Origin of the sequence: Aeoliella fuhlenseeensis, from assembly GCF_052161615.1 — a bacterium.
Classification (GTDB): Bacteria; Planctomycetota; Planctomycetia; order Pirellulales; family Lacipirellulaceae; genus Aeoliella.
Genome location: NZ_CP197417.1, coordinates 1 through 230,686, shown reverse-complemented (window position 1 = coordinate 230,686; position 230,686 = coordinate 1). Strand labels below are relative to the sequence as shown.

Sequence of the window (230,686 nt, the reverse complement as noted above, 5' to 3'; positions counted from 1 at the left end):
CCTCGGCCTCGTTGCTGTCCATATCAACGTTGTCGAGTGTGACATTGGCACCCGTGTTGACGAACAGTGCACCACCTGCCCCTAAACCGCCGCCCGCTCCACCACTACCACTGCCACCTTGGCCACCTTGGGCAAGGCCATTCTCGAGCGTCAGGTTACTAATCGAAGTAGTGCCACCCGCGATGAAAAAAATGGAGCCCTGCGACTGAGCATCCACGGCGTTGTTGTTGCCCGTGATCGTGATCGTCTGCCCCGTGCCCATGATCGCGGGCAAGTCGGACACGAGGGTCACGGTACCAAGGCCCCCTGTGAACGTGATCGAGTGGCTACCTGCGCCGGCGACATTCAGATCGAGAATCGCCTGACGAAGCGAACCCGCGCCGCTATCCGACGTGTTCGTCACGGCGAAGTCGGCCGCTCGCGCACTTCCCACCAGCATCGACGCGGAAACGCACGTGGCGACCATCGTCGCGCGTGAGACGCGAGCAAGCCAACGAAAAATAACAACGTCGAGCGTACTCATCATGATCGTCCTTGATCAAGGAGCACCGATTCTAAGCGGATACCGCAGTCAGCGACCTCGTTGCACCGACATCCTTGGTGCAACGCCACAAGTGCTAGCAGTCGCCTACTCGATCCGCATTCGAGACGGGCAGAAACGGGGGAACAACCGGCGCGAGGCCGATCTTCCACGCCTATCGCACGAACAGCTGGAGTGAATGCAGTTTTGTGCATTCAGACCACACAGCTTGCGCAACAGGACATCGACCGAAGGCGAAACTTCGGCAGTCCACACGCCCGAAGCCCTGCGCAAACTGCGTCCTATAAGCACTCGTTCCACCAACTGGACTGCTAGCGGAACGGCATGCGCGGATTACGCCATTGCCGTTTCAGCACCGAGCGCGACGGCCCACACGCTTGCGCGGTCGTTGCGACCGATGCGCGCGAGGAACTCGTGCGACAGGCCCGACGATTCGCCAAGCGGATCCTTCTGCTGCGTGAGAAACGCCTCGGCGGCGTGCACCGCGGCTAGTGGTGTCCAGCGATCGTGCGTCGACAAGAACGGACGATGATGCCACACGATGGCCTCGACGATCGGCGCAGGAAGTCCCCACAAACCGAGGAGGTACGCGCCAAGGTCGGCGTGGTTCGCTTGGAACTCGGCGAGTTCTAGCTCGTCGAGCGGTGTGCCTGACTCGTGGGCGTGCTGGCGCATTTGGTCGTACTGCGCGGTGAAATTCTTCGCCAGCACCAATTGCCCCAGGTCGTGCAGCATGCCGGCCATGAACGCGTTGTCGCAGTCTTCGGGCGAAGCACCTTCGAGCTGCGCCAGGCACCGCGCGGCGAGCGCTACTTCGGCGCTGTGGTCCATCAAGTAATTGAGCGAGTAGTCGCCGAGTGACTTGGGCGAAAACTGCTCGAACAGCCCGCTCGACAACACCAGCGGTTTCACGATGTTCAGCCCGAGTAGCGCCGTGGCATGCGACACGTCGGTCACATGCACGGGGAGGCCGAAGTAGCTGGAGTTCACAAGCTTCAAGATCTTCGCCGAGATCGTCACGTCGCGACGAATCAAATCGCCCGCTCGCGCGAGGCTCGCGTAGGGGCTTTCCAACTCGACGAGCAACGCGGAGTACGTATCCGGTAGCGTGGGGAGCGTGTCGAGTCGCCCCACCAGCTCGCGAATGTTCTGGCTATCAAGATGGTAGCGCAGCGCGAACGTGTCGTTAATGATCATCTCTAGCAAATCGACATCGCACGGCTTGGCAAGATGCTGGTGCGCGATGCCCGTCGACTCCACGGCTTGCACCCGATCGCCGCGACGCGACATCAGCATGCGAATCGCTTGCGGCGAGTGCTTCTGCGCTGCACGCAACACGTCGGCACCGGAAATGTCCGCGACGTTCAAATCGCACACCACCACGTCGAACGGTTGACTCGACAACTTGCGCAGGGCCTCGGCACCACTCGATGCGAAGTGCATCGACCACTCCTGGCGAAACTTGCGAAGCGACTTCTCGAGCAGGGCCAACTCTTCGGGTTGATCGTCGACAAACAAGATCTCAATCATGGCAACGTTCGTTCGCTCGGGGGTTCGCAGGGATTGCCGGAACCAGCGGTTCCTGCCGCGAGAGTTCAACTCCGCATTCGTGCGGAGACTAAGGACGAGTGTCGATCGAAAAGCGTGGGGTGCGATTGGGTCTCGTAGGCAGCGCTGCTACCAAGCTGGTCGCGCACCCTCTACAAGTGTAGGTCACAAAACCTCGCGAAAACGCCCCTAAAAACAGGCCATTCGCCGGGCTTGCGCAATCGGCGCAAACGGCACGCCATGTGCTTTTCTAAGCGTAGAATCACTGCGCTTTTCCGCTAAGAAGTACTCGGCGGCCCTCCTGCGCAATTTTCACTCCTGCACTCCGAGAAAGGAGCGAACCATGTTTCGCAAAGCACTGCTCGCCGCGGCGGTGGTCGTCGCCACTTCGCTCGCCATGACCCCCGACAACGCCGAGGCCCGACGTTACTATCGTGGTTATCGAGCTCCCGCACGCTACAGCGTTGGATATGGTCCGCGCTACTACGCCCCTCAGCGCTATTACTCACCGCGTTTCTACAGCTCGCGATACTACGGTCCTAGCTACGGCCGGGGTTACTATCGCGGCTACGGCGGCGGTGGTGTCAGCATCGGAGGCCCTGGTGGCCTTTACATTGGGTGGTAACTGCAACGGCTGGTAGTTTCTTACGATGCGTTAAGCTTACAACTCTGTAACTTTCCAAAGCCCCGAGCACACGTGCCCGGGGCTTTTTTCGTGACAACTCCGTAAGCCATGCGAAGTGAGTGTGCCTTCGAGCGTAGAGTATCCGTAGAGTAATTATGTCTTCGATGCTTGTGGCGAGGCATTGATCGCATTCACTCGTCGCACCGCCTTGGAAGCGATGATGCGATCCCACCGGTTTGCATTTTCATTGAAAGGGAGCAAACATGTTTCGTAAGGCGCTTGTTGTGGTCGCGTTGGTGGCTGTGTCGATGATTGCCATGACCCCAGGTCAGGCTGACGCACGGTACGTGAGCTACCAGCACCACCACTCGAACGTTCACCAAGGCTTCGGCAAGGGATTCCTCTCGCCCTGGTACGGCGGCCCCTCGGCTCATAGCCATGGGCATCGTACGAGTTACTTCAGTCGGTAGCGAACAGCAGAAGTCCCCCTCTCTGTTCCGAATAGCCCCCGAGTCAGGGTTGACTCGGGGCTATTTTTTGTTGAGGGGGATCGAATCGCTGTTCGAGAGAAAGTGTGCGTTGCCACGAAGAGGCCAATAGCCCCGCCCAAGCCTGGGCGGGGTGAGGGATCACTCAAAAGCATCCTTGGGCAATCTGGCGAAGCCATACATCGTGCCCGCCGAATACTCAGCGGCCCACAGACTCAACAGCCCGCCGCTCGCCAACGAAGTGACGACGAGCGCTGCGAGCAGGAACTCGGCAGAGTACTCGGGCATGGAGGATGAAGCTGCGGTAGTAGGAAGTGACGATTAGTTGTGGCGGCAAGTTCGTAGTAGGACAATTCGTTCGGCGGGGTGCGAATCTTGGGGACCTGATGCGGAATCGGACCCCGCCCAGGCTTGGGCGGGGCTACTCTGCACTTTGACTGGGGGTCCGCAAATTGGTGGGCGTTTGGAGCACCGCTCACTGCGGGTATATAATGGAGTGCCCCCCTGCCCCGCCCTTCGCGAGTCCTCCGTTGCGTCTTCCCATCCGTTATCAGTACATGGTGCCGCTGGTGACGGTGGCCATCGTGAGCCTGGCGGCCATCTCGGCCGTGCACGCGTGGCTCACGACTGCACGGACACGCGAGCGGGTCGAGCGACAGCTTCAGGGGGTCGCCGCGGTGCTTGTCGATAGTGGGTTTCCGCTGACGCCCAAGGTGCTCGATCAGATGAGCGAGCTCGCCGGTGCCGAGTTTGTGCTCGCGAGCGACTCGGGCGAATGGCTTTCGTCGAGCCTTTCCGCTGAGCAAAAGATTGAGTGGCCCCAACTGGCCGAAGTAGCCGACGACGCCGACGAAGTGACACTCGGCCCCATGCTCATTGTCGCAGATCGTCCTTACTACTATTCGAGCCTCGAACTCGCTGACCGACGCGGTGGCAGCGCGCCGCAAGTGCTCCACATGCTCTTTCCGCAGGACGAGTTCAACACGGCGTGGCGGGCCATGTTCCTGCCGCCGCTGGCGATTGGTGCCGTGGCGATTGCGGCGGTGATGCTGGCGACGGGACTCGTCACGGCGCGGATCAATCGCGTGCTCAGCCGCTTGGGTCGCGAAGTGCAGCGGCTGGCCGACGGCGACTTCTCGGCCGTCGAAGTCCCCAAAGTGAACGACGAGACCCGCGATCTCGCGGTCGCCGTCAACCAAACCGCCACGCGCCTCGCCGAATACGAGGCCGAGACTCGGCGGACCGAACAAATGCGGACGCTCGCCATCCTGGGGTCGGGCCTCGCGCACGAAATGCGAAACGCGGCGACCGGTTGCCGAATGGCGATCGACCTGCACAGCGAAGAATGCCACGCCAGTACCAACGCCGCGAACGATGGCGACGACAGCCTCGACATGGCGCGGCGGCAACTGAAGCTCATGGAACGTCGGCTGCAGAAGTTCCTCCGGCTTGGCAAGGAAACCAGCGGTGACCACCCCGCCGACATCGACCTGGCGGAACTCGTTGGCGAACTAGTGGCACTGGTGCAGCCTTCGGCTTTCCACTCCGGCATCCATTTTGACTGGCAATCGCCGTCCGTGCCAACGATCGTTCACGCCGATGCGGAATTACTAAGCCAGGCAGTGATGAACTTGCTGCTCAACGCCGTGGACGCCGCGGCCAAGCGGGCGGCGACCACTTCGTCCTCTGGCACGGTACGTGCTACTCTCTCGCGCGAGGGGGAACTCGTGGCCCTTACCATCGCCGATTCAGGCGACGGCCCGCCACGGGCAATCTCCAAAACACTGTTTGAGCCGTTCGTGTCCGACAAGCCCGAAGGGGTTGGACTAGGGCTGGCGGTCGCGCGGCAAGTGGCGGATGCTTGCGGCGGGTCGCTGGAGTGGACACGCGAAGCCGACGAAACACGATTCACGTTACGCCTGCCGGCGGTTAAAGAGGTAATGGTTCATGTCTAAGGTGCTGGTGGTCGACGACGAACAAGCCATCTGTTGGGGTATTACCAAGGTCGCCACCAACCTGGGGCACGAAGTGCAAGGTGCCGCGTCGGCCGAGGAAGGACTTCGCCTTGCCGCCACGTTCCAGCCCGACCTCATCGTGCTCGACGTTCGCCTGCCCGGCATCGATGGCATCACGGCGGTCGAGCAGTTCCGCGCCACGGCGGGCGATGTTCCGATCATCATCATCACGGCGTTCGGCGACATGGAAACCGCCGTCCGCGCGGTGCGCAGCGGCGCGTTCGAGTACCTGCTCAAGCCGTTCGACGTGGCCGACATTCGCGCGGCGATAGTCCGTGCGCTTCGCGAGACGCCCACCCTCGCGCCCATCATCACGCCCACGAGCGACCCCCTGCAACTGGTTGGCCACACGCCGGTGATGCAGGAGCTGTTCAAGAAAATCGCCCTCGTCGCGGCCACGGACACCAGCGTGTTGGTCGAAGGCGAAAGCGGTTCGGGCAAGGAACTGGTCGCCCGCGCCATCCACCAGCACAGCGCTTCGGCCGAGCGTCCGTTCGTCGCGGTGAACGTCGCCGCATTGAGCCCCACGCTCGCAGAATCCGAGCTTTTCGGCCACGTCGCCGGCGCCTACACTGGTGCGCAGCGTGCGCGGGATGGGTTGCTAGTGCAGGCCAATGGCGGGACGTTGTTCCTCGACGAAGTCGCCGACATCCCACTCCCGGTGCAAGTGAAATTGCTCCGCGCCGTGGAGCAAGGCGAAGTGCTGCCCGTTGGTTCCGATACACCCGTGAAGTCTCGCTTCCGCATCATCGGCGCTTCGCATCGCAACCTGAAAGAGCGAGTGCATGCCGGCGAGTTCCGCCACGACTTGTACTTCCGGCTGTGCGCGTTCGAGATCGTTATTCCGCCGCTGCGTGATCGCGCCGAAGACATTCCGCTATTGGTGCATCACTTCGCGTCACGGCTCGCAGGCAGTCCGCGGGCGTTTGCCGAGGAGACGCTCGCCGAGCTCCAACGTCGGCCGTGGCATGGAAACGTCCGCGAACTTCGTAACGCCATCGAGCACGCGCAAGTCGTCGCCCGTTCGGGCGTCGTGATGCCCGAGCACCTGCCGCCACCGCAGCCCTCGTTCCATGGCCCAGGCACCGCCGGGGGCAGCCATCAACAGCAACTCTCCGAGGCCTCCTACGCGCGGGCCGAAGAACTTCTGAGCGATCCCGACGCCACGGGGCAGGTCTACAGCCGACTGCTAGCGGAGGTCGAACGACCTCTGCTGGTCCGGGCGATGAAACGTTTCTCGAACGAGTACGCCCCCGCAGCCCGCGCGCTGGGACTGCACCGGACGACGCTCAAGAAGAAGCTCGACGACTATCATTTGGGCGAGTAACAACCTCGCAGCGAATGATCTTAGCGGCGCTCGCCAACCGTCGTTCCATTCGACACGCGTGTCGGTTCCTTCGACATGCGACCTGCTTCTCGCGGTGTCCACCGCATGAATTCAGGGCCAAAATTCTTCTGCGGCGTTTGGCACGGCATTTCCTATTGCATCTCCCATGCTCTGCTGGCGACGCACATTCCGGTGGCTGTCGCTCGCTCATTGGCTTGCAGGGGTCTGGGAGGCCTGACATAAACCCAGGCCCCTGTCAGCCTTATCTTCTGCCTAGCTGGCAGACGGCCGACGATCGGGTACGTTGCCGAGCGAATAGTTCGTCCTCAATCGCCCGTTAAAGCTTTGCGAAACTCCCGCAAAAGCGGTGTAAGTAATTGCGAGGGCGCTGGATTACTGGTAGGCTGGTGGCACCTGGAAGCCCCCCAATGTGGGGTGGCACCTCTGCCAATGACGGCAGTTGGCCTAACTAGCCCGTCGGGAGTGCGGCCACGACGCCCTCCGCCCGCCTGCCCCCCATCCCGCGTAGCTTCCGCATCCCCGGATGTGGTTCTACCATGAATCGACGGCACCCCCGACTGCGATAGCGTGTTAGTAAAGCATGCTCCGTGGCCGTTGGTCGAGTTGCCGCTCGGTTTGTCCCTTCCCCCCACTCCCGCCACATGAACCTTGCCGCCTCACACGAACGCTTCGGCCTCTCAAGCCCAGGATGGCGGCGGCGTGAAGGCTCGGGCTGGGTGCTCAGGCTCTTCCTACTGCTAACCGCGGGCGTCTTCACTAACTCGTCCGCCGTTGCCCTCGACCTGTTAGTGGCCGATCGGCTGACACACAACGTCTATCGCTACGACTCGGAGGGCAACTTCCTGAACGTGGTGCTGGACGACAATTCGCACATCAACCAAGCCGTGGGCCTGACGCTGTCGCCCGACCAGTCGCAGCTCTACGTGTCGAGTTTTCAGAACGACCGCGTGATGCGTTACGACTACGACGCCGCGACTGGCACCGCGACCAACGCAACGATCTTTGCCGAGGGACTCGCGGACGGTCTGATGCTACCTAGCTCGATCAAGTTCAGCGAAGACGGCAATCGCATCTACGTTTCGAACTTCAACGCCCCCGTCGTTGCGCAATTCGACCTTGCCGGCAATCCGATTGGCGACCCAATCACAGGCAATATTGGAGTTCGCGACGGTAGCACCATCGTGGCGTTCTCCGGGCTCGCCTTCGCGCCGACGGGCGAACTGTTGGTCGGCGGCTGGATGGGGGCTCCCGATGGCAGTTACGGCGCTATTGGCAAATCGAATTCCGCCATCACCACGCTTACTGATTTCACCGGTGCGGTCGACGAGATCAGCGGGGCATCGGGCCTTTTGATCGAGGACGACTACGTTTACGTGGCCGGCATGCTTTCGAGTCAAATTCGCCGCTTTCAACTCTCCGACGGAGCGCTCGACACCCAGTTCGCCATCACCGGCGTTCCGTTCCCGCAAGACCTGCAGGCCATGCCGGATGGCAACGGTTTTCTGGTGGGTGTCCTCGGCGACGTCGCTGGCTCCGGGCGCATCGACCATTACGCATTCGACGGGACCTTCATCGGCACCTACGCCACGATCGGCGGCGGGGGATTCGAAGAAGCTACTGCGTTCATTTTTGTGAACGAAGCCACTCTCTCCGTACCCGGCGACTTCAATGGCGATGGCACCGTAAACCTCGCCGACTATACCGTTTGGCGTGACCTCTTAGGGTCGAACTCCACGCTGAATGGTAACGGCGAAGAATCGGATACGAGCGCTAATCTCGTCGACGCCGCCGACTACACGCTCTGGAAGAATGACTTTGGCAATGGGCTCGGCAGCAGCAGCGGCGGCACCACCACGTCGATAGTGCCCGAACCTAGCGCGCTGCTGCTCGTGGTGATTACGATGGCTACTTTGACCGCCGCCCGTGGACGGCGCAGACGCATATTGACTTAACGTTTTTGCGACGGATCGATTGAGTATTCACACCCTGATTGTTGGAGCCTAGATCTACATGACGACGACCCACTGGCAAGCGCGGCTTGCCCTGCTGCTCGTAGCAGCCTCCTTCGCCTTCGCCCCCGGCGCGTGCCAAGCCTATGAAGTTCTGGTAGCCGACCGCGCCGACGGCGGCTCGCCCAACGTCTACCGCTATAATTCGAACGGCGTCCTCTTGGGTTCGGTCATCGCCGATACCACCGGCCTTTCGCTTCCGACCGGCCTCGCCCTGTCGCCCGATGGCACGAAGCTCTATGTCTCGAGCAGCGGTAATAACAGCGTTCTGCAGTACGACTATAACGTCGCCACCGGAACCGCGACCAATCCTTCCGTGTTCGCCGACGCTGCCGACGGTCTATCGCAGCCGAGCACTATCAAGTTCAGCCCCGATGGCAACACGATTTACGTCTCGAATCTCGAACCGACGCAATTCGCAGGCGGTGTGTCGCAGTTCGACTTGTCGGGAAATCCCGCTGGCTTCCCGTTGTTCGGTGGTAGCATCTTTTCCTACTCGGGACTCGATTTCACCGCTGCCGGCGAGCTAGTCGTGGGCGGGTTCGCCAACGCGAATTTCGAAGGTGGCGTGCTCAAATCCAACGGCTCGCTCACCGGCCTCAACGATCTGGTGGCTCCGACCACCACCATCGCGGGTGCCGCGGGAGTCGCGGTGGATGGCGACGATGTCTACGTCACCGGCCTCTTCGCCGGCACCATCATGAAGTACGACGTCAATTCGGGCGTTCAAGACTTCACCTTCGGAGTCTTCACTCCGAATCCCGCCGACAATCCGTTCTTCCAAGGCATCGCCATCGCACCCGAAGGCAACAGCCTGCTGGTTGGCATCCTCGGCCAAGGCAACATGGGCCCCCTACCCTCGTCCATTGCACGCTACGGCTTTGACGGCTCGTTCCTCGGAACGTTCGCCGCGGCTGGCGGCGGTGGATTCGGCGAAGCGACTGCTTTCATTACCATCATCCCCGAGCCCGCTAGCGTTGTTTTGCTAGGCGGCACGCTCGTCGGTCTGTTAGGATGGCGTCTCCGCCGCACCGCCTAGCGGACGGCCCAAGCGTTGCACTCGAAGAGATTACCCGTGCGTGTACTCGTTGAAAACTTGATGCGCATGGCTGTCGTCCTGATGGCGCTAGCCGGCTCCCCATGGGAGTCGGCAAGCGCCGTGACGACCGTCTACTTCGGTGGGCCTGACACTTCCAAACAAACTCCTGCGCTCTCCACCCAGGCGCGGAGCACATTCCTCCAGCGGCTGGATTCCTTCGCGGTTAACAATCTAGAAACGGCGACGGGCTCGAATCCTACTCTCGCATTCGAATCCTTGGAGATTACGGCCGAAACGGGATTTGGCGGCGGAATCAATTCGTGGACCCTACTCGCCTTTAGCGGTAGTCGATTCTTCCTGGATGCCGATGGTGTCGAGGACTGGGTTGAGTTCTCCGAGCCCGTCACCGCCTTTGGCAGCTACCTCACTCAAGCCGGCGACGCCCAGCCCAATACTTTCTCTATCCGCCTCCAAAACACCGACCTGGGACTCGACGAGATCGTTCCCGTCCGGACCTTCGGGCCCAGTTGGCCTTATGGCAACGTTCAGTTCATCGGCATCACCAGCAGCACCCCCTTCGACCGCATCTCGTTCATCGAAACCAACGACTTCGATGGCATCCTGTACGACGATTTGGTTGTCGGCCACCTAAAGCCCCTCCCTGGCGACTTTAACAGCGATGGACGGGTTGATCTCGCCGACTACACCGTATGGCGTGACAACCTCGGCAGCACGCACGACCTCGCCGGAAACGGCGACAGCGATGGCGCGAGCGCAAACCTGGTCGACGAATCCGATTACCTATTGTGGAAGTCGCAGTTCGGCGCTTCGGTGTTCGCGGCGCCAGCGCTCTCGTCCAACGCAATCCCTGAGCCAAGCACGGCTGTTCTCTTCGGCTTGGGAGTATTCGCTTCGCTCGGCGCGCTACGAAGCCGTAGCACTACTCGCACTCGCCTGACGAGCTATTCTCGCCGCGGCTTCACGCTGGTCGAACTCCTGGTCGTCATCGTCATCATCGGTGTGCTTGTCGCGATACTGCTTCCCGCGGTGCAGTCGGCCCGCGAGGCAGCACGGCGAACGCAGTGCCTCAACAACCTCAAGCAACTCGGCCTCGCGCTGCATAACTACGCCGGTGCCGAGAAACGCTTGCCACCGGCCTCGGTCGCCAAGGTTTACGCTCCCGAGCCCTCGCACCCGCAGACATTCTACCGCTGGTCGGCGCTCGCGCATCTGCTCCCCTACATGGAGAAACAGTCGGTGCAGGATGCTCTCGACTTGTCGCTACCCCTCTACATGCCCACGAGCGGCTATCCGATTTCCGAACCCAATCGCGCGGGGGTGTCGCTCGTGCTCAGCGAGTTCCTCTGCCCCAGCGATCTCTCGACGCGTGTGAAACCGGAAACGGGGCCTTCGAACTACGCCGTTTGCGCGGGTTCGGGTGCGGGGGGTGGCACACCGTTCGATACCAACGGTGTGTTCTACGTGAATTCGAAGACCACCTTCGCCCACATCACCGACGGCACCTCGCACACCGCGGCGATGGCCGAGGGACTCTTGGGCGAAGACACGCCGCGCTCGGGCACCAGCGCGTTCCAGCCCTCGGGCACCGATCGCAACTACAAGTTCGTCCTCTCGTTCGCCGGCACGCCCGACCTCACCGACATCAAATGCCGCGGCACGAACGTCTACAACTCCACGACCGGCAACGGCAACGACCCACGCGGCTTCGCCTGGGCGAGCGGCGAGTATCGTTCGACCATGTATAACCATTACCTGCCGCCGAACTCGCCAAACTACGATTGCGTGACCTCGGTCACGGTCGACCCCACACGCCCCCCCGAGCGACTGTACGCCGCTTACGGCTGGCGCGGCGCGCGAAGCCTGCATCCCGGCGGCGTCCAAGTACTATTCGCCGATGGCAGCGCAAGGCTCATCGACGAATCGATCGAACTAACTCCCTGGCAGGCCATGTCCACCCGCAACGGTGAAGAAGTGGCGCAGGGGTCGCCGTAGCCGGATTCGCCAGAATTCGGGCAGAGATTGTTACGCGTGCCGTACGGATTTCCGGCACCACTACCCGCGAGCGTTGCACGCCCTACGATGCCATCGGTTACAATGCACCCCGCCGGTGAGCGGCATGCTCGCCGCAATCGTTTCTTCGGTTCCAGAGAAGCACGCGAAAGGTTAAACATGGCCCGCACAACGTCTCCGCTCCGCATCGCCACCGCATCGTTCGTTCTGCTCGCCTCGATGGCGAGCGTCGCCCGCGCGGCAGAAGAGAAGAAAGTCGAGAAGCCCGCCCCCAAGCCGGTTCCCGTCGAAGCTTCAAGCGCCAAGATCGGCCCCAAGAACTCACGCATCGAATTCGTCGGCCTCCACACGGGCGACGACCCCAAGCCACGCCTCGGTGGCTTCAAGAAGTTCGACGGGGTGTTGGTCGTCGATGGAGAAACCCTCAAGGGGATCAGCGTCGAGATCGAGGTCGATTCCATTTGGACCGAGTTCGACAAGCTGACGCAGCACCTGCAAGCCGCGGACTTCCTCAACACCAAAGAGTTCCCCACCGCCAAATTCACCAGCAGCAAGATCGCACCGACCGATAAGCCGGGAGTCGTGAGCGTCACGGGCAAGTTGGACTTCCACGGCGTGGAGAGTGAGATCACGTTCCCCGCCAAGGTTACCATCACCGACAAAGGGCTCGTGCTCAAGAGCAAGTTCGAACTCGACCGCACGCAGTTCGCCATGACCGAACACACGGACGGCGTCGAAAAGCTCGTCAGCGTCGAGGTCGTTGTCGGTCAGGCGACCAAGGGAGCCGAAGACGAACAGAAAAAGGAAGCCGCCGCGAAGGCCGAAGCCACCAAGACTTCGAAAGCAACTTCGGCCAACCAGCCGAAGTCGGGTCTCGCCGTCGGCGAGGAGGTCGAGCCTTGGACGCCGGTGCATGTCGCGGGCCCCGACAAGGGGACTCGCACTTGCCCCGTATGCACGTACCTCGGTTGCCCCGCAGTCGTGGTGTTCGCCAAAAAGGGCGACAACACCGAGCGACTGCTCGCCGAAGTCGAGAAGCTGTGCGTTGAGAATGGCGACAAGCTCAAGGGCTTTGTCGCCGTGCTCGATGCGTCGCCCGCCGAGCTCGAACTGATCGCCGCGCAGAATGGCGTGACGCTGGCCTCGCTCTGCTACCCCGACGACAAGACGGGCGCGAAGGATCTCGCGGCCTACCACGTGAACCCCGAAGTCGCCAACACCGTGATGGTTTACAAGGATTACAAGGTAACCGCCAACTTCATCGATTTGAAAGCCACGGATGTTGCGAAGCTTGAGAGCGCCGTGGAGCGCGTGTTGAACTAAAGCACTCCGCTCCGATGCGACGACGCAGGAAGCTCGGCCATCTTGCCGAGTTCCGACTTTTCTACGACATGGCGCTCTCTCGCGGCCCGTCGAATGGGGTGAATCTACTATCTACCTTCGATGAGTGTCCTGTTTTGGGGACGGAATTCCCCAATCCCGGATCTTTCGCTGGGCGGGTGGAAACGGCTCTGATACAATCGGTTCCTAGCCGAACACGGCAGGGACGATGGGGTATCTCGCATCCACCCGACTCTCTGTTCGTAGCGATGTCCTGCCGTGGCTTTGCTTTTCGGCGCCGGCGCCCGACTCAATACTACCGGCTGTTCTTCCGAGCTCCGCGTAGCCGAAACCAAATGGAATCCGTCTGATGTCAGCAGGTCGAACGAAGCGACAACTTCCTTCATGCGTCGCTTTTGCGGTGGTGATCTTGTTCGCTGAATCTTGCCTCGCGCAGGTCGTGTACAACATCCCTCCTGGCAGTGCACCAAATCCGTCACTGCTCTCACCTGGCTCGACTATTCGACTCGGCGAAGGGGGTCGGCTGAGCATTCCCTACAATACCAGCAGTGGGGCTTTAGGTGCCTACACGATTCCCGCGGGAGTTTTGCTCGATGCCAACGGGGGTTGGATCGACTCCCATTTGACGCTGGACGCTGGTGCTCGCGCCGAGATGTCGGGCGGCACCGTGGTAGGGTCCATGGAAACCCGGCTTGGGTCGGAGCTGATGCTGCAAGGAACGGACTTCCAAGTCGATGGCGTTCCCGTGGCATCGCTCGTCGAACTTGGCGACGAAACCTTCATTGGCCTCTCCGACGGGCAACTACTTACCGGACGCTTGGCCGATGGTACGCCCTTCGCCTTCTCGTCGCACGACTGGCAGCCGAGTGCCACGCGCAGTTATCCGAGCCTGCCTTGGTCCGGTGGCGACCGATTCGCAATGGGTTCCCTTCGCTTAGTAGAGACAGAAGCCACCACCCCTACCCCCGGCACCACCATCCATTCTGCCAGCTCGGAGTTCGCCAGGCGCTGGATCGGCGACGCTGAAGTCCTCGAACTCCAAAGCTTCGGCCGCACCCCCGTCGGTTTCACCGCTGGACCGGGAAGCAAGGTGATCATTAACGCTTTGCCATCGAGTTCAGGCAGCTCTACCATCTATGGAGTGGCCAACGACTTCGAAGCGATTGGTGCCGAGGTGGAGCTAAAGTCGGGCACCATAGGCATCGGTGCCGATCTTTTCGCCGGCTCGCACCTGACCATGACCGGCGGACGTATCGATCCCTACATGCAGGTTCACAATGGCAGCACGCTCGACGTTCAAGGAGGCGATGTCGCCTATGGACTAGCGCTCATGCCGGGCGGAACTGTCAACGTCCAGGGTGGAGTTTTAGGATCAACAACTTCCTACTACCCGTACTATTCGTATCCACAGGATCGTGTTACCACGGCCTACGCCGGAAGCCTGATCACACTCACGGGGGGTTCGATTCCGTCGCGTGTGACCTTGTTCCCGGGAGCTCGTATGGAGCAGTCGGGCGGGACGATGACGGGGCAGGCCGAAATACTCGCCGGCGCGACGTATCACTACGCCGGTGGCTTTGCACAGCAACTCACCGCGCAGCCCGGAGCAAACATTGAGATCGTCGGAGGAGAGTTTACGATTGGTGGCGTTCCCGTAGAGGGACTTGGCACGAATCCTGGCGACACGCTAGAGATCGCCGTCCCCAGCGGGGCGTTCCTCTCGGGCATCCTTGCCGATGGCCATGGTTTTGTTCTCTCACCCGACGATGGAACGAATCTCACACCCGCAACCCTCCGACTCGTTCGGGCCGAACTCGCGCCCGCCGAACCGGGCACCATCGTGGTACCACCCGACGCCGCCCCGCTGACCGCGCGCGCTGGCCAGACGATTCGCGTCGAGCAGCAGGGATCGCTTCCTGGGCAATTCGTCGCCGGAATTGGGAGTCGCATCGAAGTCGCAGGTGGCTCAGTCGGCTTTAACAGCCGCTACGTTGGCGCCGAGCTCGTCGTCGAGGGGGGCAACATCGGTTCCACGGCCCGACTTTACGAAGGGACCACGGCGGTCATGCACGACGGCGTTATCTCGGTCGGCTTCACCGCCAATAACGGCACCTCGTTCGAAATGAATGGCGGGCTCCTCCATGGGTTCTTTCGAGCCCGCTCTGGCTCCGACGTCGACATTCGCGGTGGCCGCGTCATGAGCGACTTCGTCGCCGACGCAGGTTCTTCGCTCCGCTTGGTCGGAAGTGAGTTCCGCGTCGACGGCGTTCCGGTCAGCGAGTTGGTGAACGTGGGCGACTCCTCGCAACTCAACCTCGTCGACGGGCAGTTGCTCACCGGCGTGCTCAGCGATGGCACTGGTGTTGCCTTCCACTACGACGATGGCGATCGCATCGCGACTGGAGCGCTGACGCTCGAACTCTCGGCACCCGCAGCTGTTGGTCCCGCAGAAATCACACTAACCAATAATTCGGGTCCCGCTTCCATCGGTCGCGGGCAACGACTCACCGTGCAAACGGGTGGTCGCGTTCGCGACAATTTCATCGCCGGCCCAGAAAGTGAAATCATTGTTCAAGGGGGCACCATCGACTGGAATACCGAAGTCATCGAATCGTCCCTCGCCCTCACTTCCGGTTCGGTAAGCAGTGGTTTTCGCGCGTTCGATTCCAACATCACCCAAACCGGTGGTCAATTCACCACTCTCGAACTCTTTAAGGGATCGACCTTCTCCATGACGGGCGGCGAGGTGGTGTCGACCGTCACTTTACAGCGCGATAGCCAAGCTAACCTTATCAGCGGCACCATCGGCGGGCTCTCCATCGGCAACGGCGGGGTCGCCACCGTTAGCGGAGTCGAAGTGGAAGGATCGATCACCCTCGCCGTCGGCGGCCAGCTCGACTTCGCTGGGAGTGCCGTGGAGGGAATGAGCTTCTCCGGCGGACGCGCGACCTTGCGCGGCGGTGGCCTTGGCGACGACTTTACCACCGGCACGTCTGCGGAAATCACCTTCCATGGCAGCGACTTCCGCATCAATGGCCAGCCCGTCACCGAGTTTAACACTGTCCACCAGATACAGTCCGAAGGCGACACCATCACGGGCGTTCTCGCCGATGGCACTCCCTTCGTGTTAGTCGACGATTACAACGAGGACAGCATCGTTGGCGGTAAGCTCCTCTTTATCCACGAACCTCACACCCAGGGGCCCGCTTCGCTCGATGCTGCCACCAGTCCCAAGCTCGCAGGTATTCACAACGGCCAGACGCTACGCGTCAACACAGGCGCGTCCGTTCGAGAAAACTTCGTCGCCGGGCCGGGCAGCAATCTCATCATCGCGGGAGGCACCGTCGGCAGCAATCTCGAGGTCTTCGGCGGCACAGTACGACTCGATTCGGGCAATCTCAGTGGCAACGCCGATGTCTTCGATGGTGCCACGCTCGAAGTTTTCGGTGGCTCCGTTAAATCGGGCCTCGACATTCACCCGGGTGGCAAGATGTTCGTCCGCGGTGGGGACGTCGCATCTCTCGACAACTACGGCCACCTCGTTTTCGAAGGGGGAAAGCTAAGCTACATGTACGCTTACGAGGGTGCCATCACCGAAATTCGTAGCGGCACTTTCGACAACTATTACTACGATAGCACGGACGCAAAGCTGTTAGTCTCCGGCGGTAGATTAACTCGGGCCCTAAGCATCTCCGAAGAGGTCTCTATCTCGGGCGGCACCTTCGAATCGAGTCTGTCTCTTTCGAGCGGCAGTCACGGCGTCATTCTTGACGGTGTCTTCCAGGACACAGTGCAACTCACTAATCAAGCTTTGCTAACTATCGAAGGTGGCCAGTTCGACGATGTGTTCAGCATCAGCTCGGGAGCCACTCTCAACCTCGTCGGCGAATACTTCCTGCTCGATGGCGTCCCCATCACTGGTTTCACGTCGCTCGACGACACGCAGTTGCTCGCCGCTAGAACAGGCCAGCTCAAAGTGGGATTCGCCGACGGCGGATCCCACGTGTTCAATCTCTCCGCTACGCAGCAGTCGGGCTACGACTACTTCCACACGGGCGCATCGATCTACCTGACGAAGCTCCCTTCGGACGCGGGGCTGCTCGGCGACTTCAATGGCGATGGCCTCGTGAACCTCGCCGACTACACCGTGTGGCGGGATCACCTCGGTGAATCCGATACCCACTTGTCGGCTGGCTCGACGAACGATGGCACAGGCATCGTCGACGCCGGCGACTATGCCACCTGGCGGGCCCACTTCGGCACCGCTGGCGGCAACCTGGCGGGCTCCGAGTCGCAAGTCGTTCCCGAACCAAGCACCCTGCTCCTGCTGACGGCACCAGCGCTGCTTCTATTTTGGAAGCGACGCGCAAGCGTCCGACCGATGGACGAGCTCGCCGTCGATTCGGCAGCTTAACCTCGCGACCGTCTTGCCAACCCCAGCCCACTCGCGCTCAGCACAAGGAGCACGATTGTCGACGGTTCGGGCACGGGCAAACTTAGCAGCCGCACACGGCCGTCGACCAAATTCGGCGCGGCTAGCAAGCGATGGTCGGCGTCCCAATGAAAGTCGGCGAAGCCCTTGAGCGCGAGGTTCGACGCCTCGAGCGGCGTCCAGCCATCAATCCCCAACCGCCGCAGCACGCCCGTGTTTCCGCTGAAGCTCACCCAGTCCGAATAGATGAGCTCGTCGTCGCCTAGCAGCGAGATTCCATCGAGGAACAATCCCGCGTTCGACGCGCGAGAAACCAGCGAAGCCGAACCGTTCGCGACGTCGAGATCGAGCTTCAGTATCTCGCCGTTGGCAAAGCTGGCGCCAATCGTATGCTGAATGTTCGCCGCGACGTACAACTGCTCGGCATCGGCGTCGTATGCCAACCCGTTGGGATGGCTGATCGCAAAGTTAAGCTGAATCTGCGTTGCGGAGTCTGCCACTGTATCGATGAGGAACAGCTTCTTGGTGTTCGTTTCCGACACCACCAGATGACGATCGGACACGACGACCAAATCGTTGAGGAACCCCACTCCAAACTGGCTCAGATTAATCCGCTTAGACGGGTCCACTTTGTTGAGATCATAGCCAATCACCTCGTCGATATCGGCGACGAACAATCGCTCCCCTAGAATCGCCATGCCGGTCGGACCGTCGAGCACGCCCCGGTGCGAGATAAAGCTCTGATCGACCAGCGTGCCGTCGTAAGTCAACCTCGAGATGTACCCGTTGCCATCCTTCGCCAAAGGATTCGACCCCGCCCCCATGTTCGAGGCGTACAGATAAGTCCCGTCGCCAATCACGCTTTCGGGCTTGTTGCCGACATTGGTTTCCGCCACGAACTCGAACTCCAGCGCCTCGCCTCCCGCGGGCGACAACCACATCACGGCAACCAACAGCCCGCAGGCAACGACAGGTGATCTATTCAAAGTGGTACTCTCAGGGGGCATGTTCTAGACTGAACGGATAAGGCCCCACAGCATACCGCCGGGATCAACTCGGGTGCAACTGAAAGCGGCCATTCCGACGTTTTCCACTGGTTTCCAATCGTTTGCGCCACCCGCCATGCCCCGAATCGCCGCTGGCCTGCTGATGTTTCGCGTTTGCGACGGACGCGTCGAAGTGCTGCTCGTCCACCCCGGCGGGCCGTTCTTCGCGAAGCGGGACGCCGGCGTGTGGACGGTTCCCAAAGGAGAACCAAACGCCGGGGAGCTCGCCTCGACCGACGACGAACTGCTCGCCATCGCCCGCCGCGAGTTCGCCGAAGAGACCGGCATCAGTCCCACGGGCGAGTTCCTCGCGCTCGGGTCGATCGTCCAAAAAGGTGGCAAACGCGTCCACGCCTGGGCCTTCCGCGGCGACTGCGACGCCGCTGCGTGCCAGAGCAACCTCTTCGAAATGGAGTGGCCACCCAAGTCAGGCCGTCGCGTCACGTTCCCGGAGGTCGACCGCGCCGAGTGGTTTGATCTCGACACGGCTCGCGCGAAGATCAAGGAGTCGCAAATCCCACTCCTCGATCGGCTTGAAGTGTCGCTGTGATCACAACCAAAAACCTTTGGTCGAGGTGCTAGAAACTCGTTTGCTCAACGTCTCGCCCCAACGCGTCAAATTGCTCCTGGATTTACCCCACTGCAAATACACCCCCGTCCACCAACGGAAACCTCGTAATATTGCTTCGTGCGAATTCTCGCAGTAAGATGATGACCCTGCTATGGCCAATTTTTATTCTCGGCGCAAGCTGAAGGGGCGAGTTTGTCGGACCGCCCTCTGCGCACAAGGGGCTCAGGTGATGGGGAAGAATCGGACCGTTGCTAGGCGTATTGAACTACTTGAATCGCGATGCGTTTTATCGGCTACCGTTTTCGAGCATGAGAACGTTGCCTATTTTCTCAACCAAAGCGATCCCGGTTTTGCACGGTACGACATCGAAGCCGAGCAATGGCTGACGCCAATTGACCTCACCGGTGCCACCGGCCAACCTACCGCCGCAGCAGTCGACGACGATGGTTTTTACGTCGCGTACGGCACCTCGGTCTACCGGTATGGTCTCGACGGCACCGGTCAGACGTCGTTGATGAGCGCGCAAAACCCGGTACAGCGGTTGCACTCCGATGGCAACTTGCTGTTCATCAACCATAGCTCTGGTTTGTACGCCCGAGTCATTAGTGTCAACAAGGCTACCAACTCGGTGATCGACACGATGGACAGCTACATCGATTCGATCTACGGTTCGTCCATCGACACCGAATCGAACCGCATCTTCGGCCGCACCAGTGGCATTAGCCCTTCGGACATCGCGTACGTCTCCTACACAGACGCCGGAGACTTCGTAGCAAACGTCGACAGCCCCTATCACGGCGACTTCCCCGGCGGTAACCAAACTTGGGTATTCGACGACGGTACGAAAGTCGTCGATAACTCGGGCACCATTTACACCACCGCGCTAGAATACGCTGGCAGTTTTCAGACCTCTATCACCGACATCGACTTCGTCGGAGGCCAAGTCCCCATCGTCCTTGCAGGCAGCGTCTTGACCGCCTACACGAGCGGCCATTTGCCTACCGGCTCGATCACTCTCTCGAGCCCCCAAAGCCATCTATTCGTCAACGATGACAGCGCTATTGCGTTCCGCGCCGTGGCGGGTGGGTGGGCAGCAACCATCGTGCCGCTTAAGGACATCTCAGCCCCCGAACCGGGCGAAGCCGTCGACCCGCAGGGCCTGCCCTTCACCCCGAATAAGATCGAGCTCGCCGGCGATGGCATGATGCTGCTTTTCAGCAAGCAACACTCCAGCATCTTTCGCTACGACACCGTTCGTCAAACGTGGGCCGACACCATCCCGTTGCTGGCCGCCCCGCAGTTCATGGCTTACTCGGCCGTCAGCAACGCCATCTTTGTTGCCTACGAGTCGGGTCTAATTCGCAAGATCGACCTATCGAGCGAGACCCTTTCTGAAGTTCCATTCGCGGTCATTCCTCAGCGGCCGTTGGGGCTGGCAACTGCCGGCGAGTTTGTCTTCGCCGCCGACGCTTCGGGGGCATGGGAAAGCCACTACACGTTTGCCCCCGATGGCACCATGATCAGTTCGGTCGACTGGAACTACGGGGCGAATCAGTACACCTGGAGCGCAACGAACCGGAAGATGTACTTCTTCCGCGATGGCACAAGTCCCAACGATCTGCTTTGGGAGGAGATCGACGAGAACGGGGTGATCGGAACTAAAAAAGACTCTCCACTGCACAACAGCGCTGGTTTTGCTTACCCCGCCCGCGTCTCGCCCGACGGTGCCATCATCATCCTGGGGTCGGGGGTCATTCACAACGCCATCACGCTCGAGCGACTTCCCCAAGCACTTAGCAACACGGTGACCGACATCACCTGGGTCGGCACGGACGCCTACACCATCCGGACCATTTCCGGCAACGCTCAGGTGCAAACTTGGTCAGGAGCCAATTGGGCGTTGGGTGCCGTGAAGCAGCTGACGGGCACAGCCCTGTCACTTACCTCGCTTTCCGACGAACGGTTGCTGGCAATAACGCTCGGCTCCAACGGAATCCCGCAGTTCACTGTGCTGAATAGCGATCTGGAAGTCATTCCGTCTCCGGTGCCCGTTGCCCTCGCCGGCGAAGACGTGCGTGTCGACTTGGGAAACTCCGTTCAACTCGACGGCTCCGACTCCTTCGACCCGGATAATAGTGGCGAAGGTCTGACCTACGCTTGGCGCATCGTCGAAGGGCCGGGCGGAGGGGAGTTTGCGGACTCCGCCGCAGCGGCCACCTCGTTCTCGGCCGATAACGCAGGGACTTACTTGGTAGAACTGACGGTCTCCGATGGTCAGTACCAATCCACCGACACGCTTACCATCACTTATCGACTCAACCTGCCGCCTGTAATCGATACCAGCGGATCGAGCAAAAATGGAGTAGCGCAGCGCAGTCCGATTACCCTGACGGCCGCCAAGACAACCGATCCCAATGGCGATGCCATTACCTTCTCGTGGGAAGTCATTGCGTCGCCCGAAGACTCTCAGTGGTCCCTTGTTGGTGCCAGCAGCGCGGTCGCCTCGATCGAGGCCAACACCCCAGGCGAGTATCGGGTTCGCGTCACCGCCAGCGACGGAACTCTCTCGGCCACTGATGTGCTGACGGTCACCTTCGCCCAAAATCAAACACCCACGGCCGACGCCTCGCTCAGCAAACTGACCGGCGTGGCAGGTCGGCACACCGCGACGCTCGACGCCCGAGCGAGCACCGATCCCGAGAACGATACGCTCACCTACCAGTGGCAGATTCTCTCCGGCCCGGACGTGCGAACCGCTTCGCTTGGAAACAAGAACACTGCCACTACGACATTCGCCGCGATGGTTCCCGGCGTTTATGAGATTCGTTTAACCACCAGCGATGGATTGGCCACCGATTCCACAGTAGTCGAAATCGTAATGGCACCCAATCAACCCCCGGTTGCCGACGCGTCAAGGTCGGTCAAGAGCATAACGTTCGGTGCGGGCAACGCTCGCCTCGACGCCACCGCCAGTGCTGACCCCGACGACACCTCGCTGACCTATAGCTGGCGGGTCGTGGCAAGCTCCAATCAATCAACGCCCACCATCTCCAGCAAGAACTCGGCCATCACCACCCTCAATCCGACGATGGCCGGCGTGTACGCCGTCGAACTCACCGTCAGCGATGGCCTTAGCTCCGATACCGACTTCATTCTCATTACCGTCACGGGCAATCAGGCCCCCCTGGCCGACGCATCGGCCTCCGATGCGGTAGTAGTCGAAGGACAATTCCCGCGGCTCAATGCATCGCTCAGTTCCGATCCCGATGGCGATCGACTTGAATACCGTTGGAGCGTCGTCGCCAGCTCGACCGACAACATGCCAGAGGTCGAACATCCTGAGTCTGCCACCACGCGTCTATTGACCAACGATCTAGGTAGCTATGCCGTGCAGCTCACTGTGCACGATGGCATCACGATGGCAACCGATTTCATCATCGTTACCATTCGCGAGCAGTTCCAACATTCCTGGACCGGCGACTTCAACGGCGACGGTTGGGTGAATCTCGCCGACTACTCCAACTGGCGAGACATGGTGGGCAACGCCGTGGCTCCCTTCACCTACGCCGATGGGAATGGCGATGGTATGGTCGATGGCGCTGATTACGCCCTCTGGAAAGCCAACTTCGGCACCAACCCCGGCGCCGAGGCCGCCCTCTCCACAATCACCGCGCCGACTTCGGCCACTACCGCAATCTCCGAGCCCAGTGGGACTAACCCCACCGGTACGACTGCCACGGCAGGCGATACCACAGCTCCACAAACTCGGTCCAATTCCGGCCCAGCGCCCTACCCCACTAACTCGATCTCCAGCAACGAGCCACACGGTCCCGCGGGCGCAAGCGCCGCGTCGGCCGGCACCGCCGACGCCCAGCAACAGACCCTTGCTAACCAGTTACTGCTTCTCTCGGACGATCACGCCATTGGCGATGCGTTCGAGGGCGGCGAGTTCTTCCTGAGCTCGCTTGGTGACGAGGAGGAATCACTCGAGGCGTCCCCCTCGCTTGACGACTTTGACCTCGCCTTCGCGGGCATCTAACACTTGGCCGCAAGGGCGGGCGTCGTCCCCGCCCCGGCGGCAAAACGCAACGATTCGTCTAGGAGCCCGCTCGCGCGTGTTTTATAATCCCCGGGTGGGGTGAGGGTGTTCGCCCCCGCGGCTTTTCTTAAGTGCCTTCTCTTCAACTTGTCTTACTGTTTCGGCGCTCGCGTGCCGCGGAGGGCGTGCGTGGGCCGTGGGAGCTCGTCGGATGCCTAGCCAATGGTATTGCCGCGTGATGGGGACCGAGATGGGCCCGCTGAGTTCCAAGCAGCTCTTGGAGATGGCCCGTCATCATCAACTGACGCCCAACGACCAGGTTCGCAAAGAGCTCGATGGCCGATGGGTCGAAGCGAGTCACGTGCGAGGTTTGTTTGAAGACCCGAGCGCGTCGACCATCGTCATGTCGAAGCTCCCGCCCGAAGTGCTCACCGCCCTCGAAGCCTCGCACGGCAGCCACCCAAAACTGCCGGCCGCCACGCCCGCAACCAAAACCCCCGCCGTCACGTGGCACTACCTGTCCGACGAAGGCAAAGTCGGCCCGCTGAGCTTCGAGCAACTAGTAGTCCACGGCCGCGAAGGCCGACTGAAACCGAAGACAAGAGTGTGGAGCTCGACGTCGCCCAAGTGGTGCGCGGCGGGGGAGGTGGAGGGGTTGTTGGGGTAAATCGGGGAGGGGCTGGGGGTTAGGGATTGGGGGTTAGGGGTGAGTCGCTTAGAGTCCTGACGGGGCCTGGTCGTTCGGATCACACGCGTCTAGAACGGCTAGAGCATGTGGGTGCCACTGGCTCCGCCACTTTAGCTTGGTGGCCAGCGTTCTTCGGTCCGGCAAATCGAGTAAGCTACGGCAGGCAGAGCTTTAGAACTGGCGGAGCCAATGGTACACGAGAGTGCGGCAGTGCCACCCTGCCCGCCGATCGTCATCCGACTTCCCAATGCGACCATTCCGCACGTTAGCACTGATGGATCGTGATTGGTACCATACTGGGCCTAGAGTCGTCTCAATTATGCGGCACGAATACCCACATCCTGGCAATGAAGATGAACTCGAAGAGTTCTGCGTGCGATTCTTTCGACACGTGGAGAGACGGGCCGGACTGATCCGGTATGGAAAGCGAGGCGAAGCACAGCATGGAATCGATATTATCGACCAACGCGCTGTTTCACCTCACATCGTGATTCAATGCAAAAGGCACGAGCAAGGCAAAACGATTCCCCCGGCGGACATTAAAGCGGAAGTGGCGGCGGCAGAACGCTCTGGACATAAGATTGATCGCTATATCATCGCTACGACAGCGCGAAAAAGTAAGCATGCCCAAAACGCAGTGATAGCTCTCAATCAAAGGTCTTCGAATGAAAAGCAGTTCGTTGTTGAGATACTATTTTGGGAAGACATATGCGCAATGCTCAGCGAACTGGGTCGGGCAGTTGCCGATGGTTTAGTATACTGCGAACCCCGAGTTGCTGAACCATCGGAACCTGAACGTAGTGAACAACAACAGCATATTCCAGTAGCCGGCGAGTCGTTCGGCAGATTAAATGACTACGATGAGGTCGAGTCGCTCTTTGAGCAGCGCAAGATCGAGGCGGCAGAGCATGCACTCTCCAAACTTCCTGACCCGGAAGTCACTACAGCAATAAGTGAGGAACATCGTTATGCACTGCTGCGATTGCGAGGAAAGCTGGCGATTGAACGCGAAGACTATGCTGAGGCTGCTCGGCTATTTGTGAGCGCGTTTCAGGCACAGCCAGAGAACCCGCAGGCACAACAGAATCAAGTTCTGGCATTAGAGCTACAAGGAAACCGTAGTGCGGCCTTTGATGCGGCTGAAGCTCTCTGCCATTCAGGCAACGATAGTGTCATAGCAACCAGCGCTTTGGTGCGAAATGCCCCTTCGCGTGCTGCTCTCACAAAACACTGGCAACGTGTTTTGGCACATGCGGAGACATCAGAAGACGTAAGCGTCGCGATAGTTCATGCCGCGTTAGGTTGGAGCGACCTCGAGCTGGCGGAATCGGTCGCTGAAAAAGCCGTACGAGAGTATCCTCAATCCGCTCACGCATGGTTCGCACGAGCTTGTGTAGATCACCACCAGTCGATTGCCGGACCACTCAAATCGCGGGTAAGTAAAGCTGAATCGGCGATTAAGTGCTACAATCGCGCAGAAGGTGCTGCTAGGTCTAGCAAGCTCTCAGCGATACTACCAGAAATTCTATCTAACCGCGCCCGTGTTCACGCATCGCGTTCGCGAGTCGCGCTCGCGGCCAGAGACTACCAAGATGCGATAGCTTCTGCTATCCATCCAAGTGCGTACGCAGAGGATGCGGTGCGGCATTTTCTGTCGGTAGATGATTATCAATCGGCGAAGACTTACGTCGAGCTTATTGATGTTCCATCTCAGCACAAGGATTTTTTTGCGGCCGTAGTTAGCCGCCATTTGGGGGAACCGAAGGCCGCTACCGCGACCATGCAGCAGATTGGCCTTTCCACATCGCCTTACGCCGACGATGCGTGCTGCTTCGCAGTTCAATGGGCATTACAAGACAAAGACAAGGCTCAAGCCCGCGACTGCGTGACCGACTCGGTCGAGAAAAGATCTCCACTCTTGGCATGGACGCTGAGAGCTTGGATCGAAGAAGAAGATGCCGAGAATGTAGGCGATGTCGCAATGTACATTCGGAATGCTTTGGAAGCACCTGCAGAGAATGTGGGCATCCAGGTCCTCGATGCCCTTGCGAGATTACTGTGCCGTCTCCATCGATGCGATGAAGCAATTCCCTTTTTCGAACGCGCCTACAAGCCCGGCGTACTCGACCACGTGTGCAAGGGATTGCTTGTCGCCGCGCAAGAAGCTGATCGAGACGATATTCTTCTGCGGGTTTGCACCGAACTCCATGATTCGCAGCAAATCGATGAGCAATTGATGCGAGTGCACGTGGAGGTATTACTCCAATACGATCCTTCTGCGGCGCGTGAACGTTCTATTGAGTACATGGAGTGGGACAAGCCATTCTTCCAGGCAGTATGCAACTATTGCTCGGCGGGTCTAGGAGAACTGCATCTTATCCGCTTTGACGTTCCACATCCTACTCCTGTAACTCTTTCACCTGCGTTGGGTGCCATTGTTCTGGTTCCACTCACGTGTGTTGAACGCTATCAAGATGCGCTTCGGTACGCCTACTTGATGCTTCGACAATTCTTCTCCCAGGAGCATGTCCATGGCGTCTACCTGTGGTACTTCCTTCAGCACGAGGACAAGTTTGACTTCATTGATTCGGATACTGCCTCTGCAAATACAGCGGTTCTGCTTCGTAATACTTCTACGGGGGCCGAACGGTGGATTGTGCCAGAGGACGATTCCCCCGATCTGCTGAAGGATGAATATGGGTTGGATAGTTCCAGTGTTAAATCTATCCTCGGCAAGCGCATCGGGGAGTTAGTCCCAGTCGACCGCGCTTTTCCGCTTCCTTCGGATGCAGAGGAGACGGAAGAAATCGCAACAATCCAAGACAAGCATATCTACCGCTTTCGGGACGTAATCTCCAACTACACCAAGCGGTTTCAGGGAACCTCTGCTCTGAGACGCTTTGACATTGGCTCCGATGATACTTTTGATCCGACTCCGTTGTTGGAAGTGACCAAAGCGAGGCGCGAAAGCATCGATAATGCACTGGACTATTACCGCACCAACCTTTGCTCTTTGCACCTTCTAGCAAATCGGCTTGGTCTAGATATACGACGAGTGATAGAAGCGCTTTCGACGAGTGACGAGGATGTCATTCGCTGCACGAATCCCACGCACGAGAATTTCGAGGAGGCGATTCATGCATGCCAGAAGAAGCGAAGCCTTGTAGTTGACCTTAGTGGGCTAGTAACTGCAACGCGTCTAGGTTTGTGGGAACATTGGAGCGGTCGAGTAGACGTTGTGGTCACACACGCAACCAAGAATTGTGTGGATTTGTGGGTCGAAGAAGCTCGGCACCGTCTGCGCTCAGAATTCGCTACTCTTCACGCTTCCAATGATGACCAGGTTTACGTCAATGAGCAAAGCGAAGATGAGAAGTACAAAGAGCTTAAGGACGTACAACGCATCGCAGACGCTATCGAGAATCAATGTCAAGTAGTGGGTGCAACTGCGGCAGCGTCGATTGACCGGCAGCGTCGGGAGGTATACGCCAAGGTAATTGGACTTCCAGCACTGTTCTCAATCTGCGTCGCTCAGGAACGTGGTGCTGTTCTCTGGACAGATGACGTGATAGTTGCGATGGTTGGGTTAAGCGACTTTGGAGTGGAACGAGTCTGGTCGCAAGCAGTGTGCCAACTTTTAGTAGATGATGGACAGTTGACCTACGACGACATGAGTAGCATGACTTCTCACTTGCTCGAATGGGGGTATGTGAGCACGCGATGGAGGGCGCATGATTTAATCGCCGCGGCCATACGAAGCGAGTGGGATACTCAGGCTCCAGCATTCCGCCGCACGTTCCTGCACCTCGGCGACAGTAAGGTGCAGATTGGAATTCGGATGCAGATTACAGTGGAGTTTCTGAAGTTGCTGAGGCAATCATCATGTAGTCCAATCATGCATACGGCCATCATTCAAGCAGTGTTGGATGCCTTGGGCAATGTTCCGGCCACTAAGTTCTTACTTCAGCGGTTGGAAGAAGCATTCGCGCCTGACTTAGCGTGGGCGGCATTCCTGGATGATCAGGTCAGCTATTGGCTCAGACATCGCGGATAGAGACTTCGACGCGTGCTTCCAAACTAGCGGAGCGGTCTAGCTAAAGCCTTTGAAACCAAGTAACTACGTTCGCGGAAAAGATTGGTGTGAGTTTGGAGTCCGCCTCGGGCGGGCGTGGCGCCCGAGCGCTCGACTGGCGGACGGCGAGGGAATCGTGCCCTGCTACTTTGCCCGCTCCTGCCAAAATGACATCCTCCAGCCCCCAGCTCCCAGCTCTTAGCCCCTGCGCTCCGCCAGAGTGACAGGTGGGGGCTTCTTGACTCCGCGTGGTAAATGGCTCGGCTGTAACCACTTACGGCGATTGGACAGTTTGGCGCGCGGGTTGCTTTACTTGCGGCTGCTGGGGACCCTGCGCGCGGGGGGCGAATTGGCGGACACTAAGGGGTCCGGCGATGGCCTGGAGCGACTGGCTCCCCCCCTCCCCTAACCTCGACTCCACTGGCAATGGGCCACAAGTGGGAGGGGAATAAGACGGGCGGTCCGAAGTCTGGCGACATCGGCTACAAGAAAAAAGCACATAGCCCGAACTCTTGCGAGTTCGGCTACCTATTACAACTTTCGATTCTTACACAGGAGCAAACTTACATGGCTGCAACCGCCACGAAGAAGAAGGGCAAAGTCAAGCTGCAACCGCTGGGCGACAAGGTGGTCGTTTCGCGTGACGTTTCCGAGGACGTGACCGCCGGTGGCATCGTGCTGCCCGACTCGGCCAAGGACAAGCCCAGCCGTGGGACGATTGTGGCTGTCGGCACGGGCAAGACGCTCGACGATGGTTCGCGTGGCGAGATGCAAGTGAAAGTGGGCGACCGCGTCCTGTTCACCAGCTACGCTCCCGAGCCGATCGAGATCGACGACGAAGAATACCTGCTGATGAGCGAGAGCGACATTCTCGCTGTGATTGAGTGAGTGCGTATCACCACAAAGGCGAGTTGATCCATCAGGAAGAATCTCGTCTTTGCTATCGCTACTTTCCGAGCTACATCGACAGCGATCCAGAGTTCGGAGAGTTTGAGTATGACACTGAGACTTTAGAAGTCAGAGTCATTCGAGCGACTAGCCACGCTCACGATCGAGGAAGTGTTGCTGCACTCGTGCACAAATTAAAGAAGAGCTTGGCGGAACAAGAAACAAACCCGCCGACGACTATCTATCACATCGCTTAGAAAGCGAAAAACAGGGAGACCAACTATGGCAAAGATGATTGCCTTTGATCAAGAAGCCCGTGAGGCGATGCGGCGTGGCGTGCAGAAGCTCGCTCGTGCCGTGAAGGTGACGCTCGGTCCGAAGGGCCGGAACGTGATTTTGCAGAAGAGCTTTGGCTCGCCGACCGTCACGAAGGACGGTGTGAGCGTAGCCAAGGAGATTGAGCTCGAGGACGTCTACGAAAACATGGGCGCCCAGATGGTGAAGGAAGTCGCGAGCAAGACTTCGGACGTGGCCGGCGACGGCACCACCACCGCCACCGTGCTGGCCGAAGCGATCTTCAACGAAGGTCTCAAGGCGGTTGTGGCTGGCGTGAACCCGATTCAGATGAAGCAGGGTATCGAGCGTGCCGTGTCCGACGTGACCGAGCAGCTCAAGAAGATGAGCATCAAGGTCAAGAGCACCGAAGAGATGGCTCAGGTCGGCACCGTGGCGTCGAACGGCGACCGCGAGATTGGCGACATGCTGGCCAAGGCAATGGAAAAGGTCGGCAAGGACGGCGTGATCACCGTCGACGAAGGCAAGTCGCTCGCTACCGAGGTGGAATGGGTCGAGGGCATGCAGTTCGACCGCGGCTACCTGTCGCCGTACTTCGTAACCGATCCGCAGTTGATGGAAGCGGTGCTCGAAGATTGCTACGTGCTGGTGCACGAGAAGAAGATCTCGAGCGTCAAGGATTTGGTTCCTGTGCTCGAAGCCGTGGTGAACAGTGGCAAGCCATTGTTGATCATCGCCGAAGACATCGACGGCGAAGCCCTGGCGACCTTGGTGATCAACAAGCTGCGTGGCACGTTCACCGTCGTGGCGGTGAAGGCTCCTGGCTTTGGCGATCGTCGCAAGGCGATGCTCGAAGACATCGCGGTGCTGACCGGTGGTCAGGCGATCTTCGAAGACCTGGGCATCAAGCTCGACTCGATCGGCCTGGCTGAGCTCGGCCGCGCGAAGAAGGTGATTGTCAGCAAGGACAACACCACGGTGATCGAAGGTGCCGGCAAGAGTGGTGACATCAAGGGTCGCATCGACCAGATTCGCCGCGAGATCGAGAACACCTCCAGCGATTACGACCGCGAGAAGCTCGAAGAGCGTCTGGCGAAGCTGTCGGGTGGCGTGGCCAAGGTGAATGTTGGTGCCGCGACCGAGAGCGAGATGAAGGAAAAGAAGGCCCGCGTGGAAGACGCCCTGCACGCCACCCGCGCTGCGGTGGAAGAGGGCATCCTGCCGGGCGGTGGCGTGGCGCTGGTTCGCTGTGCCGCGAAGGTGAAGCCGAGCGAGTTGTCGCACGACCAAGAGGTTGGTTACAACATCGTGCTGCGTTCGTGCCGTGCCCCGCTGACCGCGATTGCCTCGAACGCTGGCAAGGACGGCGGTGTGGTGTGCGAGAAGGTCGCCAACGAGAGCGGCAGCATGGGCTACAACGCCGCGACCGACAAGTACGAAGACCTGGTGAAGAGCGGCGTGATCGACCCCGTGAAGGTCACTCGCACCGCCCTGCAAAACGCCGCGAGCGTTGCGACGCTGCTGCTGACCTCGGACGCCTTGATCGCCGAAGCCCCGAAGAAGGACAAGAAGGGTGGCCACGGCGCCCCTGGCATGGACGACATGTATTAATAGAAGGCTGTAAGCTTTAGGCTCTAAGCTGTTGGCGGTGAGCTGTAGGCTGTCAGCGAGAAGACGAGAACCCACTCGCTCACTGATGTGAGTGGTTGTCATAGAAAAACCCCGGCGGAGCGAAAGCTTCGCCGGGGTTTTTTCGTTGCCTAACCCCCGCAGGCGGCATGGAGCGCCGTTCAAACTTGAGATCGCCGGCCGAGTGTGCAAGAATTGGGGCTCTCCTCGCATGCTCTTTTACGGCGGTTTCGATCATGATTCGAGTGTTGCCACTACTCGCACTGCTGGGATTCGCCTTGGGCCGTCTCGCGGTTGCGCAGACCTTGGGTCCGGGCGTGTATGACTTGCCTCCAGAGTCGCTGGGCGACAACGAGTCGATTGGCTCGAACACCACGCTCAACGTGTTAGATGGGGGGGCCGTGGGCTCCAACTTTACCGCGGGGGTATTCGGACAGACGAGTTCTAATCTGGTAGTCAACGTGCAGGGAGGCAGCATCGGGGGAGGCCTCAAGACCTATGCCGGCGCTCAAGTTCAAGTGAACGAAGGAAGCATCGGTGCAGGTGCCAAAATTTATTCGGGCTCGAGCGTCGACCTGCAAGGTGGGACGATGGGTGGGGGCCTTGAGATTCATGGCGGGCATGTCAGCGTCGATGGAGGCACGCTAAAGGACTACGTTGAGATCTATTCCGGTAGCGTACTTAACGTGTTGTCCGGCGACGCAGGCACCATCGACTACATGTCGGGCAGTGCAACCATGAACGTGTCGGGGGGCCATGTCGACACGCGCGACACTATGTTCGGTACCATCAATCTGATGGGGGGCAGCATCGGGTCGCGATTGGTGACGGGCGAAGGTGCGCGGTTGAACGTGTCGGGAGGAGAATTGGGAAACGGCGCGCTGATTTACTACAAATCGAAGGTCGTGATCACAGGAGGAAAGATCGGCGCTGGCCTGGATGTGGTGAATGGCAGTTCGCTCGAGATGACCGGCGGCGTGATTCAATCAGGATTTTACCTAACCAGCAATAGTCCAGCTCGACTCGCGGGCGGAGTGATCGGCGACGGGATCGAGAAGAAACCCGGCTCGCAAGTGTTGCAGCTCGATGGCATTGACTTTCGCTTGAATGGCGTGCCGATCGACGGACTCGAGGCCGATGGCGACGCGCTGCCCTTCGACCTGCCGATCGGATCGGTGCTGACGGGCACCTATGCCGACGGCACTCCCTTCGCGTACTCGTCGCTTGAGGAAGATAAGTTGCCGGCGGGGTCGCTGCTGCTCAAGAACGTGGCCCCGCCAATCGGGCTGCCGACCATGTTCGACATTCCCCCCGACCAAGCTCCTCAAGGGGTGCATGACGGTCAAACGCTCAACGTCGGCGAGGGCGCCGCGGTTGCCGACCTAATGCAGGCGGGGTGGGGTAGCACCGTCCACATGGTGGGGGGCGTGATCGGCGGCGGCTTCGAAGCCGCCGGTGCGACCGTGAATATCGCAGGTGGATCCGTCGGTGGTGGGTTCGACATGTTTCATGGCAGCGTGCTCACCCTTTCCGGCGGTCAAATGGGTGGAAGTGGCGAGTTGCTCGGCGCGGAGCTGATGATGACCGGTGGTAGCATCGGAGCCAGCTTGAGCGGCCAATCGGAAAGCACCTTGCTGGTCTCTGGCGGCGCGTTAGGCGATGGCTTGAAACTCGATGCCACTTGCCATGCCATCTTCGAAGGGAGCGAATTCTACGTCGACGGCCAGCTGGTGGAGGGATTAGAGAACGAGGGCGACTTGCTCGAGTTCGACCTCAGCTTGCGTCAAGTTCTCAGCGGAACGCTGGCCGACGGAACGCCGTTCGCCTTGACCAGCTTCGACGGAGACTCCCTACCAACTGGCACGCTCGCCCTCGCTCGCGTTACCACAGCGGCGACCGGGCCCACGACAATCGACGCCGCAAGCGATGTTGTTCCGCAAGGTATTCGCGGCGGTCAAACGCTGCTGGTGGGAGGGGGGGCGACCGTACCCGACCTCTTCAACGCGGGGCGCGGGTCGCGCGTCGAGGTCACGGGAGGTACAATTGGCATCGACTTCGAAGCCGTCGCCGCGGAGGTGCTGCTTGCCGAAGGTACGATCCACTCTAACTTCGACGCGATGGACGGCAGCGTCGTGACCATGACGGGCGGCGAGTTAAGGTTAGGGGCACAAGTTACCGGCGGCAGCCAATTCGATCAAACGGGCGGCGTCTCGTCGTCTATCTCCGCTTCCACCAACGCGTCGGTCGCTATCAGCGGGGGCACCACAGGCCCCCTTATTGCCGAACATGGCGCGGTGCTCGCGGCCTCGGGGGGCGTGATTGGCGACATTCGTCTCGTCGACGCTACCGGCACGATCACGGGAGGCGAATTGGGCAATTTGGAAGCTCTTGAAGGAAGTGCTCTCGAACTCCGGGGAGGCTTCCTTCACGGAGGCCTGACGACAGCGGCGTCTAGTAGCGTCCGCTTGGTTGGTGCTGAGTTTCGTCTCGACAACGAACCGATCGAGTTCCTTGTGTCACCGGGCGATTCCGGCGCGATCGACGTACCCGATGGGTCGGTGCTGAGCGGGACGTTCGCCGATGGTACCCCGTTCGTGTTCAGCAACATCGCCCCGCTTCCTGGATCGCTCGCCGGTGGAACCCTCACGCTCGAACTGGCGGATGTTCCTCAAGCGAGCCCGACAATCATTGGTCTACCCAGCTCGCCTGCTCCTGCCGGGGCTCGCGCGGGGCAAACGGTGCTCCTTCAAATAGGAGGAACCCTGCCCGCCGACTTTGTGGCCGCCCCCGATAGCCGAGTGGTGATCGAGGAAGGAGGCATCGTGGGCGATAATCTGCGGGCGGTGGGTGCCGAAATCGAATTGGCGGGGGGCGCGGTGATGGGAGGGATGCAATTGCTGGCCGGAAGCGAGATGACCATGACTAGCGGTACCGTCAACGGCACCTTCAGGGACGAGCTGATCGTCAACCGCGCCACCTTGAACCTCCATGGCGGCAAGGTGACAACCCCGCTAACGGCGACCAACGAAGCCACTGTGAATCTGTACGGCCATAGCTTCACGCTTGGAGGAACTCCCATCGAGGGCTTGGTGGCCGGTGAACCGTTGACACTCACGGCTCGCAATGGTGTCGACATCGCGGGCGTTCTCGAAGACGGTTCGCCGTTTCAATTTCGACTGCAGACGAGCCGCAGCCGATCATTCGACGTCTTCAGCGCCGACAGCCTTGTTACGATCACGCTCGTCGAACCACTCGTGCTGCCCGGCGATTACAACGGCGACGGCATGGTGAATCTGGCCGACTACACCGTGTGGCGTGACAACCTGGGCGCGAGCGCCGAGGCCCTCGCCAACAACGTCGATGGCGAAGTGGTCGACGAAGCGCATTACGCCACCTGGAAAGCGAACTTCGGCGAATCGCTTCCCGAAGGCACCCTGGGAACAGTTTCCTCCATCCCCGAGCCGGGCAGCATCGTCATGCTACTCGTGGCGACTGGCATCGGCGGCATGGTGGTTCGGCGGCGTCAGGCAGGCTAGCATCGCGCTACCTGCAACTGACGTCGCGGACTGTAAAGAAAAACCCCGGCGGAGCGAAAGCTTCGCCGGGGTTTTTTCGTTCAGAGATGGGTACCGTCCTCAATCGTAAAGCTTGTACTCCGGCTGGCGGCCTAGCTGCTTTCCTGCTTCGGGCCACATCAGGTAAAGCCCCGGTTCAAAGGGTGTTGGCACCTGCTTGAGCTGAGAATGCAGAGTCGCGATATCCTCATCTGTAAAGTTCGCAAGCAACCTCACGATCTGGTGTGGATCTGAAGTGACGTAGTCGGCTGGGACCGGGATGAAGGTTGACCAGTGACGTGTTTCGCCCTGGGGAGGTGAAACGTAAAGCGACACCGTCGGTAGCAAGTCGCCGACCTTCAGTGGCTCTCCGGCGGAACGGGAGATTCCAATCTCGACAATCTTAATGACGGGATAGTGGCCTTCGCCAGTTGATAGGTCGGTAGAAACTGCGATGAGAATAGGATCGAGTGATACCACCACGGCAATATTGGCACACCCATACTGAAAGTGATTGCTCACACGAAGCCAATAGAGCACACATGTCGCCACTACAAGGAACAGCAGCAGACCGGTTAGTACGCCCATCGAATAAACAAACAAGGCGCTGCAACCAGAAAGCACGACGCCAAGAATCAGCGGCCACTTGGGCTTGAAGCGAATCCAGCGAATCCAATTCACCTTCAGTCGGCCAGGGTGCGAGGCGTAGGTCTTCGACAGAGTCAAGCCGGTTGGCGGAGGCGACTCTGGAGGCAGGTCTGCCAAATACGGGTTGTCCAGTTGTTCGTGCAATGGCTTCGGAGCGGGCGGAGTGTTTGCATTCGCCTTACTTGTCGGTATCACCTCGACCTTGAACTTTTCTCCACACCCACTCGCCGGGCACTTTGCGACCTTTCCCACGTGTTGCTGCAAAACTGTGAACGTCGCCTTGCAGTAAGGACACCGAGTTTTGATCTTTGTTGTTTCTGGCATTCTGCGACACTCAGGCGCGACTGTTACCCGATGGAACGGAAGGGGAATGGTATCTCATCAATGATAAACTCTCGACTTCCGTCAATCCAGGAAGAGTACTCGTCGCACGATATGCCTTCGTTTAGGAGCCCCCCTCGCTAACACCGAAGCCGGCAGGGATCCGCCGACTCTCCGCTTGAAACGCCCATTTCCACCCGGTTTTTCACTATTACCGCCCGCAATCTGTTCTACTACAATCCCACGAGGTCGGCCACTTTCGGCTGTCGGAACCTCGAGAGGCTTGTGTTGCGATGATTAGAGTAGCTCTTTCACTCGGTGTGCTGGCTTCCGTTTGTTCGCTAGCACTAGCACAGGATCCCCTATTTACTGTAGAGGGGCAACTTCGCGATGTGCGAGATGGAAGCATCCTGGTGCGCCAGCTGACCAAAGAAGGGTACTACTTCACAGAAGCTTCGCTTCACGCGATCGATCTAAAGACGGGCGCTACGACGGGCTCGGTTACCGCGAGTGAGGTCCTGCAGGCGTTTCCCGACGCTGGGCCCGACGCGCTCTCCGGCCTTTCGAGTTACTACAACCGATTCGCATCCTCGGCTCGCTTCATCGACGGTGGCATCCTTGCCGGCATTCCCGGGGCTTACATCATCTGCGACTGCGGCGCGGGTGCTCAGCCGCCGATCTTGTTGGGGTACGTAGTGCGGTTCGATGGTCCCGCGCTCGCCCCCGCGGCGTATGCGACGGCTGGTGCTTTTCCTACCAACCCCGGAGGAGTTCCGTTTAGCGGAAACTTTACATCATTCGGCAGTTCGCTGGTTGCTAGTGGCGGCTCGTTCCTCGACGGTCACCTGCGATACGATGTGGAAACACTGACGCCCGTTGCTGGGATTGGACTTATTCCGCCGCCCTTCGAGGCGCCGCTTAACAGCGAGTTCGGTGATGCTGCCGCCGCCAACGGCACCGTAGTTCTTAAGCAGCGCAGGCTTAATCAGGACCCCCAGTCCCGCGATGTAGGCATCTTCGATTTCGAGCAAGGGAGCTACTTGGGGCGAATCGCGCCGCCCAATCCGAGCCCTAACGATCGTTTCGGCGAAGCCATAGCCGTCGACGGGAGCGTCGCGGTGGTTGGCGACCCCGGCCTTCCGCACTGGCAGTCGACGGAGAATGGCAAGGCGTATGTGTTCGATCTCGCAACGGGAGAACTGGTTGTCGAACTCGTGAAGCCAAACGTTCCCAGCACCGGCGACAATGCTCGCGCTGATGGCTTTGGCCGGTCGGTGGCGGTCGGCGGAGGGTTGGCTCTCGTTGGTGCCCCCACTGACAGCACGTGGGGCAACTTCGCCGGCGCGGCGTTCTTGTTCGATGCCACCGACGGAGCACTGCTTCACACCTTCAAGGCGCCCCTGTATTCCAGCTTCTTCGGATCCGAAGTCGCCATCGACGCGGGCAGGCTGCTCATCGGCGACGGCGAGAAAGTCTACGTCTACGCGATTCCTGAACCATCGACGATGGTGATTGCTATGCTTGGATTGGCAGCGATTGGCTGGCGGGCGAGAAGTTCGCGGAGGTGAATGATCACTGAGGCTTGGGAACCCGCGGCTTCCGCCTTGGGCTAGGGTTAGGGAGAATCGTCACTCGCGGCTCGATGCCGCTCCTCTTGCGGACGTTGCGTTATTTGTTGGGCTTACCTTCGCCCAAGTGCTCCTCTAGTTTGAACTCCGGCCGCTCTTGGGCGTTGATGTACGCCGCGAGGTCGAGACTCTCCTGATCCGTGAGACTAGGATCGCCCAGCGGCATGGCGACTTTTAGCCAGCTGGCGAGCTTCGGCACTTGGGCGAGGCCGGCTCCTTGGTTGTACGATCTCGGACCCCAGACTGGCGGGCCATCCTCGTTGCCGAGGCCATTGTCGCCATGACACACCGCGCATTGATCTTGATAGACCGCGGCACCGTTCTTGATGTCGGCCTTCGCAAGATCGAGTTTGAGTGGCGGAACGTGGTTGGGGCCAAGCGGGTTCTTATGGTTCATGGCGATCTTCTCGCCGGACGATAGCGACGTGATGTAAGTGGTGATCGCGACCGACACGGGGCTGCCATTGTCGGGGCGGGTGCCGTTCATGCTTCGCATGAAGCAATTGAGGACGCGGTCTTCGAGCGTGATCACTCGCTCCTCGCGGGGCGACCAAGCGGGGTAAGCCGTCGCGCAGCCGAGGAACGTCGCCGCGGCGGGATCGGTGCCCGCGTCGAGATGGCACGACGTGCAAGTGAGGTCGTTGCCGACAAACGGTTTAGAGAGCGGATGGGTGTTGGTGCTCATGACGATCTCGCGGCCGAGATCGATCACCTTGTCGAGTTCGCTCTGCGGAGCGCTTTCGCCCTTCGCGCTAGCTGGAGATTCGTCTCCGCTTGTCGGACGCGCGGCCATCATCGCGTAGCAGGTGGCCAAGATCGCCGTGAGTATCAGAAACTTGTACGATGTTCGCATGAGGTAACTTCTCCGGTGCACACCCCCGCAGTGACGGCTTCCCACGATGGTCATCGTTACTCCAGAGGCCGTAGGGGTCAAGCTGGGCGGAGTTGCCAAGAGGGTGGTCTAAGCCTGTTTTTTGCTTGCTCGCCCGATCGTTTACGGAACTTTAACCCCAGTTCGCCATTTCGACTTCAAGTCGCTGATGGCGACCGGTCGATTCAGTATGATCAGCAGAGCTTGCGCCAGCGTTCAGCATGGAAGGCGTGAGCTCAGATTCACTTGGCCGCTGTATCCTGGGGGGGACACATGGCATTTCTTTGGCGGTGGGAGCGCGTGCGCGCTCTTGGAGTTCAGTTCGCGGCACTCTCCGCGGTGCTAGCGATGCCAGTGGTTGGTAGCGCCCAGCAGCCGACTAGCGTCCCGGACGAAGGCTACTACGTCTCCGACGATCCGAGTTGGGAAGGTGCCGTGTCGAGCGAACCGGGCTATGGCAGCGCCGGCTGCGGAGAAGTGGGGTGCGGCGACGTGGGCTGTGGCGATGCCGTGGGATGTGGCGATGTTTGCTGCGGCGACTCTGTTTGCGATCTCGGTCCCGTATACGCGGGCTCGCGGTTGTGGGTCGAAGCCGATTACTTGCTGTGGAAACTCGACGGCAACTACTTGCCACCCGTGGTGACTTCGAGCCCCTCGAATACACTTCCTGCCAACGCCGGTGTGTTGGGACTTCCTTCGACCACCATTCTCGCAGGCGACGAAGTGATTGGCGGCAACTGGCGTGATGGCTATCGCATTCGCGGTGGCGTGTGGCTCGACGATTGCCAGACCATTGGCATCGGTGGCGACTACTTCAACACCGGTCGCGATGGCTACGACTACTCGCGCTCGCAAGACCCGAACCTCATCATCGCCCGCCCGTTCTACAACGCGGAAACGGGATTGCAGGATTCGCAGATCATGGCCCAGCCGGGCGAACTCGATGGCACGGTGAACGTCCGCGCGTACGACGAACTACAAGGTGCCGGCCTTAACCTGCGGCACTGCTTCTGGCGATGCTGCAACCCGTGCGGCCCCAGTACTCAAGTCGACGTGCTCGCTGGTTATCGCTACTACGAACTCGATTCGTCCTTGGGGTTCAGCGAGCTGCTGACCGTGCTGCCCACTACGACACAACCACTTGTGCCCGGCACCACGATCGACCTGCACGATCAGTTCGACGCCCGCAATGAGTTCCACGGTGGCGAGATTGGCTTTGTGGGCCGACGCACCTGCTCGTGGTGGTGGATCGATGGCGCGGCAAAGCTGGCGATTGGCTCCAATCGCCGTACCGTGACCGTCAGTGGTCAGACCATCAACACCGTTCCCGGTGGAGGTCAGGCGACGTTCGACGGTGGTCTACTAACCTCCGAGGTCACGAACATTGGCCGGTATAGCGATAGCTCGACGGTGGTGATTCCTGAGTTTCGCCTAGGCCTTGGTGGCCAGATCACCCGCAACTGGGGCGTCCACGCCGGCTACAACGTGATCATCTGGAACGACGTGGCCCGCGCCGCCGCGCACCTGCCACCCGGTCTGGCCGTCGATCCGCGCAACCTGCCTCCCGTTACCGCGGGCGGCGGCCCGGATCCCGCGTTCCCCGGCATCCGTGGCTCGCAGCTACTCGCGCACGGATTCGATTTCGGCGTTGAGTTTACGTACTAAGAAATGTGGTTAGCGTCTCCGACCTCAAACATTTGGGGTCGGAGGCTCTCCCACAATTAGCGATTCATGTTTCATCGATGGCACGCTAAGCGGCGACGCCTGCCGCGTAGCGCCACGCCACCGACGATCGCGCCCACCAGCATTGCGATGCTCGATGGCTCGGGAATCGTGATCTGTGCTTCGGGCATGGGCGGGGCCGACGCAAACAGGTACCGCTTCGACACGTAGCCAGGCAGCATGCCGCGCTCGCCGAAGTTGTAGAAGTTGGCCGTAGAACCACCCGGCAGCACGATGCCGGAGAACAAGTTGTTGCTCACGGTGCCGAGCGATCCGCCTGGCGGGAAGGTGTTGGTGCCATTCAGCGTCATCGAGCCGATGGTGTCGAGACCATCAAGCCAACCGACGGGCTGAATCTGCTCAATACGATACGTGCCGGCGCCAAGGTTGTTGAATTGGTAACGGCCCTGGTCGCTTGTCTGCAACGTGGAAAGTAACTGGTAGTTGGCATTTACCAGTTGATACAGGTTGACGGTGACATCGGGGATCACGAGCTCGGGCATCGGATCGCTGGAGAAGTTGAGCGCGCCGTCGTTGTTACGATCGACGTACACCCAACCTCCGATTTGACTGTTTTGGGCAAAGGTCATGGCAGGCAACAGCAGCACGCACAGCGCGCCGCACAACACGCGGGCCTGCCACCACCCGAATGGGATGGTTGGCATCAGGGGTGTCTCTCAAAGGTGATTTGGCTTCGCTAAGACGGTCGACGGAGTGGCTTACGCCAACCGGACCGGAAGAACACTGCAAGGCAACTGGCTGATAAGCCAGCTAGAACCAAGCAGCATGTGAAACCATTAGGCACACCTGAAAACGAAGCGATTCGCATCCTCGCGCAGAAACGCGGCACCGCACGCCGCGGACCGCTATTTCCACCCTAGTTAGGCTGGTGGGGAGCGTCAAGAAATTGGCGCGAGTGGATAGGAAAGGCGGGGAATTTCCCCAGGAACTGCGGCCGATTGGCCCGAAGAGTGGGGTTAGCGGGCGAGGAGATGGGGGTCGTTGGAAGGGATGAGGCACGAGGCGTGCCACTGACTTGGCACCCCCTACGTAGGCGAAAGCTGTATTCCCCACTCACGGCTTATCCAATCGGGAACGATTTGAAAGCTCGCTCGACCATCTGCCCATTGAATAGTGTCACGCCGCTTAGCGACCGCCGTGCAAAGGCAGTCGGCGTGGGGCTCAACTCCTACTCGACCGATATCGAGTCGATCGGCGTCCCAGCAGGTTTGCACGGTGACATCGGGATGAGTCCGCTCGTCGGTGTGGCCCGCGCAGGCAATGCACAAGAGGTTGAAGCCATCATCGGGCAACTCGAATAGCTTGCCTCTTAAACTCATTGCCAGCTCGGCACCTCGACGTCCATGCCCCGGATCGTAGTGCTCGTTGATTCGCCTAGAGTCATGAAACACCGCGAAGAGCTTGACGACTTCGATACGTGCACCGGTTTCCTGCGACAGTCTCACACCATTGTCATGCACTCGAGCCCAATGACTTACCCCATGGGCCCCCGCGATCGGGAGCGAGCAGCCATCGAGAATGGCGGCGACGAGTGTGGGGAAATCGAATGGCATGCTTGAGCGTCTGCCGGCGCCTGCGGCTGGGCGTTAAACGAAGACTCGACAACGCCCTTACTTCACCGCGTCGTCGAGCGTCGCGTACAGCGGCAGGATCAAATGCAACCGGCACGCGTGCAAGGCTTCGGTCGGGTGCTCGCCGAGGTTGGCGAGGTGCAACTGACCGCCGGCGATGGCGATGCGTTTGTGGACCTGCACCAGGGTGCCCATCATGCTGCTGCCGAGGAAGGTGACCCGGCTCATGTCGAGCACCAGGCATGGAGGTTTCGCGTCGCGAACGAGTTGCCAGAGGCCATCACCGAGACCTTGCGTGTCGCCGAAACCGTCTTGCTCGGGAGCCAGAAGAGCGACTTGCCAGCCGTCTCGTTCGTAGAGGTCGGCGTGCCAACCGCTAGTGAGGGTACGAGAACCTGTCATGGTGCGTTACTCTTTGACTTGAAGAATGCCCATCGGAAATGGCGTCCAGCAACCGGTGCGAACGCCCGCCGCTTCCAGCGCGTCGCCGGTCCACGTGTTGCAGTTGTAGAGCGCCGAGTAAGTCCCGGTGGCCTCGTAAAAGGCGTCATGCGACTTGTAGTTCTCGCCCAGTAGGTGACGAGGTTCCTGGCCACCGAGGTGCGACGACCCATCGAGCACGAAACTCGCCTGAATGAACTCGACGAGTTTTTCGTAGGCCGTTGGCTCGATGGTGACGCGGTGGTAGTTCTCGTAATTCATTCGCGACCGCTCCATCATGTCGACGTGCACAAGCGTAGCGGACGGAAGCAGTAGCGACCGTAGTGCAATGTCGAGTCGCAGGTCTTCCCACTTGGGTGTGTTGAGAAAGAAATCGCGCGAGCCCCAACTGAAGGCGATGTGCGTCTCCTTGCCGGTGAGCATCTGGAAATCGCTCGGCGAAAACCAGGGGCTCCAGTCGTGCACGCTGGTGACGATCGGCACGATGATTTCGGAGTGGGCCGGGTCGAGGTAGACGATGATCTCGATCCCCTCGGCGGGGGACTTAAAATCGCGATTCACCGGCAGGAGGCCAATCAGCACCGCCCCGGCGAACGCCAACACTACCACGAGCCCCGCCCGACAGACCTGCCAGACGATGCGGAGGAAGAGCGATCGGCGGGGTTTGGGGGTTGGAGGCATTGGTGGATTGGCGGTTTGGTCGGAAGCGAACGAACTTGCGACTGATTCCTGGACGCCTTCCTGGACGACGTCGCTCAGTAAAGCATAGCCCCCGGCAGCCACCACCAAGCTTGGTGGGGGCTATTCGGATTGCGTTTCCAGGGTCGTTAATCGCTCGCCTGCGGTTATCGTCATTATGCGACGTTCGACTCCCTGGGACAATCTACGCGACGGGCGGAGGAGCTGAGCGTGGTCGACAAGCGACCTGACTGGCTGCCGAAGATGGCTAAGCTGCGTGCGACTCTGCCGACAAACTCAGCTTGCCAGCACCTTGGAGAACCCCCGCCAGTTGGCACCCAGTTTGCGGTTAGCCAGTCTGCAGATAGATAGCGCCAAGGATCGCCACGTGCGGGCGAATACCCTAAAGTACCTTCCACTGAACCAAGCCACCCTCGTACTCGGAGCGAGTGACAAGATGAGCCAAGTCGACCCTCCATCCCCCTACCAATCGTCGGTCGTCTACGGCGAGCAATCGCACAGCTTAGTGATTGGGTACTTGCTGTGGATCTTTGGGTTTACCGGGGCCCATCGGTTCTATTTCGGAAGACCAATCACGGGCACGATTTGGTTTTGCACCCTGGGGCTTCTGGGAATTGGGTGGTTGATCGACATTGTGCTCATTCCCAGTATGGAGCGGGCGGCCAATCGTCGCTACGTCACGGGTCCGATCGATTACAACGTCGCGTGGCTCCTGCTAACTTTCCTTGGGTCTCTCGGCGTGCACCGCTTCTATCTTGGGAAGTGGGGCACGGGTCTGGTGTACCTCGTGTGCTGGGCTTTGGCGAGTACCGTCATCCTGGCGATCCCCGCGGCCATCGTGGTGGCGCTGTTCCTGCTATGTGACTTCTGGACCCTGAACGAGCAAGTCGACGAGCGGAATACGTACGGGGCGTAGAAGACTAAGCCTCACTAGGACTGCGATTCTGGCGGCGTGGTGTGTTCGCGGATGTGCATCACGACGGAACCAACCACCACCACCGCGATGAACAGCGTCGAGAAAGGACCCAAGTGCGTGGTGACATGCGGCAGGAAAAGAGTACCCGTCCCTAGCAGCATTACGCCCAGGGCGATGGTGAGCAGCTTATCCCAAGCCACCATGGCGTGGTGGTTCGCGGTGCGAGCGTGAGGTCCATTGGCCGGGCGAAGGGGAAACATGATCGGTGCTCCTTTGAAGATGAGGGTGCGTGGTGCTTAGGAGTCAGGGAGCGAGCTCCGTGTACGAGTAAGGTGTCTGCACGTCGCGCGCCAATCCTTAGATTTTTTCTGGTAGCACGCGTCGATTTATTCCCGCGGATGTGGGTCCTCCAGTTCGTGAAAAAAGCGACAAATGCCGAAATCTAGTGGAAGACCTCGATTCCTTCGCACTTGACGCGTGCGGTGAGTCCATTATCCTACGGTTACGAGTGTTCCCCCGATCTTGCCCCGACGACTGCCCCCTGGGCAGCCCTGGCCGATGCTCCGAGTACCCCATCCCAAGAAGGCCCCGCGATCCTGGCGACTCAGCCTGGCCGCGGCGATATTTGCCTTGGTGTTGCCGATGGGAGCTCCGACACTGGCGCAGTCGCTCCAGTTGACCGAGGAACGCGAGAGCAGCGCGGAAACCACGGGCACCTACGTATGGATGGCTCACGAAGCTCGGATTGTGCGTAGTCGCACAGCGCATTCCAACCCGCTCGTTTTCACGCCGCCCATCGCCGCTCCGTTAGTCTGGAATCCGCAGGGCGATTTTGTTTACCTCGCTGGACATCGCCTTCCATGTGGGCAGTTGGCCCCACTGCGCTGTTAGTGCGCGCCTCGTGCGTACTTGTTCGGACCTCGTGTGCTTCGAGGATTCCGGTGTTCCACGATTCTCTTAGTCCCGCGAACCTCGTTTGCCGACCCTCGGGTCGCTGCATCGGTTTGTCTCGCCTCGCATAAATCTATGCCCATCACGCCGACCAATAACAATAAACATTCGATTTACACCCTCTCGACGCTTCCGGCCGATTTGTCGAGCGGTTTGGTGGTGTTCCTCGTTGCCCTGCCCCTCTGCCTGGGAATTGCGTTGGCGTCCGATGCGCCACTGCTCTCTGGTGTGATCTCGGGAATCATCGGCGGTCTTGTAGTCGGCATGCTGAGCGGCTCGCATACCAGCGTGAGCGGTCCCGCCGCGGGCCTGACGGCCATTGTGGCCGCCCAGATTGCCAACCTAGGTTCGTTCGAGGCGTTCTTACTGGCGGTCGTGATCGGAGGTGTGCTGCAGGTGGTCCTTGGTATCGTCAAGGCGGGAGCCCTGTCCGCGTTCTTCCCCTCCAGCGTGATCAAAGGCCTTCTCGCGGCGATTGGTGTGATTCTTATCCTTAAGCAGATTCCTCACTTGGTGGGCCACGACAGCGACCCTGAAGGCGAGATGTCTTTCGAGCAACCCGATCACCACAACACATTCAGCGAGATCTGGAGTGTCATCAGCACCGGCGACTTCCACTACGGAGCCACGGCGATCGGCCTGGTGTCGGTCGCCATTCTCGTGCTTTGGCCCCGGATCAAGCTGCTAAAGGCCCTGCCCGTACCTAGCGCACTGGCGGTGGTGCTGGTCGGAGTGGGAATGTACGTGTGGTTCAAGAACCTGGGAGGGCCATGGGCAATCGATCCAACCCATTTGGTGACGCTCCCCATCCCTACCTCCACGGAAGATCTAGTCAAGAAGTTCTTTAGTTTCCCTGACTTCAGCCAACTGGTGAATCCTGCTATCTACATCGCGGCTGTGACCATTGCGATCGTGGCGTCGCTCGAAACGCTGCTGAACCTCGAAGCGGTCGACAAGATCGATCCCGAGCGGCGTAACTCCCCCCCCAGTCGCGAACTGTGGGCTCAGGGGGTGGGCAATATTTGCGCTGGCCTGATTGGTGGCCTCCCTATGACTTCGGTCATTGTTCGTAGCTCGGTGAACGTCACCAGCGGAGCAAAGACGAAACGAGCCGCGATCTTCCACGGCGGATTGCTCGCAGTCTGCGTGGCCATGTTCCCGCAGTACCTCAATATGATTCCCCTCTCGGCACTAGCGGCGATCCTGATCGTTACCGGTTATAAGCTGGCCAGTCCCAAACTGTTCCGCGACATGTGGAGCGAAGGCCGGTATCAGTTCCTGCCGTTCATCATCACGCTGGTCGCCATTGTGTTTACCGACCTGTTGATCGGTATTCTGATTGGCCTGGGCGTGGCGGTGCTGTTCATCCTCAACAGCAATCTACGTCGCCCCGTACGACGCATCGTCGAGACGCATCTCGGCGGCGACGTGCTACACATCGAGCTCGCCAACCAAGTGAGCTTCCTCAATCGGGCGTCGCTCGACAAAGTACTTACCGAAGCGCCACGAGGTAGCAGCGTGCTTATCGATGCCAGTGGCACCGACTACATCGATCCCGACGTGCTCAGCATGATTCGCGAGTTTCGGGATTCGGTTGCGCCGGTGCACGACATTACCGTTAGTCTGAGGGGGTTTCGCAACAAATACCAACTGAACGACGACATCCAGTTCGCCGACTTCACCACGCGTGAGCTCCGCGACAGCCTCACGCCGCAGCAAGCTGTCGACATCCTGATGGAGGGCAACCGGCGATTCCGGGCGGGCAAGCAGCTCAGCCGCGATTTCAGCCGCGCGATCGACGCTACCGCGGCGGGGCAAACTCCCTTTGCCGTGATCTTGGGTTGCATCGACTCGCGTGTCCCCGCCGAGATCGTATTCGACCTTGGCATTGGCGACATGTTCGCCGTTCGCGTGGCTGGCAATATCATTGGCACCAAGAGCCTAGGCAGCATCGAATACGGCGTGGCCGTGGCGGGCGTGAAACTCGTCGCTGTGCTGGGTCACACCCGCTGCGGCGCGGTGATGTCGTCCGTTGGACTGCTCGCCGATGGCAAGAGCGCCTGCGACGCGACGGGCTGCGAAAGCCTCGACGCGGTGGTCAACGAAGTGCAGGTGAGCATTCGCGAAGAAGAAGCTCGGCAGTTCCCCCGCATGGACGCCGACGCCAAGGAGCAATTGGTCGACGAAGTGGTCCGCCGCAACGTGCTACGGACGGTTCACGAGATCACCGCTCGCAGCCGAGTGATTCGCGACGCCGTGCGCGAAGGCCGAGTGAAAGTGGTCGGCATGGTCTACGACATCACCACCGGCGAAGTGCACTACTTGTCCGACCACGGCCGGATCGAAGCGATGGAGCCGAAGACCGAGGTATAAGGTGACAAGGCGAAGCGGCCGAGCTCACTCGCTCGCCGCTTCGAACTCCACCCGCTCGTAAAGGTCCGCGAGCGGAAGCTGCGCTTCGATGGCTGGCAGCGGAACAATGGCGTCTAGACTCTCGTAAACTTCGGTTGTGAATCCAGCATCGCCACGCGTGTAGGAGACGACACGTGGCACATCGGTTTCGACGAGCAGGTATTGCTGCAGCGAAGAAATCGACAGATAGGCGTCACGCTTCTCTCCTTCGTCCACACGACGGGTGCCCGGCGAGAGCACCTCAAACACGATCACCGGATGATCCTGAAACAACGTTTCGGGACCATTTGGATTGCATACCACCATCCCATCGGGATAGTAGAAGCGAGTATGCGTGGGTAGATGGGCTCGCACTTTCATGTCCGAGCTGAAGACCTGACACTTCTTCCCTCGCAATTGGTTGCCAATGGCGATGGTCGCGTTGGTTGCGATTTGATTATGAACCGTCCGCGCCCCCGCCATGGCGTAGACGTATCCGCCCAGGTATTCGTGCTTGATGTCGGATGCCTGTTCGTCGGCGAGGTAGTCCTCGACGGAAACGAGTTCGAATTTTTTGGCTGCGGTCATTCGATCAGTTTACCAAAGACGAAAACCTCCAACAATCAATCCGCCCGCAGCACCACGACACTCCACTGTGGCAAGTTGATTGCCAGGCGGCCTTCGTCGTTCGTCGCGAGCTCCAGGCCCGCGTTGCCGGCACCTTGCCAGCCGCCGAAGCGAGGGTCTTGAGTGCAAAGCAACTCGATGAACGAGCCTTCTACGCCACCGGTGGGGACGTGATAGCTCTGGTGGCTAAAGTTGCGATCGCCGACGTTCACCACCACGAGAATTCGATTGCCGAAGAACTCGCGGACAAACGCCACGACGTTGTTGTCGCGGTCGACATGCACGATGCGGAAGTCGTCGGATCGCAGGGCTTGGTTGTCCCAACGCACCTGGTTGGCCGTGGTTACCAGCTCGCGCATTTGGAGGCCCAGCGCGTCGCCCGCGGTGCTCCAGTCGAAGCGGTGATCGCCCCACTGGTCCACGCCGTCGTGCCAGTAACCCCACGCGACGTGAGGCGAAGCGAGCATGCATTCGCTCCCCATAAAGCACATCGGCGTGCCGGGCATGGTCACGTTCAGCGCCCAGGCGAGTCGGCACTTGGCTCGCGCCCAGCTATTGTGCCGCCCGCCGAGCAAGTCGACCAAGTAACGATGCCGGCTGTCCCAGTTGCGATGGCCGGACTCGGCATCGCCATTGTGGGGATCGCCACAGTCGTCGTGCGAACCAGTGAGGTAGTTCACCAAATTCCAACTGTGCTCGAATGGTTTGAAGTCCAGGAAACCGAGTAATCGATCGACCGGTGCATCGCCCACGAGTGCTCGCTGCACTTCGTGGTGGGCCGACGATCGCCACGTTGCGTTGAAGTTTCCCGCCGAGATCACCCACGGATGCGCGGGCAGGTGCTCGGCGATCAGGTACTTATCGGGATAATCCTGCCGCAGACGCCACAAGACATTGCGCAGGTAATTGCCATTGATGAGCGTCGTCGCGTCGAACCTCAGTCCATCGGCGTGATACTCTTCGAAGTACATGCGGGCATTCTGGTAGAAGTAGTCTTGCACTTCCCACTTCCACCACGCAGGACCGCGGCCCCAGGGGGTCATGTTGCCCCCTTCGAAGTAGATGCCCCCCTCGTTCTCGTAGCCGTCGTAATGCCACAGCACGTTGTCGCCAGGGCCGGCGTGGTTGTAGACCACGTCGAAGATGACGGCGAGACCTTTGCCATGGGCCGCGTTGACGAAGTGCTTGAGATCGCTGGGCGTGCCGTAGGCGCTTTCGGGAGCGAAGAACGACGCGGGGTTGTAACCCCACGAACGATCGAACGCAAACTCCTGCACCGGCAGTGGCTGGATGGCGTTGAAACCTAACGAGCGAATGTAGTCGAACTTCGACTCGACATCGGCGAACGTAGCGATGGGCTTGTTGAGATAGTCGTTCCGCCCCGCGAAGCTACCGACGTGGAACTGATAGATCAGGAAGTTCTCGAACGACGGCGTGCGAAACGCTTCCCATGGATAGGGCTTATTCTCGACCACGATCGAGGCGTTCTCGCTCTTGCCATCGTTGCGAGTCAGCGCCGAGCTGACGACATCGCGCGCCGCGGCGTCCAGGTGCTCGGTGGTCTGGCCCTGGTAAGTGATTTGGTAGCGGTAGAGCGTCCCCGGTTCAACGTCAGGAACCGTCGCGCTCCAGTAGCCGCTGGTCGACTTGGTGAGGTCGAACTCGGTTGCCGGATCGTGAGGCCGCCAGCTCTTGCTTTGCTGCATGCGCACTCGCACGTGCTCGGCGTGGGGAGCCCACACTCGAAAGAAGCAACCCTGGCTAGTGAGATGCGCACCGATGCGTTCTTCGAGCAACATAGGGGTAACTCATGGTTGGGGAAGCGAAGCAAGTGGATAGTGTAACTTGCTCCGCCCGAGCGAGCCATCGGTTGCGGGGGCTTCGGAAACTACAGCGCGCCGGTGGCAGGGGTGGTGTTGGGGGTGGTGACGACGGGCTCGCCCGCGGGTTTGGCGGTGCCAGCCTCGGCTTTGAAACGATGAATTAACACGCGATGGCCATTGATCTCCTCGGCTCGCAGCTTGAGTACCTTGCCGAGCAGTTCTTCGCCATTGGGATACTGGTAGATTTTCACGTTCTCTTCGGGCCCAAGCATCACGACTTGGCCTTGTTTGCGTCGTCGCATAGGGGCATACAGCAGGCACTTGAAATCAGCGGTTCGTTCGCCATTGTTGACCATTCGCTGCTCGACTACTAAGTTGCCCCGCTCGTCAATTCGCGTGGCGACGCGAATGAGGATATCCCCCATGCCGACGTTCAGCTCACGCCACACGCTAAATCGATACACACGATCGGCTTCGAGCACAAAGTCGATCCGCACCGGTTGCGGGCCGTACGTCGCGTCGTCGAGCACGATTTGAATTGGCAACTCGAACGCCTCGCGCGGACCAATCGCGAGCTCGCCGCGGCGAGGCAGGATATCCCACTTCATGTTGCGAGGCTCTTCGATCATCGGCACGGCGTCTCCCTGGAGCACGCCCTCGACCACGGCAACTTCTTCCGTTTCCTCGTTTCGCTGCGGAACGAAGATCGTAAACGTGCCGCGGATGCCTTGGTTGAACGGATTGATGCCGCTCACCTTGTTGTCGTGCGGACGACTGAACACGCTGGGGATGTTGCGGTGATCGATCTGGACCGCCATTCGCCACTCCGTGATCTCGGGATGCAAGCCCAAGACAAACTTCGGGTTGCGATCGACTTCGAGGGTCACCTCGCCTTGCTGATCAGCGACCAGCGGTGTGCGTTTGCCCCAGACGTCGATGGTCTCGATCTTCTCGCCGAGGTATAGGCGTTCGGACATGGGCGTTTCGTTCCACACGATCATTACGACTTCACCATCGGCGTTCTGAAACACGTGATTGACGCACTTGCCGGGGAGTTCGAGTTGCCCCAAATAGCGGCAACCGCCCAGCAGGTTGGCTGTCGTTCGCCAAGGCAGCAGCAACTCGCCCGGGGTGCCGTCGACGTTCATCACCCCTTCAGGTCCGGTGAACGGATTGGCAACGAAAATGCCATCGGCACCGTGAATCTTCGCGGCGACCATCGATCGGACGAACTCGCGGACGTGATTCTCGTGCAGGCGAATCTTCTCGTCGGGCGTTAGTTCCTCTTCCCGGCGATCGAACTCCGAGTCCATCGTGGGGTCGACCAACACCCATCGTTCGCCCTTGCCGCGCGGATATCTCCGCATCTGTTCGTCCAGCTCCGTGGACGACAGCGGCGGCTCGGCCGACATCTGTTCGAATTCCCAACTCGCCTGTTCGTACGACGGCAGCGACTCGGACTCTTTGCCCACACGAGGCCAACGCCAGCCAAGCCCCATCTTTACGTCCTGGCCAAAGCGGAACAGTTCCTTGCGAATGCTCAGGATTTTTTCGGAGAGCTCGGAGTAGCCATAGAACGAGGTGTCCCAATCGTTTCCCAACTGCCACCAGCGAAGCCGCAGGCTGAGACGGGTCATCACGTGTTCGAATTGCGGCTGCCAGAACGACGGGTCGGTGAGCAACAAGTCGGCGACGTCCGAGGGCTCGTTGGCGTCGCGAAGCTGCCAGTTCTCGGCGAGCGGATTGTCGAGGATGCCGACTACTTCGATGCCCGAGGCCGATGTCCGTTCGGTAAAGCGAATGATCTCCTCACCGCGGCTGCGATCGTCCGCCGGATACCACACCGGCATCTTCACCCAGTGAACGCCCACGCGGGGCAACAGGTCGGCCAGGATCTCGAACGACAGCGGCTTGTCGGCCAGCGGCAACGTCCAACCGAACTCGCCCTGGCTCGGCCGCGGAAGCTTCGGAAGCACGGCGAGCGTGATCACTCGCTCTTCGAGCTGACGGTCGTAATCGCTTAGCAGGTCCTTCAGATCGTCCGTTCCTTTTTCGCGAAGCATCTCGACGCGAATCTTGTAGAACCCATAGTCGTCGATGTCGGGGGTCCAGTACTGGGTACCTTCATACCCGCTCGGACGATTGCCGATACCGCCGACGATATCGTCGGCGTAGAACGAATCTTCGACGATCAATCGCCCTTCGAGCGTCTTAGTGTCCGACTTCCCTTCAATCTCGCGGCTCGTCTCGTCGAGCAACTGGAAGCGAATCTCGGGGTTCTGCTCGCGAATGCCGGAGAGCGTGCATTCGACCTTCACTTCTTTGAAGTCGTTGTAGACGTTGTAGAGCGCGCCGGTCTTCACCACCATGCTGGGAAGTCGCTCGACGACAATCTGCTCAATGGCGATCAAGCCCCTCATGTCGCCCCGGCGTTCGCGCGGGGCGTCGAGGTAGATTACCGCCCGGTCGATCTTGTCGCTCTTGGGCCGCAGCGAATCGATTTTGATCTCGTGCCACTGGCCATCCGACACCAGCGGCTTGCTTCGCTCGACCTGCACCGTTTTCTGGTAGCGGTCCTGAAACTCGATGACAAATCGAGGCTTCGTGTACTGGAGATGCTCTGCCTTTGCGCGAATATGAACCTTGTAACCAAACTTAGGCAGGATCGGCATCGCAGGCGTCGATAGGTGCGCTCCGCCACCGTCCAGATGAATCTGCAGGCTGCGACCCTGCTCGGCGGTGGGATCGGCAGTAATCTCGATCTTCGAATAGTGCGGGTACTCGGGACCGGTCTTGCGCGTCCAGTGGTCGGGCCATAGGTCGTAGTTGGCGTCGGAGTCATCCTGGAACGACGTAGCAAAAATAGCCGTCTGGCTCACGGGGATTCCGAAACTCGGAACCACGAGGGCAACGAAGGTAACCAGATTAAGGATCGATCGGAGGACGAACATTACGGGACGCATGCAATCTCTGCGAGCAGGAACGCTCTGAAAGGAAACGACGATGGCGGCGGGAGCTAGGCACCCGCGCTGTGAAAATGTACCGTGGCAGTTCCCCTGTGCCTCGCCACGTGCTGCCAAAACGCCACAAAAAGAAACCACCCCACCGTGACAACCGGCAAAATCGGACTGCGAACCCTCTCCCTACGCCAGCCGCTACGTCGCGCCCTGACCACCGCCGGGGAGCTTGGTGTCGATGGCGTGGAGATCGATCTTCGGACCGAACTACCCCTCGGCGAGCTTTCGCAGTCGGGCATTCGCCAGTTTCGCAAGCTCCTGGAGGACTACAACCTTCGCCTAGCGGCCGTGAGTTTCCCCACGAGGCGTGGCTACGAAGAACCGACGGAACTCGATCGCCGCCTCGAAGCCACGCGCGAGGCGATGACCATGGCCGCCAAGCTCGGCGCGCGGATGCTAGTGAATCGAGCGTTCGGCAAGCTTCCCGAAGCCGACTCGCCGGGCCGCCAAACTCTGATGCAGGCGCTTGAGATTCTGTCGCACGATGGGAATCGTTTGGGCGTGCAGCTTGCGGCCGTGACCACCGCAGCCCCAACCCGCGAACTGGCAGAGGTGCTTCGGGAGCTTCCCGAAGGAACAATCGGCGTGGCGCTCAATCCAGCGAACTTGATCGCCGGAGGAGAGTCGCCGCTCGAAGCGCTCGATGTGCTAGGCAAGTACCTGTCGTACGTTTACGCTACCGACGCCGTACACGACTTCAGCGCCCGTCGCGTCGAGCAAGTCGAACTCGGCCGCGGCTCCGCCGACTTCCCAGCGTTCGCCGCCTCGCTCGACGCCCGCGACTACACCGGATGGTTCACGGCAATGGCGACCGACTCTAGCGAGCCGCGAAGCGAACTCGAAGCGGCGGTGATGTACTTAAGAACGCTGGCGATGGGGTGAGAGCATCTCGCGAAAATGCAAGCAGCTGGACGCGGTAAGAAATCTCTTCTTACGTCCTTGACCTCTTAGGGAGAATTTCTCTCCAATATTCGCCGCTCTCGACCGAAAAACCTTTTCTCGCGTATGCTAGTTGCCTGAAATCGACCTTGTTCCTCGAACTCTGGAGTTCCTGCGATGCCCCAATGCCATGAAGTCGACTACCAGGTGTTTGGCGACGACATGCAGTACGTCGAGATCGAGCTCGATCCGGGCGAGACCGTGGTCGCCGAGGCCGGCGCGATGAACTACGTCGAAGACGGCATCACGTTCGAGGCGTTCATGGGCGATGGCACCAAGCCCAACCAGGGGCTGTTCGGCAAGCTGCTCGATGCCGGCAAGCGGACGCTCACGGGCGAGTCGATCTTCATGACCCACTTCACCAACCACGCCCACGAGAAACGCCGTGTAGCGTTCGCCGCGCCATTCCCCGGCAAGATCGTCCCCTTGGACATGGCCAAGATCGGCGGCACGCTCACCTGCCAGAAAGACGCCTTCCTCTGCGCTGCCTACGGCACGCGCATTGGAATTACGTTCCAAAAGCGACTCGGCGCCGGCTTCTTCGGTGGCGAAGGCTTTATCCTCCAGAAGCTCGAGGGCGACGGCCACGCCTTCATCCACGCGTGCGGCGCCATCATCAAGAAAACGCTGAAGGGCGAGTCGCTGCGTGTCGACACTGGCTGCATCGTGGCGTTCACCGAAGGAATCAACTACGACATCCAGCGAGCCGGTAGCCTCAAGAGCATGTTCTTCGGAGGCGAAGGATTGTTCCTCGCCACGCTGAGCGGCACCGGCACTGTGCTGCTGCAAAGCCTGCCATTCTCGCGCCTCGCGAACCGCGTCCTGCAACACGCCCCCGCCGCCGGCGGCTCCAGCCGCGGCGAAGGTTCGGTACTGGGGTCGCTGGGGAATCTGTTCGGAGATTGAGAGCAGGACACCTACAGGGCATAACTGTGGGAGGGCTCTCCGAGCCCGATGCCCCGCTCAAAAGGACGGACTCGGAGAGCCTCCCACAGTCCAATGACCAATAGGGAACCGCCAGGCATTGGTCATTGGTCCTTCCGCATTGGTCATTTATCATAGTGAGTTCCACCCCTTCTCGGAGCCCACCCGATGTCCACCGTCGCCGAAGTCTGCCAGCTACTCGAAACCTTCGCCCCCGCCGCGCTCGCCGAGGAGTGGGACAACGTCGGCTTGATCGTTGGCGATGGCGAGCGGCAGGTGAATCGCGTAATGACTTGCCTTACGCTGACCATGGACGTTGCGGACGAGGCCATCGCCGAGCGGGCCGATCTAGTCATCACACACCATCCGCTTCCGTTTCGTCCCATGAAGCAACTGACCACCGCGACGCCCGAGGGCCGGGTGCTGTGGAAACTGATCGGCGCGGGAGTGTCGATCTACAGTCCTCACACTGCACTCGACTCGGCGGGCGAGGGGATCAATTACCAGATTGCCGAGGGGCTGAATCTCGTCGAGATCGAACCACTCGTTCCCCACGATCCAGCCGATCCAACTTCCACGCTCGGCGCGGGTCGCTGCGGTGCCGTGCTCGAACCGACCAATCTCGCGCGGCTCGCGGCGAACACTTGCACGCTGCTCGGGCTCGATCACGTACGCGTGGTCGGCGACGACCAGCAACCGATCGCCCGCGTCGCCGTGGCTTGCGGCAGTGGGGGTTCGCTGCTCGCTGCCGCAATGGACGCAGGGGCCGACGCGCTCGTTACGGGCGAGGCGACGTTCCACACTTTGCTCGAAGCACGGACGGCCGGCGTCGCCGTGGTGCTGGCCGGACATTACGCTAGCGAAAGGTTTGCCCTCGACCGGCTTGCCGAATGGCTGGCAGCCCAGCAGGTCGAACTTACGGTCTGGGCAAGCCGCAACGAGCGCGACCCGGTGCGGCTGGTACGAAAATAACCGTTGAAACGCCGCGGTTTTCGCGTGTGGGTTTGCCCCTCCCCGGCAGCCGTCTACAATAGGGAGTCACGAGCAATCGGCCGCCGGCCGAGGCGTGCCTCACCCCGGCAGGGCTCGCCTGGGTCCTCTGGAAGGGATTTCGCGACTCCCCGACGCGTCCTTCCTAGCTATCGCGAAAGCGAACCGAAGTTCACATGCCGAACCAACCTCGCTACCTGACTGCCCTGCCCGTTTACAACGAAGCGGCCCACGTCGACGCCGTGCTCGACGAAGTGGTGCTCTACGCCGGCGACGTGCTGGTCGTGAATGATGGCTCGAACGATGGCACCCGCGAGCGGCTCGAAGCCCGCGGGGATATCCGTGTCGTCCACCACGAGAAGAACAAAGGCTACGGTGCCGCGCTCAAGACCGCGTTCGACTACGCGGTCGCCAATGGCTACGACGTGCTGGTGACCATCGACTGCGACGGCCAGCACGAACCGCAGCGCATCCGCCACCTCGCCGAAGCCTGTACCGGCGACATCGACATCGTGTCGGGCAGCCGCTACCTCGACGCCAAAGACATCGCGTCCGAAGCTGCCCCCGCCGATCGGCGCTACATCAATCAAACGATCACCAACGAAATCAACGAGTGCCTCGGCCTGTCGATCACCGACGCCTTCTGTGGCTTCAAGTCGTACCGCGTTGAAGCGCTCAAGCAAATCGAGATCACCGAGACCGGCTACGCGATGCCTTTGGAGTTGTGGGTCGAAGCGGCTTACAAGGGACTCAAGATCGTCGAAGTCGCCGTGCCACTCATCTACTTGGATGAGACGCGAAGCTTCGGCGGCGCGCTCGACGATGCCAAGCGTCGTTTGGCTCACTACCGCGAGGTCATTCACCGCGCCATCGTGCGGCTGAAAGAATCCGGCACACCGGCGGCAACGCCCCACTTCGACTTCGGTCCCTGTGGCTGTTCGCAGTACGCGTCGGGATACGAACCATGCTGATGGGCGCACCGCCACAATATCGGCGGTATCGCGCCCCGCGCGAAGACAATACGGCCCTGGTCGAGCCACCGCTCGCGGAGGTTCGCATTGCGCCCCCCTGCCCTGGTATCCATTTTGATCTTGGCGAGCTGTCGCTGGGCGAACTCCGCAAAACCGCACGGCAGGAACTGCTCACGGCAGCCCGCCAGTACGTGTCGACGTATTGCAATCTGCCAGAGCTCCCGGGTGCGGATGCTCCGCTCATACTGACCGGTCACCAGGCCGAGATTTATCACCCAGGCGTGTGGTTCAAGAACTTCATGCTCAGCCGCCTCGCGCGCGAGCATCGTGGCGTTGGCATCCATCTGGTGGTCGACACCGACACGCTCCACTCGCCCGGCATTCGCGTGCCGACCGGTTCGCCCCAAGCGCCTCGGATCGAAGCCGTGGCGATGGACCGCGCCCAGCCACGCCTTCCGGTCGAGGAACTTCGCGTGGACGACGCGGAGATGTTCGCTTCGTTCGTCGCGCGAGTGACGCAGGCCATTGAACCGCTGGTCGCCAGTCCGCTCGTTCGCGAGTGGTGGCCCAGCGTCCTTGAAGCTCTGCATCGTACCGACAATCGACCGGGCCTCGCCATTGCCCAAGCTCGGCATGAACTCGAAGCCTCGTGGGGCGCGACTTCGCTCGAACTGCCGATGAGCGCGTGTTGCGAGTTGCCCTCGTTCTATCAGTTCGCCGCGGCGATCCTGCGCGATGCTCCGCGGGTCCGCGAGACGTACAACGCGGCGCTCACCGACTACCGCGCGGCACACGGGCTCCGTAGCGAGGCCCAGCCAATGCCGAACCTCGCCCAGCATCAAGGTTGGATCGAGGCCCCACTGTGGGTGTGGTGCGTCAACGAACCTGCGCGGCGACCTTTGTTCGTGAAGCAACTCGGCAGTTCCATTCAACTCTCGAACCGCGCCGGGTGGTCAACCACCATCAGCGACTCGTCGCACGACGCGGTCGCCCAGGGCCTAGCGGACATCGCGGCGCGGGGCGTCAAGATTCGCACGCGAGCGCTCACCACCACCCTCTTCGCACGTTTGGTGCTGGGCGACTTGTTCCTCCACGGCATCGGCGGCGCGAAGTACGACGAGGTGGCCGACGACCTCGCGCGTCGTTTATGGGGCTGCCCGCCGCCACCCTATTTGACGCTTTCGGCAACGCTCGAACTCCCCGTCGCCCATCAGCACGTTGGTGCCGAGCAGCTTAGCGCGTTGCGCCAACAGATTCGCGACTGCGACTGGCACCCCGAGCAAATGCTCCCCGCCGACTGTTCGGCCGATGCCACGAAGGCGGAAGCTACGAAGCAACGGTGGATTGAACAGACCAAGACGCACGAAAATGCCCGCGAACGACATCGGGCAATTCACGACGCCAACACGATCCTTCGCCAAGCGGTCGCCAGCACCAAGCAGCACCTCGAATCACAGTTCGCCGAACTCACCCAAGCCGCCCGCGCCTCCGCGATGCTGGAATCCCGCGAATTCTCGTTCTGCCTGTATCCCGAGCAGGATCTCCGTCAGCGGATGTGGCGATTAGTGGAAACTGCTTAGTCGTCGAGGCAACCAATCGGCACCATCCCTTTTGACCGCCCATCCGAGTAGAATGCGTGGCGAAAGGGCGACTCCATCATGGACTTTGATTTCAACCTGCTTGGCGACAACCTGCTCCGGCTTTCCATCGCCGCGTTGGCAGGAGGCGTAATTGGACTGGAGCGCGAGCTCGCGGGGCAGTTTGCGGGATTGCGGACACACATGGTGGTGTCGCTCGGCGCTGCGGTGTTCGTGCTGCTTTCGGAGTACATCGCCGGCGGCGATCCCAACGCGGCGGCACGTGTGGTGCAAGGCATTGCTGCGGGCGTCGGATTCCTCGGGGCTGGTACTATCCTGAAGCTTAACGACCGCGAAAAGATCAAAGGCCTAACGACCGCCAGCAGCATCTGGCTCGCTGCCGCCCTCGGGTCCGTCGCTGGCTTCGGACGGTATGAACTAATGGTCGCCGCGCTGATCGTGGCGATCGTGGTGCTGGCGGTGCTGAAGCCGTTTAGCAACAGCCTTGGCCCGAAGGATGAAGAGCAGCTGGCGAGCAAGAAGCTGCGAGAGCATCCTCCGTGAGGATTCTTTCGCTACTCAGCAAGCCGACGTAAAACTTCTCGGTCTTCTTTCATAATCTCGTGGACGTGCCGCATCTGCCCGCTGAACTCGTCATCACACCGGCGCAGCTCGACCCCGTCCTTGGTTTCGAAGACCGAAATCGTGTCGCCGACTTGAGCGCGCAGCATTCTTGCGAGAAGCTCTGGTAGTTGAAGCTCCGAACTTTGAATCACCTCTCCCAAACGCACAAGCATCGCTAGCGTCCCGTATGCAAGTACTACCCCGGCCAGCGAGCATAGACACCGCTTTCCAGTCGGCGGTTCGTTCTCGTGCTGAGATAGAGCATCCCGCTCGCGGCGGGCTGGCCGCAGTGGCCGAAGAGGCCTTCGGCGATGTAGGCCGACAGCTCGGGCGGGCCGACACTTGGCGTGTGGCACGTGGCGACCACGAACTGCCGGGAGTCGGCGGTCAATTCGCGGCATAGTTCCAGCAGCACCGGCAGGTCGCGGGACAGCCGCCAGTCTTCGCCCGCGGGGCCGTGGCCGTACGTTGGTGGATCGAGCACGATGCCATGGTACTGGCTCCCCCGCTTCACCTCGCGGCGACAGTACTTCACCACGTCTTCGACAATCCAGCGAATCGGCGCGTCGCCAAGGTTTGACTGCGCGGCATTCTCGCGCGCCAGCGCCACCGCCGGCTTCGACGCATCGACGTGCGTCACTTCGGCACCCGCCATGGCGGCGGCCAGCGTGCTCGCCCCCGTGTAGCCAAACAGGTTCAGCACGCGGCATGGCTGTGGCGAACGCCGCACCCGCGCGGCGATCCATCGCCAGTTGTCGAGCTGCTCGGGGAACACACCGACCTGCCCCGTGGGGAGGGTGTCGATGGTCATTTGAAGGGACAAATCGTCAGCAAGGGGAATGTCGATCATTCGCGGAGGGCGTGGCCCTCCGGCTATTGATTTACGCCATTTACCTTCGCCCATTTTGTCGCCCAGGAACTTGGCGCTTGCTTCGCGCCAGTTGTCCGCGTCGAGCGTGCGCTTGCCCGAGGCTTGGGGCGAGGGACGATCGAGCACGACGTCGCCAAACCGCTCGAGCTTCCGCCCGTCGCCGAAATCGAGCAGTTCGTAATCGTGCCAACTCAGGGACATGCTATCACTCAAGAATCTAAGTCGAACATTGTCTCACGCCAAGACGCAAAGGCGCGAAGGAAGAAAAAGAAGCAAGACGCTCCATTCCTTTCTTTTTCTTTGCGGCTTGGCGGCTTTGCGTGAATCAAAAGAAGAGAGAAGTTACTCGCCTTCGATCACAGGCTTCACGACCGAAGTCCACAACTCATATCCCTCGTCGTTCAAATGCAGCCCATCTTCGCGGAACAGTTCCCCGCGAGGTTGGCCTTCGGCGTCGAGCATCGGTTGCCAGACGTCGATGAAGGTTAGCTGCTCGCTCTCTTCGCACTGTTTGGCGATCCTGGCGTTGGCGTCCTGCATTTTGTCGGCGAGTTTCCACCGGCTGAGGCTCGGCTTGATGGCGATGTAGGCGATGCGGGTGTCGGGCAGGTCTTTATGGACGATCTCCACCAACTTCGCGAAGTCGTCCGCCACTTGTTCGGCGGTCTTCCCGTTCGCGATGTCGTTGTCCCCGGCGTAGACCAGAATCAGCCGTGGCTTGTGCTTCAGGACCAGCAGTTCGGCATTCCGAACCGTGTCGCTCATTACTGAACCGCCGAAGCCTCGGTTGAGCGGCATCGGGTCCATGCCCGAGAAACTCTTTTCGAGGTCCCAAAGCCGAATGCTGCTGCTCCCCACGAACACCACGCCGCCCGGGGCCATGGGGTGCTCGGCATCGGCCGCGGCAAACTCCGCCATTTCCTTGGCCCATGGCAGTGGCTTTTTGTCGGCTTCTTGGGCCAGGACGCAAGTCGATAGCATTCCCGCCGCCAGCAGCATGAGCATTCGCAACATGGTTAACTCTCCCGATTTCACAATCTTTCCGCGTGCACGCGTGTGCCGTATAATGCTTGGTTCGCGCCAGCCCCGCCGATTCGCCCGCCAGCCGCAAGGACGCCCCGACCGATGCCCGCATCCGATATCGTCATCAAAGGAGCCCGCGAACACAACCTACGCGATGTGGACGTGCGGCTTCCACGGAACAAACTCATCTGTTTGACGGGGGTTTCGGGTTCGGGCAAAAGCTCGCTCGCGTTCGACACGCTCTACGCCGAAGGCCAGCGGCGGTACGTCGAAAGCCTGTCGACCTTCGCCCGCCAGTTCCTGGGCCAGATGCCCAAGCCGGACGTCGACCACCTGTCCGGCCTCAGCCCGTCGATTTCGATCTCGCAAAAGTCGTCCGGCACCAATCCTCGCTCGACTGTCGGCACGATCACGGAAATTTATGATTTCCTCCGCGTGCTCTACGCCCGCGTGGGTCAGGGACATTGTCCCAAGTGCGACCAGCCGATCACCGCGCAAACGCGCGAACAGATCATCGGGCAGATTCTCACCCTCCCCGCGAAGACGAAGTTCGCCGTGCTCGCGCCGGTGGTCCGTCAACAGAAGGGCGAGTTTCGCGATCTGCTTGAAGACCTGCAGAAACAGGGCTACGTCCGCGCGCGGATCGATGGCAACATCGTCCAATTGTCCGACGATCAATCGCTCGATCGCCAAATGCGGCACAACATCGAGGTGGTGATCGACCGCTTGGTGATGGGACCGAACCTTCGTGGGCGACTCGGCGAAGCAGTGGACGCGGGATTGCGGCTCGCGGGCGGCAATTTGATCGTGTCGGTCGAAGCCGACGAAGAAGCCCCCGTGGCCAAATCCACCAAGCGGCGTCGTGTCGGACTTCGCGAAGGGGACATCGCCCTGTCGAGTCACTTCGCCTGTACCAAGTGTGGATTGTCGTTCGACCCGCCGACGCCGCAACTCTTCAGCTTCAACAGCCCGCAAGGCATGTGCCTGGAGTGCGACGGCCTGGGCGAGTACTACAGTTTCGACCCAGCGCTGCTGGTGCCCGACCCCACGAAGTCGTTCGCCCAGGGAGCGATTGAGCTTCTTGGCAATTGGAAAGACCTAGGTCGTTGGAAGCGACACATCTACAAGGGCGTCGCTGACACTATCGAGCGGAAGTGGGAGCTCGAAGAAGGCAAGCTGCTCGAAACGCCTTGGCAGGATTTGACCGACGACGAGCGCGGCATTTGGCTGTGGGGTGCGGGCGACGAGCACATCACCTACACCTGGCGTGCCGGCAAGACCAGCCAGAAGTACGGCGGACAGTTCGAAGGCATCGTCGCCGACCTCTTGGACAAGTACCGCACCAGCAAGAGCGCCACGCAAACCAAGAAGCTCGAAGGCTACATGCGCGTGCTCGGTTGCACCGAGTGCAACGGTGCGCGGCTCAATCCACAGGCCCGCTCGGTACGACTCGCCACCACCGCAGAGCGATTCGCCGACCGTGCGAGCTTGTCGCTCCCCCAAGTCTGCGACCTGCCGGTGAGCGACGCCGCCGAGTTCTTCACGGCGCTGGAGCTCCAAGGCTCGCAGGCCCTTATCGCAACCGAGGTGCTCAAAGAAGTCCGCGGTCGCCTTGGCTTCCTCAGCAACGTGGGGCTCGAGTACCTATCGCTCAACCGCACGGCACCAACGCTCTCGGGCGGCGAGACGCAGCGTATCCGCCTCGCCGGGCAGATCGGCTGCGGGTTGGTGGGCGTGCTTTACATTCTCGACGAACCGTCGATTGGCCTCCACCCGCGCGACAACGATCGCCTGCTCGCGACGCTCGAACAGCTTCGCGACATGGGCAACACGGTAGTCGTGGTCGAGCACGATGAAGACACCATGCGGGCCGCCGACCACTTGGTCGACTTCGGCCCCGGTCCCGGCGTGAAGGGTGGCTACGTCGTCGCCACGGGTACCGCCGAAGAAGTTTCGGCAAACACCAAGAGCGTCACCGGTGCCTTCCTCGCCGGCACGCGGACCATCCCCATTCCCGCCACGCGGCGCATTCAAAGCGTAGGGACGAAGGGGGAAGGCGGAAGCGAGGCCAGTTCTCCTGCCCTGAAGATTGTGAACGCACGGCACAACAACTTGAAGGGAGTCGACTTCGAGATTCCCCTGGGCAAGTTTGTGTGCGTCACCGGCGTGTCGGGCTCGGGGAAGAGCTCGCTGGTGAGCGACATCCTCATGGAATCGCTGCATCGCGATCTGATGAAGGGCAACGGCGAGCCGGGTTCCCACGACTCGATCGAAGGTGTCGAGAACCTCGACAAGATGATCTCGATCGACCAATCCCCGATTGGCCGCACACCGCGTTCGAACCCCGCGACTTACATCAAGGTGTTCGACGAAATCCGCAAACTCTACGCGCAGTTGCCTGAGTCGAAACGCCGTGGCTTCAAGCCGGGACGATTCAGCTTCAACGTCGCGGGTGGACGCTGCGAGGCGTGCGATGGCAACGGTGCGAACAAGCTGGAGATGGACTTCCTCGCCGACATCTGGGTTACGTGCCCCGTTTGCGAAGGTCATCGCTTCAATCGCGAAACGCTTTCCGTGCAGTACAAGGGCAAGAGCATTTCCGACGTGCTGGAGATGGATATCCAGCAAGCGCTCGCCCACTTCGAAGCCATTCCGCCGATTGCCGACAGGTTGCTGACGCTGCACGCCGTGGGCCTCGACTACCTGAAGCTCGGCCAGCCCTCGCCCACGCTCTCGGGTGGCGAAGCGCAGCGCGTGAAGCTAGCCCGCGAACTGGTGAAGAAGTCGACCGGCAAGACGCTGTACGTGCTCGACGAACCCACCACCGGTCTGCACTTCGCCGACATCGAACTCTTACTCAAGGTCCTGCACGACTTCGTCGACGCCGGCAACACGGTGCTGGTGGTCGAGCACAACCTGGACGTGATCAAAACCGCCGACTGGCTGGTCGACATCGGCCCCGAGGGGGGGCGCGATGGCGGCTTGGTGGTTGTCGCCGGTACGCCGGAAGACGTGGCCGACTACTCGCGAAAGAACAAAGGCAAGGCCGGCGCCCTCCGCTCGCACACTGGCGAGGCGCTCATTCCGATCCTTGATGGCACCCACTCGACCATCATGAAAGCGAAACGCGCCAGCAAGGGTGCGGTGAAGGAAACCAAATTCATCGAAGTCCGCGGTGCCGAGCAGCACAACCTGCGTGGCGTCGATGTGAAGATCGCCCGCGATCAGTTCACCGTTTGCTGCGGCCCCAGCGGTTCGGGCAAGACGTCGCTCGCCATGGACACCATCTACGCCGAAGGCCAGCGCCGGTACGTCGAGAGCCTTAGCAGCTACGCCCGGCAGTTCGTCGGCCAGATGCAGAAACCGGCGCTCGAACACATCGAAGGCCTGTCCCCCGCCATCGCCATCGAACAGCGCAGCACAGGTCACACACCGCGATCGACCGTCGGCACGGTGACCGAAATCTACGACTACTTCCGCGTGCTCCTCGCGCGGCTGGGACAACCTTACTGCCCCGAGTGCGACGTGCCCGTCGGCACGCAGACGGTTGACGACATCGTCGACAAGATCATGTCCGAGCCCGAGGGGACGAAGATGTACCTCCTCGCGCCGGTCGATGTCGAAGTAGGCGAGCAGTACGAGAAGCTGTGGAACTCGCTCGCCGATCAGGGTTACGTTCGCGTGCGAATCGATGGCACGACGTACGGCATCGACGAAGTGCCGACGCTCACCCGTCGTCGCAAGCACGACGTGGACGTGGTGATCGACCGCATTGCGATCAACAAGCAAGGTCGAGGGCGGCTCGCCGAGAGCGTCGAGAGCGCCCTGTCGGTTGGTAAGGGCGTGCTGCGTGTGGCGTACGCCGACGAAAAGACCCCCGAGCCACGCTGGGTGACGAAAACCCACAGCCAGCACCTCGCGTGCGAATCGTGCGGTCGCAGTTTCACGGCGTTATCGCCTCACAATTTCTCGTTCAACAGCGCGCTGGGCTGGTGCGGCGCGTGCGAAGGTCTCGGCACCCAGGTCGGTGCGAACCCTGCGGCGCTGCTCCGCGATGGAGAGCTCACGCTGGCGAAGGGTGCCCTGCTTTTGTGGCCCGACCTGCGTTCGCCGCTCGCCCAGGCGATGCTCGAAGCATTGAGCCATCACACCGCCCTTCCCATCGATGTGCCCTACAACAAGCTCTCCGCGAAGCAGCGGCGCGTGTTGCTTTATGGCACGGGGGAGGAATGGGTCGAAGTGGCAGGTGGGCAGTCGGCGGGGGGCAAAAACGCTACCGCTCATCCGCTCTGCCGCTTCCAATTCAAAGGACTCTATCCCGCGCTCGAAGAAGCCTCGAAGCTCTCGGTGCGGCTACGGACCGCGCTCGAGCACCTCGTTGGCGAGATCGAATGCAGCGAGTGCGGCGGAAGTCGCCTGCGTGACGACGCGTCGGCCGTGCGGTTCCATGATCAGACCATCGAACAAATCAGCCGCACGCCGCTGGGCGAACTGCTCGCCGAGATGAAGCGATGGAAGCTCACCGCCCGTGAGAAGAAGGTCGCTGGTGAGATTGTCAACGAGATCACCAATCGCTTGACGTTCCTCATCGACGTCGGCCTCGACTACCTGACCATCGGCCGCAGTGCGCCGACGCTGTCGGGTGGCGAGTCGCAACGCATTCGTCTCGCGAGCCAGGTCGGCAGCGGGCTCGTGGGTGTGCTGTACGTGCTCGACGAACCGACCATCGGCCTTCACCCTCGCGACAACACGCGATTGATCGCCGCGCTGCATAAGCTTCGCGACCTGGGCAACACGTTGCTCGTCGTCGAGCACGACCGCGAAGTGGTCGAGAGCGCCGACGCGCTGTTGGACTTCGGCCCCGCCGCTGGGCGGCTGGGCGGCGAGATCGTCGCCCGTGGCACCCCGGCCCAGGTCGCCAAGAGTCGCACCAGCGTCACCGGCCCCTACCTGAGTGGCAAGAAGAACATCGCCATCCCCACCAACCGCCGCACACAACCTGCCAATGGCAAGGCGAAAGGCAAGAAGAAGGCCGACAACTCCGCGGTCAGCTTCCCGAGCTCCGTGCTGCGAGTAGTCGGCGCTCGCCACAACAATCTGAAGAACGTCACGGTCGAGTTCCCGCTCGGGACGCTCACGGCGGTCACCGGCGTTTCTGGCGGTGGCAAGAGTTCGCTGGTCGAAGACGTGCTCTACAACTCGCTCGCCCGGACGCTCCACCGCGCCGGCACGGTCCCTGGCGCACACGATGCGATTGAGGGCCTCGAGCGGATCAACAAAGTGATTCGCGTCGACCAGCAACCGCTTGGCAGCACCCCCACGTCGAATCCCGCCACCTACACCGGCGTGTTCGACCAGATTCGTCAGTTGTTCTCGCAGCTTCCCGCGTCGAAACTCCGCGGCTACACGCCCCGGCAATTCAGCTTCAACGTCGCCGGTGGTCGCTGCGACGCGTGCGAGGGTGCCGGTGAATACTGCGTCGAGATGCACTTCCTGCCCGATGTCTGGATCACCTGCGAGACCTGCCAAGGCAAGCGGTACAATCCCGACACGCTGTCGGTGCGATACCGTGGCAAGTCGATCGCCGACGTTTTGGCGATGAGCTGCCGCGAGGCGCTCGCGCTGTTCGAGAACATTCCCAAGATTCGTCGCACGCTGCAAACGCTGTGCGACGTGGGTCTCGACTACCTCACGCTCGGCCAGAGCGCGCCGACGCTCTCGGGTGGCGAAGCGCAGCGGGTGAAGCTCGCCGCCGAACTCGCCCGCCCCGACACGGGGCAGACGCTCTACTTGCTCGACGAGCCCACCACCGGGTTGCACTTCGACGACCTGGCGAAGCTGCTCGACGTGCTGCATCGCCTCGTCGACCTCGGCAACACCGTCGTGGTGATCGAGCACAACCTCGACGTCATCAAAACGGCCGACTGGCTTATCGACATCGGGCCCGAAGCAGGTCGCGAGGGTGGCCAGGTCGTCGCCTGTGGCACGCCCGAGATGCTGGTCGAACAGTTCGCCGCAAAGGGCAAGGCGAAGCCGAAGGCGGGCGCGATCGTTTCGCACACCGCGACGGCTCTCGCCCCCGTGCTGGCCGAAGGGCCTTACCAAGAGCGGAAGACCTACAACTGGCAGGACATGGACGCCGAGCGCAAGGACGACGTCGATCTCGATCGCGTCGGCGAAGACACCAAGATGCCGTGGGAGGTCGATGGCCGCCACTGGCACACGGTGGAGCGTGTCGCTCGCGATGGCGATGCGTGCCGATGGGATGGCGAGATCATCGAACGGATCGAGCGAACCATCCAGGACCTTGGCGACTTTGCCGAGACCAACTGGAACCATCGCTCGATCGTCGAAATCACTGGCCACACCAAGAGCGACGGCTGGTTCTTCCACGCCATCACCGGCGAGAAGTGGCTCGTGAGGCTCAAGTTCCGCACCGCCAAACGGACGTTTGATCGCGACAAGTTGCTCTCCGACCTGCAACTGCCACCGCTCAACGACATGGACGACATCGAAGCGTACGGCAACGGTCCTCGCGTGAAGTGCAAGAACCTCACCGGCCCTTGGCAGGAAGTGCAGTTCGCCGTCCACTCGCTCGACGAAATCGACAAGCCCGAGTTCTGGCGATTCCTCGAACGCGCCGTTGAGGGCTTCAAAGAGTTCGCCGAACGCAAAGAAAAGAACCCCGAAAACCTGATGCCGTGGAAGGTGCTCGGCCAAAAGTGGCACACCGCGCGCAAAGGTTTCGCCCCCGGCAAGAAGGTCGCGTGGCCGACCGAGGTACTCGAAGAAGTGTTCGAGATGCTCCACGCCGTAGCACCGAGCGGGCAGTTCCTGTGGAACAACAAGGTACTCGTGCACCTGATGGTCCCCGGCAATAGCGATCCGTGGGCAACGGTCGTCACTAAACGCCCCGAGAACGTCGAGCTGGTGCTGAACGGCCCCAAGGGAGCGTTCCAACTGGGCCGCGTCGCCGACCTCGCCGCTTCGCAGGTGCTCGACATCGAAGGCGAGACTCGTGACCGAGTACGGCTGTACTTCACGACGCTCGAAGACATCGAGCGCGGCGACCTCGAGGGCTTCTTGCGCGAGCATCTTGAAGTCGTGCAGAGCGCGGGAGTGAGTTAGTGAAGATGTCCCCTCTCCCCGTCCCGGGTGAGGGACTGGGAGAGGGGACACCATCTCCTGCACCAACGAGACATAAACCAGCGACTCCCGTCGTTAGCTACAAGCAATCCATTTCAACTATTAACATCCTTCTCCCCATGCCCACACCCACTCTCGAATGGATCGGCGGCCCCGATGGCCACCTCCGCTTGCTCGATCAAACGAAGCTCCCGACCGAGATCGAGCTGATCGACTGCACCAAGGTCGACGACGTGTGGTGGGCGATTAAGAAGCTCGCGGTCCGCGGCGCGCCGGCCATTGGCATCGCGGCCGCGTATGGCGTGGTGCTTGCCGCGCGCGATTCGCACGATACTGTCCAACAGGCATGCGACCATTTGGCCACCAGTCGTCCGACGGCCGTCAACCTATTCTGGGCGCTCGATCGGATGCGGCGTGTTGCCGACGAAGCACGTGACTCGGACCTCGCCGAGCGATTGCTCGCCGAGGCTCGGGCCATTCACGCCGAAGATGCGGAGCAGTGCGCGGCTATCGGTCGGCACGGCGCGGACCTGTTGGAGAAAACCATCCCGCGTGGCAGCGGTGTCCTCACGCATTGCAACACCGGTTCGCTGGCCACAGGGGGCGATGGTACCGCGTTCGCCGTGCTGTTGGAACTCCATCGGCGTGGCTTCGGCGTGCATGTTTACGCCGACGAGACCCGCCCGCTACTGCAAGGGAGTCGGCTCACGATGTGGGAACTCAAAGAGCGCGGAATCCCCGCCACGCTCATCTGCGATTCGATGTCGGCCCAAGTAATGCGCGAAGGGCGTGTCGCGGCGGCGATCGTCGGTGCCGATCGCATCGCGGCCAACGGAGACTCGTGCAACAAGATCGGCACCTACGGCGTCGCCCTCCACTGCCGCGCTCATGGCCTGCCGTTCTACATCGCCGCGCCGAGCACCACGTTCGACATCTCGCTCGAGTCGGGCGACCAGATCCCCATCGAAGAGCGCGCCCCCGCCGAGATCACCACGCCGGGCGGCGTGTCGTTCGCCCCCGAGGGCGTGTCCGTCTACAACCCCGCGTTCGACGTCGCCCCCGCCGAGCTAATCGCCGGCATCGTCACCGAGCGTGGCGTGATCGCGCCCGTCACCCGCGAGAACGTGGCGCAGATGATCGCCAATCCTTCATGACATTCTCAATAGTTTTTGTGGGAGGGGTCTCCGACCCCGATAGCGCCGCCAGATAGCGCCATTCTAAGTTACTCCATCGCGGTACTGACCATCGAGGCTATCCTCGCGGACTCAGCGGGCCGTGCTACAATGTTGGCACTATCCGTTTCTTTGCACCCGCCGAAGGATCGCCGCCATGCCGATGACCGTCCCCGCCCACCACGCGACCGAGACCAATCCTTCCATCGGCGAGTACCTGATCCAGCGACTTCAGGACTACGGCATCACCGACGTGTTCGGCATCCCGGGCGACTACGTCCTGTCGTTCTACACGTTGCTCGAAGAAAGCTCGATCAACGCCGTGGGTTGCACGCGTGAAGACTGCGCGGGCTTCGCGGCCGATGCTTACGCTCGCGTGAAGGGCATGGGCGCGCTGTGCGTCACCTATTGCGTGGGCGGACTGAGTGTTTGCAACTCCATCGCCGGTGCGTACGCCGAGAAGTCGCCGGTGGTGATGATCACGGGTTCGCCTGGACTCCGCGAACGCGTCCACAATCCGTTGCTGCACCACATGGTCCGCAATTTCCGCACGCAGTACGACGTGTTCGAAAAACTGTGCGTCGCCGGCACCGAGCTCAACGATCCGAACACCGCGTTCCGCGAAATCGATCGTCTGCTCGCCACCTGCAAGCATTTCAGCCGGCCAGTGTACATCGAGATTCCGCGCGACATGGTCCACGTCCGCCCCGCGACATCGCCCGCCTACGAAGTGCCCGTTGTCGTGAGCGACCGTAGCGCGCTCGCCGAAGCAGTGGAAGAGTGTGCCAAGCGGATCGAGAGTGCCAAGCAGCCGGTGCTGCTGTTGGGTGTTGAGATTCATCGCTTTGGTTTACAGGACCAAGTGCTGAAGCTGGCCGAGACGGCGGGGCTGCCGATGGCCGCCACGATGCTCGGCAAGGGTGTCGTCGCCGAAACGCATCCGCAGTACATGGGTCTCTACGAAGGAGCCCTCGGTGAGCCCGCCATCACGCGCTACGTAGAAGAGAGCGACTGCGTCCTGATGCTCGGCACCTTCATGACCGATATCAATCTCGGTATCTACACCGCCGACCTCGACATGAGCGACTGCATGCTCGCCACCAGCGAAGAGCTTCGCATTCGTCACCATCACTACCACAACGTGCGGCTCGACGACTTCATCGCCGGCCTCGTGGCTCGCGATCCCAAGCCTAACCACCCGCTCCCCCCTGCCCCGACCGACTGGAACAAGGAGCAGTTCGTCCTCGATCCCGACGCGAAGATCACCATCATCCGCATGATCGATCGACTCGACGAGCAATTGGTCGACGACACCATCGTGATCGCCGACATCGGCGATGCCCTGTTCTCCTCCACCGAACTTACCACGCGCGGCCGCACCGAGTTCATCAGTCCCGCTTACTACACGTCGATGGGTTTCGCGGTCCCCGCCGCGCTGGGGGCGTCGGTCGCCGATCCCTCGGCTCGCGTCGTGGCAATCGTTGGCGACGGCGCCTTCCAGATGACCGGCATGGAACTCTCGAACCTAGTCGCCCGCCACGTACCGGCGATTGTCATCGTGCTGAACAACGGCGGCTACGGCACCGAACGACTGCTGCACCCCGGCGAGTACAAGTTCAACGACATCCACACCTGGCAGTACCACGAACTCCCCAAAGTACTCGGCGGCGGCACCGGCTACGAGGTCCGCACCGAAGGCGAATTCGACGCCGCCCTGAACGCCGCCTGGGCCGACCTCTCGGGCCCCAGCATCCTGCACGTCCACTTATCGAAGAGTGACTCCAGCCGCGCGCTCGATCGACTGGGGGAGAAGATGCAGGAGGCGGTGGTGGGGAAGTAATGGGCAGGGAATTGACGCTGTAAATTCCAACTCAGGCGTCAAAAGTCGCCTTCACGAAGTTCCTGCCGCGCAAGATGGCGGATTGTATAGACAATCACTTCATCTTGGCCGATCGAGAATACGGCGCGATGTGTAGGGCGATTCGACACACCGTAGCGAATCTCGCGGAGCTCAACTGAAAAGTATTTACTTTCCGCGCACCTGGGATGTCGCTCTGGTTGGTTCTCTAGCGATTCCAACGCTGCTTGAAAACCGTCATGCCAAACAATTGCCTGTTCGGCAGAATGGTGGTCGGCCCACCAAAAGGCTTGGTCGAGCATTTCGCGCTCGGCCTGAGAAGTTACTGTGACTTTATACTTCACAGCCGCGCCTGCAACTGCGCACGAATACTGGCTGCAACCTCCGCAAGAGGCTTGGTCCGTCCAGCTTCAGCATCTTCCATTCCGGCTCGAATGCTATTAATCGTTTCAAGTTGGTGCGAATTCACGGCAAATCGCAACAACTCAATCGCTTCGCCAATCGCTTCGCTAGGACCACGGAAGATGCCAGCTGCCACCTGAGCGTCAATAAAATGCTGATGTTCAGAACTAAGTTCAATCATGCTGGTCACACCAGTGGAGAATCGTAGAGTCCGCTTGCCGGCAGCTATCCGGTCTAGTTTATTGTACTCCCCTCCCCCTTCGTGAACAATTTCACAATCCCCCCTTCCGGCTCTCCAACACCGATATTCACCGACTCGCGCGCCAGTCCCCCGCTGATATCGTGAAAAGGTTCACAATCTATTCCGGCCTTTCTCGTCAGATTTCACTTGGTCCGCCGAAAACCTCGCTGCTATACTTCACCCGGCCAGCCCAAACGCTACTTCTCTTCTGAATCTACTCATCATCTGGCCGCGCTCCACAAAACAGCAACTTGGTCGTTGGGCACTTTCGCACAACGCCTGTGCACTTTCAACAATCGCTCGTCTTCCCTGCCTCAGCGTGCTTGGACTGCTGAAGTAGTGCGTATAATTGAAATAGCTACTCCCCTCACTTCTCGTCCGGAGGATCCACGCATGACACTCGAAGCCCGAGATATCATGGTCACCCGCTTGGTGAAACTCAGCCCGCATGTCGACGTGCTCGATGCCGTGCGCGTCTTGCTCAAGAATCGCATCTCGGGCGCGCCGGTGGTCGACGCCCAGGGCAAGTACCTCGGCGTGTTCAGCGAGAAGTGCGCGATGCACGTGATCCTCGACGCGGCGTACGACTCGCTGCCGACCAACAGCGTCGGCGCGTTCATGGACACGCAGGCCCGGACCATCCGCCCCGACACCGACCTGTTGTCGATTGCCCAAGTGTTCCTGCTCACCAACTTCCGCCGCTTGGCCGTGGTGGACGAAGACGGCACGCTCTTAGGCCAAATCAGCCGCCGCGACGTGATGGCCGCCGGCCTGAAGATGCTGGACGACGACGCCGAAGAGAAACCCGAATCGTCGATGCTCTACTTCAGCGCGCTCCACGACCGCAGCGAATCTCCGATGGTGTAAGAACGAACCACGGAGAGCACAGAGGACGCAGAGAAAATCAGGATCACACCTCGTGTGAGCCGGGTCGTCCCCGACCCCGGATTATTTTCGTGGCGTAAGCTTCCAGCTTGCGATCTTTCTGTAGCTGGATTCGCAAGAATTCGGGCCGCCCCTGGTTCGCCCGAACTCTTGCGAGTCCGGCTACCAATCAAAATCCGCGGCTATCCTGCCCAATCCGCGTTCATCCGCGTCCTATTCTTCTTTTCCTCCCGTGGCCTCCGTGTTCTCTGTGGTTCAGTCCTTCCTCTGGGGGCTCGTGGAACTCGTCCCCAGCCACCCGGAGTTCTCTCGACTCCAATTGCGACTAGACCGTCGCCGGTTGGTCGGGGCGTTTGGCCAGGATCGTGAGATTTCCCTCTAAGAGATCCGCCACTGGCTTTGTGTTCTCCAGCTCGGCGAACACGATCTTCAGCGCCGACGTGATAGGCACCGCGAGGAACGCGCCGACCATGCCCCAGATCATGTACCAGAACATGAGCGACAACAGGATGGCGATCGGGTGCAGGCGGAATTGATCGCCCATGATCTTGGTCTCGAACACGTTGCCGCTGACGAACTGGATGATCCCCACCAGCACGATCACCAGAACGCCTTTGAACACGCTCATGTCAGGATCGACCATTCCCTTCCGCGCTTCTTCAGGCAGTCCGTCGTAGGCCCACGTTGCTTCGATCAACACCCACACTAGCGGCACGGGAAGCAAGTTGGCGATGATCGGTCCGAGGTTCGGGATGAAGTTCAATAGGAACACCAACATCCCCAGCACAAACGCCAGTGGCACGCCAAACATCCACAGCACAACGCCGCACAGCACGGCGGTAACCAGCGAGATGATCGTCTTGGTCACGATGTACTCGCGGACGTGCATGTCCACGTCACGCCACAGATTGTTCTCCGGTATCTTCGTCTGACTTCCGCCCAGGAGCATGAAGAACAAGAAGATCATCACCAACAGCCCGCTGGCAAACAGCGAGATCAACTCGTTGGCCGTCAGACGAATGATGCTGTCCATTCGCCCCACGAAGAACGCCTGGAGCGGTGCCCAACGATTCGCAGGCGTGGACTGGTCGGCTGCTTGAGCCGCGGCAAACGCCTCTAGCGAGTCCGCTTCGTCGTCGGTCGCCGGTGCTGGAGTTTCTGAGTCCTCGTTCGGAAGCTCTTCTTTCTCGGTCGGATAGATCTTCTCCAGCATCTCGCCGATGTGATCGAGCATCTTGTCGACACCCGCGCTGTACGGCCCCGTGCTACTTAGCAGCCCTGCAACCGAAAACCAGATGGTCACCAGCAGCAGGCTCGTGGCGGCGATCGATACGAGGAACGTCACGAACACCGCAAACGCGCGGGACGATTCGAACCACTTCTGCATCGCGTTCAGAATGGGCACCAGGCCGCTGCCGATGAACAGAGCGAGCACGAAGGGCAGCAGCACCTCGCGCAAGTAATACAGCGAGGCTGCTACGGCGATGAAGGTCAGCACCACCATGGCGGTGGTGCGAATCTGGGAGTCGCGTTCGATTCGTGTCATGTCCATAGTGCGGACATTCTAATCGACTTCCCCTGCCTTGCCATCAGCGCATAAAAAACGGACGCCAACCGGTTCTTTGGGAGGGGGAAGAAACCGGTTGGCGTCCAGAATTGCGAGGCCCGCGTCGCCGCAAGGCACCACACCCGCGGCCGCAAGAGGGCCATCGCGCGAATCAAGAAATCGTCTTAAGCAAATCGCTAGGCAAATATCTCCAACCGACTCAATCGGGGTCGGAGACCCCTCCCACAATACGTCAAGTTTTCAATTTTTAGTTCATCCATCGCGTCAATCGCGTCGTCGCCCGTTTCTTAAGGAGCGAACGTCGGTTGACCCATCATCATCCCGCCACCGCCACCACAGGCGCACGGATCGGGGCAACACGTCGGAGCACACATCGGGGCACACTGCACCGCGGGCATCGCAACGGTCTGCGTATGCTGCCGCGTTAGGCCGAGGCAGCCGCAGCCGGTGCTGGCGGCCATGCTAAGCATGACCACACTGAGCAAGGCTAACTTGTACATGGTTCTGTTCCATCTCGCAGGTAGGGAAGGATTGGAAGGCTGGCGTCCTTCGTGAAGCACCAGGCACAGCGAACGGCGTCTCAAGAGTTGCTTAGCGTTCGTTAGGTGTCATTGCCATCGCCGGCACTGAAACACTACACGCTAAACAAGGGGGTGCAAACGAATCGCGACCCCCGCCGAGCAGATTTCCACCCCCCTCGCGCGCCAACCGCAGAACATCGAGCGAGGTTTGCGCAGCAGGCAGAAGTTCGCCCGCAAGAGAAGTCGTCAAAGAGCGCAAAGCTTCGCGCGGCGTGCCTCGAATGGAAGCGCGCCGCGCGATGCAAAGTTTACCTACACCTCATAGCGAAACGGCGTAAGCCGTCCGGCATTTTTATCGTGGCACAACGCAAGCCGTCCGGCCACCTGTCGCAGCTTAGCTAGCCGGAGGAACCGGTAGTTCCTCGGCACCATCGGCCTGCCCTGCCACGCTCTGGCCTGGCTCGGCGAGCGTCGGCTGTTGCTCCAGCCAGTTCAGCATTCCTTCGATCGCCACGCGAGTCTGGTCGAACGACTCCAGCCGCGAGATGGCAGCGAACTGCGGGTTGGCCGCCACGCTGTTGTACCGATCGAGCGTCTCGACCAATTGCTCGCGGCCGGTCGACGTGGTGAAGTACTCCGTCATTCCCATGCTCTCCCCCGCCGGGCGTGGAAGCGCGAGGTAACCCATCCACTGTGCGACCGCCGCGGGGCTCTTCTCGGCGAGTTTCTCAAGGCTACCAACCAGCGCGGCGTGCGACTGCTTCAACTGACCCTGAGGATCGAGGGCGCCTCCTTCCGGAAAGCGGAGCTCACTAGCGGGCGCGGGGGCATCGGTCGGCACACGGAATGCCTCGGTCGGCGCGGGGGCCAGCGTTGGCTCACCAGCCGCTGCACCTTCCGGCGAAGGCGCCGCGGGGGGAGCATCGCCACCCCACGTCTGCCAGCGACCATTGTTCGGGGCGGTGGTCGGTTCACCAGCAGCCGGCGGCGCTTCTTGCTCGGCGTCGCTCGACGCCGCGGGAACCAGTACCGATCGCTCCTGATAAGCAGGTTGGCGAAGGCGTGGCGGAACCAAACTTCGCAGCACGGGTAGCGAAACAATCGGCGCCTCTTGAGCGCGACCCTTCCGCAGGTCCTCGTAGTACTTCTCCATCCGCTCGGCCTCGCGAGCCAAGCGAGGGTTGCGATCGTCGTAGTAATCCTCGAGCTCGTCGTAATACTCTTCCATCGCCTTCAGCTCACGCGCATCGGCGCGACGGCGACCCAGAAGTTGTCCATTGACGTCAGCAACCATCGTAAACGTAACGGCTACCAGCGCGGTGGTGATCAATCGATGCAGCATTCCAGTCTCCTAATTTGTTCCTTCAATGTCTCGCCAAGGGCGAAAGGATTGAGCCCCCCATTGTAGCCCCGGGTCGTAACGATGAGCAAACGGGGGCAATCTGCGGGAATCTGAACGCCAAACCCCACCACCGGGCGGGTCGCTAGCAAATCGCGACGATTGCCCCGAAGGGGCCCAACATGTCAGCCCAGGGGAAGCGGAGGCGAGGAACGAGCCGAAGCGCAGCCCTGGGAGCGCGGTAGAGAAACGTCCGGGTGCCTGGGGACGAGTCCTGCGAGCCCCCAGTGGAAGGACTAACCACAGAGAACACAGAAGACTGAGAGGCAGAAGAATAGGACGCGGATGAACGCGGATTGGGCAGGATCACCGCGGATAAAATGAAACTTAGGAACATCGCCTCGTGTGAGCCGGGCCGTCCCCGGCCCCGGACTTTTTCAGGAACACGAATCCACGCTAATCCCCACTAATGTCTTCCTATTAGCGCGGATTAGTGTTCCCAAATCTTCCTACTACCTACGCGGGTGGCACCGACAGTCGGACGGGGTCAACGGTGTCACTCAAGCAAATTCTGTTCGGCCGATTGTCGGTGTGCGCAGCACAAGAGGCTTCAGGCTTGGGAGTACTCGAATACCTCTTGTCGCAAGCGACACCGACACGTGCCCGATCGAAGTCTTCACACCGAGCACAAACCAAGCGGGCAAGTGTCGGTGCCCCCCAAACCGTGACCCCCTGGGGGCTCGCGGAACTCGTCCCCAGCCACCCGTGCCACCAATCGCAGAGTCGTCCAGAAGGTCTTCTCCATACGGAGTAGGGAGGTACTAGGGGCTACGCGCTCTCGCGGTATCCAATATGGAACAACCGGCGATAGACGTCGCACCGGGCGAGCAACAACTCGTGGCTGCCGGCGTCGAGGATCTCGCCCTTGTCCATCACCACCACGCGGTCGGCGAGCGAGATCGTGCTCATGCGGTGCGTGATGATCAGCGTGGTGCGGTTGCGAGTGAACTCGTCGAGCACCTGGTGAATCAGCTTTTCGCTCTCCAGGTCGATCTGGCTGGTCGCTTCGTCGAGAATCAGAATCTCCGGATCGCGGAGAATCGCCCGCGCGAGCGCGATGCGTTGACGCTGGCCGCCGCTAAGACGGTTGCCACCAGGGCCGACGATGGTCTCGTAACCATTCGTAAGCCGCTCGGTGATGAACTGATGCGCGTGCGCCTTGCGCGCTGCCGCCTCGATCTGAAACATCGGCACGTCGCCCGCGCCGTAGGCAATGTTCTCGGCGACCGTCGCGTTAAACAGCAGCGTCTCTTGCGACACCATGCCGATCCGCGAACGCAGATCGTGCAGCTTCACATCGGCAATGTCGACGCCATCGATCGTCACACGGCCTTCGTTCGCGTCGTAGAACCGCGGCACCAGCGACAACAGCGTGGTCTTGCCGCAACCGTTCGTGCCGACGATCGCAATGGTCTCGCCCGCCGCGACTTCCAGATTGATGTCGTGCAGCACCGGGTTGTCTTCGTTGTAGCCAAACGAAATGTTCTCGAACCGTAGGGCTTTGGTCAGCTTCGGCAGCGGCTTGGGATGCGCGGGGTCTTTGATCTTCGGCTCGGTGTCGAGTACCTGGAACACACGATCGCTCGCGGCCGCCGATTGCTGGAGGTCGTTGAACACCGTGGACAAACGCCGCGCGGGATCGCTCATGCCCACGAGCATCGCGAAGAACATCGCCATGTCGCCATGCGTGATGGCCTGGTTGCTGATCGGAATCCATCCAAACAAGTGCGTGTGATGCCCCAGCACCAAGTAACCACCTACGAGAGCCGCCGTCAGCACCATCGCCATGCCCAGGTTCTCAGTCAGCGGGCTCACCAGCGAGTTGTAGGTCGCGATCCGCATCTGCCGACGGTAATAAACGTGGGCCGACTGCTCGAACTTATCGCGCTCGGCCTGCTCCATCGTAAACGCCTTGATCAGCTTCATGCCGGTCAGCGTCTCGGTAAGCGTTTCGTAAATGCTCGAAAGTTCTTCCATCGCCCGGCGATTCGCCCGCTTCAGTGACTTGGCGAGCACCGTGATCATGTAGGCCGCTGGCGGAACCACGATAATGGTGATCAGCAGCAACCGCCAACTGACGAACGCAGCGCCAGCGATGCACGCGATCATCTTCAGCGGTTCGCGAACCGCCATGCCGAACAGCGTCTGCACGCCGAGGCTCATGGCGTTGAGGTCCGTAGTGCAGCGATTCATCAAGTCGCCGCGACCTTGATGGCTGTAGGCGGCCATATCGAGCCGCATCAGGTGTTCGTAGAACTGCTTGCGAAGCTCGAAACCAACGCGATTCCCGAGCCGCGAGATAAGCACTTGATTGATTACGCGAACGAAGTTCTTCAGTAGCGTGCTGACCATTAACGCGGCACACACCACGACAAGCGTCTCGAACGGCGTGGTCGGAAGCCACCGCGTCGCGATGGGGGCGAAGTAGGTAAACGTCTTCTCGCGGACCTGCTGTGCGTCGAGCTTGAACTGCTCACGCGAGATGGCACTGTAATTAGCCTCTTTGTCGACCGACAGCTCGGCAATCTTCGCCTCGGCCTCGGCAATCTGCTTCTGGCTGTCCGCGACCTCTTCGTTCATCCACTGAGGGATCGATTTGTCCAGCATCACCACGTCGACCACCCAGTACACGGCCGACAGGCTACCCGCCCACAAGATCGCCACGATCAGCGAAGTGAACATGCAAGCGATCACGTTCGCGCGATGACGAAGCGCGATCTTCAAGACACGGCTGAAGCTAGACATGGCGAAACGGCGGGCGCGGGGGGATGGATGCAAGCAAGGGCGACCTGGCTTTTAGCAGATGCCGCCACTTCGACCAATATCGACCGCTCGCGCCGCCAGCACGCCCCGCGCAGCAACGCTAGCGCACTTAGTCCCCGTCACCCACAAACTAAACCACCCTGCTAGCACCCCCGTGGCGTAAGCTTCCAGCTTGCGATCTTGGCCCGTAGCCGAGTTCGCCAGAATTCGGGCAGGTAGGAAACAGGAGGAAACGGAGGGAACAGAGAGAAGAAAGGAGCAGTTGGAACAGGAACGATGAAATCGTTAATACAGCCCCGAAGGGGCGCGACATGCCAGCCCAGGGGAAGCGAAGGCGAGGTACGAGCCGCAGCGCAGCCCTGGGTTAGTGGAACCACAGAGAACACAGAGACCAATCTCGTTTAACGCCCAGCCGCAGGCGCCGGCTACCTCCGACATAAGAGAGAACTGCGGGTGCCTGGGGACGAGTTCCACGAGCCCCCAGAGGAACAAGCCAACCACGGAGAACACAGAGGACGCAGGGAACCGAGAGATAAGCACGCATTGATTGCAGCAGTTCCACGAAGTGGAACCACAACAGAGCGAAGGGTCGCAAGGTGAGGAACGAGCCGCCGCGCACCCTGGTAGCAAACACAGAGAGAAAAGAATAGGACGCGGATGAACGCGGATTGGGCAGGATTACCGCGGATAAGAAGAAACGTGGGAACATCGCTCCGTGTGAGCCGGGTCGTCCCCGACCCCGGATGATTCTCGGGAACACTAATCCACGCTAATCTGCACTAATCAAATTCCTATTAGCGAAGATTAGTGTTCCTCCCTTGATCCTATTCTTTCTTCTTTCCTCCTGTGTCCTCTGTGCTCTCTGTGGTCAGCCTTCACTTCTGGGGGCTCGTGAAACTCGTCCCCAGCCACCCGAAGCTCTCTCTTCTTTCTTCGATCCCTTCGTTCCCATCTGTTCAAAACCTCCCCGAACTCTTGCGAGTCCGGCTACCAATTCACAATCCGCGTTCATCCTGCCCAATCCGCGTTCATCCGCGACCTATTCTTCTTTTCTCTCGTGTCCTCCGTGCCCACTGTGGTTCCCCACTTCGTGGCGTAAGCTTCCAGCTTGCGGGTCTTCCCTGCGCTAAGTTCTGGCAAGCAGGATGCTTACCACACGTGCTAGCGTCTCCGCGTCAGTTGCTGCCACAAGCTAATCAGGATCAGCGTCAGCCCCGGCGCGATGAGCGTGAATAGCACGAAGAACGGGCGGTCTTCGCCGCCGCGCCACAGTCCCCCAACCGCCGCGGCTGCCACGGCGAACAGCGTCGTGATCATGATCAGCAGCCCGATACCAAACCGCGGGCCGCTTTGGATTTCAGGGTTTTCGTCCATGGCTGGGCTTTCGTTTCGTTGAGTTGCTAGCGCGTCGGCATGGCCTGGCGGTAAGGTCTTCCCATTCTACGCACCTTGTCGCTTCATATGGAGCTACCGCGTTTTATTGGAGTATACCGGTTGTGCCGCCGATACCAGTGGTACGGAAAACATGGGCGCATGATCCAGAACTACTCGCGCTCTTTTCGATTTCTTGGGGGGGAAAACTCGATGATTCGTATTCTAGCCGCGGTGCTGCTGTGCGCCGCCAGCAGCGTTGGCTGCTCGGGCCTCAACGGGATGAACTCCCGTGGCCCCATCGCGTCGCAGCAAGCAATGAACCGCAACGCACCGCGTCCGCTCATCCAGCGCGCCGCCTTCGACACGCCCGGCATCGGCGTCACCGACATGGAGTGTCCCTACGGCGAAGGCTGCCAGGGATGCGGCATGTGTGGTGACTGCAGCGGTGCCGTCGATCGTGCCGTGAGCTGTGCTATCGATTGCCCCGGCTGTGGCGACGCTTGCGGCAATGGTGGGTGCTACGGTGGCCAAGGTTGTGGTCCCGGTGGCTGTCAGGGTGGCGGTTGTGGTCAGATGGGTGCTTGCACCTGTGGTGGCCAAGGACGTTGTGGTTGCTGCATGAAGATCCGCAGCATCATGGCGAATTGCTCGTGCGGTGGCCAAGGCCAGTGCCCCTGCTGCCAGCACGTCAAGTCCATGATCGGCGGTCCCTATGCGGGCCACACCGATGCCATGTACAACTTCAACCCTGGTCCGCCCGCGGCTCAAACGGCCTACCCGTACTACACGACCCGCGGCCCGCGTGACTTCCTCAATTGCAACCCGACTCCAATCGGGCCTTATTGAGAACCTTCGCACAAGGCCCCGCGAGCACGCACACAACTGGTGTTGCGTGCTCCCGGGCTCTGCGAGTACAAGCCCGACTATCGCGTGAACGGACTCACGCTGTAGGCCGCACCTAGGCGAAACGGATTTCGCCGGTGCGGCCTTTTTTTATGCGCCGATGCGAAGGCAGAGCCTCCGAAAAAGTAGCCAAATTGTCCAGAATTCTGGCACCCCTAGAGCGACTTTGTGCACTCTAGTACTGAGGCTCTGTAACAAGAGAGGATGCTGGGTGGCTGGGGACGAGTCCTGCGAGCCCCCAGAGATTAAAGCTGACCACAGAGAGCACAGAGGCCGCGGAGGTAAAAAAGAATAGGACGCGATTGAACGCGGATGCTCGCTCGTAGCCGGACTCGCAAGAGTTCGGGGAGAGGTTGAACAGAAGCAAACGAAGCAACTGACCCCTTCGAGCTCCACGAAGTGGAACCACTTCAAATCGTCATCGCGATTAATACCAGGAACACTGCAACCGCAATCGCTACGGCGATCACCAGGGCGATTACCACAAAGAACGTCAAGATCAACGTTCCGAAGCCACGCAGGCTCGAGAACTGATGTGCCTCGCCAACAGCCCGCGATGCCACGACGATCTGCCAGAGTACCACCAACATTCCCAGCGACATGATGACCCATGTCCAAGGAGGCATGATGGCAAACTGCGCCCATATGGTCACGGGTGGCCCACCGGGGCGCTGAACGAGAATGGCGGCCGGACCTGTTGTCAAATAGTGGATCCCAATCAAGGCATTCAGCGGTGCCATCCAAAGCCCTGGAACCGTGCTCCACGCCAGCGCCGTCCTACACTCGAGCGCCCGTGCGACGCCACCCAATAAGCGGCCCGCAACCCCGACCAGCCAGGCACTTACATATAGCCAGATAACTCCGAAGATCGCTCCAACGAGAACGAGCGCGACTAGAGTGGCCACGCGCTGACCCAATTCAGGTGCCATTGCCATCACGTTGTTGCCCGCTTGTCCAGCAACGCCCGTCAACACGCCAAGCAGCAGAACATTGCGGGTGGGGTCGTTGTCTAGCTGCTGCCGCACCGTCTCTCGCGGCTTCGTCCACATCGAAACCCACGGATACAGCGGCTCGCCCGAGCGAGTGACATAACCATGTTCGCGGCTCTCCACCGCCAGGGGCGACACGAAGGGATTCTGCGCGGCGAAATCATCCTGTCGCTTCGGAAAGCCTAGTTCGTCGGTCGAATTCTCCACGCTTACCCCCTCGCAAGTTGAAACTAATCTTACTTCAAGCTATCGCGGGAGATTGTAACCCAACGGCCGGAGTCGTACCAACTGCAAAGGACTCGCCATTTGGACCACGCACGGCAGGCACTTGTGAGTCCGCTAGGCCACAGCGAGTAAAAAATCTAACGTCGCGAGCACGGCAACAAGCAGTGCCGTGGCAATCGCCCCGCCGATGAACACCGTCGCAAATCCCCGGAGACTTCGAAACCGATGCGCCTCTCCCACGCCCTGCGAAGCGAGGTACAACTGCCAAACGGACACGACGGCCGCCACGCCGATCGCCGTTTTAATCCAAGGAACGTAATCCAGCTGGATGTCATCCGACCCCGAGCTATTATCCGCCAACACCAGGATCTCAAAACCGAGAGTACACGCGTAAACACTTGCTGCAAGATACAGGGGCAGCAGCCACATGCTCGGCACCTTACTCCACGCGATCGCCGTACGGCATTCGCGACTTGTTCCCGTGCCTCCCAACGATCGCCCAACGAACGCGCATGCCAAGCCGTGAAGAAAGACATGTACCACGCCAAACACTGCGCCGAAAACCACGCTCATGGCAAGCAAGATGAACCGGAGCCAAACGTCTTCCTCCAGCGGAGGGTACGACAGACCAACGTAGACGACGAAGGTGAACACCCCGCTGAGCATTGCAAGAAGAAACGCCCGCCCTCGCCTTGGAGAATCGATCAACTGCCGCACCGTAGCGCGGGGATCGTTCATCATCGAGAACCAGGGATTGAGAGTTCCCTCCGCATTGGTTGCTTCGACGCTGATTGCAGCCGACTCATAAGGATTGAGCGGTTCGAGATTGTCCGTTCCTTGCCGAGCTTCCAGATCGCCGTTCGGATTCACCACGCTCGTCCCCCCTCACTATTTAGCACTAGGCGCTCTTCCAGCAATGCGTCGGATTGTAACCCAACCGGCGCAGCCGTAGCAACTCAAAAGAAGAACGCCCTGATCACCGTGAGCCGGGCTGTCCTCGGCCCCGGACGATCTAGAAAGGGCCGCACACTCAATATAAACCCGTAGCCGGATTCGCAAGAATTCGGGCCGCCCTTGGTTCGCCCGAACTCTTGCGAGTCCGACTACCAATAAAAGAATCCCCGGCACGCAGAACCTTTGTCATTCTGAGGGAGCCCCGGCGACTGAAGAATCTCGCCCCTAAGTAAATCGCTCCACATCCATCCAGTCCGCGTTCGAACCCAAACCAAATGGAACAGAGATCCTTCAGTCGCCTAGGCTCCCTCAGGATGACACAGGGGCGGGCTCCTTCAGGATGACACACGCAGAACATCCTCAGGATGACATAGTGCAAGAACGTTTCTTACACCGCCGTGGCGATCAGCGTGATGTTCTGCCCGCCGAAGCCAAAGCTGTTCGACAGCGTGGTTTTGATCGGCACCTCGCGCGGCACGTTCGGCACGTAGTCGAGGTCGCAGTTGGGGTCGGGCGTTTCGTAATTGATCGTGGGTGGTGCGACGTTGTGCTTCATCGCCATCAGGCAGATGATCAGCTCGGTCGCGCCAGCCGCTGCGATCAGGTGGCCCGTCATGCTCTTGGTGCTCGACACGGGAACCTTGTACGCGTGGTCGCCAAACGCCTGCTTGATCGACAACGTCTCCACCTTGTCGTTCACCGTCGTGCTGGTGCCGTGGGCGTTGATGTAGTGGATGTCCTGCGGCGTCATCCCCGCGTCGGCGAGCGCCATGTTGATACACGTCGTCGCGCCGCGGCCCTCGGGGTGCGTGTCGGTGATGCGGAACGCGTCGGCAGTGGTGCCGTAGCCGGCGAGCTCGCCGTAGATGGTCGCCCCACGCTTGCGGGCGTGTTCGTACTCTTCGAGCACCACCATCGACGCCCCTTCGCCGAGGACGAAGCCATCGCGATCGCGATCGAACGGCCGACTCGCCGCCTGCGGGTTGTCGTTGCGCTCGGAGAGTGCCGTGAGCAAGTTAAAACCGGTGACGCCAAACGGATGAATCATGCTATGCGCCCCGCCGGAGAGCATCGCATCGACATCGCCGCGGCGGATCATCTCGGTCGCTTCGCCAATCGCTTGGCTGCTGGCGGCACACGCGGTCAAGCAGTTGACGTTGGGCCCCTGCGCGTTGAACATCGCGGCGAGGTAAGCCGCGGGCATGTTCGGTTCTTGCTCGAGTTCGAGCTGCGGGTCGAGCTCATCAAGGCCTCGGCGGACGAACGTCCCAAGGTCGAACTGCCCGCCAGCGAGCGAGGCCACCATCATACGACTAAACGCATCGAAGTCCTGCTGCCCTTCGCCCGCACCGAGGTAGACACCCAGCCGCTGCGGATCGACGGTGCCAAGCAAACCCGAGTCGTTCATCGCCTGCTTCGCAGCGCCGGCGGCAAAGCGAGTGTGGCGGCCGCGGTGGGCCCATTCGGCGGCGTCCTCGCCCTCGGCGGCGATCGACCAGTCGCGGACTTCCGCGGCGATCTTCGTCGGGAAGTTACTCGCATCGAACAGCGTGGTCATGCCGACGCCGCTCTTCCCCTCCATCAAGTTCGCCCAAAGCGCCGGCACCGTAGTACCCAGCGGCGTAACACAACCAACACCGGTGACGACAACTCGACGTTTCATGGGAGGTCCTGAGGGTGGTTTGAGGGGCGGGAGATTATACGCATGGGGAGTAAGATCGTCACGCTAGTTAGTAGGTGAGTAAGTGAGTAGGTGTTGCAATCCAACACCTACTCACCTACTCACTTACTAACCTACTCACTTTCCCGCCATCTCCAGCGGCAGGCCGTAGTCCTGGGCCCGCATGCGGGTGCCGTCTTGCTTGACGCCGACTTCGAAGATGCCAACCAGGTGGAGCCAGTGAGCCAGGTCCTTGGGGTCGAACAGACGCATCGGCATGTCGGCCGAACGCATCTCGCCCGTGTCGCCACCCTTTTGCAATCGCGCGAAGAAGATCTCGCCCTCGGCACGCAGCTCGTCGCCGACATGCCCCGTGACCAACACTACCGCACCAACGTCGCGGAGGTTGTCGATCTGTGCACGGTAGGTGATGGTTTCGCCGCCTCGTGTGATTCCATGAAACACCAGCTTCGAGAACTTGGCGAGCACCACCAGTTCTTTGAACTCGTAGATCTCACTCACCAACAGGCCACCCGTCTGCGCCATTCCCTCGGCCATCAGCGAGTGAGGCATTGTGGGATAGGCGTCCCAGTGGTCGTGCATGAAGTTGTCGGACAGCGCAACGCCCTTATGGCCGACGGCATGCGACGACGCGACGAACTCGGTGAAGCGATCGACCCAGAACCAGCGCATGGGGACGTTTTCTCGAGGGACTTAGCGACAGGGTGAATGACCAATGTGAAATGACCAATGACCAGTGGGAACTTGGTCATTGGTCAGTGGGTTTTTGGTCATTAGAGCTTTACGCGGACAGCTTGTGCTCGACGAACGCGCACATGTCGCCAACGGTGAGCTGCTTGCCCAGGTTTTGAACCTGCGGATTGGCTTCGAACTTCGACAGATTCGCGAACGGCATCCGCTCCTTGAGCTTCGCAATGCCGGTGGCGTTTACCTTGCCGTCAGCGACATACTCGCTGTTGGTCAGGATGTCTTCGGGGAACAGTTCGCCCCGCTCGATCTTGATGTCGAAGCTCTTCTCCAGACGGAACACGATGTCCAGGAAGTCGATCGACTCGGCGTCCAGGTCGCCCTGCAGGGTCGCCTCGGGGGTCACTTCGTCCTCGTCCACGCCCAGTGCGTCGACCAGTGCTTCTTGAACCTTGGCGAAGATCTCTTCTTGCGAGGGCATGGCCTCAAACTCCTCTAGGGGTATTTCGATTTTCGTAGCTCATGGAAAACAACTATCAGCCGTTGCTCGCCAAGCGTCTCTCTAAACCCGCACGCAGGCGGGAAGCATCTCGGGTTTCGCGATCGCGCGGGCGACCTTGCTCAGGTAAGTTCGCACGCGGGCGTCAGTTTCCGCTTGATCGGGGTCGCTGTCGGCTAGGCTGTAACGCTCCAGGACAATGCGCCCGCTCAGTGTAGTTTGTTCGCCGACGGTGCCCTCGACCTTGAAGGTCGCCAGGCGCTCGTCTTTTTTGATCTGCTCGACCGTCACGCGGAGCTGCCGGCCGGGCGGAACAAAGCTGGCGTATTTGATGTTCTTCGCTTCGCGGAGCACCACGATCGTGTCGGCCATGTTGTCGGTGAGCCGCAACAGCCAGGCAGCCGCCTGGGTCGCCGCCTCGAGCATGAACACGCCGGGGAGCACGGGAAACTCCGGAAAGTGGTCCTCCAGGTAATCTTCGCTGTAGCTAACCGTCTTCACACCGGTGAGCGTCTCGCCCGGGGTAAACGATTCGATAGCATCAAGCAGCCAAAAACGCATGGGAAACGCTCGGGGGTTCGAAAGTCGCCAGGGATGCGCTAGCCGCTATTGCACCATCGACACGCCGGCCCGCGAAATTGCGGGGCAAGAGTGACTTGGTAGGTTAGGTAAAACGAATTTCGGATTATACCGATTGGGCAAAATACCCACAACGGCTACCAGCCGGTCCGGATTTTCGGCATCGAGCTCCGAAAACCGGGACGCCCTGAGGCGAATCGGCTGGCAGTCCGGAATCCACCCTCCGCCGACGGCACCTCTCGGCTAAGGGGTTTCGGCGGATCGCGGGCGCGAGTTGAGCAAATTGTTTCACGTGAAACGATTTGGCGCGGTTTGGTTGGCCTCCGGTGGTGAGGCACCCGAACTTGAGAAATTGTTTCACGTGAAACAATTTTGCACGCTTGGGTGCAACAACCGGAGACGGTGGTTTATGAACAGACGTTCCCCTGCCCTCATTGGAACGTACGCGCGAGTACTTTCAAGTCTTTTTCTTGGCGGAAACTCGAGAATGTTCGTAGCCGGACTCGCAAGAGTTCGGGGTGTAAACGGAGAAAAGAGAGAGAGCTTCGGGTGGCTGGGGACGAGTTCCGCGAGCCCCAGAGATTAAGGCCAAACACGGCGAGCACGGAGGACACAGGAGGAAAGAAAAATAGGACGCGGAGGAACGCGGATTGGGCAGGATGGTCGCGGATTAAGGGAGGAACACTAATCTGCGCTAATCTTCGCTAATAGGAATTGATAAGTGTCGATTAGCGTGGATTAGTGTTCCCGAAGATCATCCGGGGTCGGGGACGACCCGGCTCACTCGGTCAGATGTTCGCACGTCTCTTCTTATCCCCGGTAATCCTGCCCAATCCGCGACGATCCGCGTCCTATTCTTTTTCTTTTCTCTCTGAGCTCTCTGTGTTCTCTGTGGTTAGCTCGTCCCCAGGCACCCGGAGCCTTGTTCCGGATTCTCCGTTGACGTCGGTTGCGGGTTGCGCGTACCCTGCCTCGCCCCACTCTTCTTCTTCTCACCCTACGCACGCGGACTGGCCATGAACCGTCTCGCCGTTGTCGTTCGAACTGCGCTCGCGTGGGTGGTGGTTGCTGCGCCGAGCTTTGGTGAGGAACTGGAGCAAGTACGCGAGGGGGTGCATGCTCCCGATCCGCCGAGTGCGCCGTCCACGCCGCGCGAACCGTCGAACGACTCCTGGGACGATCCCTGGGACGACAGCAACGACTCCTTCGATGATGCCGTCACCTACTTGGTGCTTGCGGTCGTAGCGGCGCCGTATTGGATTCCGTACTCGACGTTCGACGAACCCGGTTACGAACGCTTCGCTGGTTATTGCGAGGAGTTCGATCACTTGCCCTTCAAAGACTCCGAATGGTTCTGCAGTTCGAACTACATCGTCGCCTCGGCCAGAGCTCAGGCCGAGTACGGCACCAACTATGGCGATATGCAGAGTGTGGGGACGCGACTGCAGATCGACTCTCCGCTGTTGCGCACTTCGATCGAGTCGTCGTGGACCAACTACTACGAAGACCTGCCTAGCGGTACGGACCATCTCGCTCTGGGAGATGCCAACCTGGTGTTCCGCTTCGTACAGAATCCGCGCACCACCTGGCGTAGTGGTGTTGGACTGAACTGGCTCAACGCCTCGGACGGCGACATCGGGTTTAACTTCACCTACGGTGTCGACGTTTTGCCCATTCACCCTGTTGTTTGGTCGAGCGAAATCGACCTGGGCACCCTCGGCAACGCCAGCTTGTTTCGCATCCGCACGACGATTGGCGCGCAGTGGCTGGATGGCGAGCTCTACACCGGTTTCGAGTACGTCGACATCGAAGACGCACAGATACCACAGATGCTGTTTGGATTTCGGTACTGGTGGTAGGAACGAAGAACGGGTGATTGGGGACGAATTCCGCGAGCCCCCAGGCACCCGGAGGTTTCTCTTACGTTGGAGGTAGCCGGCGCCTGCGGCTGGGCGTTAAACGAGCTCACCCAGGGCTGCGCTGCGGCTCGTACCTCGCCTTCGCTTCCCCTGGGCTGGCATGTCGCGCCCCTTCGGGGCTACTCGGCATCTCCTTTGTTCCCTTGGTTGCCTTCTGTTCGTCTCTCTTTCCTTCCCTCTGTTTTCTCCGTTTTCTCCTGTTTTCTATTTCTCGTTTCTGTTTTCTCGTACTCTCTCCTCTGATCTCTCGTTTCCTCCAGTTTGTTGCCTGCCCGGATTCTGGCGAGTTCGGGTACGAGAAACTAAGATGACGCGGCGTTTCATTCATGCACTGTCGGGGAGAGCAGCGTGGCTAGTTCGTCGCAGGGTGTTCGTGTGTTGATCGTTGGCGAGACGGTTTACAAGATCCATACGCACTTCAAGGGGTTTGCGTCTTACGAAACCGGCTACTGCTCGTTGTCGCTTGAGCCGTTCCTGAAGCGGTTCGAGGGATTGGGGTTCGATTTCACGTTCATGCCGAACCATGAGGTGTCGCTCCGCTTCCCGCTAACCGTTGACGAGATGTCGCAGTACGACGCGATTGTGATTTCCGACGCGCCGGCCGACAGTTTTCTGCTGCATCCCGATACGCTTGCCGGGGCGATCGTGCCAAATCGACTGGCATTACTTGGTGAGTACGTCGCGCAGGGTGGCGGGCTGGCGATGGTGGGAGGCTGGATGTCGTTCGGAGGTTTTCACGGCAAGGCCCACTACGCGTTCAGCCCGCTGGCCGAGATTCTGCCGGTGGGGATATTGCCGCACGACGACCGGATGGAAGTGCCCGAGGGTTGCGTGCCGGAGATCGCGATGGCGGAGCATCCGATCCTGGCGGGCCTGCCGACCGAGTGGCCCGACTTCTTGGGTTACAACCGCGTGTTGCCGAAGCGTGGCGAGACGGTGCTGGCGTTTCCGAAGACGGGCGATCCGTTGTTAGTGACCGAGCAGGCCGGCGCGGGACGGATGGCGTGCTTCACGTCGGACATCCTGCCCCACTGGGGCTCGCCGCGGTTCTTGGAGTGGGAGGGGTACGTGCCGTTCTGGAGTAATTTGTTCCGGTGGCTGGGTGGGCTGTGATGCGGAAGTTTTTGAACCACAGAGGGCACGAAGGGCACGGAGAAGATTTTGGAACACTAATCTTCGCTAATCGACACTAATAGGAACTTGATTAGTGTCGATTAGCGTGGATTAGTGTTCCGAAGTTTTCCGGGGTCGGGGACGACCCGGCTCACATGGGCGCTCTCTCCACTCGGTGTCCACGGTGCTCTCTGTTCGTCAGCTTTCCCCGAGACGTATATTGGCGAAGATGCGAGTTAGCTCTTAGGGCGAATATTCTCCCAATAACTTTCGTCCATCTGCAGTTTGTTTCCGAGCGAAGTAAATCTCGCGTACAGCTGGGGACTGACTTGTGTACCTGATGCGGCAATCGTCGCAGCTATGGTATCGAGCGCTAGCTCAAATTCATTGTGGTCCCTGTAATGGCTAGCTTCGGCAAATGCTTCCGCTGGCAGCAATTGTCTTGCCGATAGTAGCACTTCTGCGAGTTCACGTTCCACGTACTGATACGACATGTCCATTGTGGGCTCCTCAGCACACCCAGGGCTGCGCTGCGGTTCGTTCCTCACCTCCGCTTCCCCTGGGCTGTCATGTTAGGCCCCTTCGGGGCTCGATCGCGTGCTCTACAAACCCTTCTTCAAACCCAGGTCGTGGTAGAAGTGAGTGACCTTCTCTTGGTTTTCGAGGAGCCAGTCGATCGAGGGTTCGTTGGCGAGGGCTTTCTTGATCACCTTGACGGTCGCGGCGCGGTGGACGTCGAAGAGTTCGGCGTGGTTGATTTCATTGACCTTCGTGACGCTCGGGTCGAGCCACACGCTGTAGATGATGCCGAGCTCGTTGGCTTTGGTGCGGTCGATGATTCCTTCGCGAACACAGTCTAAGACGCCATTCGCGATGCCGGCTTGGACGCTACCCATCAGGACGTTGGTGTAGGCACCGTCGGAGACCGTGACCTTGCTGACCATGAGCGTCGCGGGGCGAACTTGGACGTCGCAGTTCAGGATGGCGAATACGCGAGTGTGGCCCTTCACTTGGTCGCCGAGTAGCGTGGCGAGCGCGGTGCCGAGCGGGCCGTCGAGTTCGCCAATGGCAATCTCGGGCTCGGCGCACATGTAGTCTTCGGAGCCCTCGACCATCGCCTCTGCCGTCCGTAGTCCGATCCGCATGAGAAACCTCCACGTGAAGTGAGAATGTTGTGTGCCGAGGATTTTAGGGGGAGACGAATAGAGACGCTAGTAGCCGAACGTCCGTGGGGAAGATTTGGAACAGAACGGAACGAGAGAAAAAAGAGAGGACGTTGGGTGGCTGGGGACGAGTTCCACGAGCCCCCAGAAGTGCGGACCAACCACGGAGCGCACGGAGGACACAGGAGGAAGGGAAAGAAAGAATAGGACGCGGATGAACGCGGATTTGGCAGGATGGTCGCGGATATCGATTGGTAGTCGGACTCGCAAGAGTTCGGGGGGATTTGGAACAGAAGGAAACGAAGGGGACGAAGAAATCTGGAGCGTTCTACTTCGCAGAAAGCTCGTCCGCAGCATTCCCTCAATTCGCGAGGATTCGCGTTATTCGCGGGCGCGTCTTGCTTGGCTGCGTTTCAAGCGTGGCAAGGGGCGAGATTCTTCGGTCGCTGGGGCTCCCTCAGAATGACAGGGGCTCCGCCGGAATGACTTGGAGCGCTCAACTAGCCGAACAATTCCATCACCGCTTCGCCTTCGTCGACTAGTTGAATCGGCCGGCCGATGAGGCTCATGTTTTCGTGTTTGGGTTCGATGCCTAGCAGGGTGTAGATGCTGGCGAACAGTTCTTTTACTTGCACGGGGCGCTCGGTGACTTCGGCGCCGCTGGCGTCGGTTTCGCCGATGACTTGGCCGCCGCGGACGCCGCCTCCGGCGAGGGCCACGTTGAACGCCCGGGGGAAGTGATCGCGGCCGCTGCGGGCGTTGATCTTCGGCGTGCGGCCGAACTCGCCCATCCACACCACCAGAGTGTCGTCGAGCATGCCACGTTGGCGAAGGTCGGCGATGAGCTGGGCCATCGGTTGGTCGATTTCATTGGTGAGCGTCGCCACGCGCGAGAAGTTATCGTCGTGAGTGTCCCAGCCACCGACGTTCACCTCGACGAACGTCACGCCGCGCTCGATGAGCCGTCGAGCCATCAAACATCCGGCACCGAACTTCGACTCGCCATACGCGGTGCGCATCGCGTCGCTTTCCTGCTGGATGTCGAACGCTTCCATCTTGGGGCTCAGGATCATGTCGCTCGCGGCGTCCACGAGCTTGCGGTGGTCGTTCACCAAGTCGGTTCCTTCGGCCCGTGCGAATTCGCTGTCGAGTCCTTGCAGCAGTCCAAGTCGACGCAGATAGCGGTCGCGGCTGGTGGTGGGCGAGCTGTTTGCCGGCGGCTGCGTCGGGTTGTCGAGCACCAGGGGGTCGTAGTCGACCCCCAGGAATCCCGCGTTGCCGCCCCCCTGAACCCGCGCACCAATGCGGACGAAGCTCGGCAGTTCGTTCGCGGCGTCGCCGATCTGATGGACGACGTTCGAACCAAGCGTCGGGAACTTTACGCCTCCCATCGGAAGGTAGCCGTGGTGCATGTAGAAGCTGGCTCGCGGGTGGCTGCCCTCTTTGCTGGTCATCGAACGAATGATGGCAATCTCGTCCATCACGTCGGCCACGCGGGGCAGGTTCTCGGCGATCTGAATGCCGGGCACCGCGGTCGAGATCGCTTTGGTCTCGCCACCGTTCGCGTGATCGGGCTTGGGGCTGAATGTCTCGAACTGGCTTGGTCCGCCCGACATCCACAACAGGATGCACGCCTTGTTGCGCTTCCGCAGATCGTCCGCTGCGAGCGCGATGCGATCGGTCCACGTCATCGCCCCGAGTGCCGTGCCGGCGACGCCCACCGCGCGGAGGAAGTCACGCCGCGAGGTGAGGCCATGCTTGTTGGCCGAGACACGAATGTGATGCTGCAGGCGCGGGAACATCGAGACGCTCCAAGGGTTAGCGGTAGGCGCGGAGTCCATGCTTACTGTAGGAGGGGTCTCCGACCCCCGATCTTCGGAGTCAGAGACTCCTCCCACACCTTGCGCAAGGATTTCAGTATAAACCGCCCGAATCCCCGGAGCGAACTCGTCGCTAGACGACCGCAGCGGGAGACAGCGTGCAGAGGACCACGGCGGCATAGTGGAACGCGGTACCCGCGATCACGAACAGGTGCCACACGGCGTGGTGGTAGCGGAGTTGCCGCCAGAGGAAGAAGACGACGCCAATCGAGTAGGCCGCTCCGCCGAGCCCAATGAGCACCATGCCGGCCATTGGCATCACTTGCAGGATCGGTCCGATGGCGAACAGGGCCGACCAGCCCATCGCCACGTAGATCGCAGTGCGAATGTTGGTGGAGTGGGTGCGTTCGGCGAGCTCGCCATAAATGCCAAACGCCGCGACGATCCACACAAAGCCGAGCAGGCTCCAGCCGATTGGCGTCCGCATGTTGGCCAGGATGAACGGGGTGTAGCTGCCGGCGATCAGCAGGTAGATGGCCGACTGGTCGTACCGCCGCCACCGCTGCTTGGCCTCTTCCAACTGCTGGGGCACAGCGTGGTAGATGGTCGAGGCGGCATACAGCACCACCATGGTGATGCCGAACACGCTGGTGCCGATGATGTGCCATACGCTTCCCTGTTGGAAGGTCCAAATCGCGAGCAGCACCATACCGACCGCGGCGGCCAGGGCTCCCAGGCCGTGGGTGATGGTGTTCGCCACCTCTTCCGATTCGGAGTAATCACGAAGATGGGTTTGTTCGGCGATACTAGCGAGTGTCATGGATCTAACACCTTTCGGACTTCGGAGGGTCGCAGCGACCAACTATTAAAATACCACCCCGAGGCGAGATTGTCGCGGCACGGGGCCCCAGCACGTGCTGGTTGGAGGGCGTCACCTCTTCTCCTACGCGAGTCGGGATGGGGTGTTACAGGTCCGGCCGAATTAATTTTCCGCAGGAAAACGCGAAGAGTAGCGATTCTCTCCCTACGTCCCCAGTTTCTCTCCAAGAGCACCAAGCGAGCCGGGTCGTCCTCGACCCCGGACTTTCGAAACCATGACGACATACACACGGTTAGAGGCCTTCCGGGGTCGGGGACGACCCGGCTCGCAGGTTGGGCGGCCTTGCTTGCCCCCGGCCCCTAATTCCGCGAAACTTAAGAGACACGAGCCAATCGGCGGTGATTCGGCTTCCCGCTTCTTTGCTAATCCTCGTCTCTCGCTTGGTTTTCGATGGCGGTCCGCAAGCTCAAATTCCTGCCCACCAAGGCCACGTTCTCGCTCGGCGAGCAGCTTGGCATGGGGACTGTGGGCGTGGTGTACCGGGCTACCAGCCCCGACATCCCCGAGCCGGTCGCGGTGAAGCTGCTGCACCCCAATGTTTCGGGCGACCAGAACATCGTGAATCGCTTTGAGCGCGAAATCACCATCATGGAGCGCCTCAACCATCCGCACATCGTCCGCCACTATGGCGGTGGCATGTTGGACGGGCAGTATTTCTACGCGATGCAGCTGCTCGATCACGGTTCGCTCAAAGACCGACTGCAAAAGGGACCGATTCCCTGGCCGCAAGTCGCGGCCTACTCGGTGCAGATCGCATCAGCGCTGCAGCACGCCCACAACCATGGCATCATCCACCGCGACTTGAAGCCGAGCAATTTGTTCTTCGACGCCGAGGGCAACCTGGTGCTCGGCGACTTCGGCATCGCCCGCGATACCTACTCGGCCGAGATCACCGACCATGGCGTGACGGTCGGCACTTACGCCTACATGGCCCCCGAGCAGATTCGCGCCGACGCGCAGATGAGCTCCAAGGCCGACCTCTACTCGCTCGGCTGCGTGATGTACGAGATGCTCACGGGGAAGCCGCCGTTCATGGGGGCGAACTTCGCCCAGGTGTGGGACCAGCACCTGCACAACGAGCCCCTGCCACTAGCCGAGCGCGGCGTCGAGTGCCCCGAGTGGCTGTCGAAGATGGTGATGCAGCTACTGGAGAAGGATCCCAACAAACGCCCGTTCAGCGCTCGCGCGGTCGAAGGGTATTTGATCCAGCACCTGGTCGAAGAGTTTGGCGAAGAGAAGTCGCGCAAACTGCTCCGCGAACTCCCGGCGATGCCCGTCGCGTCGATGCGCAAGGAAGAACCGCGGCTGTGGGTGCTGTGGGCCGCGGTGGCGGCGATCGTGTTCTTTTGCGCGGTGATGGTGCTGCGCGGGTAGGGGGATTACTCGAACCGCCCACCGCCACTGACACCGCTATTGAGATCGGTCACGCCGTAAGCGCCGTTGCTGCTGGCGGTGCCAGGCCGCACGACGGTCGCCGGGATCTTCGAATCGGTGATCAGCTTGGTATTGGGGGTGGTAAGGCGTGCGAGTGCCTGCTCGATCGATTCGCCATCGTTCAACCAAATGGCTCCGCCCGGTTGGCCCATATTGCTCTGCCGCCAGACGCTCTGGCCCTTGTAGGTGAGGGTGAGCGACGAGGGGCTGGGGGTGATCGTGTGCTCGACGATGTCTTCGGGGCGAGCATGGAAATGAAACCGCCCCTTGTTGATCTTGATGGATTGCGAAGGAAGCTGCTTGCAGATCGCCGTCAGCACCGTGTCCGACTTGTCGGACACCACGTAGCCCGCCTTCGCGAGGTTGGCCTCGAGCGCCGCCCGGACCTCGCTAGCAGAGATGATGTGCTCGTCGACGTCAATTTTAATGGCAACCGGATCGCCCGCTTGGGCAACGACTAGCGAACCGGGGGGGCCGAGGCTCGCAGCCTTGTCGACCATTTGCTTCGTCGGGAAGGGCATGCACCGCAGCGTCGCACTTTCGTGATCCTTGGCCACCATGCAAAGCATGCCATTGTTGATCACGCTTTGGCCATTGTGCATCGAGATGCCATCGAATTCCCACAGCAGTATCTGCCGCGGCATGTCGTAGAGGTACTGGTTCTGGTGGAACAAAAAGTCGCCTGCCCATTGCAGGTCGCCTGAGGGGAACATGGTTTGGTGGTCGAGCACCTCGGTTGGTTTGCCGGTGGTCAGATCCCACACGATCGCTCCTTGGTGCGTCATGCCAGCAAGCTTGTCGTTGTTGGGGCTGATCGCCAGCTTGTGCAACATCGACGTACCAAACTCGCCCGTCTCGATCGTGGCGACGTGCTCGCCCTCCACCAAGTCGACAAGGGCGATGCCGGCTTTCATCTTGATGGCCATGTACTGCCCATCGGGGCTCATCGCCACGTCGTCGTCGCCAAAGCCGCGGGAAACGGGAATGAGCGTCAACGCTTCGGCCGTCTTGATGTCCCACACGGTCATGACCTCGCCATGCCCGTTCACGGTCATCAGGTGGCCACCCGGCAGGAACCACGCGGCCTCGGTCTCTTTGCTGGGGCCAAAGCTCTCTTCTTTGTACGGCTCCCAGGCGGTCTTTGGCACCAACTGCCCGCCTTGCAATTGACCAATCATCAACGTTGTGTTGTCGTCATGAAAATCGTCAGAACGATAGGCCACCAAGCCCATGTCTCCTTCGACCGCCAGCACTTTGTGTTCGGGCGGAAGGGTCGCACAGCAGATGGACTTGCCGGACGTCAGATCGATTTGCTCGATGTACCACTGATCGTCCCCCCCCACCGCGCCCCGCTTGCGGACCAGCGTCGCCCGCTCTCCCGAGGCGGAAAGGAATAGCTGTCCGAAGTCTTCGAAGAAGGGCTTCGAATCCGGCAGCGGTTGCAGCAGCACGGTCCGCGGCTGGAGGTTCTTGGCCGTTGTCTTGGTGATGGTTTTGGGGGCGAACGTCCACTCGCTGAAGGTTTGCGGTGCGAGCGTGGTGGCCTTCGACTTATTGGCCGTCAGCATTTGTCCTTGCGGTGCCCCCATCGGTGTCCCGAGCGGTGCCGGGGTGGCGGCCACGGCGAACGGGTTGTCGGGATCGCCTCCCTGCGAACTCACGTACTCCTGATCCGCGGAGGCAAGCTTCGCCAAGGGAACTTCGATTCGCGACCCATCGGACTTCTCGAGAATCACCTTTTCGCCATTCATGCCGCGATAGCTCGCCTCGATCTTGAACTTGCCGGAAGCATCCGACCAGGTTCGGGTTTCAGCCACGGGGCCTTCTGCAAACGGCGAAACGCTTGGCGGCATCTCGGCCCGTCCGCGCGGAAACTCGGGGCGGCCAAACCCACGCGGTCGTGGGCGAGAAAGGGGACTCGCTGCGGGGGCCGCCGCGCCCCCTTCGAGCGCTCGAAGTTCCGACTCGAAGAACGTCCGAGTGAGCCGCTTCTCCAACTTGTCGGGCGCCAAGTCGGGCATCGAGCCGTCGTCGTCCAGGCGAACCGTGACCCGAGTGCCATTCCAATCGATCACCGTGCCGGGCACCCACTTGCCATTGCGACTGGCTTCGACGCGCGCGCCGACGTTGAACGCCGCCACGGCCGACCAACCAAAACCCAACGTAAGACATACCACCAACACCCACTGGCGGAAGCAAGACGAACTGGCCATCGCAAAAGTACCCGCAAAAAAAGAGAAGCAAAGCGATCAATTCCGTCACCGCAGCTTAAGCGAAAGGGGCCCGAGAATCCAGTATTTTCACCCCGCCCGCATCCAGCTTTTCTTGTCCCGCGAGCCACGGATGGTTAAGTTTTCATGCAGACGCGTGCGGACGGGGCACAAACTCATGCCTTTCTGCCATACACCCTCCTCCGGTGGATACTCGCCCAAGCATGGAACAATCCCCCGGCACCCCCTCCCCCGCGCGCCCGCGCTACCGCGTCCGCACACTGCTGATCGCCACGACCATCGCGGCGGTGGTGCTGGCGTGTTTGGCGCCGTGGTTGAGGGGACTCACACAGTCGCAGGTGATCGGCATCCTCGGACGAGTGGTTTCTCTTGCCGTTGGCTGTTGGATTGGCACGCAGGTGTCTTTCTTTTCCTATCGCCGTTACGTGCGACGAGAGCGGGCTGCTGGACTCGGCATACAAGCGCGTTGCATTAAAGCTCAACCAGAACCGATGTTATGGTTCTTGGCTGCCTTCCTGTTGGTAGCGGCAATCTCAGGTGAAGTGCTGGTCGGCGATTTATTTCGATCAACTCGTGCGAGTGGAACTTATTCGCTACACCTAGTCAGGTGGATGTATTGGCTGAACGTCGGAGCATGGTCTGGACGATGCGTGGTTGGTTGGTTCGGAAAACATCGCCCCGTCTATCTGACATCGAGACGCCTCATCAGTCCGTGGGTTTGTCACCCTTGGACGAGGGGGTTCGAATGCGGTTGGCGTGATCGCACCGCGGGTCAATTGCTTCTGATCGCTGCCTACAGCTATCGCCTCGAACTGTCCATCGCCCCGGAAAATGTGGACGAAGTGGACCGTATGCTAGAGCCCTTGCTGGATCCGCCCAGGAAAACGCCGCCGGTTGCCCCCCCGCCCCCCGCTACCTAGACTGATATACCCGACCCCCCACGCCACAATCCGCCGCCGAACCCACCCCCCGCGGCCACGGTCCTACCAAGCGATGCCCAGCGAAGACGAAATCTACCAGGAACACATCCTGGACCATTACGAAGACCCGTTCCACCGCGGCCACCTCGACGGGGCGACCCACGCCCATCAAGAGAAGAACCCGCTGTGCGGCGACGTCGTGCGCATCGAGCTTGAGCTCGACAAAGATGGCAACATCGTCGACTGCTACTTCCACGGCGACGGCTGCGTCATCAGCCAAGCCTCGGCCTCGATGCTGCTCGAAGAGATGTACGGCAAGACCATCGAGCACGCCATGACCTACAGCGCCGAGGACATGCTCAAACTGTTCGGCGCCAAGCTCACCCCCAACCGCCAAAAATGTTGCCTGCTAGGTTGGAAGACGCTCAAGCAAGCCGTCCACTCGCCAGTGGCGTAGTACAACGGAATTCATTCCGTTCGCTTTGCTTGAGAAAACACCGGGTGGCTGGGGACGAGTTCCACGAGCCCCCAGTAGGATAAACCACAGAGGGCACGGAGGTCGCAGAGAAGAACAGAACGTGGATCGCGCGAGCTCACCGCCAATTGCCCCGAAGGGGCGCAACATGTCAGCCTAGGGCAAGCGAAGGCGAGGTACGAGCCGAGGTGCCGCCCTAGGTGAACTGACAGCGGTCGCAGGAAGGGGGAGCAATTGTCGAACGCAATCAGCAAAGAGGACGTGACGAAATCGAACTGGCGATATTCACCTCTCATCGGTTGGCTAGTCGCCGTTGTGCCGCCGCTCGTTTATCCCTTTGTCATGATGGCGGTCGGAGCATTGCTTTCGCTCAATCCGCCACGTCTTGATTCCCCTGAGCCCCCCAACTATCCCGCTGGCGTCGAGAGATACGAAGACCTCAGCCCCAAACAAAAGCAAGCCTACCATCACGCCCGGCATGAAAGGCATGCGAAGATCGACAAACCGCTCCGCGACTTTTACCTCGGCTGGATAGCAGTGACCATCACCTCCATGGTCGGATGCCTAGGAGTTTACTTGACCTCGCCGCTACCGTTGTTCAAAGCGTGGAACCTCCTCGCCGGCGTGACGATTGCTTTCATTTACACCTTGCTCGGATTCTTCATGCTCATCGCATGGAGTTTCCGGCACGGCTAACCTATCGAGAAACACACTGGGTGGCTGGTGACGAGTTCCACGAGCACCCAGTTGAAGGCAGGTGTGTGTACAATACCATGGAGCCACTTCTTCGTTTAACGCCCAGCCGTAGGCGCCGGCTACTGCTACATCGGAGGTAGCCGGCGCCTACGGCTGGGCGTTAAACGAGAAGACCCCGCAAATCCGCGACTATCCTGCCCCATCCGCGTTCATCCACGTCCCATTCTCCCAACCCCTCTGAGTCCTCCGTGCCCTCTGTGGTTAATTCCTCGCTACTCCCCGAATCGCTCCGCGACGACTTTCCCATTCTCCACCAAACGGTGCATGGCGAAAGGCCGCTCGTGTTTCTCGACTCGGCCGCCAGCAGCCAGCGCCCGCAGCAGGTGATCGACGCCGTCTCGCGGGTGTACGAGCACGACTACGCGAACGTCCACCGCGGTATTCATGTGCTGAGCGAGCGCTCGACCGACGCCTACGAGGCGGCACGCACCAAGGTGCAGAAATTCATCGGCGCGAAGTACGATCACGAGTGCATCTTCACCGGCGGCACCACCGCCTCGATCAACGCCGTCGCCCGAAGCTGGGGCGATGCGAACATCAAAGCCGGCGACGAGATCCTGCTCAACCCCATGGAGCACCACTCGAACCTGGTGCCGTGGTTCCAACTCGCCGAACGCACCGGCGCCGTGATCAAGCACATCCCGCTCACCGACGACGGCCGCTTGGATCTTTCGCAGCTCGACGACGTTCTCACCGAGAAAACAAAAGTCGTTGCCGTCACGCACGTCTCCAACACACTCGGCACGGTGAACCCCATCGCCGAACTCGCGCGGCGAGCGCATGCCGTGGGTGCGGTGATCCTGGTCGACGCCGCGCAGAGCGCGCCTCATCTCGCCATCGATGTCCTCGCGCTCGACGTTGATTTTCTGGCCTTCAGCGGCCACAAGATGTGCGGCCCCAGCGGCATCGGCGTGCTGTATGGCAAAGAGTCGCTGCTCAGTGCCATGCCCCCTTTCATGGGGGGTGGCAGCATGATTGGCAACGTGGCCCTCGACAGCTTCACGCCCGCGGGATTGCCCTCGAAGTTTGAAGCCGGAACGCCCCCAATCGCCCAAGCCGCTGGGCTCGGCGCAGCGATCGACTACCTGAGCGAGATCGGCCTCGACAAAGTTGCCGCCCACGAACACGCCCTCGTCGAACGCGCCTACGCCGGCCTCAGCGAAATCGAAGGCATCAAAATCCTCGGCCCCTCGCCCGAACATCGCGCCGGCCTCGTGAGCTTCGTCCTCCACCAGCCCCACGCCCACGACATCGCGCAACTGGTCGACCAACGCGGCATTGCCGTCCGCGCGGGGCACCACTGCACCCAGCCCCTGCACGACTCGCTTGGCATCACCGCCAGCACCCGCGCCAGCTTCTACCTCTACAACACCCCGGCAGAAGTCGACGCCCTCGTCGAAGCGATTCAAGAAGTCGCCACGATGTTCAAACCCACGGGCCGCAAGCGCCGCCCCCAGTAATCATCAACCTGTGGCGCGAAAACCAAACCTGTGGGAGGGCTCTCCGAGCCCGATTCCGAGCGATCGGGCTCGGAGAGCCCTCCTACAGATAAACAATAGCCGACGACCTACGCGTCGTCGGACAAATCGTCGCCAACTCTTTGCCCCGGATTACCTTCTGCTGTTCCAAGCATTCTGGATCGCAGCCACGACGCGACCCAACACGAACCCTACTACGGCGCCCAAGGGTATTCCACTGACAAGTGCGACAAGTTGCAGCACGATCCCCGTTCCCGATCGAGCGGTTCCGGGCTCAAGTTGCGAATAGGCCAAATACTCCCGAACCATTCCATACGCGAACCAAGCCATTGGAATCGCGATACCTATGGCCATGCCGCGGACTCCGCACGTCGACGCGTTCCAAAGTGCGATATCCGCACTTGGATCGCGGCAAAGTTCATCAGGCGAGTCGTAAGGATTCTCGTCACCCATCCCGCCCTCCTGCCCGACTTCCACGCCATCTGGCCCAAAGTAACACCATCACGAAATAGCCGATGAAAAAGCCGACGCTAAGCAAGAGGTACGACGCAAAATCGAATCGAAGCCACTTCGCGGTAATGACGCTCGCGATAAGCGGCGGTGCGAAGAACCCGCTAATGTATACGAAGTCTAACCAGTAGGGTCGATTCATCGCGAATTCCTCGGATACGTCCTACTTCAAACCCCGCGCCAATCCAACCCCTCATAAAGCGGACTCAATATCTCATACCCACCAGCCGTCACGTGCGCCATGTCCTCCACCCGCACACCGCCGAGCGTTGACGAATAAAGTCCCGGCTCGACCGTGAACACTTCGCCTGCCAGAATCTCGCCGCCATCCACCGACAGAAGAATTGGCTCGTGCACATCCAGCCCGATGCCGTGCCCCGTGCCGTGACGCAGGGCCGGAATCTTCGGGTCGTGCTCCATCGAGCCCGGCACGTACTCGTAGCCATGTTCTTTCAGCGTGGCGACGGTCACCTTGTGCACCGCGTCGCCCGTGGTGCCGGGGCGTAGCGCCTCGCACGCGGCCTGTTTCGCGGCGACCACCGCGCGGTGCATCGCCACAAGCTCCTCGGTCGGCGTGCCATGCACCACGGTTCGCGTGCAGTCGCCGTAGTACCGGCTCGTGTCGTCGCGCGGGAAGATGTCGACGATCACCGGCTGGCCGGTCTTCAGCGATCCCGTGCCATGATGGTGGCAATCGGCCACGTGCGGCACGCTCACGACGATCGAATCCGACACGTTCGAAAACCCGCGCTCGATGCACCACTGCGTAATCCGCCGCCGCACCCGCTCGCTGGTCAGCACCTCGCCCTCCTGCATCAGCTCACCCGCCGAGTTCACGTCCGCCGTCGCGATCCACTTGCACGCCAGCGTCATGATCTCGCCGGTCACCTTCTGAGCGTGTTCGAGCGCCTTGATCTCCGCAGCACTCTTCACCCGCCGCGTACGAACACCAAGCTCGTCGTCGAGCGCGAGCGCAATGCCGGCCTCCAGCAAGTGCGACGCGTAAAGGAAAGGGAGCGTCCGATCGGTCACCACGCTCGTCACGCCACGTTGTTTGAGCACCTCAACAATCGCCTGCGCCGTCGCCACGTCGCGATCGCCCGATAGTCCACCGGCAGGCGTAAAGTCCTGCGCGCAAGCCACCGTGTCGGCCCGCGCAATCTCCCGCGCGCGATCGAGCTCAATGTCGCGCACAATCAACAGCGACTTCCCATCGGGCGGCAACCCCTCGAGATACGCCGCCGCGTCGCCGACGAGAAACTGAATCTGGTGATAAAGCGTCTGATTCGAAGCCGGAATCCCGGCAAGCAAAGTAACAGGCATGGATACAATCGCGAGTGAGGATCGAAGAAAGTGAACCGTGCCATTGTAGCCGGATTCGCCGGAATTCGGAGGAGCGCTGAACAGGAGGAAACGGAGGGAAGAAGGAGCAACCTCCGGGTGGCTGGGGACGAGTTCCACGAGCCCCAGTGGGACGAGCTAACAACAGAGAACACAGAGTGCTCAGAGAGAAGAAAAAGAATAGGACGCGGACCATCGCGGATTGGGCAGGATTACCGCGGATAAGAAGAAATGCAGGAACATCGCCCCGTGTGAGCCGGGTCGTCCCCGACCCCGGACTATTTGCAACACTAATCCGCGCTAATCTTCGCTAATCGTTTCCTATTAGCGTGGATTAGCGTTCTATTCTTTGGCCACGGAGAGGGCGGTGATCACTCGAATGGAAAGGAGATCCTTCAGTCGCTTAGGCTCCTTCAGGATGACATACGATTTCGTCGTGCCCCCGTTAACCTTCCTTCTCCTGATCGTATGGCATCATGATGTCTTGCGGGCGGACTTCGTCGAGGCCGGGGAAGTTGCCGTCGGCGATGGTTTTGCCGAGCGCGGTGATCTGGCGGTAGAACTTGTTCGACGCGGGCTTGTGATCCAGCCGGGCGAGTTCCTTCTGGCAGTAGACGTCGGCCGCTTGCTGAACAACTTCGTTGGACTGGCGTGAAGCGTAGAGGCTTGTCGCGAGGATGGTGATCAGCGTCTGGCAATCGCTCGAAAGCTGCGTCATCCGGCACTGCCGGTCGGCCAGTGCGAGTTGGAACTTGCTCATCGTGCCCGATATTTCGAGCGCCATCTTCTGCAAGCGCGAGCAAGCTTGTTCCGCATGCTCACGGAGCGCGGCGGGCATCTTCGGCAGGTTTGGCTTCGAGCTCATCATCAGTCGTCGGCCGATCATCCACTTCGCGTACGGCCACGCGACGGGGGCGAGCGTGATGACGTGCGAGGGGTTCAGCGGGTTGGGGCGTTTGATGCCGGCCTTCGCCAGGGCTTTGCCGACCGGCTCGAAGAACGTCTTGCCGTGATGCTTGACCAGCGATTTGAAGAATGCCATCGACAGCATCTCGCCTTCACCCTCGTAGATGCACGGGGCGAGGAACTCGTGGACGTTGTCGCCGAACAGGTGGCCATGCAGGAACGAGCGACCGCCGTGCGTTTTCATGAACAACTCAATGGCCGCGTGCTTCTGGGCTTCGCTGCCATAGATCTTGGCGACCACGCATTCCATCTCGCCGCGGTAGCCTTTGTCGATCAGCTCGGCACACCACGCCACCAGCGCATCGCAAGCGACGATCGAGCCGGCGAGTTCGCCCATGCGGCGCTGCACGAGTTCGCGGTGGGCGATCGCCTCGTTGTAGGTCACGCGGTAATGCGACCACGGAATCATGTTGGCGAGCATGCCCCGCATCGTGCCGGCGGCGTTCGCGCAAAGCGAGATGCGTCCCAGGTTGAGCCCGTGGTAGGCGATGGTGAGCCCGTCCCCCTTCACCGGCTTGAGCAAGTTCGTGGCGGGGACCGGGAAGTTATTGAACACCATGCCACGGTTGTAGGTGTGCTTGAGCGCCCAGAGTCCGTACTTCTTCAGGTAGAACTGATCGCTCTCTTCGCTCGGCAGGTCGACGATCAATACGCTTGGTTTGCCATCGATTAAACACACCAGGCCCACCGTGCGGCCGAGCGTGACGTTCGTGATGAACAGCTTCTCGCCCGTCACCAAGTAATGGTCGCCATTGAGCACCGCGGTGGTGCGAAGCGCGGTGAGGTCGCTGCCGGCTGCCGGCTCGGTGAGTGCGAACGCGCTAAGCCGCTCGCCACTGGCGAGCTTGGGGAGGAATCGCTGCTTCTGTTCGTCGTTGCCAAACGCGCTCACGGGATCGACCGCACCGATGCAACCATGCACTGACGCGAGGCCGGCGATCGTGGGGTCGACCATCGCCATGCGGGTAATGAACGAAGCGAACGCGGCGAATGGCGCGCCGCTGCCGCCGTATTCTTTGTCGACGAGCAGCCCCCAGTAACCGACGGCGGCCAGGTCGCGCATCACCTGCTCGTCGATCTTTCCTTCGTCGTTGTACACGGTGCCGGCTTGCTGATGCCGCTGGACGACGGCGATAGAGTCGTCCATCACCTTGCGAATCTCGGGAGCGATCACCACCGGCTGGCTGGTGAACTCCTCGACCGGCACGCCACGATCCCACACCGCGCGATGGGCGGGGCTGTTCACCGTTTGGTACTGCGACGCGAACAGGGCCTCGACCTGATCGTCGGCCATGTCGATCGCGCCGGTACGGCGAGCCTCGCCAGCGCTCTTGCCACCGAGTTCGAGCGCGACCTCGGCGAATGACTTTTCCTGCGGCGCGGCGTTCTCTTCGCGAACCGCCTTGCTAGTGGCCTCGGGGTCGATGATCGAGGGGTCGCCTGTCAGTTTGGTCATGGTGCGCTCGATGTCGGTGGTGGCACTTCACCCAGCGGGTGCGGCCAGCTCGGGAAAATGGTGTAACTAGTTGGCTCATAGAATCTTAGGCTGCGCCGTACATCGTGACAAACTGGGGGAACTGGTCAATACCAGTGTCGCAGCGGCATTTGGTCGCACGCTCGTTCGCATAGGAAGCAATAGCCGACGAGCTACGCCTCGTCGGAAAAAAACTAGGGGCGGGCTTCCCGCTCGGCGGACTATGGACAGAAGGGACAGCCAGCGTGCATTATTTGGAAACACCGCTCACGCTCCTATTCTGGGCTCACGCTCCTATTCTGGAACCGACACCATGCACGACCCCCGCATCGATCAACTGGCCAACGTTCTCTTGGACCATAGCTGCAAGCTCCAAAAGGGAGAAAAGGTGCTGATCGAGGCGATCGACCTGCCCGAGCCCAACCTGGTGTGCAGCCTGATCGAAGGGGCGGCGAAGCGGGGTGCCCTGCCGGTGGTGACCTGGAAGAATCTGAACGTGCAGCGGTCCCTGTACATGACCGCTACGGAAGAGAGCATGAAGCTGGCCGCCAAGTTCGAGCAAGCGCGGATGGAGGACATGGACGCCTACATCGGCATTCGCGGCTCGGCCAACAGCAGCCAGCACGCCGACGTGCCGCAGAAGCAGATGGACCTGTACCAGGAACATTGGTGGCACCCGGTGCACAGCGGCGTCCGCGTGCCGAAGACCAAGTGGGTGGTGCTGCGTTACCCGACCGACTCGTTCGCCCAGTCGGCGAAGATGAGCACGCCGGCGTTCGAGGATTTCTTCTTCAAAGTTTGCACGGCCGACTACGCCGCGATGGCCGAGGCGCAGAAGCCACTGGTGAAGCGAATGGAAGCCGCCGACCAGGTGCGCATCGTCGGCCCTGGCACCGAGCTGGAGTTCTCCATCAAGGGTATTCCTGTGATCCCCTGCAACGGCGATCGCAACATCCCCGACGGCGAGGTGTTCACCGCGCCGGTCCGCGACAGCATCAACGGCAAGATCTCATTCAACACCGAGTCGCGGTATCAGGGCACCGTGTTCAGCGACATTTGCTTCGAGTTCAAGGATGGCAAGATCGTCAAGGCAACAGCCAACGAGACCGAGAAGCTCAACGCCATTCTCGATTCGGACGAAGGAGCTCGGTACTGCGGCGAGTGGTCGCTCGGCACCAACAACCACGTCAAGCACCCGATGCTCGACACGCTGTTCGACGAGAAGATCGGCGGCTCGTTCCACCTCACGCCGGGCAACGCCTACGACATCGCCGACAACTCGAACGAAAGCCGCATCCACTGGGACCTGGTGCTGATCCAGCGCGAAGACTACGGCGGCGGCGAAATCTACTTCGACGGCGAGCTTCTGCGCAAAGACGGCTACTTCGTGCCGGATGATTTGCAGGGGCTGAACATCGGGTTGTGATTCTGAAGGCGAGCCGGGAGCGCCAGCGACCGGAGGGGCGGAGCGAAAGGTCATTCACTCCGGTCGCTAACGCTTCCGGCTCGCCTCGTTGCAGTACGCTGGTTTCTTGGCGCGCGGCTTGGCTAGCGAGCTACCACCCTTTCTGATCGCTCGCTGCGCGATTCCAGCGAATCACGCCTGATTCGCCGCGTGGCATCGCGATTGCACGCAATCTCTCCTTCTCTAACCAGTCGCCCACGCGCGTCGGGATTGTTTGCCGATTGAGCGTGCCGCGGTTCTTGCGAAGGAGACAAGACGATGAAAACGCTTTCGGCCACCGACCTCGACGCCATGCAGCAGAAGGGCGATGACTTCCTGCTGGTGAATACCCTGGATCAAGACAAGTTCGCCGACACCAAGATCGAAGGTGCCGTGAACATTCCGCTCAGCTCGGACGACTTTGTGCAGCGCGTCGAAAAGCAAGCGGGCGGGAAAGACCAACCGGTGGTGGTGTACTGCTCCAGCAAAGAATGCCACTCGTCGACCAAGGCTGCTGAGAAGCTGGACAGCGCCGGCTTTGGCAAGGTCTACGACTTCGAGGACGGCGCGAAGGGCTGGAAAGAAACCGGCCACCGCATCTAACAGGCATCAACGCAACTTCGAATACACTCACCGCGAAGGAGACATTCTATGTTACGCAGCTTCGCTCTACTTGCTGCCCTCGGCTTGGTGCTCGGTTGTGAGAAAGCCGATGCACCGATGGATGGCACCATGGGAACAGGCTCTGACGGTACCGCTACAGCGGAACCGATTACTGCCGTTTGCAATCTTGAAGAAATCGGCGGCAGTGGTGTCACCGGCACTCTGAACTTCGTGCAGGAAGCCGATACCGTAACCCTCACTGGCGAGGTGACGGGGCTCACCCCGGGTCTACATGGTTTCCATGTGCACGAGAGTGGTGACCTATCGGACAAAGAAAAGGGGGAGTCGGCCGGCGGGCACTTCAATCCCACCGGGCACGCCCATGGCCACGCTGAAGATGCCGAGCGCCACGTCGGCGACCTGGGCAACATCGAAGCCAACGCGGAGGGTGTCGCCACGATCAACATCACCGACACCGTGATACGATTGGACGGCGAACATCCAATTGTTGGCAAAGCGATGGTGGTTCACGCCGACGAGGATAAGTTCACCCAGCCCACAGGCGATGCCGGTGGCCGCGTGGCGTTTGGTGTCGTGGAACTACAAGAGTTTCAAGAGTGAGCAAGCGGGAAGTGCAATTTGAAGGCGAGCCGGGAGCGTAAGCGACCGGAGGTGCGGAGCGAAAGGCCATTCACTCCGGGCGCTAACGCTTCCGGCTCGCCAGATCTGCTTGTCGGGAGGCGTTTGCGTTGCGTGGACTCAGTTCGCCTTCCGCGCTTCGGCGGGAAGGTGAGCCTTGAGCCGGGCTGCCGAGCCATTGCTGCAAGTGACCGGCGGCGGAACCAAGGCCGTGTCGAGGTTGTTGAACTCGACGAGCTCAGCGAGTCCGGCTTCGGCCAGTTCGCGGCCTGAGACGTACTTGCCCGGGGCGATCCACTTAGCCATTAGCTCGTGCGGCACCTTGAACAGGTCGGCGAGCAGGTCGTCCATGTCGCGTTCGAGCGAGGCAAAGTGTCGCGCCCACTCCGCGGCTTCGGCAAGTCCGACGTTCTCTTCGCTCTGCCACCGCATCGGGTGGAACAACAGCACGCTGAACGGTGTGACGATTCGGCGACGGCACGCGGCGAACGGCCATAGCGCGGCGCTCGAGCACTCGCCAGTCACCACGCCCGTTACATCAAGGCGACGCAAGCGGATGAGCGTCATCAGGCTCATCGCGCAGTACGGACTTCCGCCTGGCGAATCGAAGTAGATGGTGCAACTGCCGCCGGGTTCGACGCCGAGCAGCTTGTCGGTCAGCTCGGACTCGTGGTCGGTCAGATCGCCGACAATCGCGATTTCCAGGGGGCCTTCTTCCTGCTGATCGTCTTCTTGCTGCGGTGCACGCGCCATCGCTACGAGTTCCCTTGGTGTGGTCGGACGGTCGAAGGTGGGAGGGTTGGATGGCCGCGGCCCCAGGCTGCGGCTTGAGGAGTCGGTTGTCCCTGGATCGTTTATTTTAGAAGGCCGGGCGGTATTCCGCTATGGATTGGGTCGGTGCTGGGCGGGCTAATTTCGAACCGAAGCTGGCACATCCCCCCTAACCGTAACGACCGGGCGTGCTCGGCAAGCATCCTGCGAAGGCGATAAATTAAGCCCCCCTGATAGCTGGGCTTTTCTTCAATTCCGCCGGACGCCGCAATATACTGGTAACCGGGGGGAGAAAGCCAAACGGCTGCTTCCTGTTCGTTCCTGATTTCGAGCTTCGTCGGCACCATGGGAATTCGATTCGCTTGCCCCAACGGTCACCCGTTGCACGTCAAAGCCGAACTGGCGGGCAAGCGGGGAATATGCCCCGAGTGCCAGGCCAAGTTCCTGATCCCCCAGCCGATGGCGGTCCACGCGGCCACCCAGGCTCCGGCGCCCAAGTCCGCGCCCGCACCTGCCGCCCCCGCTACACCGGCTCCGCAGCCCAAGGTCGTTCCTCCCGCCGCCGTGGCACCGACGCCTGCTCCCGCTGCCCCCCCAGCCCCGGCGCCAGCAGCTCCCGCACCCACACCCCCGCTCGAACCGGCTGCCACGGTACCCCAGGTGGCTGCGGCCGAAGAAGTGGCCGCCTGGTACATCCGGCCGGCGAGTGGCGGGCAATTTGGGCCGGCGGACGATGTTCTGATCCAGCAATGGGCGACCGAAGGCCGAGTGGGGGCCGACAGTTACATGTGGCGGACCGGGTGGGTCGACTGGCGGCTGGCCTCGGAGCTACCCGATCATTTTCCGCAGCTTCAAGCCGCGGCGGCTGCTCCCCTGCTGCCCACGAGTGAGTACAATACCCCCTCCAGCACTGCGGTAAAGCCGGCCCAGTCGGCAGAAGATCCTTCGCTGGCCGCGGCTCGCTATCGACGTCGAAAGCAGCAAGCGGCGCGGGGACAGCAGTTGATCGCTGTGCTGCTGGTGGTGCTGACCCTAGCGCTAGCCGGTGTGCTGGTGTGGGTGATTTATCGGATGAACAACCCCGCGCCGGAAACACCTCCCACGCCGGCGACCCCTCCACCCGTTGTGGTGGCCCCGCCGACCGAAGAAGGGCCAGCCGAGGGCGAGACCGACGCGGCGACCGAAATGGAGACAGAAGGAGCGGACAACGAGGCAATGGAAGCCAACCCAACGGAATGAGTGATTCCAACGTTCCTTTGCCTTGAGTAGTTAGTTGATTACCATGAACCGACTTGTCTCGAGCTGTTGCTTGGCTGCCTTGGTGGTTGGTGGACGCTCGTCGGCCGAGCCGCAGGCCACGCCCGCGCCGCCCGAAGCCCCCGCCATTGCCTCTGCCGAACAACCTCAGGCCGTAGCGTCCGCCGAAGCCATCGCCGAAGGCGAAGAGGCCGAGGCTCCCAAGACTCAGACTCTGCTGCTGAACGAAAAGCACCTGCAGCTGACCGTCCCCGGCGCGTGGAAGGTCGTAAAGCCTCGCAACAAACTCATCGAGATGGAGCTAGAGATCCTGCCCCGCAATCGGGGTGAGGAACCAGCGGTAGATCCCGCTGCCGACGAGTCGACCCTGCCTCCGCACGGCCGGGTAACCATGATGGCGGCGGGTGGCGACGTGGATGGCAACATCCGCCGGTGGGTCGGTCAATTCCGACTCGGCCGCGATGCCAATGGTAAAGACGCCATGCGTCGAGACCATCGCCGACTGCGTGGCGCGATTGCCCACGTGCTCGACATTGGCGGGACCTACTTCGAGACACCCGACGGGCCGCTTGGCACCAGGGTCGAACGCCCCGACTACCGCATGCTCGGTGCGATCATCGAAGTCGAAGGAGCTGGCAAGTACTTCGTGAAGTTCTATGGCCCCGCCGACATCGTCGAAGAGAACCGCGAGGCGTTTGAGAAGATGCTCTCCAGCCTCGAAATCGTCGAACCCGCCGCGGAAGCTCCCGCCGCGACTCCCGCCCCCGCCGCCGAAACCAAGGAAAGTTAGCGCCAGAGCGAATCGCTTGTGGCCCTGGCAATCGTGCCGGTCACCTTGCGACCAGTCACCGGGCCAGCGCCCAACACCATGCCAAGTTTGTTACCGACGGATCGGGAATCGTTGTTGCTCGCCCCCTACGCTGCGCGGAGCGACCAATCGGCCGGCCGGCGTTACGCCGAGGCCGTGCATCCTTATCGCTCCGCGTTTCAGCGCGATCGCGATCGCATCACCCACTGCGCCGCATTCCGCCGGTTGAGTCACAAGACACAAGTCTTCACCGGCGAGTCGGGCGACTACCATCGCAGCCGCCTGACGCACACGCTCGAGGTCGCCTCGATCGCCCGCACGATGGCTCGAGCGCTGTCGCTCAACGAAGACCTCGTCGAAGCCCTCGCGCTGCTCCACGACATCGGCCATCCGCCGTTTGGCCACGCCGGCGAGGAGGTGCTCGACGAGCGGCTTCACGAACATGGCGGCTTCAATCACAACGCGCAGGCGCTGCGCATCGTCGAGCGGCTAGAGATTCGTTACCCGCGTTTTCCGGGGCTCAATCTGTCCGCCGAGGTGCTCGAAGGTCAGCATCGACGGGCGAACAAGACCGCGGCCTTCGACACTCAGCCGCTGCTCGAAGTGCAAGTGGTCGACGCGGCCGACAGCATCGCCTACGACGCCCACGACGCCGACGACGCCCTGGAGCTTGGCCTGCTGACGCTCGACGACCTCGCCGAGCTGACCCTGTGGCGCGAAGCAGCCGAGCGAGTTGGCTCGCGGTACGATGGGCTGACGAATCTCGAACTTCGTCGCGCCGTGATCCACGAACTGATCGACGCCGCGGTCAGCCGGCTGGTGGAAGCCGCTGAAGCGCGGATCGAAGAGTTCACGATTGCGAGCGTGGACGATGTCCGCAGTGGCCCGCCGCTGCTGGAGATTCCGCCTGAGCTCGCCGAGAAGAAGCGGCAACTGCAAGGCTTCCTGTTTCGGCAAGTCTACCGGCATCCCGAAGTGATCGCCCAGCGCGAAATCACCAACCACGAGCTGGGGCATCTGTTCGACTACTACTTGGCACACGCCGACGAGCTACCGACGTTTTACCATCGCATCGCCGACGAAGAGGGATTGCCACGGGCCGTCGCCGATTGGCTTTCGAGCCACACCGATCGTTCGGCGCGAGAGGCATTCGCCGCGCTCTCGAATCCTTGAAGTTAGAGCACGCCGGCGTACTGGAGCGCCTGGCGATAGCCGGCGACGGGGTCGCCGCGTCGCTGCCACTCTTCCAAGCAGCCCCGCGACGCCTGCTTCATGCGGTCGATGTTGGTGCCGTCGGTCACTTCGCCGAGGGCGTCGCGAAGCGCATCGAGGTCGCTTGGCGGAACGAGCCGGCCGTTCTTTCCATCGACGACCAACTCGACCGCCGCGCCAACCACGTCGGTGGAAACCACCGCCAAGCCCGCGGCCACCGCTTCGTTGATCACCAGGGCCCAGGGTTCGTAATCGCTTGGCAACACGAGGACGTCGCAAGCGCGGTAGATGGCGCTCACGCGGCGCTGGTCGTTGGTGAAAGGAATCCAGTGGACACGCTCGGCGACAGTCGCAGGAAGCCGCGCTAAGAGCAACTCCTTTAGCGGCCCGTCGCCCAGCATCACCAAATCCCAGTCGGGGCGGTCACCCGCGATCTGGACGAACGCGTCCACCAGCAGATCGGGGCGTTTCACATCCACCAGTCGGCCGCAGAACAACAGACGACGCCTCGCGGGCGAAAGCCCCAGCTCGCTGGCGACTTGCTCGACGTAGCTCGTTGGTAAATCGGTGATCAACGAATAGTCGGGTTCGTAGGGCGCGACAAACACTCGCGCTGGCTCAACGCCATAGCTCGTGAAGTAGTCGGTACCATAGCGCCCGCATCCGATGAACCCAGTGACTCGCTTCGCGAGCCACTGGATGTAGCGGCGCTTGATCGACTTCTTCGTCGCGGAAATCAACCTTTCGCCGCAGACATTGCTATCGCCCCAGATGAAGCAGGGCGTTTTGTTCCGATGGCACCAACGGATCACCCGCAACCGTCCGGGATCGTTGTATCCGTTGACGACCACCGCCGCGGCACGATGCTTCTCGAGCTCCTGAATTGCCTCGCCTCCTTGCCGCCACGCCGACAGCATTCGACCGATCCGCGACCGCCCAGCAGTGGTGCCGGCTTGGCTGGCGTCGGTTAGGTTGACGAGGCCAATTCCGGTGTCTTCGTCGAGCCGCCAATCGCGCGATTTGTCCTCGTGGGTGTTGATCGTCACCAACGTTAGTTCGGGAATCTCGGACACCAAACGATGGTGCAGGTGCCGACGATACGGGGGCACCGTCTGACAAATGATCGCTAAGCTTCGCTCGGGGGCCGAAGGCTGGGGTGGCATAAAGGGATTCCCTGTGGTGAGTCATGAAGTATACTCGAAAATCGCCCCGATGTGCGGCTGGCGACCTCCGCGGACAGCCCTCGGTTTCCACACCATGCGACTACCACAGCTACTCATCATCGGAGCCATGAAGTCGGGAACAACGGGCTTGTTCTTCGATCTCTGCCTGCACCCCGAGGTCTTCGAGCCGGATGTCAAAGAGCCACACGCGCTCTGTAGCGACGAGGTCTTCACTGACCAAGGACGAGCCGCCTACACAGGCATCTACTCGGCGGCGGCACCAAGCCAATTGCTGTGCGATGCCTCGACGGGCTATAGCAAGTTGCCCGATCACACCGGCGTGGTCGAGCGTGCGGTGAAGTTGTTGCCAGACGACTTTCGCGCCGTCTACATCCTTCGCGAGCCGATCGATCGGATCATCAGCCAGCACCATCACGAAATGGTGGAGCACACCGTCACCGTCGGCATCGACGAGGCGGTCCGCAACTTTCCGCGCTACGTCCAGTTCAGTCGATACGCTTCGCAGCTCGATCCCTGGGCCGAGGCCATCGGTCGAGATCGCATTCGCGTGCTGCGGTTTGAGGACTACACGGCGAACCGGCGCGGGGTCACCGCCGAGCTGTGCACTTGGCTGGGACTCGATGCGAGCTTGCTCCCCCCCGCCGACTCGACCATTCACAATCAGGCGTCGGGCAAACCGGTGCTTACGGGATTTTGGGGCCGCGTGGCCAACCACCCGCTCTATCGCAATTACGTTCGCCCGCTGGCGTCGCCTCGGGTTCGCAACGCCCTGCAACGCGCCATACTTCCCAAAGTCCCAGGTCGCCCCGATCCCCCCACCGCCGAAACCGTGGCGTGGCTTCGCGAGCAACTCAAGGACGACACGGCCCGACTGCAAGCAGAATGGAGCGTGCCGGCCTGGGAGTGAGGGGAGCGAGCCCTCGGAACACCGAGGCTGCTACAATCCGGGCAATCACTCCAAGCCGAACGGCACCCAGTGGGCTGAAGAACGCCTACGCCGTCTGTGCGTCATTCCCTTCTGGAATGGACCTAGTTCTACGCAAACCTGCGGCCAATCGGTGGTCGGAGCGCAAATTCGCAGATAAGATTAGATGATTGTGAACCGAACAGCGGGAACGCGTAGCGTATAAGCCAACACGATCGAGTTAGGCTGCGCTTTACCCCGCCCTCCGATAACGCTGACGAACACCGATTGCATGCTACCTCAAGATGATACATTGCGGTTCCTGAGCTGGGTGTTCGTGTTGGTCATGGCACTATGGATCATGATCCCTTACCTGCGCGGTAAGCGAGACCTGATTAGCTTTCTCAACATCTTCCTCATTGGTTCGCTGCTCTTCATCGGCCTTTCAGGCGTAGCCTGGAGCCAATTGGAGCATCGCGTAAGCTATTCGGCGGAGGATTACAATCTCTACTACGTCGGTGTCATCACGTTCTATCTCGCGCTGTTCGTGGCCTACTCCTTCATCAAGTGGCCGCGGCGAGTTGCGGGACGCTTTTTTCGCACATGGCCGGCCCCTTCGTTCGTAACTTATTTCAGTCTCGCAGTCTTCTGCATGGTGTTTAGCGCCGTCGCACTCGCGCGCATTCCGATTCCGTTCGTGTCGCAGATTATCTTCGTCCTTGCCGGCAACTTGGGCCCGTTTGCTATTACTTTTGCCTTGATGGCTCTGCGGCGTGATAGTTTTAACCCCCTCATCCTAATCCTGCTGTCCGTTACCATTGCGGCCGAACTTGTTCTGTCGCTGTCATTCGGCAGCGGTCGACGAATGGTGTTCTCGCTGCTGGCAGCGTTTCCGGTTTGCTTTTATTGGCAATGGCTTCGATACAAGAAGCCCTACGTCGTACTGCCAGTTTGCTTGGCCATCGGGGTGCTGCTCATTGGATTCAACAACGGCCTCCAGGTAGTCCGTCATCGCACCTCGAATGCTCAAGGCTTAAGCCGCGCTGTGGAAACATTGCGCCTGATCGCTTCGGAGTCGTTCAGCATCTCCAGCACGAACCTTGGCGAAACGGCTCAGGACTCAGCGGAGGTGACACTCTTTACCATTCACCACTATGCGAGCAAGGACGCGAACTACGAGGGTCAAACCCTCTTCGCTCCCTATTACATGCTTGTCAATCCTATCCCGCGCGTCTGGTGGGAGGACAAACCCGTGTCCCTCGGCTACACGCTTCCCAACGTCGTCGGCAAATCCGAAGGCCTGCGAGGCTATGGAACGATGACTTGGGGGGTGTCGCCCATCGCGCAGGGCTACCACGATGGAGGACTTTGGGCCATCGCTCTGTATGGATTCGTGCTCGGTTTACTCTTCCGTTGGCTCGATGAATGGCTCGCACGCCAACCCGACAACCCCTTCCTGCTCGGCTACTTGGTGGCCGTGAGTTCCCACATCGCAGGCCTCGCCCGTGGTAGCATGGATACGATGGCGATCCAGCTAATGGGAGTGGCACTCACGGCAGTAATGCTGACTCTAATCGGCCGGATGTTCTTTGGGTCAGGCTATGTGTATCCCCGGACGGATCATATCCTCGACTATCCACGGAACGATGCCCTTGCCCGCCGGCCGGGTGTTCGGTGACATCGTCGCCGGACGAAGCAACGTGTTGGCACGCTAGCACCAGCATTTGCTCTTAAAGCAATTGTCCAATTCCACTACACTACCGGCTGCGCCGTGGCGTAGGTGCATCGAATTTGAATTGTAGACCGTTGATGGACCAGCCGTCATGCATAGCTCCCCCCGCATTCTTATCGTCCGCCTTACCGCGATGGGCGATGTCATCCACGGCCTCCCGGTAGCCACGGCACTCCGAGAACACTTTCCCGAAGCCATGATCGCTTGGGCGGTCGAAGGGCGGGCCGCGGACCTCATCGAAGGCCACCCCGATCTGGATGCCGTGATCAAGTTGCCCCGGCGCTGGTATCAATCGGTCCCTGCCACGCGAAATCTTCGTCGACAACTACGAGCTCTGAAGTTCGACATCGCGGTCGACCTTCAATGCCTCACGAAGAGTGCCTTCGTCGCTTGGCTGAGTGGCGCGCGGCGCCGCCTAGGCGTGAATGGCCCCAATGGCCGCGAACTGAGCAAGTGGCTGAACAATGAGTTGACTGACGTCCGTGCTCCCCACGTGGTCGAGCACTACCTGCGGATTCTCGAACCGCTGGGCATCACAAGTCCCGCCGTCTCGTTCAAAATCCCCGAACGCTCGGACGACGCCGCCTACGCCCGACAATCGCTCATTCGATTAGGACTCAACGCGCAGCCCTTCGCCATCCTCAATCCAGGTGCCGGCTGGCCTTCCAAGTTGTGGCCCGCGGAACGCTATGGCCACGTCGCTCGGCATCTGCACCACCAGCATGGACTGACAAGCCTTGCGGTGTGGTGTGGCAACGAAGAGCGTGACCTGGCTCAGCGCATTGTTAATGCCAGCGAGGGAACGGCAACGCTCGCACCCGCGACCACCATGCCCCAGCTCGCGGCCATCGCCCGGCGGGCGCAGCTCTTCTTGGGTTCGGACACGGGTCCGATGCATCTGGCCGTGGCCGTGGGAACGCCCACCATCAGCCTGCACGGCACGAGCCGCGCCGAGTGGTGTGGCGCGTACGGCGATTCGAATCTACGAGTTCAGGCCTACTACCAAGAAGGGTCGGCTCGCGAGCGGCGGGGAGCGGACAATGTCGCGATGCGGGCCATCGAAGTGTCCACCGTAATCGAGGCGTGCGATACGCTACTCGGGCGGTGCGGAAAAATGGCCCAAGCGTCCTGATCGCGTACAATGCATCTCACCCGCCGTGGCCTTCGGCTTTTTGTTGAGATACTCGATCACCGCCATTAGGTTGTGTCGCACTCAAGCTCACGGCGTCCTCACGAACCCGTCTGGATGAGCTGTGTTGACTTACCTCCTGCGACCATGGTTGAAGATATCGTTCCTCTGGATCGCTACGATCCTATCAAGCAGTTCACCGGGACAGAGCATTCTGGACCTACCGGCTGTGCCCTCGGACAAGCTGATCGATATCACGACCAGCACACCAGAGGGGCGGCTACGGCCCGGGGCAGACGTAACCGCGGCCCTGCAATGGGCGATCGACAACGTTCATTTGAGCAAGCAGCCCTTACTTCTACCGGCCGGGGAATGGCGGATTAGTAAAACGATTCGCACGAACTTCAAGTCGGGGCTTACTCTGGTGGGTTCAGGGGTGGGTCTTCCGATCGACGACGACAAACCGGGCGCCGCTCGTTTTGTGGGCGCGAGGACACTCATCCGCTGGGCCGGAAAACCGGGCGGAACCATGTTCGAAGTTACGGGTAGCGATGTCACCATCGGCGACTTTGTTTTGCAGGGCGATCGCAGCGGCAAGAGCAAGGGCATCGTGATTCTCAAATCGGAGAATGGCATCGGCGTCGGGAACATTCTCTTCAGATCGCTTTCCGCATTTGACCTCGAGACCGCGGTACAGTGCGGCACGACGCGCGAAATGCACAACTGCGACAATCTACGGTTCGAGTGGTTCCGGGTGGAGCGCTGTAAAAGGGGCTACCACGGCGTCAACACGATGGGAATGAACATCCATTTCGACCAACTGAATGCCGGAGCCATGCCTGCGGTGATCGAGATGGACGGCGGCGGCAAACTAACCGTCGCCAAGAGCGTGATCGTCGGACCCTGCACGCTGCTGAAGGTGAACGGCGGGGGCGGTGTCGGTAAGAACAACGGCTACTTTCGACTTTCCAATACCGAACTCGACGCCCAAGCCGGAAGTGGCTTTACGCTGATCGACTGCGCGGAACCCGAACCCATCGAGTTCTATTGCGACGGCGGCATTCAGGCCCAAATGGATACCTATCAAGGTACCTTCGCTCGGCTGAGCGGGGGCAACCACTTAACCCTCTGCGGCTGGGACTCGAGCTTCCGCAACATCACAGGCACTCGCGATGTCACCTATGGTCGCCCCACCGTGATGATTCGCGACTCGCGGATCTGGGGCAAAGTCGATTCGATCTGGCAGGGTGCCATCAACGCGCGGTGGCGAGACTGCGTGTCGGTGCCTTGGAAAAGCGACTCCGTTTGGCTGGATGGATCCGCCACGAAGTGAGAGACCATCTTACAGCGAATCGCCCGACTGCTCGCCCACTCAAGCCGCCACGCGTTCGTACACTTCCGAAATGTCGGAAACGTACTTGGGCCAGTTAAATCGGCTCCGGCAGATTTCGTTGCCACGCCGGCCCATCGATTCGGCGCGAGTGCGATCGCCTAAGAGTTCCAAGATCGCGGCGGCCAGCTCCGGCGGCGACTGCGTCGGTACCAACAAACCGCTCTCGCCGTGCACCACGATCTCCGGCGCGCCGCCAGCTTGGCAAGCAATCACCGGGCGGTCGCACAGCCCCGCCTCGACGTACACAAGCCCAAACGGCTCGCGGTGCGACGGAAGCGCCATCACGTCCACGGCCCGCATCATGTCCGCCACATCGCGGCGGAAGCCCATCAATCGAAAACGATCGGCAATGCCGCGGTTCTTCGCTTCTTCGGTAAGCTCTTCGCGAAGCGGGCCATCGCCGAAGCACCAGAACTGCGCCTTCGGCATCTCGCGCAGCACCTGGTCTGCCGCGACGATCAGCTCGCGATAACCCTTCTTCAGCGACAGATGCGCGAAGGTTCCGACCACTGGCGTGTTCTCGTCGACGCCGAACTCTCGCCGCACGTCCGCACGACTCCGCGTGGGAGCAACGTCGGCCGGTTCCACGGGCAGGTGGAGCGCCGTGATGCGTTCGGGGGCGAAGCCTTTTTCGACCAGATCGACCTTCACCGCTTCGGAGCACGTCACCAAATGCGTTTGAGCACGGTGCCAACGTGCCGAAGTAAACCCTTGCACGTGCCCCACCGTGGGGATACCGCCACAGCGTTCGAGCCAACCACACCACCAACTGGCGGTCGACAGGTGCGAGGCGATCACTTGTGCCCCCGCACGGCGAGCCGCGGTCGCGAGCCGCGCCACGGCCATCAGGTTGACCTTGCCACCAATGCCCGACACTTGGAACTCGACGCCAGCGGCGCGGAGCTCATCAATGGCAGGGCTATCGCGGTTCACCAGGCAGCGATGCGCCACCGGCGAGCCGTGAGCATGCTTCATCAATCGCGCGAGGAACGTCTCGGCTCCCGCCATGCGAGATGGCGTGATGGCGTGCATCACCGTGAGGGGCAATGTCCGCGGCCCTGCGCTCGCGCTTCTGCTGCGCTTCGAAGCCGGTGTCGAACTGATGGAGAGGGTGGTGCTCATAAACGTCCTTGAACTGCCCAGTGAGCCGGGCCGCGCTCGGCCCCAGACAATCAACCAGGATACGCCTAACCCGCCTTGCGAACGCCACGATACAGATACGGATTCATCGTGGGATCGTTATACATTTTCATCTGCCGGTAGACCTTAAGCTGCTTGACCCCTGCCTTGAGGTCGTTCAGCAACTCCACCAGCGACTGCGAAAGATCTTTGTGCTGCAAATGGCAACGAGCGATCCGCTCAGCCACCTTCTCGCGATGCGACTCGTCGGCGTCGGTCCGCTCGAGTTGCTCGTCGAGATGATAAATACGGAGCGACATGATCGACAGTCGGTCGATCGCGCTACCGGGTGTCTCGGTGTTAAGCCGCGCACCGGGCACGGGCTGAATGCCGGCTTCGGTGAGCTGGGCGAGCAGCGCCTCGTCGACGCGCTCGATGTAGTCGTTGCGGTTTTGGTTGTACCCATCAATCGCCCGCTTCACTTGGGCAATGCGAGCGTCCCCCACCTCGGGGCTGCGAGCGATGTCCTCTTCGTGCCACAGTAAGAAGTTGAACTGATGCTGCTGGCAAACCGTGTGCAAAAAGCCTTCGTAGGTGTTGTCCGGCGCGACGTGATGCCAACGGGCAACCGTCTGGTGCTGTAGCTGAGTAACCTTGTGGACAAGCGCCTGCGAATCAAACGGCATGACGAGCTTCCTTGCTGGGTCGATGCAAAAGCAAAGGGACGAAATCTTTGGGATCGGCAAAACTGGGGAAGTTTATCCACCCCTTCGGACACCAGCAAGGGGAAAACAACCCGGTGCTAGCAGTGCCATCCGAAATCGCGCGAACGCAGCAAGCTCAAGTGAGCCGGGTCGTCCCCGACCTCGGAAAGTTCGCCAATGGCTTAGCGCAAACCTCTTCAAGCGGTCCGGGGTAGAGGACGACCCGGCTCACCAGATAATTTGCCTCACGCGATCGGCGTCGCTCCCGCTGGCGGAGTACCGCCCCCTGAGCGGACGTACTCAGCCCGCTCGCGAGCGTACTCTTCGGCCGTGGGCAGATCGTCGCCAGCATCGCTAGCAGCCCGCGAAGCCTCGAACAACTTCACCAGCGCCCGCCGACACCACCCACACCCGGTCCCCGCCCCGTGGCACTCCGCCAACTGCGACGCCGACCGCGGCTTCTCAATGCGCAGGTAGTTCACCACCTTGCGCTTGGTGACGTGGAAGCAGAGACAGAGTTCGTCGTCGAGTTGCATGGGAAGCTACCGAGAATCAAAATACATACTCATCGTATGCTAACATACGCTCGAATTGCACGCATAGCGAACTAGGCCGTGTTGACATACCTATGTTGCATCTAGGTGGATCGGGTAAAGTAGGCGAGTAACCGTTACCTCATGGAGGAGGATTAGATGCGACGTTTTGAATTGACGGACGAGCAGTGGGAGCGTGTGGAGAAGCTGTTGCCGGGTCGGGTGGGGTGTCCGGGGCGTAGTGCGGAGGACAACCGGTTGTTCCTAGATGCTGTGCTGTGGATCGTTCGTACTGGCGCTCCGTGGCGTGATCTTCCAGAGCGTTTTGGGCCGTGGAACAGCGTCTTTCAACGGTTCAACCGCTGGGCGAAGAAGGGGGTCTGGCAGCAGGTGTTCGCCGCTCTTCAAGAGGCGGATTGGGAGTGGGTGATGCTGGACGCCACCATCATTCGGGCCCACGTTCACGCGGCGGGGGCTCGAAAAAAAGGGGAGATCAGCAACTTGGGCGATCGCGTGGTGGATTCGGAACGAAGGTCCATGCGGTCTGCGATGGACTCGGCAATCCCGTAAAGCTCCTCCTGACACCCGGGCAGACTCACGATGTTACTCAAGCTGTGCCGCTCTTGGAGGGACTCACGGCGGAACACGTGATCGCCGACAAGGGTTATGACAGCGAGCAAGTACGAGAGACCATTGAGCGCCAAGGCGCGACGGCCATCATCCCTTCGCGAAGTAATCGCAAAGTGCAGCGGGCTTACGACCAGCATCTGTATCGAGAACGCAACCAAGTCGAACGACTGTTTGCCAAGCTGAAGCAATGCCGACGCATTGCCACTCGATACGACAAAACAGCACGAAACTACCTCGCGTTGCTGCATCTGGCAGCCACAATGATCCTCTTGGCCTGAATGTCAACACGGCCTAGTTACTTTCGCCTAATGTGTTACGTGAGGAACTGAGATGAATTTGGCCTCGATTCGAACCAAGTTGGGTGAGTTTCCGCTTGATTCAAGTTCAGGCATTGTTGCCCATCTACATCCTGACCTCAGCTTGCCAAGATGGGAAATCAAGGTTTCGGCAGAGGGACAGGTAGTTCTTCCTTACGAGCCGGAGCCCCATGACATTTGCTACAGTGCCTATCTCTTCTTCTCCACCGCAGAAGCTCGCAATTTCGCCGGGCTTTCAGGCAAACGGATCTCCCACCTGGACCCCAAACAAGAACTGCTCCCCCACGATAGCGCAGGTTTTTACTCCGGCTACCATCAATTGACGGCCGACCACTCACTCCAATTCGCAGAAATACAAGGCAGCCGTATTGGAATCGAATGGTCGTTTGAGGCGAGCGAGCGAGACGACATGTCCGACGCCGAAGACATAGTTGTCAAAGGGTCAATTCGCCTGAAGGGAGCGGTCGTCAGTTACGATGACGAGTTTTGGAAGATGGTGCGCAGCGCTCCGAATTCCGATACATCCCTCGACTGGGCAATGGAGGAATGGCAGCCCGACTGGGCTTCGGCGGAGAGCTGTCTAACGCAGTTCTTTGATCGAAAGTTCTTCGACGAACCGGAGAAATGGCGGGGGTGCGTGTACTATCCAGCGCGGACCGAATAGCAAGAATCCCAAATTTAGAAGCCTACTGATTGCGAAGCCTTCGCCTTCACCACATCCAAAAAACTACCCGCCTGGACGTAGGCTTCGTACTCAGCCTGTTCCGATTCGGTGAGCTCGCCTTCGTTGCACTTCTGAGCCAGCTCGCTCATCTTCTGCTGCATCGCGGCGCTCGCCTTGAGACCAGCGAGGCGCAATGCGACATCCGGCGTGAGCGACGACGTGAAGTCGTCGAGCAGCTCGCCGATGATGGCCGCTTGTTGGGTGGTGGTGTCCATATCGCAATCATAGCCTAGGACGAGCTCGCCGCCAACTTTAGTGCCTGCTTCCCCCCTACTTCGGCAAATGCCCCACGCTCGACTGAAAGTACTTCTTCCGCCGACCCGTGACTTCTTCGCTGTCGCTCGCGGCTTGGGCCGCTTCGAGATCGGCGACGCTCGCCGTGCAGACGCGGCAGCGGGCTACTTCGAGGTGGAAGCGGATGTAGTCGCTTTGGTCGCCGTCGAGGATGCCCATCAAATAGCTGCCGAGTTCCGTCCGCTGGGGGCAGCTCAAGCGATGCCTGCGCCAGATCGCGCCGATCGTATGAATCCCCGCGTCCCGCCGCCCCACGACCACCTTGAGCTGCTCGCGCAAGCTATCGCTCGTCCGCAGCGCCTCTTCAATCGCCGCCATGTCGTCCGCCGGCAGCGCCTCGTCGAGGTAGGCTTCGAGTTCAGAAGTTTCGTAAGTGTCGGACATGTTTAAATTGGGGGATGAACCACCGAGGGCACGGAGAACAGGAAGTGATTCTGGTTTGCTTCACCTTGTTTAACGCCCAGCCGTAGGCGCCGGCTAACTCCGAGGCACCAGTAGCCGGCCCCTACGGCTAGGCGTTAAACGAGCTTCCCCTCTCCGCGTTCTCCGTGCTCTCTGTGGTTAATAACTCTTCGTGGTTAGTCTTACGCCTCGTCATAAAGCTCCGGGAACACGTCGTCGCTCAACTCCTGCCGGCGGACCAACGTTTTGAGCCTCGCCAGGAAGTCGAACTTGAAGTTCGCCACTTGTTGTTCGGTGATATCCAAGAGCTTGGCCACACGTTTGTTCGCGAGGCCTCGCACGAACAAGAGCTCGATGCACTTGAGCTTCGTCCAGTCGCCCCGTTCGCGCCACCGCTCGATCTCGCTGGCGATGGCTTCTGAAATGGCCCGCTCTTCGAGGCCTTGCCGCTCGCCGCTACGGGCGATGCTGCTGGCGGCCCGGGCGTTACCGGGCAGGTCCCACGCCGCGCCGTCCGAGCCCTCGGTGCTTGAGAGTGGCAGCACCGGCCGGCGACCTTCGCGGCGCAAGTGATCGGTCAGCTTGTGCGCGGCGATCGTGAACAGCCAGCTCTCCAGCGGTCGGCGGGGATCGTAGTTCGGCAGGCTCGTGAGGAAGCCGACGAACGTCTCCTGCACCACGTCCTCGCTCGCCGCACGGCGACGAAGCCGACTCTCGACGAACGCCAGGAGTCGCCCCTCGTACTCGTCGATCAGGCGTGTCCAGGCGTCGGCGTTTCCGCGGCGAATGTCTTCGACAAGTAAGGCGTCGGGGTTAGGCATCGGCGGTGGGGAGAGGGGGAGGTTCAACTGGCCATCGCAGCCGCTCGCGGCTTAGCCGGTGGAATCTAGAAGTACCTGTCCCACCACTCGGCCGTTGCCGCGATCAGCATCACGCCCCCGATTATCGCCGCGGGGACGCCGATAAACAACCGCTTGGTGTAATAGCCTTTGGTCGCCGTGTCGATCTTGATCAGCCCCAGCACGCCGGCCAACGACAGCATTACGCCTACCATCAGGTTGCGGACCCAGGCGATGCGATGCATCCGCGCGTGCGCTCGCCACTGGGCGACCATGAAGTCGGAGTTGGCGCTGTCGATTTCCAGCAAGTAGTGAAGATTCGACAGCGGTTTTTCGGTGTGCTCAAAGTCTTCCGTTTGACAGTATTCGTTCGAAACCAAGTTGTCATAAATGAAGTCGCGCGTAATCCCCAACTGTGGCAGCGAATGCACCAGCCCCATGCCGTGATCGCCCACCGTCTGATGCAGGTAATTGCTCACGGCCTGCTCAATTTTTGGATCGATCTTCGTGCGGCACTCCTCTTCCGAAGGGTACCAGCTCGACGACACTAGTCGGCGATAGACGTTCGGCACGCTCTTCGGCGGGTGCGACACCCAATCGGGAACCGGAACTTCTGGAGTTACTGGAGATGCGTCGAGCGACTCGTCGACGCGGTGCTCAAGCGTTTCGTCCTCATCTGACTGCTCGCCATCCATCGGAATCTCGCCATGCGATTGGCTTCCCTCATCCGATGAGATAATAAACGTCTCCGTTTCGCCGCCATCAATGGGATGACCGAACTGCCCCGCCATCATTTGGTTTCGAGCTTGGGCGAGTACCTGCTCGTCCTCTCGGACGTGCAGCGAGCTGTAACCCACGAACAACAGCACAAACGGAATCGCCAGCGCCGCGAACCCCATCGTCGGTCCCGCGTGCTTAAACAGCAGGAACACGATCACGCCAAACACCAGCAGTACCAAGGGCGACACCGCCACCCAACTCGGAGCATTGGGGAAGTTGGCCTGAGGAGTACCTGTGTGCAGAGTGCTGAGGTGCGTGCGAAACTCATGGGCCTGCCGGCGATACTGGTCGGCCATCTGGCGGTTCGTGTCGTTATCGACCGAGCGCTCCAAATCCTCCGCCATCCGATCGAAGGTAGCGATCTGATCTTCAAAAAAAGCCCGCTGCTGTCCCAGGTTAGCGGTGTGGTTAAAGCTCGGCACCGCCGCCATCCGCCAGAGGAACAATAGTCCAATCACCACGCCGAGCGCGATCGCCACGCCCTTCGTGGCACCACGCGTGTGGCGATTCGAAAGTCCGAGCACCAGCAGCACAATCACTGGCACAACCATCGCCGACATCGCTATGAGAATCATCCCAAATTCCGAGGCGGATATCATCGACATCATACGGCCCTCGCGGATTCGACGGCCACTTTACGACCGCTAGGAGGAAGCCAAGGACTCACGAACTGCGCGGCGATCGCCACGATGCCGGCGACCACCATGCCCGTCGGCTGGGGGTACCAGCACACGAGGTGGGCAAGCCACGCGACCGAAACCGCAATGCCGACGCTCACAATGCTGAGCCGATGCCGGCGGGCGAACTCCGTCTGACGCCACCAACGCAGTACCAGCATCAGCAGCGAGAAGTACAGCACCGAGCATACCCAGTCGGGCATGACCAAGTAGTTGCCGTAGTTAGCCATGAAGTCGCTATCGCCTTTGTTCATCAGCTCGGCAATCAAACTATCGTTGGCCTCGATGCCGGCGTCGCGAAACTTCGGCACGCCAATCATCATCGTGCTCGACAGCCACCACGCCACGAGACCCACGAGCGCGCCGCCAACCCCCTGCCACACACGAATGGGCATTTGGTCTTCGTAGCGTCCTTCGGTCAGCTTGCCAGTGATTAGCACCACCCACGTCATGAACGTCGAGACGGCCGTGAACCACAGGTGCAGTGGGATCCGCTCGTTCGCCGAACTGCCACCCACCACCACCACGGCCAGCAGCGACAGGAACGTGCACGCGATGCCCGCCATCACCATCGACTTGATCAATTCGGAGAGTTGCTCGCGGAACGACTTCGCACGCAGCTCGGCATGCACCCGCTGTTTCCAGTCCGCACGCAAGTAACGGGCCTTCATCGCCGCGTTGCGGCGACGCTCGGCACGCGACATTGGCGGCGCGTCGGGTTGGGGTTGAACACGGTCGCTCGGCGGCAAGTCGACAAAGTTCTGCCGAGCCACCGACTCGCGCTGCCGACGCTTGATCTGCGTCGGACGAATCGCAACCGCCCAAAACGCGTAATACAGTCCATAGACGGCCAGCACCAACACGCCGGTAGCCCCCCATCGGGGCAAGCTTGTGACCAGCGCGGCAACGATCACCATCAACACCAGCGCCTTCGCCACCGGGTGCGCGGGCCACGCGTCCCAGCGCTCGATCCAGCTACTCCACATGTTGGCGAGGTAGTCGTGGATCGGTTCGCGGAGCGGCTCCTCGCTTGGCTTCGTGTGCGGCCCTTGTTTGCCCCCGTGTTGACCATGGAACAAAGGAGGAGGCACTTTGCCACGCACCGACGTGTCTGGAAATTGCAGCGACGCACCAATGCCATCCGGCGCCGCATGACGGGCCGTCCAGGCTTCGGTTTGTTTAGGGCGTAGCGGGCCGACGCTCTTGCCGTCAGGCAGCAAGTCGAGCAGCTCGCCCACGCTACCAATGCGGACCAGCGGATCCTTGGCCAGCGTTCGCTGGACGATCTCGCGGTACGACGCATCGAGCTTCGACAGGTCGGGCTCGGCCGTCAGGTGTTTCATCAGCACTTCGCCGACGCTCTCCCCCTCGAACGGCACATGGCCGGTGAGCATCTCGTAGAGCATCACGCCCAGGGCGTAGGTATCGATCTCGCGGCCATAGCGACCGTTGGCGATTTCGGGGGCCATGTAGTGCACCGTGCCGACGCTCTCGGTCTGCCCACTGCGGCGGCTGCACGAGATGAACTTCGACAGGCCATAGTCGCCAATTTTGACGGTGCCCCCTTCAGTCGAGTCGTAGTCGAGGAACACGTTGCCCGGCTTCAGGTCGCGGTGCACGATGCCATGGTCGTGCAAGTAAGCCACGCCCGCGCCGATGCCCTGCATCCACTTAAGCACTTCGTCTTTGGGCATGCCGGTGGGGTGGCGTTCGATGGCTTCTTCCAGCGACTCGCCGGATACGTATTCCATCACCACCCATTGGTCGCCCATCGAGTCGGTGCGGATGTCGTAGATCGCGATCAGGTTCACGTGCTTGAGATTCAAGCAGTGCTTCACGCCGCGGAGTTCGACGTCCAGGTTGCGGCGAATGAGCTTCAGCGCCACTTCCTTGCCAGCGTCGCTCGTGGCGAAGTAGACCTCGCCGAAGCCACCACGCCCCACCCCGCGCTTGATGGTGTAGCCTTCCAGAGGCTGGCTACCTGTCGGGTAGAGGAATTTGACCGGCGCGCGCTCCGCAACTTCCGCGGCGGGATCGAGCAGGTCGTCGGGTTGTGGCGTGCGTACGTCCATCGTTTGCATGGCTGACTGGGTTACTCGGGTTTAGTGTAACCGCTTCTCACTCCCATTTCGCCCTTGAAGACCCAACCTTGCCCCAATTGCGGCAAGATTTGGGCAATTTCCCCTAATGATTTTCGCCGGGTGCCTGGGGTCGAGTTCCACGAGCCCCCAGTGTCGATCGCCATTTTTCGTTTAACGCCCAGCCGTAGGCGCCGGCTAACTTCGAGGCACCAGTAGCCGGCGCCTACGGCTGGGCGTTAAACGAGAGAGTGGATGGCAAATCGGCGTCCCATCCTTCTTCCTTCCTCCGTGCTCTCTGTGGTTCATCCACTCTCTGGGGGCTCGCAGGACTCGTCCCCAGCCACCCATGACCTCCCCAATTCCCTAAACCTCTTCCAAACTGATAGCAAACTCCTCGCCTTCGATCCGCGCGCCGCTTTCCAGCACCATCGGACCGTCGGCCGCCACCCCGTCGACGTTCATCGCCATCGTCGAACGGCAGTGCAGCCGGCCGTTCAGGCGGAACAGCATCACGTCCCCCACCCACCGGCGGCAGGCAATGTGCGAATGCGACTTGGGCCCCAGCAGACAACTGTCGGCCATCAGCAGCACCGTGTCCGCACGGGGTTCGGTGCGATGGCCCGATAGCATTACCAGTCGTGCCGTGGCGCTCAGGGCGTGTGGCCGGGTGAACTCCATTCGGACGGCGCTCCCCAACTGAATCACATGCCGATTCCCCAGCACCATCGGGCCGGTGAGTTTACGGCCATCAACGGTCACGTCTCCCAGCGGGTCGAGCGTGTAGCTCCCGCCGTCGCGACGCAACACGGCGTGACGCCGAGAAAGGTCGGCGCAGATCGGTACCGCGATCGAACTTCCGGGAGTCGGCTGGCCCAGCACCACCTCGTCGTCGAGGCAAACCAGGAAGCCACCCACGGCGTCGACCCACAGCATGATTCGTTCGGGGGCTGCACTGCCAGTCATGGTGTCGTCGGGAGCCGAAGTAGGTCGGGCGGCGTGGGCCGTGTCATTCATGGCAAGGCTGGCGTGATGCCGTCCTCCGCCATGATACACGTGCGTCGCGTCGAGACCCACGGCATGCCACGCCTGTCGGCGAGCCGCGCGGGCCACTCGGTCTCGCGGCGCGAGTGCCAGCATCCGGTCGGCACGCCCCAGCACGTCGTGCCAGTCGTGACGTTCGGCCGAAGTGTGCAGTTGACTAGCGATGTTCACGTGCTCGTCACACGTCGCGGCGAGTTTCTCGATGCGGCGACCAATCGGCCCCGCGTCGAGCGTGGTCGTATGCTCCCGCACACTGCCAGCGAGCGCGTCGAGCATCTGACGGGCTTCGCTGCTACCGCCAGCGGCCAAACGCTGCTCAGCCTCGGTGAGTTTTGCCGTCACGTGTTCGAGCCAGCGGACATCAGGGTCCACTAGCCCGCGCTCGCGGACCTTGGCAAGTTCCTGCTGCGCGGCGGCGGTGCGTCCCTCGGCCAGGCACTCAATCGCCCGGCAAATGTGACGCTCGCGATATTCTTGTCGTAAATCTTCAATCCCCGCGTCGCTCCCCGCCATGTGCCGGGCAAGCTCCAGGTCGTTCCACCCAGCACGCGAGTAACCCGCCTCGAACCGCCCGCGAGCCCGCTGCGCCACGCGCCCCGCCAGTTCGGCCGACAACTCGCGTGCCTGCCGAAAGTCGCGGATCTCTTTCTGCTCGACGATGGCACAAGCACGGTCCAGCTGACCCGCCTTGATCGCCCGCCGCGCTTCACCGAGTTGCATTCGCCAGGAAGGAAACATAGAGAGAATCTGTTAAGGGTTCGGAACGCGAGCTACGAAAAATGACCAATGCCGAATTTCCAATGACCAATGAAGATCGCTTGCGCTTCAACATTGGTCATTGGTCATTCGTCATTGTGGCTTCATTATCCAGTGACCGTTGAAGATCGCTTGCGCGTCCTCATTGGTCATTGGTCCTTCTGAATTGGTCATTCAGTCTCTTCGTAACTCACCTCGGCAATCTTGCCGTCCTTTTCGTTCATCTTGAAGTACGACGCCACTTGGTCGGTGATGTCGGCCGAGTCTTCGGGGTCGAGCGAGATTTCGGTCTCGATGTCGACGTTCGCATTGGCAATCCGGGCCTTCACGTCCAGCGTGGTGCGGATGTCGTTGATCAACTGCTTGGTGCGAGCCAATTGGCTGTCGTCGAACACCAGGTCGCTCGAAGCCTGCGCGACTTCCACCAACTGACGCTTGGCGTCCAGGCACTTGAGGTCGGTCTCGAGCTTCTTCTGCGACGAAACCATCGCCGCGTACTTCTCGCGAGCCGCATTCAGGTTCGCGGCACGGGCGTCGCGCATCTGGCTCAGGCTCGCAATCGTTTCGTCGTCCACCTTGAAGCGAGCGAACTTGCTCTTCAGGCTCCGCTCGACGTCGCCTCGGTCGTAGCTGCGGCTGGCGTAGCGGAACTGGCTCTTGCCGCTCGTGAGGTCGGTTTGAAGCTGCATGATCTCGCCCTGCAGCTTGCCGCTGCTAGCTTCCGAGGCGGCGATTTGCTCGTCGAGTTGCTCGAGCGCCACTTCTTCCTCGGCAATCACTCGCCGGGCATCGTCGATCACCGGCTTCAGGTCGCGAACCATCTGCCGAGCACGCTCGATCTGAAACTCGGTCGGCACGGCGTTCTTCACGCCATCTGACACGCGGTTCGCCCCGGTCTTCAGGTAACTAAAGGCATCCCTGCCAAACAACAGGCCGGCAACCAAGCCGACAGCAAGCACCGTAACAATGGTTTTTTTGATCATGGGACCAGCTCCTTGACCGGTAGAGAACTTCCGAAAGCGGCAATGGGCGAACTTTCGCATGATTCAGCTTTCGTGCGGGACGAACAAAAAGGGACAACCACCTAGCGGACCGCCCCCTCGTACCAGGGTGAGGGTGTTAAAAAATGACGGTCCAATCAGTCATTCGCCGGCCAAGGAGCGATCTTTGGAAAAGTTTGGAAGTTTTTTGCGAGTTGCTAGCTCACGCCCCCATCGAGCCGGGTGGCGCTAGCCCCCGGCTCGATGAGGACTTGTAGGGTGCATGCAATGCACAAGAAAGAGCTCAAGAGCAAACGTAGGCGCTACGCGAGCGGGTCGATCTTCTCAAGCGGATCGAGATTGCTCGCCAGTTGCCAATCGTCACGCAGTGCGTCTTGGTGCAGCGCGGCCCACTCCATCACCAACCCGGTCGCACGAGCTGGTAGTCGCCCGGCAATCACGCCGAGCGTCTCGATATCGACGACCATTTCCGAGCCGCCGTACTCCGCATGAAAATGAGGCGGGGCGTGATCGCCAAAGTACATCTTGATCACGATGCCATAGAACCGGCTGATCTCAGGCATGGGCGGCGGACTTAAAGCCAGGGAAAACCTCGCTGGCCGACTTGCCGGTTACCCTCAGGTAGAGGGAGTCCGGGCATAGATCAACGTCGCCGGGCCAAACCAGTTCACCATGGGAGCCAATGGCGACTTGCGCGAAGACTTCAGGATTGTCCCAGATCGCAAACACGCCCCTTCCCGCCAAGTCCGACAGATCCACCTCGCCCTCCACGCCATCTTCGAACCGGAGCTGAAGCCGATAGCCGGGGAGCGGAGTTGCTTTGGAAATGGGAAACATGGCATCCATCCGGGGCCGGTCTGTCGCTAATCGAAAAGCAAAAATGTCCCGTCTTCGGTACGACTAAAGTATAGACCAACGCTCGGTCCCCAATCCACTACGAACCTAGAGCTTTATCCTCCCAGCCCTCTCTAAATCCCCGAAAAACCCAAGACTTCCGTCATGGGCTAGGGCTGAAAACTATTTCCACTTTTTTCCAGAATCCGACTAGAAAGCGCGCTCTACATGTGTTCTACTGCACACGTTCACCACATGAGTGGACATGCGTTCTTTGACAGCTTGAAATAACAGTGAAAAACGACCTGCGAAGGCTGGGGCGCGTGAGTCAGCGTGCGTAGTGTCATTCCGACAGGAGTGGAGCGACTGAGGAATCTACGTGGCGTTGCAGGACCACGGGGCCACCTTGGGAGGTCACGAGTTCTAGCGTTTGACAGAGGCAAAGTCGTTCGAGCGGTAAACGAGATTTCTCGGTCGTAGAACTCCCGTCGAAATGACACACGGCAGCATCCCTTCCGTCTTCGTAAAGTCGCACCTGCGGTTACCCCCTGCGACATTACTCCTTGGCGAAGGTCCTCGCGAAGCTTCGCAACGTGTTGAAGCGAAACGTGTTAGGCCAAACCCTCCAGAGAGCCGAAAAATAATAATGTCGCAGTCGATGAAATACTCGCCGATCGCGACATTATTCGTAGCCGGATTCGCCAAGTTCGAAATTGAGCGAAACAACCTCCGGGGACTAACGCCCCCGGCTCGACTGGGAGAGGTGGAGGAAAGTCTGATAGACTTCCCTTCGTCGAACCACGCTTTGGTGGTCGGCGTAGAATGAGAGATCGCCCTGCCCTCGCCTCCCTGCGGAGTTTTCCTATGTCCCGCCTGTTGCCCTTGTTCGGTTTGCTCGCCGTGGTGCTCGTTGGCACTTCGGGCTGCGAGAAGACCGAGTCGTCGCTCCCCGCCGGAATGACCGAGAAGCAGGTTTCGGACTATCGCGGCACCTTGATAACGACCGAGGAACCCGCGGACGCTAAAGCGGTGATCGAAGTCCGTGATTCGTTGCGTAAGCTAGGCGAAGAAGGTGTCGACCCGATCAAAGGCCAAGTAACGGTGATCGGCGTCATCGGCTCGATGCCGAATCCGTACACCGCGGAGGCGGCTCCAGCGTTTCCTTGGGTCGAGGGCTTCGCGGCGTTCTCGCTCGTGGATCCTTCGACGGTCGCTCAGTTCGAGGGACACCAACACGCCGAGGGCGAGGAGTGCATGTTTTGCGCGGGCAACGCTCGCAAGCTGGTCGACACGGTCGCCCAGGTCCGCTTCCGCGATGTCAGCGGCGAACCGATCGCCGCCCGCGCCGACAAACTGCTCGGCCTTCGCGAGGGAGACACCGTAGTCGTGGTGGGCACGGGGAGCATCGAACTCGGATCGCTGGTCGTCGACGCCCAGAAGGTCTACGTGAAGCCCAAGGTTGCCGAAGCGCACGTGGCGTCTATCGTGCCGTAGCGAGCGGCTCGAAGGGCGAGCCGCACCAGGCGACTCCTTCGGGCAGACGATGATCACGATTACGCGCAACACAGGTCCGGGGGGCGGCTACGTCCTCGAAACCGAAATGGTCCTGGCGAGTCCGCTCGAAGAGGTGTTCGACTTCTTCGCCGATGCGACGAATTTAGAGCGAATCACGCCCCCATGGCTCCAGTTTCGGGTGCTCACGCCGGGTCCTATCGAGATGTTCGCGGGCCAGCTGATCGACTACCGCCTGAAGCTTCACGGCGTGCCGATTCGCTGGCGGACGGAGATCGCAGGCTGGGATCCTCCCCACGAGTTCTGCGACACCCAGCTTCGCGGCCCGTATCGCCTGTGGCGACACCAGCACTACTTCGAAGAAGTCGCGGGCGGAACACTCTGCCGCGACGTGGTCTACTACCGCGTGCCTGGCGGGCCGCTGGTCCACTGGCTGCTCGTCCGCCGCGACGTGGAGACCATCTTCACCTACCGTGCGAAGGTGCTCCGCGAGCTCTTCGGCTCGGCGACCACGCTACAGCCGGCTTAATCGCTACAACGCATCCCGTTGCTGGCAGGGGTGTCTCGGGTGAACTACGATGCACAGATCGAGGCGCAACGCTTCGAACTTGCCCGTCACTCTCCTTCGCCCATAACTCCTCGTGTCCGATACGTTTCGCGATCACGCCGAACCTGCTTCACCAGTCGAGAAGGACTCGAACGGCGCGTGGGTTGATCTGTCGAACTACCGTATCACGGGCTATCAACAAGCGAGCCGGTGGAAACGAGTACTGTGGTACGCGACGGGCGAGGTGCTGTTCGCCTCGCCCTTGCCCGTGCCGAGCAGCCTTAAATGCACGGTGCTTCGGTGGTTTGGGGCGACAATTGGCAACGGCGTGGTCATTAAACCACGGGTGCGAATTAAGTTCCCCTGGCAACTCGAAATCGGCGATCACACGTGGATTGGCGAAGGAACCTGGATCGACAACCTCGGCATGGTTCGCATTGGGAGTAACGTCTGCATCTCGCAGGGGGTCTACTTCTGCACCGGCAGCCACGACCATCGCAGCCGGGGGTTCGAACTGCTCGTCGCCCCGATCACGGTGGGCGATGGGGCATGGGTCGCCACGCGCTCGACGCTGCTGCAGGGAGTGACCATCGGCCCCAACGCCCTGGTCGCGGCGGCCAGTATGGTCCATAAGGACGTGGCTGCAGGGACGATAGTCGGCGGCAACCCCGCGGTGCTCGTCCGGCACCGCGAGCCCCCCGTCAGCCTGTAACCGCCGGCGGTGATAGCAATGTGGCGTTTTTTCGACACGTTGCGGCGACACAACCACGCGGCGACGGGCCTCCCAGCTTGGCCGAACCCGAGTCGGCCGGGCCGCGTATTACGTCTGTGTCGATGGTGAGGCTCCGAGAGTCCTCTCGGTACGCCCACCCATCGGGCCCCTGGGGGGACGGCGGCGAGGGGGATAAACTCTATTTTTCACGTGTTGTCACCGATTGAGACCGGAACGGAACCGCCAAGGACCTCTCCCAAAACGGGGCGTGCCGACGGCGAGAGCCTCACTAGCTTGTCCGCCGTTTGGCATACGATGTGCCAGCTAAGTCCTGGCACCTCACGGACAGCGATGTCCTTAACAACTCCTTACGACTTGGCAAATCAAGCAAGAGATAGCAACCACAACGATCGAAGGGAATTGAGGGTAGGCGACTGCTAGCCCTTTGATGAATTCCCCACCCGCGATCATCGACGACTTTCCACAACCGCCTATATTGAATGTCTGGCCACGATCTGTGGTTAGGCAACGCTTCGACCGAATACTTCAAGACTGACGCACCAAGGCCATCGGTTTATGTTGGATCCAACGATTCTGCTCTACGTGATCGCAGGCATTGGTGCCTTTGTGGCGAGCTTGGCCATTACGCCACTCGTTCGTGCGACCTCCATTCGCCTGGGATTCGTCGATCGCCCCGATCGCCGCCGCAAAGCTCATAAAGCTCCTGTAGCGCTCGGTGGCGGTGCCGCCGTGTTCGTGGCGATGGCACTCGCCGTTACTGCGGTGCTCGTCACGGCCAGCTTTATGGGAGTCGAGATTCCCAAGCCTGGGACCTTCGTTCCACTCGTTTGCCTAGCGATCGGTGCGGTTAGCATCGTGGCGCTCGGGTTGCTCGACGATCTCAAGGGACTTCGTGGTCGCTATAAGCTACTTGGGCAACTGGCTATCGCCGCACTGCTCGTTTGGTCGGGCATTCGCATTGAGGGATTCACGGTCTTTGGCAACCAAGTCACTCTTGGCTGGTTTGTTATTCCTGCCACTTTGTTCTGGCTCGTCGGCACGACGAACGCCGTGAACTTGATCGATGGCATCGACGGTCTCGCCGGTAGCGTTGGCTTGATCCTGTGCCTGACGCTTGCCGCGATCACTGGCGGTCAAGGCAACATCACTCAGACTTGCGTGATGCTCGCCCTCGCTGGGGCGTTGCTCGGGTTCCTGCGTTACAACTTTGCCCCCGCCACGATCTATCTCGGCGACGCGGGTAGCATGTTGGTGGGTCTCGCCTGCGGCACCATTGCGGTGATGGCGAGTGCCAAGTCGTCGGCGGCCATGGCGTTCGCGGTCCCCATCGCAGTGTGGTCGGTGCCGATTCTGGACTCGTTCGCCGCGCTGGTGCGACGCAAACTAACGGGCCGAAGCATGTTTTCGCCCGACCGCGGTCACTTGCACCACTCGCTCTTGGTGCGTGGTTGGACCGTGCAGCAAGCGGCTCTTTTCATCGCGCTCATTTGTGCCACCACCTGCTTGAGCGCCGTACTGAGCATCTACCTGAAGAAGGAATGGATCGCGATTGTCACCGTAATTGCGGTCATGATCTTCCTGATTTCCACTCGCACCTTTGGCCACATCGAATTTCAACTGCTCAAGGGACGCATGCACCGCATGGCAAGTTCCTTTGGCGTTCGCGAAGGTTCGAAGGGTGCCAGCCTGAGAGAAAGTTCGTTCCAACTGCAAGGTTCGCGCGAGTGGAGCAAGCTGTGGGCGGCGATTGTCGAGGCGGCGGAAACCTACCAGCTTACTCGCATTAAGTTGACGATCGATATGCCGTTGCTCCACGAGTCGTTCTACGCTTCATGGGACACATCGCGAGCCGTTTCGGCCGACGCCCACGTTTGGCGACTCTCGCATCCCCTGGTGATCGATGGCGATCACGTGGGGCAAATGGAAATCGCCGGCGAGACGAAATCGGAGGCGCGAGGTTCGACGCTCGCTCAGATTGGCCAAGTGCTCGATTTCCTCGAACCGATCGAAGACGACATCCGCTACATTCGCGAGCATATTCAGGTCGACGAGTTGTCGATGCGTGCTTGTCGCACCCAAGAACGATCGCTGGCGACGGAATCACTCACACGAACCCCCGTCAGCGCCGAGTTTCCCCCTGTTGTTCCTAACTGACACCGCGTTCCCTCCTCCTCCCTCCGCGTAGCGTTGCCCGTCGATTAACCGACCTGCCAAACGCTTCTACGCCACTCCTCCCGCCATACCAACCATGTCGAGCCAAGAACTGCCTCGCGATGTTCGCTTTTTCGTCACGGGCCACCGCGGAATGGTGGGGTCTGCGATCGTGCGGCGACTCGAGCAAGATGGGTTTACCAACATCTTGACCGCTAGTCGCAGCGAACTCGACTTGCGCAATCAGGCGGCGGTCGATCGTTGGTTCGAAGAGAATCAACCCGAGTACATCTTTCACGCCGCGGGTACCGTGGGTGGCATTTTCGCCAACTCGAGTCGTCCTGCCGAGTTCCTGTACGACAACTTGATGATCCACGCCACGGTGATGCAGGCCGCGTGGCGGACCGGCGTGAAGAAGCTGTTGTACCTTGGCAGCAGTTGCATTTATCCTCGCGACTGCCCTCAGCCAATCCGCGAAGAGTACCTGCTCACGGGGCCGCTGGAGCGGACCAACGAGGCCTACGCGATTGCGAAGATCGCCGGACTGAAGTCGTGCGAAGCGTACCGCCAGCAGTACGGGATGAACTTCATCTCGGCGATGCCCACCAACTTGTACGGACCCAACGATCACTTCGATCTTCGTAACTCGCACGTGCTCCCCGCACTCATTCGCAAGTTTCACGATTGTCGCGAGCAAGGCGGTGGAACTGTGACCATCTGGGGCACGGGCAAGCCACGCCGCGAGTTCCTGCATGTCGACGACCTCGCCGATGCGTGCTTGTTCTTGATGCGCCACTACGACGAAGCGGGTACCATCAACGTGGGCGCGGGTACCGACCAGTCGATTGCCGAACTGGCGTCGCTGATCCGCGAGGTGGTGTGTCCGGAAGCCGAACTGACGTTCGACACCAGCATGCCCGACGGCACGCCGCAGAAGCTGCTGGACGTCTCGCGAATTCACCAGCTGGGTTGGCATCACCGCATCGAGCTGCGAGCGGGGCTGGAATCCACCTACGACTGGTTTCGCCAGCATTCGGCCGGCGAATCGCTGGCCCGGGGTTTGTCCCACACCTAAGGTGACTGGCACCCGCCGTTTAAGCTATACTTCCTGAATCAAACTTTACTACGCCCATTTCGAGAAGCTGTCATGTCGGATTCCACCCAACGCACCAAAGTCGCCCTGGTCACCGGTATTACCGGCCAGGACGGTTCGTACTTGACCGAACTTCTACTCTCCAAAGGGTACGAAGTGTGGGGCATTATCCGCCGGAGCTCCTCGTTCAACACCGATCGCATCGACCATTTGTACCAGGACCCGCACGAGCCGAACGTTCGGCTGCATTTGCGGTACGGCGATTTGTCGGACGCGTCGAGCCTGCTGAAGATTTTCGCCGAAGCCCAGCCCACCGAGGTCTACAACCTGGCGGCCCAATCGCACGTCAAGGTTTCGTTTGACATCCCCGAGTACACCGCCGACGTAACCGGGGTGGGCGTGGTTCGTATTCTCGAAGCGATCCGGCAGTTGAATCTGAATACGCGGTTCTACCAAGCCTCGTCGTCCGAGCTGTACGGCAAGGTGACCGAGACTCCGCAATCGGAGACCACCCCGTTCTGGCCCCGCAGCCCCTACGCGTGTGCCAAGGCCCTTGGTTTTTACATGACTCGCAACTATCGCGAGTCCTACGGCATGTTTGCCGTGAATGGCATTCTGTTCAACCACGAATCACCGCGTCGTGGCGAGACGTTCGTCACTCGTAAGATCAGCCGTGCCGCGGCGCGTATCAGCCTCGGCATGCAGGAGACTCTGTACTTGGGTAACCTCGATGCACGTCGCGACTGGGGCTTCGCCGGCGACTACGTCGAGGCGATGTGGCGCATGCTACAGGTGGACGACCCCGATGATTTTGTCATCGCGACGGGCGAGACGCATACGGTCCGCGAGTTTTGTGAGTTGTGCTTCCAGGAAGTCGGACTGCCGATTGAGTGGAAGGGATCGGAAGCCAACGAGGTCGGTCTAGGCCCCGATGGTCAAGTGATGATTCGCATCGACCCCAAGTATTTCCGCCCGGCCGAGGTCGACCTGCTGCTGGGCGATCCCAGCAAGGCTCGCCGACTACTCAACTGGTCGCCGACCGTCATGCTCGACGAACTGGCGAAGATGATGGTTCACAGCGATCTGGATTTGTCCAAACACGAAGCCATCGAGCGGGGCATTGCCACGGCCTAATCGGGTTGGTGCTGCTTCGTCGCCGTCGTGGTGGTTCCCTGTCTTTCGTTTCCTCGATTACCTCCTTTCGACCTGGGCACGGATCGCCGGGGCTCGCAACCCGTCTCGTGCCGCATGCCGTCGAAGCCTCGCATCTTGTTCATCAGCCAGGTTTACGTCCCCGACCCGGCTGCGGTGGGACAGTACATGGCCGACGCCGCCAGTGCGCTGGCGAAGCGTGGTTACGATGTCCGCGTGCTGACCTCGGCACGTGGCTATGCCGATCCTTCGGTAAAGTATCCTCGGCATGAGTGGCGTGATGGCGTAGAGATCATTCGCCTGCCCCTCTCTTCGCTGGGCAAGCGGACGATCCTGCACCGCTTGGCTGGCCAGTTGATGTTCCTGTTCCAAGCCGTGCTCCGCGGGCTTTTCACACCACGGCTTGCCGGGATGGTGGTCAGCACCTCGCCTCCGATGGCCTCGGTGGCGACGCTCGCGATCCACTGGATACGCCGCGTGCCGTTCACGTTCTGGGCAATGGACCTGAATCCCGATCAAGTGATCGCCACCGGTGCGATGAAACCAGAAGCCCTGCCGGTGAAGGCGCTCGACTGGTTGAATCGCCGGACTCTAAAGGCCGCGTCGGCGGTGATCGCGCTCGATCCGTTCATGGCCGACCGATTGCATGCGAAGCTCGATGTTCGCGACAAGATCACGGTCTTCCCTCCCTGGCCGATGGAAGACGACCTTCGCATCGTTGCCAAGGCCGACAATCCCTTCATTGCCCGCCACCAACTCGAAAACAAACGAGTCGTGATGTACAGCGGCAATCATGGACTCACGACGCCGGTCGATTTGCTGGTCGATGCCTCGCTGGAGTTGGGCGAAGGCAACCCGCTGCATTTCATGTTCATTGGTGCCGGGGCTGGCAAACGGGTGGTGGACGAAGCCATCGCCAAGCATCAGCCCAAGAACTTGGTGTCGCTTCCCTACCAACCTCTCTCCGAAATTTGCTACTCACTCTCGGCGGCCGACGTGCACTTGGTGCTGATGTCGGAAGAGCTGATCGGCATCGTGCATCCGTGCAAGGTTTACGGTGCGATGGCGGTGGGCAAGCCGATTCTGTTCATGGGTCCGGTGCCCAGTCACATCTCCGAGATCCTAGAGCTTGCCCCCATCGGTTGGCGCATTCCCACCGGTGATAGGCAAGCGGTTCGCGACGTCCTCGCCGAAATCGAGCGATTGCCGCAAGACGAACTGGAAGCGATGGGCCAGCGAGCGCGCGAGCTGGTCAACGAGCGGTTCAGCAAGGAGACGCTCTGCCGCCGGTTTTGCGATGTCGTCGAAGGGACGTTGCCAGAACGGGTCCGACTTTCGACGCAAGCGCCAAGCTTGGCGACTTAAATGATCACGGAAGCCGTTTTGTAGGGCAAATCGGGCTCAGAGAGCCCTCCCACAGTTGGTGGCTACCGCGACGTTTAATTGGCGATGCGCCGCTCGCCGATGAGCGTCACGATTCGCTCGGCCGCGTGGCCATCGCCGTAGGGATTCGCGACTTCGGCCATCGCACGATACGCCTTGGTGTTCGTGAGCAGTTCGCTCACCTGGTCGACGATCGGTCCTTCGTGTGGGCCAACGAGTCGCACGGTGCCGGCGGTCACCCCTTCGGGCCGCTCCGTGGTGTCACGCATCACGAGCACGGGCTTGCCGAGGCTGGGGGCTTCTTCCTGCACGCCGCCCGAATCGGTGAGCACCACCCGGCATCGCGACAGCAGGCCCACGAACTCACGGTAAGGTTGCGGGTCGATCAGGCGAATGTTGGGTGTCTCGCCGAGCTCGCGGTGCACCACTTGCTTGACGTTGGGGTTCAGGTGCACGGGGTAGACGAACAGATGATCCTCGAACCGTGCGGCGAGCTTCGCCACGGCCCGGCAGATCTCGCCAAACCCATCGCCAAAGTTCTCGCGGCGATGCCCGGTGACCAGCACGAACGGCCTCTCTGGAAAGTCGTCGCCAATCTGGCTCTGCAGTCGCTGTTCGATCTCGCGACCGATCTTCGGATCGCGCTGGCGGGCGACTTCCCACTCCAGGGCGTCGATCACCGTGTTGCCAGTGACATGCACGGCGTCGCTCGGGATGCCCTCCGCAAGCAGATGATCACGGGCCGTGAAAGTCGGGGCGAAGTGCAGCGTAGCGATGCGGGACGCCATCTGGCGATTGGCTTCTTCGGGAAACGGCGCGGCGAGATTGCCGGTACGAAGACCCGCCTCGACGTGCCCCACCGGAATACCGCGATAGAAGGCCGCGAGCGCCCCGCACAGCACGGTGGTGGTGTCGCCTTGCACCAGTACCATGTCGGGCTTGTCGGCGAGCAGCATCTCGTCAATGCGGTCCATCAGCCGCGAGGTGAGCGAAGCGAGCGTCTGGTTGGGCTGCATCACGTCGAGCTGGCGATGCACCGGGATGCCGAACAGCTCGATCACCTGCCCGATGAGTTCGCGGTGTTGCCCGGTGTTAACGACCCAGGGTTCGAGGTTCGGATCGTCCTTGAGTGCCTGGATGACGGGGGCAAGTTTGATGGCTTCGGGCCGAGTGCCCATGAGTACGGCAACACGCATGGCGGGATACAAGCTGGCGGAGGGAGTTGGGGGGGGAACATTGAAACTCTACTATGCTTGGCGGGGTGGCTCGCCGCCACGATTGCTACGGTCCTTCCCACCCGTCCCCCCGGCTAAAGTGCGTGGACCCCACCATTGGGGGCTTGGAACGGTGTGAAACGCGAGAAATATCGGAGTTCGGCAAGGGTTTGCACCGCCGCCCCGCACGCCAAATGCTTGCTAGAATGCTGGGCGTGGCTAAGATGGAAGTTGGGCGCACGGCTCGTCGCGCCACCCCCGGGGGCAGGAACAGAGAACCCCTAGAACTTTTCCCCGCCGCCCCCTCGCACGTTCGGAACAGAGTGGTGATGACTCGCGCAACTGTGGACCCTTCTGTACCCGCCGGTAACGCAATGCCGACGCTCGCTCGACGTGCGGTTCTGATCGCATCACTGCTGATCGCAAGTCTGGCGATGACGCCGGCCTCGGCGCTGGTGGTGATGAACTACAACCCGGCGAACAACTACGTTGCCCCGACGCAGGGGACGAACAGTGGTGGATGGGTCGCGCAAACGCGGACCCCGGTTGGTCGAACTCCACTTCCCGCGGTGTGTACTTGGGCAATGGTTGGGTGCTGTCCGCTGCTCACACCGGAATCGTCAACGGGCAAGCCGAAACCATCAACGGTCAAAATTACGGAGTGGTCAAAGACTCGGCCATCAATATCAAGAACCCGACGGCGCTCGTGAATGCCGGCGTCGGAGCGCTAGCTGACCTGCGGCTGGTGCGACTCAATACACTATCGCAATTCGATGGTTCGCCCGAACAGCGCGCGGCCGCTCTCGGTTTGCCACTCCAACCCATTCACCTCCCCAACTCCCGGCTTGCCACCAACCAGCAACTGGTGGTGATCGGTAGAGGTCGCATCAAGGCCGATGGAGCCCCCCTGCTGCATGCCGATACGAGTTACACGGGTGGGGTCCCCAATTGGCCATCGTTTACAACGTGCGTCGGATGTTTTCACACGCTCGACTCCAACACGCTGCATGCCGTTGGTTACACCGTCTCGACTACCATGCGCCAAACGTGGGGAACCAACCGCGTCGAAAACCCTAGCTCGGTTGCCAACAGCTTGAGCGATTTTGTTTCGAAGGGAGGAACCTGGGTAACGGGAACCACCGCGGTCCAGGCCTTCGACTTCGACGAATACAACTTCACGACCGATGCCAACGGCAACGTGATTGGCGGCGGGGGCAATGAAGTACAGGGAGCGGCGAACGACTCTGGATCGGGAGTTTACGCCTGGAACGCCGCGCTGGAACGCTGGGAACTAAGTGGCGTGATGCACACCATCGCACGTTACGGGGCGAACAACCAGGCTTTAGCCATCCGACGTGGCGCTTCGGCGCTGGGCGACCTGACCGTCTTCTCCGAGCTGTCCGTCTATCGCACCCAAATCGAAGCCTACATGGCCCCGCCCGTCGGCTACGAATGGAATGGCGAGGGGACCGACACCCGATTCTTCCACATGGTCGGTCGCGATGTCGCCTACGACGCCGCTGGCTCGCTGGTGGTCACCGAAGGGATGTGGGGCGACATCAATCTCGATGGCGTGGTGTCGGGCGATGGCTCGGGTGCCTGGGCCACCGACGACGTCACGGCGTTCGTCCAGGGCTGGGGCTACCAGCAGGGCTCGGGCGATATCCTCTCTTGGAAGCGTGGCGACATGAACCAGGATGGGCGAGTGGACCTCGACGACTTCCTGTTGCTCCGCCAAGGGGTGCAGCAGGCGAGCGGTGCTTCGCTCAGCCTCAGCGCCCTGTTCGGCACGTCGTCTCAAGTAGTCCCCGAGCCCGCGACCGCCGGGATCTTGGCAGCCGCCGGATTGGGGCTTCTGGCTTGGCGCCGGCTTCGCCGCTCTCGCTAGTTCGCCTAGCTGCCCTCGGCAGTGAACGCTTGCCCCCATAGCCAGCCGGCCGGATCCTCGGCACATTGCACGCTGGCACGATGAATTGGATTCTCCCTTTCGCGAGGCAAGCATGGATTGGCTGCTCGATTTGTTTCGACCCTCGCCGTACGAGCGGCATCAACGTTTCTTGCGCCGCGCGAGCCGGCTGCTCCCCGCGAAGATCGACGCCGTGGTGTTCGACTTCGATGGTGTGTTCACCGACAACCGCGTGACGGTGGATCAGGACGGCCGCGAGTCGGCGACCGCCAGCCGGCTGGATGGCATGGGCATCGGGCAGCTCAAGAAGACCGGCACGCCGGTGATGGTGCTGTCGAAAGAGCCGGTGCCGATCGTGATGCACCGCTGCAAGAAGCTGGGTCTCGAATGCCAGCACGGCGTGAACGACAAACTTCCGCTGCTGGAAGAGTGGCTCGCCGAGCGGCGGCTATCGCTCGCCAACCTCATCTACATGGGCAACGACATCAACGATTTGGAGTGCCTCGCGGCCGCCGGCTGCGCGGTAATTCCCTCCGACGCCCACCCGGATGTTTTTCCGGTCGCCGACCTGGTGCTCGACTACCCCGGCGGCATGGGGGCAGTAAGGCAGTTGTGCGACTTGGTGTGCTGGCAGCTGGCAAAGAAGTCGTAGCCGGGCCTCGCAACAGTTCGGGCCTGCGAATGGAAGAGGTGGGGAACAGGAGGAAACGGAGGGAACAGAGTGGAGGAGAAAGATTCTGAACAGAAGGCAACAAAGGACACGAAGGGAAGCGAATGACCTAGTTCCTTGCTTAACTCCGTTCTCTCTGTTTCCTCCTGTTATCCAATTATTCCTTCGTTCTCTTTGTTACCTTCTGTTCATTCAATTGAACGAGCGCAAATCCGGCTACGACTAGTTCTTAGTACTCGTTCCCCACACCGCGGTCCGAAACTTCCGCACCTACCGTTTGTTCGGCGACTTGGCGGACGCGCTTGGTGTCGATTTCTTCCTTGAGCTTGGCGATGGCCTCCGCGATGCTCATCGCACCGACGTCCCCTTCGATGCGATCGCGGATGGTGACGGTGCCGAGGTCGCGGTCTTTCTCGCCGACCACGAACATGTAAGGGATCAGCTCGACCTGGGCTTCGCGAATCTTCGCACCGAGCTTCGCACCACGGTAGTCGCCGGTAGCACGTAGGCCCGCGGCGAGCAGTTGCTGCTCGACCTCGCGGCCGTACTCTTCGCTCTTGTCGCTGACGGTCAGCACGCGGACTTGCTCCGGCGCGAGCCACAACGGGAACGCACCGGCGAAGTGCTCGATCAGCACGCCGATGAAGCGCTCCATGCTGCCCAGCGGTGCGCGGTGGATCATCACGGGGCGGTGCTGGGTGTTGTCGGCACCGGTGTACTCGAGGCCGAATCGCTCGGCGCTCGGCAGGTTGTAGTCGAGCTGCACGGTGCCGAGTTGCCACTCGCGGCCGATGCAGTCGGTGACCACGAAGTCGATCTTCGGACCGTAGAACGCTGCCTCACCGGCCTCGGGCACGCAGCCGGGCAGGTTCATTTCGCGGGCCACTTGCTCGATGGCCGCTTCGGCTCGATCCCACTGCTCGGGGCTGCCAACGTACTTGTCGCTCGACGGATCGCGGAAGCCAAGCCGGGCGCGGTAGTTCTCCATGCCGAGCGACTTGAGCACCTTCAAGGTGAACTCGATGCACGCCCGCACTTCGCCCGCGACTTGCTCTTCGGTGCAGAAGATGTGGGCATCGTCCTGGGTGAAGCCGCGCACGCGGGTCATTCCCGACAACTCGCCCGACTGCTCGTAGCGATACACAGTGCCGAACTCGGCCAAGCGAACCGGCAGGTCGCGGTAGCTGCGGGGCTTCGAGCGGTAGATCATGATGTGGTGCGGGCAGTTCATCGGCTTGAGCAAGTAACGCTCGTGCTCGTGAGCCCAGGCGTTGAGCTGCGCGAGCCGCTCTTCGGCCGAGGCGTTCTTGTCGTACTTGCCATCGAAGCCCATTAGCATCGCGGCGTCGAGCAGCTTCGCCTCGCCATCGGCGTCGATCTTGCCCTCTTTGAGCTGGTCCATCCAGTACTCAACGAGGCCGCCGGCGTCGTGTTCGCACAGCGGGGCGAACTGCGACTCCTTGTAGTACGGGAAGTGGCCGCTGGTTTCGTAGAGTTCAACGCGACCGATATTCGGGGTGTAGACCGATTGATAGCCGCGCTGGCGGAGTTCGTTGCGGATGAACTCTTCGAGGGTCGCTCGGACGACCGCTCCCTTGGGAAGCCACAGGATGAGCCCCGAGCCGACGGTTTGATCGATGTGGAACAGTTCGAGTTGCTTGCCGAGCACGCGGTGATCGCGCTTGCGAGCTTCGGCCAGGCGATGCAGGTGGTCGTCGAGTTCCTGCTTGTCGAAGAACACGGTGCCGTAGAGCCGCTGGAGTTGCTGACGGCTGGCGTCCCCCTTCCAGTAGGCTCCGGCAACGGAGAGCAGCTTGAACGCCTTGCCAATGTGCCCAGTGCTGGGGATGTGAACGCCGCGGCAGAGGTCGATGAACTCGCCCTGGCGGTAGAACGACACGTGCGACTGATCGCCCAGGCCGGTCTCGATGTGCTCGATCTTGAACTCCTGGCCGAGCTCTTTGCAGACGGCGAGGGCCTCGCTGCGGGGCTGGTCGATGCGCTCGAAGGCTTCGTCCTCTTTGACGATCTTCTTCATCTCGGCTTCGATCTTGGGGAAGTCCTCCTCGCTGATCGGCCGCGGCAGGGCGAAGTCGTAGTAGAAGCCGGTGGCGGTGGTGGGGCCAAACGCCAACTGCACGCCGTCGTACAGCCGCATCACGGCCTGGGCCATGACGTGGGCGGTGGAATGGCGAAGGATGCCCAGGGCCTCGGGGTCGCGCTTGGTGAGGATCCGCAGCTTCACGTCGCCCGACTCGGGGAGCCGTTTTGCGAGGTCGGCGGGCTGGCCGTCGATTTCGGCGGCGATGGCACTCTTGGCAAGGCCCGGGCCGATAGCGGTCGCCACGTCGCGGACGGTGACGGGCGAGTCGAACTGTTTCTGGGAGCCATCGGGCAGGTGGACGGTGAGCATCGTGCTTGGGATCGATTCGAGGAGTGCAGCGTGCAGGGCGAAGCTGCGAAAACGAGCGGAAAACTGTCAGTATAGGGCGACGACCCTAAGGTGCCTATCCGACATCAGGAGAGCCTGGGCGGAAGCGTGGTTCGCGGAACGAACAGGCGGATGATGGTGGCCGAAACGCTCAAAACGTGCTCGTTCGCGCTGCTAGCAAATGGAGTGCTCAGGGGGACATTTTGCCACGGAAAGGGCGAATTTTACGGAAATTACTTGCACTGCCTGGTAGTTTCGCGTTCAATGAATTTTGTGTGAGCGGTGCGTGATCCCTCCCCCTTTTCTGCTACAATCGGAGGCGCACCGGCGGCCGAACCTGGGCCGCTTGAGTAGCAACTATGAGCCTGCAACCATGAGGAAGCGTCTGATGGAGTGGCGACGAAAGGTGTTGTGCTTATTGGCGGCCGTATGTGCCGGGTGTTTGATCCTATCGACTGCCCAGGCCCACGAGCCGTTGCCCGTAGCGAGCGTCGAGCTTGATGCCACGCCCGCGCTGGCGGAACTGGCGGCTCAGGCCGAAACCCAACCGCTAGAGAAAACGACCACGCCGGCGGTTACGATTGCCGAGCCAGGCTCGATTGGCCTGTTGGTCCTGGCCGGACTGATGGGTGGGGCGATTGCGATGCGACGCCGCCTAGGCTAGTTGCTCGCCGATCCGCTGCGACGAGATTTCAATACAGTGTTGATGCACTTCACGTGCGTGTTGCGGCACCCTTCCCCGAGTGCCGCAGCCAATCCGGAAGGCTCCCGTGATTCCCCAACACGGGAGCCTTCTATTTTTTCTGGGCAAGCCGCTCGAACCTTCTGCAGGTTATGCCAGGGTCGCGCGAGTGGCTCGCCAGTGGTTCCAGCACGTCACGGCGATGGTCAGCGCCGTGAGCGGTAGCGCGAACAACACCATCGCCCGGCCGAACGACTCGTACCACGGATGGTCGGTGGCATCCATCACCAAGTAGGCCGTGTAGGCCACGTAGTAAGCCAAGAGGACGCCCCCCTCCCACCTCGCCAGCACTCCGCCGGTGAAGAACATCGGTAGCGTGACGAAGGCCACGGCGCACATCACGGGCAGATCGAACCAGATCATGCTCTCCGGGACCACGATGGGCTGGGGCGAGACGACCGTCGCGGCACCCAGTACCGACATCAGGTTAAACAGATTGCTGCCCACGACGTTGCCCACGGCGATGTCGCGCTGGCCCCGCAGGGCGGCGACGATGCTCGTGACCACTTCGGGGAGCGAAGTGCCGGCGGCGACGATGGTCAGGCCGACGACTTCCTCGGAGATGTTCATCCAGTGAGCAATCGCTACGGCTCCCTGGACTAGCCAGCGCGAACCGAGCACCAGCATGGCGAGACCGATGGCGATCTTCACGAGGCTGTAGAGCACTGGCTCGGTCGACTGCGGCACGTCGTCATCGGCGGCAGCGGCCCCCGCGGCTCGCCCCAGTCGGATGAGCCAAGCCGTGTAGACGACGATGCCCACCAGCAACACGATGCCTTCGACGCGGCTGTAGGTGCCATCGCTGGCCATCCACCACGCCAATAGCGATACGGCGATCATCACGGGGACATCGAACCGGATGAGCTGCGTGGCGACGGTCAGCGGCACGATGATGGCCGAGATACCAAGGATCAGCAGCACGTTAAAAATGTTGCTACCGATGACGTTGCCCAGGGCGATGGGCCCCTGCTCGTTGAGCGACGCCTGGACGCTGACGCCGAGTTCCGGAGCGCTGGTGCCAAACGCCACGACGGTAAGCCCCACGACCAACGACGAGATGCCTAGTCGCAGTGCCAATCGCGCGGCACCGGACACCAGCAGCTCGGCACCCCAAGTCAGCAGCACAAGGCCCAAGGCCAGCAGGAGCATCGTCATCATGGTTTATTCGTTTCGTCGCGTCGTTTGTTAGCACAAGTCGCTGTGAAGCAACAAAACTTTGTGGGAGGCGTTGCGCCTTTCCCACAAAGTTTTATGGCGGTACCGTTCTATAGCGATACCAGCGCAGCATAGCACCAGTACGCTTGTTCGCAACAGACGACCGACTCTTGGACTAACGCGAGAACGCTTGCGGCAAGCCCGGCGGAACTTCGCCACCGGCACGCTGCACGCCGCCCTGTGCGGGGGCATGCACCGGAATCATCGCCGCACGCTGCACGCTACCAGCCTGCTGATCCATGACCGCCGTGGCGGGTAGGACTACCTGCGGTGCGAACGGACGCGTCGGACGCGAGTTGCCCCGCGGGTTCAGGCCGATGGGTAGTGGCGGCGGAGCATCGCCGCCGAACGACGGACCCTGCACGGGCTCGCGGCTCGAGTTGGGGCCGAAGTTATTCGCTGGTGGCTGGCCGAATGGCAAGTTCGGCTGCGCCGGTGCAGCGCCGCCTTCCGCTGGTGGTTGACCGAACGGTAGGTTGGGCTGAGCGGCTGGCACTTCGCCCGGAGCGCGGTTCATGAAGCCGGGACGCGGCGGCACGAGGGTGTCGGGGGCCGCTGGGCGAGCGGGTTGCTCGCCATTGTCGGCGTTGTCCCCCGGCGGCAACTCCGCAGGACCTTCGCTATCGTCTTCGGGCTCCGCTGGCGGAACGGGCTCGAGGCCCTCCACGTTGGGCGGAGCGAGCAAGTCTTCGTTCGCTGGAGATGGAGGATCGATCGGTGGCACGTCGCGATCGCCGATCGCCGGCGTTTTCTGCGAACCTTCCGAGTCGATGGTCGTCCCTGGCCAGAGACGCCACTGCGTTTGGCTATAGCCCCACGACGGGCGGTTAGGCGTGCAGGCCCCTTCGGCCGAACAGGGCGGAGGAGTCGGCCGGCCAATCGGAGCAGCGATCAGGCTGCCCGCGGCGAGCCACGGGTAGACCGTAGCAGCAATTAGTCGAAGACGGCGGGTTGTCATCGATCGGTTTCCTTACAGTTCAAACACTCAATGAAATCTGGTCGAGTGGCGATGGCGATCGCAGGCGTTAGCCCATGATCGCCAGGCCATCATGCGTAGCAATTAGAACTGACCCAAACCAAACCGGACGATTCGGTTGAGCATGGCCGTACCCAGCGACACGAAGCCGAAGATACGTTCCGCTGGTTGCGTGAACCGCGATAGCACACCATCGAACTTTCGCAGCTTGTCTTCGGTGATATACAGGCGGTCGCCCGGCAGCAGCTGGTAGTTGGTGGCGGTCATCGCTCCACGGGTGATCTCTTCGTAGTCCACCGGCAGGATCTGCTCGCAACCGGTGCCCGCAGGTGCGGGGCGGGCGATGAAGATCTTGGTGCTGGAGAGCTGGCTCAGACCACCGATCGACGCCAAGGCATCGAGCACGGTTTCATTACCAGTGATCGGGGCGGTGACAATGTTGTCGCCGAAGCCGGCACCCTGGGTGATGATGTAGTACTTCTTGCTGTTGTACGAGAAGATGTCGACGATCACTTCGGGATCGACCAGGTACTCGGACAGCTTGTCTTCAATGCGAGCCTTCGCTTCTTCGAGTGTCAGACCGGTGACGTACACCGAGCCATAGGTGCCAAGGTTGACGCGTCCGTCGGGTCCCACCAAGTGCTCGCCTACGATTTGCTGAGCACCCGCGGAGACGGCAAGCGACACCGACACTTCGACGCTGGCGTAAATCTGCGCCAGGTGTTTGCGGATAGCTTCCTGCGCGTCGTCGATCGTCAGATTGGCGACCTGCACCCGGCCGTAGCTGGGGCCGAGGTCGATCTTACCTTCGGGGTCGACGAAGAAGGCGTCCGCAATCGGAGCCCGCATGTCGTCCACGCCGATGGCCCGGACCAACAGGCCGTCGAAGGGCTCGACGACGTGAGGCGGCTTGGGGACGATCTTCACCGCGTTGATGAGCAAGATATCGGGTGGCTCGATCACGTACGGCGGCAGCGACACCATGTCCTTCTCGCGGCCCGCCGGGTTAATAGCGGGGCCTTCCGTGGGCGTCATCGGCACGGGCTCGCGAGGAGCCATGAATGCCGTGCAGCCGGTCGTGGCAAGCACGAGCAGGCTCAAAGCCGCCAGCGCCCTGCGGTTATTATGGGTGAAGTGCGTCATGGCCCCCATCGCCTATCACTGTGTGTACGTGAAGAGTTGAACGAATCCGACTGAGGCCCGCACGCGATGCGCAAACCCAGCCCGTGCGACCAGATCGATCGGCACATCCGTAATAATCGGTAGAGTCGCACGGCAACTTTGCTGGCGTTTGAGAATTTCACGTCATTTGCTCGCCAAATCGCCTGTCTTTCCATCCAAGCGAGCTGCAATCGCCGTCAGTGCTGGCAGAAATTCCATCGCTAGCTTTTTCGCAAATTGCCGAATCCCACGAACTAAACCAGCTAGGATTGCGTAGATACGCACGGGGAGCGCTCCGCTCGCCACGACCTCCCCGCCCTGCGCAAGCAATACAAACCGAACTCACCTCGAAAAAAAGTGCAACGAGCCCACTTGCCACGTGAAGGCACTGCTTCCCAGGTGGCTAGCGACTCGGGATGGGCATTTGCCGAGGGTTTTGCTCGCAGGCGCCAATCGGCGAGAGTTGAGTAGCGATAATTCAAGCAGTTTGACAGATTTTGGGACCCCGCTTATCTTCAAATTCCAAGTACGTGAAGGGTTACGTCCCGCGCAGGAGCTTTGGCCCAGCGGACACTCTTTCGACGAGGTGGCCTTCGGCGAACGACACGGGTCGCTCACAGGGGCCAGGTAGTAGCACGACAGCACGCACAGCTGAGTGGTACTCCTAGATGGATCTGCCCTCGTTATTACCCCCCGCACAAGTACCGACTCGTTTGAGGATATCTGCTGGCGGCCAAACAACGTCTGAGTAACTTGGGCCGATCAGTGCCGTTTGCAACTACAGCCAATTAGACCAGCGCCACTGGCCCTCCCAATCTCATGAGCAGCACCACCGCCCCACGCCCCGTCGGACTTCACTCTCGGCACGCCCACAGCGCCCCGATGGCCCTGAGTCCCGCGGATCAGAAGTGGACCGTCATCGCCCTTGTCGCCTCGATGGTGGCGCTGGTGGCCATCTACTGGAACCAGCTCTCGCTCACTAAAGACTACTGGAACGACGACACCTACTCGCACGGCTGGATCATCCCGTTCCTGGGGCTGTTCTTGCTCTGGAATCGCCGTGATCCCCTAGGGGGCCCGGTCAGCACCAAGGAAGAGAACCGCCTGTTCCAGATCGTCGGTGCCCCGGCGGCTGCCGCCGTGGTGGCTTACTTCATGGGTTTCGAAGGGGTTACCTGGCTGCTTTATGCCATCTCGCTGATGGTGGGCATTTATGTCGTGTTCAGCCATCACACCTTCGAACCGTTCGCCGCGTGGGAACGCTGGATCGGCGTGGGACTCATTACGCTGGCGCTCTTGGCACGCCTCTACGGCACGTACAAAGACATCATTCCGATCGACCGCTTCAGCTTCATGATCGCGCTGTTCGGCGTGTTCTTCTTGGTGGGTGGCATTGCGGTCGTTCAACGATTCTGGGCCCCCTTGGGCTTCTTCATCTTCATGATGCCGCTGCCATCGGTCGTTGAGCAAAAACTGCTCTTCGGGCTGCAAAAGATCGCCGCCATTGCAAGCACCGCCGTGCTGCAAATTCTGGGGGTGTCCTGCTACCGGGCTGGTGCCAATGGATCTCAGATCATCGTCCCCGCGCTAAGCACGCCGCTGGACGTCGCCGAAGCTTGCTCGGGTCTTCGCATGCTTACGATCTTCTCTGCCATGGTCATCGCACTGGTGCTGCTGATCGAGCGTCCCTGGTGGGACAAGCTGATCCTACTGCTGAGCGCCATCCCGATTGCCCTTGCAACCAACATCATCCGCATTACCGCTACCGCCCTCCTGTTCCTCGCGGTGGAAGGAACCAGTTGGCAGGAACCGCTTCACGACAAGATCCACGACTACACCGGCTACGCGATGATTTTCTTCGCGGGTGGTCTAATGTGGCTTGAATACAAGGTGCTCACCTGGCTGTTCGTCGAAGAGGGAGACGAAGTGCTTCAGGCCACGAGCATGCGAGGGGGTATCCCCATCGGCCGCAGCTGATGCTAGTGCGTTGCGTCGTTGCAACACCCGTTGTAATTCCGCCACCAACTGGACCCGCCACCGACGTCTCGACTTTCCCCGAATTCCTCACTTTTACCGCACAAAACACGACCGCAGGCCGCCGGCTATTCGCTCCCGGCCTCGAAGTTGCAATATCAAACCGGCAAGGCACCTGCCACTCACCAGCGCTTTGCCGCGTGACTTGTCTCGGAAGCCATTACCCCAGAGGAGAGAACTGACCAATGGCTAAGAACGATCATTCCACCACTTCTGCATCGGGCGAAAGCCACCCGCTCGTCCCGACCGGCGCTTACGACCACGACCCCCATGGTGGTAACGCGCTGCAGACATCGCAGCCCTACGCCAGTCCCAACTTCACCCGTACACCTGCTGTTGTTACGGGCGGGATGGATGCGACGGGCCTGCTGCACGCACTACGGCGTCGCTGGTTGTTGGTGACCTTCATGGGACTGCTGCTAGCGGCAGGCGTGGGGAGTGCCCTGTACTTCCTATTCCCCGAGTCCGACACCGCGGTCGCACGATTCCTGGTCAGTTCGCAACCGGAAGTCCGCGTTTACAGCGACATCAACACCTCGGGCGATAGCCGCGACTACAAGACCTACCAGGCGACGCAAGTCGCGATGGTAAAGAGCCCCGCGGTGCTTTCGCGAGCTCTGCAGGATACGAATCTTCAGAACGTCGCCGTGCTGAAGTCCGAAGAGAACCCTCAGATGTGGCTGGATGAGAATCTCGACATCCGGTTCGAGGGACAAAGCGAATTGTTGCGAGTCGCCCTGACGCTCGACCAACCGCAGGAAGACCTCAAAGCGATCGTCGAGGCGGTCTGCTCTGCGTACTACGACGAAGTGGTGATGAAGAGCCGCTTGGAGCGGAACAAGACGCTCGAGTCGTTGAAGGCCACGTACGCCGAGTACCAAGTTCAGCTTCGCGAGAAGTGGGACGAATACCGCCAGATTTCGCAAGAGCTGGGCATTGCCGAGGGGCAGTTCGATCCTTCGATCCGCATGCTGTTCGACGAATTGTCGAACAAGATGGACGAACAAGCCAAGCTCGAAGAACAGATGCGCTACCTGCAACTGGAATTCGCCCGCTGGAAGTCGACCAAAGACAATCCCGATCTGAAGGATCAGCAGATCAACGAAATGGTCTCGGGGGACATGGAAATCATGACCATGGACCAAGAAGGCCAGTACATCAAGGCCGAACTTCGCGAAGCCCAAAAGCGGTCGGCAGGTCGGCCGACTCGCGAGATCAAGCGAATCGAAGAGAAGCTTGCCTTGCACGAACAGCAAGTGAACGCTCGCAAGAGCGAGCTGGCCCAAGAGATCAAGTCTCAGATTGCCAACTCGCCTGATATCGAACTCGCGGTCGTTACCGAAGAGATGCAGCGTCAGCTCAGCTTCGCGGCTGGTCGCCTGCAGCAAGTGCTCGAAGGTCGCGACATCGAGAAGCCCGATGGCACCATCGAGCATGAGAAGGGAACCTACGAACTTCGCGCGGAACTTGAGAAGAAGGCAGCCGGCTCCACCGAGCTAACCATCCGCATGGCCGAGCTCAATCAGCTCGAAGCGATTGCGGCCGACCTTGCTCAGCGTATTCAGCAATGGGAGATCGAACTCGACGCCCCTTCGCGTATCCAGCTTGTCGACAAGCCATACGTGATGCCCGGCATCAACAAGATCCAACGCTACGCCATCACCGGTATCGGTAGCCTGGCAACGCTGCTCGTCGCTTGCCTCGGCATTGCTTACATGGAGTTCCTGGGTCGCCGGCTCAATGGCCCCAATCAGCTCGACGAAGGCCTCGGCATTCGGGTGGTGGGTACGCTCCCGCCGCTCAACGCTCGCCGCATGATGAACCCCAAGCATCCGCTGGTGGCTCAGCTCACCGAGTCGATCGACAGCGTGCGTACCGCGCTGATGCACGATTCGACCTCCAAGGCTCGCCAAGTGGTGCTCGTGACCAGCCCCGCTTCGAAAGAAGGCCGTACGACGGTTGCCAGCCAGTTGGCCGCCAGCCTCGCCCGTGCCGGCCGCCGGACATTGCTGATCGATGGCGACCTTCGTCATCCGGCTCTGCACCTGCTGTTCGATGTGCCATTGGAAGACGGTCTGTGCGAAGTGCTTCGCGCCGAGGCCGACGTGACCGACGTGGTCCGTCCGACCCACGCCGAAGGCTTGTGGCTGATGACCGCCGGTTACTGCGACGCGGACGCCGTGCACGCAATGGCCACGGACCAGATCCAGCCGATCTTCGAGAAGCTGCGTTCGGAATACGACTTCGTGATCATCGATGGTGCCCCCGTCTTGGGTCTTTCGGACTCGTTGATGATGGGTCAGCACTGCGACGGTGCCCTGCTGAGCGTGCTGCGTGACCAGACTTCGGTCCCCAGCATCTACAAGGCGAGCGAACTGCTCCGCGACGTTGGTGTGCGTCTCATCGGATCGGTAGTCAACGGTGTGACCGCCAAGGCCGATCGCCGTGTCACGCACCTGCAGATTGCCTCGCCGAAGGCCGCCCGCAAGCAGCTCGAAGCTCAGACCAAGGGTGCCCCCACCGCCACGGCTACCAAGCCGGTGGTCGATGAGCTGGACGACCTCGACGATCTCGACTTCTCCGACCTGTCGGACGACAAGAACTAACGCCGAACCTTCGGCGTCACGATTCTCCTCAGCGGGGTTTCGGTTCGGTGGCCTACAAAGCCCCGAAACGAAACCCCGTTTTTTGTTGGGAGAACGAGCAATCTACTTGTTGTGGGAGGCGATTAACTTCCGACGAGGCGTAGCTCGTCGGCTATTCTCCTCGCGGGTGGGTCGCTTACTCAGGGTGACGATCCTAACAGCCGACGAGCTACGCCTCGTCGGACCGAGGTATCCCATCCGCGGTGCTTGAGACATGGAGAGAAATTCTCCGCTCCATCGGGCTCGGAGAGCCCTCCCACAGCTGTGCGACACCATCCCTTGGTCATCCGGCATTTCAACATTGGGCATGGCCGCACAGTGGGGCTCGACGCGGGGGGCTCTTTTCCGCGATAATTCTCGCATCGTGGCAGGCCTTTCATCGAACCCATACGGCACAGGGCGCGTGAGCAAGCACAACCCCAAAGCACTTCCGATCATTGGCTGGCGCGAGTGGGTATCGCTCCCCGCGCTCGGCGTACCGAAGATCAAGGCCAAGATCGATACAGGCGCTCGGTCGAGCAGCCTGCACGCCTACGACGTGAAGGTGTTCGAGCGCGATGGCCAGTCGTATGTCCGCTTCGAAGTGCATCCCATCCAGCGAAGCAAGCGAGAGACCATTGTGGTCGAGGCACCCGTGCTCGAGTTTCGCAAAGTCCGCAGCTCGAGCGGCCATGCCCATCGCAGGCCGGTGATCGTGACGATGGTCGAAGCCCTGGGGCAATCGTGGCCTATCGAACTGACGCTCGCCAACCGCGATGCCATGGGTTTCCGCATGCTGCTGGGTCGCGAGGCCGTGCGGGGCCGAATGTTAGTGGATGCCCTTAAATCCTATTACGGAGGGCAGCCCAATGCCGACCAACGAAAAGCAAAAGTCCGGACGATAAAGAAGCGCAAGAAGAAGGCACCGCTCGAGAGCGACTCCCGGAGAGAGAAGAACGAATGAAACTGGCTATCCTGTCCCGCAATGCTAGATGCTACAGCACCCGCCGCCTCCGTCAGGCGGCGGTGGAGCGAGGTCACCGCGCGACCAACCTCGACACGTTAAAGTTTGCCATCGACCTCGAGGAAGGCGCACCCGACCTCTACTACCGGCAAAGGCACCTTAGCCACTACGACGCGGTGCTTCCGAGAATTGGTGCATCGATCACCTACTTCGGTACGGCTGTGGTCCGGCAGTTCGAACAGATGGACGTGTTCGCCGCAAACTCGTCGGCGGGCATCGCCAACTCGCGCGACAAACTCCGCGCCCTGCAAATCCTCAGCAAGCACCAAATTGGCATCCCCCCCACCACGTTCGTTCGCGACAAGAAGGACGTGCTCCCGGCCATCGAGCGCGTTGGCGGCGCGCCGGTCATCATCAAGCTGCTCGAAGGCACGCAGGGCGTGGGCGTGATTCTCGCCGACTCGGTGAAGGTCGCCGAGGCGATCATCGAGACGCTGCAGTCCGCGCGGCAAAGCGTTCTGGTGCAGAAGTTCGTCGCCGAGAGCAAAGGCAAGGACGTGCGGGCTTTTGTGGTCGGCGACCGTGTGGTGGCCGCGATGCGCCGCGTTGCGCAGGGACAAGAGTTCCGCAGCAACGTCCACCGTGGCGGCCGGACCGAAGCCATCGAGCTCAATGAAGAGTACGCCGCCACCGCGGTTCGCTCGGCCCAGATCATGGGCCTTCGCATTGCGGGTGTCGACATGCTCGAGAGCAACGAAGGCCCGCAGGTGATGGAGGTGAACTCGTCGCCGGGCCTCGAAGGAATTGAGACCTGCACGCAGCTCGATATCGCCGGCGCGATCATCGACTACATCGCCGCCCAGGTCGACTTCCCCGAGATCGATATCCGCCAACGCCTCACCGTCAGCACGGGCTATGGCGTCACGGAGATTCACATCCCCGAGGGCTCCGAGTACATCGGCAAGACAGTTTCCGAGTCAGGGCTTCGCGAGAAGGACATCAACGCTCTGACGCTCTATCGCGGTACGACGGTCATTCCGAACCCCCGCTCCGACCGCCAGCTCGAAGCGGGCGATCGATTGCTGTGCTTCGGCAAACTCGACCGCATGCGCGACATGATCCCCGAAAAGACACGACGACGACGACGACCCAAAGTCAAAGATTTGCCACCACAGGATGAACTTCACCAAGGGACTGGGGTATGAAACTCCCAATCGAGCCGAAATCCGTAGGCGATTGGAATGGTCAGCACATTGCACCGGGCGAGGCGCGCGACATCAAGCTCGCCATCTCCGAAAGCTACAGCGGCATGACGGTGCGGATTCCGATCCACGTCCGCCGCAGCCACCATCCGGGGCCGACGGTGTTCGTCACCGCTGCGCTGCATGGCGACGAAATCAACGGCACGGGTGCAATCCGTCAATTGATTCAGGATCAAACTCTGGAGCTCACGCGCGGTGCGATCGTGCTCGTGCCGGTGCTTAATTTGCTGGCGTTTGATCGCCACTCGCGATACCTGCCCGACCGCCGGGACCTCAATCGTTCGTTTCCCGGTTCGCTGGGCGGAAGTCTCGCGAGTCGCATGGCCCGGACGATCTTCGACGAGATCGTCGCTCGCGGCGACTACGGCATCGACTTCCACACCGCGGCAGCGCGTAGAACCAACTACCCCAACGTCCGCGGCGACCTCGAGATCCCCGAAGTCCGCCGCATCGCCGAGGCGTTTGGCTGCGACTTTATCGTCAACGGCAAAGGCCCCGCCGGCGCGTTCCGCCGCGAGGCGTGCGCCGCCGGCCGGCCGAGCATCATCCTCGAAGGGGGCGAGGTCTGCAAAGTCGAATCGACGATCGTCGAGACCGCCGTGCGTGGTGTTCGCAATGTGCTGATCGAACTCGATATGCTCGACGCCGAGCCCGAGCGGCCCGACTACCAAGTGGTCATCGAAACCACGAAGTGGGTCCGTGCCGAGCGGGGCGGCTTCTTGCAGTTCCACGTCCAGCCCGGCGAGATGGTCGAACAGGATCAACCGCTGGCAACCAACACCAACCTGTTGGGCCACGAGCAGAGCCTGCTGACCGCGCCGTTCGACGCCGTGGTGATCGGCATGACCACCCTCCCCGCCGTCAGTCCCGGCGAATCGGTCTGCCACCTCGGCAAACTACCCGAAGGCACCCGCGCGAAGCGCATTCATCGCCACCGCGAACAGGACGACCTCGAAGGCCGACTCGTGGGCGACCTCGCCACAAACGTGATGATCTTCGAGCACATGGGTGTCGACGAAGATAACGAGGAAGCGGACAGCAACGACTAAGGGCTGGGCATCCGTAGCATGGCCGCCGCCGGCCGTGTTCTGGCCGCCATCGAGTGACCAACCACCACGGCCCTAACGGGCCCCGCTCGCCCTCCACCCTTCGGAAGGACACAAGAGCAAACCCATCACTTGAGCCCTTCTTCTTCCAACTTCACCAAACCCTCGTACCGATCCACCAGCTCCTGTGGCATCAACTTAGGAAGGTTCGCGGCGAGCACGATGCTTTCGCAGGTGTGCATAAGCCGTTGTAGCTTGGCTTCGCGGTGGGTCAGTTCGTTCGACTTCTCTTCGTGCTCGCTACGTCCCTCGCGAGCTTTGCACAGGGCATCGTACGAGGCGAAACTCTCGACCTTCGCCATGAATTCGTCGGCCCGTTCGTTGGCGAGCGCCATTCCGAGTGGCGAGTAGGACGTGTTGAGCTCGGGCCACGTTTCCAGTAGCTCTTCGTTCATCCGTTGCCGCATCTGCGAGTAACGCTCGTAAGCCGTGGCATGACGAACGCGGGCCACGTTGGCCTCAGCCTCGGCTGCCTTGATCGACAACTTCAGGCTCTCGATAGTCGCGTTCTCGCCGAGCTCCAGTTGCTCAACGAGCTTTTCCACCACGGCCTTGCGATCGGGGCGGGCGAGCTCGGCGATGTCCGAGATCTTGCCGCTCAGCTCCATCGGCGTTGCGTCTTCCTCCGCCGGCTTCTTCGAACCGAGTAGTCCAAATAACGAACCAATCGGGTTCTCGCTTCCTTCCGCGTTCTCGCTTGCTTTCCCCAGGTTGCTGTACTTCCGCAGGAACGCGTCCGACGTGCGGATCGGGATGTCGATCGTGTTGCTCTCGATCACCGCGTAAGCGTGGGCCTCGGCGAAACTCACACGTCCGTCGCCGTCGTAGTCGGCCGCAATCGTTTTGTCGCCCGTACGCGAGTGCCCGGCGAGAGCGCCCCAGAAGTAGCTGCTGTACTCTTCGTACTCCGACTCATTCGCATTGGGCGTGCAACCGGCCGCCCCGCGATCGTGCACCTGAGCGTAGAACCCACAGCGCTGATGGTTCGAAAGACCCAGATCGGCGTCCGCACCGTGAAACAGCGTGTGCGAGAACCCGCCGGCGTAGCACTGCACCATCACCATCGTCACGTGCACGTCGCTAGGAATGCGGTCGAGCCACTTCGAAAACTCACTCGCCTTGACCGTCTCGCCATCATAGAAGCAGAACGTGGTGTCGTACTTGTTGTATTCGGCTTCCTGCGCCTCCCGCCACTCGGCGGCACTGTCGTAGTCGTAGTAGTCGTGCTCTTGCTCCGCAGGACCACCATGCCCCGTGGCATAAATGATCAGTCGGTCGCCCGCCTTGAGCTTCTCACCCAGCTTCCGCAACTGTGTTTTCAGTTGCTCGACCGACGAAGGCCCATCGAGCTTCTCGATCTCGTTGTTGCGGTACACCAAGTCCATGTCACCTGCGTCGCCCACGAGCTCAGCCAATAGCTGCCGCGCGGGAGGGCAGTTCTTCTTGAAGTCGGGATCGCGAAGCTGCACGTCGGGCGCGGGATCGTCGCCATCGGCGAACAGCACGATCTGCTCGGGCGCGTCGGTCCGCTGCTCGGCCAAGAGCCGCTGCTGAAACAGAACGTTCCGCTCCAGCGAGATCTGCGTACTCTGGGCACCAATGCCCCCGCCGATCGTCAGAAAGTAATCCGCGGCCCGCAGCTCCGCACAGCAGACCACCAACAACATTACGCACGCGCACCGCATCCAACGTAGCTGCCGCATCCCCTCGTCTCCCAACTTCAGTTCCCGTGCCTGCGAAAAGTGTGAGTCCAGTATAGCTGGGGGGCGGGAGAAGTCCCTCATGGTTTGTGGGGAGGAACAATCCGTAGACGCGGAGCGCGTGTCCCCTCTCCCGCAGTTCGTTCGCGCGGGGCGTGTTGCACCTCCTTTCGCACATTCCAAGCGAACGAACTGGGGGAGAGGGTTAGGGTGAGGGGGCACGCCCTGGGCAGCGACACGGGGCCCTCCCGAACTTCGATGTTCCCGCCCCTGCCCTGCCCTGCACGCGAAAACGCCAAGCGTCCGCCGGAACAACCCGAAAACCCCGGAAATTCGCTGTTTTACCCCACTCGCCCAGGGCTTAAATCGTCCCACGAGGCCCCTTGCTGGTTTAAGGGGATCTTGGTATTCTTCGGGACTTCGCCCAAATCTCGCCCCCAGGCTATGTAGTTGGGGGCGGACACGATATCCCGCGATTGTACCGAGTGACCGAACGATGAAGACCTACATGGCCAAGCCGGCCAACGTCGAGCAGAAGTGGCTGCTGGTGGACGCTACCGATAAGGTGGTGGGACGCTTGGCAAGCGACATTGCCGTACGCCTGATGGGCAAGCACCGCCCCACTTACACCCCGCACATCGACACCGGCGACTTCGTCGTCGTGGTCAACGCCGAGAAGGTGCACTTCACCGGCAAAAAGTGGGCCCAGAAGAAGTACACCTGGTACACCGGCTACACCCGCCAGCGGTCGATCACCGCGGGTCAGCAAATCGACCAGCACCCCGAACGCGTTCTTCGCGAGGCCGTGCGTCGCATGCTCCCCAAGAACAAGCTGGCCGCCCATATGCTCGACAAGCTGAAGATCTACACCGGCGGCGAGCATCCGCATCAGGCCCAGAACCCCGAAAAGGTCGAACTGGCCGTCAAGTAAGGAAAGCGTCGCACAGCGATTGCTTTTCCCCAGCCCCCAGATCCTAGCCCCCACTCCCACTCATTATGCCAGAAGCCAAAGTCATCGACGCCCTCGGCACCGGTCGCCGCAAGACCTCGGTCGCACGTGTTCGCATTCGTCCCGGTAGCGGCAAGATCACGATCAACAAGCGGGAACTGGAAGAGTACTTCCCCATCCCCCAAGACCGTAACGCCGTGACCTCGCCTCTTGAGCACTGCGAACTCCGCGACAGCGTCGACGTGATCATCCGCGTCCACGGCGGTGGCAACACCGGCCAAGCGGGTGCTTGCATGCAAGGCATCGGTCGCGCCCTGGTCAAGTACGACAGCGACCTGCACGATCGCCTCCGCGAAAAGGAATACCTGACCCGCGACTCGCGTATGAAGGAACGCAAGAAGCCCGGTCTGCACGGTGCCCGCCGCGGTACCCAATTTTCCAAGCGGTAAAGGGTCTCGAAGCGTTAATCGCTGGCGAGCAACTCGAAAACCACTCGAAACGGCCGAACAAGAGTTCGGCCGTTTCTTTTTTTGCGCGCTCCCGGCGGAAAAGCTGTGGGAGGGCTCTCCGAGCCCGATGGTTTTTTTGTCCCCTCCCCCAAGTCTTCTCGTTCCCAACCTCACACTCCCCCTAGCCCCGACCAAGCTTGGTCGGGGCTATTTGTACTCCACCGTTCACAGAATTTGCATTCTCCCCCGCCCCGCGCGACAATGGAGTCCGTTCGCACCCACCTCCACTGCCAATGATTTACCATGAATCGCCTCACTACACTCTTCGCCACGCTGATTGTCCTCACCACCCTTGCTACCGCCTCGGCGGCTGACTATCGCACTTGGACCGACACCTCGGGCAAGTACACGCTCAAGGCCGCGCTGGTGGCGCAGAATAACTCGCATGTCGTGCTGGAGCGCGAGTCCGACAAAGGCCTCGGCAGCATCGCCATCGATCAACTCTCCGAGGCCGATCAGAAGTACCTCGAATCGCAAGAGGCCACCAAAGCCGCGACCACGGCCACCGGTGGCATGCAGAAGTGGTCGCTCAAGAACGGCACGGAGATCGTCGGCAAGGTCGTCAACTACGGGCGTAAGCAAATCGTGCTCCGCCGCTCGCGAGGCCGAATCTACGTCAACGACCGCGTGCTCACGAACCTCCCCGGCTTCTACCAAAATATCATCCCGCTGATCGTCGCCCACGCAGGCAATCAAGTGACCGACGAACGCACGCTCGTGCAGTGGCTGTCGTCGCGGCGCGGCGGACCCGAGTCGTTCACCGTGGATGGCGTGGTGATGGAACTCGAGGATGGCGACGAGTACGCGATCCCCTTCTTCCTGTTCAGCGACAAGGACCTCACCATCCTGCGTCCTGGCTGGGAGCAGTGGCTCTCGGCGTACGAGCAGAAAGACGCCGCCGCGCGCGAGCAGCAGGAGCTCCGCCTGCAAACCGAAGCCGCCTACCACCAACAGCAACAAGACGCCGCCCAGCAGCGCCGCATCGCCCAACTGCAACTCGGCTTCACCGCCGTCGCCGCCGGCGTAACCAGCGTCTGGGAAGTCACGTTAATCCCAGAACCCGGCAATCCCGGCCCCCCGCTGTGGCTCTCCTTCTTCGCCCGCGACAGCCGCAGCGCCGCGATGCAAGCGATGGCCGCGCACCCAGGTTACAGCGTGGGGCCGATACGACGAGTGGGCGGGTGATGCCTTTTACTCCTTCCCCCAAGTCGTTACGCGAGAACCGCTGCGATCACCTAGCCCTCGACCGCAACGACGTCTCGGGGGAGGGTCGGGGTGGGGGCTAGCCCTACGTAGTGGTCAACAATCTAAGCAGAAACATTTACCCTGAACGAGGCTGAAGCAATGGCAACCACCATCGTCGCGGACGGAGACTCGATAAAGATCGATAAGGCATTTGTCTCGGGCAAAGATCGCGTATCGGTGAATGGCAAATTGGCCTTTGAAGGCAAGCTTAACCAAGGGCGTGCCGAAACCTTCAACGCCGGCACCCGAACGTACGCGATTGAATCGAAGGTTATCAGCAAGTTGACGTCGGCTGTCGCGTATTACGTTCAGATTCATGAAAACGGCCAGCAAGTCCACGCCGGCATCTACGATCACATGGGTAAGCCCCTTGCCAACGAAGGCGAAGTAAAGACGGCCGGCGCGCTTCAGGCTTCCGCTATGGTTGGAATGGGGGTTGGGGTGGCCATCATGATGTTCTTGAATGCAGCAACCGGAGTCGTCCCCGGTGGAGCCATTGGTGGTGCAATAGGCGGAGGCGTGGGCGGTGCGATTGGAATGGGAATAGGCAAGCTGATTTTTGGGAAGAAGTAAACCTGCGGTACCGCGGCTCTGTTGGACAGAGAAGCCAACGCCGACAATTCTCGCACAGGGTGCCTGCTATCGATGCACTGTTCGTTTTACGAGGCTCAACACTACCCATGTACCACCCTATCGAGCCGACGGATATTGAACGGTTGGCAAGTCTAGCAGGTGTTGCCAACTTTGACGAATGGAAACGACATCTGGAAAACGAGTCGCAACGAATCAGCGACCAGTTGAAAGGATCGATTGATGACGCGTGGGCAAACTGCCTACCCGTATGGCTAGCTCTTGGACGGGTGCGGGACCTCTCGCGAAGCATTCGCGTGCCAAAGTACTCTCCCTCGTACGCAAATACTCTCGGTCTGCACTTTGCTGATACCTTTGGACAGCGGTTTCAATTCCTTATTGACGTTCTACATACTTCGCCCGTTGAGTCCCATGAATATTTATGTGCGTTCGATTTACTGGATTTGATTGCATGCAGTCATTTCACGTCAGAGATAGACACGTTGCCCGCACTGTTTGCAATTGATCTACCCATACCACGCGTCGTCCAACTGGAAACATCGCACATCCCTCGATTCGCCAATACATCCACAGTTGGTGAGTTCTTGTACCGCGTGCATGAAGATGAGTTTGGGGACGATGACTAGTAACGACGTCTCGGGGGAGGGTCGGGGTGGGGGCTGGCGGGTGATGGTTTGTAACCACTAACAAATCGTTTAACGCCCAGCCGCAGGCGCCGGCTACAGTTGAATAGAGCGAAGACACAACTTCGGACACCCATGAACCCCTACGAATCGCCCAGCGCTGATTTGCCGCACCTACCACCTCGCCCCCAGCTGCGTTCCTCCTTGCTGATCGCTGGCATCGTTGGATTGTTGTTGTGGCTCGTTGCGGGGGCAGCCTCGTACGTTCCTGAGGTGCGATGGATTGGCAACACAGTATCGTTCGGCTCGTTGGTGATCGGGATTCTGTGCTTGGTGGTGCGGGAAATGCTTAAACGATGAACTTGGTCGCTAACACACGATTTGCACCAGTTGTTTGTAGTTCGAAATCATGAATTGCGTCTACTTCGCCTGCCCCCAGTGCCATCGCTACCTCGACGCAGGCTATCGATGGGCCTACTGGGAGCTTGAGAAGCCCGGAGTCGTCCTTCAAGGGGAGCCGGTGAATATCGATCGAGTACTCGCGACGCCAGGCTACTGGAACGTGGACGATTCACTAAAATCGGCTTGGCTTCGCGAATGCGTACTGCCTAAGGTCCGTAACTTCCTTCGAGAGCACCGTGATCATTCCATTCGCTACGTAGATGAGGAGTGGATCTACGACCAGAAAGAACTTGCTGACTCTTGGCGGGAAATCCAAACCTGGCGTAAGAATTCCGAACCCGACGAACCGTAGGATGAGTGAGTGCACGCTTTACTTGCCTATCAACCATGGGTGCAAGCACCCATCCTACATTACTGACATGTCAATACCATCACTCCAAACTGTGGTCCGAACTCTAATTACCGCGCTGGCAGTTGGCGACTACGAAGCTGTGCTTAACCGTTGTTCTGCGTCGCGTTTGACAAGTGATGCACTTCGCCAAGTCATCGAAAACTATGGACGCAAATTCATCGAACCGCCGCCAACCGCCTACACTCGACTGGATGCGGTCGCTGTGAGAAATGCGATTCAACCCACGTGGTCAGTGCGGGCGCAGCTTTGGTCACAAGAGGAAGGTCGATCCGATCTGACGCTGGAAGTGACTATCATCCGGGACGATGATTGCTGGGAGGTGCATCTGGAGGATTTGCATGTCTTATAGCCCGCGCGGTCAATAAACTTTGTTACGCGTATTCGATCCCCTCCGTTGGTCCAATGACATTTTGTGCAGTAGGATGGGTGCTTGCACCCGTCACTTCCGTGTCAATCGGGGGTGCAAGCACCCATCCTACGCAACTTAGACCCGGCGTTTACGCCGGGGTAACACGCCCCCAGCGCACTGGCGGTCGAGGGATACCCTCGCCATCAACCGGAGCGCCGCCGAGACCGCCATCGGCCCGCGATTCGCCAGTGGACAGCAAACTCCCCCGCCGACCCCCACCCCGGCCCTCCCCCGAATACGCCGTTGCGATTCACGTAAAACAATCACCAAGCTTCTCGCGCAACGACTTGGGGGAGGGAGACACCAGAGCTAGCGCTCTGCCCCCGGCATAAATGCCGGGGCTATGGCTTCGCGCCACGTTCCCGCCCAGCGACAATTCTCTCATCGGTCATTGGGTACCTCGTCATTCGTCATTCACAACGCCATGCTCTCCACCAACCCCACGCTCACCGCCGGTCGGCATCTGCTCTCGCCCGAGATGCACGAAGATCCTTACACCACCTACCGCGAGTGGCAGACGAGCTCGCCCGTGTTTTGGGACGATTCGCTGCGGGCTTGGGTCGTCACTCGGTACGCGGATGTCGAGTTGGTGCTGGGGGATGCGCGGTTCTCGTCCAATCGCATCGCCGCGGCGAATCCTCTGTTTCGCACCGAGCGTTACGCACCGCTGCTCGAAGTGATGTCGCACAAGATGTCGGAGATGGATGAGCCCCATCACACTCGACTGCGGTCGAGTGTGAACAAGGCGTTCGTCCATGTGGTGGTCGAGGCTTGGGAGCCACGCGTTCAAAAACGCGTTGACACGCTGCTCGATAACATTCAGAAATCGGGCGAGTGCGAGTTCGTCCGCGACTTCGCCGCGCCGCTGCCGCTGCTGACGATCATGGAACTGGTGGGCGTGCCGGCGGAGGACATGGTGCGGGTTCGCGGGTGGTGCGACGACTTCGCGCTGGTCGCGCTCAACTTCTACACGCAGATGAGCGAGGCGCAGTTGGACAAGGCGCTCGTGAGCATCGCCGAGTTCCGCGAGTACCTCGAAACGCGCATCGCCAAGCTACGTACGTCACCCGAAGAGAACTTGCTGAGCGCGATGGTCGCTATTGAACAAAGTGGCGAGCGACTCACTACCGACGAACTGCTGGCCAACGTGTTCCTGCTGCTCGCCGCGGGCAACGAAACCACCACCTGCCTGCTGACCGGCGGCCTCGTCACGCTGCTCGCGCATCCCGAGCAAATGCAACGCTTGCGTGACGATCCCTCGCTCATCCCCAGTGCCATCGAAGAGTTCCTGCGGTACGACAGCCCCCTGCAGTACCTCGGCCGCCTAGCGACGGACGACATCGAGATCGGTGGCCAGCAAGTGAAGCGCGGCGACCTGGTGCTGGCGGTACTCGCCGCCGCGAACCGCGATCCCGAAAAGTTCGCGAGCCCCGACACGTTCGACATCACCCGCCCGAACAACCACCACCTCGCCTTCGGCCACGGCCGCCACTTTTGCGTGGGTCTACAGTTCGCAAGACTCGAAGCGAGACTCGCCTTCACCGCGCTACTAGAACGCACCACCAAGGTCGAGCTCGACCTAAAACCCGGCGAGAGGCTGGTGCATCAGGCGAATTTCAATATTCGGCGGGTGGAGCGGTTGCCGGTGAAGTTAGCATTCGTTTAACGCCCAGCCGCAGGGGTTGGCTACCTTCCAGCAATCACCACGTTCTCTATCTTCAATACAAAGCCGCGACCGGAGGGTTCTTGCAAGTCGCCATTTATTGACTAGCTTGCTGGGGGCTCGCGGAACTCGTCCCCAGGCACCCATGCGGATATTCGGGAACACTTCGCGTCTCTGCGTCTTTGCGTGAGACCACTAAAACGCTACGCCGGGGTATCTCATCCGTCTCTCTCATCGACCATGCGTAGCACGATGAAGCTGTGTTCTTTCCCCACCTCGTGCATTTCAAATGATCTAGTCTCTCCAACCAACTTGTCCAGATTGGCTTGATGCTGCAATGGAATCGATGAAAGTGGGACGAACCCCCTACAGCCTAAGTCGACATTCAGACCCATCCGCTCCCCGGTCAATCGGTCACAGCAGATAGAAGTCACCAACCCTCGCACGATTTGATCATCGACTTCCCACTCTTCGCGATTCCGATTCACTTTCCCATCAATGAAGGGAATCTTCGTGCTAGGACCAAAAAAGAACGGTCTGAAAACAACGACGAAGTTCCCCTCGAAGTTCGCGTGGCAGAGCTGTGGCGGCACTTCAGGCTCAGCAAACGGGAACTCGTACTTCACGAGTTCTAGTTTTCCATCGGAATGAAGCCGCAAAGTAGCGACATACCCTCGCCAGAGTGCGGAACACGTTCTGTTAGTAGCGGGAAAAACCGGCGCTACGGGGAACAATGCGGAATCGGATGCGTAGCTGCCACTCGTGCTACGCACAAAATAAGGATGTAAGTGATCCAAGTTTAAATCACTGTCGTTTATCCAATTGTCAGAGATTTGTGCAGTCAACGGCTCTTCCTGGTTCCAGACACGGGCCCTGCGTTTACTCTGGATTCGATTCTAATAACTTTGAATTTACTTGAGTTCGATCGACGCTGCCAGTTAGAGATTTCGCTCCCCCGCCGGCCCCCACCCCGGCCTCCCCCGCGGGCATCGTTGCGATTCACGGGAGAACAATGGCGACGCTCATCGCGCAACGACTTGGGGGAGGGGGAGAATAGGGTCGACCTCGCTTACCCGGCATGAATGCCGGGCCTAGTAGCGAGCAAACGCGACGAGTCGCTGAATCGCTGAAACCCGTTAACACCCATCTTTTAGACCCGGCGTTTACGCCGGGGTAGATCGGCGACACGAATTAGCGGTCAAGGGGATAACTCTCCCTCGGCCGGAGCGTGACCGAGACCGCCATGGGCCCGAGCTACGCCAGTTGGGCAGCGCACTCAACGGTCAGCCCCCACCCCGGCCCTCCCCCGCGGGCGTCGTTGCGATTCAGGTAACAACGATCGCGGAGCTTCTTGCGCAACGACTTGGGGGAGGGAGAGAATAGGGCCGCGCATGATAACCCGGCATAAATGCCGGGCCTAGTAGGCGAGCAAACATAGCGAACCGCGATTGGTCAACGCCGGGGTATTACGCTCACAATTCACTCGTTGTCATTCACTCTTCGCCATTCACTCTTCATCAGGCGCTTCGTCGCCGAAGACTTCGTCGAACTCGTCGCGGTCGTAGAACTGCACTCCTTGGAGTTCGCCGCCACAAGCTTCGGCGTGGTGAGCAATCCGGGCGATCTCGGCGCTTAGGGCCGACTCGACGTTGCGTCCCGCGATGAATAGGCACAATCCGCACACGCCGTTTTCGTCGGGCTCGTCGAACAGGTCGATGTCGGTGTAACCTTCTCCCTGGAGCGCCTCGGTTACGCGGTGCAAAGCTTCGACGCTCGGCATCACCACCAAGAAAGTCCACGGCAACTCGGCATTGGGGGGCAGGCCACTATCGCTCATGACGCGCAGTCGCCAGGTCGCGTCCTCCGGAGGCATCCAGTCGAGCAAGTCCTCCGCATCCACGGGGTCGTAGCAACTCACCCCTTCGTACTGGAGGCCTTTCGCAATGGCAATCGCTTTCACCGATTCGGCAGTGGCCTTCACTTCGCTGGCCGTGAGGGCGGCTCGCTGGATGAGCGTAAGCTCGGCAAGGGACGGGGAGCCATTCGAGCCGTCGGTCGTTTCCATCGCTTCGGCGAACTGAATGTCAAACTCGCCCTCCATCTCAGCCGCCACTTCTCGCAGCTTCGCGGAGTCCGCCGATTGCAGCAAGTAGCACCAGTCTTTCTCGTCGCTCAGATCATGGTCGAGATTCTCGATCATGTGTTCGAACAGAGCATCGATATCAAACCGCAAATCGGGTTCACTCGCCATCGGATCCACTCCCACACTCGGTACAGTTTTATTTTTCAGGAAGCAAGCATTCTAAGTGCTGCGAAAACCTACGCAACTACGCATAAATTTCCTGACGCCCGTGAGCTATCACGGCTTCGTAAAATCTTCCGCCGCAACCCTTGACAGTGTACGCACGTTCTGTTACACTACGCATTGATTTTAAACGTTACCCGTCACCTTTAACCCGACCACTTTCGAGGCCCTCGTCACCTGGAGTAATGTCGCACCCATTGAGATTTCCGAACGCGACAACTTCACAACTCCATACCCCACAATCACTTACGCCAAACGTTTTGTCGCGGCACTGCGACATTACTCGCCAACCGAAATCCACCCCTCGAAACCCAGCAGGCGGGCTTGGGGTTCGATACGATAGATTCTAGGCGTCCCGCTTCACTTCCCTGGGGTTTCCCATGGTCCGCTCGCTCCTCCTCGTCACGCTTTGCCTGGTGCCCAGCATCGTGCTCGCCCAGCCGAGCATCGACCGCGTGGCTCGGCAGGTCGATCGATTGATTGCCGAGGAGCTGTTCGACGACCAAACGGAGCTCGCCCCGCAGATCGACGACGCGACGTTCCTCCGCCGCGTGTGGCTCGACTTGGTGGGGGACATTCCCTCGCCCGAGCACACCACGGCGTTCCTGCTCGACCCCGCACCCGACAAACGCGACCGGGTGATTCGCGACCTCCTGGCGAGCGACCAGTACGGACAGAACTGGGCCCGCTACTGGCGCGACGTGATTCTCTCGCGGCGGATTGAAGATCGTGCGGTGCTGGTGTCGAACGCCCTGGTGACGCTGCTAACCGACGAGCTCAACAAAGGGACCGGTTGGGACGAGGTCGCCACGCAGTTCATCACCGCGCGGGGCGACGTGCGCGATGAGGGAGCCACTGCGATTGTCATGGCGCAGGACGGTATCACGGAGGACACCACCGCCGAGATGTCGCGGATTTTTCTTGGCATCCAGATTCAATGCGCTCAGTGTCACGATCATCCCTACGATCGCTGGAAGCGCGAGCAGTTTCATGAACTCGCCGCGTTCTTCCCCCGCACCGCCGTGCGGCAGGTCAACACGGCGACTAAGCGGAGCTTCGAAGTTATCGCCAATGACGCCCGCGAGCGACGACGCGGCATGAACGACAACGCCAACCGTCGCGGCAAGCCCGAGCACTACATGCCCGACCTCAACGATCCGGCGGCCGCGGGGACGCGAATGGAGCCGCGGTTCTTCCTGACGGGTGCCGAGGTTTCGCTCGGTACGCCCGACGCCGATCGCCGCGGTGCGATTGCCGAGTGGATGACTTCGAACGAGTGGTTCGCCACGGCGTACGTGAATCGCATGTGGGCCGAGCTCGTGGGCGAGGGTTTTTACGAGCCCGTGGATGACATGGGCCCCGACCGCACACCGCATGGCAAGCGGGCGGTTGAGTTCCTGTCGAAGGAGTTCGCCGCGAGTGGCTACGACCCTAAGTGGCTAATGCGCGTGATCCTTAATACCCAGGCGTACCAACGCGAGACCCGTCCTCGCCGTCTGCCCGACGCGACGCCATTCACGGCGAACGTCGCCCAGCCACTGCGGGGCGATCAATTGTTCAACGCTTTGCTCACGACGCTGGAGCTCGACGAGGCGACGGTTCGGTCGATGGTCTCGGGCGGTCAGGGCGGGCGCATGTACGGCGCCCAGGCTTCGCCCCGCGATGGTTTCAACTCAGCGTTCGGCTTCGACCCCTCGGCACCACGGGAGACGATCACGGCAAGCATTCCTCAGGCGCTCGCGATGATGAACCAGCCGCAAATCAACCGCACGCTCACCGCCGGCTCGAAGCGCCGGCCGACGTCGCTCGGTAAGCTGATTGCCGAGGTAAAAGACGACGAAATGCTAACCACCGAGCTATTCCTCCGAACGCTCTGCCGCGAACCGACGGAGGCAGAGCTGGCGGAAGTGGAGGCTTACGGAGAGTCAGTCGACAATCGCACCGAGACGTACGAGGACCTACTGTGGTCGCTCATCAACTCAACGGAATACGCCTATCGAAAGTAAGAGCCCTCCCAATATTCAATGGAGGATCACCACTTATCCTGCCCAGTGATGGCAAGGACCGTGGTCCACATTTCGCTCTCGGGGTCGATCCGTTTAATCTGCCCCACGCTAATCGGTAGTGGGACGTGCACCGTGTGATTGTGCCACGAGCCGACGAACATGTCGGTCTTGCCACACATGGCGGCATGAACGGCATTTCGGGCGAGTTGCTCGCACAGCAAGCTGTCAGCGGCGTCGGCGGGGACGCTGCGAATGTTGTAGCTGGGGTCAAAGTACTTCACGCTCGCCGGCTGGTGCTTCGCTCCGAAGTGGCGAGTGATCTGTTCCTTGAGAAACATGCCGATGTCACTCAACTTGCGATTGCCCGACTTGTCGAACTCCTCGCCATGACGATTCAAGAGATGCTGCCCCGCCCCCTCAGCGACGACGATCACGGCGTGATTCCGTGCCGCTAGTCGACGCTCCAGTTTTCCCAGTAGACCATGCTTTCCTTCCAGTTCGAACGGCACTTCCGGAATCAGCGCGAAATTGACTTCGCCGCTGGCGATGGTGGCGGCAGCGGCGATGAACCCCGCTTCGCGCCCCATCAGCTTCACGAGGCCAATGCCACCGGGAACGCTCTTCGCTTCCACGTGCGCACAGTCAATGACTTTCTCGGCTTCGGAGACCGCGGTGACGAAACCGAACGAGCGGTAACAGTACTGGATGTCGTTGTCGATGGTCTTGGGGATGCCAACGATGGCGATCTCAAGCCCACGCTTCCGAACTTCTTCGGCGAGGGCGTGGGCACCCTTCTGGGTCCCGTCGCCGCCGATGCAGAACAGCATGTTGACCCCCTGCTCCACCAGAAAGTCGATCATCACCTTCGGCTCCTGCGGCCCGCGCGAGGTGCCAAGGATCGTGCCGCCTTGATGATGAATGTGCTCGACCGACTCGGGAGTGAGCTCGATCGGCGGAAAACCCTCCTTTGGATTCAGCCCCGAGTAGCCAAAGCGAATGCCGAGTATCGAAGGCACGCCATAACAGCTATGAAGGTGGTAGTACAGATTCCGGACCACGTTGTTGAGGCCCGGGCAGAGTCCGCCGCACGTGACGATGGCCGCCTTGCTTTTCGACGCATCGAAGAACACCCGCCGGCGAGCCCCCGCGCGCTCGAACCCCAGCGGAACGATATCGTCGCCGTCGCAGTAGTCGATCTCATGCAGCACTCGCGACGAGTCGGAGAGGAACCGTGTACGAACGTCGTCGAACACCAGCGGCGAATCGTGCCGCGGCTCGCCAAGCTTGGAGATCGCGAGGTCGGATTGTGTTAGCATGGGGTGGAGCCTCAGGAGGGGAATCGCTGCGAAGTTCAGAATACCATTCTGGAAGTGGAGTGGCGAGCGGCGATAATGCTAAAGCCCCGTCTGACGACGCGTAGGTCGTCGGCTATTTGGTCTAACAAACACCCATTGGTCATTGCTGCCTTCGTCATTGGTTATTTACAAGTGAATTACTTCGCCCACGCCCATCGTTGGATTGATCGCGACGACTGCGATGCCTACTGGCTCGCGGGGCTGGCGGTGCCGGATTGGCTGGGCGTTGCGGCGCGGAGGACCAAGTGTCGGACGCGGCACGTCGAGCCGAAGCTGGATGACGACGATCCGCGGCTTGCCGCGCTCGCGCGGGGCATCGCGCAGCATCACGACGACGATCGCTGGTTCCACGAGACTCGTGCGTTCGTCGAGCTCAACATGACGTTCAGCCGCGCGATCGTTGCCAAGTGTCACGAGCGGACCGACCTGCGGGCGAGCTTTCTCGCGCACGTGGTGGTCGAGCTTCTGCTCGATGACGAACTCGCGAAGCACGAGCGCTCGCGGCTGGGGAACTACTACGACGTGATGGCGAGCGTCGATGGCGAGTGGGTGGCGTCGCAGGTCGAAGCGATGAGTGGCAACTCGGCGGGGCGGCTTGCGGAGTTCATTGGCAAGTTCGTTGAGTTGCGTTTCGTGGAGGACTACGCCGAGGACCGACTGCTAGTATTCCGCCTCGGCCAAGTGATGAGCCGCGTGGGGCTGGAGGGGCTGCCCGACTCTTTCGCCGAGCTACTCCCCGGTTTTCGCGAACAGATCGCCGAGCGAGCCGAGGAACTGATGCTAGCACCGGCCGAGGCGCGAACCTTCTGGCCTCCTCGCGCGTAATTGACTCAGGGCGAGCTGGATGCGCTCGTTGCAATGGGGCATTGCCTTTGCCGATGGGGCAAGTGGCGATGGGGGAAAGAGTCTCCCGACCGAATGGATGCACTTTTCGTAACGGAGGACATTTCAATGACACGCATGCGCGGCGCGCGACTTACGGGCGCACTCTTCTCATCCATGTGGCTAGCCAGTGCCACGGTAGCCCTGGCGGGTGAACCGCCGGTGGTACAGTTCGATGTTCCCAAGCGGCTGGTCGCGCATAACGTCCTTAGCACCGCCGAGCCTCCGACCTTTCGCTTGGTGGAAGTGACGGTCCCCGTCTCCGCACGCGTACTGAAAGGGGATGTGCGCGGCGTGAAGGAGATTGTCGTCGAAATCGATGCCGGCACCACGGGACTCGTGGTGCATGACTTCGCGCCGCAGACCACGCTGGGTAGCGATCTTGCTAGCGACATCCAAGTCGTCACCACCAACGAGAAGGCCAAAACGTTCGATGCTAGCCTGGGTGGTCAATCGCCGATTCCGATTGGCGACATCGCTGCGCAGGTAACTCCAAGCCTTTCGATGGGAATGAAAGACAAGACAGCCGAGACGCAAACCGTCACGCGTCTCTCGCCCAAACAACCCGTCGTCGTGAGCGGTACGATCAACGACGGGCGTGGCGTGTTCTATCAACTGCGACCCTCGACGCAAACAACACTCGAAGGACAGCACGGATTGTCGGTCGTGTTTCGTGTGCCCGACGACTGGGCGGTCGGACGACTTCAGGTCCGCTGCTGGGCGAAGGGGGATCGGCAAGTGCTGTGGTTCGACCAACCTCAAGTCTGGGGTGGTACGCAGCAAACCGTGAGCATCGCAATGGCCGGCCTCGATGTCCCGTCGATCTCGGCGCGCCGGCACTTGGTGGCGAAACAACCGACGAGCGACGTGGGGGAGAACTGGGTGCGCGTGAAAGAAGTGAGCCAGTAGGGTCCACCAATGTCATTCTGAGGGAGCCTAAGCGACTGAAGAATCTCGCCCTTGAGAGAGCGAACTACTTGGGATGCCACTTCCACGTCATTTCAAGCATCACGAAGTGCCGGCCCGAACTCTTGCGAGTCCGGCTACAGAGAAGTGACACTGACATTCGCGTCTTTGCGTGAGAAAATAAACACCTCGCCCTAATGGCAAGCGAGATCCTTCAGTCGCTTAGGCTCCCTCAGGATGACAGGGTGGCGCCAGAATGACATGAACGGCGAAGCTAGTACCAAGAAGGCGCGGCCCCAATCCCCCGCCCCTGCCCGATCCGCAAACTTTTCCGCGACAATCCGCCGGAATCCCCATAAACTTGGGCGAATTCCGCGGCGGGACGCTTGCCATTCGCGGGCGAATGGGGGATAGTTGCGCATGTACACTCGCGACCACCCGCGTCAGGAGACCTTAACGTGGCCAGCCCTTCCGTCGATTTGCCCCAAGAGCCGCTGTTGTTTCGCATGCCCAAGAGTCTGCGCGACGGCGACATTCCGCGCGAGCTGCCGCTGGAGCTGATGGTCCGCGATCGCGAAGTGATCGAGGCGCTGTTGGAACAAGAAGAGCTCGGCACGCGCGACACGTTCGCGCTCGACGCCCTGCGGATTGGCGTGATGGCGCTGCGGCATGCCAACACTCGGCTCGATGCCGACCTGTTGCGGCGCGAGACGTCGCAACTGCTCGGCACGCTTTCGCAGACCCTCGATAAGTACTCGCAATCGACCGGCGACCAGCTCAATCGCACGCTCAAAGAGTACTTCGACCCGAGCGACGGACGGTTCAACGAGCGCGTGGGTCGGCTGGTGAAGGAAGATGGCGAGCTAGCGAACTTGATGAAGCAGCAGATCGCCGGCGAGAATTCGCACCTCGCCCGGACGCTGCTCACCCATGTGGGCCGCGAGAGCCCGCTGATGAAGATGCTCGACCCCGCGCAGTCCGAGGGTTTGCTGTCGGCGCTACGCAGCGCGGTCGAAGGACAACTCACCAAGCAGAGCGAGCACGTGCTCCGCGAGTTCTCGCTCGACAATCGCGAGGGTGCCCTCGCCCGGCTGGTGACAGAACTCAATACCAAACATGGCGACTTGACCAAGGACCTGAAGGCGAAGATTGACGAAGTGGTCAAGGAGTTCTCGCTCGACGACGACGCCTCGGCGCTAAGCCGGCTGGTGCGGAACGTCGACAAGGCGCAGCGGACCATTACCGACGAGTTCCGCCTCGACAACGAGATGTCGGCCTTGTCGCGACTTAACCGGATGCTCGTCGAAACGCAGGGAGCGATTCATAAGAACCTGACGCTCGACGACGATGGCTCGCCACTCGCGCGGCTCAAGAAAGAGTTGTTCGAACTCCTGGGCGACGCCGACAAGAAGAACACGGAATTCCGTGAGCAAGTTCGCGTGACGCTTGCCGAGATTTCGACAGTCCGTAAAGAAGCGGAGCGCTCGACTCGGCATGGTGAGGTGTTCGAAGACGCGGTATACGCGTTCGTGGCATCGCAAGCCTGCCACGCTGGCGATATCGTTACGCCTACTGGTGCGACAACGGGCCTGATCAAGAATTGCAAGAAGGGCGACTGCGTGATCGAACTCGGTCCGAGCTGCATGGCGGCGGGCGAGAAGATCGTGGTCGAGGCCAAGCAGCACGGGGGCTACACGCTCGCCGCCGCCCGGGAAGAGCTAGAACTTGCTCGTAAGAATCGTAGCGCGGGGATCGGTCTGTTCGTCTTCTCGCGACGCCTCGCTCCCGCGGGGCTCGACTCGTTCCAGCACTACGGTAGCGACATCATCTGCATCTGGGACCCCGAGGATCCAACCACTGATTTATGGTTGAAGGCGGCACTGGTGACTGCCCGCGCGCTATCGGTGCGCAAGACAGGCAAGAGCGAAGCACAAAAGGTGGACTTCGACGCCATCGATCGGGCGATTCTGGAGATCGAGAAGCGCGCCGCCAATCTCGACGCCATTCGCACGTCCGCTCAAACGATCGTCAACAGCGGCGAGAAGATCATCAAGCGTGTCGAGACCGACGAGAAGGCGTTCGAACGGCAATTGACGACGCTAAGGGAGAAGCTTGGAGACGTGCGGAGCGCGCTGGGGTGCGAAGAGAACGAACTGTTGCCATAAACATTTCACCCTCCCTCCGGGAGGGTCGGACGGTACACGGCCGGGGAGGGAAACTTCGATCCTACGCCACGTTCTCCATTTACAGGAGCTCGCACCCATGTACGATCCAACCCGGAGTGCTCGTGAACTTCGCGAGTCCGAAACTCTCTCCGAAGGCCTACTCTGGAGCGTACTGCGAGCTCAACAACTCTGCGGACTCAAGTTCCGTCGTCAACATCCAATTGGTCCCTATGTTGCAGACTTCGCTTGCGTGAGCCATCGCCTAATCGTCGAAATAGATGGTGGGTATCACGACTCTGTGATCGAGGCCGACTTAGTTCGGCAGGCCTGGCTGATAGATCAGGGTTGGAAGTTGATTCGATTTACTGACGAGGAAGTCGAATCAGATGCTGAGGGTGTTGGACGTGCAATCGCATGCGAGTTGGGGCTCGAATACAAGTTTCAGCCGCGCAGCGGCACGGGATCGGGGATGCAGAGTGTTCGCTCGCGGAATTGGCGAGGGAAGGCGAAGTGAGCGGTGGAAGTGGAGGTGAAGTAAGGGTTGAGCTTTCCCTCCCCGCGCTTACAGCGCGACCCTCCCGGAGGGAGGGTGAAGGGGCTTTCACTTCTCCATCCAAATCCCAATGTCACGCCTTCCACTGGAGTCGGCAATGGCGTGGGGCATCGAGCCCGTGGTGGACTGGGCGGTGACGCGGCCGTTGGCGTCGATGGCGATGATGCCACCGTCGCCGGGGTTGAGCACTTTGGTGAGACAGTGCTCCACGGCGTCCTGGGTAGACTGGCCTTGCTCCACCAGCCACGCGACCTTGGTGCAAGCCGTGTGACGCATGAACTGTTCGCCGATGCCGGTGCCGCTGGCGGCGCAGAACTTGTTCGCGTAGGTCCCCGCGCCAACGATCGGCGTGTCGCCCACCCGGCCATACATCTTGCCGTTGAGCCCGCCGGTGCTCGTTGCGGCGGCGAGGTTGCCATGCACGTCGAGCGCGACGCAGCCCACCGTGTTCCCCGGCTTGTCGGCGAAGTCGGGCTCGATGGTCACGCCTTTGGGGAGCGCGTAGGCGGGTGACTTGAGCGGCGGCTGGTTGTTCTCGCGCAGGTAGCGATTGAGGGCGTGGAACCGGCGGCTGGTGAAGAAGTACGATTGGTCGACTTCGTCGCAACCCGCGGCGATGGCGAACTCGTCGGCACCATCGCCAGCGAGCAGCAGATGCCGCGTGTTGTCCATCACGAGCCTCGCGGCGCGGATGGGATTCTTGAGTCGTTTGACGCCGGCCACCGCGCCGGAGCCCATGGTGCTGCCGTCCATGATGCAGGCGTCGAGTTCGTGCCCACCGGCGGCCGTGAAGACCGAGCCCTTACCGGCGTTGAAGATGGGCGAGTCCTCGAGACTCACCACCACTTCGGCAACGACGTCGACCGCGGGACGACCCTCTTCGAGCAATCGAACGCCGACGTCCATGGCCTGACGGATACCGTTCTCATAGCCGTTGCGAATATCGTCGGGCGAATCGCCGGGGATGCTCCCCGCTCCGCCATGCAGCACGAGCACCCAACGTGGCTTGGGCTCGGCAGATTCTGCCACACTCATAGTCCCGATGGCTCCGCAGGCAACCAGCAGTGCAAGCGCACCGCGCAACGAACGACCACGCATAGCAAATTGCTCCAGCGAGAATCCAAGCGAGCAATCATTACCTCGCCCAGCGTCGCCATCCTAACACCGCGACGAACGCACCAGCAACCATCGCAAGGGTGGAAGGCTCGGGGATAGCAGTACCCGTCGAGCGTACGTAGCTGAAGGAGCCCCCCTGAGGCTGGCCACCCCAAGAGAGAAATCGGAGGTCGAGGTAGATGTCGTCTTCCACCAAGTGCAGAACCATATCTCGATTGAGCGACCCCGGCGGATTGTTAGAAACGGTGGTTCTCCAGGTACCGAATACCAGGCTATCGAGGTCGTCGGTGGTGCCAAAAGCCCAAAGAGTACCGCTCGGCGACGTATTGCCAATCATGTCGTAGGACGCTTCCACGGCCGCGTTATAGATCCCGCCTGTACCGCCTCGCGTAATCCAAACGTTGTCCGTGATGCGGTCTTGAATCTCTGGCAGCGTGGGGTCGGCAAATCCGGCTTTTGTGAACGTGAGCGATGGACCATCCCAAATGGTAGGCGCAGCCTGAGAGGTGGAGTTCAAGGTGACGAGCAAGAGGGCGAACAGTGAAACCGTCTTCATCGCAAAGTGGTGGATCATGTTGTTCATGGTTATCGAACGTGTGGAAAACGAGAGCGCAGTGCTCATCGGGAAAATCACAAGCGGGAACGTCGCAGAAGCATCGCGAGTCGACCAACAAGAACACATCGCGCGGGCGGCGGCGATGTGCGGGGTCGAAGATTCAGACTCGAGCGATTGGCGACAAGCTCCGGGAATTGAGTAGCCAGGGAATCTAGCTCGATCCCTCACTGGCCATCCACGAAGTTTAACAGAAGCGGAACCGAATTGCTACAAATCTCGCAGATTCCTGCCCGCCCGAATGTGAAGCGAATGTGAAGAATCGGGGCGCAAGCCGGGGGTGGGACGACAGCCAGGGGATGCCGGCGTGGGGGCCTGCGAAGAGGCAAGCCGTTGGCGGGCGGCATGTTCGGTCGCGCTACTTCTTCACCGCGTTACCGTTTGACGACCACGCCGATGAACATGTTGCCCAGGCCCGGGAGGAGCGTGCCGAGGGTGCCGTAGGTGAGCTTGCTAGCGGCGAGGCCAAGCTTTTTGCCGCCCAAGGCATTGGCGAGCTTGCGGACCGAGACGTTGTGGTCCCACACTCGCATGCCGCGGACGTAGCAGGGCCGCTGCAGTATCATCGACCGGGTGGCCTGCTCCAGCAGCTCGTGGTTCCAGCGGAAGACGTAGTTGATCGCGTCCCCTTCCTGCTCCCACTGCGTGCCCAGCAGATCGGCGACGAGGCCGGTGTGGGGTTCGATGACCAGCACTCCATGTCGGGCAACGCGGAGCATCTCGTTGTAACCGAGCACCGGCCGAGGCAAGTGGTGGAGGCCATCTTGCACCACGACCAAATCGTAGCTTTCGTCGTCGAGGTCCAGGGCCTCGGCGTTTTCTAGCTGTGTTTTGAGCCTTGGATCGCGGGCTTGGCACACGTCTAGCGCGCTCGACGAGAAGTCGGACACCGTGACTTCGCGAAAACCGCGGTCGGCGAAGTAGCTTCCCTCGCCACCCACACCCCCGCACACCAAGAGCACCGAACATTCCGCGGGTTTCTTGCCAGAGACCTTGAGAAAATGGTCGGTGCCGATCGCCAGTCGACGGTCGCGGAGGTAACGGACCAACGGATCTCGCGAGTCGTGAAACCACCAACGATCGCGATCGGCCGCGTGGTACTTGGCCTCGAACGTCCGCTGCTGCTCGTCAACGCCCGCGGACCGGGCGGCGGAGGAAGCGGAGTTGTCGATGGTGGTCGGCATAGCGCGCGGAGTGGTCGAAGGCGAAGTCACGCCCCGGCATCGGCCGCCAGCCGCGCGAGGGGAAGTTGGGGGATTTCGGGGCTGGTTGCCCAGCGACCAGCCATTTTGATTGGCGGAGGGGGGGATGTCCAGAAAGTGGGAAAAACCGCATGAAAGCGGGGAGTTGCCGGTAACATTGAGCCTACTCGGCCTGAGTCGACTTGTCGGCGGGACTTACGGTGACCGTTGGAACCGGCGTTTGGTAGTGCTCGACGCCGAAGCCCCCCTCCTTCAGCCAGATCTCCAGCAGTTTCGCTTCATCGACGCCACCGATGAGCACGTCCATTGAATACTTCCCCTCCGGTGGGTTCACGATCGTCACAGGTCCATTAAGGTGGTCGCTGAGCCACTCTTCGAACTCGGCGAAGGTGATGCCCTTGAGCTGATAGCTATCGACAGCACCAGTCGACGCCGAGGGACCGCCATTCATGCTCCACTCGGCGTCTGCATCTGCCCATACGTCCTGGGGAAGTTCATCCGGCACGCTGATGCGGAAGGCGTCCCAGCTTGTTTCACCGACTTCGATCTTCAGGTCGAACGAACCTTCAAGTGCTTCGCAGACGATGTCAAAACACTGCTCTCGCGTCTTCGGCAAATTCTCAACGGAGAGGGTGTAGTATCCTTCTGGCAAGAGGTGAAAGTCCTTGGTCCAGTGATCGAACGGCATCACGTCCAGCAGCAAGTCTCCAAGCAGATGAGCTCCCCTTGGTGACTTCGTCATCTCCTTGGCATCTTCGCTCTTGACGAAGAGGCTGTTAAAGCCGAGTTCGGCGAAAGGACCTTCTGCCCGCTTCAGCGACACGCCCTCGGCTTTGGAAAGTTCCTCGCCCAGCGGTGCGAGTGGCTCAACGGATTCTGCAATGGACTGGCTTGGCTGCTTCTTGGGATCGGCTTGCTTCATTCCCACACACCACCACTTGCCGTCCACTTGTCCAACACTCACGTCGAGATGGAAGGTAGCCGCGCCCAGGCCGCTAGGATCGCGCTCCGTCGGTGGATTCCAATAGTGAATGGAAAGCAGGTGGCTTGGCTCAAAATTCGGCTCAATCGCGCGGCCATCGATATACATCGCTTCTGGTGGGATGGAAAACTCTTTGGGATCGAGCACCCGCACGCAACGAAGAGAGAGTTTTAAGTTCCGCCCCCAAGCGTACATCGCCTCCATGCTATTGCGGTAGTCTCTATCCTTGGCAAACTCGTCGCCCTTGGGGTAGACACACGCCCATATCCGGTCGTAGTCTCCCGCTGCGAGGGACTCAACAAGAGTGGCTTTCAGCTCGTCCAGCGATGCCGATCCCTGAGGAGTTACCGGCGGACGCCCGCCACAGCCGAGCAAAGTGCCGAGAACGACGACCGAAATTGCTGTGCATGCGAATGTAGATGGATGCGACATTAAGTACTCCGGATAACGATAGTCACCACGCGCGGTGGACTCGAATACTCCCGTCCGACGAGGCGTAGCTCGTCGGCTATTCGCTGATTTCTTCCGAACATCCCCCACTCCTTCACTCTCACTCTACCAATACCCTCGAAAACGCCCCTCCCAGTACGCCGCGAGCCAGCCGGTGAGGCTGTCGAGGTCCAGCATCTCGGATTCGACCACCCACTCGTCGGGTAGCGGGTGGTCGTCGTCCAGTGGCAGGATGAAACGCAGGGTGGGTTCGTCGAGTTGCTCGAGAATGTGCCGCGCGGTGCGTTGCATGGCGGGGTCTTTAAACCAGCGTTGGGCGCTGACGCACCCCATGGCGAAAATGGCCGAGCGGCCGGTACGACCGACGCCGCCTCCGACCGTGGGCATCGACTCGATTTGGCGGCCGCCGCGCTTGCTATCGTAACGCCACGCGCTCGGCCAAGTGCCATCGCCGAGCACGCCGGTGCTGGCCTGCTGGTAGGTGGTTCGCATCGCCTCGCGCCAGACTTCGTGGCGCGCGGGATCACGCTGCATCAAGTAAGACGGCAGGTACAAATCGCGTTTGCCGCCAAAGCCGTTGGTGCTGAACCGATCGGTGGCGACGCGGTAATGCGACTTTGAGGACAGAGAGTTTAATCGCTCGATCTCGGTGACGAAGCGATCGTCGCCTCGCGCGTCCCATGCTAGATAGAGCGTCGGCAGATAGATGGCCGCCCTTTTCCATCGCCAGCCCTGTTCCTGCTTCTCTTGGATCTGCTGTTCACGAGTCTTGCCGAAGTAGCCATGCAGGTTGATGTAGTCGGTCTCCATCTGGTGCAAGGCGAAGTCGCTGACCATTTGGTCGAGGTCGCGAGCATCGTCGGGCGGAGCAATCGGACGGTACGCGGCGAGCCCCCAAGTGACGCACTGCAACTGATCGCCGGCGGTCTGGTTGCTGTAGACACCGCCGTACGGTTTGGGCAGGAATCCCCGCTCGCCCTTTTCGACGCCAAGCTGGTGAATGTACTTGAGCGCGCCGAATGTACGCCGGCAGACTTCGAGCGTCTCGGGGTCGCCCGTCACTCGGTACTTGTGCGCCATCGCGTACAAGTAGTAAGCCGTGTCGGAGGGCGTGTTCTCCCACGCCCGCCAGACGTGCATCGGAGGTAGTCCGAGCTCGGCCTCGGTTTTGCCTTGGAGGTGACGGTGCTGGTACGCCCCCTCGTAGTCCTTGGCCGTCGGAAGCTGGTAGTCGCTCGCCCGCACGAGCATGGGTACCATGCCATGCTGCTGGAGCACCTTTTCTTCCACAACCGCCTGCAGCCGCTCAGCCTTCTCGCCCAGCTGCTGGTCATCGAGCTTCTCGCCCCACGCCAACCCGCCCCCTGCGCAGGCAACCATCAGCGCACACAGTCGCAAACAACGCATCACGCCCCCTTTCCGCCAACGCGCGAGCCGGTTGGCGAAGTATTAAGCTACGAATCACGTGCTCGAACATTCTGCAAGCATCTTGTCGAATGGATTCCTACACGTCGCCTACCTTCAAGTCATCCTACGCTAGATGACGAATGGCGTAAACTACAACTCTTTCGTCTCGAATCGCGAACACCATGCGATGCGTTGGTTTTGCTCCGACTCGAAACACGAGCTGGCGAAGTTCTAGTGGGAATCGGTCGTTCTCCTGCGAATACGGCAGCCGGTCCGCCGACACTTCTAGTTCTTGGATCGCCCGATGTACCGCCCCCAACCACAACGCGGCAGCGTCCTCCGACCTCTCAGCGTACCAGTTGAAGGTCTCGTCAAAATCTTGCTCGGCCCTCCTGGCGAACAGAACCTCACGACCCATGTTGCAGTCGCCCCGCGTACCGGGCCAACACGTCCCGAGCTGGAGTCACTCGGCCGGCCACTTCGTCAGCAATGCCCTCTTGGATAGCGGCGATGTCGGACTCCTGGCGCTTAAGCAATCCCACTGCGGCGCGCAGGACATCATCGGACGAGGAGTATCCTCCAGTGCCGATAAACGCGTCGATCGATGGAATTACGTCGGATGGAACTTGGTACGACATGGAGAATTCCTACTGTAATTAGGACGGAGCGATCCTAGCATCTATTCTAGCTACAGGATCGCCGCGTTCTACTAGCTTACTCTTCCACCTCCGCCACGTCCTCCGCGACCAGCTCTTCCGCGGGCACGCGGACGATGGCCGTCAGTGTATCTTCTTCGCCCAGCGTCATGATGTTCACGCCCTGGGTGTTGCGGCCGATGGTGCTGATGTCGCTTGCTTTGATCCGCTGGATCTTGCCGCGGGCGGTCATCATCAGCAGTTCGTCTTCGTCGGTGACGCGAGTGATGCCAATCACTTGGCCGTTGCGCTGCGTGGTCTTGATATCCCGCAGACCCTTACCACCGCGGTTTTGCGTGCGGTACTTGAAGCTGCTCGAAGCCTCGTCCTCTTCGGACTCGACCGCCTCGACTTCCGTGGACTCCACGGCGTCCATATCATCGCCGGGGGGCATGGAACTTGGATCCGCCGCTGGGGCGTTAGGTCCAAACGGCGTCCGTTTACCGAAGCCATGCACCGTTGCGGTGAGCAACGTCGCATCGGGGTCGGCGACCACCATGCCAGCGAGTGAATCGCCCTTGGTGAGGCCGATGCCCTTAACGCCCGAGGTGTTGCGTCCCATCGGACGGGCGTCGCTCTCGCGGAAGCGAATGGCCATACCGGCAGCCGTGGCGAGCAGAATCTCGTCCCCCTGCTTAGCGACGACTACGTCGACCAACTCGTCTCCTTCTTTGAGCTTGATGGCGATGATGCCGGTCTTCATGGGACGACCGTACGCCTTGAGCTCGGTCTTCTTCACCAGACCCTGCCGCGTCGCCATCATCAAGTAATGGTTCGGCTGGTCGAAGTCGCGAATCGCCAGACAGCCTGCGATCTTTTCGCCTTCGGCGAGATTCAGCAAGTTGACGATCGCCCGGCCTTTGCTCTCGCGCGACAGCGCGGGAAGGTTGTAAACCTTCTGCCAGTAGACCTTGCCGAGGTTCGTGAAGAACAGCAGGTAATCGTGCGTGCTGGTGACGAACAGGTGCTCGACCGGATCGTCGTCGTCGACCGTGGCACCCTTAATGCCCTTGCCGCCACGTCGCTGGGCGCGATAGGTGCTGGCCGGCGTGCGCTTGATGTACCCGTTGTGCGAAATGGAAACCACCATGGTCTCCTCTTCGATCAGGTCTTCCATGTTCACGTCGCCAAGCTCTTCGCCCGAGATGTCGGTGCGGCGAGCGTCGGCGTGACGCGAGTTCATCAGCTCTTCCATGTCTTCGCGAATGATCGCGTAGATCCGAGCCTCGTCGGCCAGGATCGACATGTACTCGCCAATCTGCACCAAGAGTTCAGCATGCTCTTCGGCGAGCTTCTCTTGCTCGAGATTCACGAGCTGACCGAGCGTCATTTTGAGGATCGCGTCGGCCTGCACGGGCGTGAGCGAATACTCCTCGGCCACACCACGTTCCTGCTGGAACTGTGCGTAACCATCGTCGCCGAGCGCTCGCTTGAGCAGCGCGCCGGGCGTCTTGATATCCATTAACGCTTGCTTCGCCTCGGGCTGGGTCTTCGAGGCGCGGATCACGCGAATCACTTCGTCGATGTTCGCGTGGGCCAGCAGCAAGCCTTGCACCGTGTGCTTGCGTCGACGAGCCCGCGCCAGAAGGAACTGCGTCCGCCGGCGAATGACCGTCACGCGATGCCGCACAAACTCTTGCAGCATTTCCTTCAGGTTCAGCACCCGAGGCTTGCCATCTACCAGCGCCAGGAAGATGACGCTGAACGTGTCCTGTAGCGGCGAGTACTTGTAGAGCTGATTGAGCACGATGTCGGGATCGCCATCGCGCTTGAGCTCGATGACAATACGCACTGGCTCCTTGAGGTCGCTCTCGTCGCGGACGTCGCTAATGCCAGGCACTTTGCCTTCGTTGGCGAGTTGCGCGATCTTCTTGACCATCGGATCGCGGGTCTGCTGGTAGGGAATGTCGTGGATGATGATCCGCGAACGCTTGCCCTTCTCTTCGATGCTGGTGCGGGCTCGGATAACCACCGTGCTGCGGCCCGTCTGGTAGCCTTTGACGATGCCGCTGCGGCCGCAGATCGTACCGCCGGTCGGGAAGTCGGGGCCTTTGATGTACTCCATCAGGCCGGCGATCGAGATGTCGGGGTCGTCGATCATGGCGATGATGCCGCCGCAGACCTCGCGCAGGTTGTGCGGCGGAATGCTGGTCGCCATGCCCACGGCGATGCCGCCCGAGCCGTTGACCATCAGGTTCGGGAACTTCGACGGAAGCACCACCGGTTCGGTGTGGCGTTCGTCGTAGGTGGGAATGAAGTCGACGGTGTCGAGCTTCAGATCGTCGAGCATCATCGCCGCGATCGGCGACATGCGAGCTTCGGTGTATCGCATGGCCGCGGGAGGCAGGCCGGCGATGCTGCCGAAGTTCCCCTGCTTGTCGATCAGCAGACTTCGCATGTTCCATTCCTGGGCCATGCGGACCAGCGTCGGATAGATAACGCTTTCGCCGTGCGGATGGTAGTTACCGCTGGTATCGCCGGAGATCTTGGCACATTTGACGCGCGCCGCGCCGGGGCCGAGGTTCAGGTCGTTCATCGCCACCAGAATGCGGCGCTGCGAGGGCTTGAGGCCGTCGCGAACGTCGGGCAGCGCGCGGCTGACGATCACGCTCATTGCGTACGTCAGGTAGCTATCCTTCAGCTCGTCCTCGATCGGCAGGTCGATCAACCGCAGGGCGATGGCCGCTTCGGGCTTGCTCTCAGGCGTCGCGCCAGCACCAGTTTCTTGCGGCTCAGTGGGTTCGTTGGTGTCGTCTGCCACGTCGGTTCATCCTTGCGGAAATGGGTCGTTCGGAAGCGATTCATTGTAGCGTTTTTGGGGCCGATTCACAACGCACGGCGGGGGTGGGAATGAGCGGGAAATGGGGCGGTTTTTAGGCCAATTTCGTTTAACGCCCAGCCGTAGGCGCCGGCTACCTCCGAGGCACCATTAGCCGGTGCCTACGGCTGGGCGTTAAACGAAGAAGACACTTCCTGCCGCACGCTAGTTACAATAATTGCTCCTGTCTCTCCTCTTCGAGCCCCAACATGATCCACGGCTATCACGTCATCATGCCCGCCTATGGATTCTGGCTGCCAAATGACCCACGGGGCTCATGGTCGGAGATAGTCCGCAAGTGGGAGTTTCTGAAGTTCGGTCGCGGTGCAAGATCGCTCGAGAGGCGAACTTTTGACGAACTTTCGTTCGAAGAAATTCGTTTGCGCGACGAAGCACAAAGGTCACTTCGATACCCAGCCGTGAGTTTGACCGGCGCTCAAGCATTGTCCGTTGGTAACGCCTTTGGTCAGCTTGTTGCCAAGAGTGGCTACACGGTCTGGGCGTGCAGCGTCCTTCCTGAGCACGTTCACCTCGTGTTGGCTCGCCACCATTACAAAGTGGAACAAATGGTCAACCTCCTGAAAGGCGCCGCGACGAGTCGGCTTACAGAGGACGGTATACACCCGCTAGCAGCATACCGTGGCGAACATGCTAGGCCGCCACGCATGTGGGCAGAGCACGAATGGAAGGTTTACCTCGATTCGGAGGAGCAGATTGAGACGGCAATCCGCTATGTTGAAGAGAATCCGGCGAAGGAGGGGAAACGCAAGCAAAGTTGGTCGTTCGTCACTCCGTTCGCAGGCATTTCGCGAGGGGGGTGGCAGACTTATCACTAAGAGCAAGCGTATTGACGGTTGGAATGTTAGCCGGCGCCTACGGCTGGGCGTTAAACGATAAACTCCTTGTTCAAGGTTCCGCCCTTGCAATACTTTCGCTAGCAGCCAACGAATCTCGCCCCGGAATACTTCGCTGGCGTATCACCCAAGGCGTGGCACACGTATTATGAATGGCCTTGGGCTCTCGTGATTCCGACGTAGCCGGCGCCTTCGGCTGGGCGTTAAACGAAGCCACTTGCAACTCGCATACAGCCCCAATGACCACACTCCTCGAACCCAACACCGCTGAGCTTCCCGCGCTCGACCCGGGGGTCGATGCGTGTGCGTGTCCCGATTGTGGCATGCCGATGGCCATTCGGTTGTGGTTGCGGTCGGCCGACTGCTTGCGGTGCGGGACGTCGATCGCACTGGAGTACCTGGCGGTCGCCGATCCGGCGCGGGCGACGAAGAAATCTCTACCGACACCAACGACGCCTCCACCGGATGTCACACCGGAGATCACGGCACGCGAGCTCGCGCTCGCTGAGACCATCGACTTCAGCTCGCTCGATGTGTCGGCACCTCCCAAGGTTCGCTCGCGAACGAAGAAGCTGCTGCGTAGTTTAAACCAACTGCTCGCCGTGCTGATGAGTTTGGTGACGCACTTGTTGTTGCTCATCCTGCTCGCCCTTCTCGGTTGGGGCGACTTTATGAAGGCCGACGAGGCGATTAACCTGAGCGTCGTGTTCGACACCAACGAGCGGGCCGGCGACGAGCTGAACGAATCGATCGAAACCGTCGGGTTCAACGTCCCCATCGATCCGCCCGACGAAGCGGAAGAAATCGAAGCCGAGCGGTGGGCTGAGCAACTGGCGATCGAAGACCCCGCCGACGCACCGAACCTGCCACCGCTCGATCGCGTCGCGGAGAACCTGACCTCGGACGACAAGTACCGCCGCATGCTGGCCGCCCGCGATCCTCGCATTCGCCGGCAGATTGTCGAGGCCGAAGGGGGGACGAACCTGACCGAGGCCGCGGTGGCCCGCGCGCTTGACTGGATGGCCCGGCACCAGCATGAGGATGGCCGGTGGTCGCTCGACGAGTTCCACCGCGCGGGCGATTGCAATGGCCAATGTGGACACGCTGCCGGCATGCATAGCGACGCTGGCGCGACCGCCATGGTGCTGCAAGCGATGCTCGGCGCCGGCCAAACCCATCGCACGGGTCGCTACCAAGACGAAGTGAGCCTAGGACTGCGGTATCTTGTGGACGCTCAGAAGGGTAGTGGCAACCTAGCGTCGGGCAGCTCGCACAACGCTGCGATGTACGCCCACGCCCTGGCGACCATCGCCCTGTGCGACGCCTACGCCCTGACCGGCGACGAGACGTTCCGCGATCCCGCGCAGTTAGCCGTGAACTACCTCTCCACCGCCCAGCGTAAAGACGGAGGTTGGCGGTACACGGCGGACGAACCGAACGACGGCGGCGACCTCAGCGTCACCGGCTGGCAGCTCATGGCTCTGCATTCGGCACGCGCCTCGGGGCTGCGCGTCGAGCCATCGGTGCTGGCGCGGGCCGACCGGTTCCTCAACGCCGTGCAAGCCGACCGCCAGGGTTCGATGTACGCCTACATGCCCGGCCACGGCGAATCCGCGGCGATGACGGCCGAGGGTTTGCTCTCGCGCATCTACCTTGGCTGGAAACAAGACGAGCCGGGCCTGCGACGCGGAGTGCGGGAGCTCGTCCGGCGTTATCCTGTGAACACCCGAGACACCAACATCTACTACTGGTACTACGCCACACAGCTTCTGCATCACTGGGGTGGCAGCGAATGGCGCGAATGGAACGCCGCGATGAGCGACGCCCTGGTCACCTCGCAAATCCAACACGGCCACGCCGCCGGCAGCTGGGACCCCAACGACCCCCACGGCCACCAAGGTGGCCGGCTTTACATGACCGTGCTGGCGACCTGCACGCTAGAGGTTTACTACCGGCACGCGCCGTTGTTTCGGAAGATTCAGTTGGTGGCGAAGTAGAGGGTGCGGTCGGAACCAACGCGCCGGCGAAGCCGCGAAGGGGCGAGATTCGCACTTGAACTGCTGCCCTTCCTCAGCCGCGGAGCGGCGACAGCGCATAGCCTGGGGCGCAAGCCCCAGGATCACGCCCCAACCCCACCACAAGCCGCGGAGCGGCGACAGCGAAGCTTACCCCGGGTTTCTGCTAAACTAAACACCTTATCACGTACACTCATCGGCCCGGGGCAATCGCAATGGCCAGCACCTTCACCTCGCTGGACTACCACGTCGTCTTCAGCACGAAGTACCGCAAACCACTCATTCACGAGACGTTCCGCGAGGAACTCTACCAATACCTCGGCGGAATCATCCGCGCCGAAAGCGGCTGCCTCCGCGAAGTCGGTGGCATGCCCGATCACCTCCACCTTCTGATGGGCATTCCTCCGACCATCGCCGTTTCGGATGCGATTCGCCTCATCAAGGCTAACTCCTCCAAATGGGTGAACGAGCGCGACGACCATCGAGGGAAGTTCCAATGGCAACCCGGTTACGCGGCGTTTAGCGTGAGCGTCTCGCAGCGCGATGTTGTCGGCGGTTACATCCAGAACCAGCAAGAGCACCACCGCCAACGGAATTTCCGAGAGGAGTTCATCGAGCTCCTCGATCGGCATCAGATCGCGTACGATCCGAAATTTGTGTTCGAGCAGGAACTCGTTGGGTAGGCTCGCTGCCGCCGCTCCGCGGCTTGGGGGACGGGGTACCCTTATGGCTCGCGTGCGTGATCTAATCGTGCCATGTTGGATGGTGCTATGCCTCGTCCACCACGCGGGCGATAGCATCCAGCGTAGCTGCATCGAAGAATCCTGCCTTAGGATAACGTTGACGTTTTATCGCGACATGAATGATGGGCTTCGCTTCTAGATCGATTGTTCCTTCATCTAATAATTGTCCAAGTCCCGTTGCGATGATTGTTGCATCCAATGTGAACATGTCGAAGTGCTCACTCAGCAATGCATCGTCAGGATTCTCCAAATCGATGGCGACTTGAGCATCGGATGCCAAAGCGTCATTGTAGCAATTGAGATTCCCATCCAGAATCCATTCGAAGCAATCAATGAGAGGTGCGTCTGGATTCTCGGCTCGCCATCGGCGCCATTCGTAATAGGCATCGCTGCCCTCGTCGCTACCGAAGGGCGCACCTTCATCTACACAATCCCAAAACATCGGTTCACGCATCAATTGGCGAGCGCGGGGATGCGCTGTTTCTGGCTCGTTGAATGGATCGTGCTCAGTCATGCGATTTTGGTGGATGAATTGTTCAGTCGACACAAACCGTGGGGAAGGAGGTGCTCTTCGCAGGCTGGGCGAGAACTCGTTGCCAATCACCGACCCAGTTTAGCCGCCGCGCTATCGGTCAGCAATCAATCCGAAATCTGCACGCCGTGACGCGCTTGGAAACGCGCTGTCGCCGCTCCGCGGCTGGTGGTAATTGGGGCATCGGGTCCAGGGGCTCGCGCCCCTGGCTATGCGCTGTCGCCACTCCGCGGCTTAGCCGGTGCCTCCTCCGGCCCACCATTTGCTCCTACTGCGCCGGCGCCCCGCTTCGCACCCGGTTTGCACAATCCATGAGCAGTTTTGCCGACTCTGTGAGTCCGATTGATAAAGAATTCAGCGGCGATGGGAGGATTCGGTCGGACATCGCTCCGTTTTTGGACGTGCTGCAGAACTTGATTCGCGAGCCCAGCGTCGTGGGGGCGGAGGACTCGTTTTTTCGGGTACTGCGGCGGGAGCTGGAAGAGGTCGGCGCGCGGGTGCGGTATTACCAGGGGATCCTGGTGGCCGAGGGGGGCCGCCCGCACGACGTCATTTTGTCGGCTCACATCGATCGGCACGGGCTCTTGTGCACGGGGCCCAACGAGTTTCAGTACGCGGCGTTCATCTCCAGCAACCAGAGCGACCTGACTGGCGACTCGGTGTCCGAGCAAATGATGTGCACCATCGGCGATCGCTTCGCCGGTCAGCGGGTGCAGGCGCACTTGCCGTACGCGGGGACGTACCTGGGCCAAGGTCGCATCACCAAGTCGTACGTCTGCCCCGCGCGGCGGAACTTGATCTTCGAGCTCGATGGGCTGGAGTTTCTTCAGCCCGGTACCCCGGTGTCGTTCCTCGATCGATTAATGGTCGCGGACGGGGCGATCTCGGCGCAGCTCGACAACGTGCTGAGCTGCGCGATTCTCATTCACTTGTTTCGCTGCGGCTTCCAGGGAACCGCCCTCTTCACCGCGCAGGAAGAAGCGGGGCGAAGCTGGCGGTACGCGCTGGCGTGGTTCCAAAGGCACAATCTCCGCACCGAGCGGCTGATGGTGCTCGACACCAGTCCGTTCCCCACACGGCAGGCAGCCGAGGCGCAGCAACTGGTGCTGCGGCGCAAGGACGCGAGCGCCCTGTTCGCCGAGGGAATCACCCGCGAGCTCGAAGGGCGCTGCGACGACCTCGGGATCAGTTACATACACAAAGACGCCTGGGTCGAAGCACTCAATGCCACGCGCGAGAAGCAAGGGACGCTCGGCCGCACCGAACTCGGACGACTCAGCGCGGCCACCGGCGGGGCGATCAGCGGCACCACGCTGCAAATCCCCACCACCGGTTACCACACGGCGAGCGAAACCGCTTCGCTTGCCAGCGTCACCGCGGCAATTGATCTGCTCAGCACGTTCATTTAGTGGCCGCGGCTTATTACTTCGCTTCGAGCTTCAAATAATCCAGCCCGAACATGCCACGCTTCTGCGCCTTCGGGTTGTATCCCGTCATGCGGACCGTCAGGCGGTTGGTCCCTTCGGCAAGGTCGAACTCGCCCAGCTTGGTGACGCTCGACTTCACGTCCTCGGCGTAGCCATCGACGCTCGCGGCCTTCTGGTCGTTTACCAGGATGTCGACCTTGGCGTAGTCGGGCGCGCTGGTGAGGGCGGCATCCACGGCGTAGCGGCCGGCTTTCTTTACGGGGAACTCGATCACCAGTTCGTCCCCTTCCTTGGCACCTTGCCACCACACTTGCGAGTCGTTGCTCCAGCCCCAATCGCCATGCACTTGCGGAGCCGCATTGCCACCACTGACGCTGGCGACCTTGAGCGTCTCGGCTTCGATTGCCCCCTCGACGGCGAACACGGTGCCGATCTCGCCACGTGTCATCGTGACGGGCTGCGTCGCCGCGTCGGGTAGAGGCCGGCTGTTGGTCGTGGCTCCGGGGCGGGCGTAGAAGAACGTGGTCGGCGCGAAGTTCACCTTGGTGTCGGCCCAGTGCCACAGCTCCATGTCGAACTTCAGCGACTTCTCAAACGGAATGGCGTCGAGCGCGCGATAACGGCTATTCACCGCGAAGCCGCCTACTAGGTTGCCATCACCCGTTGGCTGTGCGTGCATCGGAGCGGTGAAGTTTTCGGGACGGCACCACGCGTAGCCGTAGTAGTCCTCGGTGCCGGTGCCGAAGTGCGAGGGAAACTTCTCGCCATCGACGTAAATCTTCTCGTCCCCCTCGCCCCACCAACGGGCGGCACCGTTGAAGATGGTCAGCGTGTCGCCGGCGTAAACGCCCTTGCCGTTCACCGTCACGTAGTTGACATCGTACGCACCGGCGCCGGGCTTCTTGGCGTCGACCCAGGTGTCGACGTGCCGCAGCTCGTGCCACGTGGTGTGGAAGTGCAGCGAGCGATCGTCCCACTTCCACGGCGTGGCGGTCACCGACCAATCGGCGATGTTCACGGTCTGGTCGCCCAGGTTCTCGAGCGTTAGCTTCGCCGACTTCGCAAACGGCATCACCCAGTTCACGGCCAGCGAGCCGTCGGCCTTGGTCTCGGTGTAGAACGTCTTATGCTCGGCGGGCTGGTAGCCAATGCCGAAGAACTCACCCACTGGCACCCACACGGTCTGCTCGCCGTCGAACTCGATCTTCAGGATGGTCGAACGAAGCGCCTGGTTCTGGTTTTCGGCGTCGAGCTTCAGCGAGATCTGACGAATCGCCTGCGAGCCTTCCATCTCCAGCGTGGCCGAGTCACCGGCGGCGAGTTGCCCCATGTAGTTCGTGACGCTCCTTGAATTGCCCTCGACCACCGCGTAGCCCAGCAGCTTCTCTTGCGCCTTGGCAACCGCCTCTTCCGCCTTGGCCAGGTTGTCCATCGAGAAGGTCTCGACCTGGGTGCCGGGCTCGTAAGTGCGGTAGTTGATTTGGTAGTACAGCGCCTCGCCCGTGCGAGCGCCGCGATCGATGGGGACATCGGTCGTGTAAGTCACCTTGCAGCTCTTGGCGTACGGAATCGGGAAGTACAGGTTGTGCCCGCGGTTGGCGTAAGGGGTCAACGGCGACACGCTCTGCGACAGCGGACCTTCGCACAGCAGGCCCTTGGAGATCACCTCTTCGATCGGCCCTTCGATGGCGGGCTTGTCGCTGCCATCGAGATACACCCGCAGTGTGCCGTTCGAGAACTTCTGCACCTTGCCATCCACCCGCGGCCCGTGCCACGTTGCCCAGAAGCGGACGAGAGCACCGGGGCCCTCCTGGTCCATCATCACGTACTCTTTTTGCTTCTTGCCATCGATCTCCACGTCGTCGATGCGAACCCACTGGCTACGGTCGCCGTTGGCCATCCACTTGTCGTGGTCCGCCGGATCGACCGAGTCGCGGTCGTAGCTCGACGCCTGGGCACACGTGTAAGCCGGCTGGGGGAAGCGGGCCAGCGTCTCGCGGCTGGTCATTTCCTCCAGCAGCGAGGGCAGCGTCACCACATCGGCGGCCACCGACATGGAGCCGCCAAGCACCAAGGTTCCCATCATGAGTAAGAAACTACGAACACAAGCACGCATGATGAACTCCTCAAAGCTCGGAAGGATGCGACTGGCCAACGACTGCGACTGGGGCCAAGGGTTGGAACTCCCATGATACAACGACCGAAATCGTCGCGGGGGCGGGTAGTTCCGGAAAGCCTTCATCGTACTTCCGTTAACTGCCGGACGAGACCGCGTCGCCAGCAATTCGCCTCTGAAATCGCGCACCAACAAAACAACCCCGCCCGAGCCAATTGGCTCGGGCGGGGTGCGAAGGAAGTGATGATGCTCACTTTCAAGATTGGTACTGCGATTAGTACTTAGTTCCCCATCGCCAGGCGGCTCGTCTTGGGGGCCAGTTGCAGTTCGCTCTGGGTCACCAGCTTGTTGTCGGCGTCGAGCACGATCAGCCGGGCGTTGGTCACGGTGGTCAGCGGAAGCTCGGGGAGCTGAACCACCACTTCACTCGGGGTCCAGTTCGCCACGGCCACCGGCAGTTCCATCGGCCCCATCGCCATCAGCACTCGGCCCGGAGTTCCACCGAACTGCTGGCCATCGAGCACCAACTGGCTGCCAGCGGTGAAGGTCGGCACCACTCGCTGGGCCTCACGCATATTCATCGGAGGAGCTTGATTGACGGGGCCTTGGCTCATGGGAGGCTGCTGCATCTGGCCTTGCTGCATCATTCCCTGGTTCATGGGGCCCTGCATCATCGGCGTCTGCTGCGAAGCCTGCTGAACTTGCAACTGGGGCTGGCCTTGGGGCATGCCAGGATTGAAACCAGCTTGCGGGCCGGGACCGGCACCGTTCAACGCACCGGGGTTGAACGAGGGCATCGGAGGAACCGGCGAGTCGCTCGCCATCATCCGACCACTATCGTAGATGGTCGGCAACTTGATCGGCTGGCCTGGGCTCAGCGGCAAGCCAGCGGGCAGGCCATTGAACTCGGCCACCCGGTTGAAGAACGCAGGATTCCCATACTCGCGGCCGCAGATATCAAGCAAGGTCTCGCCAGGGCAAACGTACGCTAGGCAGAACTTGGGGTGATGGCAGTTGTCGATCACAGGGCGTTCGATGATCACGGGCCGAGAGACCACCACCGGACGCGACACCACGTGAACCGGCTTGTGGTAGTGGCTGTGGGTGGCAACGAAACGGTGGTGGACGTTGACGCCACCGTAGTGGCCACTGCTCTTTCCCCCTCCGCAACCACCAGCCAGAGCGGCGTTCGAAGCGGCGACAACCATCAAGACAGCAACAGCGGTAAGTACTTGGCGGGACATGACTTATTTCCTTTCGGGTGTATGGAGCGGGCCGGCTCGTTTTGGGCTGGCCTCGCTAGTTTGGATTCGTCTTCACCCTCTCTTACGCCCCCCTGCCCCGCTGTTACACCGCCCGCAAAGTTTTTTCCTAAACACCCCAACGAACAGTAGAATGAGCCCCGAAACGCCGCAATCAAGCCGAAAGTTTTCCAGCGAGCCGGGCCGTCCTCGGCCCCGGAAACTTAGCCAACTCAATCACCCCTGCCCAAACCCCCGCACGTCCGGGGTCGAGGACGACCCGGCTCACAGGTAAACCCGAATCCTTCGCCACCTCACGGTGGCGGCTCGACTTTTCCAGCCCCTAGTCCCCAGTCTCAAGCCCCCAGCCCCAACCTCCATGGACGACCGACTCAGCCGCATCGATACCCTGTGGTCCGTGGTCCAGCAGGCCCACCGGCAGGATGCTACACAGTTCTCTGCCGCTCAGCAGCAGATGCTCGACCGCTACGGTGGGGCCGTCCGCCGGTACGCCCTGGCCTCCCTCCGCGATCCCGACGCGGCGGACGAGGTGTTTCAGGAGTTCGCCTTGAAGTTCGTCCGCGGCGACTACGGCCAAGCCGACCCCACCAAGGGCCGGTTCCGTAGCTTCCTGAAGACCTCGCTCTACCACTTGATCGTCGACTACCAGCGCCGCCGCGCAAAGCAACAGAAGCAAGCCGGCCCGTTGATGGACGACACGCCCGAGGTGGCCAACTCCTACGAAGCCCCCAGCGACGCCGAGTTCCTCAAGAGCTGGCGAGCCGATCTCTTAGCGCGAGTGTGGCAAGCGCTGGAGCGCGAAGAACTCACCACCGGCAAGCCCTACCATACCGTGCTCCGTATGCGCGTCGAACACCCCGACGTCCGCTCGCCCGAACTCGCCGAGATCGTCAGCAGTGTGCTCAAGAAAGACATCAACGCCGGCGCGATCCGAGTCACCCTGCACCGCGCGAGAGAGCGCTTTGGCGACTTACTTATTGACGAAGTTGCCAACACCCTAACCGACGCCACCCCCGACGCCGTGGAACAAGAACTGATTGACCTCGACCTGTGGCAATACTGCAAACCCAATTCGTAGAACGGAGTTCAGTCGTACAACGGAATTTATTCCGTTACTTAGAAGCTGCCCGCGAATAACGCGAATCTTCGCGAATGAGAATAGGATCGATATGAGAACGCCCCGAAGGGGCCCCAACATGTCAGCCCAGGGGAAGCGCAGGCGAGGAACGAGCCGAAGCGCCGCCCTGGGTGCAGAATGGATGGCACACAACCATGACCGAAGAACAAACCCGCGTCGCCAACCTCATCCGCGAAGCCTTCCAAGGCGTCGTGCTTGGGAATGGTGTGGGATTGTTTCAAGGCCAAGCAATCGACGATTACGCAAGTGAAGCTGAGGAACAGGCATTACGCGCCAAGGATGAGAAACTGGATTGGGCAAAGATATCCTTTGTGGACCTCAACGGTTGCAGCAGCAGTCTCTCCTTCTTCGACGCGGAGGGGATGCGATTCCACTTGCCGGCATACTTGATCTCTGATCTCGAGGAGACGGGGATGCATGACATCACTTTCGACCTGTTCTTTGAACCTTACGATGCGCAATCGAGGTTCAACCTGCTCGACACAGATCAACGGCTTGCGGTGCGAGAGTTCTTGCTGTTGAAAAAGAATGCACTCAAAGAAGCCGGCGATGATTTTGCGATACCTAGCATTGACCAAGCCCTCGAGAACTACTGGAAACCCAACTAGTACAACGGAATTCATTCCGTTCCCCGCCCCGAAGGGGCCCCAACATGCCAGCCCAGGGCAAGCTGAGGCGAGGAACGAGCCGAAGCGCCGCCCTGGGTGAAATTAGATTGACCTTACACTGAACGCGACCCACATCGGGCTCGGAGAGCCCTCCCCCATTTTTCTACGACATGTCTCAAGACCCCAAACTCACCGACGTGCAACTCGCTAGCGAAAGCGATACGTACGAGCCCACCGGCGCGGCGCCGAGCATGCCGCCGCCGATGCCGCACGCGATGGTGAAGACGGTGGCCTACACCGGCTCAATTCGCAGTGCGTCGGACGTGATGAAGCGGGGCGAGCGGATCGACGACTTCGAGATCGAAGCCGTGCTCGGGCGCGGGGCGTTTGGCGTCGTGTACCTCGCGCGGCAATTAACGCTCGATCGCCAGGTCGCCCTCAAGATCGCGGCGAACCATGGCAGCGAGGGTCGCACCATGGCCCGGCTCGAACACCAGCACATCGTGCAGGTGTTCAGCGAAACGGTCGACACCACCGGCAAGCTCAAGCTGCTTTGCATGCAGCTGGTCCCCGGCGCGGCGATGGACAAGGTGATCGACGACCTCATCGCCATTCGCACTTCGCGCGGCCACTGGACCGGCGCCGACGTGCTGGCCTCGGTCGACACGCGGAGCAAGCTCACCGACATCTTCAACCCCTCGGCACTCCGCGACCGCGAAGAGCTCGAGGCGATGGACGACCTCGGGGCCACTTGCTGGATCGGCGCGCGACTCGCCGAGGCTGTCGACTACGCGCATCGCCAAGGCGTACTGCATCGCGACATCAAGCCGGCGAACGTGCTGGTGAATCGTTATGGCCAGCCGATGCTCGCCGACTTCAATATTTCGTTCCAATCGCTCGACGAAAACGCCTCGGCCGACGAACGATTCGGCGGCACGCTCGCCTACATGTCGCCCGAGCACCTCGATGCGTTCAATCCCTCGACCGAAGTCAAAGCCGAAATGGTCGACGCCCGGTCCGATGTTTATTCGCTCGGTATCGTGCTCGCGGAGCTTCTGACTGGCGAGAGCCCCCTCGAATCGCCGCCGCGGTGCGATGATCGCGTGCAGTACATCGAGCGCCTGGCCGCCGTGCGAAGCATCGCCGCGCCCGATGTCATTCCCGGAGCGGGCAACGCGGCAAAAGCGTTCAGCTATACCATCTCGAAGTGCCTGGAGCCCGACCCCAAGGATCGCTACCAAAGCGGTGCGGAGCTCGCCGCCGCGCTCGATGGTGCCCGTGAACTTCGCAAGCACGAACGCACCTCGCGAAGCCGAAGCTGGTTGGTCCCCGCGATCAAGAAGCACCCGCTGCGATGGGTTGTCATCTTCTCGCTACTCCCGCAATTCCTCGGCAGCCTGTTCAACATCAGCTACAACGAGTCGCAAATCCTCGGCCAGCTCGCCGATCCGCAGATGGCCGTGTTCAAGTGGTTGGTGATCGTTTACAACGCGATTGCCTACCCACTCGCGGTGCTGGCCGGCGTCGCCATCTTGCTACCGCTCTTCCGCGTGTGGCAAGAACTCTCCGGCACCCAACCGATCGCGCAGGAGAAACTCGACTGGGCTCGCCGAAGAACGCTCTGTCTCCCCATTTGCCTGCTGGCGGTCGCCGCCGCCGGTTGGCTCCCCGGCAGCCTGATCTTCCCAGCAGTGATTGACCACTACGCCGGCCCCGTGCCGATGTCGCTGTACTTGCACTTCGTCGCGTCGTTCGCTATCTCGGGATTAATCGCGGTCGCTTACTCGCTGTGCGGTGTTGAATACGCCGCGATGCGGGGGCTGTACGGAAGGCTTTGGCCACGCGCGGAAGAGTTTCGAGAAACAGCCAATGAGGAACTTCCGCCCACGCGGTGGCGACTCAACATGATGGTGATTCTCGCGGCAATGATTCCCACAGTGGCTTCCTCCTTACTACTCGCAGCCGCTGAAGATCGCAACGATGTCTACTTGCTCCTACTCGTGCTCGTGTTGAACATCAGCGGCATCGCCGGTCTCGGCCTCACCTTCTGGGCCCATGGCCGACTTTCTCGCCTCATGGATAACATGCAGGGCATCGACCGCCGCCGGTAGAGTATAATCGTAGCCGGATTCGCCAGAATTCGGGCCGCCACCCAGACGCCGCCTGAACCCTTGCGAGTCCAGCTACAAAGACACCCCTCCGTTCCCTCCTGTTCCCCAACCCCCAGCCATCCGCGAAAACTAAAACCCCTACTTCGTTCCCTTTGTTCCCTTCTGTTCGTAATCTTTCCTTCTCCGCCCACTCCGTTCTCCTCTGTCATTCCTCCGCATGCCCCAGCCAATCCGACTCGCGATGTGGCTGGCCAATACCAACGCGGCTATCTGGGCCGTCGGCAATGGGCTTGTTAGCACCACGCTCGTGACGTTCCTCGCCATGGACCTCGGCGCTCGGGGGCTGGCCGTGAGCTTAATCCTCGCCGCGCCACGGCTGGTCGGCGTGCTTCGTATCGCCGCCCCCGCGATGATGACCACCGGCTCGCAGCGGAAATTCGTTTGCCTCGCCGGCTACCTGTCGAGCGCCGTGGTGCTCGGCGCAATGGCCTTGTGGGGCCGGTACCACATCGCGGGACTCGTCACGTGTTGGTGCCTGTACCACTTGCTCGAGTACATCGCGACGGTCGCCCTTTGGAGTTGGCTCGGCGATTGGATGCCGCCGCGGATCCGCGGACGGCTCATCGGCTGGCGCGAGCGCTACCTCGTCATCGGCCGCATCGTCGGCATCGCGGCGAGTGTCGTCATCGCGTTCCTCTGGAGTTACTTCGATCGCGACGCGCCGAGGTGGCTGCCCCTCGCGTGGTCGGCGGGCTTGGGAGCCTCGCTCATGGCGCTCGCCGTGGTGCCTCTCCTCGAACTCGCGCCCCGTACGAACATATCGCCGCCACGAGCGAGACTCTTGTGGGACGACCTCGTCCGCGCCCTGACCGATCCCGCGTACCGGAAGTTGATCCTCTACTCGTCGTGGTTCGCGGTGGCCAACGCGGTGAGTGGCCCCGCGCTCAATCTCTATCCGAGTCGCATCCTCGACCTTCGCTACGCCGACCTCACCATCTTGCGGAGCGTCATGCACGCGGGCCAAGCCGCGCTCGCGCCGGTGTGCGGCGCGTGGATCGACCTGGGTCGCACGCGTTGGCTGATGACGATTTCGCAATTGATCGTCGCTACCGGCCCGCTGTTCTACATGCTCGCCACGCCTGACCAGTGGTGGTGGATCGTCGGGGCATATGTCGTTTGGATTGCGTACGCCCCCATCAATGTCGGCCTCGACACGCTCAAACTCCGCCTCGCCCCCACGACGGCCACGGCACCCGCACTCGCCGTGTATCACGCGCTGGGTGACCTGGCGAATGGCGTGACGCTCGTCGTCGCGGGGGCGGTGTTCGACGCGGTTTCGCCCGACACGGGTGCGACGCCGGCGATCTACGCGGCGTTCTTCCTAGTCGGTTGGCTTTTGCGAACCTCGGCCGCTTGGCTAGCCTGGACGGTGCCGGAAATGTCCTCGAATTCCGCCCGCAACGCCGCAAAATAAATGCCCCCTTCGGCTTACATCCGAACTGGCGGGTAGTTAAAATCGGAGCCCAACGGCGATTTTCCCGAACCCCGGGACCTCGCCAAAGCTACCCGGCTTATCCCCCGACTCGCCCGTCCCTTTTGTCCCGCCATCTGGGAAACGACGCGGCGAATCTATCCAGGCGAGGTTTTTTGATGGCTGCTTTCGGTGTCGATATCACGGTTTTCGTCGTGTTCATCTTGGGGGTCGTGGCCATCGGTTTGATCAAAAGCCGCAAGGCCCACGGCGAAGGCGAGAAGGACGTCCAAGACTTCTTCCTGGCGGGTCGTGGTTTGACATGGTGGCTCGTCGGCTTCTCGCTCATCGCCGCTAACATCAGCACCGAGCAGTTCGTCGGCATGAACGGCGCGGGGGCCAGCCACGTTGGTCTCGCCATCGCCAGCTACGAGTGGCTCGCCGCCGTGACGCTCACCGTCGTCGCGTTCTGCTTCCTGCCCTACTTCCTTCGCGCGGGCATCTACACCATGCCCGAGTTCCTCGAGTATCGCTACAACTCCTCCGCACGCCTGTTGATGGCCGTGGCGACGATTCTCATCTATCTCATGCTGCTGGGTGCCGTCACCTACTCCGGCGCGCTCACCGTCGACACTCTCGGCAAACGCTATGGCCTGTCGATTGGACTGTGGTACCCCTCCATGTTCATCGCCCTCATCGCGATGATCTACGTCGTCACCGGTGGTCTCAAGGCCTCGGTGTGGGCCGACCTGATTCAAGGCTCGGCACTCATCCTCGGTGGTGGCATCATCATGTACTTCGCCTTCTCCCAGTTGGGGTCGGTCGAAGAAGCAGCACGCGTGGTCGACACCAAGACCGGCGAGATCGCCATTGTCCAGCTCGATGAAGAGACGGGGCCCGTCGAACGCTTCATGGACCTCAACTCCAACCGCCTCAGCATGTTCCTCCCCGCCAGCGACCACGTCCTGCCCTGGACGGCGCTGCTCCTCGGCGTGTGGATTCCCAACTTCTACTACTGGGGTCTCAACCAGTACATCACTCAGCGTACGCTCGGCTCGTCGTCGCTCGCCGAAGGTCAGCGGGGCATCGTGTTCGCTGCGTACCTCAAGCTGATTATCCCGTTCATCGTCGTCATTCCGGGCATCATCGCGTTCAACCTATTCCATGGCAACATGCAGCTAAGCGCCCGCGCCGACAATTCCGGCGCGATCGCCAAGTACTTGAAGGCCAATCCCGACACCGATTTCGTGTTCACGGAAGAAGCCCCCACCGACGAAGAAATCACCGCCCACCAGGGACCGCGATTCATGATCGCGCTGTATCCCAACATCAAGGCGATGAATGCCATCACCACCAAGAATCCCCTCGTCCTGCCGATGACCCAAAACCGCTTCGAGAACACGAAGCCGGCGGAGTTCCAGATCTTTAGCTCCAAAGAAGACCTGGCATGGAAGCATGTCTATCGCGATTTGACCGAAGAGATGAACGCCTTCAACGCAACCGTTAGCGCGGCGGCAACCGAGGCGGGCAAGAAGACCGAGTCGCAAGCCCTGGTCGCCTACAAGTACGACACGGCCCTCGGCGAACTGCTGGACTTGCTGCCCAAGAACCAAGGCCTGCTGGGCTTCGTGCTCGCCGCGTTCTTGGGGGCGGTGATCAGCTCGCTCGCCGCGATGCTCAATGCGTGCTCGTCCATTCTCACGCTCGACTTGGTCGAGAAGCACCTGCTGCCCAAAGCACCCCAGGGCACCATCGTGTTCATCGGCCGCATTTCGGTGGTGGTGTTCGCCGTCATCTCCTGCGTGCTCGCCCCGCTGATGGGTAACCCCAACATTTCCAACTCCATCTTCACCATTATCCAAGGTGGCCAGGGACTCATTTCGCCCGGCATCCTCGCCGTGTTCGTCTTTGGCTTCCTCGTCCGCCGTGCCCCGCGCATGTGCGGTGTGGTGGGATTGCTCGTGAATGTCGTGTGCTACGGCACCCTGTGGTACCTGTCCGCCAACACAGACGTTTTCGCTGGCATCGACTTCATGAACAACTTCCTCAACTGGATGGCCATCTCGTTTGCCCTCTGCCTGTTGGTGCAAGCGATCATGACCATGGTGGCACCGCTTCCGGCTCCCATCGAGTTCAAGGTCAACAGCGATCTGGACCTCAAGAGTTCGCGAGGTGCCTTGATGGCGGGTATTGGCTGCATCGCCCTGACCGTCATCATGTACATCGTCTTCAGCCCGATCGGCATCGCCCGCTAAACGCCGATCGTAGGCCAGCCGAGTTGACACCCCCTGCCCTCCGGTCGATCATGAAAGCTCGTTAACCACTCTCGTTTCGGGCAACAGAAAATCATGTCGGACAAGGCTCCTTTAGTGGGTGTGATCATGGGCTCGGCGAGCGACTGGGAGACCATGCGCCACGCCGTGGAGATGATCGAGGAGTTTGGCGTCGCCTGCGAAGCCCGCGTGGTGAGCGCCCATCGCACGCCCGAGGACATGTTCGACTACGCCCGCGAGGCCGAGGGGCGTGGCATTCAGGTGATCGTCGCCGGTGCCGGCGGCGCCGCCCACCTACCCGGCATGGTGGCCTCGCTCACCGTCCTCCCGGTGCTGGGTGTCCCCGTGCAATCGAAAGCCCTAAGCGGCCTCGACTCGCTGCTCTCCATCGCCCAAATGCCCGGCGGCGTCCCCGTCGGCACGCTGGCCATCGGCACCAGCGGCGCCAAGAACGCCGGCCTCCTCGCCATTCGCATCCTAGCGAACAACGACCCCACGCTCCGCCAACAACTCCACAGCTACCGCGAAGCCCAAGCCGAATCGGTAAGAGCCAAGGGCCTGGGGATTTAGAGGTTTCGTACCATGGCCGCCCCGGCCGTGGAATTCTCGTCCGCCCTCTCCCCCGGTTCGCTCGCGCAGGTCGCACGGACATTCTCCCCTAAGCCGCGGAGCGGCAACAGCGCATAGCCAGGGGCGCGAGCCCCTGGACTGCGTGCCGCACAGGGTCGATAGCCACGGAGTGGCGACAGCGAATCTTCTCATCGCGTCGAAAGATCACAAACTCCTCGCCCGGATCGATCGTTCGCTTGCGACCCTGCTCATCGGTAGAAGCGCGCTGTCGCCGCTCCGCGGCTTGGGGGAACCTCCCGGACCCTCACCCTGGGGCTCGCGCCCCAGGCTATGCGCTGTCGCCACTCCGTGGCTGCGGGAATTAGGTCGCTCTTTTCCGATTTCTTCCCAGATTTCTGAACCCTTTTGGAAATTTCGAGAAAATGTACAGATGCTCCAAAAAGGGACTAGAAAGTACTCGCGCCCATGATAGGTTGAGTTCAAGTAGGCCGTATCAAGCTCCGCGCCGATACGGCAATTAACGCTGAAAACAAAGGAGAAACAAAGCCACCGGAGACGAAGCAGCACTTGTCATTCTGAGGGAGCCCAAGCGACCGAAGAATCTCGCCCCTGAGCAACCCCCCCGTAGCATGGCCGCCCCGGCCGTGTCCTACATCGCACTCGATCCCCTTACACGGCCGAGGCGGCCATGCTACACGCTTTGCGACTTGGTGAGCGACCACAACTGCCAACACGCCAAGCGCCGGATCGGCGCTCCGCTTGATCCGGCCTACAAACTTCCCCCTTAGTAATGTCGCACCTGCGGTGAACCCCTGCGACATTACTCTTTTCGCCCAAACCACCGCACCATGATTTCACCCTAGAAAACACGAGACTTTTTCACGCCGGCAAGGTGGACTCTCAGGAATAAAGTCGCAGTCAATAAAATAATGGCGAATCCGCGACATTACTCGTGCGATAAGGGGAGCGAACTCAACGACTGAGATCACCACGGCCCTAACGGGCCCCGCTCGCTGAACATCCAACAACCACACTCTTCTAAACTACCCATGACCTTCCGCCTCACCACGCTGCTGTACTTGTTCGCGCTAGTCGCCGCGTCGCTGGCGGCGTTTGGTGGCGGATTAGGTGTGACGGTGGTTTGCGGAGTAATCGCGTTCTGGTCGGCCGCTTTCTACCTGCCGCGACCTGGATGTCTCACCCTGTTCTGGACCGCTGCGATACTACTGATCCTCGCTGCACTGCTTTGGCCAGCGGTCAGTACCCCGCGAGAGGCATCGCGCCGGAACCAGTGTCTCAATAATATGAAGCAGTTGCTACTTGCTATTCAAAACTACCATGAACAGGTGAGTGAACTCCCTCCGGTCGCAGGCGTCGGTAAGCGAGGCTCAGCTCCACAGTCCTGGCGAGTTCATATCCTTCCTTTCAGCGAAGGAAGTACTATCCATTCCCACTATGACTACAACGAACCCTGGGATGGGCCGCACAATGATCGCAACTTCGGGATGATGGATTGGCATCAGTTCGAGTGCCCCGAACACTACGCGCCAACCGAGACCAACTATTTCGCGATCACCGGACCCGAGACCGCTTGGGGCGATGGCGAACTCCGTACGTACAAAGACATCACCGATGGCACGAGCAACACGATCTTGCTCATCGAAGCTGACAGTCGTGGCGTGCACTGGGCGGAACCGAAAGACCTCACGTTCCAGGAAGCGGTCGACTTGCTCAGCACTCCGTTACCGGACACCGCCACTGACGGTCATCCAGTCATTCGGGGTTACTTTTACAAACCAAGTTTCGTTCGCAACGTCGCAATGTGCGACGGCAGCGCTCGCGCGCTCCGGGTCCCGATCCGACGCGAGGACGCCATCGCCCTGCTCACGGCGAGTGGTGCAGATAGTATCGACTTTGACCTGATCGAACGGCACTCGACGCCCCAGCTCGACTACGCCCGCGTGTGGGTGTTTTCGGTGTTCGTAGTCCTGGCTCTGCTTCCGGCGGTGCCAGGGCTGAGGCCGTGGATCTGGCCGACTCGTGCGGCAGGGCGCCAGCTGGCTGAAGACGGCGGAATGCCCGATACCAATTTTCCCGAGAAAACAGACTCTCAGAACACCCATAAAACCGACTCCTAACACCCCGAAATGCCCGGTTCCACGGGTGGTGAACGCCCCGCCGGGTGGGGTACAATGCAGGGCTACTTTCAATTCAAGTCATCCCCCTTCGACGGCCAGCCTAGATGGATCCATATACTCTGTGCCCCTGCGGTAGCGGCAAGAAACTCAAGTTCTGCTGCTCCGACCTGATCGGCGAAATCGAGAAAATCCACCGCATGATCGAGGGCGATCAGCCCCGCGCCGCCCTGCGGCACGTCGAGCAGACCCTGGCCAAGCAGCCCGGTCGGGCGTCGCTGCTCGACCTGCAAGCGATGCTGCAGCTGTCGCTCGGCGAGCACGAGGCGGCGGAGCATACGGTCACCGAGTTCGTCAAAGCCCACCCCGACAGCCCCTCGGCCCACGCCCACCACGCGATGCTGCTGGCCGACCGTGGCGAAACCACCGAGGCCGTCTACGCCCTGCAATCGGCCCTCGACCGCGTTGAGACGAACTTGCCTCAACGTGTGCTCGAAGCCATCGGTAGCGTCGGCCATGCACTGCTCCTGGTGGGCGATGTCGTCGCGGCTCGTGCGCACCTGTGGCTCTACGAAGCGGTGGCGGGTGGTCACGATCATCGCGCGCTCGAGCTCCTCGTGCGGATGAACCAAGTGAGTGGCTTGCCGCTGCTATTGCGCGATCGCCTCGCGCTTCGCAGCCTCCCCGCCGAGCACCCCGCCGCGAGCGCGATGCAAATGGTGCAGCGGATGGCAGCAGCCGGCAAGTGGCGTGCGGCGGCTGAGGAGCTCGACGATATCCTGCCCGACCACCTCGACACACCGCTGTTCTTTTACAATCGCGCGCTGCTGTCGGGCTACTTGGGCGATCGCAAGAACTTCGCGGCAGGCATGCGACTCTACGCTCGTCAGGACATTCCGCTGACCGACGCCGTGGAAGCCGAGGCCCTGGCACAGTTGGTCGACACCGAGATCCAAGAGGAGTCGCCTCACACGCTGCGGTTGGTGTATGGCATCACGAACGAAGACTCGCTCATCGAGCAACTCACGGCGAGCAAGCAAATCCAGCCGCTGCAACTGTCGCAGGAAGAGCTCGAATCGTTCGAGGGTCCCAAGCCGCGTGGCTACTACATGCTGCTCGACCGCCCCGTGCCTGAGAATGGTGCCGATCTCACTCGCGACACGGTGCCGCACGTTTTGGGTTTCGTTTCGCATTATGGTCGTCAGACCGATCGTCCCGAGCGCGTAGAATTGGTGACCGACAAGGACGAGAAGCTCGATACGGCGATCGAGACACTCAAGCAGTTGCTCGGCGACTCGCTGGGCGAGAAGAACGACGAGGTCGACCTCGGCATGTCGCCACGCGGCAACGACGCCGCACTGAGTTGGCGGTGGCACCTGCCAGCCAACACCCCCGCGGCGAAGCGTCGCGAGCTTTTGACGGAAGAGCGCAGAGCCGCGCTGCTCGATCGCTGGCCCAACACGCCGCGGGCGGCCCTCGGTGGCAAGTCGCCCCGCGAAGCGGCCGGCATTGAAGAACTCCGCCTGCCTTTGCTCTCGGAGCTGCTGCTCCTAGAGAACGGGTCGGCAAACGCTGGGTTTGAGGAGACGTTCGCGAAGCTACGTAGCGACCTCGGACTCCCCGCCCACGAATCGATCGCCGCCGACTCGGTGGACGCCAACAGCGTGCCAGTGGTTCGCATTGGTCGGATCGATCTCAGTGGACTCTCGGACGAGGACCTGGCGACACTCTACAAGCGGTGCGTGCTGGTCCACGCCACGAATGGCCTGAAGGCCGTGGCACGCGAGGGACTTCGTCGCGATGGCTTCGGCACGAACTACATTCCGCGCCTCAAGTTGTACGAGCAACTCTTCACGCTCGAAGAAGATTCCGAGGCCGCGATCGCGGTGCTGGACGAGGCCCGCGAGTGGGCCGAGTCGCAGGGCGAGTCCACCGGGCCTTGGGATTTGCTGGAGCTGCAATTGCACATCGCCGAGAACAACTCGGAGGGCGCGAATCGCACGCTCGCTCACCTGCGCGACGAGCACATGAACGAACCCGAGATCGCCCAGCAGATTTACCAGCTGCTGTACATGATCGGTGCGATTCCGGCAGACGCTCCGATGCAAGCTCCGTCGCGAATCCCTGCTGCCGCCGTGGGCGCACAGGCGGGAGCGCATTCCGAGCCGGGCATCTGGACCCCCGGCGGCGAGACCGCAGCCGCGGGCAAAGGCAAACTTTGGACCCCCGACTGAGAACCTGCTGCTTTGAGTTCCTCCTCCGACACAATCTACATTCAGCGTGCCCTCGAACTCGCCAAGCGAGCCGAGGGGCATGTCGAGCCGAATCCGATGGTCGGGGCCGTCGTGGTGGCGGGGGGAGAGATCGTTGGCGAGGGTTGGCACCAGCAGTTTGGTGGGCCTCACGCCGAGGTCCACGCCCTCGCGCAGGCAGGCGAGCGAGCTCGCGGCGCGACATTGTACGTGACGCTTGAGCCTTGCTGCCACACCGGAAAGACCCCTCCCTGCACCGAAGCCGTAATCGCGGCGGGTATCGCACGCGTGGTCGCCGCGGTGGCCGATCCGTTTCCGAAGGTGCAAGGTGGTGGATTCGAGCAACTCCGTGCCGCGGGCATCGAGTGCGAAGTCGGAATCATGGAGCAGGAGGCGCGAGAGCTGCTCGCTCCCTACCTCAAACTCACCACGACCGGCGTGCCGTGGGTGATCGCGAAGTGGGCGATGACACTCGATGGCAAGATCGCTACGCACACCGGCTCAAGCCAGTGGATTACGAACGAAGTGTCGCGCGCGCGAGTCCACGAACTTCGTGGGCGCGTGGATGCGATTGTGGTTGGTTCGCGCACCGCGAACGTCGACAACCCGATGCTCACGGCGCGCCCATCGGGTCCGCGCGTGGCGACGCGGATTGTCCTCGGTGGGCTCGACGAGGGGAGTCAGCTAGCAAGCACCATCGACCAAGCCCCGCTGATGGTCGTCCAGTCACGTGAACCAGATGCCGGCGAGTACGACTGGCTGACGAGCCGCGGGGGCGAGCTGTTGCTGATTCGACGCGGCGATCACCTGGCGCAGATCACCGAGCTGCTTGCGGAGCTAGGCCGACGGCGAATGACCAACGTGCTGTGCGAGGGTGGCGGGCAAGTGCTCGGCGCGCTGTTCGACGCCCGCGTGGTAGACGAAGTGCATGCATTCATCGCCCCCAAACTCGTCGGCGGCTCGGGTGCCCGTAGTCCGATCGAGGGACTAGGAATCAGCGATATGGGCGCCGCGATACAACTGGAAGACGTTGTAATCGAGCAAACCGCCGGCGATCTGTACTTGCGCGGGCGAGTCCCGAAGGTGTCCTCGTAGCCGGATTCGCCAGAATTCGGGGCGTATTGAACAGAAGGTAACGAAGAGAACTAAGAAAGAAGGGGAGAAAAGAGAACAGAAGGCAGCAGAGAGAACGAAGAAGGGAAAGAACTTTTAACATTCCACGAGGTGGAATGACTTCAGAGCGAAGGGCAGCGGAGGCGAGGGACGAGCCGTAGCGCCACCCTGATAAAGAGATTGCTTCGTCCCGCTTCTCCGTTCTCTCTGCTGCCTCCTGTTCTTCTGGCTACCCACTTCGTTTCCTTCGTTCTCTTTTGTTCATTCCCCAATTTTTCGCGACCCTCTGCATGATTCGCGAGCCGAGAACTCTCTCTTCTGTTCAACTACGTTCCGAGTTGTCCCAGCCCTGGCGAATCGGGCTACGAGTAAATGGCCGGGCAGTCGCGCTCGGTCGGCAATCCGCAAGATTATTTCCCTTCGCTGTTCAGAAGGATTTACAGAAGGGCTCCAGTTTTCTCGAAAAGGAATGTTTTGAACGTCCCCGGGCATCTGGGGTTGTCCCTTGCGGAAGATTTCGTCAAAAGATGCTGGCCTTTTCGCGGCAGTTCGTTATAACTCGTCTACCTCATCAGCTTCTCTCTGCGGAATAGAGAGCCCCGAGGCGGTTCGAACGGACGCCGTCTGTTTCGACCTCTCACAGCTCACCGCGTTAACCAGTTCTGGTGAACGGTGCGCACTTACAACATTCTCGGGGCAATGAAATCGCCCTTCGCCTTGCGGGACCAAGGGAGAATTGGATGAAGAAACTTGGCAGAACGGCTGGCGGTTCGCACGAGCGATCCGCGAGCCGCGGTAGACGACTCGCAAAGCGTGCGCGCCCGCTGCGGTGCGAGCATTTAGAATCACGGACGATGCTCGCCGCCGACGCGCAGTGGGCACCCGACACGCCGCTGGAGGTCATGAGCGGCGACGACCATGCGGAAGAGGATCTCGCGCTAGCCGCGCTCGTTGGCTTCACCGACTCTTCGCGATGGAACTACACCGCCACCGCGGGCTTCGGCATGTCGCAGGGCGAGGCGACAGTGCTAACGTGGAGCATCGTCCCCGATGGCACTTCGATCCACGGGTATGCTGGCGAGGAGACGTCGGGCAGCAATCTTGTGGCGTTTCTCGACAATCTTTACGGAGCGGGGCCGGGCGGAACCGACTACACGCGAAGGCCTTGGTTCCCGATCGTCCAGAGCGTGTTTGATCGCTGGGAAGCGATCTCGGGCATCGACTACGTCTACGAGCCGAACGACGATGGCATGGCGTTCATGCAGTTCTCCATGCCCTATGGGGTGCTGGGAACGCGTGGCGATGTGCGACTCTCGGGGCACGCGATCGATGGCTCTGGGGGAAATCTAGCGTACGCGTTCCAGCCCAACTTTGGGGACGTGGTGCTCGATACCTCGGAGACCTACTTTAACAACACCGCGAATAACTCGCTGCGGCTCCGCAACCTCCTCGCCCATGAGGTCGGTCACACCAAGGGACTCAAGCACGTCACGCCGAACAACGGCACCAAGCTCATGGAAAGCGTGGCCTCCGCTGCCTTCGATGGACCGCAGTTCAACGAAGTTCTAGCCGTCCATCGCGGCTACGGAGACCCACTCGAAGAAGGGAACGGCAACGACACCGTCGCGTACGCAACGCACCTCGGAACGCTCGGCACGGGGCAGTCGCTCGGCGTGGGTACGGTGATGAACTCGACGCGTATCGAGCCAACGCAAACCAACTTCGTAAGCATCGACGACGACTCGGATGTCGATTACTTCCGATTCACGGTCACCAAGGCAACTCAAGTGACGATCTCGGTGTCGGCGGAGGGGCCGACTTATTCGATCGACTCGCAGCAGTCGTTCAACGCCAAAGCCCAGAACGACCTGAAGCTCGAACTGTTCGACACCAACGGCACCAGCTTGCTCGCCACGGCGGACAGTGCGGGGCTCGGCGGGACCGAGGTGCTGCGTGGCGTCAACTTGCCACGCGCGGGGACTTACTACCTTCGCGTCACGGGCGATGCCAACGCCGCACAGCTCTATCGGATTTTGGTGCAGCAGGGCATTAGCAGTGTGGGCCTGTTGGCGGGCGACTTCAACGGCGATGGATCGGTGGGCCTAGCAGACTTCTCGCTGTGGCGAGACAATTTCGGCCGCCCGGGGCTTCAGCCCTACGCACCCGGCGACGCCAATGGCGATGGCAAGGTCGACCAGGTCGACTACGCGGAGTGGAAAGCAAATTTTGGGAAGACGTCCGGTTCTCTAGCCGCGGTGATTGGCGATGTCGAGCCAGTCGCGGTGGAAATGGCACCCGAAGCACCCGCCGCGATCAACGATGGCGGCATCAACCTCGCGGGGTTTGACGGACTCGTGGCGGGCCCCAGTGCACAGACCACGGAGATCGCCGACGAAGCCGAGCCGACGAACAGCGCCGAAACGCAGGCCACAACTCCCGCCAACGAGTCACGCCTCGCGCGGCACAGCGAGCGGGACGCCCGCCGCGGCGAGTCGCGACGTTCGGTGGCGGATCATGACGAGGTGAAGAGCACCGAAGCGGCTGACGAAGTGTTCGCGAAGACGTGGAGCTTCGGGCGATCGCTCGGCAGAGGGCTGCGCGGATTCTGAGAACTGCTGGCCCCTACTCTAGAATTGTGGGAGGCCTCTCCGAGGCCGATGATCGGGGTTGCCTCGTCCCACCCACTACGGCTCGATTACATGCGCTCGACGCACTCGATGCCGAGCAGCCCTAGCCCCACCTCCAGCGTGCGGGCGGTGAGCGCGCAGAGCGCGAGTCGACTGGTTCGCGACTCGGGCGAGTCGGCTTTGATCACCGGGCAGTTCTGGAAGAACGAGGCATACGCGCTCGCCAGTTCAAACAGGTAAGCGGTCAGGTGATTAGGGCGGTAGTCTTCCGCCACTTTGTCGAGTGCTTCGGCGAAGCGAAGTAGTGCCATGCCGAGTGCCCGCTCTTCGGGCGCGTCGAGCTGGATGCCCGTCGCCCCGACGAGCGCTTCGTCGCGCGTAACGCCGGCTTTCTCGAAGATGCCCCGGACGCGGGCGTAGCTGTACTGCATGTAGGCGGCGGTATTGCCGGTCATGGCCAGCATCTTGTCGTAGCTGAAGACGTAGTCGCTGGTGCGGTTGTGGGCGAGGTCGGCGTACTTGATGGCACCGATGCCGATGCGTTCGGCGACTTCGCCCCGTTCGGTGTCATCGGTGAGCACGGGACTCTCGTCGGCGATGGCACGGGCGCGAGTCACTGCTTCGTCCAAGAGGCCCATCAGTCCGACGGCCGAGCCACTTCGCGTTTTGTACGGCTTGCCATCTTCGCCGAGCACGGTGCCGAAGCTGACGTGCTGGAGTTCGACGTTCTCGCAGCCGCTCTTTCGGGCGGTGGCGAACAACTGTTCGAAGTGCAGGCTCTGGCGATGGTCGACGACGTAGAGAATGGCGTCGGGCTGCCACTCTTCGAGTCGGTAGGCAATGGTCGCGAGGTCGGTGGTGGAGTACAGAAACGCGCCGTCCTGCTTGCGAACGATGAACGGCGCGGCTTGGCCTTCGAGGAACACGCACATCGCCCCGTCGCTTTCGGTGGCGAGACCCCGCGCGACGAGGTCGTCCACCACCGCGGCAAGGCGATCGTGGTAGAAGCTCTCGCCCAACGCGTGGTCGAACGTGACGTTCAATCGGTCGTAGGTCTTTTGGATCTCGTCGAGGCACGCGGGGAGAAACTGCTCCCACAGCTGCTTGTTCGTTGCATCGCCCGAGTGGAGCTTGGCGGTCTCGTCGAGCACCGACCGGCCGATCGTTGGATGCGCGGCGGCGAGTGGCGCGAGCGTTTTGTCGCCATCGACCGCGGCGATCTTCTTCTCCACCGAGGCCTTCTCGCCCTTTAGTTCGACGAGCGTGGACTCGGCTTGCTTCTGCTTCTTCGCCGCTTCCTTGTCGGCCTTCTTGTCACCCGTTGGTTCCGCGCTCGTGAGCGTCGCGACGATTTGTTCTTGCTTCGCGATCCGTTCGATCAGTGCGGGGAGATCATTGTTCTTCGCCGCGTGGTATTCGACCAGCGTGTTGACCAAGCGATAAAGGCGGCTCAACTCGGCGACGGGCTCCTTGGCAATCGCGGCTTCGTCGGCGAAGTGCTTGTAGCCGTAGATGATCATGCCGAACTGGGTACCCCAGTCGCCGATGTGGTTGTCGGTGATCACGCGGTGGCCGAGGAACCGCAGGACATTGGCAATCGCCGCACCGATGACGGTCGAGCGAATGTGACCCACGTGCATCGGCTTCGCGACGTTGGGGGACGAGTAGTCGACCACCACCGTCCGCGGATGCTTGGTTTGAGGAACCCCCAGATGCACCGCGTCCGCAGCCGCGGCGGCGAGCGCGGCGGTGATCGCCGAGTCCTTGATCTTGAGGTTAATGAACCCCGGGCCGGCAATGTCGGGAGTGTCGCACAGATCGGCGACGTCGAGCTTCTCGACCAGCATCGCGGCGATGTCACGCGGTGCCTTGCCGAGCTGCTTCCCCAGTGGCATCGCACAGTTGGCCTGGTAGTCGCCGAACTTCACGTCGGTGCTGGGACGAATGAGCTCCAGCACGGGGGCCACGTCGCCCGTGAATCCATCGAGCGACGCGAGGCTGTGGGCAAATCGTTGACGAAGTTCGGCGAGGAAGTTCATGACACCAAGGGGGGAAGTTGGAAGGGGGAATGCCGATCGCAGACTTTGCCACTGGATCCATACCGTCGGAACCAGCAGGGCGTCGTGGGCAAATTCCGAGAGAGTATCCTAACAAGCATCGAACGTGTTTACGATCGAGCTAGGGACCTAAGGCAGTAGAAGCTCCGGCGGGCAGAGCACTATCGGGGCGAGTGGCCCACCGTCTTACTCTTCGTCGACGGCCTCTTCAATCGCATCTTCGGCAGCGATCACTTCGGACACGGACTCGGCTGGCTTCTCTTTATCCCAGGGCAACGGCACGCGGACCGCGCCGTCCCATAGATCTTCGAGGGCGTAGTATTCGCGAGTTTCGCCGTCGAACAGATGCACGACGACCGACCCGTAGTCCAACAGAATCCATCGGCTCTCGCTGTAGCCTTCGAGGCCCATCCGTTTGTCGTTCAGGTCCTTCTCCAGGCAGCGATCGATTTCTTCGCTGATGGCGTGGAGCTGCCGGCGGCTGTTACCCGTCGCGATGACGAAGTAGTCGAACTCGGGCGTGACGCCTCGGAGGTCAAGCACCGTGATGTTCTGGCCGCGATTGTCTTCGGCGGTACGCGCGGCAGCCATGGCGAGCTGCAGGCTGCGGTCGGATTGCGATTCGCGGGTGGCGATGGGTGTTTCGATCAACGGGCTGACGACGTTCATGGGTGGGGGGAGCAGGGTTTTCTAAGCTATTTATCTTATCTCACGAGGGCGTCCGGAACAATCGAGCGGATGGCTGGGCAGGCGGCACTTGGGGGCTAGAATGCTCTGTTTACCCCATCATTTGCACCAATTTGCCCGAGGAACCGCCATGGCCGACTGGATCGAAGAGGGCAAAAAAGCCCCCGCTTTTACACTGACCGCGGACGATGGCACCAAGGTTCGCCTCGCCGACCTCGCCGGCTCGCCCATCGTGCTTTATTTCTATCCCAAGGACGACACTCCCGGCTGCACCCGCGAAGCGTGTGCGTTTCGCGACCTGAAAAAGGAGCTGAAGAAGATGGGGGCCATCGTTCTGGGGGTGAGCGCCGACTCGGTGGAAAGCCACGTGAAGTTCCGCGACAAGTACGAGCTGAACTTCCCGCTGCTAGCAGACATCGACCACAAAGTGGCCGAGAAGTACGGCGCGTGGCGCGAGAAGAACATGTACGGCAAGAAGTCGATGGGCATCCAGCGGAGCACCTTCCTAATCGATGCCACTGGTAAAGTGGCGAAGGTGTGGAAGCGCGTGAGCGTCGACGGCCACGACCAGCAAGTGCTCGAAGCGCTCGCGGAGTTAAGCTAGCACATTCTTGTAGCTGGACTCGCAAGAGTTCAGGCCGTCCTGGAGCCATCCCCGAACTCTTGCGAGTCCGGCTACGAGGAATTTGTCCCCCCGCGAACTCCTGCAAAAAACCTCTGGCGTTGCTGGCGCCGATTCGGTTACACTCCAGTCGCTTATCTGATGGTGACACCTTGAGGCGGATTGGCTAGGTTCACCCCAAAACATTTGGCGCATGGTCCTCGGGCCTGTGCCGACTACCCTGGAGTTTGCGCGGAGTGCGCGCTATTGCTGGAGGCTTGGTTCGATGGATTGCGATCAGGTTTTCATGGTGCTAACAAGTGGCCCCTTCCCCACCGGCGATCGCTCCGACGTGGCGGTCGAAGAACACCTGGAGTGCTGCGCGAGTTGCTGGCGGATTGCCGAGGCACTGCGTCCCGCGCACGACCTGTTTGAAGAAGCGGTGCCCGCGAGCGAAAGCCGCGACCTACCTGGCTACTGGGGCGATGCGGTCCCCGCGCGCCTGGCGATGGCCGACGTGCAGCAGACGGCGCTCCGCACCGCGGCACTCGCCCGCCGCGCCCGACCCCTGGCGCAACCCGTTCCCCTCGCGCCGCTCCCCAGCCCCACGACCAACTGGTCGCGCATCGCCGCCGTCGCGGCCTTGGTACTGAGCTTCTCGTCGCTCGCCGCAGTGCTGACCTGGATCTTCGTTTAAACTCCCGCGAGGGGTAGCCGGACTCGCAAGAGTTCGGGCCTCGCTGGAAGGTATTGAACAGAAGGCAACAAAGGGAACGAAGGGGGGTGCGGAGAGACACACCTGCCTGGAGAGCCGGCGTTGGAATAACAGGAGGAAACAGAGAGAACGGAGGAAAACAAAGAGAATGCCAAGCAGTGTGCCTGCTTTAATTCTTTCTCCCCTCTTCGTTTCCTTCGTGACCTTCTGTTCTCACTCTTCTCTCTGTTCCCTCCGTTGCCTCCTGTTCTCTTAACTGCCTTACCGGTCCGAATTCTGGCGAATCCGGTTACCAAGTAATCGGTCGTAGGGGATGGCGCGTCCGGCGGTCGCGATTCGTGTTGCGGAAACGCCACATCGCGTTTGCCGAGCGCCGGATTGCGGGCTAGCTTTGTGTGGTGAAGCGTGCGCCCCTTGTGGGTACCGGCGTCACCCCGCCTTGCTCGTCGTTCGTCCGCATCTCGCGGCTACTCGTCCCTAGACCTGGCTTGGAGAAAGCGCCTCATGCCTTGGATCGGTAACTCCATGAGCAGTCCCACTTGCGCCGTGCCCCGAGCCCTGGGTTCGGAGGTCGCCGGCCTGCTCCACCGCATGCAACACAACGTCGCCATCGAGCGGCGAATGACAACTCGTTCGAGCATTCCTTATCTCTTCGAGCTCGTCCCCACCGAGGGCGAGGTCCCCGAGCTGCTCGCGCAGCCCATGGTGGTGATCGGCAAGGACATCGCCGCGCGTGGCATTTCGTTCTACCACCAGAAGCCGATCCCCTACCGCCGCGGCGTGATGACCATCGACCTCGGCGACGAAGGCGTGGTGCGGCTAGAGATCGACCTGCTGTGGTGCCGCTTCACGAGCCTCGGCTGGTACGAAAGCGGCGGCCGCCTCTTAGGCGTGACGAACACCACGTACCCCGCCTCGCAAGCGGGTTAGTCGTCGAGCGGAATTTATTCCGTTACTCAGACGTCGAGCCCCGGGCGTGAGCCCGGGGAGCAGCCCTTCGTTCCGCCGTTCCAGGGAAATCCATGAAAGCTCTCCTCCCTAACGGGAGGGGCTCGATGGGAGCGAATGGCAAGCTCCCTGGATCTCTATCTGCAATAAAACTCCCCCCGGCGCGCGAATCGGGGTATCGTAGTGGGCGGTAGTTTGCCCGCTGGACGATGGTCTTTTGGGGAGTGATATCGATGTTCGCAACACGAGTGGTGGCGTGGGGATTGATCGTAACCTCAGTGTGCTTCGCGCCGGCACTAGCGCAGGAGGTGACGGATCCGTTTGGCGGATCTCCTGCTTCCGCGGTGAAGCCGACCATGCCAGACGCCACTAAAGTGACGCCAGTCGCTTGGGCCGAGGATCGAGACCAACGCACCAGCCGCATTCAGCAGACGCTTCGCGATCCGCTGGACAGCGTGGGGATCGAAGTCGATCAAATGCCTTTGCACGAAGTCATCAGCTTGCTGCGCGAAAATTACGATCTCCAAGTTCAACTGGATCTTGCTGCCCTTGAAGACCTAGGCCTGACACCCAACACGCCAATTGACGCCAGTCTCGAGAACATCTCGCTGGGTGCGGCGCTACGCCTGCTGCTGAAGCCGCATGATTTAACCTATGTCATAAGCGATGAAGTGTTGCTCATCACCTCCGAGGAAGAGGCGCTGACTCGGCTCACGATTGGAGTTTATCCGGTCGGTGATCTGTTCGCATCGAAGGAGGGTTCCGAAGCTGACGATTCGGCCGACCAAAGGCGACGGATTGGGAACATGGACGCCCTGGTACATGTAATTCACTCGACAGTCGCTTCCGATACATGGGTTAATAACGGAGGTCCGGAGGCCGACATCTGTGCCATGCAGCCGGGTTTGCTGATAATCTCACAAACACGTGACGTTCACGAAGAGATTCAACAACTTCTCGCGGCGCTTCGCCTCGCAAAGCAACACGAGTTTGCCATTCCCCACACAGAGGATCCGCCAAAGGAACCCGACCAAGGCGGCGGCGGAATGTTCTAACCCCCTCTCCCCATCGAGCCTCGCCCGTCAGGGCGGGGAGTTTATTTCGCGAGCGCCAACCTTTCTCAGAAACTCCCCTCCGCGGCCTAACGGCCACGGCTCGAATCGTACAACGGAATTCATTCCGTTACCTTTGTTTTAAGTCTTGCGAGAGTGCGAAATAACGGAATGAATTCCGTTGTACGTCGCTTGCCACGTCCTCACTCGCCGGCGATGATGGCACGCATGAACATCGGGCCCACGCTTATCGTCGATACCTTTGCCGAGGCGTTTCGCATGCGTTACGCGCGGCTGATCGTCTCGGCAATCGACGACTACTGGCTCGACGCGGCGACGCGGGAGCTCTGCGGCTACGGGTCAAGCGTCATCCAGTGCGATGCCGAGATCGCCGTGGAGCGGAAGCTCACACCGGACGAGTCGCCCGATGGCCGGCCGGCAGCGGCGGTGCTGGCGTTTGGGTTTTCGACCGAGGGCCTCGCGAAAGCACTCCCCAAACGCGTCGGTCAGTGCGTGATGACTTGCCCCACGACCGCCGTGTACGACGGGCTTCCCGCGACGGGCGAACCGGACGAAGAGCAGGACCGCGTTCCGCTCGGCAAGCACATTCGGTTCTTCGGCGATGGGTTCCAGAAAAGTAAGAAGCCCACCACGCGGCGGTACTGGCGGATCCCGGTGATGGATGGCGAGTTCGTCGTCGAAGACACCATCGGCGTGCAGAAAGGTGTCGCCGGTGGCAATATCATCTTGCAAGGCGTCTCGCAGCGTGTGGCGCTCGACTCCGCGCGGCGTGTGGTCGAAGCGATCGCGCCAATGGCGAACGTGATCACCCCGTTCCCCGGTGGCGTGGTGCGGAGCGGTAGCAAGGTCGGCTCGCGGTACAAAGGAATGATCGCCTCGACGAACGACGCCTTCTGCCCCACGCTCCGCGGCCGCGTCGAGACAGAGCTAGTCCCCGAAGCCCAGTGCGTCTACGAGATCGTGATGAACGGCACCGACGAAACTGCAGTCGCCGAGGCGATGCGGGCCTCGCTCCACGCCGCCGCGGGCGAAGGCATTCCGGCAATCTCCGCCGGCAACTACGGCGGGAAGCTCGGAAAGTTTCATTTCCGGCTGCGCGAGTTGCTAGCAGAGGAATGAGCTGACGATGGCATTAACCTACTGCCGGGGTGTCATCCTGAGGGAGCCTAAGCGACCGAAGGATCTCCGTTGCCATTCGACAAGACCATGGGTGGCTGGGGACGAGTCCTGCGAGCCCCCAGTGTTTTGGTGGTCAAATCTGGTGGGCTCGTGGAACTCGTCCCCAGCCACCCTGACGCCCAATCACGGGCGAGATTCTTCGGGTCGCATTACTCCCCTCAGAATGACATAGAGATGGAGGCGTTTTCTCGATTGTCACCCCTCTGCCCGCTCCCCACGACCCTGCAGCCTTGGTAAACTGTGGGGCTCGGCCAGATGGGTTGTCTGGCGATGACTTTCCTCCGCACTTCGTGAAGCGATGTCCGAAACGCACCCGGAAGCCCCCGTCGACGAAACTGCCACGGCCGCAGTTCCTACTCCCGAGACCAGCTCGCCCGAAGCCAGCGCGACTGCCGAAGGTGAGGCCGCGAGGCCGAGCGAGCGCATTCGCATCGGCACGCAGCGCGAAGGAACCGGTGAGGAGATGCCGGTGGCCAAGGCCACTGCTCTGCCATCCTCCGTCGAGCTGCCGGACAAACCCGCGTCGCGACCCGAAGCGCCGAAGCTGACCGGCAAGATCTATCCGCCACCAAATATCCGCGACCGCCTGAGCGCCGACCTCGAAGAAGAGTTCGAAGCCGCGCTAGGTGGCGAGTCGCTCGACACGTTGATGGATTCGAAACCCGCTTCGGCGGCCATCGAGATTCCCGAAGGGACCACCGTCACCGGCGTCGTCGCGAAGATCTACCAAGACAACTTGTTCGTCGAACTCGGCGGTCCCAAGCAAGGCGTCGTCGCGCTCAAGCACTTCGAGGGCCGCGAGATCCCTGAAGTGGGCACCCAGATCACCGTGATGGTGGCCCGCTCGGGCGACGATGGACTCTACGAGCTGACGCCTCCTGGTGGTGCCGTCGAAGTCGGCAACTGGGAAGACGTCGAAGAAGGCCAAGTGGTCGAAGTCACGATCACCGGCTCGAACAAGGGTGGACTCGAGTGCCAGGTTGCCGGCCTGCGCGGCTTCATGCCGATGGGTCAGATTTCGATTTATCGCGTTGAGAATCCCGAAGAGTACGTCGGCCAGCGGATGAACGCCGTGGTGACCGAGGCGAACCGCGACCGCCGCAACTTGGTGCTGAGCCACCGCGGTGTGATGGAGCGCGAGAAGGCCGAGGGTCGCGAGCGACTGATGGGCGAGCTCGCCGTGGGTCAACTGCGCGAGGGTATCGTTCGCAGTCTGCGTGACTTTGGTGCGTTCGTCGATCTCGGCGGCGTGGATGGTTTGATCCATGTGTCGAAGATGAGCTGGGACCGCGTGAACCATCCGAGCGAAGTGCTCAAGGAAGGCCAAGCGGTGAAGGTGAAGATCGAACGCATCGACCCCGACACCGGCAAGATCGGCCTGTCGTACCGCGAAAGCGCGGAGAATCCCTGGGACAAAGTCGAATCGAAGTACTACACCGGCGCGACCATCAAGGGCACCGTGTCGAAGACCATGGACTTCGGTGCGTTCGTGAAACTCGAACCGGGCGTCGAAGGACTCATTCACATCAGCGAGCTGGCGCACGGCCGCGTGTTCCGTACTTCGGACGTGGTGTCGGAAGGTCAGGGCGTGGAAGTGAAGGTGCTGAGCGTCGACAAAGAGAAGCAGCGTATTTCGCTGAGCCTCAAGGCGCTCACCGAAGCCCCGAAGAAAGCCGGCGACAAAGACGATACCGAAGAAACCGACTTCACTCCCCCGCCCGGCGCACCGAAGGCCCCCGCCAAACGTCAGGGCAACCTGAAGGGTGGCACCAGCGGACCGAGCGGCGGTGAGAAGTTCGGGCTGAAGTGGTAGCAGTCTGAGACGCAACTCATAGCTTGGCACTGTCCCTGCGAGTTACCAAGTATGCCAGACGAGAGGGACGGGGAACTCTATCGGAAAGTACTCGGCTGCCAACCCGAACTTGCAGTGGTCCACCACACCACTGCCTGTTTGGAGGACGTGGCCCCACCGGCCCGGGGTAATACCTCATTCGAGTCGTGGGTTAAATTCTTTCGCAGTGGGCTCGAGCACGAAGGATTCACGTCTGAATCTGACTACGTGACCAAACACTATGCGGACGCTGACTGCCTCGATGCCTTCGCGACCGCCAATTCTCAGCGCTGCCCGCTCGACGCGTTGAACGGGCTGAACTTGGTCGACACGGATCTCTACCCGTCTCACCAGGACGCATGCTCGTCAGTTCCCAACTGCACGGGTTGGTGGCGGTTTTCTAGCATTGGATACAATGCAAGTCGATCGCAAGCCATCTTGCACGAAGACTACGATCATCCGAAGTGGGGTTTGATGGGTATGGGGCACTTTGTGCTGCTTGAACAGTCCCAGCAACAATGGCGAGTGGTTGCCAAGCACATGACGTGGATGTCGTGACAAGCGTTCCAACTCTGTCTTGGCAGCGTCTTACTTGTCCAACCCTCTAGGCTTGCTCGACCGACGCGTTACCAATCCGCCTGAAGCACCACGCGGTAGCGCGCCTTGCCGGCGGCCAGGTGCTGCATCGCTTCGTTGATCTTGCTCATGGGATACGTCTCGACGAGTGGCTTGATGTCGTGACGGGCGCAGAACTCGAGCATCTCCTTGGCTCGCACAATACTGCCAGTGGGCGACGCGCCAATCGACTTCTCGCCGCCGATTAGTGGGAATACTGTAGCTTCGATTTTGTCGACGGCTCCCACGAGGTGCAGCTTGCCACCAGGGCGCAGTGTGCTGATGTAGGCGTCCCAATCGAGCGGGACGTTGACCGTGTCGAGCACCATGTCGAACTTGCCGGCGACCGAACTCAGGGCTTCGCTGTCGCGGGAGTTGAGGAAATGATGGGCTCCCATCTCGCGAGCTTCGGCCTCTTTGTCGGGCGAAGTGCTGAACGCCGTCACATCACAGCCCCAGGCGTTGGCAATTTGAAGTGCCATGTGTCCCAATCCACCGATGCCGATGACGGCCACGCGAGCCGTGGGCAGGATTTGGTTCTCGACGAAGGGATTGAAAACCGTGAGTCCGCCACAAAAGAGTGGTCCGCAATCGACCGACTCGATGCCATCGGGAATCGGAATCGCCCAGGCAGCCTGGGCTCGTACTCGGTCGGCAAAACCACCGTGCCGACCGACGATGGTCCCTTCGGCGGTAGGACACCTGTTCTGATAACCGGACTGGCACTGTTCGCAGTGCATGCAGGAGGCCGAGGTCCAACCTATGCCGACGCGCTGGCCCACTTCGAGGCCTTCGACGTCTTCACCGAGTTCCACAATGCGACCGGCGACCTCGTGACCACCCACGAACGGGTAAGTCGTGATCCCCCAGTCGTTTTGCTTCATGCTCAAGTCGCTGTGGCAAATGCCGCAGTACTCGACCGCCACCTCGACCTCATCTCGACCCAAAGTTCCGGGATCGAACTCGATAACTTCGAAATCACCTTCGGCCGAGTTCGTGGCGTACGCATGAAACATGGGGGGCATTCCTTAGGGTCTGTCGGGCGGTCCACGTTGCCGGGCAGTATATCGCGCGTGGAAACAATCGCAACTTGGCGGGTGCTCGCGGTGTTCCATCGTAAGTCGAAGCCCACCACCCTCTCGCGGCTGACCGAAGCGACCATCGCCACCTCGCTGACGGGGACCTAAAGTGTGCGTCCTAGCCGGTTCTGATAGACTTAGGCGAGCCGAAGGGCGCTGTCGAAGGCGGAGGCAGCGCACGAGGCTTTGAAAAGTGATAGGCAACTACCATTGCTTTCCCTCCACGCAGCAACATTGATATGAAATTCGTGCCACCCGTTTTCGCCTTGCTCTTGGTGATCGCGTTTACCGCTGCTAACGATGCCACCGCCGCCGATTGGCCGCAGTGGCAAGGTCCTGCTCGGGATGGCAAATCGGTGGAGACCGGCCTGCTGAAAGAGTGGCCCGAGGGTGGTCCGGCGCTCAAGTGGCGTGCCGATGAGATTGGTGGTGGATACAGCGCTCCGGCGGTGTTCGAAGGACGCGTGTACGGTATGAGCAGTCGCGGTGAGGACGAAGTGGTGTGGTGTCTTAACGAAGCTGATGGCACCGAAGTCTGGGCTAGCCGCATCGGTCCGGCGATTCGCGATGGGTTGCCTCAAGGCGCTGAAGGCGCGGGCTGCACTCCGACCATTGATGGCGATCGCATCTACGCCATTGGCCTCGGCGGTGAAGTGGCTTGCCTCAACCTCGCGGACGGCGAAGTAGTGTGGAGTCGCAATTTCGTTAGCGACTTCGGTGGACTGCTACCGATGTGGCGGTACAACGAGTCGCCGCTGGTCGACGGCAACAAGGTGATCTGCACGCCTGGCGGACCCGAGGCGCTGATGGTGGCGCTCGACAAAACGTCAGGCGAAACTTTATGGACGACGGTACCTCCCGCCGCGGAACCCGCCGCACCTAGCGAGGGTGACGGCGAACAAGAAGGTCGTCGCCGACGACGTGGCGGTCGCGGTCCGCGCTCGGCTGCTGGCTACTCGTCGCCGATCGCGATCGACTTCGACGGCAAGCGTCAGTACGTGCAGTTCACCGCGCAAGCATTGATCGGTGTCGACGCGGAGACGGGCGAGCAACTCTGGCAGTACAAACGCCCCGCCAACAGCATGGGCATCAACTGCTCGACCCCCATCTACAGCGATGGCCGTGTGTTTGCGGCCTCGGCATACGGAGCGGGGGGCGGCATGGCGAAGCTAAGCACCAGCGAAGATGGTGCGATCGCCGCCGAAGAAGTTTACTTCACCAATAAGATGCAGAACCATCACGGCGGCATGATCGTCTCGGATGGCGTGCTGTACGGAACCAACGGCGGCAACGGTGGCGGGTTCCTCCGGGCGATCGACTTCGAAACGGGCGACGACCTGTGGACCGTTCGCGAGGCGCCTAAGGGCGCGCTCTCGATGGCCGATGGCATGCTGTATCTCTACACCGAGAACGGCGAGATGATCCTGGTCGAGCCCAACCGCGAAGAGTACATCGAGCGAGGCCGCTTCGCCCACCCCGACCGCAGCGAGTCCCCCGCGTGGACCCACCCGGTAATCGCCAACGGCAAGCTCTACGTCCGCGATCAGGGGATTTTGTTTTGCTACGACGTGAAAGGGGCGGAGTAGGACGCGAGAAAGTCTTAGCGGCAAGAAGTTGGAATGGAAGTGGAACTAGCCACAACTGGTAACTCCCCGATGACGAATGCCGCGAATAATCCTCCGCAAAGGATGCCATTCAGCGTTTGGCCATGGATGATCGGAATTGCCTGTCTGTTAGTGGCGCTTGGTTTGCGTGCCTTTTATCTTAGCCAAATAGAAGTCCCCGCTTGGGCGAAGAGCAAGATTCAGATAGGCATGGATCGATCTGAAGTACTGGAGCTGCTGGGCCCACCATCCGGGCCTCGTTCTACTGAAAAGTTCTTTGACTACGATCGGCCGGAAGCACCCGGCTGGTTCGTCGTTGAGTTCGACGACAATGGCAAGGTAACGAACATCGACGACGAATCGTTTTGAGGGGCGGCTCAGCGCTAGGATTACATCCCCGCGCTCAACCTCAACCCCACCACCAGCGCCGTGTCATTCGTCACGTCGGCCGGTTCGACGACTTGGAAGTTGCCGGTGAGTTGCAGGCCTCTCGTGAGGGCGGCGGTGTAGTACATTTCGACGCCGTCGACGTCTTGCAGAGTCAGTGCGGGGCTTAAGAGGTTCTGCAGGTCGTCGCTCAGGGCGGTGTGGAAGTAGCCGATGCCGATCGCGTCGTGCGGCCGCGCGTCGCTGAATCCTGCGGCCTGGATCGCGACGTTCGCCGACCAACCGATGGGGCTGGTTGCCTGCTCGGCGAGACCCCATTGGCTCAGGAGGCCAACGTTACGCTTCGGCTGGCAGTGATCCATCCACAGCGTCTGCTCGTAGAAGTACAGCAGCGTGTACGCCCCGCTTTGCGGCACGGCGACGATCCCCTCGTCAGGAACGATTACGAAGCCCGCGGGGTCGAACGCGACGAACTCGCCCGTCGACCAAATGCCACCAAAGCCGTGCGAACCGGGTAGGCCACCCATGTCGGTCAAGAATCGCCAGTAGCCCATGATGTTCGCGCCGTTGGCGAACATGTCGTCGAACCCGCTAGTGGTGGTGATGTCTTGCGTGTCGAACACCATGAGCGCGCCTTGCACCTGCTTGCCCTGGTACTTCTGCACGCCCGCCCCCATGAACGACAGCGGCGCGACGCGGGCCACCGACAACGGAATGACCATCGAGGCGTTCATGAATCCGTTGACGCCCCGGCCCGTCTGCGGATAGAGCGTGTAGAACAAGTCGAGCGCGTTGAACTTGCCAAACACCGCGTGCACCTCGTCGCCGAGGGCTTGGTCAAACGACAGACCAGTGATTGCCGTGTCGTGCTCGCCCGCGTTGGGGTAGAGCATCGCGACGTTCACGGGCGCAAAACCAACCGCTTCGCGATTCACGTCCTGACCGAAGCGGGTCTCGACGTGCATGTTCATGGTCGTGCCCTGCCATAGGCCGAGCTTCCCACTGTCGAGGATGAAGAACTGATCGACCTTGCCGCCGTACTCGAAGCCGGTGTCGGCTCCGCCATCCGCCACGCCTTGGTAAAACTGCGTCAGCACGGGGCTGTAGATGAAACCGCTCTCGGCCATCTGCATCATCATGGGGGTGAGCTTCGCCGTGAGCTCGTCGCACATGGGAAAGCTAAGGCAGTAGCCACAGTCACTGCTCGAACCAATGGCCGAGCCGCAGCCGCAGGCGTCGCCGCAGTACGGCTCGACGGAAGTCTCACAACAAGAGGCGAGCTCCACCTCGGGCCACTCGCTGGCAAGCACCGACGCGCTGCCAACACCGACGCCCAATGCGCAGAGTCCTACCCGCACCCATTTCGCCAATCGCACCATCCGACCACCTCCGTGTATCGAGCGCGACGCGCACACAGCGCACCACCGTCACGAGTATCGGCGGGCTGGAGGGAATGGCCGCAGGCGGGGGCGGCGGGGACGGGGTGTGCGGGTTGGGTAAAGCTGGGGGCCGTGATGGGCTCCTTCTAAGGCCCCTAAGGCACACTTCGCCTACAACCTACTGGAACATCGAAGCTCCTGCGACGAACTCGAAGGGACTCAGGCAGTTGAATAGCAGTGGTACCACACAAGGAGTGAATCAAATGCTAGAGCAACTTCGATATCGTTCCAGTCATCGCGAAGGAGCAGTACTTCACGGACTTCAGCTTGTTGAGGAAGCTTTATCCCAGCAAACTTCTCAAGATGCTCGGCCAGTTGCTCCCAATATGTCCAATTGGACGGCGTGGACAAAATGGTCGTAATTGACCCTTCACACCCGATCAAATGAGCTCGCAGATCTGGGCACTGGCTATGTGGCGAAGCGATTGCAATCGTCAAACACTGCTCGGTATCCGGAGGATCAAACTCGTATTGATCGCACGTGATCTTTCGCACCAATTCAGCCTTTCATCGACCCGCTCTACACGTCCAGATTCTTCACATCCAGTGCGTGCTTCTGAATAAAGTCCCTGCGCGGTTCGACCTGGTCGCCCATCAGGACGCGGAACAGGTCGTCGGCGGCGCCGGCGTCTTCCATGCGGACTCGCATCAGCGTGCGGGCTGTGGGGTCGAGCGTCGTGTCACGAAGCTCTTCGGCGTTCATTTCGCCCAGACCCTTAAATCGAGTGATCTGCAGGCCTTTTTCACCCGCCGAGCGGATGGCGACCGGCAGGCCGCGGAGGTCTTCGAGGCCCGTCTCGTGCTCGCCGCGGCGGAGCGTGTACCGGGATCCCTCTTCACCAGTGCGTTCCTGCGGGATGAGCGATTCGATCTCGAAGCCCATCTGACGCAGGTCACCCAAGAGCGTGTTGATGGTCCGCACCTCATGAAGTTCGACGATGCGAAGCTTGGTGCTCGCCGCGCCGTTGGTTTCGGCGGGGGCGCCATTCTCGCTCGGCTGGGCTTCGGTTGGCGCTGCAACGATGCCAGCGTCGATCACCAGTTCGCCACCGCTTGCTGCTTCTTGCTCTTTGACGAACGCGTCGAGTTCTTCCCGGCCCGTAAACCAGTGCTCGTTCGAACCGAGGAACACGTGATACACCGGCAGTTTGCCCGTCTCGGGAATTTGACGGAAGGCGTGCAGCTTGAGGCTGATGCCGCGACGCTCCAGCGCTAGGATCGACTCTTCGAGCGAGGCGAGCGTCCTGACCAGCTTGGTCATCTCTTCGCCTTCGATCAGTCGGCCATCGCCTGGATCGAACACCGAATCGCCCAGACCAAGGTCCAAAAGCTGGGCCTTCATTTCCTCTTCGGTTTGCACGTAGTTGGTTTGCTTGCCCTTGCGCACTCGGAACAGCGGCGGCTGGGCGACGTACACGTGACCGCGGGCGACCAGCTCGTACATCTGCCGGTAGAAGAACGTCAGCAGCAGCGTGCGAATGTGCGAACCGTCGACGTCGGCGTCGGTCATGATGACGACGCGGCCGTAACGACGCTTCGACAAGTCTTGCTCGGCACCGATGCCGGTGCCGACGGCCGAGATCATGCTTCGCACTTCTTCGTTGGCCAGCACTTTGTCTTCGCGGCTCTTGTAGGCGTTGATGATCTTACCCCGCAGAGGCAGGATCGCCTGAAACTCTCGCATCCGGCCACCCTCGGCCGATCCACCGGCCGAGTCACCTTCCACGAGGAACAGTTCGCACTTGTCGACGTCCTTGCTCGAACAGTCGCGAAGCTTGCCGGGTAGGCTTCCACCCGAGAGGGCCCCTTTGCGTTCGCGAAGCAATGCTTTCGCCTTGCGAGCCGCTTCGCGAGCTTCGACGGCCATGATCGCCTTGTTGACGATCACTTTGGCGGTCTTGGGGTTCTCTTCGAAGTACTTGGTCAGGAACTCGCCGAACACCGAATTGACGATGCCTTCGACTTCGCCGTTGCCGAGCTTGGTCTTCGTTTGACCTTCAAACTGCGGATGAGGCACCCGGCAGCTGATCACCGCGGTGAGACCTTCGCGGACGTCGTCGCCCGAGGGGACGAGGTCCTTGAACATGCCGGTGTTCTTGCCGTAATTGTTCAGGCACCGCGTCAACGCCGAGCGGAAGCCCGACATGTGCGTACCACCCTCGGTGGTATTGATGTTGTTGACGTACGAGTGGACGTTCTCGGTGTACTCGCTCGAGTACTGCAGCGCGATCTCGATCGTGACCCCTTCGGCCTCCGCCGACACGTAGAGCACGTCGGGGTGCACCGGTTCACTCGCACGGTTGAGGTGCACCACGAACTCGCGAATACCGTCCTCGTACTGGAACGTTTCGCTCTCGCCGGTGCGGGCATCGGTGATACTGATCTTCACGCCTTGGTTGAGGAACGCTAGTTCCTGCAAACGTTTGAGCAGCGTGGCGTAGATGTACTTGGTGGTTTGGAAAATTTGCGGATCGGGTTTGAACGTGGTCTTCGTGCCCCGCTTGGTGGTCGCACCCACTCGGCGGATCGGGCCCTTGGGCACACCGCGCTCGTACTCTTGATGATGGACGTGGCCATCGCGAGAAACTTCGACCTCGGCCCATTCGCTGAGGAAGTTCACCACCGTCACGCCCACGCCGTGCAGACCGCCGGAAGTTTGGTAGGCACCCTTGCTGAACTTGCCGCCGAATTTCAGCACGGTCATCACGCCTTCGAGCGTCGAAACCTCGCGGTCCATTTGCTCGGAGAGTTGCTCGTGCTTCTCAACCGGAATACCGCGGCCATCGTCCTCGACTGTCACCGATCCATCGCCATTGATCGTGACCCGAACTTCGTTGGCGTACCCCGCCATCGCTTCGTCGATCGAGTTGTCGACCACTTCGTACACGAGGTGATGCAAACCACGGATGGTGGTGTCGCCGATGTACATACTCGGCCGCTCGCGAACGTGTTCGAGGTCGCTCAGGTGCTCGAGGTCCTTCGCCCCGTACTCGCTGTTGCCCTCGATCTTGCGAGCCGGCTTCGCGGCCTTGGGCTCATCGCCCTCGGTAGGATCCAATTCGTACGATTCGTTCTCGTCTGCCATTCAATTACTTCCAATTATCTACGCGGGTCTTGAAGGCCAATTCTTTTGAACAGAAGGACGCAAAGGGAACGAAGTAATTGACTTACTCCATGTTCGCGCCCGGCAGAATCAGCCGAGATACCCCGTCAGTAAGCTTTAGTGTGTTGAAATTGATGATTAAACCTAGCGGCACATCAAGTAGCTTCATGTAACTTAAGAGTTGGGCTTTGTTGATGGGATGTACGGTATCCACCGCTTTCACTTCCACGAACAAACACCCATTAACGAGCAAGTCAAATCGCAACGGATCCTCTCGCTCAAATTGTTTGTATCTCACGATCACCAGGCGTTGCGATTCCACCGAATGACCACGTAATTGCAGTTCCATCGTCAAACACCACTCATAAATCGATTCGAGCAAACCAGGACCTTTGTCTCTATGCACTTCAATCGCCGCGCCTATCGCGTCACGCGACAACAAATCTGCTTGTGAAAACAGGGGATGCATACTAGCTAACCAATCTTTCCACGATTGACGAACACAATCCTTCGTTACCTTTGTTTCCTTCTGTTCAATAACTCGACCTTGCCAGATCGTTATCCAATCGTTCCGACTCGATATCGCACGTCGGTTATTTTTGCTTCCGGTAGTTGTTGCTGTAATGCGGCGATGATTCGGCGGCTGTCGAAGCTCAACTCTTGGGAGATCGCCGAGTGGGCGACCGTGACTTCTAGCTTTCCGCGGCGGACGGCTACCGGGAGTGTCCTCGCGGCGTGGGCTGGGCCTACGATTTTCTCCCATACTTCTGCAAGTGCCGCGTTCGAACTGCTCGATGCATAACGGTTCTTGATCATCACCGTCGCTAGCACCTTGCCGAGCGATTGTGGCTCGCGGGCGTAGAACCTCCGCCGCTCGCGCTCCGTTCGCTTGGTTTGGTAGGCCAGTTTGTCGGCCGTTTCGCTGTCGACTTTGATGGGTTCCATGGCAGAGCTCGTTTAACGGTCGCGGGCCAGGGGCATCACGACGTAGCCGTAGCCGTCGTCGGTCGTAAACACCGCCGCCGAGTCGCCATCCACGAGGTCGAGCGTGCAGGTCTTCTCGGCGTCGAGCACCTTCAGGAAGTCGCTCACGAACCGCGGGTCGAGCGTGATGGTGATCGACTCGCCCGAGTAACCAATCGGCATCTCCACGTGCGACTGACCGACGTCGGCCGTCTTGCCTGCGAGGGTGAGCGTGCCGTCGCCGAAAGTGAAGTTCACGCCACGGCTTTCGTCACTGGTCACAATCGCTGCTTGACGCACGGCCGCCGCAAACGGTCCGACCGGCAGTTCGATCTTCGACGAGCCACTACGCTGTGGAAACACATCCCGCCAGCCGGGAAAGCGACCTTCGAGCAAGCGGGTGTAGAGAGTCGCGCGGGGAGTCTTCACTAGCACTTCGTTCTGTCGCACCGCGACCTGCACTTCGCCATCGTCGTCGGAAACGGTCCGTTCGATGAACGACATGGCTTTCGACGGAACGATGGTCGCCTCGCCAAAACTGGTGGGGTCGCCCACCTTGTTGATCGGACCCTCCATCTTTGCCAGTCGGCGACCGTCGGTGCCGATGGCCGTGATGTTCTGCCCATCGCTCTCGAGCTTCACACCACCCAGGGCATAGCGGCTACTCTCGTTGTCGGTGGCGTACAGCGTGCGACGGATCAGCTCCTTGAGCAACCGCGCGGGGATGTCGAAGTACGACGACTCGTCAAAGCTGGCGACCGGCGGGTATTCGCCTGGGTTGGCGACCGGCAGGTTGAACTTACTCCGCTCGCCCTTGAACGTGGTGGTCTGGCCGTCCGACTCGATGCGAAACGCTTCGTCGGTGCTCTCACGCAGGATCGAACCGAACTTATCGGTCCGCAGCAGCACCACGCCAGGGGCTTCGACTTCGACGCCATCCACGGCGTAGCGAATCCCCTGCTCCAGGTCGGTCGCCATCAAGGTGGCACCATCGCTGGTGACGTCGAGCTTCACGTTCTGCAGAATCGCCTTGGGGCTACGTGCAGGAGCAGCAGGTGCAACGGCTGCAAATGCTTGGAGTAGCTTCTCACGGTTGGCAACAATCTTCATGGCATTCCCTCCGTAGTCCAATACTGTATTTAATCTTTTGTGTTGTTATTAAAGCGGGGCTCGCAGGTGTCGATAACTGCAGGCTCGACGGATCTAAGTTGTATTGCCGAAGCGGTTTACGGCTATGCGAGCGTGGTGGATAACGCGTCGATGAGTGGTTGACTGGTGGTAGATGGCTTGTCGATGCGTGTTGATGGTTTGTTCGTAGCGAATGCGGTTCACTGCATGTCGACAGGGTTGGCGAACAGTTCGCGACCACTCGTCGACAGGTTTTCCACGCCGCTGTTCACGGGCATGGAGTTGGTCTCATTTTCGAAGTAGTCGCCCCAGGTCGTCGATCGCCGAACGCAAGGCGGCCTCGCGGGCGATGCGTTTTTCGGTCTGACGATGGCTGTGCATGATGGTCGTGTGATCGCGTCCACCCAGCTGCTGGCCGATTTGTTCGTAGCTCGCCGAGGTGAGTTGGCGGGCGAGGTAAATCGCGGTCGCTCGGGCCGAGACCACCGCCGCCTGCCGCGAAGCACTGGTGAGCATCTTCAGCGGGAGCCGGTAGTAGCGGGCCACCACGCGGACAATGTCGCGGAGTTCGGGGGCTTGGGCCGCTTTGCGTTTCTGCAGGAAGTGACCCAGCGTGTCGGCTTCGAACTTCGCCCCCGGCCCAAACTGGCGGGCGAGGTCAGCCACCAAACGAAATACTTCGCGGGGCTCCGGCGAGCTGTGTTCGACCAGCAGTTTTTCGGCCTCGGGCGAGAACTGCCAGCGGTAAGCCACACCGAGCTCGGCGATCAGCTCGCGGCGGGCCTCGACGCCGAGCGGGGCGATTTCCAGCGTCAAACCGCTAGCAAACCAGTTCACGAGGTCGGCGAGCCAGCCTTCGAGGTGGGCGATCGGCCGGGCCGAGGTGACCACCAGCTTTCCCCCCCGCTCTTCGAGTTCGCGAGCCAGTTGCAGCACTTCCTGCTGAAAGTTGCTTAGGCCCGGCAGATGGTCGATATCGTCGATCACCACCAGCGGAATCTTCGCAAGCCGCTCGCGCCACTGGCGGGCTTCCCCGGATTCGATAGATTTTGCGAAGTCGCGGCGTAGGTCGTTGGCGGTGACAAACACCGCGCGGTTCGTGCGCGCGGCTTGGGCCAGATCGGCGGCAAGGTGCGACTTGCCACTACCGGTCGCGCCGACCAGCACGAGCGGGCTCGAAAGCCGCTGCCAGGCGGTGGGGTCGACGGTGTCCGCTTCGAGTACTTGGTGCCAGGCGTGCATTACCGCGGCGAGCAATCGGTTCTCGCTGCCCGCCACGAATTCGACCGGCATCGCCAT

The 230,686-nt window shown here is 60.7% G+C and carries 182 protein-coding genes (1 of these 182 cut by a window edge); 102 read left to right on the top strand and 80 right to left on the bottom strand.

Annotated elements, in window-relative coordinates; translation table 11 throughout:
* On the bottom strand, window positions 1-526 hold the start of the coding sequence (locus SH292x_RS00910; RefSeq protein ID WP_442483690.1) for an autotransporter domain-containing protein. Its footprint begins 2,693 nt before the window's first position; the window shows 526 of its 3,219 coding nt (coding positions 1-526); it begins with the start codon at window positions 524-526; its stop codon lies beyond the left edge, outside the window.
* On the opposite strand from SH292x_RS00910, the gene SH292x_RS00905 reads away from it, so the two are divergent.
* Complete coding sequence (locus SH292x_RS00905; RefSeq protein WP_442483689.1) at window positions 525-719, top strand: hypothetical protein; 195 nt, start codon at window positions 525-527, stop codon at window positions 717-719. The genes SH292x_RS00910 and SH292x_RS00905 overlap by 2 nt on opposite strands.
* A gap of 155 nt (window positions 720-874) precedes the next feature.
* On the opposite strand, the gene SH292x_RS00900 is transcribed toward SH292x_RS00905, so the two are convergent.
* The gene (locus tag SH292x_RS00900; RefSeq protein WP_442483688.1) at window positions 875-2,071 is read right to left on the bottom strand and encodes an HDOD domain-containing protein; all 1,197 of its coding nucleotides are present in this window, start codon (window positions 2,069-2,071) and stop codon (window positions 875-877) included.
* A gap of 361 nt (window positions 2,072-2,432) precedes the next feature.
* Between SH292x_RS00900 and SH292x_RS00895 the strand changes: the two genes are divergently transcribed.
* Together SH292x_RS00895 and SH292x_RS00890 are read left to right on the top strand one after the other, a co-directional pair.
* Window positions 2,433-2,714, top strand: a complete 282-nt coding sequence (locus SH292x_RS00895) for a hypothetical protein (RefSeq protein ID WP_442483687.1) — start codon at window positions 2,433-2,435, stop codon at window positions 2,712-2,714.
* 263 nt (window positions 2,715-2,977) lie between these two features.
* Window positions 2,978-3,184: a hypothetical protein gene (locus SH292x_RS00890; protein ID WP_442483686.1), complete on the top strand. Its 207-nt coding sequence runs from the start codon at window positions 2,978-2,980 to the stop codon at window positions 3,182-3,184.
* Window positions 3,185-3,343: 159 nt separating this feature from the next.
* Here SH292x_RS00890 and SH292x_RS00885 read toward each other — a convergent pair whose 3' ends face one another.
* On the bottom strand, window positions 3,344-3,490 hold the full coding sequence (locus SH292x_RS00885) for a hypothetical protein (RefSeq protein ID WP_442483685.1): 147 nt from the start codon (window positions 3,488-3,490) through the stop codon (window positions 3,344-3,346).
* 242 nt (window positions 3,491-3,732) lie between these two features.
* On the opposite strand from SH292x_RS00885, the gene SH292x_RS00880 reads away from it, so the two are divergent.
* From SH292x_RS00880 to SH292x_RS00850, 7 genes are all read left to right on the top strand, one after another.
* Entirely contained in the window at window positions 3,733-5,157 is a 1,425-nt protein-coding gene (locus SH292x_RS00880; protein WP_442483684.1) for an ATP-binding protein, read from the top strand.
* On the top strand, window positions 5,150-6,544 hold the full coding sequence (locus SH292x_RS00875; protein WP_442483683.1) for a sigma-54-dependent transcriptional regulator: 1,395 nt from the start codon (window positions 5,150-5,152) through the stop codon (window positions 6,542-6,544). Before SH292x_RS00880 ends, SH292x_RS00875 begins: the two co-directional genes overlap by 8 nt.
* Window positions 6,545-7,206: 662 nt before the next feature.
* Window positions 7,207-8,517, top strand: a complete 1,311-nt coding sequence (locus SH292x_RS00870; protein WP_442483682.1) for an SMP-30/gluconolactonase/LRE family protein — start codon at window positions 7,207-7,209, stop codon at window positions 8,515-8,517.
* 58 nt (window positions 8,518-8,575) lie between these two features.
* Window positions 8,576-9,613, top strand: a complete 1,038-nt coding sequence (locus SH292x_RS00865) for an SMP-30/gluconolactonase/LRE family protein (protein WP_442483681.1) — start codon at window positions 8,576-8,578, stop codon at window positions 9,611-9,613.
* Between the two features lie 36 nt (window positions 9,614-9,649).
* Window positions 9,650-11,626, top strand: coding sequence for a DUF1559 family PulG-like putative transporter (locus SH292x_RS00860; RefSeq protein ID WP_442483680.1), 1,977 nt, complete (start codon window positions 9,650-9,652; stop codon window positions 11,624-11,626).
* A 177-nt stretch (window positions 11,627-11,803) separates the two neighbouring features.
* A complete protein-coding gene (locus tag SH292x_RS00855; RefSeq protein WP_442483679.1) occupies window positions 11,804-12,967 on the top strand; it encodes a YceI family protein in 1,164 nt (387 codons plus the stop codon).
* A gap of 367 nt (window positions 12,968-13,334) precedes the next feature.
* Entirely contained in the window at window positions 13,335-17,399 is a 4,065-nt protein-coding gene (locus tag SH292x_RS00850) for a hypothetical protein (RefSeq protein WP_442483678.1), read from the top strand.
* Here the strand turns inward: SH292x_RS00850 and SH292x_RS00845 are convergent.
* On the bottom strand, window positions 17,396-18,403 hold the full coding sequence (locus tag SH292x_RS00845; protein ID WP_442483677.1) for a PEP-CTERM sorting domain-containing protein: 1,008 nt from the start codon (window positions 18,401-18,403) through the stop codon (window positions 17,396-17,398). The two genes, SH292x_RS00850 and SH292x_RS00845, sit on opposite strands and share 4 nt — an antisense overlap.
* Before the next feature lie 136 nt (window positions 18,404-18,539).
* Between SH292x_RS00845 and SH292x_RS00840 the strand changes: the two genes are divergently transcribed.
* From SH292x_RS00840 to SH292x_RS00810, 7 genes are all read left to right on the top strand, one after another.
* Window positions 18,540-19,013, top strand: coding sequence for an NUDIX domain-containing protein (locus SH292x_RS00840; RefSeq protein WP_442483676.1), 474 nt, complete (start codon window positions 18,540-18,542; stop codon window positions 19,011-19,013).
* A gap of 172 nt (window positions 19,014-19,185) precedes the next feature.
* Window positions 19,186-23,073, top strand: a complete 3,888-nt coding sequence (locus SH292x_RS00835) for a PKD domain-containing protein (RefSeq protein ID WP_442483675.1) — start codon at window positions 19,186-19,188, stop codon at window positions 23,071-23,073.
* 211 nt (window positions 23,074-23,284) lie between these two features.
* Window positions 23,285-23,740, top strand: a complete 456-nt coding sequence (locus SH292x_RS00830) for a DUF4339 domain-containing protein (RefSeq protein ID WP_442483674.1) — start codon at window positions 23,285-23,287, stop codon at window positions 23,738-23,740.
* A 340-nt stretch (window positions 23,741-24,080) separates the two neighbouring features.
* Window positions 24,081-27,815 carry a PIN domain-containing protein gene (locus SH292x_RS00825; RefSeq protein WP_442483673.1) on the top strand — a complete coding sequence of 1,245 codons (3,735 nt, stop codon included), beginning with the start codon at window positions 24,081-24,083 and terminating at the stop codon, window positions 27,813-27,815.
* 585 nt (window positions 27,816-28,400) lie between these two features.
* Complete coding sequence (locus SH292x_RS00820; protein ID WP_442483672.1) at window positions 28,401-28,721, top strand: co-chaperone GroES; 321 nt, start codon at window positions 28,401-28,403, stop codon at window positions 28,719-28,721.
* A gap of 282 nt (window positions 28,722-29,003) precedes the next feature.
* On the top strand, window positions 29,004-30,626 hold the full coding sequence (gene groL / locus SH292x_RS00815) for a chaperonin GroEL (RefSeq protein WP_442483671.1): 1,623 nt from the start codon (window positions 29,004-29,006) through the stop codon (window positions 30,624-30,626).
* 254 nt (window positions 30,627-30,880) lie between these two features.
* On the top strand, window positions 30,881-34,180 hold the full coding sequence (locus tag SH292x_RS00810; RefSeq protein ID WP_442483670.1) for a PEP-CTERM sorting domain-containing protein: 3,300 nt from the start codon (window positions 30,881-30,883) through the stop codon (window positions 34,178-34,180).
* A gap of 99 nt (window positions 34,181-34,279) precedes the next feature.
* Here SH292x_RS00810 and SH292x_RS00805 read toward each other — a convergent pair whose 3' ends face one another.
* Window positions 34,280-34,879, bottom strand: coding sequence for a DUF3239 domain-containing protein (locus tag SH292x_RS00805; RefSeq protein ID WP_442483669.1), 600 nt, complete (start codon window positions 34,877-34,879; stop codon window positions 34,280-34,282).
* 701 nt (window positions 34,880-35,580) lie between these two features.
* Between SH292x_RS00805 and SH292x_RS00800 the strand changes: the two genes are divergently transcribed.
* Entirely contained in the window at window positions 35,581-36,735 is a 1,155-nt protein-coding gene (locus tag SH292x_RS00800; RefSeq protein ID WP_442483668.1) for a PEP-CTERM sorting domain-containing protein, read from the top strand.
* 100 nt (window positions 36,736-36,835) lie between these two features.
* On the opposite strand, the gene SH292x_RS00795 is transcribed toward SH292x_RS00800, so the two are convergent.
* Window positions 36,836-37,648, bottom strand: coding sequence for a c-type cytochrome (locus SH292x_RS00795; RefSeq protein WP_442483667.1), 813 nt, complete (start codon window positions 37,646-37,648; stop codon window positions 36,836-36,838).
* 318 nt (window positions 37,649-37,966) lie between these two features.
* On the opposite strand from SH292x_RS00795, the gene SH292x_RS00790 reads away from it, so the two are divergent.
* Window positions 37,967-39,331, top strand: a complete 1,365-nt coding sequence (locus SH292x_RS00790) for a BBP7 family outer membrane beta-barrel protein (protein ID WP_442483666.1) — start codon at window positions 37,967-37,969, stop codon at window positions 39,329-39,331.
* Window positions 39,332-39,402: 71 nt separating this feature from the next.
* Here the strand turns inward: SH292x_RS00790 and SH292x_RS00785 are convergent, their stop codons facing one another.
* From SH292x_RS00785 to SH292x_RS00770, 4 genes are all read right to left on the bottom strand, one after another.
* Window positions 39,403-40,053: an SdrD B-like domain-containing protein gene (locus tag SH292x_RS00785; protein WP_442483665.1), complete on the bottom strand. Its 651-nt coding sequence runs from the start codon at window positions 40,051-40,053 to the stop codon at window positions 39,403-39,405.
* A 381-nt stretch (window positions 40,054-40,434) separates the two neighbouring features.
* Entirely contained in the window at window positions 40,435-40,962 is a 528-nt protein-coding gene (locus SH292x_RS00780; protein WP_442483664.1) for a hypothetical protein, read from the bottom strand.
* 57 nt (window positions 40,963-41,019) lie between these two features.
* The gene (locus tag SH292x_RS00775; RefSeq protein WP_442483663.1) at window positions 41,020-41,382 is read right to left on the bottom strand and encodes an STAS domain-containing protein; all 363 of its coding nucleotides are present in this window, start codon (window positions 41,380-41,382) and stop codon (window positions 41,020-41,022) included.
* 6 nt (window positions 41,383-41,388) lie between these two features.
* Window positions 41,389-42,102: a TIGR02117 family protein gene (locus SH292x_RS00770; protein WP_442483662.1), complete on the bottom strand. Its 714-nt coding sequence runs from the start codon at window positions 42,100-42,102 to the stop codon at window positions 41,389-41,391.
* A gap of 454 nt (window positions 42,103-42,556) precedes the next feature.
* Between SH292x_RS00770 and SH292x_RS00765 the strand changes: the two genes are divergently transcribed.
* Window positions 42,557-43,036 (top strand): TM2 domain-containing protein, encoded by a 480-nt coding sequence (locus SH292x_RS00765; RefSeq protein ID WP_442483661.1) that lies wholly within the window; start codon window positions 42,557-42,559, stop codon window positions 43,034-43,036.
* Window positions 43,037-43,050: 14 nt separating this feature from the next.
* Here the strand turns inward: SH292x_RS00765 and SH292x_RS00760 are convergent, their stop codons facing one another.
* A complete protein-coding gene (locus SH292x_RS00760; RefSeq protein WP_442483660.1) occupies window positions 43,051-43,296 on the bottom strand; it encodes a hypothetical protein in 246 nt (81 codons plus the stop codon).
* Window positions 43,297-44,062: 766 nt separating this feature from the next.
* Between SH292x_RS00760 and SH292x_RS00755 the strand changes: the two genes are divergently transcribed.
* A complete protein-coding gene (locus SH292x_RS00755) occupies window positions 44,063-46,360 on the top strand; it encodes a SulP family inorganic anion transporter (RefSeq protein WP_442483659.1) in 2,298 nt (765 codons plus the stop codon).
* A 24-nt stretch (window positions 46,361-46,384) separates the two neighbouring features.
* Here the strand turns inward: SH292x_RS00755 and SH292x_RS00750 are convergent, their stop codons facing one another.
* The 3 genes from SH292x_RS00750 to SH292x_RS00740 all read right to left on the bottom strand — a co-directional run bounded on the left by SH292x_RS00750 (window position 46,385) and on the right by SH292x_RS00740 (window position 51,791).
* Window positions 46,385-46,966, bottom strand: coding sequence for a Uma2 family endonuclease (locus SH292x_RS00750; protein ID WP_442483658.1), 582 nt, complete (start codon window positions 46,964-46,966; stop codon window positions 46,385-46,387).
* Window positions 46,967-47,001: 35 nt separating this feature from the next.
* Entirely contained in the window at window positions 47,002-48,804 is a 1,803-nt protein-coding gene (locus SH292x_RS00745; protein WP_442483657.1) for an alpha-amylase family glycosyl hydrolase, read from the bottom strand.
* Between the two features lie 89 nt (window positions 48,805-48,893).
* Window positions 48,894-51,791 carry a hypothetical protein gene (locus tag SH292x_RS00740; protein WP_442483656.1) on the bottom strand — a complete coding sequence of 966 codons (2,898 nt, stop codon included), beginning with the start codon at window positions 51,789-51,791 and terminating at the stop codon, window positions 48,894-48,896.
* Window positions 51,792-51,935: 144 nt separating this feature from the next.
* Here SH292x_RS00740 and SH292x_RS00735 point away from each other — a divergent pair, with 144 nt between their 5' ends.
* The 6 genes from SH292x_RS00735 (at window position 51,936) to SH292x_RS00710 (ending at window position 57,810) form a co-directional block, all read left to right on the top strand.
* A complete protein-coding gene (locus SH292x_RS00735) occupies window positions 51,936-52,727 on the top strand; it encodes a sugar phosphate isomerase/epimerase family protein (protein ID WP_442483655.1) in 792 nt (263 codons plus the stop codon).
* 174 nt (window positions 52,728-52,901) lie between these two features.
* Window positions 52,902-53,690, top strand: a complete 789-nt coding sequence (locus tag SH292x_RS00730) for a TIGR00266 family protein (protein ID WP_442483654.1) — start codon at window positions 52,902-52,904, stop codon at window positions 53,688-53,690.
* Between the two features lie 186 nt (window positions 53,691-53,876).
* A complete protein-coding gene (locus tag SH292x_RS00725) occupies window positions 53,877-54,680 on the top strand; it encodes a Nif3-like dinuclear metal center hexameric protein (RefSeq protein ID WP_442483653.1) in 804 nt (267 codons plus the stop codon).
* A 194-nt stretch (window positions 54,681-54,874) separates the two neighbouring features.
* Entirely contained in the window at window positions 54,875-55,669 is a 795-nt protein-coding gene (locus SH292x_RS00720) for a glycosyltransferase family 2 protein (protein ID WP_442483652.1), read from the top strand.
* The gene (locus SH292x_RS00715; protein WP_442483651.1) at window positions 55,663-57,249 is read left to right on the top strand and encodes a hypothetical protein; all 1,587 of its coding nucleotides are present in this window, start codon (window positions 55,663-55,665) and stop codon (window positions 57,247-57,249) included. The genes SH292x_RS00720 and SH292x_RS00715 overlap by 7 nt, the downstream gene beginning before the upstream one ends.
* Window positions 57,250-57,327: 78 nt before the next feature.
* A complete protein-coding gene (locus SH292x_RS00710) occupies window positions 57,328-57,810 on the top strand; it encodes an MgtC/SapB family protein (protein ID WP_442483650.1) in 483 nt (160 codons plus the stop codon).
* 11 nt (window positions 57,811-57,821) lie between these two features.
* Here SH292x_RS00710 and SH292x_RS00705 read toward each other — a convergent pair whose 3' ends face one another.
* The 3 genes from SH292x_RS00705 to SH292x_RS00695 form a co-directional block, all read right to left on the bottom strand.
* Window positions 57,822-58,043 (bottom strand): hypothetical protein, encoded by a 222-nt coding sequence (locus SH292x_RS00705; protein ID WP_442483649.1) that lies wholly within the window; start codon window positions 58,041-58,043, stop codon window positions 57,822-57,824.
* Between the two features lie 23 nt (window positions 58,044-58,066).
* On the bottom strand, window positions 58,067-58,942 hold the full coding sequence (locus SH292x_RS00700; protein WP_442483648.1) for a class I SAM-dependent methyltransferase: 876 nt from the start codon (window positions 58,940-58,942) through the stop codon (window positions 58,067-58,069).
* 141 nt (window positions 58,943-59,083) lie between these two features.
* Window positions 59,084-59,755, bottom strand: coding sequence for an SGNH/GDSL hydrolase family protein (locus tag SH292x_RS00695; RefSeq protein ID WP_442483647.1), 672 nt, complete (start codon window positions 59,753-59,755; stop codon window positions 59,084-59,086).
* 111 nt (window positions 59,756-59,866) lie between these two features.
* Here SH292x_RS00695 and uvrA point away from each other — a divergent pair, with 111 nt between their 5' ends.
* From uvrA to SH292x_RS00680, 3 genes are all read left to right on the top strand, one after another.
* Window positions 59,867-66,892, top strand: a complete 7,026-nt coding sequence (gene uvrA, locus SH292x_RS00690) for an excinuclease ABC subunit UvrA (protein ID WP_442483646.1) — start codon at window positions 59,867-59,869, stop codon at window positions 66,890-66,892.
* 137 nt (window positions 66,893-67,029) lie between these two features.
* Window positions 67,030-68,064, top strand: coding sequence for an S-methyl-5-thioribose-1-phosphate isomerase (gene mtnA, locus SH292x_RS00685; RefSeq protein ID WP_442483645.1), 1,035 nt, complete (start codon window positions 67,030-67,032; stop codon window positions 68,062-68,064).
* A gap of 175 nt (window positions 68,065-68,239) precedes the next feature.
* Window positions 68,240-69,922 carry an alpha-keto acid decarboxylase family protein gene (locus tag SH292x_RS00680; protein WP_442483644.1) on the top strand — a complete coding sequence of 561 codons (1,683 nt, stop codon included), beginning with the start codon at window positions 68,240-68,242 and terminating at the stop codon, window positions 69,920-69,922.
* A gap of 38 nt (window positions 69,923-69,960) precedes the next feature.
* Here the strand turns inward: SH292x_RS00680 and SH292x_RS00675 are convergent, their stop codons facing one another.
* Both SH292x_RS00675 and SH292x_RS00670 read right to left on the bottom strand, forming a co-directional pair.
* Window positions 69,961-70,284, bottom strand: a complete 324-nt coding sequence (locus SH292x_RS00675) for a type II toxin-antitoxin system RelE/ParE family toxin (protein ID WP_442483643.1) — start codon at window positions 70,282-70,284, stop codon at window positions 69,961-69,963.
* A complete protein-coding gene (locus tag SH292x_RS00670) occupies window positions 70,281-70,523 on the bottom strand; it encodes a hypothetical protein (protein WP_442483642.1) in 243 nt (80 codons plus the stop codon). Before SH292x_RS00670 ends, SH292x_RS00675 begins: the two co-directional genes overlap by 4 nt.
* Before the next feature lie 453 nt (window positions 70,524-70,976).
* On the opposite strand from SH292x_RS00670, the gene SH292x_RS00665 reads away from it, so the two are divergent.
* Window positions 70,977-71,450 carry a CBS domain-containing protein gene (locus SH292x_RS00665; protein ID WP_442483641.1) on the top strand — a complete coding sequence of 158 codons (474 nt, stop codon included), beginning with the start codon at window positions 70,977-70,979 and terminating at the stop codon, window positions 71,448-71,450.
* A gap of 343 nt (window positions 71,451-71,793) precedes the next feature.
* Here SH292x_RS00665 and SH292x_RS00660 read toward each other — a convergent pair whose 3' ends face one another.
* The 5 genes from SH292x_RS00660 to SH292x_RS00640 all read right to left on the bottom strand — a co-directional run bounded on the left by SH292x_RS00660 (window position 71,794) and on the right by SH292x_RS00640 (window position 79,092).
* On the bottom strand, window positions 71,794-73,014 hold the full coding sequence (locus tag SH292x_RS00660; protein ID WP_442483640.1) for an AI-2E family transporter: 1,221 nt from the start codon (window positions 73,012-73,014) through the stop codon (window positions 71,794-71,796).
* 308 nt (window positions 73,015-73,322) lie between these two features.
* Window positions 73,323-73,535, bottom strand: a complete 213-nt coding sequence (locus SH292x_RS00655) for a hypothetical protein (RefSeq protein WP_442483639.1) — start codon at window positions 73,533-73,535, stop codon at window positions 73,323-73,325.
* A gap of 415 nt (window positions 73,536-73,950) precedes the next feature.
* Complete coding sequence (locus SH292x_RS00650) at window positions 73,951-74,898, bottom strand: hypothetical protein (RefSeq protein ID WP_442483638.1); 948 nt, start codon at window positions 74,896-74,898, stop codon at window positions 73,951-73,953.
* 825 nt (window positions 74,899-75,723) lie between these two features.
* Complete coding sequence (locus SH292x_RS00645; RefSeq protein ID WP_442483637.1) at window positions 75,724-77,700, bottom strand: ABC transporter ATP-binding protein; 1,977 nt, start codon at window positions 77,698-77,700, stop codon at window positions 75,724-75,726.
* Window positions 77,701-78,879: 1,179 nt separating this feature from the next.
* Window positions 78,880-79,092 carry a hypothetical protein gene (locus SH292x_RS00640; protein ID WP_442483636.1) on the bottom strand — a complete coding sequence of 71 codons (213 nt, stop codon included), beginning with the start codon at window positions 79,090-79,092 and terminating at the stop codon, window positions 78,880-78,882.
* A 210-nt stretch (window positions 79,093-79,302) separates the two neighbouring features.
* Between SH292x_RS00640 and SH292x_RS00635 the strand changes: the two genes are divergently transcribed.
* Window positions 79,303-79,938, top strand: coding sequence for a hypothetical protein (locus tag SH292x_RS00635; RefSeq protein WP_442483635.1), 636 nt, complete (start codon window positions 79,303-79,305; stop codon window positions 79,936-79,938).
* Window positions 79,939-80,405: 467 nt separating this feature from the next.
* Here SH292x_RS00635 and SH292x_RS00630 read toward each other — a convergent pair whose 3' ends face one another.
* From SH292x_RS00630 to SH292x_RS00605, 6 genes are all read right to left on the bottom strand, one after another.
* Window positions 80,406-81,191, bottom strand: coding sequence for a Yip1 family protein (locus tag SH292x_RS00630; protein ID WP_442483634.1), 786 nt, complete (start codon window positions 81,189-81,191; stop codon window positions 80,406-80,408).
* A gap of 132 nt (window positions 81,192-81,323) precedes the next feature.
* The gene (locus SH292x_RS00625) at window positions 81,324-82,082 is read right to left on the bottom strand and encodes a Yip1 family protein (protein ID WP_442483633.1); all 759 of its coding nucleotides are present in this window, start codon (window positions 82,080-82,082) and stop codon (window positions 81,324-81,326) included.
* A 469-nt stretch (window positions 82,083-82,551) separates the two neighbouring features.
* Window positions 82,552-83,826 carry a beta-ketoacyl-[acyl-carrier-protein] synthase family protein gene (locus SH292x_RS00620; protein WP_442483632.1) on the bottom strand — a complete coding sequence of 425 codons (1,275 nt, stop codon included), beginning with the start codon at window positions 83,824-83,826 and terminating at the stop codon, window positions 82,552-82,554.
* A gap of 135 nt (window positions 83,827-83,961) precedes the next feature.
* Complete coding sequence (locus tag SH292x_RS00615; RefSeq protein ID WP_442483631.1) at window positions 83,962-84,516, bottom strand: 3-hydroxyacyl-ACP dehydratase FabZ family protein; 555 nt, start codon at window positions 84,514-84,516, stop codon at window positions 83,962-83,964.
* Window positions 84,517-84,625: 109 nt separating this feature from the next.
* Window positions 84,626-85,012 (bottom strand): acyl carrier protein, encoded by a 387-nt coding sequence (locus SH292x_RS00610; RefSeq protein ID WP_442483630.1) that lies wholly within the window; start codon window positions 85,010-85,012, stop codon window positions 84,626-84,628.
* An 81-nt stretch (window positions 85,013-85,093) separates the two neighbouring features.
* Window positions 85,094-85,591, bottom strand: coding sequence for a 3-hydroxyacyl-ACP dehydratase FabZ family protein (locus tag SH292x_RS00605; protein WP_442483629.1), 498 nt, complete (start codon window positions 85,589-85,591; stop codon window positions 85,094-85,096).
* A gap of 1,034 nt (window positions 85,592-86,625) precedes the next feature.
* On the opposite strand from SH292x_RS00605, the gene SH292x_RS00600 reads away from it, so the two are divergent.
* A complete protein-coding gene (locus SH292x_RS00600) occupies window positions 86,626-87,468 on the top strand; it encodes a hypothetical protein (protein ID WP_442483628.1) in 843 nt (280 codons plus the stop codon).
* 408 nt (window positions 87,469-87,876) lie between these two features.
* Complete coding sequence (locus tag SH292x_RS00595) at window positions 87,877-88,641, top strand: glutamine amidotransferase (protein WP_442483627.1); 765 nt, start codon at window positions 87,877-87,879, stop codon at window positions 88,639-88,641.
* 236 nt (window positions 88,642-88,877) lie between these two features.
* Here SH292x_RS00595 and SH292x_RS00590 read toward each other — a convergent pair whose 3' ends face one another.
* The 4 genes from SH292x_RS00590 to trhA form a co-directional block, all read right to left on the bottom strand.
* Window positions 88,878-89,141, bottom strand: a complete 264-nt coding sequence (locus SH292x_RS00590) for a hypothetical protein (protein WP_442483626.1) — start codon at window positions 89,139-89,141, stop codon at window positions 88,878-88,880.
* 102 nt (window positions 89,142-89,243) lie between these two features.
* Window positions 89,244-89,786: a formaldehyde-activating enzyme gene (locus SH292x_RS00585; protein ID WP_442483625.1), complete on the bottom strand. Its 543-nt coding sequence runs from the start codon at window positions 89,784-89,786 to the stop codon at window positions 89,244-89,246.
* A 518-nt stretch (window positions 89,787-90,304) separates the two neighbouring features.
* Entirely contained in the window at window positions 90,305-91,606 is a 1,302-nt protein-coding gene (locus tag SH292x_RS00580) for a DUF1501 domain-containing protein (protein WP_442483624.1), read from the bottom strand.
* Window positions 91,607-91,757: 151 nt separating this feature from the next.
* Entirely contained in the window at window positions 91,758-92,444 is a 687-nt protein-coding gene (gene trhA, locus SH292x_RS00575; RefSeq protein WP_442483623.1) for a PAQR family membrane homeostasis protein TrhA, read from the bottom strand.
* A gap of 450 nt (window positions 92,445-92,894) precedes the next feature.
* Between trhA and SH292x_RS00570 the strand changes: the two genes are divergently transcribed.
* Window positions 92,895-93,878, top strand: coding sequence for a serine/threonine protein kinase (locus tag SH292x_RS00570; protein ID WP_442483622.1), 984 nt, complete (start codon window positions 92,895-92,897; stop codon window positions 93,876-93,878).
* Between the two features lie 5 nt (window positions 93,879-93,883).
* Here the strand turns inward: SH292x_RS00570 and SH292x_RS00565 are convergent, their stop codons facing one another.
* Window positions 93,884-96,151, bottom strand: a complete 2,268-nt coding sequence (locus tag SH292x_RS00565) for an SHD1 domain-containing protein (protein ID WP_442483621.1) — start codon at window positions 96,149-96,151, stop codon at window positions 93,884-93,886.
* 1,011 nt (window positions 96,152-97,162) lie between these two features.
* Between SH292x_RS00565 and sufU the strand changes: the two genes are divergently transcribed.
* The 3 genes from sufU (at window position 97,163) to SH292x_RS00550 (ending at window position 99,780) form a co-directional block, all read left to right on the top strand.
* A complete protein-coding gene (gene sufU, locus SH292x_RS00560; protein ID WP_442483620.1) occupies window positions 97,163-97,546 on the top strand; it encodes a Fe-S cluster assembly sulfur transfer protein SufU in 384 nt (127 codons plus the stop codon).
* Between the two features lie 252 nt (window positions 97,547-97,798).
* Window positions 97,799-98,260 carry a hypothetical protein gene (locus SH292x_RS00555; protein WP_442483619.1) on the top strand — a complete coding sequence of 154 codons (462 nt, stop codon included), beginning with the start codon at window positions 97,799-97,801 and terminating at the stop codon, window positions 98,258-98,260.
* A gap of 248 nt (window positions 98,261-98,508) precedes the next feature.
* Window positions 98,509-99,780, top strand: coding sequence for a cysteine desulfurase (locus tag SH292x_RS00550; protein WP_442483618.1), 1,272 nt, complete (start codon window positions 98,509-98,511; stop codon window positions 99,778-99,780).
* A gap of 696 nt (window positions 99,781-100,476) precedes the next feature.
* Here the strand turns inward: SH292x_RS00550 and SH292x_RS00545 are convergent.
* Both SH292x_RS00545 and SH292x_RS00540 read right to left on the bottom strand, forming a co-directional pair.
* A complete protein-coding gene (locus SH292x_RS00545) occupies window positions 100,477-101,631 on the bottom strand; it encodes a M24 family metallopeptidase (RefSeq protein ID WP_442483617.1) in 1,155 nt (384 codons plus the stop codon).
* A 463-nt stretch (window positions 101,632-102,094) separates the two neighbouring features.
* Window positions 102,095-104,071 carry an acyl-CoA dehydrogenase family protein gene (locus SH292x_RS00540; RefSeq protein ID WP_442483616.1) on the bottom strand — a complete coding sequence of 659 codons (1,977 nt, stop codon included), beginning with the start codon at window positions 104,069-104,071 and terminating at the stop codon, window positions 102,095-102,097.
* Window positions 104,072-104,402: 331 nt separating this feature from the next.
* Here SH292x_RS00540 and SH292x_RS00535 point away from each other — a divergent pair, with 331 nt between their 5' ends.
* The 3 genes from SH292x_RS00535 (at window position 104,403) to SH292x_RS00525 (ending at window position 106,757) form a co-directional block, all read left to right on the top strand.
* Window positions 104,403-105,515: an aminopeptidase gene (locus SH292x_RS00535; RefSeq protein ID WP_442483615.1), complete on the top strand. Its 1,113-nt coding sequence runs from the start codon at window positions 104,403-104,405 to the stop codon at window positions 105,513-105,515.
* 297 nt (window positions 105,516-105,812) lie between these two features.
* Window positions 105,813-106,136 (top strand): rhodanese-like domain-containing protein, encoded by a 324-nt coding sequence (locus SH292x_RS00530; protein WP_442483614.1) that lies wholly within the window; start codon window positions 105,813-105,815, stop codon window positions 106,134-106,136.
* A gap of 48 nt (window positions 106,137-106,184) precedes the next feature.
* A complete protein-coding gene (locus SH292x_RS00525) occupies window positions 106,185-106,757 on the top strand; it encodes a superoxide dismutase family protein (RefSeq protein ID WP_442483613.1) in 573 nt (190 codons plus the stop codon).
* A 138-nt stretch (window positions 106,758-106,895) separates the two neighbouring features.
* Here the strand turns inward: SH292x_RS00525 and SH292x_RS00520 are convergent, their stop codons facing one another.
* The gene (locus SH292x_RS00520) at window positions 106,896-107,528 is read right to left on the bottom strand and encodes an ATP-dependent Clp protease proteolytic subunit (RefSeq protein WP_442483612.1); all 633 of its coding nucleotides are present in this window, start codon (window positions 107,526-107,528) and stop codon (window positions 106,896-106,898) included.
* Between the two features lie 363 nt (window positions 107,529-107,891).
* On the opposite strand from SH292x_RS00520, the gene SH292x_RS00515 reads away from it, so the two are divergent.
* The 3 genes from SH292x_RS00515 (at window position 107,892) to dgt (ending at window position 110,784) form a co-directional block, all read left to right on the top strand.
* Window positions 107,892-108,785, top strand: coding sequence for a DUF4339 domain-containing protein (locus SH292x_RS00515; protein WP_442483611.1), 894 nt, complete (start codon window positions 107,892-107,894; stop codon window positions 108,783-108,785).
* Between the two features lie 43 nt (window positions 108,786-108,828).
* Entirely contained in the window at window positions 108,829-109,593 is a 765-nt protein-coding gene (locus SH292x_RS00510; RefSeq protein ID WP_442483610.1) for a hypothetical protein, read from the top strand.
* 78 nt (window positions 109,594-109,671) lie between these two features.
* Window positions 109,672-110,784, top strand: a complete 1,113-nt coding sequence (gene dgt, locus SH292x_RS00505; RefSeq protein ID WP_442483609.1) for a dGTP triphosphohydrolase — start codon at window positions 109,672-109,674, stop codon at window positions 110,782-110,784.
* A gap of 2 nt (window positions 110,785-110,786) precedes the next feature.
* Here the strand turns inward: dgt and SH292x_RS00500 are convergent, their stop codons facing one another.
* On the bottom strand, window positions 110,787-111,986 hold the full coding sequence (locus SH292x_RS00500; RefSeq protein WP_442483608.1) for a glycosyltransferase family 4 protein: 1,200 nt from the start codon (window positions 111,984-111,986) through the stop codon (window positions 110,787-110,789).
* Between the two features lie 94 nt (window positions 111,987-112,080).
* Between SH292x_RS00500 and SH292x_RS00495 the strand changes: the two genes are divergently transcribed.
* The 4 genes from SH292x_RS00495 to SH292x_RS00480 all read left to right on the top strand — a co-directional run bounded on the left by SH292x_RS00495 (window position 112,081) and on the right by SH292x_RS00480 (window position 117,105).
* Window positions 112,081-112,914, top strand: a complete 834-nt coding sequence (locus SH292x_RS00495) for a sulfotransferase family protein (RefSeq protein WP_442483607.1) — start codon at window positions 112,081-112,083, stop codon at window positions 112,912-112,914.
* Between the two features lie 289 nt (window positions 112,915-113,203).
* Entirely contained in the window at window positions 113,204-114,589 is a 1,386-nt protein-coding gene (locus tag SH292x_RS00490; RefSeq protein WP_442483606.1) for an O-antigen polymerase, read from the top strand.
* Window positions 114,590-114,734: 145 nt separating this feature from the next.
* Window positions 114,735-115,775, top strand: a complete 1,041-nt coding sequence (locus tag SH292x_RS00485; protein ID WP_442483605.1) for a glycosyltransferase family 9 protein — start codon at window positions 114,735-114,737, stop codon at window positions 115,773-115,775.
* Between the two features lie 121 nt (window positions 115,776-115,896).
* Complete coding sequence (locus SH292x_RS00480) at window positions 115,897-117,105, top strand: hypothetical protein (protein ID WP_442483604.1); 1,209 nt, start codon at window positions 115,897-115,899, stop codon at window positions 117,103-117,105.
* A gap of 39 nt (window positions 117,106-117,144) precedes the next feature.
* Here the strand turns inward: SH292x_RS00480 and SH292x_RS00475 are convergent, their stop codons facing one another.
* From SH292x_RS00475 to SH292x_RS00465, 3 genes are all read right to left on the bottom strand, one after another.
* Window positions 117,145-118,287: a glycosyltransferase gene (locus SH292x_RS00475; protein WP_442483603.1), complete on the bottom strand. Its 1,143-nt coding sequence runs from the start codon at window positions 118,285-118,287 to the stop codon at window positions 117,145-117,147.
* A gap of 65 nt (window positions 118,288-118,352) precedes the next feature.
* Entirely contained in the window at window positions 118,353-118,970 is a 618-nt protein-coding gene (locus SH292x_RS00470) for a DUF4254 domain-containing protein (protein WP_442483602.1), read from the bottom strand.
* A gap of 263 nt (window positions 118,971-119,233) precedes the next feature.
* Window positions 119,234-119,524, bottom strand: coding sequence for a (2Fe-2S)-binding protein (locus SH292x_RS00465; protein WP_442483601.1), 291 nt, complete (start codon window positions 119,522-119,524; stop codon window positions 119,234-119,236).
* 156 nt (window positions 119,525-119,680) lie between these two features.
* Here SH292x_RS00465 and SH292x_RS00460 point away from each other — a divergent pair.
* Both SH292x_RS00460 and SH292x_RS00455 read left to right on the top strand, forming a co-directional pair.
* Window positions 119,681-120,429 (top strand): IS5 family transposase gene (locus SH292x_RS00460; protein WP_442483600.1). Its coding sequence is split into 2 segments (ribosomal slippage): window positions 119,681-120,008 and window positions 120,008-120,429, totalling 750 coding nucleotides; the frame shifts between segments, so codons are not numbered across the junction.
* A 79-nt stretch (window positions 120,430-120,508) separates the two neighbouring features.
* Entirely contained in the window at window positions 120,509-121,132 is a 624-nt protein-coding gene (locus SH292x_RS00455; RefSeq protein ID WP_442483599.1) for a hypothetical protein, read from the top strand.
* A 14-nt stretch (window positions 121,133-121,146) separates the two neighbouring features.
* Here the strand turns inward: SH292x_RS00455 and SH292x_RS00450 are convergent, their stop codons facing one another.
* The 9 genes from SH292x_RS00450 to SH292x_RS00410 form a co-directional block, all read right to left on the bottom strand.
* Window positions 121,147-121,407: a hypothetical protein gene (locus tag SH292x_RS00450; RefSeq protein ID WP_442483598.1), complete on the bottom strand. Its 261-nt coding sequence runs from the start codon at window positions 121,405-121,407 to the stop codon at window positions 121,147-121,149.
* 55 nt (window positions 121,408-121,462) lie between these two features.
* Window positions 121,463-121,870 carry a hypothetical protein gene (locus SH292x_RS00445; protein WP_442483597.1) on the bottom strand — a complete coding sequence of 136 codons (408 nt, stop codon included), beginning with the start codon at window positions 121,868-121,870 and terminating at the stop codon, window positions 121,463-121,465.
* Window positions 121,871-122,070: 200 nt separating this feature from the next.
* Complete coding sequence (locus SH292x_RS00440; RefSeq protein WP_442483596.1) at window positions 122,071-122,709, bottom strand: RNA polymerase sigma factor; 639 nt, start codon at window positions 122,707-122,709, stop codon at window positions 122,071-122,073.
* Between the two features lie 65 nt (window positions 122,710-122,774).
* The gene (locus SH292x_RS00435) at window positions 122,775-124,082 is read right to left on the bottom strand and encodes a hypothetical protein (protein ID WP_442483595.1); all 1,308 of its coding nucleotides are present in this window, start codon (window positions 124,080-124,082) and stop codon (window positions 122,775-122,777) included.
* A 29-nt stretch (window positions 124,083-124,111) separates the two neighbouring features.
* The gene (locus SH292x_RS00430) at window positions 124,112-126,256 is read right to left on the bottom strand and encodes a serine/threonine-protein kinase (RefSeq protein WP_442483594.1); all 2,145 of its coding nucleotides are present in this window, start codon (window positions 126,254-126,256) and stop codon (window positions 124,112-124,114) included.
* 372 nt (window positions 126,257-126,628) lie between these two features.
* A complete protein-coding gene (locus SH292x_RS00425) occupies window positions 126,629-128,044 on the bottom strand; it encodes an FHA domain-containing protein (RefSeq protein ID WP_442483593.1) in 1,416 nt (471 codons plus the stop codon).
* 188 nt (window positions 128,045-128,232) lie between these two features.
* Window positions 128,233-129,045, bottom strand: coding sequence for a hypothetical protein (locus SH292x_RS00420; protein WP_442483592.1), 813 nt, complete (start codon window positions 129,043-129,045; stop codon window positions 128,233-128,235).
* A 320-nt stretch (window positions 129,046-129,365) separates the two neighbouring features.
* Window positions 129,366-129,626, bottom strand: coding sequence for a DUF4160 domain-containing protein (locus SH292x_RS00415; RefSeq protein WP_442483591.1), 261 nt, complete (start codon window positions 129,624-129,626; stop codon window positions 129,366-129,368).
* Complete coding sequence (locus SH292x_RS00410) at window positions 129,619-129,900, bottom strand: DUF2442 domain-containing protein (RefSeq protein WP_442483590.1); 282 nt, start codon at window positions 129,898-129,900, stop codon at window positions 129,619-129,621. Before SH292x_RS00410 ends, SH292x_RS00415 begins: the two co-directional genes overlap by 8 nt.
* 861 nt (window positions 129,901-130,761) lie before the next feature.
* On the opposite strand from SH292x_RS00410, the gene SH292x_RS00405 reads away from it, so the two are divergent.
* The 7 genes from SH292x_RS00405 to SH292x_RS00375 all read left to right on the top strand — a co-directional run bounded on the left by SH292x_RS00405 (window position 130,762) and on the right by SH292x_RS00375 (window position 138,450).
* On the top strand, window positions 130,762-131,391 hold the full coding sequence (locus SH292x_RS00405; protein ID WP_442483589.1) for a hypothetical protein: 630 nt from the start codon (window positions 130,762-130,764) through the stop codon (window positions 131,389-131,391).
* 49 nt (window positions 131,392-131,440) lie between these two features.
* Window positions 131,441-131,938, top strand: a complete 498-nt coding sequence (locus SH292x_RS00400) for an SRPBCC family protein (protein WP_442483588.1) — start codon at window positions 131,441-131,443, stop codon at window positions 131,936-131,938.
* A gap of 112 nt (window positions 131,939-132,050) precedes the next feature.
* A complete protein-coding gene (locus SH292x_RS00395) occupies window positions 132,051-132,668 on the top strand; it encodes a WcaF family extracellular polysaccharide biosynthesis acetyltransferase (protein ID WP_442483587.1) in 618 nt (205 codons plus the stop codon).
* A gap of 576 nt (window positions 132,669-133,244) precedes the next feature.
* Entirely contained in the window at window positions 133,245-134,843 is a 1,599-nt protein-coding gene (locus SH292x_RS00390) for a glycosyltransferase family 4 protein (RefSeq protein WP_442483586.1), read from the top strand.
* 94 nt (window positions 134,844-134,937) lie between these two features.
* Window positions 134,938-135,915 carry a GDP-L-fucose synthase family protein gene (locus SH292x_RS00385; protein ID WP_442483585.1) on the top strand — a complete coding sequence of 326 codons (978 nt, stop codon included), beginning with the start codon at window positions 134,938-134,940 and terminating at the stop codon, window positions 135,913-135,915.
* Window positions 135,916-135,987: 72 nt separating this feature from the next.
* Window positions 135,988-137,067: a GDP-mannose 4,6-dehydratase gene (gmd, locus tag SH292x_RS00380; RefSeq protein ID WP_442483584.1), complete on the top strand. Its 1,080-nt coding sequence runs from the start codon at window positions 135,988-135,990 to the stop codon at window positions 137,065-137,067.
* 114 nt (window positions 137,068-137,181) lie between these two features.
* Window positions 137,182-138,450 (top strand): glycosyltransferase family 4 protein, encoded by a 1,269-nt coding sequence (locus tag SH292x_RS00375; RefSeq protein WP_442483583.1) that lies wholly within the window; start codon window positions 137,182-137,184, stop codon window positions 138,448-138,450.
* 74 nt (window positions 138,451-138,524) lie between these two features.
* Here the strand turns inward: SH292x_RS00375 and wecB are convergent, their stop codons facing one another.
* On the bottom strand, window positions 138,525-139,664 hold the full coding sequence (gene wecB, locus SH292x_RS00370) for a non-hydrolyzing UDP-N-acetylglucosamine 2-epimerase (RefSeq protein WP_442483582.1): 1,140 nt from the start codon (window positions 139,662-139,664) through the stop codon (window positions 138,525-138,527).
* A 538-nt stretch (window positions 139,665-140,202) separates the two neighbouring features.
* Here wecB and SH292x_RS00365 point away from each other — a divergent pair.
* Entirely contained in the window at window positions 140,203-141,570 is a 1,368-nt protein-coding gene (locus SH292x_RS00365) for a trypsin-like serine protease (RefSeq protein WP_442483581.1), read from the top strand.
* Window positions 141,571-141,682: 112 nt separating this feature from the next.
* Entirely contained in the window at window positions 141,683-142,240 is a 558-nt protein-coding gene (locus SH292x_RS00360) for a KdsC family phosphatase (protein ID WP_442483580.1), read from the top strand.
* A gap of 247 nt (window positions 142,241-142,487) precedes the next feature.
* Here the strand turns inward: SH292x_RS00360 and thrS are convergent, their stop codons facing one another.
* The gene (gene thrS, locus SH292x_RS00355; RefSeq protein ID WP_442483579.1) at window positions 142,488-144,671 is read right to left on the bottom strand and encodes a threonine--tRNA ligase; all 2,184 of its coding nucleotides are present in this window, start codon (window positions 144,669-144,671) and stop codon (window positions 142,488-142,490) included.
* Between the two features lie 391 nt (window positions 144,672-145,062).
* Between thrS and SH292x_RS00350 the strand changes: the two genes are divergently transcribed.
* Window positions 145,063-145,353, top strand: coding sequence for a PEP-CTERM sorting domain-containing protein (locus SH292x_RS00350; protein WP_442483578.1), 291 nt, complete (start codon window positions 145,063-145,065; stop codon window positions 145,351-145,353).
* 168 nt (window positions 145,354-145,521) lie between these two features.
* On the opposite strand, the gene SH292x_RS00345 is transcribed toward SH292x_RS00350, so the two are convergent.
* From SH292x_RS00345 to SH292x_RS00335, 3 genes are all read right to left on the bottom strand, one after another.
* On the bottom strand, window positions 145,522-146,589 hold the full coding sequence (locus tag SH292x_RS00345) for a calcium/sodium antiporter (protein WP_442483577.1): 1,068 nt from the start codon (window positions 146,587-146,589) through the stop codon (window positions 145,522-145,524).
* A gap of 172 nt (window positions 146,590-146,761) precedes the next feature.
* Window positions 146,762-147,604 carry a hypothetical protein gene (locus SH292x_RS00340; RefSeq protein WP_442483576.1) on the bottom strand — a complete coding sequence of 281 codons (843 nt, stop codon included), beginning with the start codon at window positions 147,602-147,604 and terminating at the stop codon, window positions 146,762-146,764.
* Between the two features lie 102 nt (window positions 147,605-147,706).
* Window positions 147,707-148,765 carry a polysaccharide biosynthesis/export family protein gene (locus SH292x_RS00335; RefSeq protein WP_442483575.1) on the bottom strand — a complete coding sequence of 353 codons (1,059 nt, stop codon included), beginning with the start codon at window positions 148,763-148,765 and terminating at the stop codon, window positions 147,707-147,709.
* A gap of 837 nt (window positions 148,766-149,602) precedes the next feature.
* On the opposite strand from SH292x_RS00335, the gene SH292x_RS00330 reads away from it, so the two are divergent.
* From SH292x_RS00330 to SH292x_RS00310, 5 genes are all read left to right on the top strand, one after another.
* The gene (locus SH292x_RS00330; protein ID WP_442483574.1) at window positions 149,603-150,760 is read left to right on the top strand and encodes an exosortase/archaeosortase family protein; all 1,158 of its coding nucleotides are present in this window, start codon (window positions 149,603-149,605) and stop codon (window positions 150,758-150,760) included.
* Between the two features lie 242 nt (window positions 150,761-151,002).
* On the top strand, window positions 151,003-153,423 hold the full coding sequence (locus tag SH292x_RS00325; RefSeq protein WP_442483573.1) for a polysaccharide biosynthesis tyrosine autokinase: 2,421 nt from the start codon (window positions 151,003-151,005) through the stop codon (window positions 153,421-153,423).
* A gap of 442 nt (window positions 153,424-153,865) precedes the next feature.
* Complete coding sequence (locus SH292x_RS00320; protein ID WP_442483572.1) at window positions 153,866-154,405, top strand: ATP-dependent zinc protease family protein; 540 nt, start codon at window positions 153,866-153,868, stop codon at window positions 154,403-154,405.
* A complete protein-coding gene (locus SH292x_RS00315; RefSeq protein ID WP_442483571.1) occupies window positions 154,402-155,610 on the top strand; it encodes a RimK family alpha-L-glutamate ligase in 1,209 nt (402 codons plus the stop codon). The genes SH292x_RS00320 and SH292x_RS00315 overlap by 4 nt, the downstream gene beginning before the upstream one ends.
* Window positions 155,607-156,716 (top strand): succinylglutamate desuccinylase/aspartoacylase family protein, encoded by a 1,110-nt coding sequence (locus SH292x_RS00310; protein WP_442483570.1) that lies wholly within the window; start codon window positions 155,607-155,609, stop codon window positions 156,714-156,716. Before SH292x_RS00315 ends, SH292x_RS00310 begins: the two co-directional genes overlap by 4 nt.
* A gap of 125 nt (window positions 156,717-156,841) precedes the next feature.
* On the opposite strand, the gene SH292x_RS00305 is transcribed toward SH292x_RS00310, so the two are convergent.
* Window positions 156,842-158,476 (bottom strand): hypothetical protein, encoded by a 1,635-nt coding sequence (locus SH292x_RS00305; protein ID WP_442483569.1) that lies wholly within the window; start codon window positions 158,474-158,476, stop codon window positions 156,842-156,844.
* 493 nt (window positions 158,477-158,969) lie between these two features.
* Between SH292x_RS00305 and rplM the strand changes: the two genes are divergently transcribed.
* From rplM to SH292x_RS00260, 9 genes are all read left to right on the top strand, one after another.
* Window positions 158,970-159,404 (top strand): 50S ribosomal protein L13, encoded by a 435-nt coding sequence (rplM, locus tag SH292x_RS00300; RefSeq protein WP_442483568.1) that lies wholly within the window; start codon window positions 158,970-158,972, stop codon window positions 159,402-159,404.
* Between the two features lie 65 nt (window positions 159,405-159,469).
* Complete coding sequence (gene rpsI, locus SH292x_RS00295; protein WP_442483567.1) at window positions 159,470-159,871, top strand: 30S ribosomal protein S9; 402 nt, start codon at window positions 159,470-159,472, stop codon at window positions 159,869-159,871.
* A 303-nt stretch (window positions 159,872-160,174) separates the two neighbouring features.
* Window positions 160,175-161,116, top strand: a complete 942-nt coding sequence (locus SH292x_RS00290; protein ID WP_442483566.1) for an SHD1 domain-containing protein — start codon at window positions 160,175-160,177, stop codon at window positions 161,114-161,116.
* A 159-nt stretch (window positions 161,117-161,275) separates the two neighbouring features.
* Window positions 161,276-161,749, top strand: a complete 474-nt coding sequence (locus SH292x_RS00285; protein WP_442483565.1) for a hypothetical protein — start codon at window positions 161,276-161,278, stop codon at window positions 161,747-161,749.
* Window positions 161,750-161,856: 107 nt separating this feature from the next.
* On the top strand, window positions 161,857-162,393 hold the full coding sequence (locus SH292x_RS00280; protein ID WP_442483564.1) for a hypothetical protein: 537 nt from the start codon (window positions 161,857-161,859) through the stop codon (window positions 162,391-162,393).
* A gap of 132 nt (window positions 162,394-162,525) precedes the next feature.
* Window positions 162,526-162,750, top strand: coding sequence for a hypothetical protein (locus tag SH292x_RS00275; protein WP_442483563.1), 225 nt, complete (start codon window positions 162,526-162,528; stop codon window positions 162,748-162,750).
* Window positions 162,751-162,799: 49 nt separating this feature from the next.
* Window positions 162,800-163,144 carry a hypothetical protein gene (locus tag SH292x_RS00270; protein ID WP_442483562.1) on the top strand — a complete coding sequence of 115 codons (345 nt, stop codon included), beginning with the start codon at window positions 162,800-162,802 and terminating at the stop codon, window positions 163,142-163,144.
* Window positions 163,053-163,553 carry a DUF7668 domain-containing protein gene (locus SH292x_RS00265; RefSeq protein WP_442483561.1) on the top strand — a complete coding sequence of 167 codons (501 nt, stop codon included), beginning with the start codon at window positions 163,053-163,055 and terminating at the stop codon, window positions 163,551-163,553. The genes SH292x_RS00270 and SH292x_RS00265 overlap by 92 nt, the downstream gene beginning before the upstream one ends.
* Window positions 163,554-164,037: 484 nt before the next feature.
* The gene (locus SH292x_RS00260; RefSeq protein WP_442483560.1) at window positions 164,038-165,279 is read left to right on the top strand and encodes a cytochrome P450; all 1,242 of its coding nucleotides are present in this window, start codon (window positions 164,038-164,040) and stop codon (window positions 165,277-165,279) included.
* A gap of 215 nt (window positions 165,280-165,494) precedes the next feature.
* Here SH292x_RS00260 and SH292x_RS00255 read toward each other — a convergent pair whose 3' ends face one another.
* Entirely contained in the window at window positions 165,495-165,902 is a 408-nt protein-coding gene (locus tag SH292x_RS00255; protein ID WP_442483559.1) for a hypothetical protein, read from the bottom strand.
* Window positions 165,903-166,783: 881 nt separating this feature from the next.
* Complete coding sequence (locus SH292x_RS00250) at window positions 166,784-167,527, bottom strand: hypothetical protein (protein ID WP_442483558.1); 744 nt, start codon at window positions 167,525-167,527, stop codon at window positions 166,784-166,786.
* A 434-nt stretch (window positions 167,528-167,961) separates the two neighbouring features.
* Between SH292x_RS00250 and SH292x_RS00245 the strand changes: the two genes are divergently transcribed.
* Window positions 167,962-169,587: a DUF1549 domain-containing protein gene (locus SH292x_RS00245; protein ID WP_442483557.1), complete on the top strand. Its 1,626-nt coding sequence runs from the start codon at window positions 167,962-167,964 to the stop codon at window positions 169,585-169,587.
* Between the two features lie 26 nt (window positions 169,588-169,613).
* Here the strand turns inward: SH292x_RS00245 and SH292x_RS00240 are convergent, their stop codons facing one another.
* The gene (locus SH292x_RS00240; protein WP_442483556.1) at window positions 169,614-170,903 is read right to left on the bottom strand and encodes an ATP-dependent 6-phosphofructokinase; all 1,290 of its coding nucleotides are present in this window, start codon (window positions 170,901-170,903) and stop codon (window positions 169,614-169,616) included.
* Between the two features lie 135 nt (window positions 170,904-171,038).
* On the opposite strand from SH292x_RS00240, the gene SH292x_RS00235 reads away from it, so the two are divergent.
* From SH292x_RS00235 to SH292x_RS00220, 4 genes are all read left to right on the top strand, one after another.
* Complete coding sequence (locus SH292x_RS00235; RefSeq protein ID WP_442483555.1) at window positions 171,039-171,767, top strand: hypothetical protein; 729 nt, start codon at window positions 171,039-171,041, stop codon at window positions 171,765-171,767.
* 126 nt (window positions 171,768-171,893) lie between these two features.
* Complete coding sequence (locus SH292x_RS00230) at window positions 171,894-172,733, top strand: hypothetical protein (RefSeq protein ID WP_442483554.1); 840 nt, start codon at window positions 171,894-171,896, stop codon at window positions 172,731-172,733.
* A gap of 455 nt (window positions 172,734-173,188) precedes the next feature.
* Window positions 173,189-174,895, top strand: coding sequence for a hypothetical protein (locus SH292x_RS00225; RefSeq protein ID WP_442483553.1), 1,707 nt, complete (start codon window positions 173,189-173,191; stop codon window positions 174,893-174,895).
* A gap of 97 nt (window positions 174,896-174,992) precedes the next feature.
* Window positions 174,993-175,409 (top strand): endonuclease domain-containing protein, encoded by a 417-nt coding sequence (locus SH292x_RS00220; protein WP_442483552.1) that lies wholly within the window; start codon window positions 174,993-174,995, stop codon window positions 175,407-175,409.
* An 87-nt stretch (window positions 175,410-175,496) separates the two neighbouring features.
* Here the strand turns inward: SH292x_RS00220 and SH292x_RS00215 are convergent, their stop codons facing one another.
* The 8 genes from SH292x_RS00215 to gyrA form a co-directional block, all read right to left on the bottom strand.
* Entirely contained in the window at window positions 175,497-176,546 is a 1,050-nt protein-coding gene (locus SH292x_RS00215) for an isoaspartyl peptidase/L-asparaginase family protein (protein ID WP_442483551.1), read from the bottom strand.
* A gap of 37 nt (window positions 176,547-176,583) precedes the next feature.
* Window positions 176,584-177,147 carry a PEP-CTERM sorting domain-containing protein gene (locus SH292x_RS00210; RefSeq protein ID WP_442483550.1) on the bottom strand — a complete coding sequence of 188 codons (564 nt, stop codon included), beginning with the start codon at window positions 177,145-177,147 and terminating at the stop codon, window positions 176,584-176,586.
* A gap of 404 nt (window positions 177,148-177,551) precedes the next feature.
* A complete protein-coding gene (locus SH292x_RS00205) occupies window positions 177,552-178,361 on the bottom strand; it encodes a class I SAM-dependent methyltransferase (protein WP_442483549.1) in 810 nt (269 codons plus the stop codon).
* Between the two features lie 181 nt (window positions 178,362-178,542).
* Complete coding sequence (locus tag SH292x_RS00200) at window positions 178,543-179,793, bottom strand: hypothetical protein (RefSeq protein ID WP_442483548.1); 1,251 nt, start codon at window positions 179,791-179,793, stop codon at window positions 178,543-178,545.
* 123 nt (window positions 179,794-179,916) lie between these two features.
* The gene (locus tag SH292x_RS00195) at window positions 179,917-181,218 is read right to left on the bottom strand and encodes a hypothetical protein (protein WP_442483547.1); all 1,302 of its coding nucleotides are present in this window, start codon (window positions 181,216-181,218) and stop codon (window positions 179,917-179,919) included.
* A 124-nt stretch (window positions 181,219-181,342) separates the two neighbouring features.
* On the bottom strand, window positions 181,343-181,636 hold the full coding sequence (locus tag SH292x_RS00190; RefSeq protein ID WP_442483546.1) for a type II toxin-antitoxin system RelE/ParE family toxin: 294 nt from the start codon (window positions 181,634-181,636) through the stop codon (window positions 181,343-181,345).
* Entirely contained in the window at window positions 181,626-181,856 is a 231-nt protein-coding gene (locus tag SH292x_RS00185) for a ribbon-helix-helix domain-containing protein (protein ID WP_442483545.1), read from the bottom strand. The genes SH292x_RS00190 and SH292x_RS00185 overlap by 11 nt, the downstream gene beginning before the upstream one ends.
* Before the next feature lie 76 nt (window positions 181,857-181,932).
* Window positions 181,933-184,674 (bottom strand): DNA gyrase subunit A, encoded by a 2,742-nt coding sequence (gyrA, locus tag SH292x_RS00180; RefSeq protein ID WP_442483544.1) that lies wholly within the window; start codon window positions 184,672-184,674, stop codon window positions 181,933-181,935.
* Between the two features lie 266 nt (window positions 184,675-184,940).
* On the opposite strand from gyrA, the gene SH292x_RS00175 reads away from it, so the two are divergent.
* From SH292x_RS00175 to tnpA, 3 genes are all read left to right on the top strand, one after another.
* Window positions 184,941-185,567, top strand: a complete 627-nt coding sequence (locus tag SH292x_RS00175; protein ID WP_442483543.1) for a transposase — start codon at window positions 184,941-184,943, stop codon at window positions 185,565-185,567.
* Between the two features lie 257 nt (window positions 185,568-185,824).
* Entirely contained in the window at window positions 185,825-187,582 is a 1,758-nt protein-coding gene (locus SH292x_RS00170) for a prenyltransferase/squalene oxidase repeat-containing protein (protein ID WP_442483542.1), read from the top strand.
* 233 nt (window positions 187,583-187,815) lie between these two features.
* Window positions 187,816-188,283, top strand: coding sequence for an IS200/IS605 family transposase (gene tnpA / locus SH292x_RS00165; protein ID WP_442483541.1), 468 nt, complete (start codon window positions 187,816-187,818; stop codon window positions 188,281-188,283).
* Window positions 188,284-188,368: 85 nt separating this feature from the next.
* On the opposite strand, the gene SH292x_RS00160 is transcribed toward tnpA, so the two are convergent.
* Window positions 188,369-188,857 (bottom strand): molybdate metabolism regulator, encoded by a 489-nt coding sequence (locus SH292x_RS00160; RefSeq protein ID WP_442483540.1) that lies wholly within the window; start codon window positions 188,855-188,857, stop codon window positions 188,369-188,371.
* A 329-nt stretch (window positions 188,858-189,186) separates the two neighbouring features.
* Here SH292x_RS00160 and SH292x_RS00155 point away from each other — a divergent pair, with 329 nt between their 5' ends.
* On the top strand, window positions 189,187-190,284 hold the full coding sequence (locus SH292x_RS00155) for a peptidase M42 (protein WP_442483539.1): 1,098 nt from the start codon (window positions 189,187-189,189) through the stop codon (window positions 190,282-190,284).
* Window positions 190,285-190,297: 13 nt separating this feature from the next.
* On the opposite strand, the gene SH292x_RS00150 is transcribed toward SH292x_RS00155, so the two are convergent.
* Complete coding sequence (locus SH292x_RS00150; RefSeq protein ID WP_442483538.1) at window positions 190,298-192,418, bottom strand: glycoside hydrolase family 172 protein; 2,121 nt, start codon at window positions 192,416-192,418, stop codon at window positions 190,298-190,300.
* Window positions 192,419-192,699: 281 nt separating this feature from the next.
* A complete protein-coding gene (locus SH292x_RS00145; protein WP_442483537.1) occupies window positions 192,700-193,662 on the bottom strand; it encodes a hypothetical protein in 963 nt (320 codons plus the stop codon).
* A 376-nt stretch (window positions 193,663-194,038) separates the two neighbouring features.
* Between SH292x_RS00145 and SH292x_RS00140 the strand changes: the two genes are divergently transcribed.
* The 10 genes from SH292x_RS00140 (at window position 194,039) to SH292x_RS00095 (ending at window position 209,960) form a co-directional block, all read left to right on the top strand.
* The gene (locus SH292x_RS00140; protein WP_442483536.1) at window positions 194,039-194,758 is read left to right on the top strand and encodes an RNA polymerase sigma factor; all 720 of its coding nucleotides are present in this window, start codon (window positions 194,039-194,041) and stop codon (window positions 194,756-194,758) included.
* Window positions 194,759-194,952: 194 nt separating this feature from the next.
* Window positions 194,953-195,426, top strand: coding sequence for a DUF6714 family protein (locus SH292x_RS00135; protein WP_442483535.1), 474 nt, complete (start codon window positions 194,953-194,955; stop codon window positions 195,424-195,426).
* Between the two features lie 170 nt (window positions 195,427-195,596).
* On the top strand, window positions 195,597-197,537 hold the full coding sequence (locus SH292x_RS00130) for a serine/threonine-protein kinase (RefSeq protein WP_442483534.1): 1,941 nt from the start codon (window positions 195,597-195,599) through the stop codon (window positions 197,535-197,537).
* Between the two features lie 217 nt (window positions 197,538-197,754).
* Complete coding sequence (locus SH292x_RS00125; protein ID WP_442483533.1) at window positions 197,755-199,011, top strand: hypothetical protein; 1,257 nt, start codon at window positions 197,755-197,757, stop codon at window positions 199,009-199,011.
* Between the two features lie 176 nt (window positions 199,012-199,187).
* On the top strand, window positions 199,188-201,263 hold the full coding sequence (locus tag SH292x_RS00120) for a sodium:solute symporter family transporter (RefSeq protein WP_442483532.1): 2,076 nt from the start codon (window positions 199,188-199,190) through the stop codon (window positions 201,261-201,263).
* A gap of 93 nt (window positions 201,264-201,356) precedes the next feature.
* Window positions 201,357-201,851 (top strand): 5-(carboxyamino)imidazole ribonucleotide mutase, encoded by a 495-nt coding sequence (purE, locus tag SH292x_RS00115; protein WP_442483531.1) that lies wholly within the window; start codon window positions 201,357-201,359, stop codon window positions 201,849-201,851.
* Between the two features lie 1,049 nt (window positions 201,852-202,900).
* Window positions 202,901-203,989 carry a DUF1559 family PulG-like putative transporter gene (locus SH292x_RS00110; RefSeq protein WP_442483530.1) on the top strand — a complete coding sequence of 363 codons (1,089 nt, stop codon included), beginning with the start codon at window positions 202,901-202,903 and terminating at the stop codon, window positions 203,987-203,989.
* 104 nt (window positions 203,990-204,093) lie between these two features.
* Window positions 204,094-206,220, top strand: coding sequence for a hypothetical protein (locus SH292x_RS00105; protein ID WP_442483529.1), 2,127 nt, complete (start codon window positions 204,094-204,096; stop codon window positions 206,218-206,220).
* A gap of 12 nt (window positions 206,221-206,232) precedes the next feature.
* Window positions 206,233-207,333 (top strand): bifunctional diaminohydroxyphosphoribosylaminopyrimidine deaminase/5-amino-6-(5-phosphoribosylamino)uracil reductase RibD, encoded by a 1,101-nt coding sequence (ribD, locus tag SH292x_RS00100; RefSeq protein ID WP_442483528.1) that lies wholly within the window; start codon window positions 206,233-206,235, stop codon window positions 207,331-207,333.
* Between the two features lie 872 nt (window positions 207,334-208,205).
* Window positions 208,206-209,960: a pre-peptidase C-terminal domain-containing protein gene (locus SH292x_RS00095; RefSeq protein WP_442483527.1), complete on the top strand. Its 1,755-nt coding sequence runs from the start codon at window positions 208,206-208,208 to the stop codon at window positions 209,958-209,960.
* Window positions 209,961-210,046: 86 nt separating this feature from the next.
* Here the strand turns inward: SH292x_RS00095 and argS are convergent, their stop codons facing one another.
* Complete coding sequence (argS, locus tag SH292x_RS00090) at window positions 210,047-212,017, bottom strand: arginine--tRNA ligase (RefSeq protein ID WP_442483526.1); 1,971 nt, start codon at window positions 212,015-212,017, stop codon at window positions 210,047-210,049.
* Between the two features lie 204 nt (window positions 212,018-212,221).
* Window positions 212,222-212,704, bottom strand: coding sequence for a ribosome silencing factor (rsfS, locus tag SH292x_RS00085; RefSeq protein WP_442483525.1), 483 nt, complete (start codon window positions 212,702-212,704; stop codon window positions 212,222-212,224).
* 148 nt (window positions 212,705-212,852) lie between these two features.
* Between rsfS and bcp the strand changes: the two genes are divergently transcribed.
* The 7 genes from bcp (at window position 212,853) to SH292x_RS00050 (ending at window position 219,627) form a co-directional block, all read left to right on the top strand.
* Window positions 212,853-213,326 carry a thioredoxin-dependent thiol peroxidase gene (bcp, locus tag SH292x_RS00080; protein WP_442483524.1) on the top strand — a complete coding sequence of 158 codons (474 nt, stop codon included), beginning with the start codon at window positions 212,853-212,855 and terminating at the stop codon, window positions 213,324-213,326.
* Between the two features lie 283 nt (window positions 213,327-213,609).
* A complete protein-coding gene (locus tag SH292x_RS00075; protein ID WP_442483523.1) occupies window positions 213,610-214,020 on the top strand; it encodes a hypothetical protein in 411 nt (136 codons plus the stop codon).
* A 543-nt stretch (window positions 214,021-214,563) separates the two neighbouring features.
* A complete protein-coding gene (locus tag SH292x_RS00070) occupies window positions 214,564-214,968 on the top strand; it encodes a hypothetical protein (RefSeq protein WP_442483522.1) in 405 nt (134 codons plus the stop codon).
* A gap of 251 nt (window positions 214,969-215,219) precedes the next feature.
* A complete protein-coding gene (locus tag SH292x_RS00065) occupies window positions 215,220-216,041 on the top strand; it encodes a hypothetical protein (RefSeq protein ID WP_442483521.1) in 822 nt (273 codons plus the stop codon).
* A gap of 168 nt (window positions 216,042-216,209) precedes the next feature.
* Window positions 216,210-217,178, top strand: coding sequence for a formylmethanofuran--tetrahydromethanopterin N-formyltransferase (gene fhcD, locus SH292x_RS00060; RefSeq protein ID WP_442483520.1), 969 nt, complete (start codon window positions 216,210-216,212; stop codon window positions 217,176-217,178).
* A gap of 358 nt (window positions 217,179-217,536) precedes the next feature.
* The gene (locus SH292x_RS00055) at window positions 217,537-219,051 is read left to right on the top strand and encodes a 30S ribosomal protein S1 (protein WP_442483519.1); all 1,515 of its coding nucleotides are present in this window, start codon (window positions 217,537-217,539) and stop codon (window positions 219,049-219,051) included.
* 246 nt (window positions 219,052-219,297) lie between these two features.
* Entirely contained in the window at window positions 219,298-219,627 is a 330-nt protein-coding gene (locus tag SH292x_RS00050) for a hypothetical protein (protein ID WP_442483518.1), read from the top strand.
* 68 nt (window positions 219,628-219,695) lie between these two features.
* Here the strand turns inward: SH292x_RS00050 and ahr are convergent, their stop codons facing one another.
* On the bottom strand, window positions 219,696-220,700 hold the full coding sequence (gene ahr / locus SH292x_RS00045) for an NADPH-dependent aldehyde reductase Ahr (RefSeq protein ID WP_442483517.1): 1,005 nt from the start codon (window positions 220,698-220,700) through the stop codon (window positions 219,696-219,698).
* 302 nt (window positions 220,701-221,002) lie between these two features.
* Between ahr and SH292x_RS00040 the strand changes: the two genes are divergently transcribed.
* Window positions 221,003-222,349: a PQQ-binding-like beta-propeller repeat protein gene (locus SH292x_RS00040; RefSeq protein WP_442483516.1), complete on the top strand. Its 1,347-nt coding sequence runs from the start codon at window positions 221,003-221,005 to the stop codon at window positions 222,347-222,349.
* A gap of 69 nt (window positions 222,350-222,418) precedes the next feature.
* Window positions 222,419-222,736, top strand: coding sequence for a hypothetical protein (locus SH292x_RS00035; protein WP_442483515.1), 318 nt, complete (start codon window positions 222,419-222,421; stop codon window positions 222,734-222,736).
* Window positions 222,737-222,756: 20 nt separating this feature from the next.
* On the opposite strand, the gene SH292x_RS00030 is transcribed toward SH292x_RS00035, so the two are convergent.
* From SH292x_RS00030 to SH292x_RS00005, 6 genes are all read right to left on the bottom strand, one after another.
* Window positions 222,757-224,133, bottom strand: a complete 1,377-nt coding sequence (locus SH292x_RS00030; protein WP_442483514.1) for a carbohydrate porin — start codon at window positions 224,131-224,133, stop codon at window positions 222,757-222,759.
* Window positions 224,134-224,713: 580 nt separating this feature from the next.
* Window positions 224,714-227,278: a DNA gyrase subunit B gene (locus SH292x_RS00025; RefSeq protein ID WP_442483513.1), complete on the bottom strand. Its 2,565-nt coding sequence runs from the start codon at window positions 227,276-227,278 to the stop codon at window positions 224,714-224,716.
* Window positions 227,279-227,360: 82 nt separating this feature from the next.
* The gene (locus tag SH292x_RS00020; RefSeq protein WP_442483512.1) at window positions 227,361-227,765 is read right to left on the bottom strand and encodes a GxxExxY protein; all 405 of its coding nucleotides are present in this window, start codon (window positions 227,763-227,765) and stop codon (window positions 227,361-227,363) included.
* Window positions 227,766-227,854: 89 nt separating this feature from the next.
* Window positions 227,855-228,241, bottom strand: coding sequence for a DUF721 domain-containing protein (locus tag SH292x_RS00015; RefSeq protein WP_442483511.1), 387 nt, complete (start codon window positions 228,239-228,241; stop codon window positions 227,855-227,857).
* Between the two features lie 12 nt (window positions 228,242-228,253).
* A complete protein-coding gene (dnaN, locus tag SH292x_RS00010; protein WP_442483510.1) occupies window positions 228,254-229,369 on the bottom strand; it encodes a DNA polymerase III subunit beta in 1,116 nt (371 codons plus the stop codon).
* A gap of 306 nt (window positions 229,370-229,675) precedes the next feature.
* Window positions 229,676-230,686, bottom strand: a complete 1,011-nt coding sequence (locus SH292x_RS00005) for a DnaA/Hda family protein (RefSeq protein WP_442483509.1) — start codon at window positions 230,684-230,686, stop codon at window positions 229,676-229,678.

Bases quoted from the DNA above. Each gene is read 5' to 3' on its own strand.
- SH292x_RS00705 (WP_442483649.1), bottom strand. From the start codon at position 58,043: ATGCTTGTGCGTTTGGGAGAGGTGATTCAAAGTTCGGAGCTTCAACTA.
- SH292x_RS00360 (WP_442483580.1), top strand. From the start codon at position 141,683: ATGGATTGGCTGCTCGATTTGTTTCGACCCTCGCCGTACGAGCGGCAT.
- SH292x_RS00040 (WP_442483516.1), top strand. From the start codon at position 221,003: ATGAAATTCGTGCCACCCGTTTTCGCCTTGCTCTTGGTGATCGCGTTT.
- sufU (WP_442483620.1), top strand. From the start codon at position 97,163: ATGCCCAGCGAAGACGAAATCTACCAGGAACACATCCTGGACCATTAC.
- SH292x_RS00905 (WP_442483689.1), top strand. From the start codon at position 525: ATGATCGTCCTTGATCAAGGAGCACCGATTCTAAGCGGATACCGCAGT.
- SH292x_RS00775 (WP_442483663.1), bottom strand. From the start codon at position 41,382: ATGACAGGTTCTCGTACCCTCACTAGCGGTTGGCACGCCGACCTCTAC.
- SH292x_RS00580 (WP_442483624.1), bottom strand. From the start codon at position 91,606: ATGTTCCCGCGCCTGCAGCATCACATTCGTGTCTCGGCCAACAAGCAT.
- SH292x_RS00890 (WP_442483686.1), top strand. From the start codon at position 2,978: ATGTTTCGTAAGGCGCTTGTTGTGGTCGCGTTGGTGGCTGTGTCGATG.
- rsfS (WP_442483525.1), bottom strand. From the start codon at position 212,704: ATGAACGTCGTCAGCCCGTTGATCGAAACACCCATCGCCACCCGCGAA.
- SH292x_RS00750 (WP_442483658.1), bottom strand. From the start codon at position 46,966: ATGACCGCAGCCAAAAAATTCGAACTCGTTTCCGTCGAGGACTACCTC.
- SH292x_RS00215 (WP_442483551.1), bottom strand. From the start codon at position 176,546: ATGCGTGGTCGTTCGTTGCGCGGTGCGCTTGCACTGCTGGTTGCCTGC.
- SH292x_RS00305 (WP_442483569.1), bottom strand. From the start codon at position 158,476: ATGCGGCAGCTACGTTGGATGCGGTGCGCGTGCGTAATGTTGTTGGTG.
- SH292x_RS00755 (WP_442483659.1), top strand. From the start codon at position 44,063: ATGCCCATCACGCCGACCAATAACAATAAACATTCGATTTACACCCTC.
- SH292x_RS00745 (WP_442483657.1), bottom strand. From the start codon at position 48,804: ATGTTGCTCGAAGAACGCATCGGTGCGCATCTCACTAGCCAGGGTTGC.
- SH292x_RS00135 (WP_442483535.1), top strand. From the start codon at position 194,953: ATGACCGAAGAACAAACCCGCGTCGCCAACCTCATCCGCGAAGCCTTC.
- SH292x_RS00275 (WP_442483563.1), top strand. From the start codon at position 162,526: ATGAACCCCTACGAATCGCCCAGCGCTGATTTGCCGCACCTACCACCT.
- SH292x_RS00840 (WP_442483676.1), top strand. From the start codon at position 18,540: ATGCCCCGAATCGCCGCTGGCCTGCTGATGTTTCGCGTTTGCGACGGA.
- SH292x_RS00155 (WP_442483539.1), top strand. From the start codon at position 189,187: ATGAGCAGTTTTGCCGACTCTGTGAGTCCGATTGATAAAGAATTCAGC.
- SH292x_RS00220 (WP_442483552.1), top strand. From the start codon at position 174,993: ATGTACGATCCAACCCGGAGTGCTCGTGAACTTCGCGAGTCCGAAACT.
- SH292x_RS00250 (WP_442483558.1), bottom strand. From the start codon at position 167,527: ATGGCGAGTGAACCCGATTTGCGGTTTGATATCGATGCTCTGTTCGAA.
- SH292x_RS00345 (WP_442483577.1), bottom strand. From the start codon at position 146,589: ATGATGACGATGCTCCTGCTGGCCTTGGGCCTTGTGCTGCTGACTTGG.
- SH292x_RS00410 (WP_442483590.1), bottom strand. From the start codon at position 129,900: ATGTTTCCCATTTCCAAAGCAACTCCGCTCCCCGGCTATCGGCTTCAG.
- SH292x_RS00385 (WP_442483585.1), top strand. From the start codon at position 134,938: ATGTCGAGCCAAGAACTGCCTCGCGATGTTCGCTTTTTCGTCACGGGC.
- SH292x_RS00400 (WP_442483588.1), top strand. From the start codon at position 131,441: ATGATCACGATTACGCGCAACACAGGTCCGGGGGGCGGCTACGTCCTC.
- fhcD (WP_442483520.1), top strand. From the start codon at position 216,210: ATGAATTCCGTTGTACGTCGCTTGCCACGTCCTCACTCGCCGGCGATG.
- SH292x_RS00425 (WP_442483593.1), bottom strand. From the start codon at position 128,044: ATGTTTCCTTCCTGGCGAATGCAACTCGGTGAAGCGCGGCGGGCGATC.
- SH292x_RS00565 (WP_442483621.1), bottom strand. From the start codon at position 96,151: ATGGCCAGTTCGTCTTGCTTCCGCCAGTGGGTGTTGGTGGTATGTCTT.
- SH292x_RS00605 (WP_442483629.1), bottom strand. From the start codon at position 85,591: ATGCGTTTTTGGCTGCTTGATGCTATCGAATCGTTTACCCCGGGCGAG.
- SH292x_RS00760 (WP_442483660.1), bottom strand. From the start codon at position 43,296: ATGTTTCCCCTTCGCCCGGCCAATGGACCTCACGCTCGCACCGCGAAC.
- SH292x_RS00200 (WP_442483548.1), bottom strand. From the start codon at position 179,793: ATGTCGCATCCATCTACATTCGCATGCACAGCAATTTCGGTCGTCGTT.
- mtnA (WP_442483645.1), top strand. From the start codon at position 67,030: ATGCCCACACCCACTCTCGAATGGATCGGCGGCCCCGATGGCCACCTC.
- SH292x_RS00525 (WP_442483613.1), top strand. From the start codon at position 106,185: ATGTTACGCAGCTTCGCTCTACTTGCTGCCCTCGGCTTGGTGCTCGGT.
- SH292x_RS00280 (WP_442483564.1), top strand. From the start codon at position 161,857: ATGTACCACCCTATCGAGCCGACGGATATTGAACGGTTGGCAAGTCTA.
- SH292x_RS00150 (WP_442483538.1), bottom strand. From the start codon at position 192,418: ATGCGTGCTTGTGTTCGTAGTTTCTTACTCATGATGGGAACCTTGGTG.
- SH292x_RS00075 (WP_442483523.1), top strand. From the start codon at position 213,610: ATGGATTGCGATCAGGTTTTCATGGTGCTAACAAGTGGCCCCTTCCCC.
- SH292x_RS00660 (WP_442483640.1), bottom strand. From the start codon at position 73,014: ATGACACGAATCGAACGCGACTCCCAGATTCGCACCACCGCCATGGTG.
- SH292x_RS00110 (WP_442483530.1), top strand. From the start codon at position 202,901: ATGACCTTCCGCCTCACCACGCTGCTGTACTTGTTCGCGCTAGTCGCC.
- SH292x_RS00440 (WP_442483596.1), bottom strand. From the start codon at position 122,709: ATGCCTAACCCCGACGCCTTACTTGTCGAAGACATTCGCCGCGGAAAC.
- SH292x_RS00445 (WP_442483597.1), bottom strand. From the start codon at position 121,870: ATGTCCGACACTTACGAAACTTCTGAACTCGAAGCCTACCTCGACGAG.
- wecB (WP_442483582.1), bottom strand. From the start codon at position 139,664: ATGCGTGTTGCCGTACTCATGGGCACTCGGCCCGAAGCCATCAAACTT.
- SH292x_RS00535 (WP_442483615.1), top strand. From the start codon at position 104,403: ATGCACGACCCCCGCATCGATCAACTGGCCAACGTTCTCTTGGACCAT.
- bcp (WP_442483524.1), top strand. From the start codon at position 212,853: ATGGCCGACTGGATCGAAGAGGGCAAAAAAGCCCCCGCTTTTACACTG.
- SH292x_RS00145 (WP_442483537.1), bottom strand. From the start codon at position 193,662: ATGTCCCGCCAAGTACTTACCGCTGTTGCTGTCTTGATGGTTGTCGCC.
- SH292x_RS00520 (WP_442483612.1), bottom strand. From the start codon at position 107,528: ATGGCGCGTGCACCGCAGCAAGAAGACGATCAGCAGGAAGAAGGCCCC.
- SH292x_RS00900 (WP_442483688.1), bottom strand. From the start codon at position 2,071: ATGATTGAGATCTTGTTTGTCGACGATCAACCCGAAGAGTTGGCCCTG.
- SH292x_RS00585 (WP_442483625.1), bottom strand. From the start codon at position 89,786: ATGCGGATCGGACTACGGACGGCAGAGGCGATGGTCGAGGGCTCCGAA.
- SH292x_RS00785 (WP_442483665.1), bottom strand. From the start codon at position 40,053: ATGCCAACCATCCCATTCGGGTGGTGGCAGGCCCGCGTGTTGTGCGGC.
- SH292x_RS00695 (WP_442483647.1), bottom strand. From the start codon at position 59,755: ATGTTGCGAATGCTCATGCTGCTGGCGGCGGGAATGCTATCGACTTGC.
- SH292x_RS00850 (WP_442483678.1), top strand. From the start codon at position 13,335: ATGTCAGCAGGTCGAACGAAGCGACAACTTCCTTCATGCGTCGCTTTT.
- SH292x_RS00070 (WP_442483522.1), top strand. From the start codon at position 214,564: ATGAGCAGTCCCACTTGCGCCGTGCCCCGAGCCCTGGGTTCGGAGGTC.
- SH292x_RS00540 (WP_442483616.1), bottom strand. From the start codon at position 104,071: ATGACCAAACTGACAGGCGACCCCTCGATCATCGACCCCGAGGCCACT.
- SH292x_RS00770 (WP_442483662.1), bottom strand. From the start codon at position 42,102: ATGCCTCCAACCCCCAAACCCCGCCGATCGCTCTTCCTCCGCATCGTC.
- SH292x_RS00485 (WP_442483605.1), top strand. From the start codon at position 114,735: ATGCATAGCTCCCCCCGCATTCTTATCGTCCGCCTTACCGCGATGGGC.
- SH292x_RS00340 (WP_442483576.1), bottom strand. From the start codon at position 147,604: ATGACAACCCGCCGTCTTCGACTAATTGCTGCTACGGTCTACCCGTGG.
- SH292x_RS00645 (WP_442483637.1), bottom strand. From the start codon at position 77,700: ATGTCTAGCTTCAGCCGTGTCTTGAAGATCGCGCTTCGTCATCGCGCG.
- SH292x_RS00780 (WP_442483664.1), bottom strand. From the start codon at position 40,962: ATGCCATTCGATTTCCCCACACTCGTCGCCGCCATTCTCGATGGCTGC.
- SH292x_RS00665 (WP_442483641.1), top strand. From the start codon at position 70,977: ATGACACTCGAAGCCCGAGATATCATGGTCACCCGCTTGGTGAAACTC.
- SH292x_RS00865 (WP_442483681.1), top strand. From the start codon at position 8,576: ATGACGACGACCCACTGGCAAGCGCGGCTTGCCCTGCTGCTCGTAGCA.
- SH292x_RS00205 (WP_442483549.1), bottom strand. From the start codon at position 178,361: ATGCCGACCACCATCGACAACTCCGCTTCCTCCGCCGCCCGGTCCGCG.
- SH292x_RS00230 (WP_442483554.1), top strand. From the start codon at position 171,894: ATGACACGCATGCGCGGCGCGCGACTTACGGGCGCACTCTTCTCATCC.
- SH292x_RS00620 (WP_442483632.1), bottom strand. From the start codon at position 83,826: ATGAAACGTCGAGTTGTCGTCACCGGTGTTGGTTGTGTTACGCCGCTG.
- SH292x_RS00120 (WP_442483532.1), top strand. From the start codon at position 199,188: ATGGCTGCTTTCGGTGTCGATATCACGGTTTTCGTCGTGTTCATCTTG.
- SH292x_RS00005 (WP_442483509.1), bottom strand. From the start codon at position 230,686: ATGGCGATGCCGGTCGAATTCGTGGCGGGCAGCGAGAACCGATTGCTC.
- SH292x_RS00615 (WP_442483631.1), bottom strand. From the start codon at position 84,516: ATGCGCTGGTTCTGGGTCGATCGCTTCACCGAGTTCGTCGCGTCGTCG.
- SH292x_RS00610 (WP_442483630.1), bottom strand. From the start codon at position 85,012: ATGCCCTCGCAAGAAGAGATCTTCGCCAAGGTTCAAGAAGCACTGGTC.
- SH292x_RS00140 (WP_442483536.1), top strand. From the start codon at position 194,039: ATGGACGACCGACTCAGCCGCATCGATACCCTGTGGTCCGTGGTCCAG.
- gmd (WP_442483584.1), top strand. From the start codon at position 135,988: ATGTCGGATTCCACCCAACGCACCAAAGTCGCCCTGGTCACCGGTATT.
- SH292x_RS00065 (WP_442483521.1), top strand. From the start codon at position 215,220: ATGTTCGCAACACGAGTGGTGGCGTGGGGATTGATCGTAACCTCAGTG.
- dgt (WP_442483609.1), top strand. From the start codon at position 109,672: ATGCCAAGTTTGTTACCGACGGATCGGGAATCGTTGTTGCTCGCCCCC.
- SH292x_RS00570 (WP_442483622.1), top strand. From the start codon at position 92,895: ATGGCGGTCCGCAAGCTCAAATTCCTGCCCACCAAGGCCACGTTCTCG.
- SH292x_RS00415 (WP_442483591.1), bottom strand. From the start codon at position 129,626: ATGCCTGAGATCAGCCGGTTCTATGGCATCGTGATCAAGATGTACTTT.
- SH292x_RS00290 (WP_442483566.1), top strand. From the start codon at position 160,175: ATGAATCGCCTCACTACACTCTTCGCCACGCTGATTGTCCTCACCACC.
- SH292x_RS00325 (WP_442483573.1), top strand. From the start codon at position 151,003: ATGGCTAAGAACGATCATTCCACCACTTCTGCATCGGGCGAAAGCCAC.
- SH292x_RS00390 (WP_442483586.1), top strand. From the start codon at position 133,245: ATGTTGGATCCAACGATTCTGCTCTACGTGATCGCAGGCATTGGTGCC.
- rpsI (WP_442483567.1), top strand. From the start codon at position 159,470: ATGCCAGAAGCCAAAGTCATCGACGCCCTCGGCACCGGTCGCCGCAAG.
- SH292x_RS00175 (WP_442483543.1), top strand. From the start codon at position 184,941: ATGATCCACGGCTATCACGTCATCATGCCCGCCTATGGATTCTGGCTG.
- SH292x_RS00830 (WP_442483674.1), top strand. From the start codon at position 23,285: ATGCCTAGCCAATGGTATTGCCGCGTGATGGGGACCGAGATGGGCCCG.
- SH292x_RS00430 (WP_442483594.1), bottom strand. From the start codon at position 126,256: ATGGACGTACGCACGCCACAACCCGACGACCTGCTCGATCCCGCCGCG.
- SH292x_RS00855 (WP_442483679.1), top strand. From the start codon at position 11,804: ATGGCCCGCACAACGTCTCCGCTCCGCATCGCCACCGCATCGTTCGTT.
- SH292x_RS00450 (WP_442483598.1), bottom strand. From the start codon at position 121,407: ATGGACACCACCACCCAACAAGCGGCCATCATCGGCGAGCTGCTCGAC.
- SH292x_RS00650 (WP_442483638.1), bottom strand. From the start codon at position 74,898: ATGCTGCATCGATTGATCACCACCGCGCTGGTAGCCGTTACGTTTACG.
- SH292x_RS00515 (WP_442483611.1), top strand. From the start codon at position 107,892: ATGGGAATTCGATTCGCTTGCCCCAACGGTCACCCGTTGCACGTCAAA.
- SH292x_RS00795 (WP_442483667.1), bottom strand. From the start codon at position 37,648: ATGCGAACATCGTACAAGTTTCTGATACTCACGGCGATCTTGGCCACC.
- SH292x_RS00185 (WP_442483545.1), bottom strand. From the start codon at position 181,856: ATGTCGTACCAAGTTCCATCCGACGTAATTCCATCGATCGACGCGTTT.
- SH292x_RS00720 (WP_442483652.1), top strand. From the start codon at position 54,875: ATGCCGAACCAACCTCGCTACCTGACTGCCCTGCCCGTTTACAACGAA.
- SH292x_RS00640 (WP_442483636.1), bottom strand. From the start codon at position 79,092: ATGGACGAAAACCCTGAAATCCAAAGCGGCCCGCGGTTTGGTATCGGG.
- tnpA (WP_442483541.1), top strand. From the start codon at position 187,816: ATGGCCAGCACCTTCACCTCGCTGGACTACCACGTCGTCTTCAGCACG.
- SH292x_RS00035 (WP_442483515.1), top strand. From the start codon at position 222,419: ATGACGAATGCCGCGAATAATCCTCCGCAAAGGATGCCATTCAGCGTT.
- SH292x_RS00160 (WP_442483540.1), bottom strand. From the start codon at position 188,857: ATGACTGAGCACGATCCATTCAACGAGCCAGAAACAGCGCATCCCCGC.
- SH292x_RS00315 (WP_442483571.1), top strand. From the start codon at position 154,402: ATGAAACTGGCTATCCTGTCCCGCAATGCTAGATGCTACAGCACCCGC.
- SH292x_RS00500 (WP_442483608.1), bottom strand. From the start codon at position 111,986: ATGCCACCCCAGCCTTCGGCCCCCGAGCGAAGCTTAGCGATCATTTGT.
- SH292x_RS00710 (WP_442483650.1), top strand. From the start codon at position 57,328: ATGGACTTTGATTTCAACCTGCTTGGCGACAACCTGCTCCGGCTTTCC.
- SH292x_RS00825 (WP_442483673.1), top strand. From the start codon at position 24,081: ATGCGGCACGAATACCCACATCCTGGCAATGAAGATGAACTCGAAGAG.
- SH292x_RS00655 (WP_442483639.1), bottom strand. From the start codon at position 73,535: ATGTACAAGTTAGCCTTGCTCAGTGTGGTCATGCTTAGCATGGCCGCC.
- SH292x_RS00545 (WP_442483617.1), bottom strand. From the start codon at position 101,631: ATGCCTGTTACTTTGCTTGCCGGGATTCCGGCTTCGAATCAGACGCTT.
- SH292x_RS00435 (WP_442483595.1), bottom strand. From the start codon at position 124,082: ATGATTCTCATAGCGATGTCGGCGATGGTTGTGCCAGTGATTGTGCTG.
- purE (WP_442483531.1), top strand. From the start codon at position 201,357: ATGTCGGACAAGGCTCCTTTAGTGGGTGTGATCATGGGCTCGGCGAGC.
- SH292x_RS00210 (WP_442483550.1), bottom strand. From the start codon at position 177,147: ATGAACAACATGATCCACCACTTTGCGATGAAGACGGTTTCACTGTTC.
- groL (WP_442483671.1), top strand. From the start codon at position 29,004: ATGGCAAAGATGATTGCCTTTGATCAAGAAGCCCGTGAGGCGATGCGG.
- SH292x_RS00465 (WP_442483601.1), bottom strand. From the start codon at position 119,524: ATGCAACTCGACGACGAACTCTGTCTCTGCTTCCACGTCACCAAGCGC.
- uvrA (WP_442483646.1), top strand. From the start codon at position 59,867: ATGCCCGCATCCGATATCGTCATCAAAGGAGCCCGCGAACACAACCTA.
- SH292x_RS00405 (WP_442483589.1), top strand. From the start codon at position 130,762: ATGTCCCGCCTGTTGCCCTTGTTCGGTTTGCTCGCCGTGGTGCTCGTT.
- SH292x_RS00190 (WP_442483546.1), bottom strand. From the start codon at position 181,636: ATGGGTCGTGAGGTTCTGTTCGCCAGGAGGGCCGAGCAAGATTTTGAC.
- SH292x_RS00590 (WP_442483626.1), bottom strand. From the start codon at position 89,141: ATGGACATGTCGTATCAGTACGTGGAACGTGAACTCGCAGAAGTGCTA.
- SH292x_RS00530 (WP_442483614.1), top strand. From the start codon at position 105,813: ATGAAAACGCTTTCGGCCACCGACCTCGACGCCATGCAGCAGAAGGGC.
- SH292x_RS00635 (WP_442483635.1), top strand. From the start codon at position 79,303: ATGATTCGTATTCTAGCCGCGGTGCTGCTGTGCGCCGCCAGCAGCGTT.
- SH292x_RS00700 (WP_442483648.1), bottom strand. From the start codon at position 58,942: ATGTCCCTGAGTTGGCACGATTACGAACTGCTCGATTTCGGCGACGGG.
- SH292x_RS00335 (WP_442483575.1), bottom strand. From the start codon at position 148,765: ATGACGCACTTCACCCATAATAACCGCAGGGCGCTGGCGGCTTTGAGC.
- SH292x_RS00600 (WP_442483628.1), top strand. From the start codon at position 86,626: ATGAACCGTCTCGCCGTTGTCGTTCGAACTGCGCTCGCGTGGGTGGTG.
- SH292x_RS00170 (WP_442483542.1), top strand. From the start codon at position 185,825: ATGACCACACTCCTCGAACCCAACACCGCTGAGCTTCCCGCGCTCGAC.
- SH292x_RS00510 (WP_442483610.1), top strand. From the start codon at position 108,829: ATGAACCGACTTGTCTCGAGCTGTTGCTTGGCTGCCTTGGTGGTTGGT.
- SH292x_RS00835 (WP_442483675.1), top strand. From the start codon at position 19,186: ATGGCCAATTTTTATTCTCGGCGCAAGCTGAAGGGGCGAGTTTGTCGG.
- SH292x_RS00490 (WP_442483606.1), top strand. From the start codon at position 113,204: ATGCTACCTCAAGATGATACATTGCGGTTCCTGAGCTGGGTGTTCGTG.
- SH292x_RS00245 (WP_442483557.1), top strand. From the start codon at position 167,962: ATGGTCCGCTCGCTCCTCCTCGTCACGCTTTGCCTGGTGCCCAGCATC.
- SH292x_RS00475 (WP_442483603.1), bottom strand. From the start codon at position 118,287: ATGAGCACCACCCTCTCCATCAGTTCGACACCGGCTTCGAAGCGCAGC.
- SH292x_RS00260 (WP_442483560.1), top strand. From the start codon at position 164,038: ATGCTCTCCACCAACCCCACGCTCACCGCCGGTCGGCATCTGCTCTCG.
- SH292x_RS00015 (WP_442483511.1), bottom strand. From the start codon at position 228,241: ATGGAACCCATCAAAGTCGACAGCGAAACGGCCGACAAACTGGCCTAC.
- argS (WP_442483526.1), bottom strand. From the start codon at position 212,017: ATGAACTTCCTCGCCGAACTTCGTCAACGATTTGCCCACAGCCTCGCG.
- SH292x_RS00095 (WP_442483527.1), top strand. From the start codon at position 208,206: ATGCTCGCCGCCGACGCGCAGTGGGCACCCGACACGCCGCTGGAGGTC.
- SH292x_RS00765 (WP_442483661.1), top strand. From the start codon at position 42,557: ATGAGCCAAGTCGACCCTCCATCCCCCTACCAATCGTCGGTCGTCTAC.
- trhA (WP_442483623.1), bottom strand. From the start codon at position 92,444: ATGACACTCGCTAGTATCGCCGAACAAACCCATCTTCGTGATTACTCC.
- ahr (WP_442483517.1), bottom strand. From the start codon at position 220,700: ATGTTTCATGCGTACGCCACGAACTCGGCCGAAGGTGATTTCGAAGTT.
- SH292x_RS00470 (WP_442483602.1), bottom strand. From the start codon at position 118,970: ATGCCGTTTGATTCGCAGGCGCTTGTCCACAAGGTTACTCAGCTACAG.
- SH292x_RS00195 (WP_442483547.1), bottom strand. From the start codon at position 181,218: ATGCGTTGTTTGCGACTGTGTGCGCTGATGGTTGCCTGCGCAGGGGGC.
- SH292x_RS00240 (WP_442483556.1), bottom strand. From the start codon at position 170,903: ATGCTAACACAATCCGACCTCGCGATCTCCAAGCTTGGCGAGCCGCGG.
- SH292x_RS00495 (WP_442483607.1), top strand. From the start codon at position 112,081: ATGCGACTACCACAGCTACTCATCATCGGAGCCATGAAGTCGGGAACA.
- SH292x_RS00715 (WP_442483651.1), top strand. From the start codon at position 55,663: ATGCTGATGGGCGCACCGCCACAATATCGGCGGTATCGCGCCCCGCGC.
- SH292x_RS00285 (WP_442483565.1), top strand. From the start codon at position 161,276: ATGGCAACCACCATCGTCGCGGACGGAGACTCGATAAAGATCGATAAG.
- SH292x_RS00875 (WP_442483683.1), top strand. From the start codon at position 5,150: ATGTCTAAGGTGCTGGTGGTCGACGACGAACAAGCCATCTGTTGGGGT.
- SH292x_RS00375 (WP_442483583.1), top strand. From the start codon at position 137,182: ATGCCGTCGAAGCCTCGCATCTTGTTCATCAGCCAGGTTTACGTCCCC.
- SH292x_RS00895 (WP_442483687.1), top strand. From the start codon at position 2,433: ATGTTTCGCAAAGCACTGCTCGCCGCGGCGGTGGTCGTCGCCACTTCG.
- SH292x_RS00725 (WP_442483653.1), top strand. From the start codon at position 53,877: ATGTCCACCGTCGCCGAAGTCTGCCAGCTACTCGAAACCTTCGCCCCC.
- rplM (WP_442483568.1), top strand. From the start codon at position 158,970: ATGAAGACCTACATGGCCAAGCCGGCCAACGTCGAGCAGAAGTGGCTG.
- SH292x_RS00025 (WP_442483513.1), bottom strand. From the start codon at position 227,278: ATGGCAGACGAGAACGAATCGTACGAATTGGATCCTACCGAGGGCGAT.
- SH292x_RS00365 (WP_442483581.1), top strand. From the start codon at position 140,203: ATGGGTCGCGCAAACGCGGACCCCGGTTGGTCGAACTCCACTTCCCGC.
- SH292x_RS00265 (WP_442483561.1), top strand. From the start codon at position 163,053: ATGAGGAGTGGATCTACGACCAGAAAGAACTTGCTGACTCTTGGCGGG.
- SH292x_RS00730 (WP_442483654.1), top strand. From the start codon at position 52,902: ATGCCCCAATGCCATGAAGTCGACTACCAGGTGTTTGGCGACGACATG.
- SH292x_RS00680 (WP_442483644.1), top strand. From the start codon at position 68,240: ATGCCGATGACCGTCCCCGCCCACCACGCGACCGAGACCAATCCTTCC.
- SH292x_RS00130 (WP_442483534.1), top strand. From the start codon at position 195,597: ATGTCTCAAGACCCCAAACTCACCGACGTGCAACTCGCTAGCGAAAGC.
- SH292x_RS00310 (WP_442483570.1), top strand. From the start codon at position 155,607: ATGAAACTCCCAATCGAGCCGAAATCCGTAGGCGATTGGAATGGTCAG.
- thrS (WP_442483579.1), bottom strand. From the start codon at position 144,671: ATGCTCACCGTCCACCTGCCCGATGGCTCCCAGAAACAGTTCGACTCG.
- SH292x_RS00810 (WP_442483670.1), top strand. From the start codon at position 30,881: ATGATTCGAGTGTTGCCACTACTCGCACTGCTGGGATTCGCCTTGGGC.
- SH292x_RS00740 (WP_442483656.1), bottom strand. From the start codon at position 51,791: ATGCGTCCCGTAATGTTCGTCCTCCGATCGATCCTTAATCTGGTTACC.
- SH292x_RS00885 (WP_442483685.1), bottom strand. From the start codon at position 3,490: ATGCCCGAGTACTCTGCCGAGTTCCTGCTCGCAGCGCTCGTCGTCACT.
- SH292x_RS00020 (WP_442483512.1), bottom strand. From the start codon at position 227,765: ATGCATCCCCTGTTTTCACAAGCAGATTTGTTGTCGCGTGACGCGATA.
- SH292x_RS00870 (WP_442483682.1), top strand. From the start codon at position 7,207: ATGAACCTTGCCGCCTCACACGAACGCTTCGGCCTCTCAAGCCCAGGA.
- SH292x_RS00670 (WP_442483642.1), bottom strand. From the start codon at position 70,523: ATGATTGAACTTAGTTCTGAACATCAGCATTTTATTGACGCTCAGGTG.
- SH292x_RS00270 (WP_442483562.1), top strand. From the start codon at position 162,800: ATGAATTGCGTCTACTTCGCCTGCCCCCAGTGCCATCGCTACCTCGAC.
- SH292x_RS00030 (WP_442483514.1), bottom strand. From the start codon at position 224,133: ATGGTGCGATTGGCGAAATGGGTGCGGGTAGGACTCTGCGCATTGGGC.
- SH292x_RS00105 (WP_442483529.1), top strand. From the start codon at position 204,094: ATGGATCCATATACTCTGTGCCCCTGCGGTAGCGGCAAGAAACTCAAG.
- SH292x_RS00330 (WP_442483574.1), top strand. From the start codon at position 149,603: ATGAGCAGCACCACCGCCCCACGCCCCGTCGGACTTCACTCTCGGCAC.
- SH292x_RS00420 (WP_442483592.1), bottom strand. From the start codon at position 129,045: ATGATCAAAAAAACCATTGTTACGGTGCTTGCTGTCGGCTTGGTTGCC.
- dnaN (WP_442483510.1), bottom strand. From the start codon at position 229,369: ATGAAGATTGTTGCCAACCGTGAGAAGCTACTCCAAGCATTTGCAGCC.
- SH292x_RS00350 (WP_442483578.1), top strand. From the start codon at position 145,063: ATGAGGAAGCGTCTGATGGAGTGGCGACGAAAGGTGTTGTGCTTATTG.
- SH292x_RS00055 (WP_442483519.1), top strand. From the start codon at position 217,537: ATGTCCGAAACGCACCCGGAAGCCCCCGTCGACGAAACTGCCACGGCC.
- SH292x_RS00820 (WP_442483672.1), top strand. From the start codon at position 28,401: ATGGCTGCAACCGCCACGAAGAAGAAGGGCAAAGTCAAGCTGCAACCG.
- SH292x_RS00125 (WP_442483533.1), top strand. From the start codon at position 197,755: ATGCCCCAGCCAATCCGACTCGCGATGTGGCTGGCCAATACCAACGCG.